This window comes from Bdellovibrionales bacterium (genome assembly GCA_016716765.1).
Taxonomy (GTDB): domain Bacteria; phylum Bdellovibrionota; class Bdellovibrionia; order Bdellovibrionales; family UBA1609; genus JADJVA01.
Window position 1 is genome coordinate 1 of the sequence record JADJVA010000020.1, and the last position, 230,686, is coordinate 230,686.

Here is a 230,686-nt window from a genome sequence, read left to right on the forward strand (position 1 = left end):
AGGTCATTTATGTTGCAGACCAGGACGATTGGGACAACACCGAACTCTTTTTGGCAACGGTGAATGTGGCTGCGAGCAGCGTCAAGCTTCATTCCAATTTGAGTGGAACCAATAAAGAAATCAGACCCCTTCTTTGGATTTCGAATAATGCAAGCTATGTTGTTTTTGTTGCTGACCTCTCGACTGAGGGAGTATTCGAATACTTTTCAGTCGATATTTCAGGCGTACCCGGCTTACCCGTCCGCTTGAACCCTCCTTTTGCCACCACTGAATTGGGCCCGTGTTGCTTTGTGACCATCAGTCCTGATTCGAGCAAGGTCCTTTATAGCGCTGACGTTGATTTGAATGGCGAAACCGAGCTCTATTCGGTTCCTATTGGTGGCGGAGGCGCAGTGAAACTGACTCCTGATCCTGTCGCGGGTGGTGGCTTTAAGTATCCCGCCCAGTTTACTCCAGACAGCTCCCGGGTTTTGTTTGTTGGTGATTTTCATATAGATGAAAAAAAGGAACTCTATTCCATACCTGCTGCAGGAGGAACGCTCGTCCGCTTGGCCGAACAGACATGATCGACAACGGTGATGTTCATGCATTTGAAATATCTCCTGACGGCAGCCATGTTTCTTTTGTTTCCGATAGGGAACAGGATGGGAAGGCGCCCTGCTGGGTGACAAACCCCAGCGGCACAATGCCGCCAAAAGTTGCCTACTTGACTAGCTCCTCAGATGTGTCCATTTCAAAGTGTGATTTTGGCCGAGTTTCCAACGAGCTTTTCATTGTAGGAAATTTGGTCAACTCCTCCTTGGATCGTGCCTTTTTTATCAATTATTGATAGACCAGCGCGCTGGGATATTTGAAAAGAAGGATCTAGACTATAATCTAGACTATAATATTTATATGGCGCGTCTCTCCGACCTACCGAGTCTTGATTATGGAGCTTTGCAAAAGAGAGAATGAATTGGTTTTCTGGTCCGGGGGAGGCAAAGAGACATGTTCAGAACCTACATAAGAGTCACTCTTCGATTATTTTCTTTTGTTGTTTGTCTTTTGTTTCAATTTCAACTGCTCTGCTTTGCCAGTTCAAAAGTTGAAATTCTCGAACCTGTCATTCAGTTTTCCTTCGGATCCTGCAACAAGGAGACGCTCCCTCAACCACTTTGGACCGCTCTCACTGCCATCAAACCACAGTTTTATATCTGGATGGGAGACGCCATTTACGGAGATGCTCGCGATCCCAAGATACTCAAAGAAAAATTTCAAATTCAACTTCATCAGCCGGACTACGCACATTTTATCCAGAAAACGCCGATCATTGGAACCTGGGACGACCACGACTATGGAAAAAATAATGCCGGTCGAAACTGGAAGATCAAGGAGATTGCTCAGCAATATTTTTTGGATTTCATTGGTGAGCCGCCCGTGAGTTCCCCGTCGACAGCAGAAGGGCATATATACTTCTTACCTCATGGGCCCACCTGGGCAGCAGATTAAAATTATTTTGCTCGATACTCGGTATCACAAGTCCCACGCAGATGACATTCCTGATGATATTTTGGGAGAACAGCAATGGGAGTGGCTCGAACGCGAGCTAAAGACGAGTCCGGCCCAAGCCCATTTTCTCGTCAGCAGTTTTTCAGTGCTCTCACCTAGCTTGGCCGGAGGTGAGCAATGGATTGACTTTTCAAATTCCTGGGAACGCTTCAATGAGATTCTCAAACGCACTCATCCTAAGGGTCTTGCCATTCTCACTGGGGACCGACACTTTGGCGGACTGCTCACTCGAAAACTTGAGGATGGTTATACTTATTATGAACTCATGTCGAGCGGACTGACTCATGTCGCAAAGTCTGTCGTCAGATCTGTTTTGCAGCAAATCTACGGAAAAGAGAATACCCTATTTGAGCGAAATTTTGGAAGGATCAAAATCGACTGGGGACAATCGGGGCGAATCAAGCAAATGGAATTTTCTCTTCATTCAGACACCACGATGACTCGTCCTGCTTGGACCCGAGTGTTTGCCCTAAATAACGACAATTGGGTTCTCCAACAATAGTCGGCAGTCGTATTTTTCGATTGGACTTATGTCCAGTTTCTTGAACTCATTCCTCTTCTTCATTTTTTTCGTTGATCAAACTCAATGGCTAACTAGACTTTACCTGTCGTGAAACGTCTCCGTTTTCTCATTTTATTTAGGAACAATAACAAAAGGGGATTTAGCATGTTGAGATCCGAAATTCTAAAGTCACTGGGTTTTAGTTTACTTATCGCTCTGCAAGCTCAAGCCGCCCCTGTTTTCGATAATCCAAACGCCTACTACGGTCAGGATTTCTACAACGAACTCGCCCAAGGAAACCTCAAGAACCAAAATTTAAAAGATAAGCTCAATGCCATTCTTAAAAAAGTTCATATTGGACATCCAGATGACTACGATGAAATTTCTGAAAGCTGTCCCAGTAAAGCAAAGTGCACTCAATTTAGAAAATTCTCGTATAACGAAGCCAGGCAATTTCTATTTGGGCAGCTCCACCTAGAAGCCAGCCCTAAGGGTGGGTATCAACTGCGCACGGTCTATTGCGAAGAAACTCTTGATTCTTCTCGCTTTGGTAGAAATGGTGGCCCGGGTCCTGGCCGCATTCCCGATTCTGCTCTGGTCAATACGGAACACGCCTGGCCCCAAAGCAAATTCAATCGAGCGGAACCCATTAATACCCAAAAGACAGATCTCCACATTCTTTATCCAGTCCTCACTTATGTGAACACGATTCGCGGAAATCGCCCCTATGGCGAGGTTCAAGATCCGCTTCCTTCCCCCTGCCCGGATGTTAAGGTGGGTCGAATATCCGAAGATTCCTCAAATATTTATTTTGAACCGGCGGCAAAAGAGCGAGGAAACCTGGCCAGATCTTTGTTCTATTTCTCTGTTCGATATAAGAATGCCATCGACAAAATTCAAGAGGCCTATCTGAGAAAGTGGAATCACGAGGACCCTGTTTCCGAAGAGGAAAAAGAAAGAAATGACAAGATTTATGACTTTCAAGGAACCCGAAATCCCTTTGTCGACCACCCCGATCTCTCAGATCTCATATCTGATTTCTAATTGGCTAGAAGAGGCTCTTGCACGCAAGATAACTGCGGGTCAGAGCCTCCGAAAGTTCCATTGCGAAAATTCTATGCTCTATTAAGGTTCGTGTTTTTAGGGCTGCATTGAAACACGAATATTCCTCTTGAACCCGATCTAGGATGGCAAATTTTTTCTGGCTGCACATTTTACAAGGCCGAGCTTGATCCCATTCAAAGCCTTCAATGATATCAGTTTGAATACACACTCGACGGGGAAAGGCTTCATGATCTATGCAAATCATCTCCGCCATCACTCGAGAAGGGAGGTTCTTGCCCAGTCGAATTCTCTGACAAAAATAATTTGCAGCAGAATGACAAAGGCTCTCTTTCTCCGACTGATCGAGTCTGGAGAGTTCCTCAATCAATTTATCCGAATAAATTTCATGAGGATTCTCAATGCCCTCCTGCCAACGTCCACAATTTTGAAATAATCCCAAAAGCACAAAAAAAATTGTGCCACACAAAAAAATGAGCCGAAGCTTCTTCGGAGTGAGTAGCGACTGAAGACGAGACCCTTTTGTCATCACACAAATCTACCATTGTCTGGTCCTGATGACAATTTGTTGAAGTCCAGAAAGGAAAATGATTAGAATGATTGAAGCGAAAGACATAAGATATCCAACGGATAAAGAGAAGTGGGGATTCCCGTGAAAACAAAAATTGAAGACATTATGGCTACCGAAGTTATTACGGTGAGTCCAGATACCAATATTCGAGAGGCTTCTATCCTAATGGCCTCCCACAAAATCGGCGCGGTTCTCGTCACGATGGACAAGTCCTTAGTTGGAATGTTTTCAGAGAGGGACCTGCTCAACAGAGTTGTTTCTAAACATATCGACCCTGATTTCACCCTGATTAAAGAGATCATGAGCTCTCCGGTATCGACCATCACAGTTGGGGCTAGCATCAACGACGCCCTTTATGTCATGACGGTCAAGCACATACGACACCTCCCCGTCGTCGATGCTCAAGGCGAACTAAAAGGAATGCTGGGAATTCGCGATCTTCTCGAATCTGTCTTAAATGAGACTATCGACGAATTCGTCACAAAAAAAACAAACAACTAAATGGCGCCATTGTTGAACTAGCCGGGGTTGGTCTTAGGGATATTTTCGCAATTCAATCGGCCTCGCAAAATCGGCCCTGCAAAATTGAGTTCATGCACAAAAAGGTGTTGAGTCTTAGATTCGAGACCCTCCACCCACATCAGATCAAAACCGTTATCCCAACTCTCAGGCTGAAAACAATCCAATAATATTCTATTTCCATCAAAATACTGGATCGTTTCAGAACTTGAGCATGGATACTCCGCGATCTTTTCTAGGCCAGCCGGACCCTCAAAAAAAAGCACTCCTTTGGTTTCAGTTGGACCTGAAGACACCAAATGAACCCTCCATCCAAACTCCACCCCTTCCGGCTCGCCACAGACGACATTCCAAGGATCCTCATCATCGGCCTCGCCAAATGAAAGGAAAAAGGAGATTAAAACGGCGAGACCTTTGAGGAACAGCAATATTCAATCCTTCCGACTGGTGGATCAGCTTTCTGCTCCATGTCCCATAGATTCAGGACACTTCTCACTGGCGATCAAACATACTCTTGCCCTCGGAGCTTGGGTCCAGCTCTGCAGGCGATGCCAAATCACGCAAAATCCTCAGTTCGTCCATTGCCATTCTCGGCATGCGAATATCTCCAGTTCCGGAGAATTCGACATGCAGATTTTGTTCGAGCCGCCGATAGCATCCCACTGCTACTTTGGTGTGAGGTGATCTCTTGATACAAGCCTTGTAGTAAAATTGATTGGCATCTCCCTCACCCATCTCTGAAATAACCTCATATGATTCACCTAATAAATTGAGGGCCTGAGCTTGTTCAACTGAGGATGATTCCGTTCGTAAAAAATCATGGAGAAGCGCTGAAGCACGCAAGTAATGAATGTAGGACCCACGATCCCCCCAATAGTCTTCATTCTTACGAGCCTCTTTCAAGATCTGTTGGGCCTGAATGAGCGGACTCAACGTTGATTTTTTTTCCATTGAGTCTTTCCAAGAAAGAATCGCCTTTTTCCATTCTTCAACATTTGTTTTTTGGTAAGTTGGCAAATTGGAATTTGACAATATGGTGTTCACAATTCGCTCTGCGACCGCTGGATCCTGCTTTGAGCGCACCGCCACGTTCAGAGCTGAATTTCCAGCCTTGACCCAAGCCTCAGCCTCAGTGGAAGCAAGTTGCTTGTCCGATAAAACGACTTCATATTGCTGAATTGCCTGTTCGTAATGGCGCACAGCAGCCAAAAGATCTCCCTTCTCTATCGGATTGAGGCGCTGAAAAGATGCTTCTTTTTGCCAATCCACAAACTCGGGGCCCCATGTTCCTCGCGAATGACAGCGCACGCACATGCCTGTTGCATTTTTCAAAATCACCCGCGAGAAATCCCTTTTTCCTGACTTAAGACCTTCAACTGCCAATTTAATTTCTCGATCCAAAGTGCTCGAAATCACTGACAGATAAGGATCTTTATCCATTTTCTTGCCCAAATCAGTTTTTCCTCTTTCCTTGTTGACGTCATGCGCAAGGCTCGCCATTTTTGTCAGGCTCTCTTGAATTTTAATGCGATTCTCTGGAGCATTAAATTCTCTAGCGCTAACCACGTAAGGGTAAATCTCCACGAGAGTTTGACCCATTTCCTGCATCTGCCCCTTCCAGGCATCACTGGGTGGATCCCCCTTCTTCGCTCCCTGAGAACACGCCCCCAAAAAGAGTGCCACCAATACAAAACCAAGAGCATTTAATAGGAACCGAGAGTCAATTAGACGCTTCATTTTGATGTCTCCCAACAAAGGCCATATCTATAAAAATCAGATCATATTCTGAGTACAATGCTAACAATGACATAAAGAAAACTGAGGATTCCAAGAACCACCCATGTGTTCCTCTGGCGGTCCACTGTGACCTCGAAACTGTTCACCGACACGTTTTCCAGAAAATATCCAATCGAGCGATCATACTGAAAAATACTGGAAACGTAAATGCACAAAAATGTAGCCTCAAAGATACCTGCTGTTACATGCTGCACACCCAAGTATGCTCCATAACCCAACCTACCCACCACTATAAGAATTAACAGCCCCATAATCAGCCGAATCCAAAAACGAATCTGCACCATACCTTCTCTGATCCTTGAATCCGAAAACCGCTCAATGATACGACGATCTCGATGTAGGTTTCGACGATCTGACATTTTGACTCTCCTTGCCGGCGAGTCTCAATTTTAAGCAAATATGTCTCAGATAGTCAGTAAAGATTCCACCAATGGCTGGTGGAATCTTGTAACTAGACCAAAGAAGTGGTTATCGCATTGTACGAAATGCGACGGGACCGCTAAAGGAGGGATCTCCCTCTATTGCAGAAAATACTCTGATCGAATAAAGGGTGTTGGCAGTCAACCCGCTCAGCTCAACACTGTGATTGAGAACACCTGTTACGATCAGTGGCGTCATCCATTTTTGACCGGTGAGACTTTCTGTCACTTCAACTTGTGAGGATGAGAACAGATCTGTCGTCCATGTCACTTGGGCAGAAACTGAGGTGATACTCTCAACCTTCACTTTGGTAATAACGACGGGAATGGTTTCTGGGTTTTGGCTCGGCTTCAAACAGTAACTGATATAGACTTCTGAGTTCTCAAGCCCCGCATACCCAGTCAAATGTAGCTCCGAAACCAGTTGTTCAAATTTAAACGGAACCCCAACCCCATCAACCTCAGCCTGAATTGTGGTTTCATCGATTTCGCGACCTCTATTATCTAAGGGATATTCCGTAATTAAATTCAGTTTTTTGGTCACTAAACTCCCGATCTGCGCCAATCCTTCATAGAGACGTCCTCCGGCAAGATCTACCATCAACCCATTGTTCGCTCTAATAATATCTGTGACCCCATAGGCTATTTCGTTTTCACCATCAGCTGGAAATTTTGAATCTTCGAAATAGATAATGCCAGAGACAAGCAATGGACGCTGACCCTGATGATCTCGAATTTTTAAATAGGTGCTTTCTGGAGTGAGCTGTTGGCAATACTTATTAAAGGCAGGTGTTTCTTTGCGGTCTGGATCATAGACCGGAGTTACACCCTCGGGATAGCGAGCACAAATATCGTTCTCATCAGCAACAAAGACGAGAGCCAAAGCAGCATCTTCTCGAAAAAAGCCCAGCGCCTTAGATTCAGCTAACTTATCGGCATCCAAGGCTCGCGACAATGAATAAAGACCAACTTCCCCACCATCTGTTTCATTTTCTGTGGCCACATTTGCCATTCGGCTACGAAGAATTGTGCGGATATCAGCTAAAGCCATCGTTTCTGTATCAAGGACAAATGGTCCCACCTCTTTGTAACGATAGAGCTTTCCCGACCAGGTACCAGCGTGCGCCAACATGATTCCAATTCTCACGTTCGCATCCGAAGGAAGGGCCCCCACAAAGGCATCAACTCCATCCCCTATGGAAGTCCGTTCTTCATTCAATGAGCCCGAGGTATCAACCATAAATAGCACATCAATATTTTTAGTAATCTCAGCCTTTGGCTGATACTGAGTGTAAGAAAAACAGCTGTCTGGAGGAAATTTCCGCACAAGATCTGGAGGAACATGCTCCGGAGGCGTATTGACCGCCGTATCAAGCGCTCCCTGTTCCATTTCATTTAGCGGGCACCCAGAAGAAAAAAGGACAATAGACGCAAGACAAAATAGACCAAGAATTCCATGTAAATGTCTCATATTGAACTCCTCAGGACAGCAAACGTTTCAACTTTTTTCCTGATACCGGAGACAACTTACATGCAATGACTCTTCCCGGATCCAACCATGACCAAATTCAGACTACACCGAAGAGGCCTTAAAATAAATTGCCAATACTTAGACATTTTATCGAAGTTTCCCAAAGAGAAACGCTCAATGACCGCCATTCAACCACCAGTTGCTTTTGTAATTGAAAAACGCCCAACATTTAAACGATAAAAATTTTCTAAGATTTTCCGAAAACTGACTTCTTATGATCCAACGACCTACAATGAGATGCTTTGTCTCATTTTCAAGAATTGAAAAACCACGGCCGGTCGCCCTAGACCACCGGCCATTTACCTAACCAAGAGGTTCTATGCTATGCAACCGACTATTTGGAAATCTCGGCGCTCTTAATATAGTCCATTTGTGGGAAGGAGTCCTTCAGGTAGCTGTTGCCTTTGCTCTGGATAGCCCCCTGGTCTGGTCTTTCGCCATAAGCACTGTAAAGTTTTTTAACAACGTCCATGCCTTCAACGACTTTTGCCACGGGAGAAAAGCCCATGCTGTCAAGTCGAGTGTTATCGCCCAAATTAATGAACAATTGGGTTGTTCGAGTTCCAGGGCCCGCTGTGGCAAAAGAAATGGTTCCCATTTTATTGGACTCCTTGACGGGATCATCTTCGATATTTTTGTTCTTCCATTGCGAAGACACAATGGGGTCTCCATGAATTCCAAACTGGACGACAAAGCCATCGACCACCCGGAAGAAAGCAATGTCCTTGAAAAAACCACTTTGAACCAATTCATAAAGGCGATCGACTCCCTTCGGAGACCAAGAGCGGTTGGCCTCAATAGCGACTTTTCCTTTGGTCGTATCCAATACAATCTTGAATTTTTCAGGTGTTTGACTCACTTTCTTTTCCTTTCCAACTATCGTTTTATCCACTTTCGATTCCCCCCCAGCAGACTTTGCGGCCTCTCCATCTGAGGTGGATTTTTTCTGGGTTTTACCCTTGTTTTCTCCTTCAGCCAAAGCCTTTCCTCCCAAAGACACAGTAAAGAACACCGCTGCAGCAGCAAATACCGCAATTTTTTGTTTTAACATCTGATTCCTCCCTTGAAATTCGAAAATACCTGTTAGAAAATACCTGTTGTGCGACACTTCTTCTTCACTAACATTGGAGCGCGTTGTCATTCAAGCAGGTGTCTCGATTGATAGCGTTGAGTCCCAAACTATGCAAGGCTAGAATAAGAGAGGTCCAACACTGATACAGAAAGCTACATCCATGAAAACGAAGGAATCAGATTCTCCGCCAAATCAGAAGCAGCCGGGAATCGTCCTTTCTGGAGGAGGAGCGAGGGGAGCTTATCAAGCGGGCGTGATCCGTGCGATTTATGAGCTCAACAAAGAATTTCGAGCTCCGGATCTCTTTAAGATTATTTCGGGGGTCAGCGCCGGAGCTATTAATGCCGCCTTCATTGCTTCTCACGCTCAGGATCTTGAGTCCGCCACCGAAGGACTTTGCCAACTTTGGAGAAGTCTTAAGCCCGAAGACGTTTTTTCTAATAATCTTGGCACAATTGCCGCCAACGCCAGCCGGGTCATTCGCGGTCTGTCTTTTGGAGGTCTGAGCCAAAAGCTCAGACCTGACTCGATGGCCCTTCTTGACACAAGTCCTTTGCGGCAATTGCTCGGATCAGCCATACCTTTTGCTCAAATACAGAAGAATTTGGATAAGGGGCATCTGCACGCCGTTTGTCTTTCAGCAACCGATTATTCCACCTCTCTTGGAATTACTTTCGTTCAAGGCAAAGATGACCTCGCCATGTGGAACCGATCCCGACGCCACAGTGTCCGAGCCGAACTCACTCTAGATCACGTGATGGCTTCGAGCTCAATCCCCGTTTTTTTCCCTCCTGTCAAAGTGAATGGACGAGAATACGGAGACGGTTGTTTGCGAAATCAAGCCCCATTAAGCCCCGCCGTCCACATGGGTGCCAACCGCTTGATCGTGATCGGCATCCGTGCCTCCAGCCGCCTCCATTTAGAAAACACAACCCCCATGATGGCCACGCTGGGACGAATCACTGGGGTCATTGTCAATTCCATATTTATGGACGCCATCGAATCCGATTTAGAACGTGTTCACATCATTAACCAAGCATTAGGACAGAATGCCTCTCCTGGCGGTCCAATAGGTCTCAGGCCCGTCTACCCTTTTTATTTGCGACCATCAGAAGATATTGCAGAGATTGCTTTTAAGCACAGAGACAGACTCCCCAAGGTCTTTCGTTATCTCATGGGGGGTTTGGGGTCGGCTGAAGAAACCAGCGATCTTTTGAGCTTTCTCCTTTTTGACCCCCACTATTGCTCGGAACTCGTCGATCTGGGTTATCGTGATACGAAAGCTCGAACGGCCGAATTGGCCATGTTTCTCGAAGCTTAATCATTTTTATCGCACATAGCTGAGCAATACTTCTCGCAGTATTTTCGCAACCGCAACAACATCTTTTCGGGGCAAAGTCTGATGAATTCCGACAAAAAAAGAACGCGTACCCATGCTGCTGACGTTGACCAATCCATCATGTGGCAAGCCCCGGAAAGCGGGGTGATCTGCAATATTTCCACCCATCAAACTTCGGACTTCCACTCCCCTTGATTTAAGAATTCGGGCAACGTCTCGAGCATTCCCAAAATCAAGAGTGATCGGGAATACAAATGGAGACCCGCCGGTCTCTGGTCGCGTGTACACCCGAACCCGAGGGATATCTCTCAGAGAGTTGTACAGAGTTTCATATCGCCATAATCTGTTAACTTCTTGTTTATCAAAACTCCGTAGCTGAAAGCGGCCAAAGGCTGCGTTGAGTTCACTCATTTCAAGATTGTATCCCACTCTCTCATACCAAAAATTGTGGTCCATGCCTTCTGGGGCACTACATGATTCAGGATCAATGTGACACGTACATGCCCGCCCCCAATGAGCAATGGAATCGGTTAAACGAAAATTTTCCAAATTATTCGAGATAACAGCCCCTCCTCCATATGCGCTGAGGTGATGGGGGTGATAAAAGGACCAAGTTGTGAAATCTCCAAATTCATGGGCCTGTCGTCCCTCAATGTTCAGATTCATAGTTTCACAGGCATCTTGAATAATTTTGATATCATGTTCACTCGCAATTTCAGCTATTCGCTTCATGTCTACGGGAAAGCCAAGAAAGTGTGTCACCACCACAAGCTTCGTGTCAGCAAGAATGGCTCTTTTAAAGGCCTCGGGATCGATCGTAAATTCGCCAGGCTTAATATCCACAAGTGATACGTCAAAACCTGAAGTCATCAAAGAGGACAAGGTGGTTGGGAATGAAAAGCCTGCAGCAATGGCATGTCCGCCTCCAGTCAGTTCCCTGACTGCAGCTGCCGCAACTAAATTTGCTGAGGATCCTGAATTCACAAGACTCATTTGAGCTACATTGAATCTACCTGCCAGCTCCAACGCAAACAGCTTCAGATTCCTTCTGTTTTCCCCCATATTGGCCTTGAGGAATCTCGGAAATCCTCGATGCCCAATCTGACCCGTCGTGGGGTATCGGGGCAAGTCAGATGACCCCAGAATTCCTGCGCAAGCTGGGGGAATCCTTTCGGAGGCATGAGTCCATACAGAAATTAAAACAGCCACAACCAATATAAACTTACAAAAAAACTGCATGTTTTACAGACTCCTGGAGATTAATCGGGCCCATTCAATACAGGAATTACGGGCCTATTCAGCACAGGATAAGTGCTATCTTGACTAAATGCCAAAGCACCCCTATCCAGTCCCTCATGAGACACTTTCTTTCCTGTCCTTTTCCCCGCCACTTCCTTATTCTATTCTTTTCAATGGCCCTTTCTGATAAGGCATCGGCAGATCAAAAGCAAAAACAAAATAATTGCAGACAAGTCATTCAAGCCACTTCAGGCTTAAGCGGGCATGAGGATCTTGTTACTTGGATGAATTTTGTTCAACGTCATCCTCATGAATTTACAATTCAATACCCTCCTCGCAGGGAGTATTTCCAAGAAAATTTTCGAAATGCCGATCAAACCAATGTTTCTCCTGACAGAAAGTCGCCGTGGCTCCTCTATATTCATGTGCCATTTTGTTCGAGCCGCTGCTTTTTTTGCAATTTCGCTATTGATGTACGAAATCATCAATCCATTTATGAATCTTATGTGAATGCTGTCCAGAGTGAGCTCAGGAATCTTGAGATTCAGATTGGACCAGACGGCGTCCCCGGAATTGATATTGGAGGAGGAACTCCAACCCGCCTCCCAATCGAGTACCTCGAAAAACTGTTGATCGCGATAAAACCCTTCCAACTGTCCTCTCAACACCCTTTTGGGACAAGCATAGAAACCACACCCTCCATTGCCGGAAAAGAACCTGAAAAAATGGCTCTGCTCTCGTCCCAAGGTGTTCGTCGTGTCAGCATGGGAATACAAAGCTTCAACGACAAACATCTGTCGGATGTGAATCGGTATGCACAGATTGATATGGGGATGCTTGCGGCAATAAATATCCACGATTTGCCCTTCGAGCGCTTCAACGTTGACCTTATTTTTGGCTTACCAAATCAATCTGAACATGATTGGGAGGAAGACCTCCGACAAGTTGTCAAATTGAACCCAGATTCAATTACAACTTACGACTGTTTGTACCGCGGGAAAGGGCGAGCATTAACAAAAAAGACGCCCTGCTTGCCATCGCTTGATGACTACGGTCGTCTCTACGATATTGGATACAATTTTCTCGCAAGACACGGCTATTTCGCTCCCTATGGCTCTGTGAATTTTTCTCGAATTCCAGAGGAAACGGGAACAAGTGCCTATTTTGAAGGTCGGTTGCTAGATGGGCTTCCCTATGTTGGGGTTGGTAATTACGCTTCGAGCTGGCTGGGAGACACTTGGTATTTCAATGTAAAGAAAGTTGATCAATACATCGCTTTAGCAAAGGGCAATCAATCCTTGGTCGGCGACTCCTACGTTCTACCAAGTCTTGAATTGTATGCAAGGTACATATTGTTCTCCCTGAACTATGGGATCATTGACGAAAAAAAATTTTATAAGAGATTTGGAGTGGAGTTTTCAAAAATTTTTGAACGAGAGCTTGAGTACGCAATTGAAAAGAAATGGCTCGTCAAACGGGCTGGATTTTTATGGACAATTCCATACGGACAGTTCCGGAACATAAACTACATTCGCAGTCTCTTCTACTCAAGACAGGCCCGAGACTGGCTCATGCGTCTTCATGGCCATGGCTCCTAGAGCAGGTTGTCAGATTATTCGATAGTCCTTCAAGCCACGAAATGTATTTTGAAGAATGGTTTTAGTGATGACAATGGCGGGCACGGCAAGCAAGACACCCGCCAGCCCAAATAACATTGATCCTCCCATAATCCCCAAAATAACCACCAAGGGATGAAGGTTCACGGCACTTCCGAGCACAATGGGCTGAAAAACCAAGTTGTCGAGAGCAAAAACAATGGCAACCACAATTGAAACTGCCAAAAGAAGATTATCCAATGTCACCATTGGAATCAGGGGATTGATTTCTTCTGCAATAATCCCGTAGGTGAGACTAAGTCCAAGTCCCATCACTGGTCCCACAAGTGGGATTGCCGTCGCGAAGGCCGCTAGAAGACCAATCAATATCGCAACTTTTGGGGCAGCTCCAATTACAAATAGACCCAAAGCCAAACTCACTCCGACGAGCCCGCACTCCATCGAAAGTCCTCGCAGATACTTCCCTATTGCCCCATCGACGGCCTCTAACACTGTCAGCGATAATTCAAAATAACGATTTGGCACAAGGCGGACGAAAAATTGAGCAATGGCTCCATCATCTATAAGAAAAAAGAGGAACGCAATTGGCAGTAATAACCAGATGGAAAGTAAACTTACCACCATTTTTAACACCGACTGTTCGTGAGATCCTGAATTGGTGTTGGCGCTAGTGTTGGAACTAGAATTTGAATTGAGGCCAGAAACGGGACTGCCAACAGCGTTCAGATTGGCATTTGGAGCGGACTCGGTCATTGATTTCTCGGGAGTCAAGGAAGCTTCACCTGCCTTTGTCTTAGTATTCGCCAGAAAATATTCGTAATACTTCTCAGAAACCCTTTCATGTCCTTTCAGTCCCTGATGGTATTGTTCAAAAGCGAGGCTTTGCTCGGGTGACAGAGAAAGAATATTACTGAGTTGAACACGCACGGGATCAATATCGTCGGCCATCATTTCGTAGAGATAGTTGCCTCTTCCGGTCACAGAATCAATCCCCATGATTTTGTCAAATTTTTCATTCATTTTGAACTTCATCCTGACGAGAAGTTCCAGTTTTTCCTTTTCTGATGGAATATTGCTTTTCACAAAAAGGGCTCCCCCGAAAAGGACCCCCAAGATCAATGAAAATATGATTGCAAGTCTCAAACTATTTGGGAGCCAACGGTAACGAAAGAGTGTTTTCAAGGGTCTAAAAAGATAGGCCAACAAGATGCCAATGATAAGCGGAAGCATCAAGGGCCTGAGCGACCAAGCAAGATACGAAAAGCCCAAGATCAAGAGAGGAACAATGAACCCCGCAAAAACTAAGGATCGAAAACGCCGATTGTCATCCATCATTAAGCGCTCTTTCTCTGAACATCAGCTTGGCGGTTGGTTGCCTTTAATCTTTCGCCAACGATGAAAGCTAAGGACCGATATACCTCACAAGCGATTTCTGGATGAGATTTCGCCAGTTCGATGAGATCTGTTCGAAACAATGCGTACACTTCAGTTGGCTTTGTCGCTCTCGCTGATGCGGACCGAGGAGATTGATCGAGAAGGGCCAATTCGCCCAAGAATTCTGAGGACTTCAAGGATGCGAGAATGATCCGCGATTTAGGCTCACTCGTTGTTTCGACAACGACTTCACCTCGAATAATAACAAATAGCGCCGCACCTGGGTGATTGACTTCAAAAAGGTACTCATTTTCTTCATAGCGTCTCTCATGAAGTCGATTTGCCAGTATTTTGAGCTGCTGATCCGTCAAATGCTCAAAAAACGGAATGATCCGTAAAAAATCATTTCGCGAAACATCCCGAGACTTATTTTTTCGAAACTTACTGGACCAGAAAATTTCGTGAATCGATAAATTTGCCATTCAAGATAACCCTCACTTCATCACGCTGGTTCATCGGAATTAAGCCCTCACTTCTTGACAATAAGGCGGAGTGCCAATGAAAAAGGTTCCTCCTATTTAAATCCCGTTCACTTGACCTCGACAAAAGGATAGACAATGGGTCCTCTTTTGCCTAAAACCTCAAACTGGCAGCTCACAATATTGAATTGTGGTATCAAGACAGTGACTCAAGGAGGCCCCAATGACCCTCGGTTCATCTTTTGTCCCGGCCATATATCAACCAGATCTTTCTTGGCAAGACTTCATCATACAAGATCCTCCTCCAAACGACGACGCAGTGGAAATGGACGTCGTTTTTGTCGGAGGTGGACCCGCTGGACTTGCTGGGGCGATAGAGCTCGCCCGACTTGTAAAAAAGGACAAGGAAAATGGCGGAAATCTCGGCAATGTAGAAATTGGAGTTCTTGAGAAAGCAAGCGCACTCGGAGGACATAGTCTATCAGGAGCAGTGATCAATCCCGTTTCTTTAAAAATGTTGTTTCCCGAGCTTGAAATGAAGGACTTCCCCTTTCGAGGAGCCGTAAAGGGAGATTCGGTTTATGTTCTGACTGAATCGAAGTCAATTTGCATTCCCACACCACCAACCATGCACAACACCGGAAATTACCTGGCTTCGATTTGCGAAGTGGTCCGCTGGCTTGGCGGAAAGGCCGAAGAACTTGGAATTAATTTATTGACCAGTTTTCCCGCTGATTCACTCCTCGTAAAAGACAATTCAGTGATTGGAGTCAGAACAACACCTGCGGGACTTAATCGAGAGGGACAGCCAGGTGCGCAGTATATGCCACCCACTGATGTCTTGAGTCAGATCACAGTTCTCACTGAAGGCACACGCGGACCCCTGACCCAAGCTTATTTGAACTGGCAGAAAATTGAACCGGAGTCCCCTCAGATTTACGCTTTGGGAGTAAAGGAAATCTGGCGTGTCAAATCCTCGCCGACGCTGGTGACTCACACCATGGGCTGGCCCTTACCTACTGATGCCTTTGGCGGAAGTTTTATGTACCCACTGGGTGACGACCTTGTCGCAATTGGATTGGTCGTAGGTTTAGATTACCGTCAAAGCTCTCTCGACGTGCATCAATTGCTGCAAAAGTTAAAAAAACATCCTCTTTTCAACCAATACTTGGAAGGCGGTGAAGTCATTGAGTGGGGTGCCAAAACCATTCCCGAAGGAGGATATCATTCATTTCCTCAGCGGTTTCATGGAAGTGGCCTTTTGATGGCGGGAGATTGTGTTGGCATGGTTAATGTCCCTGCATTGAAGGGTATTCACTATGCGATTCTTTCAGGTATTCACTCCGCACGAGCTGCCTTTGATGCACTCAAGGCAAAGGATACCTCGGCAAAAGCTCTTTCTGGTTACGATCAATTGATAAAATCGAGCGTGATTCACAGCGATCTTTATAAAGTTCGCAATATGCGACAAGCCTTCAAGTCGGGATTTTATCTGGGTGGATTTAAGGCAGCTCTCATGTCAGCCTCTGGTGGAAGCCTCTTTGGGGGCGCCGTGAGCTTTGAAGAAGATGCCGAAGAGCCTAAAATATTTACTCCTGGTGAAAAAGGAGATGGCTTGAGCAAAGTTGACGCTGTTTATCTATCTGGAAATAAAACGCGAGATGATATCCCCTCTCATCTCATTGTTGGAAAGGAAGTCCCTCCCGATGTGGCCGAATTCTACACTCATGTCTGTCCTGCGGGCGTTTATGAAAAGCAGGGAGATAAGCTTGTAGTTAATGCTCCAAACTGCGTTGATTGCAAAGCCACTGATGTGTTGGGCCCTCGGTGGAAGCCACGTGAAGGTGGAAGCGGACCAAACTACAATCTCATGTAACTCAGTCAGGCAGGGCGGATATTCAAGGACAAAAAGTCCAGAGGAAAAACCTTTTGATATAAATATTCAACCCGGTGGCCAACTCATTTGTCGCCCGCCCAGGATATGAATATGAAGATGAGGAACGGATTGTCCTCCGTCACCATTTGTATTTATAACGAGTCGGTAGCCATTCGAAGCAAGTCCCAAGTCTCGCGCTATTTGCGAAGCTTTTAGCATAAGATGACCCAAAAGATCAGAGTGATCGGCCGTGACCTCCACCATGGATTCAATCACTTTTTTAGGAATCAAAAGAACGTGCACCGGAGCCTGAGGTGATACATCCCGAAAGGCCAAACACAACTCATCTTCGTAGACAATATCTGCGGGCAATTCCCGACGAATAATCCTATCAAAAATTCCCATAAAAATCCTTTTGGCCCGCGTCTGTTGTTCGACCCAGCGGGTGTTGGTGCCTTCTCTCGAGACATCTCCCTGTAAAAGTTCACAACATAACCAATTGACGGAGAGAGTTCAAGCAGCCTCTGTGGATTCCAAATTAGCCGGATCGCTTTTAATCAAGTGACCAAAGCGCTGGAGAAATTGATCAGCTTTTGACTGGCTTGAAAAATACCCCGGGCTTACAGTGGGGTGAAGACCCTTGGATTCGAGGAAAGCGAAGTAATGGCGAGTCACATCAGTCAAATATCGCCCTGGTGGATCCATTTTTCCCTCGACCACCAAAACGGTATAGGATCCAACCAAAAGAGAAGGCTGGTTGGCATGATGATTTCGCAAATATCCACCAAAGTCGTGCAGAAAGCCCTGGATTTCTCCAATGCCCCCCTGCTCGAGCTTTCGATAGTAAGGCAGCAGGTCATAAACCACGGCTTGAAATTCACCAACATTGAGATTGATCGTCTTTTCAAGGCGCAGATACCTCTGCAAGAGGGTCTGGCTTACGTTGTGTACCTGGTGTTTTCTCAGGTGATGAGACAAATAGTTAAATCCAAAAAACATTGAGATTCCGACAAAACCCAGGGCGCCGACCAAAAGCCAGGCTGTGGGTTCCTTTACCTCCAACAATGACCTCGCAGCAAGCGCAGAATAGGTTCCCATACCTAACAAATAGAGCAGCCAATGTCGTCGAGGTAGGCCCGAACACTTGAGGCGAATCAAAAAAGAGCCTCCATCAGATTCTTGCCAACGCAAAACTCTACTTGCCAGCATGAGGATTCCCTCCAGCAAGGGCAACGACAATAGAATCAACCAGATCAAACTATCCCGACTCGAAACCCCCGTCATCTCTGCGCTCAGAAATTGATTGGCAAGCCAAAATCCCATCCAGCCGGCGGCAAACTGATCTACGTCGTTTTCATTTCGAAAATAAGCCCAGAGTCCATTTGTGATAGCGATCAAAATAAATCCGATAGAACTCAACTGTATCTGGGTGGCATCCGTGACAAAGAAAAGATTGAGGACTAAAAAACAACCCCACCAAGACGACAAGCCTTTAAACATAACAAGCTTGGAATAACCCAAACTGACAAGAGCCACCAACGACCCCGCCAATAATACAGCTGGCATCTCAGAAAGGCCAAGCTGATTGATAAACGAGTTTTCTCCCACAACAGAGATACCGGCAAGCGCCCAAGACAGATACATAAATACCGTTTGTCCCGCGAAATCTCCCCGATGCACTCTTATCCATTCGGTAACAAAAAATGGTAGGAATGAAAAAATTAAATAGGCATCCTGAGCAGATCCGCTAAAAATCGCGAAAAAAACTGAAGCGATAAGAACGGCCACACTTCCCAGTCGGCCTCGTCCCTCTCCCAAAACCGTAATCGTCTGATTCTTCCATACTGGTAACCGCAAACGAATGAGAATCAGCCCTAAGCTGCCAACCAACCCGACGATTCCAACTCTTAGCCAATCCCAGCTCATCATTCCCACTTCTCGACCTAAGGATGTGAAAACTTAACGGAAATAAACAGCAGTGTTAAACTTCGTGTGGATCAGAATGATGCGATTGAAGAAATGTTCGTATAATAAGAGCTATTCCTTAATGATTGGTCTGTTTGCTAACTCATCTTTATCCCCATCTAATATCGGGAAATGCTCGCTCAATATCACTTGGCATCTTTGAATAGCCTGACACATCCCTGAACCCAGATCACGGGATTTTGCTCCTCTCACTAAAAGCATCACAATTTCGTCCCATGTACTTTCCGGAAGCTTGCCAGAAATCCCCCTATCAGCGAGAACGACGGCCTGACGCTCCATAAGAGAAACGAACAATAAAATGCCTGTGGCCCCCTTCGTCTGATCCAACCGAGCCTCATAAAATTCAATTTTTGCGCGTTGCTTTGCTAGCCATTCTCCATCGATTTTATTTATAAAAAAATACTGAACACGAGGTGAATTTGCCAAAAGTCGCGTCGCTAAAAAGGAGATAAGAAGGCCTCCTATGAGAGTCCACCAAGAATGGCCAAATCCAGGTCTCTCCAATTCCACTATTTCAATCATCACGAAAAAGAGAAAAAGAAACATCATCAGTAACATCGGAGCCACGTGGCCAACTGAGGACGAACGGCGCACTATCATTGGAACGATTTCACCTCTGGTCACTTTCTCAGCCTCGGCGACACATGTCTCAATACGAACTATATCTTCGGATTTCAGATATATTCTGGCCCATGATTCTAATTTCATCACCAACTCCCCGATGATCCACCGCCACTAAAACCACCGCCTCCACCGGACCAACTGCCGCCGCGACCGCGGCCACCACCAAACCCTCCACCGCCCCCTCGTCCTGCCCCCGATAAGAGAAGAAGAAAAAGAAAGGGATGACGAATGAAGAGAAGAAGCAATAACGCCATCACGACAAAGACAACTATTCGCGAAAAAGGAGAGCTCTCATTCTTCGGCTGAGTGGGATTCGATAATTTTTGAGCACCAAAAAACTGTTGCAAATCAATATCTGGATTCGTTCTCTTTAAGATATTGAGAACTCCAAGAAGTATACCCCTCTCGGGATCTCCAGAACGGAACAGAGGAGTCATAACTTGATCGATTATTCTCTTTGCAATGGCATCCGGCAGATCTCCCTCGAGCCCTTGTCCCACTTCGATCCTCATTCTTCGTTCCTTAGGAGCAACAAGAACAAGAATTCCTTTGTCCGACTTTTCAGCACCAAGCTTCCATTGCTCAGCGACCTGAATACTCACCTGCTCAATACTGAGATCCCCTAAAGAAGCTAGGGTCAAAACGCCCACCTGAGTCTCGCTATGATCGTGAACATAGCGGAGCGCCGAGTTCAACTTTTGCTCTACATCCTCAGAAATCAGAGCTGCCTGGTCAACAACAGGAGCATTCATCCGAGGCACAGAAAAATCAGCAAGAGCCGGCCCCGAAAGAAAAAGGGAAAAAATCCAGATTGTCAGAGAAACGCTAAAAAATTGGGTCAAAATTGCACCTTTGGCGCCGCCTCAATGGCCTTGGCATCTTCGGTGGTCCACTGAGCCATCTTTTCATGTTTAAAAAACAGAGAATTTGTCCAACTTGTAGGAACAACGGTAACAAGATTATTGAACTTCTTGATATTCTCGATATGACGTTGGCGAGCAATCGTGATCCTGTTTTCCGTTCCCTCCAATTGCGCTTGAAGCTCACGAAAATTCTGATCGGCTTTCAAATCAGGATACTTCTCTACCACCACCATCAGCCGAGACAAAGCTGCACCCAAAGAGCCTTGAGCTTCCTGAAACTTTTGAACAGAGGCCACATCTCCTGCATTTATCTGAGTTGAAGTTGCCTTAGCCCTGGCGTTCACGACACCTTCGAGAGTCTCCTTCTCGTGCGAGGCATATCCCTTCACTGTGTTGACCAAATTTGGAATCAAATCTGCGCGACGCTTGTATTGGTTCACTATTTCTGCTTGAGAAGACTCAACTTCATTCAAATGCTGTGGAATGGATTGAATTCCGCACCCACTCAGGAAAAAAACACAAAACAATGAAGCAAGAAAAAAACCACCAGTCCTAAAAACCTGAGATTGACCCATTGCAAAACCACCTTTTTGAAAAACTGAAAACATCCGAATCTCCACAGAAAACCAAAATAGCTTACGGCCCATAAGGTTCTATCAGGTCCGCACCGAAAGTTCAATGACCGGCCCAAAGTCGCTCAAATAGGCCTCAAGGACTCGTCTTTTCAAGCCGAAGACCCCTATTATGCAAAAAAAATGGACCCCTCTTGCTTTAACTGTTCTCTCCATGACACCGTCTTGTACTCCTTTGAGTCGGCGGGTTGCGGAGAAATTGGCGATCGACACAACCGACTCACTGGGCTGCGAACACCTCCAGAGTCGACTTTTTAATCATCTTGATGCCATCTTAATGGATGAGCAAACATTTCCAGAACCAAGTTTGGTCAAAACTGAATTGACAAAAAGGCTCACCGAAATCCTTTCTGAAGGAAATTTGAATTCATTGAACTCAAAGCTTGTTGATGACTTCGTCAACGCATACATGGAATTTTACCTTCTAACGACAAAGTCACTTCCCGAAACACTCAGCACGGAGAATTCTTCGGAGACGACTCTTGCCGCTCTTGTTGCTCTCGAGCTGGGCGATCAAACCACCCCAGAGAAGAGACAACTTCAACAGCAATTGCTGAATCTCAGATCTGCTCTGCTGTCGGCATCTGAGAAGCTGGAACTCGATTGCGAAGAAACAGATGAAGAACCCAAACATGATCCGGAGAGTGAGACCCCGAATGGTCTAATTTTTGATTATCTTAAAAACAAATATCCCCTTCCTGTTTATGGGGGCATGAAATCGCTTCTCGTTGCCTACCAAAGTTGCGATATTTTGAATTTCAATCCCATGAGTTCTGATACCCCCCAAGTCGAGGGAATCACTGTCGTCGGACGTCATCCCAACGGCAACGGCAACGTGCGCAAAATCACTTCTCTTAAAGATGTGGTCGAGACACATTATTATATCAAGGGTCAAAATCCACCATCCGAATCCTGCGCAAATCTGCAAAAATCCCCTCTCATTTATGATTACGGTGGAAAACCGGCCTCCACGGCTTCGTTGCATTCATCCTTAGACTTCTTTCAAAATTCCGGAAGTGGAAGTTCAGAACTCGGAACTGATTGCAGCGGCTTTGTGTTCACGTCCTACGCGGCCGCCGGCCTAAAACTCAGATCAGACCAGCCCCTTAAGGCTCTGCAAGTTCTTGGCGTCAGCGCAGGAATGCTCAAGGAACCTCAGAGCAACGGCTTAAACTGTCTGAGTAAAAAGTTTGGCGAGCTTATTCCAGGTGACTTGATCGCTTCAAATGGCCATGTCGTGATGGTGGACTCCGTCGGAAAAGACCCCTTCGGTGTTGCTCACTACACAAAAGAATCCGAATGTGTGATCGATTCGATGAATACTTCTCGATTCGATTTCACTATTTTTCAAAGTTCTCCGAGCAAAGGAGCAATTGGAATAAACCGAATGCTAGCCGCTGACTACTTTGCAACATCCCCCTCAATGGCCAGTGGGCTTAAAGATCACGCGGTCACAGCCTGCTTGAAAAAATTTGGCAAGAAACGAAATCCATCCACCTCTTTGATCTCTGTTGTGTACCACTCAGGCACTCTCCCTTGTCTATCTAAACCTGTTCCATTGACCCGACAGGAATGTCTCTTTGCCTGCAACACTTCCAATCTAGATCATTTGCCCTTCTAGGTGGCTTTCTGTCATTCAAACATTCAAACAAACAATGAGCTTCTATGCTTTCTCATTGGCCTGGTAATGAGTTACATAGGCCAAACATTCCTCCCAATTTCCAGAAAAAACAGGAACTACATTTTTTCTATTCATCGAAAATCGATAAAGAGGGTCATAATAAGACTCAAGCAGTTTCTTGATCCAAGTTAAGTGAAGTTCTTTGTCTTTCGCTTCAAATGCATCTCTGATCATGGCAATCAATTGGTCTGCTGCTAAGCCACCTAGTCTTCTTTGAATCCTCCGAGTGCAATGAATGAAATGATCGCAAAGCGCCTCATGTGTCATTCCCTTGGCAAGAGAAGATACAACATATTCTGCGTAGATGTTCTCACCTCTCTGCTCATCGGAAACCTGAAGGTACACTAACGGGGCGCAAGCCAAGCATTCGTACAAGCCATGAGGCAGGGTCAACCGACCGACTTGCCGACTCTCATCTTCTACGAGAATCGATCCTAAAGGGCCTTTTCTCGCCATGATAAGGGCCAGGGAATTCTCAAAGTTCATCTGGACGGGTTGCAACTCCTGAGGAAAGAGCCCAAACGCACTGCCTCGGTGAGAAGCAAGACCCTCAAGATCCAGGGAATTGCTGACCTCTTTGAGAAACCGCGTTTTTCCTGACCCCGTCATTCCACCTAAAACAAGAAAACGAGGAAATTGCCTAAAAACATTGAGTGCTTCTCGGCGCAAGCCCTTAAAGCCCTCTTCTACACGAAGGATCGGAAGGCCCGCTTCCTTCATCCACTCGCAGGCGATCCTGGAACGCAATCCTCCACGCCAACAAAAAGCCAATGAAGATTCAGGATCTCCTCCCTCAAGAGCTTCTCGCCAGCCAAGTGCCAGTTCCGAACGCAAGGGATCTACCAATCCGTGACCCAAACGGATGGCAGCATCCTGACCACTTAACTTGTAGCAGAGACCGACTTGGTGGCGGTGGGCATTGTTCAAAATTGGAATATTGATAGCCCCGAAAAAGCTCCCCTGCGCAAACTCTCCCTCTGACCTAAGGTCGAGCAGGCGCAATCCTGAGTGCGCCACAACCATCTTGCCAAAAGCATCCTTTGAAGAAATGGATTTCATCAGAACAGCATATATCTCCGGGCTCCGGCCCTATCTATGGCAGCGCCCTTCTTTAGATTCAAGGACTTTCTACTGCTTTTTGACAGTGAAATAGCGAGCGGCACTCCAAGCCGAAGAATACTTGCCTTGCTCGGCCCGCAAACGCCAAAAGATCTGGCCAGAAAAATCCCCGCTGCTGACAGCAAGGTCAAGATCTTTTAAAGACTTCTCTTGAAAGACTTTTGAAAAATTAGAATCGTGGGAAAATTGAATTCGATAGTTTTTTGCCTGAGCGACCTCATTCCATTCAAAAACCACAGGGCTTGCCGCAGTTCCGAAAGCAATGAGTGTAAGGCCATTCTCTGGTCCCTCAATCCCAGGAACTGGTAGAACAAATTTATTCTGCACTTCCATTTTTTCTGTTGCAGAAAAATCGCTCACAATTTCGTTCTGATCACTGATTGCCGCCACTTTAAGAAAAGTCGTGCCCGGCTTAAATTCTTTCTCAATTTCAATATCACGGGTCTCAATAGATTCAACATCTTTGCTGAAATCACTTTTTGAACTCAACAGCACTCGATAGCCTTGAGCCCGAGGCACTCCCTCCCATCTCCATTTGTATTTGGCCCTTTTGGTTTCAACCTCAGCGGGAGACCTCACCATTTGAGTTATACTTTGAGCCTGGTTCTGCCGAGGGGACTCCAGCTTAATGTCAAGTTTCCCCAAATCACTAAAGGCAGATCGACTCTCGTCTGCTCGCCCCCTAGCCCTCCAGTAAAAAACTCCCGGTTTAGCTCCCTTCCATAGAGCCCGACGATCTTTCGTCTCGAATTTTGAAACAATTTTGGCAAACTTTGGCGTCCCAGAGATCTCCACTTCATAAGTCTTCGCTCCCTCAACACTTTGCCACGCTAAGGCTGGTGGATTGGCGGGGAGAAGCTTCTCCAAGGCAGCTGGACTGCGATCAGTTGCTTCTGGAAAACTCAAAGTGATTTTCCTCTCTTTTTCCGACAGCACGGGGGCCTTAAGCTCTTTTAAAACGTCCTTTGAATTATCATCTGAATTCAAGGCTTCCTTTGTTGGATCCAAGTTGAGGTCCTCAGCTGAAACCTCTCCCTCTTTCAACGATAGATCCGCCAATGCCTTTGCCTCCATTCGGGCCTGTCGATCGATTCCGAATTGAAATATGTCACTCCATTTATCAGCTATCGGTGAAGCCCCTTCTGCCTTGACACGCCAGTAATATTCTCCCGGTTCCAGAACAATCCCATTCACGAAGTGAGCTCCACTCATAACTTGTTCTTGTACCCCAGATTTGAATTGAGAATCTGAGGAAAGCTGCCATCTGTAAGAATCCACTCCTCGCTTATCTTGCCATTCGAATTTCAAAGCAAGCGACTTCCCTCCTGAGGGTATATCCATCCTGTGAAAGGGGTATATTAACAGTGGGGGCTCCTTCTTTAGCAGAACAAATTCTCCTTGACGACTGATCTCCTTCCAATCCGACTCGCCACTCTTTTTGCCTTGAATACGCCAATAATAGGTTCCTTCAGAGCTAAGATCTTTAGTTGCGTAAGAAGAGGTCGGAACTTCTTCTTGAATCAAATTCTTAGAAAAGTCCTCTTCAGTCGATACTTGAATGCGATGAGTAGAGTTTCCCTCAATCGCCACTTCCCAGATGAACTTGACATAGGCTCCCTCCTCAACCCATACCTTTGTTCCAAAACCAGGGCTGCGAAGAATGAGCGAGTCCTCTACAATCTTTAACAGACGATCATTGTCGACCTCAATGGCACGGTTGCTGGCAATCTTTTTTCCTTGATCATTGAGACGCATTTCAACCTCACCCACTGTTGTGGAGACTGAAATTTTGCCTTTCTTACTTCTTTGTAATTTTACGGTATTTTCCTTGTGGGATCCTTCAAGAATTGCAACCGAATTGCCTTGTCGCAGTTGAATGGTGTTTCCCTTTTGAACCGTTGCAACAACGCCACCAACTTGAAGATCAAGAACGAGATCCTTGCGGGTGCGTCTCAGTATTACCAAGCTATTAGAGGCCAAGTCTATGCTCAGTCCTTCATTAAATCGAACATTTACTCCTGAATTTTCACCTGTAAAAATACTGTCATTTTCAAAGAGAACTTCTTCTTCGAATGCAGGAAACCAACTCATGCTATTGCCCACGCGACGACGGACATCTTGTTCTGCCATAACAATCTGTCCAATGGGTTCCCGGTTATCGACACGATAGCCAGACCATTCCCGCAGAAGGCGATCCTGCACAATCAGAGATGCGCTTCCGAGAATTGCAAAGATAGACCCTGCGAGTACCAATCGGTCCACTCGTCCTAGTCCAAAGTCCGATAATAATCGCAAAAAACCTCCCGTTCGATACATATATCGAACGTCCATCTCAACTTTTTAAGTCCAAAAGATGAATCATATGTTGATGTGTTGAATATATTTTAGATCCGGCCGAGAAGTCTTATAATGAAATATATCAAGCGAATACCTCTTCGTTACAAACTTCTGGTGTTATTGGTAACGCTCACTTCCTTATCTCTTCTTGTCTATGCTCGACTGGCCTTAAATATTTTTGAAGAGGACAAGCTCGCCTACGTCTTCGATTCCAGTCTAGCCCACGTAGAAGCAGTTGCTAAGCAATTCCGATCTGAAGTCGAATTTGACTCCTCTAAAATTCAGTTTTATATGAAAGGATATCAGACCAACCTGGCAGCATTTCACCCCTATACCCTTTCCATTCAACCCTCTGATCCCTTTTTGGATGGAATCTGGACCTATCACTTAGACGAAAGTTCAGCTTTATACATTCTTAAGGGAGAAAGCACAAAATTAGGTCTGGACCCCGAATTGAAAGAGCACCTATTCAATTCCAGTCTCAATCTCATCTCTTCTGCACTTGAAAATAAAATTGGGATTTCAGCCGTTACAAATCGCCCCGGCTATTGGTTTTTGTCCATGAAGTACCAGCAATCGGAACAAGAAAAACCAATTGTTGTCATTGCTCTTTTCAATAGAGGCAGCTTCTTAGATTTCTTTTCTAATCCACAGCTGCAAGACACATTTCTTGTAAGCCAAAACAACAGAGTCTTATTAAAGCCCCTGCAGCCAACCTATCCCGAACTTTCAAATACTGAATTGGAGGAAGCTTTGCAGTATCTTTCCAAACCTGAGAATTCAAAATCATCCGTCCACATCTGGAAGAAAACAAATAGTTCGTCATCGCCCCCCTCATGGCTCCTATCGACAATTTCGATCGGAGTTGGTGATCTTAAAATTGTGAGCTTTGTTCCAAAAAATGCCGCTTTGGCAACTGTTAGATTGCTGGCCGTTAAATCAACTCTCTTTCTTATTCTTCTTATTGGCTTTGCCTCCATCGTCAGCGTTGTCGCCGCTCACCAACTCACCGGCTCCCTAAAAAGACTCTTTGAAGCGACGCGCAAAGTGGCTACGGGAAACTTTGACATTGAAGTCCCTGTCGAATCAGAAGATGAGGTTGGGGGTCTCACCCGAGGGTTTAATCATATGACTCAAGAAATCAAACGTCTCCTCATAACCACAGCTGAGAAATCACGAATGGAATCCGAACTTCTCACAGCAAAAACTGTTCAAGCGACTCTGTTCCCCAATCCGAAATTTTCGTCAAACACCATATCAATCGAAGGCTACTACGAACCCGCAAGTGAATGTGGAGGTGACTGGTGGTACTACACCAGGATTGGCTCAATCACTTACCTTTTGATTGGCGACGCGACGGGACATGGAGTTCCAGCGGCCCTCGTTACTTCGGCTGCTCGAAGTGCGGCTCGAATATTTGAGGAACTTCCAGAACAATCTATCGATTATCTGATGTCTTTGCTGAACAAAGCCATCAACGGGACATCGGGCGGGCAGGTCAATATGACCTTTTTTCTGGCCTCTTTCGACGAATCCACAGGTACACTTCAATATTCCAATGCTTCCCACGATCCCCCATTTTTGATACGATCAAAGGCGGGTGAAAAGCTACAAAAGAGCGACATAATTCCTTTGATGAACGCACCAGGCAGACGTTTGGGTGAGTCACCAGATTCAGTGTATAGCGTTGCCCAAGAAAAGTTGAATCCAGGCGACAAACTTGTCTTTTATACAGATGGGGTCACCGAGCTTAGAAATCCTGCGGGCGAACTTTGGGGTGAGCGAAAGTTTATTCGCACTATACTTAAAACTCTCAACAGCGATGACAGCTCCCTCGATGCGGCGATGAAGAGTCTCCACCTCGGAATGCTTGAACATCGCCAGGATGCGCTCTTAAATGACGATGTCACCTATTTTATGTTGCATTATAGTCGAGTCGGCTGATTTTTTTTGACTGAGACCCTCATTACGGCCAGACTTTCTTAGTGTGCAGAGCTCCAAGGTTTCATTTCATCCATACATCCTCCATCGCATTGGCTTTCGGCCTATTGTCTTGCTTTTTCTTAGTGAATAATTTCTCTCCGGCTCGAGCTGAAGAGCCCCCTGTCCTCGAACAGGAAACCACAGCAAGTGGGACAGATAAGAACCCTTTAAACACTGAGACAAGTCCTGGCGATCTTGACAAAAATGAAACACCGAAAAGCAGTGAATTGCCTGACACTCCTTTGGACGCTTCTTCTCCAGAGATCTCGCCTCAGCCTCCGGCAGCCATCGCGGAGCCTATTCCCATTGAGTTCTTTCGCCCTGAACTTGGCTATACAAACAATGAGAACCGGACCCGCGTTATGGTTTCTGGAAAGACGATACCTGGGGCCTCGATCATCGTTGCGAACAAGAAGCTTCCCTATTTTACTGCCAACCAAAAACTTAATTATTTGAATTTAGAGGACGTTCTTGTCGGAAAGCGAATGGCTCTAGCCAACGCAGAAGGCCTCTTTGTCTTTAATTTTGATCTTCCACCAGAAAATATCCAAATCACCCTGAAAATCACCAAACCTAAATCAGAGGTGAGCCAATCTTTTCAACTCAATCTTGCTGTCACCAAACAGGAAGTAAAGGTCTCCGATTTAGGTGAGCTAAAGGAAAGCCCCCTTTACTCCAAACATTACGCCCTCTGGTTTGGCACTGGATTTAATTTTCTTCGCTACGCGCAAGAGAGTTCGGACATCCAATCGAATATTGAATTCCAAACTTTTAAAGGGCCCTCTTTTTTTGCGAGGGGCTGGTGGAAGGTTAACGAGCAATTAGACACTAGTTTTGAAGCTAAAATGTCTCCCGGGGGCGTTGACTCTTCGAGCAACATTGAAATTTCATCCGGAAATTACAATTGGACCATTTTTGCGATAGAGGGCACTTATTACCCACACAACTGGAGGACGACTGTCTATAAACGCCCCTCGCGTTGGGGAGTGAGAGCTGGTTTTCAGCATCACATTGTGCCATTTATTTCCAGGACCGGTACCACCGAAGCGGCTGCCGAAATTGCCACCAATTCTCTGTCGATGTTTACAATTGGATTTCAAAACAATGTGGATATAAACCAGAAATGGGCATTCGAATGGCTGATGCGCTACCAATCGCCTTTGTTTATGGGAAGCGTTTTTCAGATACTTCCCAATTTTGGATTTGACGGTTCTGTCGGCTTGATTCGTGCTCTCCCTAAGAATTGGAAGTTAGGATTTTATTGGTACGGGCAATGGCATGACTATTCTTTTATTCACAAAGATCGATATCTAGTCAATCAGGGAGACACTACTCCCACAATCAAAGGCCATCAGGTTCTATTTTTTTCAAACATAGAAGTCAGAGCCGGTTTTGAGTTTAATTAGCATCCTGAAATGCTCTCATGAAAAAGGGCCACATAGGCTCCCCCCAGCAGGCCTGTCTCCAGCCCCAATTTTGCCAATCCTATTTCAGGAAGCAAGTCGATGCCAATGCGACGAGTAGACAATTGAGTCCTCACCTTATCAAGAGCCATTGGCAAAAACAGATCGGTCGCTTCGCTAAACCCGCCAGAAATCAATATCTTCTCGGGCGAAAAGAGGACGACAAAGTTGTTATCATTTGAGAAAAATAGTTGGCATATTCCGCCAGAGCCTCCTCGCATCTTTGATCACCGGCACGAGCGCGACGGACAAGTTGCTCGCCGGTCAAATCTGGCTCTAGCCACTGAGATGCCACTCTGCGCGTGAAATTAACCCCCGAAAGAAAGGCCTCCGCACAACCGTAATTGCCACAACCGCAAGGCGCTGAAATATCTCCAGCGCGCAAGTACACATGCCCAACCTCAGGATGGAGACCTCGACCCGAGCGCAGCAGATTACCGTTAGCAATAACTCCAACACCAAGCCCTGTCCCCAAGGTCATAACAACAAAATTACAGACGCCCACTCCTGCGCCTTTCCACCCCTCTGCCAAGGCAGCTGCAGCCGCATCATTTTCAAGCCTCACAGGAAGCACAACTTCTCTGGCTAAAAGAGAGCTTAGCGGAACCTCTCCCCAACGCTCATTTTTCCCGTGAAGATTCGTCGGATCCAATAAACGACCGGTCGCAGGATCCAAAGGACCTGCTGAAGCCAGCCCAACGCCTTGAATATTCGGAAACGACCTTTTCAGTTCCCTGATGATTCGCGCTAATTGTTCAATCAAGCCCGAAGGCCCCCGATTGAGTATCACCGCTTCGCGCAAAACACGATGAATATGCCCATCTTCAGAAACAACACCCGCTGCCACTTTGGTCCCGCCCAGATCAATTCCCACAACTTGCTTCACGCCATCGCCTCACTCATTCATTGACTACTTGTGATACTGGGTTGCCAGACTCACTTCTCATGGGAATAATAGAATCTCAGAAGATTGGATGCAAGCAAGGAGGCCACAATGTCCCCACTCCAATTCCCAACTCAACAAATTGAGCTTGGCAACTTCATCGGAGGTGAATGGATTCAAACTTCCGGAAAAAAGCGGAATGTCTTGAGTCCTTACAATTCACAAATTCTTGGGTCTTTCAACGAATGCACTCCTTCTGAAATCGACCAAGCGATCCAAACGAGTTCAAAAGCTTTTTTTCATTGGAGTCAAACAACACTTAAGGAGAGATGCGGGCTGCTTCTCCAATGGCGTCAGATTTTATTAAATAATTTGGATTCAATGACCTGTATTGTTGCCGCAGAGTCCGGCAAAACTCCCGCTGAAGCCAAAGCAGGGATTCTAAAGGGCATCGAAGTTTTAGAGTTTGCCTCGGCGATACAGAACCTGGATACCGGAGGACAAATGGAAGTCTCTCGTGGAGTGAGTTGCGCTTTTCGCAGGGAACCCCTCGGAGTTGTCGCAGGAGTGACCCCTTTCAATTTCCCCGCCATGGTCCCGATGTGGATGATCCCCTTGGCTCTCGTCGCTGGGAATTGCTTTATTTGGAAACCATCAGAGAAAACTCCTCTTACATCAAAGTGGCTCGCAGATGGTTTGCGAGAAGCAGGGCTTCCCGCGGGAGTTTTTTCTGTTCTTCAGGGCGGCTCGTCCACCGTCGAAAATATCATTGACCACCCCGAAGTCAAAGCTCTCGCGTTTGTTGGGTCCTCCCCCGTTGCCGAGTCAATCTATCGAAGAGGAACTCAACTGGGCAAACGTGTCCTCGCCCTCGGAGGTGCAAAAAATCATATTTTTCTGCTGCCGGATGCAAATCCTCAATTAGCAGCCGAAGGAATTGGCGATTCCTTCACAGGCTGTGCGGGACAACGCTGCATGGCGGCCAGTGTTCTTATTGCTATCGGTGACTGCGACGACTTGATAAAAAAGATCGCAAACCATGTGAGTCAAAAAATACTAGGGAAAGACATGGGAGCCATTATTAACCAAGCTTCTCTCGACCGTCTGCTAGCAGCTATTTCAGAAGCAGAAAAATTGGGAGGAAGACTTTTACTCGATGGCCGTAAAAACACGCCACCCAAGGGTTTTGAAAAAGGATTTTGGTTAGGCCCTACGATCATCGATCATGCGCCTCGCCATTCTCAAGCTGCTTGTGAGGAAATCTTCGGACCAGTTTTAGCAATTGTCCACGCAACAAATCTCAGTGAAGCCATCGCCATCGAAAATTCGAGCAAGTACGGAAACGCCGCGAGTGTCTTCACCCAAAACGGTCCTCTCGCTAACCGCGTCGCTCATGAAACCAAAGCCGGAATGATTGGGATCAATGTTGGAGTGCCTGTTCCGCGCGAGCCCTTCTCCTTTGGAGGGGTCGGAGCGAGCAAATACGGCCACGGCGATATCACTGGCATGAGCGGCCTGGACTTCTGGACCAATCTCCGTAAGATCACGACCAAGTGGCAGAGCCAGCCCGACCAAAATTGGATGAGCTGACCCCAATCTAGAGCGTTCTACCTAAGCGCTAGTTCCCTTGACTGATAACTTTTCTGCAAAGGGACATTACATTGGCTACCCTTAATTGATTGCCAGAAGTCTCTCTTCCGCTCTCCCCCTGCTGCGCCTCTGCGAGATGAGACAAAAATCCGCGCATGACACTCCTCTTCATATCAAAGGCCCGAGGTGAGAACGAAGGGTCTTCGAGTTCAAGTACCGAACCATCGCGGGACACAAAGGCCGCCATATTGCGCACGAAATTCTCCAAGAGACTGTTAGCCCCTTTGCGAGAGGCCCACTTCTTGAGCCAAGGATTCGACCAAAAATAGGGCTTTGGACCTCCGGGTCTTCCGAAAATACGATCATCTTTTGCCATCGAAACGAAAACACCCGTTAAATCAGCAAGTCCAAGGAGAAAGCCCACTGATGCTCCGATTCTAATTGGCATATCCATACCTTCCGGAGCGAGCTGAGTGGCAAGTCCTCCCAAAGCTACCGACGCCACAGAAAACCCAACTGACTGAATTATATGAAAGCCTTTATTAAGGTGCAAATCATTGGATTTTCCAAGCGTCACATAAATTTCCAAAAGAACACGAAAGGCATTTTCCATAGCCACTTGTGCTTTTGAACTGCCGTCAAGTTTCGCAGCCGAAGAATTCGCCTTTGTTGCTTCTGATAGCAACAGATAATAGAGATCTATGAGATCAATCAATCGTCCTTTCACAGAAAGAACAGGGGCATCCACCCAATCTTCCATTTTTATATTTCCTTCTGAATGATATCTTGGGCTATCGATGGCGTTATAAACTGGGGCCACGGCTGCAAATTCATAATAAGCCTTTCGAAGCCTCTCTATAACTTCAGGATCCATTTGCTCTTTCCGAAGCTGAACACCAGCTCCCCCTACTGTCTCACTCCTTCCAGTAGGTCCCCCCTCCACATTTTCAATTTCCTCTCTCAGCCCATTTACAAATACTTCAAATACGGTCGCCAATGCAGGAAACTGACGATCCAGGCGTTTATTCTCAGCTTCGCTTAGACGCCTTAAGTCCTTCGTCAAGAGCTCGTCCAACACGCGATGCAATTCCCGAGTTTTCTTTTCACGCTCCTCCAAATTTGCCCGCGCCAAGGCAATGTGCTCTGAGAGCTGATCAATCGACAAAGAAACCAAAACACCTGCCCCATTTGAATCCGCTTCTCGCGCTTCCTCCCCCTTGCTAAATCTCGTTCCTTCTAACAAAGGCAGGGATTCAATTTTAACTCCATCCAAAAACTCAAGTTCATAAACGACAACTTCTTCCCTACTTCCCCTAACCGAAATTGCCGCTCTCTGAAACCTCGGCGCCTTTGCCACCACCAAACGCTTCAGCGCTCCGCTTACTGTCTCGTATTGAAATTCTAATTCTAAGGTTTTTTCATCGAAATCGAATGTCATGACCCCCGTCTTGATCGACTGAAGAATTCCTTCGGTCCGGAAAGACACCGAGCTCGCACGAACAGTCACTCCCTCTGGAATCTGTCCCAAATCATCCAAAGTTCCAATTCTTCCTTGAGAACTGTCTAGCACCATCAATCGCTCGGTATTCAGTCCACGCTCTCCCCCGTCGGGCGTCAGAGTTGAATTTGATTTAACCAAAAATATCTGGGCCTCCGCTTTTTGGCACATTGCACTTAGACCAAATACGGCCAATCCCAAATAAAAAAAGACACCCATTCCAAACCAAAGATGACAGCGGTCTGTGCTTTGCATTGCAGCCCCTCCCTTGCAGTGAAGAAAAAATTATGACGTGAGGATTGTCTATCGTCTCAGATCCTGGAGTTCAAACAGCTTTGAATCCTTTACCTGGTGGTTTGAAAATTAGGATGCTTAAATGAGACACATCGCTAGAGTCTGTTGGTTCCAACAAAAGGGATGCTGCTAAATTCCACACGAGAATTCAAGAGTCTGGCCGCCCGCTGATTTCCGTTACGCGCCGCCAGCGACAGAGCCGCCTCACCTGCTGCAATTAAGTTTTGGTTGATACCAATCTCCTGATCCGAAAAATTGTCTGCCCCAAATAACCGATCAAGCTCTGGATTAGGCTTCAAGCCATTGACGAGTACCCACAGCTCCTGGGCCACTTCTTCATCGCCTTGTCTTGCGTTCAGCAAAGCCGCCGTAGCATAAACTTTGGTATTTGTGACGATTGACGGAGAATGAATACCAGAGAGAAGCTTTAGAACCTTAACCGCCCCCGCATTTTTGTCTCCCTTTTCATAAATATCCCATACCAAATCGTAGATAGCCGATTCCGCCCCGGGTATTTCAGTGGGAGCCGCCTTGTTTGACTCGAGAGATTTCAGAGATTCCATCTGCTTGAAATAATTCTCTATGTGGGGCGCAACTTCAAAGAACAGCCCCATTCTCTCCTCCCTGGTCTCACTCATCTCTATTTTTTTGACAAGTCCGGCTATTGAGCTTGTAGCCGACTCAATTTGCCTTCTCAAAAGGCCCGTACACAATGCCCCTGAAGCAGCCTTGGATTCGCTTGTCGAAATCAAGATTCCCACGACCACTAAAAACAAAGAAAATCGCCGCAAAATGAGAGAATTAGAAATCATGAAACAAGCCTTTCTGCAAAAATTGCGCTCGCCGTCAAGGGGTTAGACACAAGCAAGGTCTCCACTTCAACATGAGAGCAGTCGGAAGAACCGGTATGCCAAATTCGTGCCTGGCTTTTACAAACTGGCCTACTTGCTTGTTGTTCCAAGACACGCGCACCCCGAACTAACTCATGGGCAATTGAACCAGATCCATTCAGAAAATCCCAGGAGGAGAGTGGGGCATGATTTTGGAGCGGAATTTGGGGACCTGATGCCAAAAAACCGAGTTCGGCTTGGTGCGCCGCTCACAAAGCGAGCGGCGCTGCCGGACGCATGTTTGAAGGTTTTTTGGCATCAGGTCCCCAAATTCCGCTCCACATCCTGACCACCGAAAAAGTCCAACCCCAACCCCGACCCCAGCCTAAGACCGGTTCCTCTCCTCCCATTCACATAACAGAGCACAGGCCGCAAAAAACAGATTACACTAAAAGCCAAAGGCTAGAATGGCTAATATCATTGTTATTGAGAACGACGCCAAAATCACTGCTCAGATTCGTCGATACTTTGCCGAACTGGACAATGCCCATCGTCTTCGCATTTTCACAAGCCTCGATGAATTCCAACGTATCTATCTGAGAAAGCCCCTCCAAAATGCCAGCGAGGGATTGAGCCAACATCCCCTTTTTCATTCATTTACAAAGGATCAAATTGCTTGGCTGCTCACACAAAATTATGAAGCTGAATCACCCTTCTCAGGAAGTGCCGCGAGATTCCTAACCAATGCAAATGGCAAGATACAAGAGATCGATGCTGAAACCCAAAACGGACTTCAGGTTTTTTCCCGGGAGGTTAATCATCTCCTGGCACGTGAAACGATAAAGGAATTAATTCCCAATCTCTTTCATTCACTATGGGATGACTTTCTTAATCACTTTAAGGAGGACAAGGTCATCAGTACGGCCCTTCCTTTTGCAATCAAAGATGGTTTCTGCTGGGTCCTCAAAGTTTCGGGAAAAAAAATGGCCGACGGCTCCCTCCAGCTCGTTTTACGACACCAGCCAGAGGTATTTTCTCCCCTTTTGGTTTCTCAAAAAGAAATTGCTTCCGCGCCAGAGAAATCTGAAGTACCAGAGGAACTCCAACTGTTGAGCACCATTGATATGGTCGTATTCAAGGTCGCGATGGTCCCAAATTCTGTCATGAAATGGCTGGAATCAGCTCACAACCTCTTGCATGCTGGTGGCTTTTTTCCCTCTGATTTTCGCACTCGCTTTGTCGCGATTAAGTATGAAGACGATGGAACAGATTCCATGAAATTGATCCATTCATATTTGGACGATCTCATCTTTCTCCCTTTGGATCGTTTGATTTTTATGCAAAAAATGGAAATTCTATTTGGACTTCCAGCGAAAGTGCGCCCCTCCTTTCTCTTTGTTCAAGAAGAACCGATGGATATCGAAATCGCAAAACTCGTTCGAATGGAAAAACTCTCTGACGTCGGATGTGCGATTTGCAACCCCGTTTCGCTAACAGCGGGAATCGGAGTAAGAATAAAATTCCGGCTATCCCAAACAAGCAATTTTACAACCGTCTTAGGTCGCTGCCACAAGTCCATTCCGCATCCCGAAAAGCCAAACCAATATTTAATTTATTTCTATTTTTTCGCGCTTGACCTAGAAACTCTGAAAGAAATCAAAAGATTTATGAACCAGATTCCTCGGTTCAAGCCCCTTCAAAATGAGGACAATTCAAAATTTGAATTCGATTCGCAAAATCTTTTCCTCACCGAAGAAGAGAAAAGCATCAAACAGATTGTCGTCCTCGACCCAAATGCCTCTTCTGGCGACAATATCGCCAGCATAATCACGGACGGTCTCCAGCAAGTCAAGGTGGCAACAGAAAACTCTTATTACCTCTTTCTCAAAGATTATCTTCGAGATCCCTCTCTGCAATCAGAAAAGGAAGCCCCAAACGAGGGGGGGGATATCCAATTGTTGAAACCTATGGACCTCTACGCAAGCGAGGTCACCTGGGTGATTTCGGCCGAAAGCCGTAACCTCGTCGAAGTCAGGACGAAAGCAAAAGATCAATCCGCACTTCTCGGCCATTCTGCAAACGAAATTTTTAATTCAAATCACGGCTGGTTAAGTCTATTTCAAGGGAAAGACAATGAAAATCTTTTAGATGAAACACTCAAGGTTCTTGCGGCCTCAGAAAGGAAGCTAACCAGAAAATTTGCCCTCACAGCCAGTGATGGAAAAGGAAAGTGGGCAGAGGTTAGTTTCTCACCTCTGCCTCACCCCAAAGGACAAGTTCTGGTGACAGTGAGTCACTTGCAGAATCTCGATTGGGTCAAAACAAAGAATCATCTGCTCAAGAGTTTGGATCTTCTCATTGTCAACAGCGACCTCGTTCCTGAAAACGTAGACAGTTGGATCGAAGGGATTCAGGCACTGGCATCCGGTGTCGGAATTTGCTCTGCCAACCGCCCCATGAATATTCTTATCATCAGCGACACAACAACAAGAATGGCGAGTATTCAAAAAAAATATCGCAACGCAAAAATTGCCGCTCTTCTTTTTAAACCCATAGATATAAAATCTCTTCTTTTCCAAACATCAATTCTGTGCCGGAGCCCCTTCACGAAATACAATTTTGAAAACCAAAATTTTGCCGAAACGAATTTTGAGGCGCACCTGACAAAAGAAGTTAGGCTGGATGGGATTTCAGAATTTGGTTCAAGCATCACCCATCCCTCGAAAATTGAGGCTGGATCCGTACTTTTTCTCCATGAGGGAATCTTCAAAAAAGCCCCCCAATCAGCTCTGGCCGCCCGTTTTTACCACAGTGAGCCTCACCCCTCTCAGAAAGGAATGTTTACCTGTTCTTTTTCCTATTATGGTATCAACGATGCATTTCTGAAATTTTGCCGCACCTGGATTCGTGACAATTATGCAGCCAAAAAGGCCAAAGAGGGCTAATATCCCAAGTATCAAAAAAAAGGGGTTCAAACCATGAAAGAGAATTCTCTCCAGGACAGGTATGCGAGGAATAGTATTTGCTTTGGCTGTGGCCCTCAAAATCAAAAAGGTTTACGTATCAAGAGCTTTGTGCGCAACAATGAAGTCATTTGCGACTGGATTCCAGACACTCACCACGAGGCTTTTCCCGGAATACTCAACGGTGGAATCATTGGATCTCTGCTCGATTGTCATTGCAATTGGACGGCTGCCTGGCACCTGATGGAGAAAAATGGATTGGAATCCCCCCCCTGCACGGTCACAGCAGAATACTCTGTTCAGCTAAAGCGTCCCACCCCATCGAACCAACCTGTGCATCTTGTCGCACGAGTCATTGAGTCGACAGAAAGAAAGGTCGTCGTTGAAGCAGAGTTGAGAACTGATGGTGAAATCTGCGCGACCTGTCGAGGAACCTTCATCGCGGTAAAATCAAATCATCCTGCCTATCATCGATGGTCCTGATTTTTTCTTGTGATAAGTAAAATTTAGGCTGCCATCAATTTAAAGCCACATCCTGGGCAAAATTTTTGTTGATTGCTGACAGGTCCGTCACAGGAGGGACAATGGGATTCATCGCCCGAAACTTCAGAAACTTTCTCAGCTTGCTCTTTAAGATCCACAAATCCCTTTTGATTCCATTTATCTATTTCGCTAATGATCTGCCAATATCGGAGCATATTATTAAATTCCACCTTGTCATAGCTAAGGAAGACTTGCCCTTTGTCGTTTGGCTGTCGCTTAACAAACAAACCTTTCTTTTCCAGAGAATCAAGATGCAGAGTCTTTAAATCAAATTTAAACTGATCCTTCACTTGCTTTAGAATGATTTCATAATTGATCTTCACGGCCCCACGAAAATCCACGTTTTCGTCTTTTCCCACCTCAACAAGAGCTGTTGCAACCTTTAAAGCCATAGCATCCACGTAAATAATTTCACTTTTTCCAGGCTTGTAAAGATTGTATTGATAGAACTCAGCGAATTCCTCTATCAAGGATACGTCCGTTAAGGTGATAGCTACAATCTCATCAATCTCATCTTCATTCTTTTCTAAATGTATTTCGGCCTTTCCGAGTTTTTTCAAGATCTCGATCACAGATTGCATTCTAATGAGGGATTCCTTAAACATTCTGGTCGTAAAAATTTTAAGCACTGTCCAATCTAGCTTTATCTTTTCTGAATTATTGGGATCCACATGTCCGGAATGGCGCGCCACCAATCCCAATAGACAAAATAGTGTAGGAATAGAAAATTGAGGACAGGGACTACTGTCCTTTTCCATTTTTAAAGATCGAATCAATTGTCGGCTATTTTTTGATTCTTCAACCAGACTCTTAATGAGAAGCTTCAATCCCGGTTGAGAGTTCTCTATCTGCGCCTTAAATACCTCAATTGGAACTTCCATGATTTTGCTCGGGCTGGCTGCTTCGGCAGATACAATATGCTTTGCATTCATTCCAAAAAGTGCAGATTCCCCGAGAACTTGCGAGACCTTGGCTTCAAGAATCTCAATTTTTCGCCCCGATCGTTCTACGAACAAGATGAGCTTCCCAGACTGGACAACGTGAACATGAGTTATGGGCTCCCCCTCTTTAAAAAGCAGATCTCCTCGCTTTAGATCCCTCATCCTATCCACAGCCACCTCATGTCAATGTCCATAACCCACTGTTTCCTTTCGGCCTTTGTATCTGCATTCTCAAGAGAATTTCTGGAATTCTCCCATCATGATACAATTCGTCGCAAATTCCCTCCTCGCGAGCTCTCTCTTCGCATTGCGGCAGAGCGGAGGTCTCTGTCAGATAAAAGTATGGGAGCACCCAGAAAAACATGATACAAAGGGCTTTTGCCTAAATTGGAAAAACATGGAACTGATAATTGGCTTATTCCTCTGCTCGTTTTTTGCAGGCCTTGGTACAACCTGGCTGATTCGCCGATGGGTGATTCGACGTGAGATACAAGAGGCTCAAATTGAAGCGAATGAAATTCTCTCCGAGGCAGAGTCTATAAGTCAAGAAATTCAGCGCGAAACTCAAGGTCGCTGCGAAGAGTTCGCTCACCAAGCCCAGGACAAATTTGAAAAGGAAATTCGCAAAGTCGAGGATCTCAATAACAAACTGGACTCTCAGGTGCGAGAGCGGGAGAGCCGGCTACAGAAGAGTCTGAATCTGCGAGAGGAAGTGTTTCAACGAAAGTCCAGTGGCTTTGGCAATCAAAAAGTTCTTGTTGCGCAATACCAGCAAAAGTTTGACCAACTCAAAACTGAACGAGATCGGATTTTTCAGAACTATCGAAAGCTGCTCTCTGAACACTCTTCAGTCAGCCCTGAGACTCTCACTGAGGAGCTTCGCACAAGCCTCATTCAAAACGAACAGCGTCGTGCAGCTCAAATGGCCGACCTGATCGAGAGCGAAGCGAAAACTGAAGCAGAGAAATCCGCTAGGTATTTTCTCAATGTGGCGCTCAGCCGCTTTGCGCGACCCTACTGTGAGGAACAAGGGATAGGGCTTGTCTACTTTCCAAATGCAGATTCCAGACAAAAGGTCGTAGGAGAAAATCGCGTAAATTTAAACGCTCTCGAAAAAAATCTGCGGAGTTGATATCTCCATCAATGAAGAATTTAACTCGGCCTCCTGCCTGGGCTTTGATCCAGTCAGAAGAGAACTGGCCCGTGCCACTATGGAAAAGCTCATCCACGAAAGATCCGTTAATGAAAAGCGCATTGAAGAGATTGTTGCAAAAACAAAGAGGGATTTATTTAAGGCGATTCGGCAAGATGGCAACAAGATTGCCAAAGAGCTGGGAATGAAGGATTTTCATCCCGAGATAATCAATATGTTGGGGGCTCTGCGATATCGTTATTCTTTTTCCCAGAATCAACATTTTCATTGCGCAGAAGTAGGCTGGCTTTGTGGTCTTCTCAGTTCTGAAATTGGAAACAACCAGTCTCTTGGTCGTCGAGCCGGACTTCTCCATGACATAGGCAAGTCTATGGATCATAGCATGGAAGGAGGTCATGCAGTCATTGGTGCCGATTTCATTCAGAAAAATGGCGAAAGCCAAGAGATCGTCCATGCCGTCAGGGCCCACCATTTTGATGAGCAACCTCAAACTGATTTGGCCTACTTAGTTATTGCAGCTGATGCCGTCAGCGGAGCCAGACCAGGTGCACGAAGATCAACCGTTGACTCTTACAACCAAAAAATGGCTGACTTACAAAATATAGGCAACAGCTTTCCGGGCGTTACGAACACTTATATTCTCAGTGCCGGTCGCGAAGTGAGGGTCGTGGTAGACAGTGGCCGCGTAGATGACTTCACAGCCCTTGATCTGAGTAAAAAAATTGCACAGAAAATTGAAGAGGAGTGTTCTTATCCGGGACAAATTCGAGTGACTGTCGTCCGCGAATCGCAAGCAGTCGAATACGCTCGCTAGCAATTTTCTTTTTGGATTGAGACAGTGGAACCTCCCCCCATTTGCATTTTAAGTGAAGCATAGGTCTTCAGCACAACAGACTCTCCCGAAGCTAAGATTTCCTTCTGTTCAAACAACTCCTGAACAACCTGCTCGTAAGTGAACTGCTTGATTCCATCTTCTTCCAACAGCCAAGTCACATACCTCGCCGCTCGATCGACCAGTTTCCCATTTGTTGGAGTGACCCAAGTCATAAAATTTTGGCGAAAACGATCAAGTCGACCCATCACCAAGGTGGAATGGGCGTTCAAAAGGAGCTTGAGCTGCAAATGATGAAACAATTCTGGCGACCGTCCTTTCGGAGAAAAAATCTGAAATGCAGTTCGAAGCTCTTCGAACTCCCAATTCAAAGCCTTTTCATGAGACTTCACATAAAAATCATTCGTCCTGGGATTTCGCGACGTCGAAAGGCAGATGCTTCGCGACTAAAATCAAAACCCCAAAGATATTCCTCGTCGGACTTGGGAAAGTCTTTGCCCCAATTCAAAGAATGAGCGGGCCGAGAAAGCAGCTTTTGCCAGGATTCTTGGGCCGTCCCAGTAGAATCAAGGACCACATAACAAAGGGAGTGCCCTCTTGATTTAAATCTTTGGTTTTCAAACGGGGGAAGGCTAAAAGTCGGGGCCCTTTCGGCCGTATCGGTAAAAACGGTTATCGCGTAATCATCCGAGTGGTAAAGGACACTTTCTCGATGCCTATATATCTCTGCCTCTTTTTCAACAAAGGGTATTATCCCTTTGTAATTCTGCCCTTCTATATGACTCGCAAATTCCTCAAGCCATCCCCTCACTTGGTCTTCACTGGCGGAGAATAGAGCGAGTCCAACCGCAAGCATCAGAACCGTCGAGGCCTGCATGCGAGTGCTTCCAGCTAGCGCCATGGGCCCCACAGAAAGATTCACCTTTCTTATTCCCTCATGGTCCAATACCAATCTTGACCGCTGCACCTTTTCTCTCAGCAAATGATCTGGATTACAGTAAAGAAAGTAGGGAGCCACAGCTTTGGTGTTTGCGGCAGCCATTGTTGCACCAATAACAAAAGGAGTCTCTCCCCCTTCTGTGCAACTGATCAAAAGATCCCCAGCTTGAAAACCTAACTCCATGAGCTGGCGTTCGCCGTAGGCCGGATAGTCTTCAAAACCCTCAAGTGCATGGACCAAAGCCGTGTCCCCTCCAGCCATGAACGCTCGAACCTGATCCTGTGAGGTGGTTTTCTCCCCTTTGTGTTGTCGCCGCCACAAAGACTCCAAACTCAATGACAATCGGCCCGTGGCACCGCACCCACAAAGATAGATTCTCCGACCCAGTCGAAGAGTTTCCTTTACAGCCTGATGCAAACCGATAATTTCAGGAAGATAGCCACGCATCTTGTTGAGCGCATCCACATCTACCTCGTGGAGCGCCTCCACTGCCCGCGATAAGTCACTTTGAGCCCACTGAGCCAATCCCTTTGTCTTCGGGTGACTGGCCTCAGTGGCCAAGTCTCCCAATTTAAACTGATCAGCCACTTTCAAAAATTCTGCTGCACGTTCTCTTGGACTTCCTTGGCCAGAACCAAACATAGCAACCTCACAATTAGAACTTCATGTTAACAGGGACATGTCGAAATGCCACAATATTCTCTGTGGCTCACGCCATCGCGATTAGTCATCAATTTTCCAAATTTGGTTTTCCATTTTCAGGAATCAACAACAGCCAAGGTTTTGTTAATACCAACTGCAATCCCCAAAGAAGTGTCTGCATGAGCGATTTTAGACTCACCTGTGTTGCGATGGATGCCAGCGTAAAAGCTAAAATAAAACTGATCGAAATATTCAAAAACCCAATCACAAATAATCCTAAAAATGAATTCAGCAGAAGACTGAGGGATACGTCCAACTGCAGAGCCTGAAACAAAGCAGAAAAATAGCTACCAGATGCCAAGGTAATATGTCGGACTTCAATAGGAATACCTAGGAATTTTACAAACTGGGGCACCAATCCCAAAAGAATTCCCAGCGATAAATTCCCCGCAACCGCACTGGCATTGTGCTCGATCAGCGATGCAAATCGTTTTGTTCGCTGCCCCCCAAACCACCTCAAAAGAACAGGACTTTCTTGGATTCGAGTTGGAAGTTCCTTACTTAAACTAAAATTTTCAAACCAACCCGCAATCAAACTTGATAAAAAAAGCAAAACTCCTGTGATCGCTGCAAAAAACGGGGCAAAGCCCAAATAATTGCTCGATTCTATGACATTGTTTACTTCATCACTTGTATATAGTGGCATGCCAATCTGGAATGCAATCCATCCGACCACAAAACAAATCGGAGTCACAGCAATAAAATTACCCATCACTGCGATAAACTGAGTTCTCAATAGCGCCACAATCGTTCGCCGAGATTCTGACAAAGACTTCTTCAATGCTTGTGCCAAGTGGAGGGCCGTAGCGGATGGCTGTTTGGTTGCAAGCGTAAATCCCAAATTCTGAATCAGCAAAAAGCTGGTTGAATAATTTAAACTATCAAATAAACCTTTGATGAATCCAGTCGCACCAATCTGGCCAGTTCCGTGTTTGATCATCACCGTAAGGGCCGTAATTGCTCCTCCGCCCAACGACGAAAGAAACATCCGGGTAAAATCCTTCCAAGTATGGGTGACGTAGTGCTCGCCCACGGCAGAATTGGCTTGCACAATACGCTTGGTTAGTAATGAAAAGTTTTCAGCCAAAAAAAAGAGTAGACTTTTTTGTTGATGAACATCTAAAACGTTTTGAGACAAAAAATTTCGAATTCCATCATATCGGGAGCTTCCTGCGTGAAGCATTTTTAAAATCAAACGCAACCTCTCCGCCCGCTTTCTGTAGCTTTGCAAGCCATACACAATTCCAATTTTAATTCCATGCTGATGATGACCTTCCACCATCTCAACAAGGTCACTTTCAGCTGCCTGTAATTGCCAAAGCAGTTCAGGAACGCTTGCGACGGTGAGCACACTCATTCTGCATGCCGTAACTTCAGCTCGCAGTGTGGATTCAATTTTGAATTCGATCGTCGAGAAAAGATCTGATTGACTTAAATTCATATCCTGTCGCAACAATTCCGCAATCTGAATGAGATCTAAGCTGACTCGGTGACCTGCGGAGAGTGCGTTCTTAAAAAGAGCAGACACAAACGGCTGCGAAAAACCAAGCGTTTGGATCAATTCTAAAAGTATATCGCGACTCACTTGATCAATCAGGATGCTTTCATCTCCTTGTGGAAAAGACTCAAGTAAAAGACTTTCAAAACTTGCAGAGAGAGGTTTCGCAGGCAGAACCTTTTCTTCGAGGCGCTCAAATAATTCTTGCTGAAAACTGGTTGCAGAAGATAGACCCGTATATGCAATATGGTTAGGGGTCAGAAGTCGAAGAAATACGAACTCGAAGGTGTCTGTAACTTGCTTTTTGATCCTTGGGTCGCGATCTAGTTGCGCCACTAAGTATTTGATTCGAGTCGAATAGATCGTTTCTACCTTTAACGTCTTCTCATCTTGCGTTAGTGGACGAATGATCCAATTCAAAACCCGGGTCACCCAAATGACTTGACTCACTTCTGTCGAGTTAAACTTTAATGAATTGAATAAGTCCATCATCAGCATCATATCAGTACTATGCGGGATGATGCCCAGCGGCTTCAATCTCGTCTGCGTCATTCGACAATGAAAGAATTAAGGCCGTGATCCTAGAAAACACAAAGCTATCGCCAATAGGCGAGTATCGTACTAAAAATAAGAAGAAGAATAAAATCATGCACAGTATTTATAAAGAAGACTTTCCAGGGGCGGTTTTCCCACGCTACCTTACTGAATTGCATCGGAATGTAGAAACCAATCCACGTAAAAAATGCGGACATCAATGCCCACATGAGATTTGACCCTTCATCTGCACCTAGGCCCCATACGGACGGTCTCCACACTTGTCCGGAATGAGCCAGAACAGTTGAGAGCTCGCGCTAGTACATTTCCAAATTCCTATAACAATACTCTTTGGGTAGATCTCTTTTCTTCTTATGAACAATACCTGAACCCTTGATAATCGCTGTTTTTCTGCTTCGAACGTCTTCACGATACTGACTGCGAACCCGCCTGAGTCGAATCTCCAAGAGCTTCAGTAGCCTTTGCTCTTCCTTCGCTGAAGCATGCGATTTTTCCCAATCCTTAAATTCATCTCGATCTTGAGGGGGAATCCCACCATTTTGGACAACGATATCAAGAAAGAAGAGGTAGCTTCGCAACTCATAAAACGCGAACTCCGACATATAGGATTGCGCGCGATCATGAAGATGAAGGGCCGCTCCAATCTGCTGTGTCACATACTCTGGGCTCTCAGCCATAGTCTGAAAAGAAAGTTTCCATTCTTCGTTAAGTTGATTTGGGTTTGCATAGATATTGCTTAAGGCCCAATCGACACTCTCTTTATTTCGAGGCGAGATTGAGGCAAACATAAAGTACAGTGAAGGTCCCTGATCACCCTTGATGTCGACATCCTGATCCAAAGGAGAAAGCTCTCTCTCCCACAAACTTGGTGACGAAAACACTGAGGTACTGGCCTCCCAAGCTTTCACCATCTTCAAAAGAGAGGCGAGATGCTGAGATTTAAAAACCCTCTCTAGAACCGAAAGGCTCTCCTGTCGCATGTTGATCAAGAGTGGCTGGAGAGTCCCTTGACCGAAGTTTTGTTGAAAAAGACCCAAGCTCATACCCATTCCATCAAAGTTATTGCTGATATTTTTCCAGCCAACAACACCCTCAAAGCTACCCGTGATGTTAAGACCAAGGCCAACGGCTGTGCGATCACGACGACTGAGGGCTTGAGGCCATTCTGCACCTTGAAAATTCAACTTAGAACAAATATTTAATTCACCCGTCGAATCTCCTGGTCCACCAGGTGTCTGAGGGTCAGGGGATGAAGAAGGAGGCTCATTCACGGACAATGAGTCCACGGCACCGGTTGCCATTCCCTGATTGTTATGAGGCTCATATCCTGGAGAACAGGCGCCCACAAAGAAACTAAAAACACATAAAAAAAATACAATTTTGGATTGAGCCATGTCTCTATTCAAACGGAAATTAAATGATATTTCTTGAGGCCAATCCTAAAATCTAGCCAAAAGTGCCAAAAACCTGGCCCCTCCTCTGAGAAAGGATCTCAATTTATGTGTTAAAATCCCTGCTTGTCACAACCTAGTGAAATGGCTATGCTAGGCCTCCCAAAATGTATCGCATAGCCACAGAATCGGTGAGCAAACAGAAGGAAAAGGACATATGGAAAATCGCAACGTCCTCAAAGTTCCAGTAGATGAATTCACCAGTCCGAGCCCGATCACCGTGGGACCAAAAACACCTGCCCTAGAGGTTGCAGGCGTTCTCCATAAAAATGGAATCCGCCATGTTCCCGTCGTTGAAAATGACATCCCACTCGGAATAATCAGCGAGCGCGACCTCCGGGTGCTAAGTTCGGTGAAGGAACTTTCATTGGTCACGGCAGAACAGGTGATGGTCACAGATCCTTTCACGGTCTCGCCGGAGACACCCCTCGACCAGGTGGTTTACGAAATGTCTGATCGGAAAATCGGATCAGCCATCGTCCAAGACGAATCAGGCCGAATTGTTGGTATATTTACAAACACCGACGCTCTCAACGCCCTTGTAGAGATATTGCGTGGCGTTTTGCCCGAGACGGTTGACGCCCTTGACGGAGGGCCGCACAAAAGTCATTGACCAACAGATTGTTATCGACAGGATTCCTCAGACGCTCCAAGATAAATGACAACCCGGTTTGATGAGAACGAATCAACTTCCGACCGGTTTATATTTTAACCAGAGGAGGAAGTGGCATGATCCCACGTCGAGTTGCTATTGTTGGCGGATTACGGATTCCCTTTGCAAGAAGCATGGGCAAGTACATGGGTTTTAGCAACCAAGAGCTCATGACTTTCGTGCTCCAGGGTCTTGTGAACAAATACAATCTCCGTGATGAAGTCCTGGGAGATGTCGTGCTAGGAGCCGTCATGAAGCACTCGGCCGATTTTAATCTCGCGCGCGAATGCACCATGGGCAGCGGTCTTTCAGCAATGACTCCCGCATTTGATATTCAACAGGCTTGCGGAACAAGTCTCGAAGCGGCCATGTTGGTTGCCAATAAAATTGCCCTTAATCAAATTGATGTTGGTATTGCTGGCGGAACAGACACAAACAGTGACCTCCCTATTGTATTCAGCAAGAAATTTAGTCACCGCATGGTCAAAACGGCCAGTGGACGCTCAACCTGGGAAAAACTAAAGCCCTGGATGAACTTTAATCCAATGGAACTCATGCCCGTGGCACCGGGTGTTCTTGAACCGCGCACGCGCTTATCTATGGGACAGAGTTGTGAACTCATGGCTAAAGAGTGGAACCTGACTCGCGAGGAGCAAGATCAGTTGGCCTTTGAAAGCCACACAAAAGCCGCGAAGGCCTATGAGGAAGGGTTTTACAATGATCTGATAGTCCCCTTCAATAATGTCACCAAAGACAATAATATGCGTGCTGATACCACCGTAGAAAAACTATCCACTCTCAAACCCGCATTCGACAGAAAGAGCGGACGCGGAACGCTCACCGCCGGCAACTCAACCCCGCTCACCGATGGTGCCTCCGGGGTTCTGCTTGCGAGTGAGGATTGGGCCAAGCTCAAAGGTCTACCCATTCTGGCCTACTTCACGTTTTCAGGAACAGCGGCCGTTGACTACGTCAAAAACGAGGGACTGCTGATGGCGCCGGCCTACGCTGTGCCAAAAATGCTTGCAAGAGCCAATCTCAAGCTTCAGGATTTTGCCTTTTATGAAATTCACGAAGCTTTTGCCGCTCAGACCCTCTGCACACTGAAAGCCTGGGAATCACCTGAATTTTGCAAAAGCAAGCTTGGCCTCAATAGCCCACTCGGGAGCATTGATCGGTCAAAGATGAATACCAAAGGTGGGAGCGTCGCTGTTGGTCATCCTTTTGCTGCGACAGGCACGCGAATTGTCGCTGGCTTGGCAAAACTACTTGCCGGCAAACCCGGAAAAAAGGGATTGATTTCGATTTGTACTGCAGGCGGAATGGGTGTTACAGCGATACTGGAAGGCGCATAGAGACCAAAGGATATTGTGCAGATGAAATACAAGAAATTTGAGTCACCAGCAAACGGGGTTTCCTCAAAAGCGAACGCAAATTTGCGGTCGCTTTTTCCTATGATTCAACCCTACAGAAGCTCTCGCCTCAAGGTTTCTGAACTTCATGAAATCTATTACGAGGAAGTGGGTAACCCAGATGGACAGCCCGTTCTTTTTCTCCACGGAGGACCAGGCGGCGGTATTGCGCCAGTTTACCGACAATTTTTTGATCCGAAAATTTTTAGAGTTGTACTCATTGATCAGCGCGGAGCGGGAAAAAGTCTGCCACATGCCGAACTTCGAGAGAACACCACTTGGGACTTGGTCGAAGACATCGAAAAAGTAAGAAAAATTTTAAGTATAGATCGGTGGCTCGTTTTTGGTGGAAGCTGGGGCAGCACCCTTTCTCTCGCCTATGCAGAATCACATCCAGACAGGGTCAGAGGTCTCATCCTTCGCGGTATTTTCCTTTGCCGACCGAAGGAAATCGAATGGTTTTATCAAAAGGGCGCCGACTCAATTTTTCCGGATGCATGGGAAAAATATTTGGCTCCCATATCCCAAGATGAGCGCCACGATCTCGTCTCCGCCTATTATCGAAGATTGACCCATGAAAACAAAGAAATTCGGCTCCAAGCTGCGAGAGCTTGGAGCATTTGGGAAGCTTCCACTTCCTTTCTCTATCAAGACCAGGAAGTCATTGGAACATTTAGCGAACCTGAGTTCGCCACCGCCTTCGCCAGAATCGAATGCCACTATTTTGTTAACAATGCTTTTTTTAAATCAGACAATTGGCTTCTTGAAAACATTGGAAAAATTCGGCAGATACCTTGTGAAATTGTGCAGGGACGCTATGACATCGTTTGCCCGATGATGAGCGCATGGGACTTGAGTCGCGCTTGGCCCGAGGCCAAGTTACATATTATTCCAGACGCAGGGCACTCGGCCATGGAAGAAGGAATCCGGTCGCGGCTTATCGAGATTACCGAACGCATGTCCCTTCTCAATCAATAGAATTATTCACCTCGGGCTGTCTCGTATTGAGACAATTGAGTCTGAATGTTGCGTGGGTGATCACCAGTAGGCTTCTATTTTGGTGTTCAATCTAAATTGTCAAACTCTGTGGCATCTGAACAAACTTGGCGGATCCCCAACAATTCTATCTCGTTGATTTTCACTCAGATGGGCTTCTACCGGCATGCCAATTGCTCGTGTCATAGAGATATGATCGGAAGAATTCAACGCCACATCAGATCAAATGGGATTTTCATCATTTCCGGCTTGATCTTAGTTTCCTTTTCTTGCACAAAAAGCGATTTTGCTTATAAGACCTCTTCTCAAAATCAAAACTTCAACTTGCCACCAGACGACGACGAAGATCCTCCTCCAAAACCCAGCCCACCTCCACCAGAAGATGCAGGAATTGACCCCTCAAACGGGAGCGGAGGCTCCCTCCAACCTGGAAATTCCATGACGACAAGCCTCGGTGCAACGATCTATCTCCCAACAAGTTATGTCGGCACCAAAGCCTCTCCTGTCATTTTACTTTTCAATATGGACGTGTCCCAATGGAAGACGATTGCAGACAGAGAGCGGATAGTTCTCGTCGACACGAACTCCTACAATGATGTCAATTTGATTTTTGAACGCACTGATGAAAGCCAAAACATTCTTGAGAGTAACTACAACGTGGATCGAGCTCGAACCTATTTTGCAGGTTGGTCCGCCGGTGGCAACATTTCAATTATCTATGGAACTGATCCGAAAAATGCAAATTCCTTGGCTGGAATCATGGTATTTCCAGGATCAGGCGGCTACTACGCTCGCAATAACCTAAATGCGGCTTCCCAACAAGGCAAACGGACCGTACCAATCTACTACGCTGTCGGTGATCGAAATACTTCAACTGGATACTATCCCGGAGTTCTTGATGAAGCTGAACTTCTCTCCTCAATTCCAGGCTACAAAAATCGGATTAAGACAAAAATCTGGCCTGGCGTCGGCCACGCTTTAAAAAATGAAGCCAACGAGGAAGCTTGGCAATGGATCAAAACATTTAACTCAAAATCCAATTAAAAAAAGTGAGAATCAAGTCCCTCGTTCCCAATTCCTTTTTCTGTATTCTCCCCTCCTAAGCAAGCTCAGTCCTTTGTCTGGAACTTCAATCGCCCATGTGGTTTCTCCATCAGGTTTTTCGATACAATCCGATACAATGATAGATATATGTCAAAACCAGAAGTTAAGAACACATTGGCCTTTTTTTCGTTGTCCTCTGCCCTTTTCGCTTTCCTTTTGGTGCTATGCGGATCCCTCGTTTCTTGTGCTGCGAAAAAAGGGAATCACTGGTTTGGGGCCCTTGGGCTAGGTCAAGATCGCATTTATATTTCTGGAAGCTTTGCCGCCACAAATAACTACGCCATCAGCGTCTACGACACCACTGGAAAGTTCTTGGGAATTCTTGCTGATTACGGAATCAATACGGAATTTCCTCGCGGTCTCGCCTTTCTCGACCCCTTTCATCTCATGGTCAGCGTTGACGGAACCGACCGAATCGACGTTGTCGACATTTTTGGAAATGTTTCTGTTTTTGCTTCCAACGCACTTCTAACTGGAAATCTCTTTGGTACCAAGATCGATTCACAAGGCAATATCTATGTTGCTGAAACAAGCACAATCGAGAGGTTTACAAATACAGGCGCCAGATATCCCGTCAGCGGAAGTCCCTACATCAATACGACCACAGGCTCTTGCGTTCTCAACACCATTCACGGAATAGTTATAACCTCTCAAGGTTACCTTGCAACTGTAAGCTCTGCTGGCACAAGCAATCTTTCGATTTTTGATATCTCAGGGGCAACGGCAACTTGTGTGACCAATGTGGCCTTCGGTCAAGCCCCATGGGACCTCACAACCAATCCCGATGGAAACCTCTATGTTGTTACCCAGACCAACGATGCAATCTATCGCGTCAGCGAGAACGGAACTGGAGCCACATTGCTCTACGCCTACGGAGTCACCACAGTCAATCCAACGGCCATTGCCTCTTTGCCCAACGGAAATCTATTGGTTGCTAACTCAGGCAATGATTCTATTGATCTCTTTACGACCTCGGGAACACTCATTCAGGCCTCATTCATTCGCAACACCTTTACCACTGACGTCGCTGATATTTTGGTAGTAGGGGGACAATGACCAAGAGCAAACTCCCAGACCCACATTTACAATTTAACCACAGCTTCAGAAGGCAAGGCGGCACAGCTCTATTCACTTCCGTTTTATTGCTCCTCATTGGTTTGTTAGCACTTACAGCCAAGGGTGCTCAATCGAATACAGGGAACATCCAGTTCGAAGGTGCCATTGGATCGCCAAACACCAAGATTGACAATCCTGATGGGACTTCAGCCTATTATGACGGCCTCGCACTACAGGGACGAATACTTGTGCCTGTCTATGCTGCCTCTCTGTTCTCTAGCTTCTTGACAGCCAATCTTCGCTATCTTGAACTTGAAAATACCGCCAACAATGCCACTCAGAAGGAGTTCTCCAGTCAGCTAGGGCCGGGGCTTGGACTTCGATTCAATATTGGAAAAATAACTCTGGGAGCTGATTACTATCTGCTTGCGGATAGGCATTATTCCTTCGGATCTATTTCTAAAGAAGTTCGCCAGGAATTCACACCGAACAGTTTTTACTTAGGTTTCAGCATTCCACTCGGCGCTCTCTCTTTTGGAGCCGCGTATATCATCTCTTCCGGCTCCATAGGAACAAAGGAGACTGATTTGGCTGAGGTCTCTCCCTACAGTGATACACTTATTATGTTCCACCTTATCTGGAACTCAGGACTGAGTTTCGGAAAATTTGCCAAAGACCTCTTCAAACTTTAATTCACTTCACTTGCTAAAAGAATCGCCTTTCTCATCATCTCGCTGAGTTTTCGCCTTTCTGACAAAGTTCCAATTCTGCTTTGATTGAATTCCAGAAACAATCCCACCACGTTTGAATTCGCCTGGTATTGTTCGCTGAGATCATTGAGAAAGCAGTCAGTAAAACCCCTGTAAGGAAGATTAAAATGAATTTTCCAATCAGGTAACTGACGACGAAGATAAAATCTCAAAGATTCCGCGAGGAGTCGCTCCTTCTCCGAGGCATGATGAAACAAAAGGCCCACATCGGTCGATCTTGTCTTTCCATTCAAGACAGGAACAAACGAATGAACCGCAAAGATACCAACTGGGCCACGACTCACCAAACGAGCCAAGTCTCGAAAGGCGTGCTCTCGATAGGGAATATAAAATTCCAAAAGGGCTCTCTGCTTCAATACCTCGGGCATTTTTTTCGACCAATGGGACCAAAGATTCTTTGAATGAACTGATCTATTGAGATCCAGCAACAATCGTGAATGCAATCCACAATGCAGTGGTCCCTTCAAACCGCGAGAAAGAATCTTTGCAAGATGCGGCGCTCCTGCATCCCAGCCCTTGTGTGATTCCAGAATTTCATTTGCCGTTTTTGGGAAAAAGGGTCGAGCCCATCCTGGCAGCGAATGAGAGGCATGCTCGCATAGGAACAGAAACTGTCTCTTAGGCATCAAATCGAGTTCCGTTTCGCAAACACTCGGCCAGCTTCTGATAGATCGGCCTCAAGGTCACTGGAGTTACAAGCGAACCAGTGACTCGAACCAAACGTTCAGCCAAAGTACCTGACTTCAAAATCTCTCCTACTCCCTTAGAAAAGACCGCTTCAGATTCCGAACCGCCAATCCTCCCCAACAATTCATGACCCAAGTCACGCGCACTCAAGATTTCGGCATCAATTCCAAACTGAGAAAGCCATTGATGGGATTTAAACACCGCTCTGCTCGCACTTGTCGCGGCAGTCTCCAAAAGATTCTTCAGCAAATAACTATCAATTGCAGCTTGTTCCTGTTCACTTGTCCATGTCTGAGAGAGCAATTGATTCACTAGGGTGCGAAAAAACCAAACGAGAGAAATGTCTTGTTCTGGACATTCTTGAATGTCCATCAGTCGCACTTCAAGGCAGCCATAATTAAACTTTGGGATAGCCGCTCGAGAATTGAGCCATTCATGCTGCAGAATCCCCTTTGGATCATAAGGAGAGATAGCCCGATACATCGGTTCAAGAACATGCTCCTTGTACTCATTGATAGAAGAAACATCGTCTGGAATCGCTGCCCCCATAATCTCCGGAATTCGGGTTTGATTATTCAGGTAAACATACAGTCGGGTGTCGAAATCAGGTCCCCGTCGTCCTTCCCAGAAGGGCGAACTCGCAGAAAAGGCCGGAATGAGAGGTAAAATCAATCGAACGGCCCGATGCAATCTTCTAAATTCATCGCTTGTGGCAAAGGAAAAGTTCATGTGCACACTTTGAAGATTTGTCCATCCATGCCCTGAACAACCAAAAACCTCATGAAATTTTTCGTAAATTTGACGATTTCCATGTGGCCAGAGACGACTCTCCTTTTCTGGAATCATCCAAGGATGCATGGCTGACGGAAGCAACTGACAGTTTAAGTGTTTCTGCAAATGCTGATTGATCTTTTCGATTTCACTGTTAAAACCGGAGATGAGTCGCTCAAATGGAAAAGTGGGATCCAAATTCTTGAGCTCTAAAACATGCAATGCCAACTCATTTGACCAACCGATATCACGGCCCTCAACCTCATTTACGATGGAGCCGACCTCCAATTCAATGAGCTGATCCACAACAGGCCGAATATCTAAGCTCTCGATATCGACAACCATGTATTCGAGTTCCACCCCGAATCCCTGGCCCAAGCCCAGTTCACTCATCGAGCCCTCGCCTCAAGACGATCACGAAACACTGACATTATTTTTGAGTAAAGCTCACCCTTAAGAATTCTGTCTTCGTAGCCCTCATCTATACTCGGGTTATCGTTCACCTCAATCACATAATACTTACCATTAATTTCTTTGAGATCTACCCCGTATAGGCCATCTCCGATTAGTCTTGTCGCTCGAAGTGCTGTTTCAATGAGTCCGGATGGTGCCTTTTCAACTTCAAATGTTTCTGCCCCCCCTTCCTCAATACCTCTTTCCCCATTTGAATTGATGATCTGCCAGTGGCTTTGCGCCATAAAGTACTTGCAAACATAAATAGCCTGATGATTGATGACTCCCACTCTCCAGTCAAAATCTGTTGGCATAAATTCCTGACCTATGAGGAGGTCCGTATCCTTAAAAAACTCCTCTGCCTGAGCTATAAACTCTTCACTCGAATTGACTTTTTTTACTCCCATTGAAAATGAACTATCTGGATCTTTCAAGATCAACGGATATTTGAGACCTCTGATCTCCTCCATGTAACGATTTGAACTGAAAACCCGCGTTTGAGGAGCCGCAATGTTGTTGTGCTTTAAAATTTCGTGAAGAAACACTTTGTTGCAACAGCGCAAAATACTTTGTGGATCATCAATCACTACAAGTCCCTCGGCCTCGCCTCGACGAGCCATTCGATAAGTGTGATGATCCACTGAAGTCGTCTCCCGAATAAACAGTCCATCAAAAGTCATCAGTCGCGCCGCCTCGTTTGGTTCGATGACCTCAGCCCAAATCTGGTACCGATCCGCAGCCTTGATGAACTTTTTGATGGCCTCCTCGTCAGAAGGGGGTAGCTTTTCCTTCGGATTAACCAATATCGCCAAATCATACTTATGGGATTTTGCCTTGAGAGTCTGATCTTTTCTACGATTCAAAAACTCCTGCATGACTTGAATCACAAACTCATGATGACTTTCAGGAATTTCACTGAACGGAATGGGTCTGACTGTCTTTAGTCTCCAGAGGTCTCCCTTTACCTTCTCGAAGTAAACTCGAATAAAGGGAGCACGGAACAAAGCATAGATGCTTCGCGATAGTCTCTCGTACCTGGACGAAAGATTTTTTCCAAAATAGATACTCAATTCAAACTCATCTGATTTGATCGCCTGAAGATTTTTTTGAATCAAATCTTCTAGCTCATCACTCCCATGACGAATCATACCGGCTTGCTTGAGATCCAATATCGTTGAAACACTTGGCAACGGACGGTGGCCCCTGGCCTGAGCCAACAATGACACGTAGTATCCGAAGCTGCAATAACTGTAGCGTCGACAAAGATTATAGACACGAAAACGCTTGGTATCCTGATATTTCTGATCCGTCAGATAGTCCTTGGCGCTCACGAGGTCAAAGTCGGCCTTCCCTATTTTCCAGTCAGCCACATTGTTTACTACGACGAGATTCTTCATATAAAAAATTATTTTTTACTAATTAGTATAAGATTAGCATCATATGTGATCACGCCGATCAAAATGGCGCTGATCAAATCAAGAGTATCCACGTCATAGTGTTGACCTTCGGCAACAGGATTGTGTTCGTGAGGATCTGCAATGGAAACTCTGGACATGTCGCTGGCCATTCCAGAGATAATCACGAAGTGTCCTTGAGGGTCTCCCTTCACGTCATCATAGGCGCACTCAGCCCCAACCTCACGCGCAGATTTATAGAGATAGGTCGCACTCAACCCGGTCAGAATAGGCTGGCCTCGCACTAGAAATCGATGAAGAAAGGAAGGAGACAAGGGCTCAAACTGAATTTTCCCGCCTTTGCGCAAAAAATCTTGAAAATGGCGGGAAACTTGAACGATCTTTCGATTGCTTTTCTTTGCGAGGATTTGAGCCTCTAGTTTGGCTATTTGATCGACATTATTCAAGCCAAACCATGTTGGGTCAAAGACGCGCAAATTATGAGAATAGATCGTCACCTCATAACCCTTGGCTAAGGCATGGGAGCCCAACTGAACTCCAAGGGTTCCCCCTCCCTCCAACTCAGGGATCTCGCTGACCACCTGGTTAAGGCTTACGCGATCTTTATAGTATGCATATATAGATTGAAGGCAGGTGGGGCCACAGGTAGAAATGGTCGGTTGTGACTTAATGCGAATATCTAAATGATGGATTCCAGGCAACCTAATAGCCTCCCTAAAACCTCAGTCTAAATCCCACAGACAATAATGACAATGAACATTCCCAACACCCACTGTCCAGTCATCAGTCATTTTTCTTGAAATTTATATTGTGCGCAGGGGGGTGACACAAGCCAACCCAATCAATTCTAACACCGCGTTAAATACGATTCTTTAAATTTGCCTAAGATATCAGCAGAAGCTGAGGATATTCTCGGTCGGGGCCAGCCTGTTGGAATTCCGGCCTGCCCGGCCCCTGGACTTTGGGCCAACCGATGAGAAGAACAATTGTTCGAATTTTGTGAGAACTCTCGACACTGGAATTTGGTCGACATATCAGACCAACTTGAGATGTTCGGTTCAAAAATAATAAACCCTATTTTTAAATAGTTAGACCAAGGTATTGCTCGCAGATCCGCATAAATACTCAGGCACCGGTTTTGCTGAGTACACGGTAGGAAGTCTTACAGTGAGGGAGTTCATTTATGAACAAGCGATGGGTCTATATATTATCGGTACTCGCCTTATGCCAATTGATCATGGCCTGTTCCGAGGTGAATTTTACTCCCGAAACAGCGGGCGGCGCTCAGTCCTTGTCTCCCGATAGTCCAAGTATTGTAGATAATCCCACGCCACCACCCATAGACAACCCCCGCGTGAAAGATGTCTTCTTTCAAAACGCCAGTGATAACCAAGTAGACATTCTAGTTCTCATTGATAATTCTCCCTCTATGTTTGAGGAGCAGCAAAAAATTGGAGAAACGATATCTTCCTTTTTTAACCAACTTGGAGATGTTGACTGGCAAGTAGGAATAACCACCACTGATATCAGTGGTGGAACCTTTTCAACCAATGGAGATCTCTTGAAGTTTGACAGCACGAGCTCCTACGTTCTAACAAAAGCTGTACCTGATTACAAACGAGCCTTTTTAAAGACAATCACCAGAAAAGAGTCCGATTGCTATTCCAATTGTGCCTCCAGCAATGAGCAACCCCTGCGTGCCTCTATGATGGCAATGGACAAACGCGACACACAAAATCAAGGGTTTTTTCGTCCAGGTGCGGATTTGGCTCTTGTTATTATATCTGACGAAGACGAGATGAGCACAGGTCCCGCGGGAGCTACAACTCCTAATGATCTCATATCTCATTTTGGCAGCATTTGGGGCAGTTCCAAAAATTTTGCAGCCTTTGGTATCGTGATTGTTCCGGGTGACACAAATTGCTTTTCAAAAAATACCGCGGGCGGTGGAAATTACGGCGATTTCGTGTCCGAACTTACGGGAAAAACTGGTGGGTTAATCGGAAGCATTTGCGACTCTGATTTCGGCCCCACCCTTTCGAAAATTGGCAAAAAGGTGTCAAACCTTCTGACGTCTTTCGAATTGAGTGAAGAACCACTGGAAAGCAGTATTCAACTCACATCTCTGCCACAACAGAGTTTAGAATGGCATCTTGAATCGAAGAGAATCATTTTTAAAACTGCACCTAGCCAAGGCACTAAGATTGAAGTGAGCTACTTGAAAAAGAATAAATAAAGGGCGGTCCACAAAAACCATTAATCAAATTCCCACCCGAGGCGAGCTTCTAGGTTCGAGAATAAAAAGGATTGAGTACCATCAACAGAGGAGCTACGGTTCCCGGTGGATTGGAAATACCTGTCGGTGAATCCCGTAAAATCATACTTTTGATATTGACCGTACCAGAACATTCCGAACCTCCAATTTTCCATCCAATGATAGACGAGGCCAAGAGAACCATCGAAAGCAAGATCAGGTCGCACCTTGAGTTCATTGCGAAAGGAAAAAGGATGCTGATATCGTAGAAAGGTTTCAATCGTCCACTCCCGATTGAAATGAAGCCGCCATATTCCGCCGATGGCACCCATAAAAAAGGCATTTGATTCGATGGAAGCAATATCTGGTTCGGTCGTACTGGAACGAGATAAAAACGGAGCCTGGTGGTATTGAAGACCCATTTGCAGGCCCAATTCAGAAGCAAATTTCTTATATGTCCTGCGCCACTGAGGATCAACGTAGGTAAAATCTCCGGATAAGCAAGTCCAGGCGTAGGACCCCTCAGATATTTGGACGGCTGCTGAAGAATTGGTTTCTCCTGGCCATCGGTTGAAAGTTGTTTGAAAAGCCCACTCACTATTGAGGCTTCGAACGAATTTGGCATAAATCGTCGGACCATCAATGCTTTCAAGTGTTAAGTTTGAAGGAATATCCTTACTTTCTTGATTGTATCTGAGAAAATTCATTCCAATTCCACCCCAAACTTCCCTTTTACTCAAAAAGTGGGGTAAGTCTTGATGAGTTGCCAAACTGCCTGGGCTCAAAGAGTCACTTCCCGCAGCATTTGGTGGCGGAGCGATGTTAATTTGATAGAGCTTGCTCTCGGCAACTGAAAACTTCACTTCAATCGGAAGCTGCACAATACCAAGGGGCATTTCCAGATTCAGAAAAAAGTTTCCATTTTTGTCTGCATTCACCGATTTCTCAGACATGATCTCATTCGCGCCAATCACTTCAATGTTTTCTGCGTCTGTTAAAATCGAAATTTCATCCGATGCGATCTCTATTTGTGTACCCGGACTGGTCTTTCCAGAAAGAACGGCTCGAAACCGATGAGGTTTCCTCGAGGACTCAATTTTGGGCTTGTACCAACGAATATAGGATTGTGAGATGTTCTGAGCTTCACTCAAAGAGCCAAGGAAAAAACAAAAAAATACAATAATGATGACGAACTGTCGCGACATCATGAAACTTTAGACCTCGATACGATAAAGTACGTGATATCATCAGTTAGGACGGAATCCCCCCTAAAGCTCTTCAATTCACTTTCAATATGCCCTACTGTCTCCATCAAACTCATCTTCTTATTGCTGCAGTCAACAAGACATTTGATAAACGGGCGTTCTCCCCATTTCTTTCCAGTCTTGTTGGTGAGTTCGGTCACACCGTCAGTGAATAATACAATTCGATCGTCAACTTCCAGCACAATCTCGGCGGTTTCATAACGACCATCCCGACTTTGTCCCAATCGAGGTCCATTGACGTGGTTGAGACTCCTGATATCGTTCTTGGTCAATCCCTCCTTGTTCGGCAAGAGAAAAGGCGGGTCGTGACTGGCTCGAGAATATGTTAATAGCCCCGTTTGATGATCATAAATGCCAAGAAAGAACGTCATCATCACAAGACCATTTGCCGTATCGTAAATGGCTTGATTAAAGAGAGACATCATTTCTCCGAGAGAAATATCTGGAAATCTTTCAATGACGCTCGCAGCACTTCTTGCAGCTGAAGTAATGAGTGCAGCGGCAACCCCATGACCAGTGGCATCGCCAATGCAAATCAAAGTCCGATGACCCATACGAGTGTAATACCACCAATCGCCAGAGCATTCATTGGCTGGCTTGTAAAAGCCTCTTATTTCAAGACCGCGTTCAACCAAGTGATCTTTTGGAAACAGCGTGGCTTGTACAATCTGGGCCGTTTTTAGTTCCCCCTCCATTCTCACCTTCTCTGCCGTCTCTATCATCAGTCTCTCAATTTCCTTAGCCATACTGTTAAAACCAACAGACAGAGCTCCTACTTCGTCATTTCCCACAATGTCCACAGATACTGCAAAGTTCCCATTTCCGATTTCGTGTGTGGCACTTAATAATCTTTTCAGCGAAGAAGTGAGGGACAAGCTAGCAAGTACGCTGAGACAGACCGTCACACAGAACAGAAATGCCAAAAATATGACTGACTTTAACATGATCGCCTTTACCGAATCGAGTGCGGCAGATTCACTTACTATCGATACAACGACGAGATGACCCAGGCCCACACTTGCCATCGATACCAAGAGTTTTTCTCCCTTGGAGGTCTGATGCCGAAAAACCCCTTCAGGCGATTTCATCTTTTTGAGGACCGCTTGAATTGATTCGAGAATCTCATCTGAACTCGAATTGTAGGTTTTGACGGACGGAGACATGACCAACGAACCCGTCTGAGACACCAAATAGGTATCCTGCATCTGGGCTGATTCGAAGAACCCTAGAAAATGACTGAAGTTCAGCGATGAAATCACTGCCAAGGACTCCTCGTCTTTCCCAAAGCGAAGTCCTAGAAGCCATTTTGATTTACCGGGCATTTGGTAAACCGCAATCTCATTTTCAAAAACTGAGGAGCTGAGGATCTTGCTCACCTCCTTGATTTTCTCAAATTCATCAATTTCAACAGAATTCTTTTTTAGAAAGGATTCTATTAGGAATTGATCCCCACTTGCCTTTCGAGAAAGAACCAGAATGGCTTCGAATTGATTTTCCTTTTGGTAATTTGATTCAGAAAGTCGATTGAAGCCATTTTTATGAAGATCAAATCCATCCATCAAGAATTTTACTCTATCGGAGAGGTAATTCACCTCTGCTCTGATTTGTAAGGCGGCTGACCTTGAGTAAGCTAAACTTGAGTCCAGGACGTAGGCTATCTTGTCTCGCTCAAATTCCCTCAGAACTGTGAGTCCATAAGCGACGAGCATTGTGCCCGTGAGAACAACCAAAAGTAAGGTGAGCTTATACTTAAGCGACAGATCTCTCAGCCATTTCATCAAAATATGTATCGGTGAATTGGAGCGTTTTGCTGTGGTCCAGATCTGACTAATTGATTAAAAAGAAAGCGGAAAAACGACGAACTATGAGAACGCCTTAATTGCGAAAGGATGGTTTTTTGCGACTAGACCCAAAATTCAATTTCTTAGATCGCATGGCACTTTGGGCAGGGCTTTTTGGTGCAATCCTCACTGGAATGCTCCTGTGGCAGGGAGATTATATTGTGCGCTATTTCCTGATGAAAAATCATGACCAAGTTGAAATCGGCAGGATTTTGAGATTGAATGGTGATGTGAGGCGAAGATTGGACCAAAGCCTCAATTGGTATCCAACAGGCCAAAGCGAATGGCTCTTCGACGGGGATAAAATTTTTACGGGTCCAAATTCAGACATTCAAATGAAAATTGGTCCGACATCGATTCTGAATCTGGAATCAAACAGCCTCGTGACCTTGCGAGCTCAAGGCAATGAGTTGCTTCTCGATCTAAAATTGGGTTCCCTTTCAACTTCGTCCAATTCCAACCAAACCATTCGATTGCTACACCAGAATAAAGTCACAACAATTCGGACCACCGACACTTCTTCTGAGATTCACATCGAAAAGTCAAAGGACGGAGATTTGAGTATCATCAGCAACACGCAAGAAGGAGAAATCGAAGTCGAAGTGGCGGGACAGAAATCTCGCCTAAATAATTTTCAATCCCTCAAGATTGAAAAGGAGGAGGACAAGTCCTCAGTCGAGCCTATCCAATCTATCGAAGCTGTTTCGGCGGCCCAACTCCCCGCTCGGTGGGTGAGGGACGCCGATTCAAATGATCCTTCTCAAACTTCTGACTCCATTCAAAAAATCACTCTGAGATTCAATTCTCATATCGATCTTCGAGTGCCCGCGAGCGTACAAAGCGGCATTGTTGAATATCCAAAGTTAGCTTGGAGCCCTCTCCTCGGAGTCGCCGATTATGTTCTGGAATTGAGCACCAAGCGAGAATTTTCAGACCCACTCCAAGTCAACGAAGCTCTGAAAGACCACGAATTCATTTGGACAAACGTCAGACCAGGGCACTACTTTTGGCGAGTTAAAGCTCTGGGTTCTCAGGGAGATATTTTGGATATCAGCCCAACGAAGGAACTCATTGTCCAAGTTTCTGCGCCTGAGATAGACCCTATCAAATTGGGTAACGAGAGCACTGACCTCGTCTCAAAATTGAATCTGGAAAAAGATATTCTGATCAGGTGGGCCAAAACTCCCATGGCAAGTAGCTATCGCATTATCTCGGGCGAAAAAAAGCATCTTAACCAGAAGAAATGAGTTTTTTCTGCCACTGCCCCCAATCGAGAATCAGAAGTGAAAATAGCCGCTGTCGATGAATTCGGAGCTGTTATCAGTGATTTTTCGAAGGAGCGTATTTATTACCAGCGCAGTCTTATCTTAAAGCCCCCCACCCTTCTGCGACCTGCCTCCCGAACAACTCTGCTCTCCTTTGACCCGCAGCAAGTAAATCCTCTTCTCTTTTCCTGGATGAAAGTGCCAGAAGTCGGAGAATACGAGATTCAGATAGCCCGAGATCCACTGTTTGAGAAGATCATTTTTACCGCAAAGACGATGACAAACAGGCTCATTTTCAAAGGTATCCTGTCTGAAAGTGAAACCTATTGGCGCATAAGATCTCTGTTTGAAGCAAATGTCTCAAACTGGTCTGAAACGAGCAGCTTCCAAGTTCAAGGACCGGAGGCAGAGGGCATATAAAGCCGATCTAAAATCAAAATCAAAATCAAAAATATATGCGGAAATCTCAATAAGACTCAATTTATAGAAGAAAATTTCATCGAGCTCACATCTCCTCCCGCATAGTCTTTGGTCCGATAAATCAATATGCTGAGAACTTGGATCGTCTTCATTTTATTTCCGCTTTTTATCTTCGGTTGCAGCGCCAAGAAGGAAATCTCAGGCTTTCTGGGTGACACCACGCCGACAACCGCGCCGACGACCGAGCCGACTCCCGTGAATTTGGGAAATTTTGCAATCACAGGAGTCTCCGGCGGAACTGATGTGACAAAGGATGCTTGGCTCAATGGCAACAGTGCCAATCCTTCCATCTCTTGGACTGCTTCCTCAAACGCCTCCTCGTATGACATCACTGTTTATGAATACGATGGAAGCACGACCAAATGTAGCCTGGTCAACGTTTCGACCTTAAGTAATGACTTTTCCTCTTGTGCTCTGACAGACCAAACTTCCTACAAAATCAAAGTCACAGCCAAGACCTCAGGAGATTCAATAAAGCAAGCAGATAACAATTTCTATGTCTTCACATATTATTCTTTACCGGTAGGAGATAATAGCGTCTTTTCGACGACAACCATTCCCGGCGGTCTCGAGGCAGTTGATAACCAGTCGGTCGAATTGGGAATGAAGTTTCAGTCAGATATCAACGGCTATATTCTTGGCGTGAGATTTTACAAAGGAATAAATAACATTGGAGTTCACAGTGGCACTCTCTGGAATAGCGCTGGAACTTCGCTCGCTACAGTTAACTTTTCGGGAGAAACAGCTTCGGGATGGCAACAGCAATTATTCGCCACCCCTGTGGCGATTTCAGCTAATACGACCTATGTCATATCCTATCATGCCCCTCTTGGCCTATATTCTTATGATCACAACGGCTTTGCTGCCGATGTTGCAAACTCTCCCTTGCGGGGACTTGCAGATGGGTTCGATGGAGACAATGGACTCTTTTTATACGATCCACTTTCGGTCTTTCCGACCAACACATTTAATAAATCCAATTACTATGTCGACGTTGTTTTCGGACTTCCTTTTAACACAGCTCCACTGCCTTTTTTGATCACCGGAATCACGGGAGGCACTGATGTTGTCCTTGATGACCAACTTCAAGATGTCGTCGCAGGTCCAATATTGAATTGGGCTGATACGGTGGGCGAGACTTCCTACGACGTCACTATCTTTGCTGACGATGGAACGACCGTGATCTGCGCCACGGTGAATGTTCCTGCGGATGCGACTCAATATAATTTTGCTTCTTGTACTCTCCCACAAAACACCTACTACAAAGCCAAAATTATCGCAATTGATGCGGCTGGAACCACCAAAGTGGCGACGAATGCTCTATATCGATTCTTCGCTCCACCCTGACTCTCCCCCACCAGGTATGAGAAAATATGAACCCGGTCGTCTTGCAGGATCAATGAATCAATGCTCTGCGAGTTGAAATTCATTGGAATTTCGGTGTAGTGTCCTCCACTCAATTTTATATTCTCAACAAAAAGGGTGGTAGACCATGGATAAAGCTTATAAACTCGTTTTGCTTCGTCACGGTGAAAGCACTTGGAACAGCGAAAACCGCTTTACGGGATGGACCGACGTAGACCTCTCTGAAAAAGGTCGGGTTGAGGCCAGACAAGCTGGACAGCTTCTCAAGAACGAAAAATATGAGTTCGATTTTGTATTCACCTCAGTTCTGAAGAGAGCGATTCGCACTCTATGGACCGTGCTAGATGAAACCGATCAAATGTGGCTCCCCGTTGTCAAGAGTTGGCGTCTGAATGAACGTCATTACGGCAGCCTCCAGGGACTCAATAAGATCGAAACGACCGAAAAATATGGAGAGAATCAAGTTTTTACTTGGAGAAGGAGCTTTGATATCCCTCCTGATGCCTTGATTCCCTCCGACCCCAGACATCCCTCTCAAGATCGCCGATACAAAGAGGTTGATCAAAAGGATTTACCGGCCACAGAAGCTCTCAAACACTGCCAAGACAGGGTCCTGCCTTTTTGGAATTCAGAGATCGCCCCGGCCATCAAAAGTGGAAAAAGAGTTCTCATCGTGGCCCATGGAAACAGCCTTCGAGCTCTGGTTAAACACCTCGACAAAGTCTCTGATGAGGCAATTGCCGATTTGAATATTCCAACAGGCATACCCCTTGTTTACGAGCTAGACAAAGGTCTTAAGCCACTGAGGCACTATTACCTCGGAGATCCCGAGGCAGCCGAAAAAGCCGCCAAAGCCGTTGCCAATCAGTCCAAAAAATAGAAAATGCAGAGCCTATATGTCAATTCGGGTGGCGTAGGTGGCTTTTGGCGAGTGGAGCCGTACGCCTGCCCCAAAGGCGATTTCCCCCAAAAATGGCAAAAAACACCAAAGCGCGCCAAAATACACCCGCCGCCCCCCGGTTTTCAATTTATTTGGCCAAGCGTCGTCGGCGCAGCACCAAAGATAAACTTTTTTTAAAGGAGGGGGTTGTCCCAATTTGGTGGGTCATGTTATTCCTCCTTCTGTAAGTAGAACGGCTTCTAAATGACAGTCCTGGCAATGGTTGCCTTGGTCCTCTTTAGTGGCGCACCCGGCATTAATGGAGGCTTTATGGGTAAAAAACTCTACGTTGGCAATCTTTCTTATTCAACAACTGACCAGGAGTTGGCTGATCTTTTTTCTCAGTGCGGAAATGTTGATTCTGCTCGTGTGATTATGGATCGTGATTCTGGTCGCAGCAAGGGTTTTGGGTTTGTGGAAATGTCTAGCGACAATGAAGCAAATTCGGCCATTGAAAAGCTGAATGGATCCGACTTCGGCGGACGCAATCTGACTGTTAACGAAGCTCGTCCTCAGGCTCCCCGCAGCGGCGGTGGTGGTGGCGGCGGCGGCGGTTATGGAGGCGGCGGCGGTGGCGGCGGACGCGGTGGACGCGGCGGTGGTGGCGGCGGACGCTACTAATCCTTGACCAAATTGATTGTTTAATTCGTAAACCCCAGAATCCTCTGGGGTTTTTTATTTGAAATTCATTTGAGATTTTTTTGTCTAGTTGGAAATTGAATCTATTCCAAGTGTCTTATCTGCACGAATTTGGAAATGCAATTCCACTTTATCAGCAACGCTTGCCAAAATACCCATACCGAGCTTTGGAGGGGAAATTCCCAGTTCAGTAAATTTCCTTGTGACCGACCCATTTGCAATCTGGATGTTATTTTTAGAATCCACAGTAACGTTTGCTGACACGGGAAATGACGAGCCTCCAATCTCCAAATTTCCCTCTAATAAAAAAATCTTCTTATCCAACAAAGCCTGCCACTCTGGCTTGGAGCGTCCTGAAGTTTTGAAGCTTATTTGCGGGAAGCTCTCGGCCTTAAGAATTTTTTGAACGTCCCGGTCTCGTTCACTTTCACCCGATTCAAAACCGCGAGCCTGAACCTGCATCTCAAAGTGATATTTTTCGTCAATTTCAGGAACAATCTGTGTAGACACCTGGCAGTTATATCCAATGACATTAACACGATGTATCATCAAGATTTTCTTTTTTGTTTTATAGGCCACGCAGTGGGAGGTAACGTCAAAAAGAGAGTCGCTTGCCAACCCTAGTTCGGACCCAAGACTTAGAGCGAATGCCGCAGCCAAAAAAAACCGTACTTTGATCAGGATGTCAAACACAAAAAACTCCTCAGGATTTCTCAGCGCAATAACAGCTATTGGGCATTTTTAGATTCAAGCTTTCTGCTATCCACTTTTTGTTGCGCTTCTAGGTCGTGTTTACGTGATGCCATCGCAGCGTCACAGATATCGATTTTTTCGCTGTACTCATCCTCACGCTTCTGCAAGATCTGTTTGTATTCCTGAAAACGCTTGATTCGGTCTTTGATAAATTCCTCGGAAACCGCGACTATTTTTTTCTTTTCATCGATGCCTACTTCATATTCAGCTTCTTTGTCAGATACACGGTCCATGGGTTCAGTCCAAATTAACTTTCCATCACCACCATAGGCTTTTGAAGTCAGTTTTATTCTGCATTGCTTTAGAACCCCATAAAGCCCCTCTGACCCGAATTTTCGATTTCCATAAACACGATCTTCCGTCTCAAAAACTTCGTTCTGCAACCGACGCAACTCCTCGTTCATGAGGACCTTCTTCTGGACGACAAGATTGCCATCTTTTACCCCAATTTGTTCCTCTCCGCCAACCGAGGAGTTATTCTCAATTTCAGTGTCAATTTTTCTTGCACGATTCGGGTTGCTTGCGCAACCAAAACCCAAATAGCCAAAAGTGAGAGACAGGATAAGAATACGCAAATTCGTCATTGAATTCCCCTTCATATTTTTCCATTTTTTCGGATTTCCCACCCTCACATGGTACCCTAGCCTAAAAATACTGGGAAAGTTCTTTTTCCCAATAATACCAAGCACAATTTACTTGAGCTTTTTGTGTTTAAAGTTAATCTTGAAAACGTGCCCAAACACTGATTTTCTCAAAATTTGCACTGAGAATAGCTACCGACACTGTGACGCCTGCCCCTCCCCAGGCGGTTAGGGGTGATACTTGAGTTCTCTAACTCTAAATCTACAAAACCAAAAGTTTTTTTTCCAAACGGGAAAGACACTCGATCTCAGATTTCGTCAAGAACAACTTAAAAAAATGGAAAGGGTCCTCATTGCCAATGAAACTCGTCTGCTAAAATCTTTGCATCTCGATTTAAAGAAATCTAAAACTGAGGCCTGGTCCTCAGAGCTTGCAGTGATCTTGAAAGAACTTCGCTTCGCCCAATCAAAATTGCGATCTTGGGCTCGACCTCGAAGAGTCGCCATTAGTCCGTTTCTTCAACCAGGAAGAGGATATGTGCTTGCGGAACCCTATGGCCAGGTTCTTATCATGGCCCCCTGGAATTACCCCCTTCATCTTTTGTTGTTACCTGCTGTCGGAGCTTTGGCCGCGGGCAATGTTTTGACGCTCAAACCGTCCGAACTAGCTCCACACACCTCGAAGGTCATTCGAGAGATCATTCAGGAAAACTTTCCCAGCGAATATATTTTAGTCTTAGAGGGCAACTTGGATTTCAGTCAAAAACTCCTTCTGCACCCTTTCGACTATATATTCTTTACGGGAAGCTCGCGGGTCGGAAAGATGGTCATGTCTGCGGCGGCTCAACATCTCACGCCAGTGACTCTTGAATTGGGAGGGAAGAGTCCCTGTATAGTCGATGCCACCGCAAACCTTAAGATCGCAGCGCGGCGAATAGCCTGGGGGAAGTTCTATAATGCGGGGCAAACTTGCATCGCTCCCGACTATCTTTTAATTCACAAAGACGTGAGGCGCCCATTTCTTCACCTACTCGCCGATTCAATTGAGGAATTCTACACACTTCGTCCCAAAGACAGCCCCGATTACGGGAGAATCATCAACAAATCTCATCTCGATCGACTCCTTGGCTATCTCAAAGACGGAGAAGTCCTGCTGGGTGGTGAGTTTGACCATGAATCGAATTATCTTGCACCGACGATCATCATCAATCCAGACCGAAACTCTCCTCTCATGCGAGAGGAGATCTTTGGCCCCATCTTGCCCTGTCTCGAATTCTCTCATATCCAAGAAGCTCTGGAATTGATCCAAACCTGTCCAAAACCACTCGCCCTCTATTTGTTCTCCAGAGACGTTTCCTTACAAACAAAGATCGTCAACCAAGTGCAGTTCGGCGGAGGCTGCATCAATGATTGCCTTGTTCAAGTCGCATCGCCCTCACTCCCTTTTGGAGGGATAGGATCCAGTGGGATTGGCCAATATCACGGGAAATACACATTTGAAACCTTCTCTCATCTCAAAAGCTTGGTAAAGAAATCCACTTGGCTGGACTTCTCCCTTCGATACCCTCCCTATAAAAACAAGTTAAAGTGGTTTCGGTTTCTTCAATGAATCCAAACGAAAAATTTAGAGAAGCCAGAAATTAAGACAACAGAAGAGCAGCAGACACACCTCTGTCTGCCTCAACAAATGAATTTTTGCGTGTCTCGCGCACAACCAAGTAGGAAAACCGAGTTCCCCAAACACCACGAAGTATTTCGCTCCATTTTTCGGTGAGAACTTCGCCTGAAGTGTTGCCCATGAGATCATTAAGATAAGTCAACCCATAGGGCTCAATGATATTTTTTCGAACAGTTTCATCCATCTCTCCCCGACTCATCACAAGCCCCGTCTGAATATCAGCGGCTCCCTCCACTGTTACCTCAATCCTGTATTCATGCCCATGAAGGGCTGAACACTTATTATAAAGAGCCAGGTTCTCCTCCCAACTCAAGTCAGGATTGTGATGGCGATGCACCGCCTGCAAGGAATAGGACCTGGTGAGAAACACAATTTCTTTGTCTTCCTCAACCAAAATATCGACCCAGGTCTTCTGTCCTTCGGAAAGGCGAAGTCGTGCCAACTGCGCTGAAGCTCTCATTTCGTTCAAGGTCTTCTTCATATTTCTGAAGAGGAATCCGGCCAAATTTTCCAAAGTGGGATTCAAGTCTCGAAACTCCGGAATCCTCTCATGGATGCATTGATGATCAAAAATTGCAGCCTGACTCCAGAGCAACTGATGCATCTCCTCCTCAGATAGGATCCAACCCGATTCGGAATCGATATTGTCTTCCAGACTGATCCAGAGTTCAAAATTGAACCCCGCAGCTTTTTCTCCTCCACTGGGACCAAAATGGAAGATATGTTCCACATCGCTCAGGTTCGCTTTTTTACAACGAACTGCCGCGCTAAAAAATACTCGATGACTCTTTACCGATCTCACTCAAGTGGTCCCATTTTGTGACTGTTCGGAAATCACTTTCTTTTGTTTACACCTGTCTGTCTTATCACTTTGATTTTCGAGATCCAATCAGCCACGAGTATTAGCTGCTCCGTGCCATGTCGTTTTTGTTTTCGCTCATCCTGGCACATGGTAGTCTCTCCGAGTTGCTACGCAGACATTTGGACTCAACAGATTTTCAAGAGGTTACCGCCATGGAAAAGTGCTGGTTGAAAAATTACCCTAAGGGTGTGTCTCCCGAAATAGATATCTCCCGGTATCAGAGCATTAACCAAATGTTCGATGAAAGTTGCCACAAGTTCGGCCCTAAAATAGCCTTTCAAAATATGGGAAGCACTCTTTCCTTTGAGGAGCTTGACGAAATGTCGGCAGACTTCGCATCCTTTTTCAGAAACGTCGTCGGATTGAAGAAGGGAGATCGAGTCGCCATCCAAATGCCAAATCTCTTGCAATATCCTGTCGTGATGTTTGGGGCCCTTCGGGCCGGACTCATTGTTGTGAATACAAATCCACTCTATACGGCCAGAGAGATGAAGCATCAATTCCACGATAGCGGAGTGAAGGCCATTGTTATCTTGGAAAATTTTGCCCATTTACTTGAAGAAGTGCTTCCTGAGACGGATATTAATACCGTCGTCGTCACACAACTTGGTGATCTTCTTGGTTGGCCAAAATCAATGGCTATCAATGCGGCCGTTAAGTACATTAAGAAAATGGTTCCGGCCTACAGCATTCCGAATGCTTATTCCTTTTACGAAGCGCTCGACCTGGGAGCAGAAAAAAAGATGGCTCCCGAAATTTGTTCAACTGATGATGTCGCCTTTTTGCAATACACCGGTGGCACGACGGGAGTTTCTAAGGGCGCCATGCTGACACATGGAAATATTCTCAGCAACATGCTTCAAATCGCCGCTTGGATGAAGCCTCAACTCGAAGAGGGCGAAGAAGTTGTCATTACGCCTCTCCCCCTTTATCATATCTTTTCACTCACAGTGAATTGCCTGACCTTTATTTACTATGGTGGAACAAACATACTCGTCACGAATCCCAAAGATATTGGGGCTTTCATCAAGCTTTTGCGGAAAACTCATTTTACTGTCTTCACGGGGGTTAACACATTATTTAACGGTCTGTTGCATCACCCTGATTTCGACCGTATAAATTTCAAAGGAGTAAAAATCAGCGTTGCGGGCGGCATGGCTTTGCAAAAGTCTGTGGCGACTGAATGGAAGAATCGGACCGGAACATCCATTGCCGAAGGCTATGGGCTGACTGAATCCTCCCCTGTCGCAAGCTGCAATCCAATTGATGGTCACGAGGTTTTGGGCTCAATCGGAATGCCTCTCCCCAGCACCATCATGAAAATCATCGATGACAATGGAGACCCTCTCCCGGTCGGACAATCAGGCGAACTGGCTATCTATGGCCCACAGGTGATGAAAGGCTACTGGCAACACCCCGAAGAAACAGCCAAAGTGATCATGCCAGACGGAGGGCTTCGCACCGGAGATATCGCGACGATGGATGAAAATGGCATATTTCGGATTGTTGATCGCCTCAAAGACATGATTCTTGTTTCGGGATTTAATGTTTATCCAAACGAGATCGAGGAAGTCGTCAGCAGTCATCCGAAAGTACGAGAGGTCGCTGCTGTTGGCATCAAGGAAGAGCGATCCGGCGAATCAGTCAAAATCTTTGTCGTAAAGAAAGATCCTACTCTTACTCCAGAAGAACTCCTCGATTATTGCCGCGAGAATCTCGTTGCCTATAAGGTGCCCAAACACATTGAGTTTCGAACTGAACTTCCCAAGTCCAATGTTGGAAAAGTTCTTCGTCGCGCCTTGCGCGCAGAATTTCACACTCCAGCTGTTTAGGACGAATGCGAATGGCTACTGACAATCTCACTTCGACCCGCAAGGCCCTCCAAATAAATCTGGACGACTCCATCTATGGAGCCTTTGCCGAAATTGGAGCTGGCCAAGAGGTGGCCCGCCACTTCTTTACCGCCGGACGAGCTTCACATACGATTGCAAAAACAATGTCAGCTTATGATATGACGGTGAGCGATGCCATATATGGCAAAACAACACGCTACGTCTGTGAAGATCGCCTCATCAAAATGCTGGATCACGAGTACGAGCGCCTCACTTCTCGACTCAAAGAAAAGCGAGGAAGTGACACGCGGTTTTTCGCATTTGCAGATACGGTTGCGACAAGCAGTCACAACGAGACCTCGCGCTGCCACGGGTGGATGGGCATCCGTTTTCAAACAAGGCCAGGTGGCCCTCCCAATGAAATCATTCTTCATGTAAGCATGCTCGACCCAATGCGCTTAGATCAGCAAAATGCCTTGGGAATCCTGGGTGTTAATCTTATTTTTTCTGCCTTTAACTATTTACAAAACCCTTCCCTTTTTGTTTCCGAGCTCAATGATAATCTCGGATCGGCAAGAGCTGAAATTGATCTCTTGGTCTTTCGAGGCCCTGACCTTTCTCACATCGAGAATCGCGATCTCGCTTTAGAATTGGTCAGTCAAGGCCTGTCGAAGGCAATTTTGTTCAGCCCCGAAGGAAAGCTTGTTCAGGCCGCAGATGCGCTTTTTAGAAAGCCATTGATTGTCCAGCGAGGCACCTTTAGACCCGTCACTCGGGTTAATCAAGAAATTCTTGAAAAAGGCATGGAACAACTTCACCTGATCGGCGATCTCGGTGGACAAGAACCTCTCCCCTTAATGGAAATGACCCTTAAAGACATTGGTCAACAAGATCAGAGCGAACGACGGGACATGCTAGAGAGAGTGGAAACACTTACGGCCATTAAAGCAGCGGTCCTCATCTCTCGGTATTCCCTTTTTTATGAGCTTAAGCAGTTCTTGAGACAGTGCACCCAAAGCACGATAGGTTTTGTGATCGGGGCCTCTCATTTGGAGAAAATAATGAATCCCGATTTCTATTCACTCCTTCCGGGCGGATTGCTGGAAGCCATGGGCCATCTCTTCGATGATAAAACGGGCTTCCTGGTCTATCCCTTCAAAAATATGAGCAGCTGTATGACTGCTCGAACCTTTCACCCGGATCCCAAATACCACCACCTGTATTCGCACCTTCTGGAAAACGGGCGAATGAGAGATATGGTCGACTGCGATTCCATTGATGTCAGCATCCAGTCCTCTGACGTCAGAGACTTACTCAAAAAAAGTGGATCTGAGTGGGAGAAATTGGTACCTGCTTCAGTTGCTGACCTCATTCGCAGAAAAAATCTATTCCAAAATTGAGACAGTAGGGCCCACCAGATACCAATAGGCAACCTATTCATTTTGGACCGTTACAAAATCGTGCGTCTGGCTAAAAAGTGAACAATTTTAGTTGTGTGTGTGCTCTAGACAATGTCATGAAACTCGACAGTCGACCACCAGAACTCCCAATCATTTTCAGGTTACCTCTGGCCTTTCCCTTGCACAATCAAACGGTGGAGGTTGGAGAGTTGATGGAGAAGTATAGGGGGGGTCTCATTTTGAGCATTTTTTCTACCGCCGCTTTGAGCAGCTGCTCGGATCCTCGAATCTATAAAGAGCCGGAAAAAATTATCGAAAAGACTACCGCTGTGCTTATCAAAGACTATTGCCCAACCGACGGATATAAATTTTCCGAAATTTTTTCTTATAACTCTTCCAGCATTTTTAAACCAAGCGAGGCCCGCTCAATTATGGATTACGATCGAGATGGCCTGAGTGATGAATTTGAAAATCAGGAATCTATAAAAAAACGATTCAATGTCGGATCTGCAAACTGGGATACAAACGGAGATGCCTATTCTGATTCCTTAATATATGCGATTGGCTACGATCAAGAGAACCAGGTTCGCCTTTCCTCCTGCGCTTTTGCCTTCCAAGACACAGATAATGATGATCTGCCCGACTGCGCAGAAGCAGTTCTAAGAACAGATCCGACTTTGCCAGACTCAGACCGCGATGGTGTTCCGGATGGAATCGAAATTCGCTTTGGAACCAATCCTCTCGATCCAATGGATGTAATTACCGACTTCGACCAAGACGGTCTCACCGCGCTTCAAGAAATAAAGGCAAACTTGCCAATTCGATTCACAAACGACGGTCGCATTTCAGAAAAGGGCTACACGTATAAGGTAAAGACCTTCAATAATGGAACCCAAGATTGCTATGACATTCAGATCAGCAACATCCCAGTCATGAGAGTTTCCAATGGAAATCTTATCAAAATTTTTGCTGTCGAAAACAATACGGTTCCTACTCAGGGAGATATTACCCGGATATCTACCTTGCAGGTCCTTGTCCCAAGGGGAATTCAAGATCATCTGAGAGTCGTAATCAATAATGGCATTTCCAACCAAGTGATCGATGGAATCGCCGAACCACTCGTTCTGGAAGACGACGCGGAGGATTTGTTATGAAGTGGCCAAATATTCTGCTTGTATTGGCTTCTCTCGTCGCTTTCATTATTTTGACCCAACAGGGATGCAGCGATGTGAATCTCAAAACCAATGAATATATGTTGTACAAAGCGACCGAAATAGGAATCGATGTCTGTACAACCAAATCTGATACGATTCATAGCAACCTAAAATTTATGTTTATTGTAGATCGTTCCGGCTCAAATTTCCTTCGCTATAACTCCAATAACCAATCTAATGCCGGGAACGGACCCCACCGGAGTTCGTCGTTTTGACGCCATACTTCAATTCGTTAGCCAGTTTCAAGCAGATCCATTTGTTTATTGGTCGATGGTTAACTTTTCGAGACAAGTTCTAGGCGCTCCTAATTTCCAAAGATTTACTAATAACAAAGCAGCCTTTGCAACTTTCGTGGCGGATCAAAAGGCAAGAACTCAGGAAATTGATGATGGAGCCACAAACTATCAGGCGGCTCTTAATCAGGCTGTCCAGATGATCAGAGATGATATCACAGACGCTAAAACTCGGACTCCGATTGTCACCTCTAATTACGTTCTGTTCTTTATTAGTGACGGAGAACCTTTAGTAGGCGGAAATCTCCAGAGCGCTGAAAATATCATCAACAGCGTTCGCACCCTCACGGCCTTTGAGAAGGATGAGAAAAAGTATGTGGACGGTGTTCAGTTCAATACGGCCTATTACTACGCAGCTCCAGCAGTCGCAAATGCCAGAACCCTACTCAATGATATGTCACTCGCTGGAAATGGCGATTTCTTAGAATTTGCAGATGGCGAAACAATTGACTTTAGCCGCTTCGCCGTGCCCATTCGGATTTCGAAATTCGATGTGAAGGAACTTTGGATTACCAATATAAATACCGTTTGGCATGATAACATTTTGAAAATTGATACCGATGCAGATGGAATTGCCGACGATGTGGAACGACTGCTAGGATCTGATCCAGCGAAGGTCGATTCAGACGGAAACGGCGTATCAGACGGTGTTGAATACAGGATTTCAGGCGGAGTCAGCCCCTGTAAAATGCCGAACTGCACACCAGTTGGCGCTGACCCCTATACCACATGTCGATCTGTTGAACTTCCCGCCGGATCACCTACCAAATATGCTGACTCTGATCGAGACTATCTCAACGATTGCGAAGAAAAACTTTTGGACACGGACAAAGACGATCCGGACACCAACCATGACTATATTCCTGATGATTTCGCGTTTAAAAATGGAATCAAAATGAATGAGACCTCAAATGCAGGCTATTTAGATCCAGACTACGATGGAGTCAGCGATTACCAAGAACTGAAATACAATACTCCGGCCCGAATCAATAACGCCAATGTTCCGGGACACAAACTCCTCCGATATATAGGCGGACTAGCCAGCTCGACGCCCGATCAAGACTGCTATCATTTCAATGTAACTGATATGGTAACTCGCACAAACGGAGATACTATTCGAGTGTATCTCATGGAAAACACCAAAACACTTGATGAGAAGCGAATCATGAGATCTGCCCAGGCAAAAATGGTCGGGGGAGGACTCTATTTCTCAAATGGAGATTTTCATTGATATGTCTTATTTAGTTTTGATTTGACCAACCACCAACCACCAACCACCAACCAATCAGGCCTCCGGGATCTCCGGGGGTCTTCTTTTTTATCTCCAAAAAGACAGCCATTTTATCAAGTCAGAAAATCCAAATTTCCCTGTGATTTTATCTCATTGTGAAACCCTGTTAGTCCTACGACACTGTCACAAAACTCACTATCATATTGCCCTCAAATGGAATCCATGAGGATTCACCATGGCCCTTTCTTTGCAAAATGGATAGGTGGGTACTTTTTATGGCTAGGACGCCAGATCGGGGGAAGCGTGGATCGATTTATCAAATTCAATTTGGTAGCAATCGGAATAGTGGTTTCGGGCTGCAGTTCTAATTTTCTTTCTTCAGATAAGATTAGCAGCGGTGGCCTCGCCTTAGAGGACGAAGAAAATCTAGACGCCGGTATCACCAACCAGGCACCAAAGATCAGCTGCCTCCTCTCCAATTTGGACCAACCAACACAAACTCGAGTCATTGACACTGTAGGAGAGAAGGACTCATTTTTTAGCTCTTACCCAGTTGAAGGGCAGAGAGTTTCATTTGATTGCTCTAAGACTCAGGATGAGACACCAAATAGCCTGTCCTATTTCATCGATACCGATTACGACCCAGCCTCTCCTAGTTGGACAGCACTCTCTGGCCAAATCGTCCTCGATGCAGGTAGAAAGCCAATGGCAATCAAGGCCGTTGATGGAGCGGGACTCGTAACTATTAAGGCCTTCGCAATTGATTCTCAGTGCGCTGACGGTGATCGTCCTGTCATTACAGCAGCTACTGTGAATATCACGGCTACGAATCGCCACAATTATTACAATTTCTCTGCCGCCGGTGCGGTCACTGGAGGCACTGGATTTCAGTACGCTTGGGATTTTAATGGTGACTCGGTTTTCGACCCCTATCCATTGCGTGAAACAAGTGGCTCAACTTGGGTTGATTCGCCTGCTGCGAACAATGTTTACAGTATCTTCGCCTCAGCCGATTCTCGAGATCGCAAGGCCTTCTTGCGAGTCAGAAATGCCTGCAACCTAGAATCTGATACCGTAGCAGTCGATCTTCCAGATGAATTGCCAAATATTGAGAGAACTCTTGCTGCTCAAGCCGTACCAAAACCATACTACTACCTCCAAGCTGATATTTCGGGATTGGGTCCTCAAGCTGAAACCACCAGCATGTTTCAAAGAGTCAATGGTCCCTATCTCGCTACTCAATATCCCGGCGAAGCTTATCGCAGAGTTGTTTGCTCCTATGACTTGAAAACTCTTGCTGGCAAAGGGCGTTTTACAATTCAGGGCTTTAACTGGTACCAAGGTGACAATAGCCTTGATCTCTCAGATGAGTTCCTGCACGGAATGGAAATTAGGATAAGCAACATTCCAGATAACGGGGGACAGGCTGCTCAGACATACAATCAAAGTGCTGGTGTCATTCTGAATAATGCTCTTTACAAGGCCTCTGCAGCCAGCGACGGCTTAGTGAGCGAAAGCTACAACCGTATTGATACAGCCTGTGCTGTTGAGATCACCATCGAACGTGCCCAGGGAGTGCTGCCTTGCGCACAAAATACGGATCAAGTTGCGTTCGAACCTCAAAGTGCCACAATTCTCTTAGGCGAGTTTAATTGCCCAAGCCTTACAAACACAAGAACGAATCGCGCGGTTGCAGCCAACAACGGAAAGTTTTTCTGTGAAGTGGCTCCTGTTGACCAATGCGTTGGAGGCGGAGGCGGAGGCGGAGGCGGCATTCCACCTAGAGAGCAATAATCAATACAAGTCAGACTCATAGATCTTGCGATCAACAAAAGTCTCTTCCTCTCGAAGAGACTTTTTACTTTTTTACGAGTTTCAAAACAAATAAGAAAGCCAAACAGAAAATGTGGGAATGATCATTTCATCTTGGTAAACACCGCTCAGGTATTTATCTACCTCGGCATCTATTGTATCTTGGGCATAGGTCGTTACTCCAGAAGCAAACGTCGTCGAGTTGGACGAAGAAATCGCCTTAACCAATCCCCCCTCGATCGCTAAAATAAAACTGTTGCTCAATCGATGAGTGTATCCGAGATGGGCAACCAAGTTATGCACTGTGGAGCTCACTCGTGGAATAACAGTCTGTGCAACTCCAAAGAAATCCTCATTGAGGGCCCCTTCAAGAGTGTCCATATCTGTCTCTGAACCCTTTCCAGCAAAAAGACCGTACCCAAAATCTACATAAACACCATTTTCGTTCCCATTAAATTCATAGCCGACTCGTACATCCAAAGCAAAAGTATTGCCAAGGGCCGCCCCTACCAATTTTGCTGTTTTGTCTCCGTGGATAGACAGTTCGGTCGCAACGGACCCATACGCATCCGTGAGAAAGCGAGGCGAGTATCCCACACCCACAATACCAAACCAGTTTTCAGGAAAATTTATCTTGCCTCTCACTTGGATAGATCTCGGAATTTCGGTCCCCAATTGAGCCTCAAAACCTTGAAAAAACTGAGCCCCTGCCGGACACCAAGTTCCACCCAAAGAAAGAACCACTGTGGCTAATATCTTCCATCTGTCCCATCTGATAGGTTGTCTCATTTGTCTCCCTCAAATATATAAATTCGCGTTTAATGATTTTAGGGTCCATCATTTCAAGTTGGACGTCGACTTTATTTTAATGCTAGAATTTGATAGGTTCAGATCGGCTCATTCAGTTCAAGACCAAAGTCTGGAAGGGATGACAGCCCTCTCTGATTCCCTTTGAAATCATTGTACTTTTGATGTCTGCAAAAGGAGATTTGAGTTGGACCGGATCCACGTTCATCATATTTTAGTTGACCACGAATATGAAGCAAAAGACGTCCTCAGAAAAATCAATGAAGGTGTCACTTTCGAAAAAGCTGCGGGCTTATTTTCAAAATGTCCTTCAGGTGAAAATGGAGGAGATCTCGGAGAGATTCGACGCGGACAAACTGTCCAAGAATTCGAAGAAGCTGCCTTTCTCTTGAACGAAGGGGAAATCAGTGGGCCTGTCAGATCTCCCTTCGGCTACCACCTCATCCGACGAGTAAAATAGAAAAGTTAATTGAATTCTAAACGATGTCAAATCCCTGCCTTGTTCAACACATCACTCTCTAGAAAAATCTCGCCCAAATTCACACCTTCAAGCCAATGAGCCAGGCACTGAACTATCTGCCCGCTTCCGCCAGCTTCCATAAAAACCCCGTCAGGCTTGTCCTTCCATGCATAAATATCAAAGTGTGCCCAAGGAACTTTACCAATGAAAGACTCCAAAAAGAGAGCCGCAGTGATGGCACCCCCAAATCCGTCAACAGCATTTGTTCGCTCAGCAACTGCAGAATTCAATTGACTGCGATAGGGCTGATATAGGGGCATTCTCCAAACCAAATCTCCCGCCAATTGAGAAGATCTCCAAAGCCCCGCGGCAAGTGTGTCATCGTTTGAAAACATTCCAGCCACATCCGCCCCCAAAGCAGCTTTTATCGCTCCTGTCAGCGTCGCCACATCAATCACAACTTGAGGCATTTCACCATGAACGGGATTTACAGCCAAATCCAATGCATCGGCTAAAACAAGTCGACCTTCAGCATCAGTGTTGTGAATTTCGATTTTTTGTCCGTTTCTTCCTTGCAAAATATCTCCCGGACGAAAGGAAAGACTTGAAATTGCGTTTTCGGCCAGAGCTAGATAGAAATCACAGGGAAGACCAATCTGAGTCATTGCGGCCCACCAGGCAAGTCCCACCAGACTCGCAGACCCACCCATATCCTTTTTCATCAACCGCATAGCACTGGATGGCTTAATATCTAAACCTCCCGAGTCAAATGTAATCCCCTTGCCAACGAAGGCCAAAGGACGTCTTGATTGAATTGTGGGCTGCTCCGGACGATATCGCAAATGGACGAGGCATGGAGCAGAATTTGCGCCGGCTCCAACTGCTGTGAGAAGCCCCATCCCGGCTTCGTTGAGCCTCTTTTCATCCCAAATATCAACTTCCACCGAATTCATAGAAGCAAAAAGACCTTTTATGGCGTCTGCATAGCTTTGGGGATGAAGCCAATTTGGCGGCAGATTAACGAAGTGTCGACTCAAATTTGTGGCTGTGGCCAGTGCCCACGCCTTAGTCACCAGCTCCTCGGGAATCTCAACTCCCTTAAGAGTCACTTGCAAATGAGTCTTTGGTGGCCAATCCCTTTTCATTATTCTTTGGAATCGATAAGCCCCGAGTTCCAGGCCAACCAAGAGACCTAAAACCATCTCCTTGTCTCCGTCGATAAAATCCACTGACAATCGACTTGCATTCTCCTCGACTAGAAATGCAGAAAGAACCCCTCCCAGATCTCTTCCCTTAGAATAACTTGATGAGGCCAAGAACCCCTCATGACTCATCTTTCCTTGAGATGAGATTGTTGCGATTTTAACCAACCAAAGGGGACCGCTTTGACCAGAAAAACGATGCGCCTGGGTGGGTTTGGCTAAGACTTGTTCCCAGTCCCACGCAGACAATTGCGGCTCAATTCTTTTGATTTGAGATAAATACTCGGATTCCTGAAAAATCAGAACTCGTGCTTCATCCCTTTTTCCCGATGGGGGCAGTTTGCCATTTTTTGACCTCGAAGCGACTAGATTTTTCAAGCCCTCCAGCCAGCCTGCAGGATCACTTTTGATCTGTGATGATTTTAGAGCCAAAGGCCCCTCATTTTTCGCCATTGTGAAGTCCCCTCCCTCCCTTTTTATGTCACAGGGGGCTGTTAAGAACAACAAAACCCTCTACAAGGGACCTTATTTTGGCTAGAATTCCTTTATGTCGACCGCCTCTTTAACCAAACAATCATTTCTTAAATTGATGCAACTGAATGCTGAGAATCTCTTTCTTTACATGGACAGATACAGCGGACAGGACCTCGATAAGGTATCTGAGATTGAATGGCAAAAATTCTCAACTTCAACTATTTCAAACAAAAACCTAAAGAAAACCCAGGCCCTTGCCAACGCCATTCTAGAAGTAGATCCGCATATTGTTTTGCTTAATGAAGTTGGTGGTGAGGAGTCGCTCAATAACTTTAATCAGCATTTTTTGAAAAAGACCTACCTCCCGATGATCGTTGAAGGGAATTCCGATCGTGGAATTGATGTTGGTTATTTAGTCAAAGAAGACCCACTCCTTCAGTACTTGATGATCTCGCACAAACATCGACCTCTTGATTTTTCTTTTGATCAACAAAAGAATCAGGTCAAAGATCCCAACACCAAGTACTTCTTTTCACGGGATGTTCTCGAACTGAGAGTTTTTAGAAAAGGGGAGGGAAGTCCTCGGTTCATTTGCTTCCTCACCCATCTTAAAAGTAAATTGGATCCGGATGGAACGGACCCACAGGGACGAAGCAGAAGAAGAGCTGAGCTACAAACAATGGTAAAAATATACAACGAAGCCAACAAGGAAATGAAACACCGGGTCCCTCTGCTTGTTGCGGGAGATTTTAATGGCCTTGCATACAGATCGGCTTGTGAGAAGGAATTTGAAAGTCTCTACGAAAATTCGGATCTCATCGAGCTCTTTGATCTTATCGGAGGAGACGAAGAAGCACGGACCACTCAAATTCAGTTTTTAAGAGATGGACTCCGTCGCCTGCTGCAACTTGACTATTTCTTTCTGTCCCCCGCCCTGATCGACAAGGTCGAACCTGCCTCTTCATTCGTTTACAGATACAAGAGCGATTTAGGAGTTCCAATGCCTCTGAGCACTTCAATTGAACAGAGATTAAGCCTTCCCTCAGATCATTACCCCGTAGTGTTAACCATAAAAAATCCACTCAAGGATTGAGTCCTCAAAGGACAATCAGAAAAAAAATCCCCAGAGGTTTCCTGGGGATTGACTTAAAAAAACAAAAAGCGGGCAACAAACTTGATCTTCTATTTCTTCGCGCTTGCTTTCTGTTTGGTTTTCAGTTCCTTCTCTGTTGATTGCTTGGTTTCCGCAGAAGCCTTTATGTCTAAAAGATTCACCTCAAAGACCAAAACCGAATTTGCCGGAATACCAGGTCGAGCGCGATCACCGTAAGCCAACTCAGGCGGAACATAGATTTTCCACTTTGCACCCTTCTTCATCATTTTGAGGGCTTCTTGCCAACCTGGAATAACTCCGCCCAAAGGAAAATTGGCGGGCTGGCCACGACTGTAAGAGCTATCAAATTCCTTGCCGTCAATCAAAGTTCCTTTGTAATCGACCGTCACGAGACTATCTGCCGTAGGAGATTCTGCCTTTGCATCTCCTTCTTCATCGATCTTATACTGAAGCCCAGATTCAGTCGTTTTAATTCCTTCCTTGGTTTTATTCGCAGCAAGATACTCATCGCCCTTCTTTTTGTTCTCTGTCGCCGCGTGAGACTCTTTCTCTTTTCGCTTTTCGTACATGGACTTCATGGCCGTTTGCATCTCTTCTTCTGTTAGGCGCGTTGGTTTATCACCCATCACGTCCTTAATGGCCAGAGCCAGTGCACTTGGATCAACAGTGACCTCTTGGTCCTTCATGTTTTTTGCAAACTGATATCCAATGGCATAACTGTATTTTGCCTCTTCACCGTTCAGGGAATACGAAGCGATCTTGTCACAGGCCACAAGCCCAAGCGTGATCGCAACCAGCACCCCAACTTTCAAATTTCTCATTCACTCTCCTTGGTTGAATCTACTGGCGAAGGCCAGTGGTTTTGCCACTCTACAGAGACTCAACAAGTGGGTCAACAGGCCCCTTACTGAGCGCTTCATAGCGCAGAACATTAGGATCCCGCAAAACGGGGGAATACGGCTATCTTATCTCGAAGATCTTTTGGAACTCTTTTGTCTAAAATGCGTTCACAATCCTCAATGCCATGGCGACCGGAAAGATGGGTCAATAGGATTTTTTCTCCCTCAAAAAGGGGCAATCGTGGCAGCAACTCGTCAAGGTGAATATGCCCCCAGTCCCGAGCATTCTGTACTGACTTATTCTCGTCAATGTAGGTGACTTCCATCACCAATATCCTGCTTTTTCTGACCCATTCACACTCATCAAAAAACTCAATCTTCGTGTCCCCTGAAAAGGAAATCTCTGGTGCGAGGTGCCTGACATTTACCTCTACCCCTCGACGCCTCTGCTCACGAATCTCTGTCTCAGTCAATTTAACGAGATCAGGCCTGAGATTTTTCCGAATCTGAAAAACAGTGTAGCCCAGAGAGGGTATTCGATGCATGGTACGAAATGGTTTAACGATCAAATCATTTCGAAGAGGCACTTCATCCCCAAGGCTAAGAGGACAAAACTCAAACGAATACTCGTGCCCTTCCATTTCCTGCCAAATCGCCATGATCCCTGTCATAAAACTCACCATTGAGGCAGGCATATAAAATTTTGCAGGCGGCAGATGAGCCAAGGCTCTCTGGGAAATAATATAAGGGATGCCCGCCGCGTGATCCATATGGCCATGAGTAATAAAAAACCGCGAGATGGGAGCGAGATGAGGAAACCCCTGGGCCACATCAAAAGCAACGTCACACCCGAGCAAAGAATAGTGAGTTCCTACCCCCGCAAGAGATGAACCTCGCAAGATCCAAGACCCATGCTTCCAATCTACCAAAGGCAAAAGAACCCCCTTTTTTTACCCTTAAGCTAAACAGCTACGTCCTCAGTGTCGAGAGAGAGGCTTTGAAATTTTCGCTTGGAATGGTGACGCTTTGAGATATTTCTCTTTCGCCGATCATCCACCTGACGAAGAAGACGTTCTTTCGCCCGATTCAATGCGATATAAAAATCACGATGAGATTCCGAGCTCGTATATGTCTTCCTGTTGTCTCTCACATTCATGCGAACATTGAACAAATCATTCGCCTTAGAAAGATAAACAGAAACTGGACTCTCCCTCTTCAGATGCTCAACCACGTGTCCCACTCTCTCCATCACGCCTTCTCTGATCGCCGAAGTAAGGTCAAAATCTTCACTGATAATATTGTGCATAAAGCCTCCCATCAAGTTCTACTGCTGTGGTTTCGCATCAAATTCTGTACCAGGCTGAAACCCCCCTGCTCAAGCTTAGGTGCAAAAATGAGACATCTATGAAAAAAGATAAACGCAAGATGGGAATTTTTTCCTCAAATTACCCCCGTCTCTCTTTATGCATGACAGTGAATCAAAGCCTGTAGTTTGGAAAGAGAAAATGGTTTGTTGAGATAGGCCGCAGCTCCTTCATTTAAAGCAGCCCGTTCAGTCACCTGATTTCCAAAGGCTGTGATAAGAATCACAGGAAGGCTGGGAATGGTTGACTTCGATAATTTGAGAAATTCAAACCCATCCATTTGTGGCATGTTAATGTCGGAAATTACCAAATCAAAAGGATCCCCGTCGCCTTTGGTCATCATGCAAATGGCCTCTAGGGCGCATGATGCTGAGCGAAATGTTGACAGTCGAAACCCTCTCGCCTCTAAAAATTCACAGATCAGCTCTCGCATTTCACAATCGTCCTCGACAACCAGGATGTGCTTAGCAGATATCGTATTTTTCATTTTTACCCTCCCCTAAAACTCATGAGACTTAATGTCCCATTTCTAATTCGCCATTGCCTCTCAATTATCCCCAAAACTACTGACAAAGAACTGATAACAACTCAAGGCCCAAAACGACCACTTTCATCTATAAAAAGCAGAATTCATGCCACAAAAGCTGACAAGCTGAATCCTAACGAGTAAATGAAATAGCAAGCTCCCCACCCGCCCACCATCCAATGGAGAAGCTGAGACATGGATAGGTTTGGTATCGACAAAGATCCAAGGGTATTCGCACAATGTGTACACAGTTGCAGAGAGCCTGTCATGTTCCTGGACCTCAGGGGACGCTTGGTCTATGTGAACCCCGCTTGGGTGAAAACCTACGGGCATTCCGAAAAGTCAGTCCTGGGACATTCGCCACGTATTATTCGCCATAAATATCTGGATAGAGATATCTACAGGAAAATTTGGGAACATATCCAAAATCCGAAGATCGGTTTTTGGAAGGGAGAGCTCGTTAGCCTGAGTGCCGATGGCCGCGAAGTCCCTGTGCTGCTCACTATCACTCCCGTTAAACGAGAAGATGAAACGAACTCTGGATACATTGGCATCGCGCTTGATCTGACGGAAGAAAAAAAACTCCGCGCCCAAGTCGAACAGCAGGATCGAATGGCAACCATTGGAATCCTCACAAGCGGTATGGCCCATGAAATTGGCACTCCGATTGGGGTCATTCGTGGAAGGGCTGAAATGTTGCTCATGGACTGCCCGCAAGACGAGCGCCTCAAGAAGAACTTGGAAATTATCGTCAAACAGACAGATCGAATCTCCGGATTTATCAATTCACTCCTGAAGCTCAGTCGATCTTCGGGGGACCAAGTGCTTGAATCTGTTGATGCCCCACGAGTGATAAAGGGAGTTCTTGAACTTTTGACTCCGAAGTTTCGCAAAGCTCGCATCCAGCTCGAAATGAATTCTGAAGAAAATCTCATTGCTCTCGCCGATGTCGCAAGGCTGGAGCAAATCACGATCAACATAGTCGTTAATGCAATTCATGCAATTGAAAAGAAACGAGAGACGGAACTCCCAACAGAATCAGCTCAGTTTGTTCGTGTAATGGCCTTCCGCACTGCAAACTCGATCAATGTTTCCATTGAGGACAGCGGCTGTGGCATATCTAAAGAAAATCTAAAAAAGATATTTGAGCCCTTTTTTACAACCAAATCAGCCGGTCAGGGCACTGGCCTCGGCCTGTCCATCGTGAATCGTCTCCTCGATGAAATGGGCGGCGCCATCTCCGTTGAAAGCACAGAGGGAAAAGGCACAAAATTCACTTTCGCCCTTAAACCTTCAAAAGGCCCAGAAATGGCGGGATCTATCGACGGCTGGGCCACAACGGAGCCTCAATAACTGAGGCTCGCCAAACCAAAATCGGAGGGTCGAGAAGCAGGGGGACGGGATTCCACCTTCCCTTCACTTATCGCCTGGGGATCATCACTAACGAACCCATACTCCCGTTCCTTGCGATACAAAGTACGGCGATTGATTCCCAGTATCTGCGAGGCCTTTTCTTTTCTCCCACCTGTTTTTTCTAAAACATATTTCATATATCTCTTCTCCAGGTCTCCCACTGTCGGTAAACTTGAAACTGCTGTCGCAAAAAAGTCTTCTAGGCTATCTGAACTTCCCGAGATCGGAAGATCAGTTACGTCGATGACTTCTTTGTTTGTTAAAACAACGACGCGCTCAATGATGTTCTCTAACTCGCGAACATTGCCATTCCAGGGATAGGTCATGAGAGCTTCGATAGCGGCTGCCGTAAACCCCTTGATCGTGGATCCATTGGATTTTCCGTACTTTTGCAGAAAATGCCGAGCTAAAATGGGAATATCCTCCCTCCGATGGCGCAAAGGTGGAATATGAATAGGAATTACAGCCAAGCGGTAAAACAGATCCTCCCGAAACCGCCCTTCTTTGATTGCTTCACCTAGATCCTTGTGAGTTGCGGCGACAATCCTCACATCTATGTCTTTATAACTGTTGTCCCCAACTGCCTTGATTTTCCTTTCTTGCAAGACTCTCAGTATTTTAGCCTGCAAAGACATGTCTAAATCACCGATCTCATCAAGAAAAAGAGTTCCTCCCTCGGCTTCTTCGAAAAGTCCGCGCTTGCGAACTATAGCTCCCGTAAAGGACCCCTTTGCATGTCCAAAAAGCTCAGACTCTAGAAGATTTTCGGGAATCGCCGTGCAGTTGATCGCGACAAAGGCTTTCTCTGCTCTCGCTCCACTTTCGTGGATGGCCCGAGCCACAATCTCCTTACCAGTTCCACTTTCACCCGTGATCAAAACATTTGCCGTTGCTCTCGATACCCTTTCAATCAAATCAAAGACTGCGTGCATCGACTTGGACTTACCTATCAATTTTCCCGTCGCCACGCTCTTTTGAACTTCTGAACGCAACACCTGGTTCTCAATTTTGAGACGACGTATCTGAATCGCGCGCAGAATCCTCACCTCCAACTCACCCAACTTAAATGGCTTCACAATGTAATCGAAAGCACCCACGCGAGTCGCCTCAATCGCAGATTCAATACTTCCAAATGCTGTTACGAGAATCACCGGAACCTCAGGGGCAAATTTCCTCATTCTCTCTACCAGTTCAATGCCATCCATTTCGGGCATTTGAATATCGCAAAGAATCGTGTCGACCGACTCCAGATGCCCTTCCTTGTCTGAAGTTGCCTTCAAATACTCAAAGGCCTTGGTTGCCAAAGGAAATGCCACGACTTCAAACCCAGCACGAGAAAGAAACTCGTTCACCATGGTTCTCATCTCACCATCATCGTCTATAAGAACAATTCTTCCTTTATTAGACATGAGACTTTTTTACTCCTTGTTAAAGTTTCAAAACAAAAAGTGAGCTATTTTTTCCCACTCAATATCTTTATATCACTTCAATTGCATCTGGTATGCTAAATGAGCACAGCGCGTGCCAATAAGAAAATCGCAAAAACGAGTAAAGGCCTCATTCCAATGCTGCAAATGGCTTGATTTTTTGAGAGAATTTTGGAGTGGAGGCGTATTATGGCGGTCAGTATGGAAAAAAATATGGCACAGGAGGGATTTGCCGGTCGCCCTTCCGGCGGTGAATCTAAAGCCCGATTGGAACGGGATTACAAATACCTTGATCATGAGTCCTACCGCAATAAATTGAGAACGGACAAAGATGGCAACCACGAATTGCGTTTGTTCATTGAAGGTATTCACTGCGCCAATTGCCTGCACCGTATTGAGTCCCTCAAAGGAGCTATTCCTGAGATTGAGGAGCTCCGCGTTAATTTAGGGGATCACTCGGCCCTTTTAGCCATCAAACCAACTGGCTCCCTTTCCAAGGTCCTTCAGGCCATTCAAAATCTTGGTTTTGTCCCTCATCCTGATGGACAAGCTCTTGGTGGTCACAAAGGCATTGAATCAGAAAATCGCAAACTCCTTATGCGACTCGGAGTTGCCGGTGCAGCAACCGCAAATATTATGCTACTGGTTATATCTATTTACGCTGGAGCTGAAGCTGACCTAGCCAAGATTTTTCACGCATTGAGTTTTTTCCTGTTTCTGCCCGTATTTTTCTATAGTGCTCAGCCTTTTTTCAAAAACACTTGGATGGCAATCAAAAATCGTCGCCCTTCCATCGATTTGCCCATCGCCATTGCCCTCAGCTTGGGAGGCGGGATCAGCACCTGGCATTTGATGCGAGGGCATGGAGACATTTATTATGATTCTCTCTCTTCCCTTGTCTTTCTCCTACTGGGCAGTCGCTATCTTCTTGCACGAACCCACCAAAAATACCTCTCACCGTCATTTTGGAAGCCATTTTTGGAGTCAAAGACAGTTCGACGTTTGAACTCAAATTCAAAGATAGCTGAAGACTTGGCTCCTGATGAACTTAAAATCGGGGATATTGTGCAAGTTCTCGAAGGAGAAAAGATTCCTGTCGATGGAAGGCTCATTGAAGAAAGGGGCTATGTGAACGTCTCTATTCTTACGGGAGAAACCCGTCCCCAAAAAATTCTCAGAGGGGAATCATGTTTTGCAGGCACCGAATGCTCAAGCCCCTCATTGACTTTCATAACGACAGCAGTGGGTCATCAAACCCGCATTGGCCAGATTTTAGCCAAAATGGAGAACGAATTTTTTTCGCGCACCCCTTTGACGGCACTCGCCGATCGGGCTGCCCAAATTTTTACTGTCTCCGTATTATTGATTGGATCACTGTTTTTCCTCTCTTACGCTCCGATTGATTTTCATGAAGCCGTTAATCGCACTTTAGCTCTTGTCGTACTGGCTTGCCCCTGCGCCCTTGCCTTTGCGACTCCATTGGCCCAAAGTTTGTCCCTGCAAACAGCCTTGCGAAGAGGATATTTGATCAAGCGAGCCGAGAGCCTCGAAAAACTTGCAAAGGTTGAAGAGGTTGTTTTTGATAAGACAGGAACTCTCACAGAGGGTGAATTTGAACTTCTTAATTGGTACCCTTCCCAGCCACGCTCAGAAATTCTGGCCGCAATTTATGCTCTCGAGGCAAAATGCGATCATCCTATCGCCAAAGCCTTTACTCAGGAACTTGACTCCTATCGGAACAGCGCCCCCACCGTCACCGATTTTAGTGAACAAATCGGAAAAGGCATTTCCGGAAAATTTTCTGATGGCTCTCAATTAGATATTTTCAGATCCAACGAGGATCTCGCCGATCAAAGTTCGGCCAATATTCTTCTTAATGCAGTCGATGTTGTCTGGAATGGGGAACTCCAAACCACTGTCCTGTTCGGAGACCGACTGAGAGGTGATGCCGCTTTCACATTAGACTCCATCAAAAAGCTGGGACTGCGTTTTTTTGTGTTAACTGGTGACAAAACCGCTCCAGCTCTTCTTGCCGCCCAAAAATTAGGACTTGATCCGGTCAATATTCTAACCCAGCAATCTCCAGAGCAAAAAAATACTTTTATCAAATCCCGAAAGCATGTTGCCATGGTCGGCGATGGCGCCAACGATGCCGTCGCGATGGCGAGTTCCTACGTCGGAATAGCCGTAAAAGGAAGCATGGAAGCAAGCCTCCAGGCAGCAGACGTTTATCTGACTCGGTCTGGAGTTTCTCCAGTTCTTGATGTTCTCAATATCGCGCGAAAATCTATGCTGGTCGTTCGTCGCAATCTTGTCCTTTCAATGATTTACAATCTGGCCTGTGGAACCGCAGCACTCATGGGCCATATCAGCCCACTTCTCGCGGCTATTCTGATGCCTCTCAATTCTATGATCGTGGTCTCCTCCTCAATCATTGGCACGAGTGGGTTTCGTCCTACTGGAGATTTAGTGAAGTCAAAATTAAATACAGTGCCCGATGAAAGAACCGGCCTTTTTAAGGAGATCATCGCGTGAATCTGTTTCTTTTTATGATCGGACTCACCTTTGTGATGGTGGCGGGATTCGTCGGTGCATTTTTGTGGGCCGCAAGTTCGGGACAATTTGAGGACCTCGCAACTCCAGCTTACAGAATTCTTAACGATGATAGCGATGAACTTGAAAAAATTGGGCAAAAAAACCATACTGAATTAAATTGAATTGCATTGGAACAGCTTTGACAAAAAATTAAGTGAGAGGAACATCGGATGAATTCAGCAGACAAATCCTACTATGACGACGACATTGTTAAAATGTTTCTGTTCGCCACCCTCGGCTGGGGTGTGACAGCATTCCTGGTAGGACTCATCGCAGCACTACAGATCAGCTTTTGGCAAATCAATTTTGGCCTCGAATGGATCAGTTTCGGGCGCCTGCGTCCATTGCATACGAATGCAGCGATTTTTGCGTTTGCCGGAAACATTGTATTTGCTGGAATTTACCATTCTTCGCAACGGCTCCTTCGTGTCCGCTTGTTCAATGACTTTTTGAGCCGATTTCATTTTTGGGGTTGGCAATTCATTATTCTATCGGCAGTCATCACTTTGCCCCTCGGTTTCAGCCAAGGCAAGGAGTATGCCGAACTCGAATGGCCCATTGACATCGCTATCGCTATCGTCTGGGTTGTTTTTGCGGTTAACTTTTTTGCTACCCTCTTTCGTCGGAAAGAAAAGCATTTGTATGTCGCACTGTGGTTTTACATCGCAACAATCGTGACCGTGACAGTCCTTCATGTCGTCAATTCCCTCAGTATACCCATCGGCTTCATGAAGAGCTACACCGTTTGGGCAGGAGTGCAAGATGCCATGGTGCAGTGGTGGTACGGGCACAATGCTGTCGCCTTTTTTCTAACAACTCCATTTTTGGGACTCATGTATTATTACCTTCCAAAAATAGCAAATCGCCCCATCTATTCGTATCGCCTCTCGATCGTTCATTTTTGGGGACTTGTTTTTATGTATATTTGGGCGGGACCCCACCATCTTCTTAATACCGCCATGCCTGATTGGGCTCAAACCCTCGGCATGGTTTTTAGCTTAATGATTTGGGCCCCGAGCTGGGGTGGGATGATCAATGGTCTTCTGACTCTTCGCGGAGCCTGGAATTTACTCAGAACAGAGCCCTCAATGAAGTTCCTCGTCGCTGCAATTACCTTTTACGGCATGTCGACTTTTGAAGGACCACTTCTATCGATTAAGTCCGTCAATGCCCTTGGTCACTACTCAGATTGGATCATCGGTCATGTTCATAGTGGAGCTCTCGGCTGGAATGGGTACATGGCTTTTGGAATTATCTATTATCTCCTTCCCCGATTATACAAAGTTCCCCTTTTCAGCCTTCGACTCGCCAACATCCACTTCTGGATAGGTATGCTTGGAATACTTTTCTATTATCTTTCCATGGTCTCTGCTGGCCTGACCCAAGGATTGATGTGGCTCGCTCTTGATAGTAATGGAGTTCTCGTTTATCCGGATTTTGTTGAGACAGTAAATCGAATAAAGCCCCTCTATCACATCCGAACTTGCGGTGGATTATTTTTTCTCACCGGCGCACTCATCATGTTGTACAATATTTACAGAACAGTGCGAAATGCCAAATCAATACAAAAGGAAGACATACCCAGCGCGGCCTATTACAAGCCGGATCCAAGTCTAGACAAAGGACATCGACGACTGGAGGGAATGGCTGCTGTATTCACAGTCCTGACAGTGATCGCAATTTTGGTAGGATCCGTTATTTCAATTCTTCCCACTCTCTCCATGCATAGCTATGTGAAACCGGAGACTATCTCAAAACCTTGGACTCCCCTCGAGCTGGCAGGACGAGACATCTACGTGAGCGAAGGTTGCTATGTTTGTCATTCTCAAATGATTCGTAAGCTCAGTTTCGACGTTGCCCGTTTTGGTCCCGCTTCGACCATCGGAGAATCCCTCTACGATCATCCTTTTCAATGGGGTTCCAAACGAACAGGACCTGACTTGGCTCGAATTGGAGGAAAATATCCTGACCTATGGCATTACAACCATATGATTGATCCGCGCTCCGTTATTACACAATCTCTTATGCCCGCCTACCTCTGGCTGGAAAAAAAGACGACAGACTTCTATAGTTTGCGGCGCAAACTATCAGTGTTGAAGACTTTGGGAGTTCCTTATGATGATGAAACAGTGGCCAATGCGGACAAAATTGCTGCAGAACAAGCCTTTGTCGTGGCAAACAGGCTGTCCTCTCAAGGTGCCCCAGCAGGTCTCGAAAGTAAGCAGATTGTCGCTCTGATTGCCTATCTCCAAGCCCTCGGAAAGAAAGGTGGTGACCAGTGAAAAATGAAGTTCTAAGTCGGTTTCCACATATCGATTGGAGCCTCTGCGGCTTTCTCATCTTTGTCACAGCTTTTGTGGGTGTCCTATTCTGGGTATTCCGCCAAGGCTCAAGTGATCATTACAGTCAAATCTCAAAATTTCCGTTCGGGGAGGACCAGAAATGAAAAATGAAGACAATAGCCCCATCGAAGGGCACAACTACGATGGCATTCGCGAGCTTGACAATCCTTTGCCACGCTGGTGGTTAACTATTTTCTATTCTACGATCGTTTTTGCGGCTGTCTATTACTACCATTATGAATTCGGCTCAGGACCCTCATCGGATCAAGAACTCACAAAAGAGCTAGATTCTCTCGAATCAAAAAAGCAAAAGGCCACCACAGATACACCTGCTCAGCCAACACCCGAGGATTTCAAAGCTCTTCTTTCTGATCCTGAAACGCTGAAATTGGGAGCTGCAGAATATTCTGCAAAATGCATGGCCTGTCACGGAGACAAAGGGCAAGGCTCGATTGGTCCCAATCTGACGGATAATGCTTGGATACACGGCGATGGCTCAATTTCCGCAATCAGTCAGATTATAAAAAACGGCGTGGCCGAAAAAGGAATGCCGCCTTGGGGAGAAATAATTAAGCCAAAATTAACACTCCAAATCTCGGCCTATATTCGTTCGCTCAATGGGACCAATCCTCCTGGTGCAAAAGCTCCTGAAGGGCAGGTCTATCCCTAAACTAAGGACACTCAAATGAACCGTCACCCCCTCGAACTGCCCGAAGATAGCCTCGCCTCTCTGACAGCAGATGGATCTAGGTCGTATATTTATCCGGCAATCGTGCGGGGTCGGTTTCAGCGCTATCGCCAGTCGCTGCATCTCGCATTGCTTGGCCTCTTTTTGGCTCTTCCATGGATTAAGATTGGGGGACATCAAGCTGTTCTGCTTAATATCCCTGACCGACACTTTTCAGTTTTTGGGCTTACATTTCTTGCCCACGACGCGCCAATTTTCTTTTTTATTCCTGCTATCTTTGCCCTTTGCCTGATCTTTGTTACCGCTATGTGGGGAAGACTGTGGTGCGGCTGGGCCTGTCCCCAAACTGTTTTTATTGAGACTATTTTTCGACGGATCGAAAGATGGATCGAAGGCAACCATCTGGCTCAGCGAAAATTGAATCAAGAGAGTCTTAGCCTTACCAAACTTTGGAAAAAGTCTCTCAAGTGGGTTCTCTTTTTATTCGCTACCCTGATTATAACCCACACTTTTATTGCTTACTTTGTTGGTTCGAGTGAACTCTTGCAGATCATCCAAGGGCCTCCAACTGAAAATTGGCCTGCGTTTGTGGCTATGGCCATTCTTTCTGCCATTTTCCTTTTTGATTTTGGCTGGTTTCGCGAACAATTCTGCATCATAGCCTGTCCCTACGGACGATTTCAATCTGTCATGTTGGACCAAAAAACCATCAATATTTTTTACGATGAAAAAAGAGGTGAGCCGCGTAAAGGCAAAAGCCCTCCAACTGAGCAGCAAGGCGACTGCATCAATTGCTTTCGATGTGTGCAAGTTTGTCCGACAGGCGTTGATATTCGACGTGGCACGCCGCAGTTAGAGTGCATTGCCTGCACAGCATGCATCGACGCCTGCGACGAGATCATGGAAAAGGTGAATAAACCCAGAGGCCTCATCCGATACACTTCACAAGCTAGTCTTGAAGGAAAGCCAAAAAAAATCTTTCGGTTAATTGATTTTATTTATATCGGGCTCATCCTTTTGACGATCTCTGGTTTTGTCCTCGCACTTTCTTGGCGAAACCCATTGCAACTGACTCTGTTGAGGGCCAAAGACATTCCGTACCGTTCCGTCACTCTCGACGATGGAACTCCCGGCCTCATCAATCACTTTAGCCTTCATATTGTCAATCAGAGCACGGAAAAGGCAACTATGAGATGGCAAATTGCTGAGCCTTGGTCGCGGCAAGGAGTGAGTGTTGTATCTCAGCTCAACGAGCTCTCCCTTGAGCCCTACAAAAATCAAACGATACATTTGTTCATCAAGTTTCCCCTAAGCCTCCTTGAGAAATCCAATGCCAAAACGATATTAATAGATTTCACAAGGGTCCTTGAACAAAAGGAAGACTCTATTCCAATTGAAGCAAAACTGCTCGGCCCCTCTCCTGGCTCAAATTAATAAAAACTGGCCCACTTGATTGTTGTTCCAAACTCCAAGGGAGCCGGCTGAACCAATCTCAGGAGTCCAGGATCTTCAAACATGCGTCCGGCAGCAGCGCTCACCTTGTGAGCACTGCACCAAGCCGAACTCGATCCTGAACCCCTGAGACTTAGTTCAGCCAGCTCCCTGTGTCTTTTGGACACAACAGAATCACCGAAGGCTTGCGGGCCAACCAAGGATTCCAACTTCGGATGGCGATCATGACATATGATCCTTAAGGCTTCTGGAATCTTTCGTTGTACACCAGGTTTTGCGGATGATGCGATTGATATTGACCTCCCCTTGGCCGGCATTCAACCCATGCAAAAATCAATAATCTGTCGTCCATGACAAATGACAGTGAAATCTTCGAGAAGAAAGGTCTAGATTTTAATACAGCGGCTGGCCCGCAAGCCTTCGGTGATTCTGTTGTGTCCAAAAGACACAGGAAGCTGGCTGAACTAAGTCTCAGGGGTTCAGGATCGAGTTCGGCTTGGTGCAGTGCTCACAAGGTGAGCGCTGCTGCCGGACGCATGTTTGAAGATCCTGGACTCCTGAGATTGGTTCAGCCGGCTCCCTTGGAGTTTGGAACAACAATCAAGTGGGCCAGTTCATTAACACTAACGGAGATACACATATCCATAGGGAGGGATCATTCCCCCCGCGCCACCATCGACCCTACCACTGCTGGTCAAGCAATCACTCCACGGAATCCTCACTCCAGATTCTGAATCGATCAGTCCCTGCTCTTCAAGAACAAGCGATCGGTCGCTCGCTTTGTTTTCATCACCTTTTTCTCGAACGCCTGCTCCTCCTCCCTCACGATTTTTCTTTACGGTCTCAGTTCTTTCATCAGGCCCTTCAAACTTAATCTGCTTCAATTTTCCAACGGGATTTGCACAATTCCCAGAGATTTCCAAGGACCCGCCAGAATAGCTTCGCAAGACCAAATTCATGCGGTTAAATTTTGAAAAAGAACGCTGGTCGCGATCTCGAAAACTGAGACTGCGGGAGCCCTTTATTTCAAGACGCAATTCTCCCTCAGAAAAAGAAATGACCCTGCCCTCGCGAACAACAAAAATACCAAAAAATCTGAAAACCCTCTGTGAGATTCTCTCTCGCTGAGCGATCCCCCATAACAAGATCTTGAAAAACCCTCGACTCAGGAGCACTCTGAAAATAGAAACTGTAAATTTGTTCTCGATGAATGACGCCATTGTCATCAGGCACCTCTTTAGTCCGCAAGCGATCCACATGTAACTCCACCTCTTCATCAATCTCTGCTCTCTTGCCAAGCACGGTCTGTACATCCTTTCGGGGACGCAGATATACCTTGAGCCCTTGGCTCCGAAAACTCAGGGAGTCCAGGATATCGTTTTGTCTCTTTCGAACAAAACGACCTTCACCCGAGACAAGAGCCTCGACGCGGCCGTCAGAGCCCTTGCAATCCGAGTATTTCCAATAGTAAACATCCTGGTCAGGCTTCAAAGAACTCAGAATTTTCTGAGGACGACAGCGCACAACCCCCATCAGCTCCACAGCGCTGAGCGCACTCTCGCTTGCAACTTTGGAAGGATCAGCTTCCCGCTGAATAGCGCTCTCCAACAAAGATCTCGCTTGCATCAATCGTCCAATCAAAAAGTAAGAGTAACCAGAAATCGAATTCTCCGGAACAGACAAAGGTGTCACGCGATGCCCTTTCGATTCCTTGGAGTCAAACGGCTTATCTGGGGGTGTACAAGAGATCAAAATAAAACCGCTGAACGCGACAAAGACCAAATTCACAGCACACCGGGATGCCTTACTCAAATCTCCATATTTCATCGATATTCTCCAATTGCATTAATGTCCCGTATCACCAGAACTCTCAACCAACAGCTTGTTCTCAAGCATTCCATTAAAAAAATACTGAAGCAGTGCGCGCAAACGGAGGTCAAGTTGGCCTCTTTTCTTTTCAACCAAACTATTTCCTACCGCAAGAACTCGTCCCCCTTGAGGCGTATAAAACTCAGTTCGGTCCCCATTTTCATCTGACTTAATCAGTCCATCTTTGTCTAGATACCAATATCCCGCTTCAGTTCGATTCATCACCCACTCCGGTTGGCGAGAGAAAATTGATCGGCCAAATCTCGTCCATTTTTCTGGCCGAACACCCAATAACTGCATGACAGACAAGGGGACATCGACATGCTGCACGACCTGTTCAATATCTACCAGAGGAAGTTTTCCTCCGGGCCGGTAAAAAAAGATAGGTACTCGGAAATGTCCCAAACTATCACTATATGAGGCTTGATCTGATTTAGTTGTGTGGTCAGCTGTGATCACGAAAAGCGTATGATGAAACCAGGGTCGCTTTTCTGCTTCACTAAAAAATTTCCGAAGTGAGAAATCTGTGTATCCAATACTCTCGTGAATCTCTAAAGTTCCCTTTGGGAAACGCCCCGCGTACTCCTTCGGAACACTAAATGGTTGATGAGAGCTCAATGAGAATATAACCGAAGCAAACGGCTCCCGCATCTTATCAATTTCTCTCACCGCAAACTGAAAATAGGGCTCGTCAAAAATCCCCCAGTGTCCGTCAGAATCCTCCTTTTGAGGATACTCATTCAAGCCAAAATAATGCTGAAAGCCAGCTCTCTGAGAAAAGCTATCAAAATACATTGTCCCATTTTCAGCTCCATGAAAAAAGCCTGTCGTATATCCCTCTCTTCGTAATACGCTTCCAAGGCCTTCGATGCGATTTGATGAAAAATCAGATGTGATAAAGGGATCGGGCAACAGACTCGGAATTCCTGAAAGCAAACTCGGTATGGCTTCGATGGATCTCCGCCCATTTGCAAACCCATTCTTAAAAAGCATTCCTCTCGCAGATAGTTCATCAAAAAAAGGAGTGTATCCCTTGCCTCTATTGGCGGCGCCAACAAACTCGAGCGCAAAGCTCTCGAGAATAATCAACACCACATTCTCATGAGTCGGAGCGGACGCCCAGGTTACATTTGTGGGGAGATATTTATCCAACTCACCTTTCGAAAGACTCTCAACGCGCCGACGGATCTGAGTCCCTTTTGATCGTATCATGGTAAAGGTAGAATTCAGCGCTAAGATCCCCAGTTCGTCTTTGGAAAAAATGAAAGCATTCGTCGATTTCAAAGGTTTGAGCTGCCAACCACCACGCGCAGATAAGGCCAACAGGCTTGCCAAGATAAGGTATTCAAAAATGGGATGAACTCTTCGATATTTTTTGGAAGAAACGAATGCAGGAAAAGTCCGGTATAACAAATAGGTCAATACCACCGCCGCAAGCGACAAATACCAATAATACACAATCACTTGAACGGCTTGATTCTGGATATCTCCGGCTAATTTCAGAAATTCTATCGTGCTTCTTTTGCCCGTCAATTGATAGAGCTCGATATCAGCCAAATTCAAAGAGATAAACAACAAATTTACAACAACAAAAAAGGAAAGGGCCAAAGCCTTTAGGTAGCTATTCTGTTGCCATTTGCTCGGTAAGGAAAAAAAAATAAACACCGGAAGATTTGAAAGAACGATTGCAACCAAATCAAACCTTAAACCCAGTAGAAAAGACTCAGCCACCTCTTTATTTGAAAAGCCAGCGAATAGATCCCTGTTATAAACGTAAAAAATTAATCTAACCAAGGCATAGATAGCAAGCAAAGATGAGAGAAGAAGAAGACTTCGGCGTAATACGGGAATTTTTGAGGTTTTCAAATCGCTATTCTCTCTACGCTTGATTTTTATCAGCGCAGCAGCCCCTTTTCAAAATCAAGACTCTGCTCTGCCTCTGACCCAAGAGTAAAACAGCACGCTGTAGGGCTCGCCCTGAACGGCTAAAAACTCTTTTCTAACGTCTTCTACCAGGTCAGGAGCAATGCGGCCAGCATTTATCAAGGCGGGAGCCGCACTTAATAGCAGATCCCGAAAATAAGAGAAAAACCTCTCGCGAACGTGTGGCTGACGAGCGTCAAAATGAAGACTACGGTGTTCTGTCACAATGTTTTTGTACCCTGCCTGCATCAAAAGATTTCCCATCTGAACTCCCACATAGGGGTGCCCTTTGATCGACCACTGATAATCATTGAACTCGATCCAGTACCGCAAAATAGCCGGACTATAAGGATCAACAAAAAAACTAGAATTATTCACTTCCGACAGTATGACTTCCGAACCGGGGATCAAATATTTTCTCAATTCTCGAAGAACAGCGAGAGGGTCCGGCACATGCTCTAAAAACCAACATAAAAAGGCTCCATCAAAAGTCCGTCCCTTAAGAATCGCGAGGTCTCTGGCATCGGACTGATGAAGCTCAAGCCGGTTGTCCAGAAGCTCCTGGGCCAAGGTCGCTCTCGCTACTCTGAGCTGGTCTTCGGAAATATCGATACCCACCAATTGTTTAATCGAAGAAAATCTCTTCAAAAGAATTTTACTTTGCGCACCAATGCCACATCCCACCTCAAGCAAGCTTGTTTCTCTCTTGAACTCCACTCCTTCATAAACATAGGGTTCAAGAAGGCGGGCCTGGTCTTCCAATCGAGCTTGCTCTTGCGAGGTGTAACCATGAAGATATTTTGACACACTCTACCTCTCAAAAAGAGAAGGGACTATTTTGCACATCTTTTGGCCAATGACTGCAATACCATTATGCGCTCAACATCCAAGAAAGCCAAAGGCCCACACCACTAATTTTTGATTTGGATTCTGCTGCAAGACTCATCACCCGGCGCAATCCTCCGATAGATATATACGGTGGAAAATACGCAAACAGATGATTTTTTTAGTTTGGTTAAGGAATTGAAAATTTTGCCAATTTTCGCCTTAATTCTAAGTAGTTGGGGCTGCGTTGGACCGACTTCTCCTTTTGGGGCAATCCATCACCTGACGACCTCTTCTCAGTTAAAAGTTGATCCGGCAGCCGATCCGGCAGCCGATCCGGCAGCCGATCCAAGCATGCAATCCCCTTCCCCTTCAAAAACAAAGATGGACAAGCAGGGCTTTTATGCGCCAGCTCCATCACCCCCAAGAATCGAATTGTTCCCCAATCGCCAGGTGCTTCATGGTCGCCGAGACCTCAAAGTTGTTATATTTGACCCCAAAGGCATTGCTGAGAGCTCACGCTGGCGAGTCTATTACAATGGCTATGAAGTCACCCACCAGCTCGTACCGACTGTCAATGAGGTAGAATCCATCTCCCGCAAGGAATGGACTCTGGAATTTAAAAATCTGAGGGTTCGAGCTGAAAAGGATAACCATATTCAATTCGCCTATTTCACAAGCCCAAATCAACCTCCTGTTATTCGGTCTTGGTTGCCTCCCGAATGCCATATAGATCATATTCAGCAGATTGCAACTACCGAGGACTTTACTCTTTCAGCCAATCTACTCGACAGAATCGACAGACTGTCTCGCGACTTCAATTTTAATCCGAGCCTTCTTGCGGGCCTCGTCGCGCAGGAATCAGCATTCAATCCTCAAGCCATCAGTTGGGCAAAAGCCATTGGACTCACCCAAGTGACTCCTATCGCGGATTTGGAAATCGCTCGTTTTCAACCACTGTGGCCCAGGTCTGCCTCGATCAGCCGCTTTCCCGCCGGAATTGTTAAGGGCCTGATTAACGCAGGAAAGCTCACGGCCAGAGATGATTGGCGCCTCAATCCTGAATTATCGCTCCGCGGAGGACTGACATTCCTTAATTATCTTGTCGATTATTGGGCGGGCGATCCTGTCTTTTCACAACTCAAGGAGAAATCCGCGTTTCCAAAGCAACTCGCCACTCAAATTATTCTGGCTTCCTACCAGTCAGGCGCTTCACGTGTAAAAAAGGCCATACTTGAAAATAATCAAAACTTCTTGGCCTCAGAGAATTTAATGGAGGCACGAAAGTACGTTGGTCGAGTGAGCAGTTACTGTTACCATTTTTCAAATCGAGAGGATCTCTATGCGAAATCGCCCTAAAATCCTCCTTGCAATCGCCATCATATTTTTATGCATCATTGTCTCACTGCCTGTGCAAGTGGCTCTCCTTTATGGGCACGCCATTGATGAACTCGTTCAAATGATGACAAAAATCTCTTTGTTGAATCTCCTCGTCGCTCTCTCCCTTGTCCTCAATATCCCATTCATCCTTCGCGCTTCGCGCTGGCTCTCGCTGAGCCTTCCTCTCTCTCTCATAGCCATAGGTTGGAACAATTGGGTGGTTGCGTCTGTCGGGCTTGATTTCTCCCCCTCAACGACCTGGGTGGCGACCTTGCTATTTGCTTTGCTTTGCGGGTTTGTATCGCTTCCCGTTGTTTGGAATCTTATAAAAAATCCCCAGCAGCGCTGGTGGCTTCAGGCTGTCAGAAAAGCCATTTCCCTTCCCATGACCCTTGAGCCCGTTCGAGGATCGAGCATAGACATGAGAACCTTTGATCTGTCTAAAACCGGAGCTTTCGTCCAGGTCGACGACTGGAGCGAATTTGAGTATCCGATGCGTGAGGGAGATGTGATAAATGTCAAATTCACTATCGGAACTCTCAATCGAATTAGCTGCTCAGCTCAGATCGTGCGAAGAAACTACGAATCAGGCCACTATCCAGCCGGGCTTGGTCTGCGATTTATCGGACTACAGCGAGGACACCATCGTCTTCTTCGTCAATTTGTCGAGACCCAACCAGGTCAGGTCACTCACTAAATATTAACTGATTTTCTTGATTGTTGCTTCGTTCTTGATATGTATGCCTTTTCAAGAAGGAAACTTGATTTGATGTCCCATTCTATTTCTATGAGCCCGATCGGGCATATCCAGTCCTGTTTCCCGGAAAAGTTTGGAGTGCCAAAACAGGGTCGAATTTCTCCTCACAGTCATGGCGCTATTTGTTTTTCAGCGCACATTGACGGGCCTGCCATGACCGCCGGACTGGAATCCTTTTCTCACTTGTGGGTCCTCTGGCTATTTCATCAGAATAAAAATAAAACTCTTCTCAAGAAGGTTCACCCTCCTCGATTGGGAGGAAAAAAATCAGGGGTTTTTGCCTCGCGGAGCCCTCATCGACCAAATGCGATAGGTATGACTGTCGTTCAAATTTTGTCGATTGAAGTCGACCGGATATTGATCAGTGGCTTAGATATGGTCGAGGGTACACCTGTATTGGATATAAAGCCTTATATCCCTCAGTGGGACTCTTATCCAGAAGCCTCCTCTGGATGGCTGAATCACCAAGCCGATTCATGCTGCCCAACAGAATTCTTATCCTCTGCGATGGAAGAACTCTTCGCCTACGAAAAATCAGACTCGCTCGAAATGCCCGCTTCAGAAATTCTCCATGCCATCAGAGAATGTCTCAGTACGGATCCACGACCACCCGCCTACAAGAAAATGGATCAGACAAGGCAGATGAGCGAAAAACCGATTTACGCTTTTCAGATCTATGGCTTAGACGTCAAGTTTCGCAAATGGGACAATGGATTTTTGGTTACAAGAATTGATAAAATGAGAAACGAAAAGAGCAAAGCCACAGGACCCAGCCACAATGCAACCTGAATCCCCATCTTATCGCTGAGGCGGCCCAATCCATAATGCATTATGACGGTCATCAAGGTTCCAAAAGATATCGCGACCGAAAATGCGCGACTTGCCTGTTTTCCAAAAACTTGAGCAATCGTTTCAATGAACACAGGAAAAAAGGGCCCCAAGCTCAGGCCGCATAAAATTAAGAAGACGGGATGATAACTGAGCCCCAGGCCGTAAAAGAGGGTAGAAAAAATCAGACAATATGAGAGCACATGACGACTGGAGCTCTTGAGTAAACCGGGACCCACAAAAAAAACAAGTCGACTCAAAAACATCAAAAGAAAAAAACAAGTGAGGGCATTTGCCGAACTCGCGTCCGACCATTGGGTTACTCGCTTCAGATAAAGCACCATTCGCGTGGTCAGTGACAGCTCTCCAACAAGGTAGGTTGCCAATATCATGGCCATCCAAAGGCTCAGATTTCTTTGAAATCCCCCATTTGATTTGCTCTCTCCTCTGCCCTCACCTTTGCCCTCCGAAGAACTTTCCTGTCCAATGCCATTAATGCCTTTGATGCCCTTATCAGGAGATGAGCTTAGGGTTGAATTTCGCAATCCTCTTCCTCTGGAAAAGTGAAAAAGCGAAAAAAATAATATTATAAAGGGAATCCCGCTAAACAAAAAAACAATCTTGGTCCAGGGATAATTTAGCCCGATAGCATAGGAGAAGATGAGAGGAGCTAAAAAGGAGGCCATCCCATAATTGCTGTGAAGGCCAGAAAAAAGGCGTCTCCAATGCGATTCTGGTGAACTTTCCTGAATAAGCACGTGCTGAGCAACCGATCCAATTCCCTGACCAATTCCTAGAACTCCGGAGGCGACCAGGACAGAAATATAGTTTCCGCCAAGACCCAAACCCACAAATCCAAGACCCATAAAAAATAAACTTCCCCGCAAAACGCGAATCGATCCCGCCAACGGAATCAACCACCGACAGGAGTAGCTCGCCATAAAGCTCAGCAGAGAGGTCACAGAAAATAGCCAAGAGCCTGAGGTATCCGTCAGGTGAAGGTCTTGTAGCACTAAGGGAAAAAAAGGACCACGAGCATTATCTAAAAAACCAAGGGCAAACAATGAGGCATACGCAAAAAGAACACAGGACCACCGCAGTTCCACATTGCGCATTTCTAGCCAGAGCCGCATGTTTGACTTCATCCTTTTCGTCCGCAACAAATCGACTACCATCGTCATGAAAGCCGATAAAATATGGGTTTGATCTCTCCATCAAAAATTGCCACAATAGCCCCGGATTAAAACTTAACTAGATTTTGTTGGCACGAGCACGGGCACGGGCCACTTCAGAGTACACCAAGTGAACCGACACCACATCTCGTATTTCACCTTAAGATGGAGATTTATTCGTGGGCACGAACGTTGATGCAATGACTCCAGAGGAGACTATTGACCAAAGCGCCACTTTGGAGGACCAACTCCCCCCGAAAATATCGGAATCTTTCTGCGTTCTGCCTTGGATCCAACGTTTTATTAATCTTGGTGGTGAACATCAAATTTGTTGTACCTCTGAAGAGTATGGCAATTCGATTCGTTCCACCTTTGGAAGAATTCTAAAGGTGAGCAACACGACTGATCCAGACAAAGTTCAAAATGCCTCAAGCCTCATGAGAGTTCGGCGACAGATGCTAAAGGGCAGGTGGCCTGCTGCTTGCTCCAGATGCAAAATCGTAGAAAAGTGCGGTGGAAGAAGCAGACGACAAATCGAAAACTGGCGATTTGCTGACAGAATTGCTGAAATCATAAAAAGCACTAATAAACGTGGACGAACGACAATTCTTCCCTCTTACCTAGATCTCCGACTTGGAAACTTTTGCAATCTTGTTTGTCGCATGTGCAATCCGAGAGCAAGTAGAAAATGGTCTCTTGAATGGAACCGGGTCAAGTTGACCTGGGAAAAACTCATTTTTATTAGATGGCGCTATAAATATGACTGGTATCGGAGAGAAAATTTCAAACCCTTTCTCAAGGCACTCCTTCCCCATATCAGGAATTTTCATGTGGCTGGAGGAGAACCTCTCATTATTCCTGAGACGCTGGAACTCTTAAAGGAACTACAAAGAACGGGCATTTCTCGTAGCACGGAAGTTTCTTTTAACACAAACCTTACAGTCCTCAATCAGGATCTACTGAAGTGCTTGCAAACTTTCAAAAGAGTTTTCTTTTACGTGAGTGTTGATGCTTACGGCGAACTGAACGACTACATTCGCTACCCAAGCAAATGGGCAAAGATTGTCGATCGCGTACATGAAATCTCAACATGGGCGAAGGACTCTCCTTTTGTCATCCAGTTTAACGTGACTGTACAGATTTACAACATTTTGAGACTACACGAGCTCATCGACTGGATTCAGTCGCTTGATTTGCCTGGAGTCGGCAACGTCCCCAATCTCACTATTCTAAACAATCCCAGCTACTATGACATTCGCAATCTCCCCCCAAATCTGAAACAAGAAGTCACACAAACTATTGCAAAGAAAAGAGTCGATTGGCTCTCAGCAGCCCCCTCTTATGCGCGAGAAAGTTTTGCGGCGACATTGGATTCAATTGTTGAACATTTAAAATTCCCTCCCTCAGGTCGCTGGACTTTCTCCCACTTTCAATCCGTGACAGCCGCCCTAGACGCGTCAAGAAAACAAAACCTGGAGAGCCATCTTCCGGAATTGGTAGGCCCTCCAAGGATGGGATTGCACGAACCTCATCAGGCTCCGTTAGGAGCCCCACAAAATTCTGCTTTCAAACTATAAATGGTCGATAAATGGGCGCGTCCCTCCGCGCGCCGACCAAAAGTCACTCATCGTTGCAACTGGATGGCCGTCAGTTGATATCTGGCCAAATCACCAGCTCTTCTCCCGCGCCCCTGTGAAACGACAAGAATTTCTTTAATCGGGATTGCAAAACCTAAATCAACCACAAGTTCGTCACCACTCATTATAGGACCATGGAGCTCTGACAGCGAACGTCTGCTTCCGTCCCGAAGCACAGCAACAACCTCAATTATCTCTGTTGATCCAGCAACACACGAAATCTTTATTCCAACAATATTGTTTTTATTTACTGGAAATGAAACCCGACGCTGGCTCTGGCCAAAAATTTCGTCAAGGCCTAAATCTAGAGAAACCTCGTGATACGGCTGAGATTGCTCTTTTGGAATTACAGAAACAAGTGTCACCCCCATATTTTTTCGAGGGGGAATAGCTTCAGGGTGGGCGGCTTTTTTAGGCGGGGCAGCAATCTCCACTTCATTATCTCTTTGCAACTTAGGATCAGACACAGGCTCAATTTCGGGTTCAGGCATAATTTCAGGCTCCTGCACCAGTTCGGGCTCAGGCACCAGTTCAGGCTCCTGCACAAGTTCGGGCTCCTGCACCAGTTCGGGCTCCTGCACCAGTTCGGGCTCCGACGCTAGCTCGGGTGCGGACTCCGCAACCTGCGATGAATCTGAATCAATCCGCAAGCTTCCAAAATTCTCGTTGATTACCTTAAGATGAAGAACAGCACTATGAATAATAAAATGCCCCCTCAACTGGATTTCCCATGCCCCCCCCTGATCGACGTCTTCTGCATTTACGAGCTCGACCTGATCATAGCTTTCAAGTTGTTTAGACAAGAAAGATCCACGCGCCTTGGGTATTGATTTAATGGTCAGCGAGTTCAGGTCCAACAAAAGCTCAGCTTGAGCCTTTCCATCAGATGATTTGGCCACTATGTCCACTTTTTCGATAACATAAGATCCGAACTGAGCCTGCGGATATCGACGACTAACCTCTTGATTTAACTGAATTTCGGCTGTTGCTTCCTGTTTCTGATCCCCTACTTCCATATCTCCATAGTCCAAATCCAACAGAAAAGTATCTCCGACACTGAAATGAGCAGGTGGACCCGATTTACCCCCTTTAGCATGACATTGGCTATTGTAAAAAAACAATCCCACACCGAAAGCAACTAAACAGAATATCCATTTCATGAGTTCCAAGCCTCCATAGGAATAACAGACAACATAGGTGAGCGAACATAAAGCACCAATCATGCCACAGCCTTCTTTAAAGAAAGCTGAAAACAGCACACCTCAGATGGGTTGCTGTGAAAAATTCACTCTGAGTGAAAACAAGAACGACATAAACTGGTCTGCTTGATTGTTGTTCCAAACATCAGGGGTGCCTTTCTTTTCGAAGCCTTCATCGTGAGATGATCTGGTGGTTATGATAATCCGCATAGAGGTCAATATGATCCTTATAAGACCGTCCCTTGCCCATGCTCCGATTGCAATGACGCAAGATTTCAACTCATTGCAATTGCGAATAAACACATCTAAAATCGACGGAACAGGCAATGGGGTCTGCCTTAACCGCCGCTCGCAACGAGGTCGTGCTGATGGCTCCTACCAAACTAGAGGTGGGAATGCGTCTTGAAAAACCCCGAATCAAAACCAATTAACCGCCATCTCCGCTGGACATTCTTCAGTGCCATTAGCGGAGTTCTTGCAGGTATAGCATCATCTGTTTTTCTGATTTCTCTTGAATGGGCTACAAACACTCGCGATAAGGCGCCTGTTATTATCTGGGCGCTCCCCCTTGCTGGCTTTTTTATCGGATGGACCTATCACCATTTTGGCAAAAATGTGGCAGCAGGAAATAATCTGATTCTCGATGAAATCCATGATCCAAAGAAAGTAATTCCCGTCCATATGGCCCCCTTTATTCTTGTGGGAACAATCCTTACGCATTTGTTTGGTGGTTCAGCAGGTCGCGAAGGAACAGCGGTACAGATGGGAGCCTCGCTTTCGGATCAACTGACACATTTCTTTAGAATCGAGCCTGAGGAGCGAAAGATTCTACTCGCCGCAGGAGCTGGAGCTGGATTTGGTACAGCCGTTGGCGCACCATGGGCCGGAGTGGTGTTCGGCATGGAAGTGATTAATGTCGGTAAGCTCAGGCTTTTTGCCTGGTTTGAGTGTTTCGTCGCCTCCTTTGTTGGATTCGGTGTTTCACATCTTCTTCAAGCTCCTCATTCCCAATTTCCGTCTGTTGAGATTCCTTCGGTTGATGCGAAAACTCTTTTCTTTGTCGGAGTTGCGGGAATTGCGTTTGGCATCTCAGCCAAACTTTTTGCCATGAGTACTCATCTTGTGGAAAGAACCGCGAAACGATTCATATCCTATCCTCCTTTGAAGCCGCTCATTGGCGGATTCCTAGTTGTGACTCTTTTTTATCTTGAAGGTACCTATCGGTACGTGGGCCTCGGAATCCCCTACATCCAGGAAGCTTTAACGAATCAAGTGGGATTTAACGAGCCCTTACTCAAATCTATTTTCACATCTCTAACGATAGGAACTGGATTTAAGGGGGGTGAATTCATTCCACTCGTCTTTATTGGGACAACGCTCGGAAGCGCCCTTGCGATCATTTTGCCAATCTCCTTTTCCCTTCTTGCCGCTGTCGGATTCGCCGCTGTTTTTGGAGGAGCTTCCAATACGCCAATTGCCTGCACCTTAATGGCCATGGAGATTTTCGGCTACCGCATTGGCCCATTCGCTTTTGTTGCGTGTTTCATGAGTTATTACTTTTCGGGTCATCATGGCATTTATGCCTCTCAAAGAATTCATATGAAAAAACATCAAAAACTCTTCTCATGGTTGACCTCATGTTATTTCATGCTCAGATCGTCAAAAAATAGAGAATAGAGAATAGAGAATAGAGAATAGAGATGGAAGGGAAAATCCAAAACACCATTGCGCAGAATCCCACTGTCGTATTGAAGGAACTCTCTGAGATCTGCTCCGAGGGATCCCATAATTGCAGACTCGATAGTTCCCGATATGCGAGGAGCTGCATTTGGGTTACATCGAGGAATGGATACGCTTGGAACCGCAGTTGGACCACTATTAGCTTTTTTATTCTATGGAATTTACATGGGCGCAACTGAAGGTGTTGGAAAAACTCTCGCAGTCGATCTGGTGGGTTCAACTTGGCCATTTATTTTTGGCTCAGCAGGAGCAATCCTGGCTGCTCCAATTTTGGTTGTTGCAATTAACAAAGACGAATCGGAGAAAAGGTAAGTATATTTTCATAGCATTTTACTTTGATTGCAATTTCTTGAATTCGGCAAACCCTAGGACTGTTCCGGATGGGGTTTTCATCCAGGCTTCAGTGGCTCCATAATCGGTTGTTCTTTTGGGAATCAGAATCTTGCCATCCTTGGATGCCGCGACTGTTTTATCCAATGACTTGACATCAGCGTACAAGAGCACGTCTCCTGCCTTTACTTCTGAGAATTTCAAATCCTTTTTCAAACTTGAAACTGACTGCAGCATAACCTCTGATTCATCGAGATTCAAAATGACAAAGCCCATTTCCTTTTCGTGAGGAACCGAATGAACGACTTTGTATCCTAACTGATCTCGCCAAAACGGCAGGTTTAACTCGACGGATTCCACAACGAGAATGGGTGTTATCTTTGAAATTGACATAAGCTACCTCCTAAACAGTGACCCAAGCTAGCATTTCGACCGAGAGTTTGTATTGTAAAAATTCGACAAGGTTGGATCTCGTAACAAAAAATGAGTCGGCGTTGTCCCTGTGATTCCTTTGAACTCATGAATGAAGTGAGCCTGGTCGTAGTATCCGTGCCTGAGAGCTAAGTTCGTCCATTCAATTGGAGACTCTATCTTTCCAAGTTCCCTTAAAAGTCGCCGAAGGCGAAAAATGGATAGATACTTCTTTGCGCTGATTCCAACCTGCCTTTGAAAATGTCGCTCCAAAGTCCGCTGGCTCATCCCGATCATCGGAAGAACCTGCTCGACTCTGGAAACAAATCGATTATTCTCGGAGATATCTGAAAGGAATTTCAAGAAATGAAAATCCATTTGGTCACAGCCTACCAACCGATTCTCTAGCAAAAAGTTGAGATAGTCGGCGCGCTTCTGGTCGGTTTGACAAGCCGCCAGCTCATCTAAAGTCATGTGAATCCACGAATCTAATACGTCGTTAGCCGGTGCGGAGTTATCCGTGAATTCAGAAGCATCAATCCGAGTGAAGGGATATATCCCTCCAGGTTTAAATCTGATCCCACAGAGATCGAGACCACTTGCGGACTCGATCTCTATGGCGCGAGTCATTGTTCCAATCACTTCGACTCCCTCGCCTCTCAGGTCGAAAATAATGTCCATGCATCCATCGGGAAGTACCTGATGGGAACTCGGAGACGCCCCGGAATATGTTAATCGCATCATCCAGTAACACTGTACAAATGGTCTGAGAAGACTGGACGGTGGAAACTCAAGGTAATTCAATTTATTAACCCCATCTTCGCATCCAGGTTGTCCTTTGTTGTGATAAGCCATATCCTTTTCAACTTGCGAGAGAGGCCCTTAAAAAATGAGAATCGACTTTATTAATGGCGCGGTCTCTGAAATTGCCTTCGGCATGATGTTTGCTGTAAGATAACCTCCAAGAGGTGAGCTGTGAAGTACTTTATCCTGGGTCTATTTTTTTCTTCTGTGGTAGCTGTTGGCGATGGAGTGCGACTCCAAATTGCCGACATTGGCTTTTCTGAGGCCAATTACTATATTGGAATTGAATTTAACTCCTCCGGAGAGGAGTATTCCTTTTCTCTTTGTGGTTCCACCAACTCCCGCTGTTTTCCGATCAGTAACTGCAAATACCTAGAAATAAATCTAGTTGATGAAGTGGAATCTATCAAAGATGAGGCAGTTAAGAGTGATTTCAGTTGGATTTTCCTGAGGTCAGATCACTCATCAACAAATCTGACACTTTTTTTCACGGAATTTGGGGAACTTCTTCGCCGAGTCAATCCCAAGTGCGAAGTGAGGGAACTAGATGATCTCAAGGATAAAATTAATCCTCAGGCTGGGTGAAGATTCGAATCCGATGAAATCATTCTTCCGGTTTGACGAGATCATTTTTCCCCACTGGACTGAGGAAGATTCTCACCCGACTTGACCGGCCGGGAGTTTTACTACCACTTACTTTGTTAATAATTCCTGCACAAGCGACTTAAGTGTTGGTTGAAAAGTCTCTTGGGCCGGTGGCCTTCCGCCCAAGCTGCTGTGTGGTCTTTTCGTATTGTAATGCACCCGCCATCTCATCGATGATGATCTTGGCTTCAAGCAGCGAGTAGAAAATCTCCCCATCCAATAATTCATACCTCATCTTTCCATTGAACGATTCGCAATATCCGTTTTCCCTGGGGCTACCAGCCTGGATGAACAGCGGTTGCAATTCAAGTGCTTTTCATCCATGCCACTAATTTTTTGCGATAAATTCTGGCCCGTTGTCCGAACGCACATGCTTCGGTATCCCATGTTTCAAACACAAGTCGGCCAAATTTAATATCACGTCCTTGGATCTGATTCTGCGCGCCACATGGGACGCTAAACATTCACGCGTATATTCATCAATGATGTTTAGTATCTTTATCTTTCGACCATCGTGGGTTTGCTCCGATACAAAATCATAAGACCAAACGTGGTTTTTAAATTCTGGCCGAAGTCGGATGCAAGACCCATTCATAAGACCCAGAAACTTCGCTGCCACCTGTGTGGCAAAATATTTGAGACTGAGATTATTGGAAAAGGAGAGGATAAAATCGACGCACAAGCCAAAGCCATGATAGCCATTCTTCACTATAAGTCCTCTCTTCCATTTTACCGTCTTGAAAAGCTACAAGAAAAGCTCTGGCTCCCTGTGGCTCGATCAACATGCCTTCGGTTACATTTAATTTGAGGAAATGCGCACCTCTCGATCTAAAAGCTTTAGAGGAATTTTATTTTTGATCAGCGACGGTCGAGTACTGGATCGGGCCTTCGGTTTGGCCCCTCTTTGCGGCTTCAAAAGACGGTCAATAGTGGCTGGACTAACTTCTACAAGCATCAATTTAAACTCTGCTGGTATGTCTTTACAGAAAGGGAGCCAAACAGGGATAGCCACCTTCATGGACTTCGAATTCAAGCGCCCCATTAGCTCCCAGAGCTCTGTTAGATAAAACAGAAAACGTCCTCCCGTGTACTTGGCTTGACGGCCTGGTTTTTTAAGTCTGGGTTGAATTTTCCCACGACAGATCCTGATAGCATATTTTCTCGTGTAACTACACACAGCACAAAACTCGTCCAATATCTTACCCTTTTCTTTTTTGGTGCCATTTTGATAGCGCAGGCGGATCTGGTTGAGATACGATCGTCGGTGCACGATGGTCATGACTGAGTCTCCTTCAGGGTATTAGTTTTATTGCGTAAAACCTATTACTCAGAGGGTACTCAGTAGAGTTCCCCAAAAATAGTGGACAGTTTTCTTCGAGCGGTTTAAACAAACCGATGGGAGATAACAATGAGTTCAAAGAGAAGGGTTTTTTCAGAAGAGTATAAGGCCGAAGCCATTGATTTAGCAGAGAAAATGGGAACAACAAAGGCCTCACAAGATCTAGGTATAAATCCGGCAAATATTCGTCGATGGAAAATCGAAGCGCAATCAGGTCGCGCCGCTGCGAGCGGCGCGAAAACCTATGAAGAACTGGAGCTTGAGGTTCGAGAACTCAGAAAGGAAAATGAGTATTTGAACAAAGTCAGCGATGTTCGAAAAAAAGCCTAGGGATCATATCAAAGGATCAAATGAGAAATTCCAAATGATTTTGGACCTTTCAAATGAAGTTCCTATCAACCGCCTGTGCAGACATTTTGGGGTGAGTACCAGTGGGTATTACCAATGGAAAGCGAATAGTCAGTTCAAATTCTTGACGAAAAAAAGGGAAATCTGCAAGGAAATTGAGGAGATTTTCAAAGCTAGCAAAAGTACCTATGGCTCACCAAGGATCTTTCATGAGCTGAGGAGCAAGGGATTTTCTGTAAGTGAAAATACTGTTGCGAAGTATATGAGGGAGATGGGATTGGATGCCCGATTAAAGAAAAAATATCGAGTGAGAACGACTAATTCGAACCACGAGGGCCCAATTGCTCCACGAGTTTTCAGGATCGAGGATGATCTGCCCAAAGACTCTAATCAGGTCTTTGCCGGAGATATCACTTATCTGAGATTTGGATCTGGCTTTTCTATCTGGCCATAGTTCTCGATGTTTGTACCCGAAAAGTTGTGGGCTGGTCGGTCACTGACAGTTTAGAAACCACCGGGGTCTTGAATGCTCTGCAGATGGCATTGGCTAATTGCGGAAATAGAGCGAAGATCGTCTTTCACTCGGACCGCGGGATTCAGTACGCGAGCAAATTATTTTTGGCTTTGCTAAAGAAGAAGGATGTGATTCCGAGCATGAGTCGCAAGGGAAACTGCTACGACAATTCGATTGTTGAGAGTTGGTTCAAGTCATTCAAGTCTGAGTGTCTTTACCGTCATGACTACAAAACCGAAGCAGAGTTGAGAATCTTAGTTTTTGAGTATATTGAAACCTGGTACAATAAAAAAAGATTGCATTCATCGCTTGGCTATCAAAGTCCTTTGGAGTATGAATCAACACTAAATGCCGCCTGAGAAACTATCCAGTTTTTCTGGGGAATTCCACAGTTGTGATTCAGCGAGCTTTTCCTTTTTGGGTGCTCCCAAACCATCGTCCTGGATGACTCACATTTATCGCACTAAAAATGCCCCCTACGCACAAATTTGGCCATGCCTTCGGTTACATTTAATTTGAGGAAATGGGATCCAGCAGATCTAATTTTTGCCAATTTTCGTTACTCGCGCCGAAAATTGGCAAGATTTTGTTATTATTTCATATCTGGACGTATTTGGGCGCAATGATTGTGGCCTATTGATTGCCTTCTTCTTTCTTGACTGAATTTTTTATAATTTGATTAAGATGGATCTAAAAATGAAATGTTGCCTTTCAAAAATAATAGCTAATATCTGCATCGCTCGAAGTCGTTTGAATATTTTTGAATCATTTAGTTATTATTTAGTTGCCGGAATAGCAACGTTATTTTTGTTTGTACCAGATCTACATGCCAGGACTATATTGGTATTCGAAGGATATACGAGGGGCGGATCTGGAGATATTGTAGCTAATTTAAATATGGCATTCATGCTTAAGGCTGCTTCGCCAAAAGACCGCGTTGTATACATTTATACAGACAACTCTCACAAAGCCTTTGACCTTAATTTTCGATCTGAATGGGAGCCAATTGTGAGAGGAGTTGAGTTTAGGGAGATTTCTAAGCCATTTTCGAGCGAACGGTCATACGAATGCCAGGCAACTGAAGAATGGATTAAGAGTCTTGATCCCAAAAAAACCGTATCCCTAAACTTTTCTTACTTTGCTGGTCAGTTGCCTCATAACCCAGATCTTCACATAGATAACCTAAAAAACATTCCGTTATTTACAATAAATGAATTCCATGGAAAAGAAGCCACTCCGTTAAAGCAACTTACCGGAAATGAATACATCGATAATAAAAATTTATTTCACGTGAGCGCTGGATTGGAAAGTAATTTAGGTATTTATACTTTACCCTTTGATTTTTATAAGCATCTACCAAACAGGAATAAAACCATTAAGCTAGTTAGTCGTAAATTAGGATTGCCGTTTGTCCCAAAAGCAAACTCTCTTATTGGATACGCTTATATAAATACAGAAGAAAGTGCTGAACAATATATTAGATTAATTGAAAAATACGCTCGCAGAAAACCATTGGAAGATTATCATATTTTTATCAATCATAAATTGGATGATGCAACATCAAATCGGTTAAAGGAACTCCCTCAGATTTTTGTTCATTCCTATGAAAGGATTAGTCTTGAGTTAAGTGAATCTTTGATAAGGTATTCAGACCTACCTGTTGCAGTTACGGGAGACAATTCACTAACATTTGCAATCCAACACAAGAAAATATTTTTATATGAAGCTTTAAGGTGGAAGTGGAACTTTGCTGACCATTTGGTTGCCGAGCTCAATAAACATTTAAACACAAATATTGAAAAAGAAGTCGTCTATGCACCAAACAGCGTTTTAACAAAATATCTTGATGATTTGAGTAAAGAATCCACAAATAGAGAATACTTTGGTTCCTTGTTATCTAACTATAAAAGGTATTCAAAACAAAATGAAACAGATTCAGAAACACGAGCAAAGGCTATGTACAATTTATTTGTAGATAGAAAGTCTCAGATGGAGATGGCTCTAGAAAAAATACGAAATGCTAACTCTTTGCCGACAAAGCTTTTAGATCTTTTCAAACTTTGGGATCAAACAGTGGCTAGCGGCCAAATGTCGCCCCAAGATTTTATTGCAAAATCTAGAATTAAGAAAGTGTATGATCCTTTGCCTAAAGAAACACAAACAAATAGTTGTATCCGTTCACTGACTGAGAAACTTTGGAAAGTAGTGGATGGCTGAAAAGAGAAGCATAGCGGCATAACCTCGTTAGTAAGAAAACCAACCCACCACAACGGTGAGAAAAGAGTATCCGTTCACTGAATGTGAATGAATACCGGAATTCTGACACATGGAAAGTGGGAGTTTGAGAGTTAGGGTTCAAAATTTTTCCATCGCAAGACATCGTCTACGAATTTAGTACCGTAAATTGCCTTTGCGGCATTGTAGGCTGCTGCCATATCTCCACTGAAAAATCCTGCGGCCATTTGCTGGCCATCAAAACCGACGATCTCATCGGAAATACCTCCATATCTACCATTATTTCTGGCAATAAAAGTTCGAAGGTTCTCTGATTGTTTCGAGGTTAAATTCACTCTCCGCCACTTTAAAGTTTCATCGGCATATTTCTTTCCGAAGATATCCACCGCTGCATCATAAACAGCAGTCATCTCTCCGTTAAAAAATTTGGCGGCTTCTTGCTGGCCTTCAAAACCGACGATCTCATCGGAAATACCTCCATACCTACTTTTATTTCTGGCTATAAAAGTTCGAAGGTTCTCTGATTGTTTCGAGGTTAAATTCACTCTCCGCCACTTTAAAGTTTCATCGGCATATTTCTTTCCGAAGATATCCACCGCTGCATCATAAACAGCAGTCATCTCTCCGTTAAAAAATTTGGCGGCTTCTTGCTGGCCTTCAAAACCGACGATCTCATCGGAAATACCTCCATACCTACTTTTATTTCTGGCTATAAAAGTTCGAAGGTTCTCTGATTGTTCCGAGGTTAAATTCACTCTCCGCCACTTTAAAGTTTCATCGGCATATTTCTTTCCGAAGATATCCACCGCTGCATCATAAACAGCAGTCATCTCTCCGTTAAAAGATTTGGCGGCTTCTTGCTGGCCTTCAAAACCGACGATCTCATCGGAAATACCTCCATACCTACTTTTATTTCTGGCTATAAAAGTTCGAAGGTTCTCTGATTGTTCCGAGGTTAAATTCACTCTCCGCCACTTTAAAGTTTCATCGGCATATTTCTTTCCGAAGATATCCACCGCTGCATCATAAACAGCAGTCATCTCTCCGTTAAAAAATTTGGCGGCTTCTTGCTGGCCTTCAAAACCGACGATCTCATCGGAAATACCTCCATACCTACTTTTATTTCTGGCTATAAAAGTTCGAAGGTTCTCTGATTGTTCCGAGGTTAAATTCACTCTCCGCCACTTTAAAGTTTCATCGGCATATTTCTTTCCGAAGATAACAACTGCTGCATCATAAACAGCAGTCATCTCTCCGTTAAAAAATTTGGCGGCTTCTTGCTGGCCCTCAAAACCGATGATCTCATCGGAAATACCTCCATACCTACCTTTATTGCTGGCAACCAAATTCCGCAATTGACCAACCTGATCGGCTTTCAATTTGGATATGGACGGTTGCGATGGTCTTTGAATTTCCCCGACCGAAGCTTCTACGCCCGAACTCGCGATTCGTGAATGCGCATCAAATTCAAAATCAACTGATATAACACTGTTTCCGTTCATCCACCGGGAAAGAATACTTTTCAGAATACGAGATCTTTTGAACTCTTCAGCAAGGCGCTGCACTTGAGAAGGATTGGCAGCAGGCTGCATTTGGACATCGACTGTACTGTCATTTCGTTGAGCAATAACGATCTTAAACTTCAGTGCAGGTGTGCCAAATTGACTCCCAATCAATCTCGTCAGAGTCGCGATGAGTGAAATATCATCTCCGGTTCGAAGAGCGATTCGCCTACCCAGGTCCAACTCCATCTGAAAAACCGGAGAAGCTGTTCCCGGCTGATCAATCTCTAGTTTTGTCGAGGGTTCTTCTGATTGGTTATACGCACTCTGCTTTCTACGTGATAAAATCACTCTCGCAAGCGATCCAGCCATTCGGTACGCACGCCAACTATGGTTGGCCATTGCTACTGAATTTTCCTCGATAGCTCGTAATTCTGCTTGACTGACGACGCCTCTGCCGCTAGCGGGTCCCACCAAATAAATACCGAGACCACGGCCAGACTGGTCGATGGCTTCCTTTGCGTACGACACAACTCCAAGCGTGGGCTCGAAGCCTTCGATTGTCCGAAAGTAGGTGGGGTCGTTAACGATATCAGGATCCGCCGAATTCGCATCGTAACCGAATACTGGTGCCAATATTTTGGCAATATCGTTTTGAATACCGGTTGTATAGATCACGATATCCGCTGTTGTCTGCTGACCTTGAGCATCGGTTAGTTCCAGTTCCGAGGTTGGACTCTTTGAGACAATCGAATCCAGTTTAGGTTTAGCAATTAAATTCCCGGCTCTAAAGCCTCCCGCAATATCAAAATAAAAACTTCGGTTTCTATCCACAAAGCTTGCACAATCAGTACATTCTTGTCCGTACCACTCGACCGATTTGGGACCACGGAATCTTCGACCGTTTCGACCGTAAGATGCTGGGTTTGCCTTCTGCAATAGCCAGCGGACGTCCGCCTTTCCCGAGTCACCTGCTCCAATGACTGCGATGCGTTTGTCTTCGAAGTACTCAAAAGGCGAATCGAGCCCATTGATAAAATCTTTGAATTCAAAAAATGTAAAAGTACGCGGTACTCCGCTTTGCTTATCTTGCGCAACAATCTCTTTAACCCCTGGCAAACTCGGACGATTGGAATCGCCTAAGCCCGTCAGAACTAGTTCGGTGAACGAACGAGTCGAGCCGTCCACCAATGTGACTTTTTTGACCAATTCTCCGTCTATCTGAACGGACTCAATCTGAGCTCCAAACTCAATAGGATTTTTCGAAAACGAACGGTTTATCGTTGCGGCTTGCGCGAGCGAGAGTGCAACGGGATTTCTTTCGTTATCAAAAAAACTCAGCTGAATAGCGCCGCCCGGCATGAAGTTAAGATCGCCATCTCCGAGCGCCTGTCGAAGGTGATCAACATTTTCCCTTTTGCTTGAAGAGTTAATATTAAATGCGGTCCCCCCGCGCGCGAATGTGGAAGCGACAACTTGGCTTTGCTCAAACGTTCGAGTGCGGATACCTGAGAAATCGCGCCAAACGTTTTGCATGTTGGTCTCATGGATCCCAGCCCCTAGAATACCGATATCCTCAACTCTCTCTTGTTTACCGACTTTTTCTGCATTAAGAATGATATCCAAAGACGCCGCATCGTAAATAACTCTTCTGAGATCGGCGTCCTGGATCGCACCTACAAGGTAGTCTCTATTTGTAGGATTGTCTGGAAGGTTCGCCTTTATCCGTGTTGAAAACGCCGGGTCCTTTAGTGCTAAGTTGATGACCGTGGCGATCGTCGCAGGCAGCTTTGATACCTTTGGATCGAAGGCTTCTTTTGGAGCATCTATCACCGCCTCGCGAGTCAGGAACTCTTGAAGTGGGGATGCAAGCTGACTTATGGGTGCTGGACTATTTGAGGGGGTTGCGAGGAGCAGGTTTTTCTGGGCTAGGACGCCTCTGCAATCCTTCTTGCTCACAACGCTGTCAGGACCCAATTTATCGCCAATTTTGGAAACTCCAAGCACAAACCCAGTCTCAGCAGCCAGTGCCTGAAACGATAAAATATTGAAAAATAGAATCAGTGTACGAACAACAAGCATTAGTTGAACCCTCCTCGTATGGCCCTCCCAAATGCAAAGGATATACCTGAAGACTATAAGATCATGAAATTGGGAAATAGGAGGTTGAAGTATCAAAAATGCGGAAAGCGGTAAACGAAATACCCCGGAAGCAGCGGACAACTTTTAAGCAATCAGGTATTTTTTCAATAAACCTGTAAATCCCACCTGGAGAATCGATTCATGAAAATGGCCTTTGAATCTATTAAAATTCTCTCAGCCACTATCAAATCGATATGGCGGCCGAATGGCTAGTCGTATTTACAGAAATTTACAGTGTGACAGTCACGGCCAGCGCAAACCTTTTCTGCTGAACAGCGCCCTTCGATTTCACAATCAGAATTAATCGAATCAGAACCAAAATCAATCGCCTCATTCGCAAAAGCTGGTGTACAAACCAGGACCCCAAGAGGTTTAGGGATCATATTTAAAATCCCAATATGACTTGATCAAAAGTGGTGAAGTCGAACCAATCCTCTTGATACGCCAGGTATCAGCAATGAATCCTGAAATGCCTCCTCACATTTGAAACCGATGACGGCATCCAATGCCCCTAAAAGAGCTTGATTGAAATAGCCAAAATGAGAGAGATTATTTGAAAGGAGGAGCCTTGCCTGAGGATTTGCGATGTGAAGTTTTGACCCAAAAAGGCGGTTGGAATCGCAGGAGAAGAGGCCGATAAACTGAGACTTGATTTGGGATTTCTTTATCGCCTGTACCATCAACTTTAAGCCTGCCTCACGAGCCCGATACCAGTTGTAATCGGTTTTTCCTTTTCCAATGTAGCGAGGGGGTCTAAAATCAGGTCCTCCACCAGCTCGTGAGTGACCAACGTAGAAAGCCGCGTCAAAAGAAAGGAGTCCGCGGATAAATGCAGTTTCTGCATTTAAACTCTTCTCCCTTTGTGGCTCTGCAAATTCGTTCTTGTTATCTCGATCCACAATACTAAATGAACTATTCTCCAATTCCAGATGAACAAGAATTTTTCTCCCCACCTCATCAATGACTTTTTCTAAACCTCCGCCCCTTGCGCTCTGAAAACCGCAGGCAAAAAGCTGATTGGAGCGACAGGGTTTTGTGATTTCCGCTATCAGGGCCGCCCTCTCGAATTCATCTGATGTGAGACCATCCTCATTGTCATTGTAGCCAAACACCACCATTATATTCAAAACACCGCGGTATATCGCCTCTTGATATTTCTCAAAACACTGAAGGCTCCTTCCCTCGGATCTCAAACCATTCTGCATGCGATTGTTAAGAGCCTCCAAGCTAATACTCTTGTTTAACAGATCCTCCCCAAGAGAAGGATCCTGCCCTCTGGATAAAGCCGATTGAAATAGACCACAAATTGCAACAAACAGAAATGCCTTGCCAAGACTCCAAAACCCCATACCCCCCCCATTTTTAAAAAATCAGTTTCCCCCTTTTTTACTTCTTTCTTAAGACCTCCTTTATCCTGCTTCTCAAAACAAGATGAGTTAATCAACAATGGCACTGTTCTCGTAAAAACTTCCCTTAGTAATCAAGATGGCGAACTCCAGGCATTAAAAAAATTTCTCTAAAATCATGTTTCTCTGCTGTGCCTGAGCACCCACAACTATTGCCATACTTTGGGCTTTGCGCTAATCTCCAGGTTTGGGAGGGTTTTATTCTTGTTAATAATAGTCAGACGAATTGTTTTATTCACCTTAGTTAATGTCTTCGTCGCCGCTACTATTTCGATCATCACATCCATTTTTGCGGCGCTCTTCAGCTTTGATCTGAGTCGTTACTCAGGAATCCTCTTGTTTTTTTTGTTTTTTGGAATGGGCTGCGCCTTTGTTTCTCTCGCTCTTTCAAAAATTCTATCCAAATGGATGTTTGGGGTCAAAATCATTGATCCCGAAACGACAGATCCCGTAGGCAAGCAGCTCATTGAAATGGTTCTCGACATGTCGAACAAGTTGGGGCTTTCAAAAATGCCCGAAGTTGGTGTCTATGAATCGGAGGAAGTGAATTCTTTTTCGACTGGCCCATCAAAAGACAATAGCCTGGTGGCTCTCTCTACGGGTCTTGTGCGAAGAATGAGTAAAGATCAAGTCGAAGGCGTTCTTGCTCACGAAATTACTCATGTTGCCAACGGAGACATGGTCAGCTTGACTTTAATCCAGGGAGTCGTGAATGTCCTGGTGATAATTCCCTCAAAATCAATCGCGAGGGCCTTTAGCGCTCCCATTAAAAAGGATTCCACTCGCAATATCATTAACTATTCATTGTTGATGACCCTTCAGATCGTACTTGGCCTTCTTGGAATCCTCGTAGTAAACTACTTTTCTAGAGTTCGCGAATTTCATGCTGATGCTGGTGGAGCAAAACTTGTTGGTCGCGAAAAAATGCTCTCAGCCCTTGTTGCCCTATCTAAGTCAAGAGAACTTATCGACCCCAACCATACTTCATTGGCATCACTTAAGATCTCAAGCGAAACAAAAAAATATTTGAAGTTACTTTCGACCCATCCGCCCATGGACGAACGCCTGCTCAAGCTCGAAACAGCAATCACCAGCTCTTGAATGCTGGATTGGGCGATTTCAATTCTTGTGAGTCCACTGATAAGGGAATATCATCAAAGTCATGCGTGGTTTTTTGCCTTTCTGCCTTATTGTATTCAATGTTTTGAGCTGTTCGACTCACCCTGTGAGCATCCTGCCGCCTTCTGAATTTGAATATTTGCCCCCAAATCTTGATTTTATCGGAGACAAAGACCGACAAAGTTTAGATCTTCAACTGCTTGGGGTTGCGGCCAAATATCCAGGAAAAAATGTCCAGTGGTGGGCTGTTTATCGACGCGCCCGCCTCTGGGAAAAGGATAAACCGGGCACCTCCTGTCTTCTCTACCTTGATCTTTCTCAAAATCCACAATTCCCGATCAGCCAAATAGCCCTTTTAAGGGCATTTTCCACCTGTGATCGTGATGATTTGGCAAAGGTCCGCGTTGAGCAACTAGATCAAAGTCAGTTCCCCGATTGGATTAAGCCATTGTCTCTGGATATTGCACTCCGAAATTCACGTCGGGACAAAGACATCGAAGCCAACTATGATTTGGCTCTTCAAAAATCAAAGTTGGCAGTCGGCTACGAAGAAAAGGTAAAGCTCATTCAAGAAGCAGTCAATATTGCACCAGCTCTTGCAGACCCAGGAAAGTTGAAGATCGCTCAAACGAGGCTCTATCGGATCGCACCACGATTTAAACCTGATCCCCGATTTAGCGAGTATCTCGACGTTGCCTACGATTATCGCAGAGCGAGAGAGTTCGACAAAGCGAGATTCTTTTATCAGAAGGTCTATGATAGCGAAAATTCCTCGTTTGACAACAAAGTCAAAGCCATTAAGGGAATCCGATCGGCATATAAAGTTGAACAGAAAAAACCAGAATATTTGCAAAAAACCCTGGCTTTGTCTTCTTACATAGAAAAATCTTGGCGGTCACAAAAACGACCTTCTAAATTAGTCACTCAGCAATATCACGACGCTCAAATCACATTGGCAAGAACCTATTGGACACTTGGGCAAGCAAGTTCTGCCCAAAAAATTCTTGTCTCGTTGGCTAAGAAACTCAAGGGGAAGTACCCTCTTGATGAAATCTTTTGGCTTCAGGGAAGAATGGCAGAAGAGCGTGGACATTACCAAGAGGCCTCCGACTGGTTTGAAAAGGGAATCGGAGAAATTAACGAAAAAAAGCAGCCAGATTCTCTTGAGCGTATTCTTTGGTATCAGGCCTGGAACCTACGTAAGCTCCGAAAATATTTAGAAGCCCATTCTGCACTTGAAGTCCTCATTACTAAGGCCGGAAGTGAATTCTCGCGCAGTCGCTATACCTATTGGTTGGCCATCACAAAAAAGAATCTCGAGAAATTTGAGGAAGCAAAGATTCTGTTGGCCAGCCTCATCAAAGATGATCCCATAGGGTATTATGGCCTTATGGCTCACAGAGAACTCCAAACGCCCGTTTCTATACCTGGCCTGAACCCCTCTGAAGCCAAATCATTGGAAAATTCATTTTCCCAGTCCCAATCGTACGATCTCGTAGAAGGTCCCTTTGTCGAATGGCTTATTTCTGTCGGAGAAAAGGATGTGGCCAATCTCTACTTGGATCACGTCTCCGCCAATTATCGAAAGAGACCAAACCAAGATGAAGGCGGATGGGTTCGACTCTTCCGCTATTATGCGAGCTCTGGAGTTTATTTGGGCCTCTACAATCAACTGGGACTTCTCGAACCGGCGCAAAGAAACTCTATTCTTAATCATTTTCCCCATCTCATTTTTCCGACTCCCTACAAAGAATATGTGGCAAATGCTTCCAATCGATATGGTGTCAGTTCTGATCTGATCTACTCAATCATGCGCCAAGAATCTGCTTTTGATCCCTCTGCGCGCAGTCATGCTGATGCCTTTGGACTGATGCAGCTACTCCCTGAGGTTGCTAGAAATACTGCCAGACAGGTTCAATTTGAGTTTGAAAATGCAGAGGAATTGTATGAACCTCACATCAATATTCCTTTGGGCTCGGCTTACCTGCGTGAGCTTTGGGACAAGTTCAATGGCCAGTTTATTCTGACTGTGGCCAGCTACAACGCCAGCGAGGAGGCCATCTATGGCTGGCTGCGCACGCGCTTTCGTGGCGACACTCTGGAGTTTATTGAAGATATCCCTTATGAAGAGACCCGCTCCTATGTTCGCCTTGTCATGCGCAATCTCGTTTTCTACAGTCTCATCAATTCAGGAGGAAAGGCGATGCCATTCCCCGAATGGACATTGGCCTTGAGCATTCCCTCGTCCCAGAGTAGTCCGTGACTTTTCTCTTTTGGGGTTCCCAAGACGTTCTCAATTATTTGGGGCTCCGTCCAATATCCAATCTTCTATGGCTTGCCGCTCTGCCACTGGGACTAAATCCGAAGGAGGCATCGGATTTGTGGCATTGTTCATTCGACTGAGAAGACTGCCTGAAGTTGGATCAAACGGAACAAACACAAAATGATTCAACATATCTTGATAATTTAGAATATTCAAACCCGCCCTGGGATTGCTTGCTCCATGGCATCCCACACAGGCGCGAGAAAAGGTTCCACCAGAAGCGATCAGCTGACTAAAACGTGTTGGATTAAAAGTGGTCGTCACCAAAGCACCAAAACTCAATCCCATTGTATCTGAGTCCTTGATCAATCCCTCACGAATCAAAACTCCAGTGGATAAATCACGACTCTGATTCGCTGGAATCTTCCGATTGACCGATTTCCAGGTCGTTCCTTCCTCATATATTATCCCATTGATAACGATCCGCAAATCTGTGATCTGCAGAGCAATCCCCCCAGCAGATAATTTTGGATTTCGAAAATTATAGTTCATTTCGCCGGTGGGTGTAGTAAAAGATCGAACCTCAAGCTGAAGTTTCGCCCCAGCAAACATCGAGTTTCCCGGAGCCATCTCCGTCTCCAAATCAAATACTTGTAACACATAGCTACTCGTCGCAGAGATTACTTTCTCTACAGTTGCCAAGCGCGGGGTATTGGGTGGCAAATCTCCAAGAGGCGGATCATCATCGTTTCTCTGATTATTGGTCAAGCATTCATTGTATTGAATCTCCACCTCAAGCCAGGAGGCCCTCGTGCTATCAATTACTCCTGAATGTTGTGAACCTGTGTAGGGAGCCTTATGTGAAGGATTGACTGCAAAATCCGACACTTTTTGAAAGCCGGCGCCAGAAAAAGCGTCATAGGACAGCTCTATGTTGCTGTCGGCGAAAGCGCCTTTTCCCTCGCCACCGCTCACATGACAATTGATGCAGTTGGCTTGCAAGAATGGTCGGTAGCCACTTTCAAATTCAGCGCGGAGCAAAGCTCCACAAACGCCTCTTCCATAACCCAATTGTTCTCCACTGCTATCAAGCGAACCGTCACTGTGAGTGGGTGCACACCCAGCCATAAGAAAAGAAATACCCAAGGGACCTGCCATCCTCAAACAATAAGTGACAAACACATCAGATGCTCTCACTCCCTTTGACCTCATTGGCATTTTTTAAATCCTCACTCTCCGGTTGGCTTCCTCAAAACAACTGAATCCTAAAATCAAAATAAGGTGATATTTGCCAAATCTGCTGCACTAAAAGCGTTTGGTATGACCTTACTTACCAAATTTAATTGTCCTGAAAATTTGAGATAATTAACAAATACACCAGCGGCAGCTCTCTCCGCCGTTCCTCCAGTTGTAAATTTATCGTTTGCAGATTGACCGGAGGTGAAATTTCCAAGCTGAAAATTCTTTGTTGGAGGCCTCCCGGCGGGATCATATGCCACCATATAGACCACTCCTGCACTGCCTCTGTCGCTATTCCAAGGGGCCGTCGTCGAATTGGACACTGTCGATGAACAGGACCCGTCCGTCGTCACGTAAATAAATACCTTTTGCTGCATGAGAGCCGCTGTCTGAAGGACGCGACCGATGAGTTGGCCAGCCTCTCTATCTCGGCCATCCCCGCCTGTGCGAGTGTTGTTATGATAATCGAAGCCGCCCAATTCTAAGCTGGCGGCACTCGCATTTCCATTGATCGTATTATAAACCATGGACCCAAAAACAAGGGCCTGACTATTGTCAGCAGCTGCGGCCGCGTTCCAGACCGCAGCAATTCCCCGATTGTCCTGTCGGAGATCCAACGAATCATTGGTCGAACCAATAACATCATTGTTCTTTTGGCCTGCACATTCAATTAAATTTTGAAGGTTCTCGCCTCCACTTAAACTAGAAAGGTTACGGGCCTGCTCCATACTGAGCTTATCGATGGATTTAAAAAGCGAAATTTGTTGATTGCGATTCAATCTGCCAAGTGCGTTTGTGAATCCTCCTGCCGCGCCAACCAGGTCTTGATACCGGCTGACGACAAGTGGTACAGGCGGTTTGACAAAGGCCTCTGACTGATTGATTCCAGTTGCGGATCCCTTGCGACCCAGTTTAGGCAATTTAGCGCCAACCCGCCCAGCCGCTGCCACCATTCCAGATGCATCGATTTTGTTTGAGTCCGTGTTATCACGTAGAACAACATTCACTCCAACAAATGCTGTCCTATCCAATGTGGTCGCGACTGCCGTCTCCTTGATTCCAGCAAGTAACTTGGAAATTCCATTTCCCGCAAAAGGCACATTCCCAAAAGCCCGCTCAATTGGTAAACTGCCTCCGGCTCCCAAACCCATTTTATCGTAGGAAGGCAACAACTGTCCTCCCGCATCCATTGGGACAAAATTAGATCCAAGAGAGGCGCCGCCCGATAAATTGATGGTAATAAACGGAGCCAGACCTCCAGCTGCAAGAGCTGGATCAGTTTCGCATGTTGCTGCGTAAGCCAATTCACTCCTTGCTAAAACATTGGCAATCGATGGGAGTATCAAAAGACCCGAAAATTTGAGCAATCCTGCCGATAGAAACTCACGACGAGTTGTAGGAATTCCATGACCTTCTAAAATCTTAAAATGACCTTCCTTGATTAACTTTTCGATATCAGACTTTTTCACATCCCTCTCCTTGGTATGTATCCCTATTGCTCCTCGAACTTCCTATCATCACCTTGCCTAAACACATCAAAGACATTTCAGAATGCCCCGTCTACAATGTAAACGCATCCAAGCTTGCTATCATCGCTGAACACAAATAGAGGGCAACGATTTCAGTATCTCTCGCTGCTGTTCCTCCAGCACTTACCGCCTCCGCCAAGGCGGATTGCAATATCTGAAGTTCCGCATCTGTTTCATTTCGCCCCCAAAAAGAACGCGCCAATCGACGGATGCTATCTGCGCGACCGGCATTGCTAAAGTTTGCCGGACCAGAACCGAAATTAACCTGAGAGTAAATCCTTCTGTCATCTGCTGGTTTTGCCTTTTCTTGAACTATTAAATCGTTACAAACTTCGCCTCCGACAGAAGCAAGAGCCATGACAATCGGAGCATTCATTGAATTTGCCCTGCCGTTCTCAGAAAACGTGGTCTTCTTTAAGTCGTACATTGCCACAGTTGCCGTACTTGGCACATCGATTCCGGCAATTGACATCATATTTTTTAGAACCTGCCCTGAATGCAGAACAGCCACAGTGCGAGCACCGGTAACGATTTTGAGATCACCGTTTGTATTCGACCCCTGTTGAGGAGGCGGATCCTCAACTTCCTGTAAGATGACTTGGGCCTTAGGTTTTTTATAACTATGGATAAAGCTATTGTTACAGCCCATAGCGAACAGGACAAAAAATGCACATATGCAGGTCCTGATTTGAAAATTCTGTCTCATTGTTTTTAGCTCTTCTCTTTCTCCCATGATTTTACTCCTCTTCTCTACTGACCGAGACAGGTACCTTGAATGGCTATTCGCTCAAACAGCCACTTAAGATTGTATTTATTGTTCTCAAAGGCATCCGCCGTATCTGCAATGAGTTGACTCTCCTCAACCGTCGGATTCCGTTTGCAAACAGAAGAATAAACTTTATTTACCATGCAGCGACTAAAAGCACGTGAATTTGAAACCATTGTTCCAAAGGATTTTATGCCAGAACCCTGAATAGCACCTCTCCAGCCAAAGTATTTAAGATTCGATCCACGAACTGCCTGATTAACCCAAGACGTATCTTTTGTTTCGTATCCATCCGGGAACACCTCCGCATTTGCGTTGAGTTTATTTGAGACTCCGGTTGATGATCGCTTCATTTGATTTTCCCCGTTGCCTGCGGCAAGGATCTGTCCGAACTTAACTCTGTTATTCTCAAAATCCACCTGAGCAAAAGCACCCCTCAATGGATCCATTCCTGTATGACATCCCTTGCAAGTCGTTTGATATTTGACATTTGACCCACCTGGATAGCGATCCACATCTCTTCCGATTCTGGCATCAGAAGTTGAGGTGTCTGCCCACTGCTCGATAGGAATGCAGAGAAATTCTCGAAAAGTGAATTCAACCAAGCGCCGATTTGTTCCAGCAGTTGCGTGTGCGGCCAGCCAGCCACGAGAAGTTAGTATCCCTGCCGGGTCGGGATTGGCGACAGGCGTACCTTGAGGTCCAATCACCTGCTGCCCATCCACTCGTTGAATCACAGTTCCCAAAGATAGACCCAAGCGATCAATTGCTTCATAATGCAAGTTCGATAGTAACAGATCTCTAGCCACATCCTGCGGTACATTGGCAGCCAATGAAGCCTCAGCTTTATAGTAAAAATCCCCACTCAACAGAAGGCGCGCATCAAGCTGATCACGAGTCGCGCCAACCACTGTTGCAACAAAATCAGTCAGGGGAGCTCTGAGGGTCTCCTCCCTCGTAGACATGAGAGCAGCGAAGTCCCTGACTGTGATATCATAAAAACTCACTTCTTTAGTGATAAGAGCGGCGGCCTGACTGTCCATTTTGTTTAACAATAGATTTTCTACTTCGTCGAGAATCGGGTGGTCGATGGGAACCCGAACACCGGCCAACCGGTGATATAGTAAAGCTGCCTTGAGGCGGGTAGAGCTAATTGCTTCATTTGGCTTGGGAGTCACCTGTCCAAAGGATAGTCCGAATAGGCTCGAGGAGGCCAATTGAAAAAGTGAAGACAATGAAAGCTCGTTCTGGTTATTTGCGCTCTCCAAATCTCGAGCCTGGACTTGACAGCATATGAGGACCAAAGCAAAGGCAATGCAAACTGCCTTGAGATGGTTATTCCATCGATCTTTCTTTTTGCTATAAATTATCCATTTTGAGAGTCTGTTACCTTCCATGGCAAACCTCTTTCATCCCTAATATTTTTCTGACAAGAAGGAATTTTTCCCTCTTGTTGGTCTGTTCAACGACCTCAGATATGCGCCTTTTTTTAGTGCATATCTCAGACCACCCCCAATTCGAAAATATAGCGAAATGAAAGGAGAGTAGCTAGACAGTGAATAGAATTCATACAAAAGAGTCGTCGAATTTTAGAAAAACTCTGTCATTCTTTTAGGCATGTGTCGTGAATCATGAATCATGACTATTCTATCTGAATCCTCTAAGGACAGATCTGAGGTTCTGCTTAGAATCTCGACAGTTCTCAGACAAATAACCAATTTCCTAATCCGATCTGAAAATAATTAATCCATAAAATCAAGGAGTTAGTATCTTACCTCGACGGCACCAGCCTTGCTTTTACTTAAGTTAAGGAAATGAAATAAATCTATACCCGCATTTGGGAGAGAGCGCAAAATGACATCCAAATTCAAATATATGAGCGTCCTCACCCCGATTGTCGTACTCGTTTCAACCAGTCTTTACGTCCAATTTCGAGAGATCCAGCAGCTCGAAATGACAGATTCTCCGAGCAAATCAACCCAACGCCAAACTGAACTCGGAAATGGCGTTCAAAAAAAGGACCGAGGCTCAAAAACTGAGAAAAATCTCATGATGAATGATCAAGCCGTTGCGCAGAAGTGGGGAATTGACCTGACTCACGCAACCAAAGCCTGGGAAAAATTAAATGCCCGAGGCGAAGGGGTTGTAATTGCCGTAATTGATACGGGAATCGACACTCGGCATCCAGCTCTACAATCTAACTTGTGGGTGAATTCCGGTGAAATCGGTTTTGATTCGAAGGGAAGAAGTAAAGCTTCTAACGGAATTGATGACGATAAAAATGGCTACGCAGATGATGTCCATGGTTGGAATTTTGTTAGCAATACGCCCGATCTCACTGACAACCACGGCCACGGCACTCATATCGCCGGAATTATCGCAGGAGAGGGAAGAGACACTCAAAGCTTGTCTGGTGTGGCCCCTAAATCAAAAATAATGACCCTCAAATATTATGATCCCGGAGCTCCCGGATTAAACAATTTAAAAAATACCGTTCTCGCGATCAAGTATGCGATCGCGATGAAACAGAAAAATAATATTTCAAAATTGATAATTAACTACTCGGGTGGAGGATTAGAGCCTAGTTCCGAAGAGAAGGCAGCAGTGGAACTCGCTCAAAAAAATGGAATTCTATTTATTGCTGCGGCGGGAAACGAACGCTCAAATTCGGATCAAAAGCCCTATTTCCCTGCTGATTATGGTGTATCAAATATTATTTCTGTAACGGCTATTGACCGAGATCGCAATATTTTGCCTAGCAGTAACTTTGGCGCTCACAGCGTCGATCTTGCCGCTCCCGGAAATGATATCTATTCATCTCTACCAAATGGACAGTATGGCTTCATGACTGGAACATCTCAAGCGACCGCCTTTGTAACGGGAGTTGCAGCTCTGATTATGTCCTATAATCCTGACTTCAAGCCTGATCAAGTCCGTAAATATCTCACTCAAACTGGGGATCTTGATCCAAAACTTGAGGGTAAGACGATCTATCGTAAACGCCTAAACACCTACAATGCTCTTGTTACTCTCGATCAAGGCGTTGGTCTGACAGGAGTTATTGCTGAAAATTCTGTGAATATGAAGCCCTTCCAATTTTCCGCAGATCCACAGGCCCTCGAAGACGAAGTCAAAACAAAAAAGCCCAGCGAACAGTTTGTGATTTCCGGTCGAGCAATTATGCAAAAGATTATTAAATCAAATTAAGTTAAGTTATATTGATTTATTACCGTTTCATTCTGGCACAATCCAAAAAGAATTTCTGAACATCATTAGTTTCAAATTGAGACATTTCAAAAGAAAGCCATCTCATAAATCGATCTTCTTTTTGTCACTAGACGATTTCGTGCACATTCTTATTGCTGGAATACGCCTCTACGAGACCATTTTTGGCATGGTGGTTGCTTTTTATCTTATATAAATCAGCTCATTTTTTGGAAATGGTGAGTTAAGTGGTGAAATGGTACACACTCTTTTTGACTTCAATTTTGGTCCTGGGTTGCGGGAGGAATTTTCTTCCAAGATCTCCGCAATCAACAAATGAAGAAAATGGCCTCCAATTTGACCCTCCACTGTCACCAAAATCATTTCTGATTGGACGCGCAGATATACGTCTTATACCTTATAAATCAATTGAGTCAAAAATCAGATACTTGATCGCTGACCTTCCCCAATCCGCCTTACAGCCGATGAGAGCCATCAATTTTCAAATGAGTGATTATGATTTCTCCCAGGGAATCTCCCCCGAATCCTCCTGGGGAAGAACCAAAATGTCAGATTGGATGACTGCTCTGATGCCAATTTGTCAATCTGCCCAATTCCACCAGCAGTACACCTTCCCAACCCAAGCTATTGGCTTTATTGAACGGGCTTATGGCCGAAATAAAATGGCGACAGACGATCAACTCGTTACTGATGTCACAGCAATTGCAACCAATAACAACGAAAAAATCGAGCTCCTGTGCATCATCGTTCTGAGCTCAGCAGAATTTGTAGGTCAATAATGAGAATGATCAATCTGTTTATCTATTTTTTCTCCCTGTTTCCTCTCATAGCCGTTATTGAGTCTAAAGCTGAGGATTCCAAGGTATATCCGAGCGAGGCCATTGCCTTCTATTTGCGACAAGTATCCAGTACGATCATCGGAAGACCACTTAGCCTTGAAGAAAAAAAGCTCATTGAAGAAAAGCGAATTGAAGCAGTAGCAGAGATTCTTGACCAGTGGATGACCTCTGGTTTTTTCATAACTTCCGTTCGATCAATGCTTGAAACTCAATTGTCCGTCAGCGGGAAAGCGAATGGAATCAATTTTAATCTTCCCGGAAATCTAGCAGCCCATTTGGCTCAAAATAAACTGCCCTACTCATCTATTCTCACAGCCAACTATTGTATTGGAGATGATGGAAAGAAAACTCCCTGCGATACAGGGGCCCCTTATTCAGCAGGAGTACTGACAACCAAAGCCTATATGGTGAACGGACAAGGTCGATTTAATTTGCGACGAGCTCGAAAAATGCTCAAGCAGTTTGCTTGCAAACAGTATCCCTTGAATCGCACATTACAAATTCCGCTTCTAAAGCAAGATTTAATCACGATGTTTCAAGATGATCAAGCACCCAACACGGGAGATCAATTTGGAAACGGAACAGCTTGCTACAGTTGTCACTCACAGTTTGGTGCTCATACGCAATTTTACGTAAAGTTTGATTCGTTCGGAGTTTACCAAGCTTCCGCAACAGGAGAGCAGGATACAAGTCCTGGAGTCGAGGCTGGTCGCTCAAAAAACAATCTCTACACATCCCACCTCAATACATCTGCAAAATCGTCTGAGGAATCTCAAATGTTTGGCCACACGGTGAGAAATTTGGCTGAGGCGGCCAAGGTCATGACCGAAAGCCCTCTCTTTCTCCAATGTGGAATTCGCAACGTGCTTCAGTACTATTTGCGACTTTTGCAGAATGAAGCTGATGGCATAAATGAGGACCTCATTGAAACTATTCACCAAAAGATATTGATCGAATCCAAAGATCCGACCTTTCAACAGATAATAAAGCAGGCTCTCATTCATCCATTGGTCATTGAATCAGTACTTAAGGCAGGGAGAGACAAATGAAATTTCCTCCGTTTGAGCACATGGCTCCAAATGACCGTCGCAATTTTCTAAAAGCACTGGGAACTGTATTAGCGCTTCCCTTTACTCCAAAAGCGGTCCAGGAAGGTATTGCAGAAATTCTTTTCGGACCACTCTGTTATGCTCAAGCCTTTCCAGAAAACCAAGCGACCTATTTTGTCGAGATCAATCTTCGCGATCAATTTGATATTGGCCACGCAATTGTGCCACCAGGCATTGCCACACACCCAGGACTTAAACGAGGAAGTCTCGACAATCAAGTTGTTCTCTATGACAATCCCAGCAGCCTATTGAGCGCTGGGAATCGATTTTTCCTTACAACTGAAGGCCGACCCCTCCAGCCATATCTGGACAATATTGCTGTGATCGACACTTGCGAATTAGGGATTGGAGTCATTCACGGACATGAAGCCTCAAGCGCACTGCGCTCGCCAGGCCGCAGTTTTACTGCCGGAGCCAATCGAAGTCCCATGTTTAACTTAGACCCTGCTGATGGAGATGGCGGAAACCAACAGCATTACAGTGCTACTCCCACCCCCGCTGTCCTTCACAACTATTACCAAAAGCAACTCAACTCGCAAATCAAAAATGCGGTTGCATACAAGGGAGTGAGGCGACCCGATCACACGATCTACCATCATTCAGCAAATCTTGCCAACGCCCAACCTGATCGCTATCAATCAACGGCGACCTTCTTGGCAGCCTTTAGCGGTTTGACAAATACCACCGACACCATACTTTCAAAACACGGGACAACTATTGCGAGTCTACTAAAAAAAGTTGACGAAAATTTTCTCGCAAGTTTGAAATACGGAGAGTCGGCGAAGATCAATCATGGACAACAAATCACTGGTCTTGGAGTAGATCTCAAAAATCGCACGAATGTCACTCCGATAAATATTGCCTTATCGCCTGAAGAAATCAGTTTTTGGAGCACAGGAATCACTGATATTCCTCGGGCGAGTTATGGACCAAAAGCGCCTCTCTGGGAACAGACTGCCTATGCCACCAAGCTGATTCAGAACAATGTAGTAAAGACAATTGCGCTCGAATATTGCTACATAGATGTTCACGATGATCGCAATGAAACTATTTTGCGATCGCAAGCAACTCAGTTTGCGTTTCCACTGGCACGAATGATTCAACAACTTAAGGCAGCCGGAAAATTTGATCAAACCGTGATCGCTATTTATACAACAGACGGTAGCAGATCTCCAGCTAGCGAATCTTATGGCACCAACAGTAAAAACAGCGTCATTCTCGCTGGCGGTCGCATTCGAGGTGGTTATTACGGCGACGTAAAGGTCGCCGGTGATCTTGGAAACGGGCATCAATTTAGCTATCACAAACCAAATGAAGCAAATGGCGTTGCGTTGGCCGCTGGCGACACCGCTGGTGGAGGGCGCACTTCCGGAGCTAGTGTTTGGAAAACAGTTGCTAAGGCACTTGGTATTTCTTCATCGCTTTATAACAGCTACACAGACGTGCAAAGCGCTCCAAGTTTGGATTTTCTACTTCGTACCTAAAGTCAGGGGGAAGACCCGGTGCAAAGGGCAAGATTAGTTTTATTTTTTTTGGGATGGATCGTTCTGAATATTTTTGTGTCCTGTGATGCCCATCATGAGGCACAACAGCTCAAACTAACGAAAGAACAACTCCAGGCGAAATCAATATCGATCCTTCAAAAGGAATGCGGAGCCTGCCATGAGCGGGGATCTTCTTTTAGCAGTTTTCAGAGTATCTCGAGCATTGAAGAAATGGAGCAACTGGCATTTCTTGTTCCTGGAAAGCCGGCAGAGTCGCCCCTCTTCACATCAATCACGACTGGGTATATGCCACCAGGCTCAAGATTATTCAATGAGGATCAAAAAACACTGCAGTTGTGGATCGAATCACTGGCAGGAGATGATCCCAATCCCTCCTATGATCCCACAAAAAATTTTGGCAAATTTTATGTTGGTGTTATTGAAGCCTATCAGTGTCTCAAATGTCACGCTCAAGGGGCAAAAACAGATCTTCATAGTTACAAAAGTACATCCAATTACATCGTTCCTCTGGCTCCCGAATTCAGCCAACTCTACGTGACACTAAAAACTCCTGATAGCGCCGATCACACGATCTCCAAAGCAGATTTGGATACCATTGGGCAATGGATTCTGGATGGAGCCTTATTTCTCTAAGCGAAAAACCGAAAAATAGACTGCCAATTCGAGTCATACAAATGATCATTCTCATCTTTTAGCAAAGGCCAAAGTAAAGAAAATGAGAGCGACCCCCACCCCAACCATATTTCTCCATGGCTCTAAAAATAAACCAACAATGATAAGGATCACACTTAAAAGAATGATAAAATTGGAGAGATTCCAGGAATACCTATTAAGAACTGGCTTTTTTCCCACCCTGATTGCCGCGGCCGACAACTGACTGAGAGCGAGAATTTGAGTTCGCATTTTGTTTGCAGTCTCATCTCCTGAATAGGCAGCCAGTATTTTTCCGTATTGCCGAGAGGCATAAACCAGATTTCTCTCGCCCTGGCAGAGACGGATGAATTTCTGGTGGCATTCCTGGTCATCGTACTTGTCAATCAGAGTCGCCCAATAAGCTCGGAGTTCCTTTGAGGCCGGAAAACCCTGCTCTTCCTCATCACGAAGTTTCTGAAAAGCTAAAAACTTCTGGACCAATATCCCACAATGGGGGCATTCTTCAATTCCGCGAATGATTGGCGCCTTGCATTTGGGGCAAGGATCAGTAGATAACTCGGGGTTTTTGTTCGCTGGCTTACCAACAAATGAAGGTCCCAGGTTTTTTTCAGCTGGAACTTTGGGATCCCCAGCCTCCTTTAAATCATGACGTGGCGCATTTATTTGCGTCTCGGGTGGAGGTTTCAATCCTTTTTCCTGCCACTCGAGACGATTCCCAATAATCTCATCCGCCTGTCCCAGCGATTCTGGAAAGGCCATCCAGAACTTGGTTTTGCAATGTATGCACTGAAACTTTGGCTTTGAATTCATGATCTCTTCCGGGTCAATTGCGTAGAGCTTTAAGCATTCCGGACACCGAATTTTTATGGGACTGTAGACACCTGGAGGCTGTGGTATATTTTCTGGAGATGATGGATAAAGGTTTTCCAACTGACGACCCCTTCCCTTTGGTGTAGATCTATACCTATGATTGGAAATATTATGGAAAAAATCAAATCATCACTGATTTTTTTTCGCCTTCCCCTTTTAAGTGGTTTCCTTATCGGAACGAGCTATATCCCCTTTCCTCCCTGGGCCTCGCTCTTTGGCCTCGTTCCTCTCTGGTACTTCTGGTGGCAAAATCCCAGACCTCGAGTCGCTTTTTGGGGTGGTTGCGTAACTTCGTTTGTCTTTACTTTGATTGGTTTCCACTGGGTTGCCCATACCTTCCATGAGTTTGGCCATATACCTTGGATATTATCCCTCTTAATCCTTCTGCTTTTTTGTTTTTTGGGCCACCTCCATTTCGCCCTCGCTGGATGCTTGTGGGCCTTTATCATCGGCACTCGCCGCTCACGAGTCTCTGAGAGGTACATCCTTCTGCTTCTTCCCGTATTGACAGTTCTTTGTGAACACTACTATCCAATGATTTTTTCTTGGAATTTCGGCTACACTTGGCTTTATTCTCGACTTCCACTCTTTCACACAGCAGAATGGATCGGTTTTTCAGGCCTGAGCGCCTGGGTTATATTCACCAATTTGGCCTTCTTCGTTGCAGTTCTTCGTCTCAAATCAGCTCGGGTCTGGTGGCCCCCCATTGGCGTAGCAGTGGGACTCTTTTGCGTCATGATTTTGGTCGGACTTGCCTTGGAAAAGCGGTTGCCGGCACCCGACAAGAAAATCGGAATACTGACGGTTCAGGCCAACATTGGAAATCTCGAAAAACAGTACGCTGAAAGGGGTTGGGGGTTCCGTGACCATATCATCGACCGCTACACACAACTCAGCCTTAAGGGGCTCGCCGCTTATCCTCGGGAGGAAATTGATTTTGCATTGTGGCCGGAAACGGCCTTCCCCGACCAAATCGTGGCAAGAACACTTCATAGCGGCCACTCTGCTCGACTCACCGATTTTTTGAGAAACAATTCACTTGCCTTGGTAACCGGGGCCTACAGCGAAGATCTTATTCAAAGAAAGCCCACCAATTCGCTTTTCTCATTTTCGGCAAGTGGCAACCTCACCAATCCCCCTTACCACAAAACCTTGCTATTGGCTTTCGGAGAATACACTCCCTTCGGAGACATATTCCCGGCTCTCAAGCGAGCTCTCCCTCAAGTCTCAGATTTTGCACGTGGATCGGGCCCCACTTTGCTTGAACAAAATGGAGTGCACCTGGGAGCCCAAATCTGTTACGAGGGGCTTTTTCCAGAATTCACTCAGGGGCTGGCCAATCTCGGGGCCCAAATAATTATCAATGTCACAAATGATTCTTGGTATGGAAAATCCTCTCAACCTCACCAACATCTCTATATGACGCTGGCTCGTGCCATCGAATTTCGACGTCCGATCGTCCGATCGACTAACACGGGCTTTACCACTGTCGCCCAGGCGAATGGTGAAATCATGGAGACCTCCCCCCTTCATCAAGAATGGTTTCACCTATTTCGAATCCCTTATCGCGAATTTCCTTCTGCGACCTTTTTTCAGACAACAGGTATCTATCTGATTCCCACGATAATCTGGATACTTTTTTTTATTTCACTCGGAGGAATTTTTTACTGTGTCCGATTTAGAAACCATTGATTGGCAAGGTATCGTTGAGCGACTGGCAAAATTGGCTACTTCGGAAGCAGGACGGTCAGACTTGTGTCGAACGAGTCCCTTGGCCAGCCCAGCTTCAGCCCAAGAAAGCTTTCAAGTGATCAGTGAAGTTCAAAATATCATTGAGCAAGGGCAACGTCCCTTTATGGAGAGCCTTGACCTGTATGCAACCTGGTTTCCCCGTCTCAAAAAAAATGCCACATTGAAAACTTTGGAACTGAAGGACGTCAGGCATTTTTGCATAGAAGCCATCGCCCTCAAGGAAATTCTTGAACCATTTCATGGTTCTTGGGTCTCCCAAAAAAAGAACGAATTATTTGATGCTGAAAAACCCCTTTCGGCTATTGATCAAATCATGACACCTGACGGAGATATTAAAACTGAAGCAAGCGAAGAGCTAGCGAGGCTCTACCGCGAAAAAAATCAACTCAGTCAAGAGATCCAAAATCTGTTGGACAGACTCGTCAAGCAGCACGAACTTGAGGGAATCCTCCAGGATCGTTACGTGACAACCCGCGAGGGCCGCTGGGTCCTACCCATCCGAAGTGGTATGCAAGGACGCTTTGAGGGAATAATTCACGCTTCCAGCCAAAGTAAACAAACTGTATTTATGGAGCCCAAAGAAGTTGTCGCTCAAAACAATCGCATTCGCGAACTGGAAGTCGCAATAGAAGACGAGATTGAGAGGCTTTTGAGAAATCTCACTGATCTGCTTGCCAGCCTCGCTCCAACAATTGATCAAACAAAAGTCGTCATGGCTGAGTCCGATGTGAGATTCGCGCAAGCCCATTTTGCGAATCAAATGCATGCTTCGGCTCCGCAATTTTCAGAGAATTCCATTGAACTGATTGAAATTCGACATCCTATGCTCGTTCTCAATAACGAAAAGGTTGTCGCCAACTCAGTTCGCCTCAACCAAGCGGAACGAATTTTACTCCTCTCGGGGCCCAATGCCGGCGGAAAAACTGTGCTTCTCAAGGCCATAGGTCTGGCAGCTCACATGGCTCGGTGCGGATTATTGATCTGTGCTGAACAGGGCTCTAAGCTCCCGTTTTTTACCAAGGTCAATATTGCGGTTGGAGACTCCCAAAGCGTTGATTCTCATCTGAGCACTTTTGCCGCCCACCTCAATATATTAAATGCTGCGACTCAAGCTCATGGCTTCAGCCATCTTCTCCTGATTGATGAAATCTGTGGATCGACTGACCCCGAAGAAGGATCTGCACTTGCCCGCTCCTTTATCGAAACTTACTGCAAAAACTCTGTCTTTGCAGTGATCACATCTCACCTAGGTCCTTTGAAAACGGGTTGGACTGAAGCCAGCGGTGTCATTCACGGAAGTCTTGAATATGACAGCTCTACCAGCCAACCCACCTACCAGCTCATTATTGGTATTCCCGGCCAATCACTCGCCATTCAAACGGCCCGACGAGTGGGAGTGAGTGAAGTGATTATCGAACGAGCCTTGCAGTGCCTAAGCCCGGAGAGAAAAGCTTTTCAGCAGCAACTGGAAAATCTTGAATCCGCAAACACTGAAATTGAAAGAATAAAAAAGCGGCTCCAGGATGAGTTTCGAGAAGCTCAGAAGTCAAAATCGAAGTACGAATCTCTCGTTCAGAAATTTCAGAGGGATCGAGATTCGATGCTAAGCCAGGCCCTCAAGAGGGCCGAACAAAAAGTGGAAAGAATGATTGAGGTTGCACAAATCGATCAGACTTTTAAAAAACATGAGTCGCTTCAAAAAATAAAGAGCCACCTCCCCAATGTCATTAAAGCCACGGCAAATTCAACCTCGGTCCAACGAATCGAGAGTCCTGAAGAATTCTCCCGCAGGTTTCCTCCCGGAAGTCGAGTTTTTGTACAAAGTGTAGGTCGGGATGCAGTTATTCAGGGTGCTCCAAACGCAAAAGGGGAAGTTCCAATTCTTTCAAATTCGATGCGTTTGATGGTGCCCTGGCAATCACTTCACATCCCTCAGCAAGCTCAGAATCCAACCGCCGATGTCATCAGAAAGACTGCCAAGTTCTCCTATTCCCCCAAAGATGGAGACCGCGTTGTAGACCTACGCGGGCTGACGGTCGAAGAGGCTCTCAACCAACTTGAGCTTCAATTGGATACAGCTGCCCTAAATAAAGAAGAAAGGGTGAAACTCGTTCATGGCCACGGCACGGACACTTTAAAAAGAGCTATTCGTAGCTATCTTTCTCGAAGCGTCTACATCAAAAAATGGAGCGCAGGAACTCAGAATTTGGGAGGCGATGGAGTCACTTGGGCAGAACTCAACGACTAGATCCGCTGGTTAAAAACTGAGGACTGAATTTCTCAGGACTGCAAGGCTCGCTTTTTATTTTAAATCCCTGCACCACAATCGGAGGATCCATAATTTGACCAACCATGCAGGAAAATACTCTCAAAAAGTTATGTCCCACGAGCATGGCCTCTTTGTTGGCGACGCGCATAGCAACGACGGTGCCCTGATCGATTGAAAAAAGCAATCGACCGGATATCTCATTCTGAAATTTAACCTCTTTCAATTTTTCATTTATTATTGCAACTTCGCCCGATATTTCAAGTTCAGCACAACGGCCTTTTCCGCATTGATGCAGACCCTTAAAAATGAGAGTCAAGTCCGCTCTCAGCGGCACTCCGTTTTTCATGCTGATCCACTCGTGCTGCATCGTCCAAGTATCACCAATGAGAACGGCCTCCTGAGGCAATGGAACAGGAGGAACAAAAAAGACGCTGGTAGGAGGATAAGGACCCGCCTGTAAAACCTCTCCCGATTCTTTGAGTTTGATCTCAATTAATTCGTTCAGTTCGGGAAATGCTAAATCATGCAAATCAACCTGGCCATCCTTCTCAATCGTCTCTGCATCGAAAGCAATCACCCCGTCTGCTTGACTCTTGAAACGAGACTCCACCGTAAACGAGACAGCCTCTTCCTTGCGCCGAATGATCTGACCATCTTCATGAGTCTCAGCAGTTGAGGCAGAGTAGTACCAAGACTTCTCTTTTCGTCCCGCTGCGCCCTTTAACCTGAGAAGAAGGGGTTGTTTCTCTTCAAGACCCCGAGGACCTTCACTCGTCGTATCGCTATCCTCCACAGAACTACTGCGAGGAAGGTTTGCGCAGCCAGCAAAAATCGTCACGCAACTGACCAGAACTGCTGCAGAAGGAAAGAAAGACAATCGATTACACACGTTTATGCTCCTAAGGATGAGGCCAAACAGAGGATATTCTGGCGATCGAAAGGGGTCAATCTGATTAGAAAACTGTGTGTCTCAATATGAGACAGATAGTTTGATTCTAAGTAATTGAAATTATGAACTTATTTTAACTTTTGAGATGGCATCGACATTGCTTTTGTAATGTTTTGAAAGACGAATGATTGAACTGAGGAGATAGAAATGCCTACGACGAACCAGAAGTCCCAGGAACAAAAGAGATCCTATTTGAACTCCCCTCAAATGGCTCTACTGGCTTCACTCCTTGCGCTATTCAGCACAGCTTGTGGCCCATCTAAATCAGCCCTACCTACATCCAGCACCACTCAAGGAAGCCGACTGCCAAGCACTCCGCCCACCAACGGCAACGACGCTGTGGCCGACTGCAATGGAGCTACAAACGCCTCTCTTGAAATGGAATTCCAATTGAGCTCCTACTATATTCCAGGAACCGGCCAAGCCTCTATGGACTTGATTCGATTGAATTTCAGCCAAATTCCCGGTAAAATTATTACCTCTGACACCCACTACATTCAGTTTTATCGATGGTATGAAGATACCCCCGGGCAAAGAGTTCTCAACTCAGCACCTGTTAAATTCTATTTCCAAAGTAGAACCACTGGAAAGCTGATCAATAGCGATGATCCTCAGGACAAAATATCCAAGGCCATCATTCAAAATATGATCGTTATGGAGAAGGACAGAGGGGGAGCCGCAGGAGTCTCGCTCAACAATTTCTTTCAGGCTTATGTTATTCTTCTCACTGCTATGGACATTCAATTTGATGCAATGACAACAGCCCTTTATAACACAGATAAGGGAACCGCTGCCATTGGCTGGCAGGATGCGCTCATCCCAGGATTTCATTCCAATCCGAATACTTATGCCGCATCTCACGCAGCTCCTAGCTTACAACAGCTCCACCCGAACTGGGCCTCCCGGCAGTCCAATCTGTCCGAGCAAGTTTATTTCAATAACACAGAAAAATTCTGCCAGAAGTTTCTATAGAAATTAATAGGGTTGCCCGCCTTAGTGGCTTGATTCCTGAACGACTTCTTCAGCCTGCAAATTCTCTCCATGACGATATCGATCCACCAAGGTGCGATCTCGCGTTGGAAATGAAAACAGAAGGGCATGGCTATTGGAAGGTCCGTCCTCTATGGTCACGACGATATACCATAGGTCTGACTTGCCCCCTTCATCGGGATACTCCTTGATAAAATTGACAAGCAAATTTCCTGTTGAATCCGCAGAACGCCAGATTTCATCAGCTTCTTCAACTGTATTTTCACGCAAATGGGCAAAAAGGACAAATTCACTTTCCCTTATGTCCTTATCTACACGCAACTTCTGCATCGCCTCATAAAGACCCTTCGCCAGATCGTCATTCTCAGAGAGCGCATCTCCCTCCAGGGCGCCCATCGGTATATTTTGTAAAGACCGATCGTAGACCAATTCTCCCCTGCAGTATTTTTCCACCAAATCAATGTCCTGCGATGGAAAATGCAAGTAAACAAAACTCGGTATATTGTTGGTGACGTAACATATGGCCACATGAAATAAAAGCTCCTCATTTTTTTCAGCAGGGCCTCTCTTGCTGGCATGAGAACCTTTTATTGGTTCTGAGAACTCCCTAATATAGATCATGAGGGTCTTTCCGGAGATTGTTTTGCTGTCTTCCCAGACCTCATCGGGGGCTTCTAAAGTCAGGCTCAGGTTCTTTTCATAAGAAGAAAAATCGCCTTCAGATATGTCGCGAGCGGGTTTCCGTAACTTAAAAAACTCGGTCTCAAGAAACATGATCTCGCGGTGGAAGTGGTTATAGAGTTCATCCTCGGAACCAAATACCAAGCCCTGCTCCTCATCTATAACAATCTTGGTTGCCGCCAGATCGGCACTAGCTGAACTCTGCCGACTGTGTTTGGACATGACACACCTTCCTCTCGCTGATCACTGAACTGCCTCACAATGAAACAGTCCCTTTTATACTCTACCCCCCCGGGTGCCCACTTACTATTTTATGGTTCCCGACAATACATGTCAAATTCCCTGGTTTTCTCTTGCAAGGTATCGCGAAAACGAATGAAATCCAGATGAGAATCAACCACGGGAAGGTTGGCTTCCTATGCTTCCAGAAGAGACATCATTGGACGAAATTGAGACATTATTAAACCAGTCTGTATGCGGTATTCACGCGCTTTTTGATCATCAGCGCATTGCCGAAATCATGAAAAAACCCACCGAAAATCTAGATTTTTTCCGTTTCTCTAACCTTGAAAAGATTCAAACGCTGTTTTCGCGGTTTGCCGTTTGCCAAACATTTTTGGAGAGACAGCAATTTCTATTGCATCTGCCCACGGAGGACTACGAGACCTTCGTCCGGATTTACTTCCATATTCTCGAAAACACCGTCCTCGCTAGATCCACCTTTCGTCACTAGCCCTTAACCTTTATAAACTGGCCTGCTTGATTGTTGTTCCAAACTCCAAAGGTCCCTGGCTGAACCAAATCTCAGGGGTTCAGGATCTTCAGACATGCGTCCGGCAGCAGCGCTCCCTTTGTGAGCACTGCACCAAGCCGAACTCGATCCTGAACCCCTGAGATTTGGTTCAGCCAGCTCCACTTGTCTTGGACACAACAAATTCAACGAAGGCTTGCGGGCCAGCCGCTGTATTAATGTCGGATGGACGCCAAATCAAGAGACGAATCTCTGAACTTCTCTCCTGGGGAGTCTCACAAAGGAGGGTAGCTAAAATCTTAAAATCAGTCGCACCACCGTCGCCCTGACGAAAGAGGCCCTGCAAGAGAGGAGCTCTATGTGGATTTTCACAATCACCAGATCATCTCACAGTGAAAGCTTCGAAAAGAAAGATCTAAACCTTTATACAGCGGCTGGCCCGCAAGCCTTCGGTGAATTTGTTGTTTCCAAGACACAAGGAACCTGGCTGAACCAAATCTCAGGGGTTCAGGATCGAGTTCGGCTTGGTGCAGTGCTCACAAAGGGAGCGCTGCTGCCGGACGCATGTCTGAAGATCCTGAACCCCTGAGATTTGGTTCAGCCAGGGACCTTTGGAGTTTGGAACAACAATCAAGCAGGCCAGTTTAAATTCTGTAAAGAATCCTCACTCGTTTAGATCGCTAACACCTCTTCAGACTCTTGCTTGGGAGACTGCCCAGCGGACCCGCACGGGGTGATAGGTTCAGTGATGGCTCTATTTGCAAAGCAAGGATGATTCGATCGTTTTTTTGACTCTTCGATGCTAGGCCCAAATGTTGCAAAATAGGCACGACAGTTCCCTTAGTTTTTTAAAATCAATGAGGATTTTTATGAACTTATTTTCCCCGTTTGTTGTCGCGGCTTCTTTGTCCGTTTTCTTGAGCCTTCCCTCCCAAGCCAAGGCAAATACGGGCCCAAAGCCCACTTGTCGTACCACCCTCGCCCCCTCTTCTCGCAAGAGTCCCATTGCCGCTGCACTTGAGAAGCCTCCCGAAGGCTCGGCTGCTCAAGCCCTCTCAGCCCTTAGTGCAATCAAAGACGAAATTTCACAACGGCAAGCCAATGAAACGGCGACTGAGCTAGATACCAAAGAATATGAAAGCGCGCTTGCCCATCTGAACGAAATGACTCTTCAGCTTGAACAGACGGTTCGAGATGAAAATGCAGGCGAAGACATCCCTGCTACCGCCTATTTTATTTTCGGTCAGGCAGCAATCGAAAAGGTCCTTAGTTTAGCTTTAACCGAACAGATCAAGAGAAATCCACTTGTAATTAAAGTACCTCAGCCCTTCGGCGTTTCATTGTTAGCCCTCTTGGGAATATGGACTGCTCAGGGAGAGCAAATACTGGGCAAAATAAGCCAGTATATTGATTTCCAAGGCTTCGTAAATGATGGACTCACAATGATATCCTCAGCCCCAGTAGATCTTTCCATGCAGGGATCTGCAACGGTTTTGGTATCGAGCTACGCAGTAGCAGCCACAGTCCATTTTTTCTATAAGTTCTTTCGCAAAAAACCAGCAGCGAAAGGTGATAAAAGTGATGTCGTACAAAATCAGGAAAACATAACAGATCGCAATCATAGTTTTGAAATTTCACGCCACACTTCACTGACGGCCATAACAACGGATACGGCACAAAGTATTCCTGGATTAGATCTTTGGACTGTCACAAGCAGTGACCCCTTAAATCCCAAGGCTGAGCCTGAGCAACTCGATATTGTTCTTTTCTCAAAAGAGGGACAGCCGGCTCTCATTGTCATTAGAAAATAGCAAATCCCCTCCTCTCGGGTCTCCTAAAAACCGGAGAGGGCTCTTCTCGGAGCCAAAATTTGGCTCCTTCTAAAGAAGTTTAGAAATTTCTCCTCGATCTTCATTCGTGCAGATCGATCATTTAAAATTTCTAATCCCCTCAAAAGACTCGAGAAATCCCGATCTGCCCAATAAAATCGCTCGTCGGCACTGGCCTTGAAGAAAGTTCTCTTTGATTGCTTTGGAGTTGCCTGAAATAGGAAGACCCAAAACCAGGAAAAATAGATGAGAGTCTTAACAAAGAGAGAATTCAAAGTGCCCTTTAATAAATACAGTTTTCATGATTCATACAGTCTTCAAAAATTTTGGACAAGTCTTGTGTCAATTCGCCTTCGAGAGCGCCCATCAGCCCATCCGATTGCTTCTTGGAGATTGATCCCCTCACTCCTTCTCACGTGCTCAATGACACTGAACCTTTCTCCGGGCCTTCCGCTCAATGCCACCTTCAGTTATTTCGGTGCACCTGCCTCTGCTGAAGATCAGATCGGCGAGCGCACTACTTTTGATGTTGATCTCGAATCCCTGACTGGCGTCTCAACTGAAACTCCCGTGGAAATCCCAACAGCCATAACGGCCGATACAGAACTTCAAATCGACTTGGGAAAAGGCAATCAAATCAGACTCACTGGTCCCGAGTCCTTTTTGAATGATCCCCAACATCCCCTGCGTCAACTGGATCCTGCCACGCAAGAGAGATTTCTTGCACGAAGAGCCGCTTTCCTCCCAAGAATGGCTGCCTTTTTGGCAAGTGCAAAGGGTGGATTTGGTCTCTACAGCCTCAGTAAAAAAATCATCACCTACGTTCGACCAACTGTTAAATCAAGCGTCGAATCCAACGGGTCTCAGAATTTTCAATCTGGGGAATCTTCCGAACAGGTTCTCACTCAAGCCCTCACTGAATCCAGTGGAAAAACTCAAAAGAGAGCAAAGCTACTTAAAATTGTTGACGCCCTTTTGTTTATGGATCCCGGAACATTTGCTAACGCTCATACCGTTGGCTTAAGAATTGTTATAGGTGCCATTGCTCTTGGTGGACTCGGTTTGAACGGCGGAGGAATGATCGTCAAAGCTGCCGAAAAGATCCCATCAAAATTGGGGGGCCGGTATGTTCAGGCTGCGCTCTCCTCTGGCATTGCCCAAAGGATCATGAGCGCCGACATCGGATTTGGAGGGCAAAGAGGAGTTGCGATCAATTTTGGTTATAACTTTAAAAAAGGAAGTTTTGTCGCACAGGCCTTCCCATGGCGCGAGAGCTATCAAAAAACCCTGGGTGTCGCCGGGTATCTGGGTTTTAATCTCCGCGTTGGTGGTTTTTTTGATGCAACTTCAGATCGTCAAGCTCGAGGGGAATACGTCCTTGTACCACCTGGTCCGGGTTTTATGTCAAAAGGAGAGCACTTCTTCTCCGCAGGGCTTAATCTTCCTTTTGCTGTGCCGGGATTTTTTCCTCTATCAGAGATAATGGGCTACCGAGCCTCTGCCCAAGTTGGTGGATCGCTTGGAATTCGAGAGAATATTGCTGTTTCCAGAATAACTCCCTTTTTCGCAAGGTTAATACCCGGAATTGGATGGGGAGCTCAGGATGTTGAGAATTTTAGAAGGGAGATCTCCTCCTATTCAGGGCAACTGGCCAAAAAAGGGCGGGCGGCAGGAATACGCGTGTGTCAAAAACTCCTCGCTTCACGCAGAAGCAATGCTCCTTGATTTCGCGATCTTATCCACTTCCAAACAAATCAACCAAGACCCAGGAGTATTGAGATCGCCGAACTAAATAATTACTGCGACCAACCGATAAGCCTTAGGTGAAGGACCTAGCCTCGAACCTCTTGATTGCATTTACTTTCATCATCACGTCGCAGACTTCCTCGCAGGCCTGGGGAGAATATCGCGCCTTTGAACTTCGTATTTATCGTCCCGAAGATGGAACTGAACGACTGATTCGCACAAGTTTTGATCACATACAATATCCCACCTATTATCCCCTCCGCCAAGGCGAGTTGATTGAAGTCAAGAACTCTTGGCGTTGCTGGGGAAATACGGGAAATTTCAAACCCATTTGTCCAAATCGCCAAGAACTCGAGGACAAGAAGGATTCCACTCCTGATCCTCGTGGCAACTCCATCGAAGATAGCTCAAGCTCACAACCAAAGACCAGTTCCATCCCGCCAGCCTCCGCGTGATTGCACAAAAGAAGTACAATCAGTAGCAGGAAGGGGATCCATATGAGTGCGGAAATCAACCGGGCGCAATCCCGCTACAGCCAAGACCTTCAATCTTTGCAAGATCAATATCGACGCCAGAGAGATCAAACAGTTGAACAAAGCGAAGAGGATCTCAATCGGTTGCGCGAGAACTACCAGCAAAAGGAACAGGATCTGCGTCGAACAGGTGAAAGTACCGTTAACCACATTCGTAAAACCACAGATCAAACGATCACCGCCAATCGAGAAAATAGCGCTCGTGAAATTCAAAACGAAAGAACAAAAAACCAATATACTTACGAAGAACTGCGAAAGCAGGCTCAAGTGCGTAAGACAGCTCTCAAGCAAGATCAAGAGACTGTGGAAAAAAACCATGCGAGCGATATCTCGGCCTCTCGCGCCCGTCGAGACGAGGTTCTTCATACAGAAGCTGAAAACACCAGAAATTTTCTCAAACGGGAAAATGCACAACGCCAACAGATCGAAAAATCTACTGCCGAAGATCTAAATCGCTTGCGTGAAAATACATCCAAACAAAAAAATGCGCTCGTAGAACACAACCGTGACGAGCAAAGAGACCTCAGTCGCCAACATCAGAATCAGCTCGCCGAAGAACGGCGCCGGGGCGAAGAGCAGTATCATAACTACTCAAGCCAAGAGAAGGAAAGAATCAAAGAACTTCGCAATCAAAATCAGGAAGTCTACGAAAATGAACGTTCAAAGGGAAACGAGCAGCTGGGTCGTCTGCGAAGCAAGCTGGATAACGAAGTGAACGGGAAACAACGGGAGGGGGAGCAGCGCCTTCAGGCCACAAAGGAAGAACAAAACGAACTATTTAGAAAAGAAAGAGAGCGCCAGACTCAAATAAAAGAACAAGTTCGTTCCGACTACGATAAAGAAGTCGCTGCGATTCACCATCAAGGAGAAACTGAAGTTCAAAGGCAAAAAGACCATTTCAGAGAGAACATGGATAAGACCAAACAGTCCCATGATATCCAAATGAAGGAGCTTCAAAAAAATCAGGACCAAGAAAAAAGAGAATCTCTCGCGCTCCATCGTCAGAACATGGAGAAAAACGATCAACTGTTCCGACAAATGCGTAAGAATCAGGAGCTTGAATTCCGAGAAGCCTTCAATACCAACCAACAGAGAAATCGCGAAGTATTGGAAGGGCAAAAAGAAAGGCTCATTGATGAGATGGACACGCAAAAAAAATCAGCCATGGAGTCAGTCGGAAAATACCAAAATAGACAAAATGACCCATTTTATCACTTGCGCACCGCAAACTCTGTCTTAAAAGAAAATCCCTGGGCCTATGTCCTCGAAGTCAGCGTGCCAGAATCTCAAAAGAACGAAGTGGACGTGGTCGTCAAGGAGGACCGACTCATTATCTCTGGGAAGCGCCGATTTCAAGATGAAGTTCACAATGAGGGAAGACGGGTGACAACAAACAGCTATCAGACTTTCCGCGAAGAAGTTCCGCTGAGTCACCCCTCTGTTGAAAAAGACGTCACTCGTGAGTATCAAGATGGCATTCTAAAGGTCTTGATTCCAAAGGCTGGAACAAAGGATTTCATTATTTAATGTGCCTCAATTTGCCATCACTATACCAAAATAACTCATTCCCAAAAACAGAGATCCCAATAGGATCCGATACCACGCAAATTGGCTAAATCCAAATCGGCCGAGGTAATAAATAAAAAAACGAATAGCTAGCAATCCCACTCCAAAAGAAACCATATTTCCCAAAATGATGAGGATGACTTGATCAGAAGTGATCGTCGGTGCAATTTTAAGTAATTTTATAAAGGTCGCTCCCGTCAAAGTCGGAACCGCAAGAATAAATGAAAACTCCGCAGCCCTCTTGCGGTCTAAACCCTGCCACAAGCCTCCTATAATGGTGGCTGCAGCCCTTGATACCCCCGGAATAAAAGCCACACATTGTGCAAAGCCAATCAACAGGGCCTGTTTGTAAGTAACATTCTCCTCACTTTTGGGTGCTGGGAGGGAAGTGGCGCCATTTCGCTTGTCAATGAGCAAAAGAAAAACTCCACCCAACAAAAGGGACCAGGCCACAACATCCGTTCGATCCAAAATTCGGTCAATATGGTTCTTCACCAGGAGGCCAAGCACGCCTGCCGGCAAAAAACCAATAAACAATTTCTTATAAAATTCGATAGATCGAAAGAATCGCCTCCAATAAAGAACTAAAACCGAAGCAATCGCACCAGACTGCACAATCACCGTGTAGTCCTTCACAAAAGATTCTCCGCTAATTCCCATTACATAAGAGGTGAGAATGATGTGCCCTGTGGAAGAAATCGGCAAAAATTCAGTCAGCCCTTCAACCACAGCTAAAAGTATTCCATGTCCTAAGTCCATTTGGGAAAGCTACCGTTTACCCAAAGCCTTGGCAAGCAAGTGAACCGGAAAAAAATGGCTCAAATTGAGATTGAATTGAGTTAGCTCAACCTGGGAACAAGGCCTCTGGTGTCAAAAAAATCGCCAAAAAATCTGCGTTTCAAGTCAAATCCTGGCCGAACCGATGGATCTATGTATAAGGAACCGCACAGTTAGGGAGGTTGCTTCTGTGGAAGGCTTATTAAATTTCTTTGTGAATTACAAGATAGCTGACATTGCCATCGGTCTTATCGGCTTGTACGCGCTCACTCTTATTCTTGATCGATTTAAAGCTCTCTTTTTCGATTACGCGTTGCCGGTTGGTCCCTTTATGAATCAAGTATCGAAACTGATTCGAGAGGACAAGATCGACGAAGCCCTCACTTTTTGTGCTGCCAACGAAAAAAAGCCGCTGGCGCACGTCATCAAGAGAGTCCTAGAAAAATCTGATCGTGAAGAGCATGCAATCTCGCAATCTTTGGATATTGCAAGTTCAGAAATTGCTCCCAAACTTGTCAGAAGACTGGGGCAAGTTCAAATGGTATCCAACGTGGTAACCCTAGTGGGCCTGCTTGGAACAGTGATTGGTCTGATTGTGGCCTTTAAAGCCATCAGTTTTGCCGATGTTTCTCAAAAACAAACGATTCTAGCTCAGGGAATCTCAATCGCGATGACGGCGACCGCTGCCGCTCTTATTGTCGCTATTCCCACAATGTTTGCGTACACCTTTCTGTATGAAAAGCAGAATCGCCTTTTCTCACAAATTGATGAAAATTCGCAGAAGATAATGGAAATGCTGAGCGAACGAGCCTATGCTCCCGTCCAAAACCAGAATATTTATCCTACAGATCTTCGCGGTGAAAAAATCACGAACAAGGAAAAAACTCCACCTCCTCCGGGATCAGCTCCGAAGGCCTCATGAACTCCTTCAAGGAAGAAGCAGATGCGTATTCATAGAACCAGAAAAGCAGATGCAACCTACGATCTCAATTTGGCTCCCTTTCTTGATATTATTGTATCCATCATACCTATGCTCCTATTGAGCGTGGTCTTTGTTCAAATTCGCATGATCGAAACCTCAATTCCTCAGGTTGTCGCTCAGAAAATCAAAGAACAGCAAGAGGATAAAAAACCTGCTGTATTTGTTTCCCTCAAGATCGAAAAGGGTGCCTTTGGCTTTGTGGTATCGGACAACGGAAAAAAGAAAGAATACGAAGTTGCCGGAAAAAACGGACTTCTGGATTACGATGGTCTGGCGAAAGCCTCCGCCAATCTGAAACGGCAGTACGTTGATATTTTTACGATTGATTTAATACCAGATGCAAATGTCACTTACGACGATCTGGTCAAAACGCTGGACGTCGTTCGGCGTCTGCCTGCAAGCGAGGGAAAAGTAACGGTTAAAGATGAAAAGACCGGGCAGATGGCAGAAACCGATCTCATGTTTCCGAATGTGACCTTTGCAAATGTCGTAAAATGAGACTGAAAAGAAAGAACGAATGGGACAAGGAATCATCATGAGCGCAGTAGAATCAATGCAATTGGCGGATACTGAAAGGGGAATGTTATGGCAGGTGGAATAAAGCGCCACATGGAAAAACGACTCCCATCAACCTTTAAGATCCAAATCACTTCCATGGTCGATATGTTTGTTATCATTCTCGTCTTTTTGCTAAAAAGCTACTCCACCTCCCCCGTTAATATTACACCCAACGCAGATTTGAGACTACCAACTTCAAATTCCCTTCAGGAACCAGTGGACGTCATTAAAATGGTCATATCAAAAAAAGGTGTGTTCATTGAAGACAAAAGAGTCGTCGAGTTTGATGCATCTGGTTCCTTGAACTCCAAAGACATTGACGCCTCGGATCCTTCCTTTATTCCAGGTTTATTCAAAGAACTCGATGAAAAGGCCAAACAAACCCAAGACATCTCGAAGCAGAATGAAACTGTTGAATTCGACGGGCGCGTGCTGATGCAAGCAGATCGCGACATGCCTTACTCTCTGCTTCAGAAGGTCATGTACACATCAATGCTTGCTGGATATCCAAACGTAAAACTGGCCGTGGCTGCCAAGGACTTTTAGGTTCTCTAGGATTTTTTGATCAATTCACTCACTTCAGCAACCATGAAATTCAATCGACCATGAAGGTCCTCAATTTGAGAGAGATTTACCTTGAGCTGACTCAATACATCAAGGGGTTCAGAACTAAGTCCAGCTAATTCAAGATAAGCCGTGGACAAATAAGACGCCAAAGCGGTCGGCTCCGACCGGAACTGGATTCCTCCAAACGCAACAGTTGCAATTTCTTGAGATTCTTTTACTCCCACTGGGACTCCTTCACAAATGCTTTCAAGAATAGACTTCTTCCCGATTATTTTCTTCGATCGTAACGATAGACTCTCAAAACCAGAACTTAAATTAACTTACAATGACAAAACACTCCCAAAAAACGGTACCAAATTGGAACTTTTTCATGATCCTTACTTCTTCTCTCCTAATACTCACAATGAACAGAGTCCAAATCCGTCTTTGATGGAACTCTTCTTAATGTCCCGCTTGCCAGCGTGGTCGCCATTACACTTGCTGCTGCTTCGTTGTGGGAAAGCCCCAGAACGTGGCCAAACTCATGTACCATAAGGGAGACCAAATCCACTCCAGAGAAAATTTCGCTCCCATCTCCATTATAAAACAGGAAATTTTGGGCGTTGACGCGAATATCCGCCTCATAAATGCGACTCCCTGTCCAATATACCGTTGTTCTCGCTTGTTCAGTGCGACGGTCAGGCTCCCACTGCCTAAGCCAATAGATCATTGATGATCCATCCTTATTAGGCTCCGCAGGGCCTGATACACCCGTAAGTTCGATTTGTAGGTAGGGGCGCCCTAATCTGCGCGTCCATTCGTCTATGGCTGCCTCAATTGGCAGGACGCTCTGGGCCGGGACCGATGAATGTAAATGCAGTTTAACTGGCACCCTACCCTTCCAAGAAACCCTCTGTGCCTCGCTATTTTGAACGAAGTTACAGGAGTCCTGAGGTGGAGGACGCTGACCACAGGCCTGAATAAACAATATAAAGGCTATTAGAACGCCAATAGCTACAAATCGCCACTTCATCGGTCAAGACCTCCTGGAAACAGACATCGCAAGATTGAGGCCGTTTGTGGCAATTTCGAAATTATTCTAAGTATTTGATTTTAAAGTATTTTTCTTAAGTATTCCGCAACTGAAATCATTTTCTTGTGTCTTCCCATTTTTGTCATTTCCAGAAAGTTTGCCCTGAAAAGCTCTAACTAATTGAAATTAAATAGGTTCACATTTGTATGCGAGATGAACAGAGCCACCGGCAAGATACGGCACAAGCTCACAAAGAGTCTTAAAAATTTCCGGTGTCAAAACGCTACCAGATTGCTGGCATTGAATTTGCGATAGAACTCAGTCAGTCACTTCCGGCCCTCTGCCACAATCGTGGGACCTTGAAGGCCAAATAGCCCATCTAAAAGACCTAGCCTGGGGGGGAGCAAAGCTCCCCACCACCTGCCATTGGGGTTATTTATGTATTACAAATACTAAGATTTTGCCCCAACGGCTTCAAATGTCGAGTACCGATAACCAACTCCACGCACAGTTTCAATTACGGGAGAAATCTCAGACAATTTTTTTCGCAATGAAGCCATATGAACATCTATGGTTCTATCTGTTACATTGAGGTTTCCAAGAGCCGTCTCACGAAGTCGATCTCTCGTCAAAACTTTGCCCTTTTGCTTGATCAGCTCAGTTAAGATTCGAAACTCGGTGAGCGTGAGATAAATCTCTTTGCCTTTTGCCGCCACCTTGTAAGCTTGGAGATCGATTTTCAGCTCGCCATCCTCTAGCCTATCAATTCCAGATTCAGTCTGAGCACGTCTCAAAACGGCTCGAACTCGAGCTCCCAATTCTTTGGAAGAAAAAGGCTTCAAAATATAATCGTCAGCTCCCAATTCCAGTGCCTCTACTTTTTCATTTTCGTCGTCCAGACCTGTCAGCATGATAATAGGGATGGTGCAATAGTTCCTATTATGTCGGAGTACTTTAATGAGCTCCACGCCACTCTTGCCAGGCAACGAATAATCCAAAATAATCAGGTGAGGAGCGAATGATTCAACCGAAGAAACAAGCTCATTTCCACTTTCAAGGGCTCTCACAGAAAATTCCTGACTTTCAAGAACCGAAACCAGACAGTCACGAATCTCAGATTCATCATCTACTACAAGGATCCTTGGCAACGACATACAACCATCCTGTCCAACCAAAAAAAGAAATCACCAAACGGAGGCTCTCACCAGAATAGCAGTCACCCCTTCCCCCGTATGTCTACCTAACTATTCCTATTTAGACAATATGCGAAATATAATACAAAACTTATAGATGACACGCTCCCTCATATACTGCAAATAACCTATTGTGTTGTCTGTCTCGTTTGGATTTTGAAGCAATTGAAAAAGGCTTGAAAATGCTGAACCGCCCGATCATAATCGCCCGCGGGGACCTGGGGCGAAATCAAATATATAGATTTAATGGGTGGGCGTATGAGTCAAATGCGTCAATTGGGCGAACGAGAAAAATATCAAATCAAGATTCAATCAAAAGGCGAATTGATCTTTCGCTCAATGGAGGGAGAGTCTTCCTCCATTTTCAACCGTGATTGGTGGTATGGCCGCATCATGGAATGGAGCATGAAAAACGAACACTTCAAGACTCAGATGTTCCGTTTTGTCGACGTCTTGCCCTATCTCCATTCTGGCTCAGAAGTAGCCCGCCATCTCAAAGAATACTTCACGGCCAGTGAAGGCGAAGAGCTTCCTTCGATCTTCAACGTCGGATTAGGAATGGGCTCCCTGGCCCCTTCCCTCCTCGCAAATGCTGTCCGAAAAAATGTCACTCAAATGGCCAAAATGTTTATCACGGGAGAAACTCCGAAAGAGGCTCTGTTCGTTCTCAAAAAAGCTCGCAAAAACAACCTTTGTTTTACTGTCGATCTTCTTGGTGAAGCCACTCTGTCTGAGAAGGAGGCTCTCGATTATCAGGGACGTTATTTAGAACTTGTTTCTTGGCTCAGCAAAGACTCTGCGGACTGGACAAGCAATCCACACATTGACCAGGACGCGATGGGAGATTTACCGAAAGTAAATATCTCTGTAAAAATGACGGCCCTCTACTCCCAGGTCTCTTCCAGAGCTTGGGATCATTCGATAGAAATTGTCAAAGAGAGACTCCGCCCTATTTTTCACATGGCCAGGGAGCACGGTGTTTTTGTGAACATCGATATGGAGCAATACGACCACAAAGATCTCACTTTAAAAATTTTTCGAGATCTCCTGATGGAGCCCGACTTCAAAAACTATCCCTTCTGGGGTATCGTTATACAGGCTTATCTTCGGGACTCTCTTCACGACGTGCAAGAGCTGGTCAATTTTGCGAACACGCGTGGAGTCCCTTTTACCATTCGGCTGGTAAAAGGGGCCTATTGGGATTTTGAAACCATACTCGCGAGGCAACGAAATTGGAACTCCCCGGTCTACCTGAACAAGAAGGAATCCGACTGGAACTATGAGAACTGCCTTCAGATACTTTTAGAAAATTACCCCGCCATTCGCGTGGCGATTGCCTCCCACAACGTGCGGTCTCTTGCGGCCGGAATGGTCATGGCAGAGGAGCTTGGACTCGATAAAAAGGCCATTGAGATACAAATGCTTTACGGCATGGCTGATCCAATAAAACGGGCTTGTTCGAAGATGGGTTATCGGGTGCGCGAATATGCTGCCGTGGGAGAACTCATTCCTGGAATGGCTTATTTGGTCAGAAGACTCCTCGAAAATACTTCCAACGAATCATTTCTCAAGTCCAAATTTGCGGACAACCTGTCTTCTGAATTACTTCTGGCCAATCCAGCAGAAGACCTCATCAAGACAACTGGCACTGTCAACAGAGAAGAAGGTTTTTTCAATGAACCTCTTCTGGATTTCGGGATAGAGAAAAATCGCCATCACATGGTGCAGGCACTTAAAGATCGACAACTGAAGCTTGGCACAATTTTTCCCCTCCTGGTCGACAACAAAGAAGTCAAAACGGAGCGCATCCTCAAAAGTACCAATCCTTCTCACCCCGATCAGATTGTCGGCCAGGTGTGTGTTGCAGGAATTGCCGAAGCTGAAATGGCTGTTCAGGGCGCCAAGACCGCATTTAGACTCTGGAGCAAGAAGAGTCCTGAAGAGAGAGCAGGTTATCTAGAAAAGTTGGCCTCGTTGATAATGAGAGATCGATTTGAACTGGCGGCACTTGAAGTTCTCGAAGTCGGAAAGACTTGGATCGAGGCAGACGGAGATATCACAGAGGCAATTGATTTTTGTCGCTATTACGCAAAAGAGATGCGTCGCTTGGGAAAACCCTTTCGGGTCGGCAACGCCCCTGGCGAAATAAGCCTCTACCACTATATCCCGCGTGGTATTTCTCTCGTCATTGCACCCTGGAATTTTCCGCTTGCTATTCTTACCGGCATGGTAGGAGCCTCCCTGGTAACTGGAAATGTTGTTATCATGAAGCCTGCCGAGCAGAGTTCTGTTATCGCGGCCGAATTGATGAAACTTATGATCGAGGCCGGTCTTCCTCCTGGCGCAGTCCAATTTCTTCCCGGTTTCGGCGAAGAGATTGGAGAATACCTGACAGGGCATAAGGACATTGATCTCATTGTCTTTACCGGCTCACAGCAGGTTGGTTTGCACATTTTTAACAAAGCAAGCACTTGTCTTCCCGGACAAAAGGGAATTAAGAAATGCGTTATCGAAATGGGTGGAAAAAACGCAATCATCATCGATTCAGATGCTGATCTCGACGAAGCTGTAGGAGGTGTTGTCCATTCAACTTTCGGCTTCCAAGGACAAAAGTGCTCTGCCTGTAGTCGCGTGATTGTGATCGAAGGTATCTACCAAAGGTTTTTGGATCGTTTAATTGAGGCCACTAAGAGTTTTGTTGTGAATCACTCTGAGTTGCCCCATACCTTTATGGGTCCCGTGATCGATCAAGAATCACGAGACAGAATTTTCCGAGTCATTGAGGACGCAAAAGCTCATTCAAAGCTCGCCTACCAAGGCGAGGTTCCGAGCGAAGGCTATTTTATTCCCCCCACCATTTTCACCGAAGTTGATCCCAAATCGGCTTTGGCAATGGAGGAGATTTTCGGTCCTGTTCTTGCTGTTATTCGCGCCAAAGATATCGAAGAGGCAATTGAGATCGCAAATGGTACTGTCTATGGCCTCACGGGTGGAATCTATTCCCGCAGCCCTGCCCATATCGAGCGGGTACGTTCTGATCTGATGGTGGGGAATCTCTATATCAACCGTGGAATTACCGGAGCCATGGTGGACCGCCATCCCTTTGGAGGTTTTAAAATGTCAGGGATTGGCAGCAAGGCTGGGGGCCCTGATTACTTGCTGCAATTCCTGGAGCCTCGGACCACAACTGAAAACACAATGCGCAGAGGCTTTGCACCCAAAGAAATCTAAAAGGCAGCTCCTGGAAGAAATGCGACGGTGATGGATCTTACGAACGATGAAGTCGTAAACGTAGCTTTCCGAGAACGAGGAGAGTTCCCCCAATAATGGCTCCGCTCATTTGCCCGCCGAGATGGGCCGTGTGAGCTATTCCACCAAATTCAGGCACAGACCCGAAATACCCGGCAAGGTCAGTGGCAAGCCAAAGAAAAAATATAATCCAAGCTGGAACATTGACGAAGCCCGAATAGCCCTTCACTGGAATAAATAACCAATAAAAGCACCGCACAGGAACTCGCCAGTGGAGCAAACAGACCAGGGCCATCAAGCCACTCACCGCAGCGCTTGCACCGATAAGGGGGGCCCCTGTTGCACCGTTTATAATTAAGAAAGTTGCGGCACCCATAACTCCAGATCCAAGATAAGCAATCAAAACGAGAAGTCCACCAAACAGAGTTTCGAGATAACAACCGAATACGAATAGGAACGCCATGTTAAAAGCAAAATGAGAAAATCCACTGTGCACAAATTGATAATTGATCCAATATTCAAAACCAATGTGATCAGAATTCAAACCAAGAACAAAACTCGGATGGCCATCCTGAATCTTCCTGAGCTCTGCAAACTTCTCGATCCACCATCCTCGGGCAACTTGATCCCCCTTAAAGGGATAACTGGGGGCTTCCCTTAAAAACTTGTCACTGCGAAGAGCGAGATTCCCCAATAACTTGGTTTTGTCTTCATCACCATTGAGTGATTTTAGCGAAAGTGACTTCATCAGAGGACTGTAAAATGCCTGGTTATCATTGATAAATTCAGCGTAAAAATGACCCTGATAAGAAATGTAGTATTCGTCTTCAAAGGCCTTATCGAGGTTATCTTGAGCCCTATTAAGATCAGACATGGTTGAGATCATAACTAAAACATTGAGCCCAAAAAGAATCCAAGTAATTGGACATTTTTGAAATCTAAGAATTCCGTAGAGGTAGGGTATTATCACTTGTTTTTAAACTCCTCGATGAGAGACTTGCTAACCAACTCAAACTGGCTCCCACTGGCGGGATGCCGATCTACAGTCAGCTTTGCCTGAATCGGCAAAAGCTCTTTCAAAAGAAGATAAGCAGACTTCAACTCACCTACTTTAAATCCAGCAATTATTATTTCCTCCCGTGTTTTTGAATCAATTCTGCCTCCATCGTCTTTGACGAGGGTCTGGCCGATTTCCCAACTGCGGCCAAAATTCTTCAATCGATAGTAGTTGTTGAAAAGTTTCTGACCACGCTGTCTCCAATGAGGAGTCAACACCTCGTGCTTCCATTCTGAATAGAGGGCCTCAAGATCAAATGAACTTTGGGCCGAACTGGCCAAATAGTGACGAGCTTCCTCACGGTAGTTCTCCGAAGCCTTTTTATCTTGTGCCAACTTCCAAAGCTCCCGTCGCCCTTCCTGAACCGCACTTCCATGAATAAGTGTCAATGCCCCAATTAGCTGGCTCGCATCCGGAAAAGATACTTTCCGTTTCAATTCATCATAGGACTTAGACTTAGCCTCATCACATTCAAAATTCTTAATATAGGTGAGCGCGATATCTCGATCAGCCAAATACTCATCTGATTTCTCTAGCATTTTGTTCATGATCAAACAGCTCGATTGGCTCACCCCCGCACAAGTTTCATCAATCTCCTCCTTGCACAACCAACTCGCGAGGTCGATGCGATTGGCAGGGCCCATGGTATTAATCGCAATATCTGCGGCCGCACGGGCCTCCTCTTTGCGGCTCAGATTCCAATAGGCCTTTGTCCTTTGAATTCCGACAAATGAACCCAAGGCAAGACTGGGAGCCATTTTATCTAAAAAGAGAAGGGCCATCTGGAAGTTCTCGCGTCGCATGAAATGTCTAACTGCCCAAGTTAAAATATAAGGTTCTTTTGTGTGGTTTAACTCATTAAAGAGGCTATCAATTTTTGTCCAATCCTCATCCATCCACATCTCCACAATGCGGCTCATTTTGCAACTATCAGATTCTTTATCCAATTTGCAAACGTAGTCCAAATATCGATCTGATAACTCTGCACTATCGGAGTAAACAAAGGATTGGGCCAAATAGGCCATAGGACTTTCAATTCCTTGCCTCACCAAAGAATCTTCGACCTCAGACCTCAAGCAAGGGCCGGAAATCTCACCCGATGCAAAAAGTGCCATGGCCACACTGAGACGCTCAACAGATCCACCAGATGAAGATGAGGTGGGCCAATCTTCCATCGCCACGCCAACAGCTTCGCACAAAATCTTTTCAGTCTTTAAAACTCCAAAGAGGGTATCTTCGCCTTTTGATCGCATATAAAGATCAATTGAACTGACAACCATAAACGAAGTCACAAATACAGCTAATGCAGCGCCGACACCGTGTACAAAGGATGCTTCAATCATACCAGGGGTCTTCACTCCCCCGTCCTTTGTTGTTACAACGACCGTATCAGATATCCGATCGTGAAATGGCCGTCTCTTTTCATTGGCAAAAACAGACAAATGAGGAATGAATAGAAAAACAGAATCTACGATCCAAAAAACAGAACGAAGCAGTGCCATTGAAAAGCTTGGATTGCGAGGTTTCCATATCCATTCTACGCGTAAGCCCCAAAACATTTTTCCCAAAGTTGCGCCCCATAGACTCACCATGGCTGTTTGGTAGGCAATGGCCACAAATGCTGATGTCACAAACAAGAGAAAAAGAAAAAAATAAAAATCTGTCTCGTCCTGAAGGACCAGTGCCTTCATTATTCCCTGCTTAAAAGGTGCTCCAAGAACAGCAGATATCGGGAGAATCACCAAAATCAAATCAGTCACGACCGCAGCCAAACGATCTACAGGAGATGCCAGACAGAGGGGACGACGTCCGCCACGCCTCCCTTTGCGACGACCCTTCTCCGTCTTATTGCTTTCGGTCCCAGGAACCGATAAATCCTCAATGACCATGCAGTGACTTATCGGCTATGTCAGGCCAATAACTAACCTCAGACGCCCTAGATGAGCGGCACAGAGAAAAATATATTGGCAAGGTGGGCTTCTCAGGAAAACAAGAAAGGCTTTATTGGTCCTGTTCTGACTTGTGCACAGCGAAATTGAGAAGGCGTTCCTGGAGATCAAGCTCAAAAGAAACCTCCGCCACACTGCGATTTCCCGAAACCAATGCGTATCTCTCCTGTGTCTTGCGACCGCTCGAAGTGTGGTCCTTTAGTCTGGCTTCTTCAAACTCAGGGGCAATGAGACCCCGATATTTCTCGATAAAGTCAGGTCGATCCACGAGATACTTCGGCTGTTCAGACAAGGATACAAAACGAATGTTCTCCAATTTTCCATTTCTGATCTTCACAGCATACTTGCCTTCAAGCAGTCCAAACTGCAGTTGATCCTCAACTGACGGCTTGGTTCCCACGCTCGCAGGTCCGCGAGAGCCCGATTCAATGAGCTGATTTGTCATTTTGCGCTCCCAGGTCCAATCGCGATTTTTGGAACTATCTATTTCTCCAAGGCTTGCAATAGAACGAGAAGGGCTAGAAGGACGCAAAGAACCAGAATCCGATCCCGGTCGATCAAGGAGAACTTTATTTACCATGGTTACCCCTAATACGATGGACACAATCGAAACCGAAGTTAGAATCTTTCTTCGGTGCTGTTTCAATTCAAAATTGGAGGATTTCAGAGAAACCCCATTCTTCGATTCTTGGACCCGAGGTCTGATTGGTAGCTCTATGACTTTACCGCCCTGCTCTGACATCTGATATTCCTTCTGTTATCTCACTCGCCTATATTAGCGTCTGGATTTCATAATTTGCGAAGGCCATGCCGGGATTACGATCAATTCAGAGCACTAAATTGACGAAAGATTGGACGACTGCTCAACATTTATTGCCTCCCGTGCTTGGTTCAAAATGATACAAACCGCGGCAAAGAGCTTGAATCGACAGCCCTTTCTCATACCATTTCGGATCGGGACGCTTTTTTGTGTACTCCGTGCAGAAAAATTTCCTTAAACCTCGGCCAAAGACCTATCTTTTCTTCTCAGGTGAGAAAAGGAGAGCTAAACTAAGGAATGCGCTTTCTTGATTATCCAAGATCACGGCCGATTCAGAAAAATTCCGTTTTTTTGTTTTCGTATTTCCTTTTGTTTTGCCTCTCATTTTTTTCTTACTTGGGAAAATACTCACCCAGTATAGGTCTGGCTGAAGCAGAAGAATCCATTTCCTCGCTTGAAGAAAGGCTGAAAGCTGAACCAGATAGCATTAAAATAAGATCTTCGCTGGCGCTTCAATATTCTAGATCTAAAGGCCAGGAAATGAAGGTGATCGAACTGCTGAGCCCCTTTACTGATGAACTCTCATTGAGCTCGCTCCTTCAGCTCGCAATAGCCTACCAAAATGTCAAAAAATACACGGACGAAGTCAGGGTCTTAAAAAAGGCTCTCGAAAGTGGTCCAAAGAGATATGACATACATTACAAAGTAGGCCTGGCCTACCTTAAATCTGAAAAATTCACCGAAGCCACAAACAGTATGAGAGACGCAATTAAAATTCAGAGACGGTTCCGGCAAGCCTACGACTCTCTGCTGGATATTTTCCAGCGCACAAAAAACAACTATGAAAGCCGTAGCATTCTACGGGACATGGTCAAGATCTTTGGAAAGGACCCCCTTATCTACTCCCACCTTTGTCGGCTTGATTCGATCGATGGGTATCTTGAATCCGCAATAAAGGCTTGTCGTAAGGCAATGCGTATCGAAAAGGATTTACCGGACAACTATGTCTACTTGGCCCAAAGCCTCTTCGATAGTAAAGATGAAACAAGTGCGGGCAAAGTATTGATTCAAGCTGCGCGCCGATTTCCCAAATCGGAACTTGCCCAATGGGCCACAGGTGAATACTATTTGCGCCAGAAAAACTACGCAGGGGCACAAACATATTTTGCCAAAGCTGTCTCAGCCGATGAGAAGTCAGCACGCTCTTTGACTGGCTTGGCTGTTTGTCAATTCGAACAGGAAAATCACGAGGACGCCCTGGCAACCTTCTCAAAGGCCTGTGAAATCGACGAAAATGTGATCGAAAAAATCAGAGAAGCTGCAGGAAAATTACGTCTGGCAAAAAAAGATGAACTCTCCCGTCGCTACACAAAACAAATTCAAGACTGCAAACGAAAAATCAAAGAGTAGCAGCCAAGAACCTCTTATTGAGTAGCGGCCTGCTCAATCCACGAGTCACGCCCACGAATGGCGTCCTCCAGGCGATAGCTAAGTATTCTATCGGGCCACACCCCTCCCGCTTCAAGATTGATCTCATCGTGAGTGAGATAGATAGCCTCAGGAACAGAGATACTATAGCCTCTTGGCAACGGATATAAAAAATACCATATCGCGAGAACCACATCTCCTGCAGTCGGCTCTCCCCATACTCGGGAACGGGCTCTCAGTTTAAAAGCGTAAGCGAAGATCTCCGATACCGAGCCCGTTTGAAAATTGGTCAATACTGTCACCGGTCCCCGAAAGCAGCCATATCCCGGATAGGTAAAAAGACCCACCTCTCCGGCCACATCCAAGAGTCCGTGCTGATAGGTCTCGTCCATGTTGTCCTCAAATTCCAATTTCAACGCCTTGTTTTTTCTCGGCTGGAGAAGGCGACCAATCTTGGTTCTGTCACAAAAGAAGGGAGAAAGAGCACGAAGAGCAGAAACAAATCCGCCGCCATGATTCTCTCGAATATCAATTATCATTTCCTTGTATTGCGCCATCGCCTTCACGATTTTTAACCAGTCTTCCTTCTTAAAATAGGAATTCCGAAAGCTCGATATCTTCAAAAGGCCCACGTCCTTTTTTGCAGGGACCAATACAGGATTAAAATCGACGTTAATTTCTGTCGGCTCCAAAAAAACTGAAAATCGCTTATCACCACGACGAAGAACAAATGTTCCAGAAAATTGATTGAGTTGCCACTCTGAATAGACAGCCTCTCCAGCATATTCTTCAACAAGATCTCCAGGAGCTATTCCAGCCCTGAGAGCAGCGCTACCAGGCAGCACCTCGATGACAACATATTTATCTTCAATTTGGCGAACACGGGTCCCATTCTCTCTCCCCTGACCCTCCCAAAGAAGCCTATCCTCTGAAGGAGTATAAATCGCCGAATGAGAGATTCCAAGACGGTAGAGTTGAGCTTGCAAGCGGGACAGAACAGTACGCGTATCTTCGAGGTAGTCCATTTTCTGGGCCTCTGACCTACAGCCATCTGCCCAATTGTTAAGTTCAGCGGACTCATCGTAGAATTTCTCTTCAACCAGACTACAAACATAAGCAATCAATTCGAGATGAATTCTGTGCTTTTCTGAAAAATAAGCCATGCCCGCCAAGAGGGACACCAGAAGAGATCCTCCGATCCATAAAATCCATGCTTGCTTTGTCAACATGCTTCCGATCGCTGCTCTCAAGAATATCTCAACTGCTCAATTGCACATCTGCACAGCCATACATCTGCAGGACTGAACAACGGCACGAAAAAAAAGACCGGACTTATCGCTCCGGTCTTCTCGTTTTCAGGCTAATAAAGAGATAAGTGAAAGCTTAAAATCCTTTCGTCTAAGCAACTCGTCTCCGTCTCGCAGCAGAAGGATCAATGTTGTATTGCTTAACCTTGCGATACAAGGTGGCTCGGCCAATACCCAGAGCCTTTGCTGCTTCAGTTAAGTTACCATTGAACTCATGAATGGCGTTCTCAATCGCATGAGCTTCCATTTCATTGATCGTTTGTACTTTTCCGTTATGATCCATGCGCTGACCTGGACCTGGGAAAGGAAGAATCTTTGCACCCACATCAATTGGCTTTGAACCAATCGCCAATGATGGTAGTTCTCCAGCAAGCTGCTGAAGAAAACTAGAATCTCTCATTCCCTTCTGCCATTCCATATTCGTATAAACCTGAACAGTCAGACCGTTGCTTTGTCCAAAGGACTTCAACTTGTCAGCTGTCTCACGCTCATCACACACAAGAATACACATTGTACGTACCATGCTCCTATACCTCCCAGTATATTGCCTCAAGGCAAGTCAAAAATCGACTCACAGAGTACCTATCAACGGCCCACATTGAGAAATAAAGGAAAAAAATGCCTACCAGGCCTCAAAAAGCCATAAGGCCTTGATACACTTAGTGAAATAATTTGAGGCAGCATTTGTCCAGCAATTGGTCAAGGGATCTGCCTCAACTTGAGCAGCCTCCCATCGCCATCCAGATCTAAGAAATAGGGATGGGATGGGAATGTTCGGCCACTCTCCTTCAGATTTTTCTATTGAAGAAGTGCGGGGTTTACTGGCTGGCGAAATGAAGCTTCCCAAGTTATTGGGTCAATCTCAACCAGTTCGTTTGTTGGAATTCTTGGCGATGGCTCTTCTAACTCTTGGTTTCCAGCTACCTGCGGTTCTTCTAAGCCCGCTGCTTCCTGCTGCGGTGGTTCTACTTCGGTAGTGGCAGCGGCATCTGGCTCAGCAGCCTGGACAGCTTTGCTCTTCTTGGTTCGGCGTTCGACAGACTCTTTAAATTGATCTTCCGTCAATTTTATTAATTCCCAGTCCTCGAACTCATCCTGAAGACTCCCAGTTGTCGCCCCGCTTGAATCCAGTTGAGCCTTCACCACCCGAACATGAACCTGGCCGGCCGGATCTTTTATTAAAACCATAAGACCAACAGAACTGATCCTTGAAAATTCTGGTGTCAAACGAATCTCGCCGTTCGCCTGCACAACTCCAACGTTGACTTCAGAAGGTTGTGCGCCATTTTCAATGGCATCAGCAGCAGCTATCATAAAGACCTGCCCATTCTGATCAACTCTAACAATAGGAGGAGGTCCGTCCGAAATCTCATCCCCTGACTGGATCTTGTAAGGATTTTCATACGGCATCAGAGCCACCCAGTATCCCACAAAATCCACATCAAAGGCACCAGGAGTAGCCGCACTAGGGCCGCCTACCGTACCTGGGCTCGTTGTTGGATTATTTATTTGGGTTCCCGCTGCTAAAGCCTTGTTAAATTCGTCTTGTTGGTTTTGAGTGAATCTCTTAAAATATATGTCCTTCTTCACCATTTTCTGATTGCCCACCGGCTCCCCTGAACCTGACCCCGATGACTCCGGACCACTCTCAACGACCTTGATATTATCGATATCTATTTTAGTTAACACAAATGAGACCGGACCTGACTCGTTCTTTGAAACCTCTGGCGTCAGGAGAATCGAGCCGTCCGCCTGCACGACTCCAATTTTGTTGAAACTACGTTTCTCTTCGTCGAAAACAAAGACATCGCCGTTAGGATCAATCCGTGTGACTTGACCTACATCAGAGTAGTCCTCAACGCCAGAGGCCTTTTCAGGAGAGTCTACATCTTTTGGAGAAGGAGCCCAGTACCCGACCAGGTCCTTGTCAAATGTCTTCTGACCCTTATGTGTGGGCTTACTGCAGCCAATTGTTGAAGCCGTCATTAAGGCAACGGCCACGAGTGAACTCAGGCTTAAAATACTTTTACTCATCATTAGCTTCCTCCGGAAAATAAAATTTGGTAGTTCGATAAATCTGACAAAAAACTAAAAAATCCGAATTGGGGATTTGCAATAAGAGAGCCACTTAATGAGCAATCTGGATGGAGGATAGGCTTTAAGCGAATGAAAAAAAGAAAGGGTCGACAGTGTACTCTGCGTGAATCAGAAGAAAGTCTGTTGCCTATAAACTGGCCTACTTGATTGTTGTTCCAAACTCCAAGGGCGCCTGGCTGAAGCAATCTCAGGAGTCCTGGATCTTCAAACATACGTCCGGCAGCAGCGCTCACCTTGTGAGCACTGCACCAAGCCGAACTCGATCCTGAACCCCTGAGATTGCTTCATCCAGCTCCCTGTGTCTTTTGGACACAACAAAATCACCGAAGGCTTGCGGGCCACAACCAAAGATTCCAACTTCGGATGGTGACCATGGCAAATGACAGTGAAAGCTTCGAGAAGAAGGATCTCGAAAAAGAGGTCAATGTGATCCTTAAGGCTTCTGGAATCTCTCGGTGTACACTAGGTTTTGCGGATGGGGCGATTGATAATAAATCCTAACAAGGCGTAGGTGTGATTAAGAGAAAATAGAGGATCAAATCCGATTTTTTTGACCTCCCCTGGCCGGCATTCGGCCCATGCAAAAATCAATAATATGTCGTCGGCGTCCGTCCGACTTTCTGAAAAAGGATTCCAACTTCGGATGGCGATCATGGCAAATGACAGTGAAAGCTTCGAGCAGAAGCATACCGATTTTAATGCAGCGGCTGGCCCGCAGGCCTTCGGTGATTTTGTTGTGTCCAAAAGACACAGGGAGCTGGCTGAAGCAATCTCAGGGGTTCAGGATCGAGTTCGGCTTGGTGCAGTGCTCACAAGGTGAGCGCTGCTGCCGGACGTATGTTTGAAGATCCAGGACTCCTGAGATTGCTTCAGCCAGGCGCCCTTGGAGTTTGGAACAACAATCAAGAGGCCAGTTTATGTTACCTACGACCAGACTTTATCTTGATCTGCATTTTTGAAATCAAATGCACAGCCATTTTTTCCTGAACTTTGCACATTTTGAGTTCATCACGACGATAAGAGCGCTGACTGGGGGTCAAAGTACCCGTTTCAAGCTCCATCTCGTAATCCAACTTGTTGGAACGAATTCCTTCCAACTCTTTGGTTTGCTGTTTGAAAAGCTTACTCACCCCACTCACGGGAGCCACATCCAACCACTCTTCTTTTGCTTTGTACCAAGCAAGCATTCGCAGAAAGCGAGCTTTGTTCTTGGCTAGAGTAAATGTGGGATACTGTTCCTCACGCAAGTCTAAAATATTTTCAATCTCGTCTAAAGCATGAAGGTCATCGTCTCTCACGACCTCGGCATCAGGAACCACCTTTAAAGAGAAATTCTTTTTCTCCTCCTGATTCAGATCCACTGAATTAAACATGCTGACCTCCTAAAAAAAATCCAGAAACCCAGAAACCCACAACAGTTAGGTCTATCTCAAAAATTCAAATCGTTCAAGGCACTTAGCTCTTTCGATTCATTTAATTGAACAAAGACTTCCCGACACCTTGATCAACCACCGCACCACAAATAGTTCCCAATGAAGTGAGTCAAACAAGACCGCGAAAAATACCTTTACCAGGCACAATCCAAAACTACGTTCTTTATCACCTTGCAAAGAACGAGCACAACTCCCCGTGCAAGACGAACAATCCACCCGCCGGTCAATGCTTCATACACAATCCAGGCCAATTTTCCAACCGATCTTTCCTTTTAACCTTTTAACTGGTTCCGCTTCTTACGTGGGCCTTTCTTCTTTTCATCATCGAGGAGAAATTCCTCATCCAAGGGGTAATATCGATCGACGGCCTCCATCACTTCCTTTGAGGTGGCCTGCGGCCACGACCAAATCTCAGTCCGACAACCTCTCGATTTGAGGTACCAAATCAAAGGCAAAAAGTCCTTATCGCCTCCCAGGATAATCGCGACATCCATTTTATCCGACATTGTCACCGCATCAATAACCAAAAAAGTGTCAGCATTCTTCGCAGGCCGGCGAATCTCACCACCCAGGCTCGCCCAAAAGACTCGAAATCTGCCGAAATGTCTTTGTATTCAGGCTTATAGTACAAAATGCGAATGATTTCTCGGTCACCAACGCTATCCAATATCTTCTTGTAGTTGGTGAAGCCTTCCATGTGCTTAAGGCCACTCAGCTCAATGTTTTCGGCATCGACAAAAATCCCCACACGCTGAAAACAAAGCCTCTTTGTATTTGGGCCTATCGACTCAATCGGTTCTGCCAAAGCTATCTCCTTCTTATCAGGTGCATGCTATACCGCTAGGCGCAATGCATTAGCACTTCGTCCGTCATTATACACAGCTTTCCATATGCGCTACCCTTCTTTTGTTATTTTTTTATTTTATTTCTCACCCATTATCCGCTAAACACCCATCTGCATAATATTTCCGCAAAGAGAAGCACAAGCAAAAAGGGTTGGGTAAATGGATACGTGTGTTAATGCTGAACAGCAAAAAGGGGTTCTTGTCTTTAAATCACCATTTTCAGGATTTATCATTCCTCTTGAGGAGGTCCCTGATCCCGTATTCGCTCAAAAAATGGTCGGAGATGGCTTGGCTATTGATCCAACCAGTGAGTTTTTGCTCGCGCCATTTGACGGTGAGGTCGTACAAATTCATCCAGCTCATCATGCCCTGACCCTTCGACATGGTCCAACAGGTTTAGAAGCCTTGATCCACATTGGGCTAGATACTGTGCAGCTCAAGGGAGAAGGGTTCAAAGTTCATGTAAAGAAAGGTGATCATGTTAAAGCCGGAGATGTCCTCGTTGATTTTGATGCAGAAGTTATATCCAGAAAGGCCCAAAGTCTCATCTCTCCGTTGATTCTTTTGCCGGGCGCCCAGACTTGGGATTTTGAAGTTCAATTTGGACCTGTTAAGGCCGGCGCCCCTGGGTTTCTTGTCGTCCATATAGATGAATCTAAAAATAAGCCAGATCTCATCTCAAATTCACAAAGTTCAAAAACAAAAAGCGAATATTTAACTTCCGAGAAGGTGAGAATTCCGATCAGTGAAGGAATCCACGCCAGACCTGCATCTTTGATTTTACAGACGGCAAAGCGCTTTGAGGGAGAGATTTCTATCCACTGGGAAAACCGGCAAGCAAACTGTCGTTCCTTGGTGCAAATTTTGGAGCTTGCCATACCCGGCGAAGCCCTTGTTCAGTTTCATGCCTCAGGTCCTGATGCCAGACAAGCGCTGGAGGAATTGGCACGGGTCACGAGAGAGCTGAAAGAGGTGCATGCGCCGACTGACATTAAAACTCCACAAACAGGCTCGACTTCTCACCTCGGAGAGGACCAACTCGGAGGTGTTATCGCTGCTCCAGGAATGGCTGCTGGACAAGTCGTTGTGGTTCAACATGAAGCTCTCGAACCTCACGAACAGGGCAGAGGAATAGAAGTTGAAACTTCAGCCCTTTATCAATCTATGAATAAAGTCCGTCGCGATCTCAAAGAGCTTGAGTTCGAAATGAAACAAAGGGCAGGATCCACGCAGGCGGCCATTTTTACGGCCCACCAAGATATCTTGGATGATCCACAGATTATTGAATCAATTGAAGAACAAATACATTTAAACCGATCTGCTGCATGGGCGGTGAATCAAGTTATTCAGGCTGAAGCGACCCGACTTTCCATGTCCAACAATGAACTCATCGCAGCGCGAGCGAATGATCTTCTCGATGTCAATCGCCGATGGGTCGGCCAATTGATGGGTGAGGTCCTTTCCCTCCCAAAAATTCCACCCAATTCAATTCTGATTGCAGACGATCTCACTCCCTCTGATACGGCTTCGCTCGACCGCAGCTGTGTCTTGGGCTTCTGCACTCGGCGCGGCGGCACAACTTCGCACGTTGCTATTCTGGCTCGCTCCCTTGATATTCCGGCCCTCGCAGCCATTGATCCAAGGGCTCTTCAACTGACGAACGGAACCCCTGTTTTACTCAATGCCAATGATGGATATTTACAACTCAATCCTCCTCAAGAACTCCTCGATCAAGTCAAAAGAGAAACCAAAAATAAACTTCATCGTCGAAGCGAAGAAGAGGCTCAAGCCAAACTGCCGGCTCTCACTACAGACAATCACAGAATCACTGTTTGGGCCAATTTTGCAAATCATGAAGAGGCCGATCACGCAGCAAATTTAGGTGCTGAGGGGGTTGGCCTTATGCGGTCTGAATTCCTCTTTCTCAACCGCGAAAATGCTCCCACCGAAGAAGAGCAATTTCAGATTTATACTCACATGACAAAGGAGATGGGACCTGAGCGCCCGGTAACGATTCGCACTTTAGACGTAGGAGGTGATAAACCTCTCACTTATTGCCCCTTGCCCGACGAAGAAAATCCCTTCCTTGGAGAGCGCGGCATTCGTATGTTGCTAAGAGAACAATCTCTCCTACGAACCCAGGTCAGAGCTGTCTTGAGAGCCTCAAAGTGGGGCCCCTTGCGTCTTATGATTCCCATGATCACCAACCTCGAAGAAGTTCGAGAATCAAAGAGAATTATTCAAGAGGAGGCCGATGCCCTTCAGGTTCCAATGATTCCAGTTGGGATTATGATTGAGGTGCCAGCAGCTGTCCTCATCGCCGATCATCTGGCCAAAGAAGTTGACTTTTTTTCAATTGGTACAAATGATTTGACTCAGTACGTCTTAGCCATGGACAGAAATCACCAGGCTCTCGCAAAACAAGTAGACGCCCTTCACCCCGCAGTATTAAAGATGATTCACCTGACCTCCCTTGCAGCTCATCGCGCCGGAATAGAAGTGGGCGTCTGTGGAGGATTGGCTGGTGATGACTTTGGAATCCCGATTTTGATTGGCTTGGGCATTGAGGAATTGAGTGTGAGTCTTCCATCCGTACCGGGAGTGAAGGCCCTCATCAGAGGACTTCACCTAGAAAAATGCAAAGACCTTGCTCTGAGAGCCATGGAAATGGCTGATCCGTCTGCAGTTCGAAATCTTGTGAAGAGTTGGAATTCGAGCTGCTAATAACAGTTGGCTGATGAGCCTACTGGTTTAAAAAATTTGGTTCATGCAGTGGTTGAGGACAATAGTTCAGCTAATAATAATTATTTTATTTTTAATTTTAAAATTAATTTTAAAATTAAAAGAGAGGGTTAGTCATATGATAAAAGAATTACGGGAACAGGGTTTCTCCCAACTTCAAAAGTTGGGAAAGGCGCTTATGTTGCCAGTGGCAGTACTTCCTGCAGCTGGTTTGTTACTAGGTATTGGTGCAGCTCATTTTGACTGGTTGCCGATGATCGTTTCTCAGATCATGGAACAGGCCGGTGGAGCTATCTTTGGTAATCTCCCTCTCATTTTTGCCGTTGGCGTCGCTCTCGGATATACCGAAAATGATGGTGTTTCGGCTCTTGCTTCAGTGGTGGGCTTTGCCGTGTTGGTCGCAACGATGGGTGTGACTGCCAAAGCGATTGGAGTTGAAACCAAAATGATCATGGGAGTCCCCTCCATCGATACCGGAGTTTTTGGCGGTATCCTCATTGGATTGATTGCGGGCCTTCTCTTTAATCGATATTATCGCATTCAATTGCCTTCCTATTTGGGATTTTTTTCTGGGAAGAGATTTGTTCCGATCGCAACCTCTTTTGCTGCAGTGGCGGTCGGAGTTCTTCTCGCCTTCATCTGGCCACCGATTGGCTTAGGCATTAAGGCAGCATCGGATTTTGCGGCTAGTGGCAGTCCTGAATTTGCATTTTCGCTCTACGGCTTTGTTGAGCGTGCTCTCATTCCTTTTGGTCTCCACCATATCTGGAATGTTCCCTTCTTTTTTGAGGTTGGAGAGTACATAAATCCCCAAACAGGTGCCGCAGTAAAAGGTGAGATTCACCGCTATTTAGCCGGTGATCCAACCGCTGGTAATATGGCAGGGGGCTATCTTTTTAAAATGTTTGGACTTCCTGCTGCGGCCATTGCAATTTGGAGAACCGCTCGTCCAGAAAATCGCGTCAAAGTCGGTAGCATCATGCTGAGTGCAGCGCTCACCTCATTTCTGACTGGAATCACCGAGCCCATTGAATTTACCTTTTTGTTTCTGGCTCCGATTCTCTATTTCATTCACGCGGTCCTTTGCTCCGGTGCCTACTTGCTCATGATCCTACTGGGCATTAAGCACGGAATGACCTTTTCTCACGGATTCATTGATTACGTTGTTCTCTTTTCAAAATCTACCAATGGCCTATGGATATGGGTGGTTGGCGCAGCTTGGGCTCTTCTCTACTACTCGATCTTTCACTATGCGATTGTTAAGTTCAACCTGCTCACTCCCGGACGAGAGATTGAAGAAGAAGAAGAAGACGCAGACCTGACCAGTCAGGTAAGCAGCACAGAGGATAAAATGGCAGAGTCCTTGGTCCTCGCTTTTGGTGGAGCTAAAAATATTTCATCTTTGGACGCTTGTATCACTCGACTCCGCGTAGGTGTCTCTGAAATCAGCAAAGTTGATCAGGCAGCTCTGAAGAAATTGGGAGCCACGGGAGTCGTGGTCGTTGGCAAAGGTGTTCAGGCCATCTTCGGAACACGTTCCGAAAATCTGAAAACGGACATGGAACAGTGGCTCAAAGCGAAGAAGCCAAGTAATGGTTCTGTCTCAAGAAACGAGTCCCAAAAATTGGAAGCCTGGATTGGTGCCTTAGGTGGCAAGGAGAATATCTCTTCGATTGAATGTGTGGCTGGAAATCGTTTGCGCCTTTCACTCAAGGAAAAATCTTTTCTGAACGAAGAAGCTTTAGATAAAACTGGCTTGCGTGGCGTCATGAATTTACAAGGTGATTTGCTTCACCTCGTTGTGGGTCAAGATGCTCCTCAAGTTGCAGACAGAATGAAGGCCATTGTTTTCAACTGATGAAATCATTTTTAAGGGTGCTTTCTGAAGCTCACATGATGATCTCATGTGGGCTTCTTTTACTTTTGTTTATATCGAACGAGTTCAGGGATGAGGCCTTTTTCGTTTAGCACCAAAGCTAAAGCTATGTCCTCAGAACTAATAATTCCAAAATGAACAGCAAAATCCCAATAATTCTGCATGGCAAGCTGAATATCCTCTTCTTTTAGAAAAGAAAATTTCATAAATTCTGAAAGAACCTGATCGGTGGTGTGTCCCGGATTAAAATAATAATTGATCAAGGTATTTGCCACAGATTCGTGTCTGTCAGTTTCCTGCCTTTCAAGATCATCCGGATTGCTGTTTTCAATTTGAATAGCCTCCAATTCGCTGTGAACGGCGACTATCCATTTGGACCCGAATAACAATAGTTCTTTAAAATTCAGAAAGTTAGGTTGGCCCATCTGGGATGGGGCCAATTCAGTCAGCAGGATGAAAGCTCTCTCTTGAGCTGCCTTAAAGCGCCTAACCAAAAAATTATTAACGGCGATTCCATAATCGCGCTCATTTTTTTGAATACCCCGCCCCATCGCAAACAGCGCAAGATCGGCCACTAGCGGATTGCGACTCAACTCACGATCAAAGCCCCTTCTTTCAATCTGACTGATCAAAATTTCAACGAGAGCTATATAGACTTCTGGATAAGATTGCTTCTTTTGTCCAGTTTTCTCGCCGGAGAGACCGACCAAACGATTATTTCGCTTTCCCGTTACATGCCACAAAGTGTGTTTCAAGATGAAATAATCCGTGACCTCATTTAGCCACCTGACGGCGTCCATAGAATTTGGATGCTCACGCATGGCGTTTAGAACTTCATTTGCAGCTCTATCTGCGGATCCAACAAGATCCTCTGCCAAACTTGAGTCTCCCATTATTTCATCTACCGGGTCCTCCTGGTTCTCGCTTCCGATATGGGTGTATCTCCTCAAAATCTTGATCTGATGATCGAGATTCAAGACGAGCCCTTCTAAGCGATGCAAAATTGGTGCGGGTAGAACCTCCTGCCTCACCCCTGTGCTTGACTGAGAAACAAGGATGAGACATGAGTTTGGCCCTTTAACGTCGGGGGTTTCATCACCCCCTCTTGCAGAAAAACAAGAAATGAAAATGGAAACAGCAAAAAACAAATAGCTAAATTTTGAAGCCAGAGGCCCAAATACGAATACAGATTCGAAAAAATTAAGTCTTGGCATGTTTGGCCGTTACGATTGTTTTGATGTTTCCTCGAACATTAAAGTCACCCTTGACTTCAATTTCGAAAGGATCCAGAAGAGCGATGAGATCATCTAAAATCAGGTTCGTCACGTCTTCATGAAAGACCTTCCTGTTACGAAAGCTATTGATATAAAGTTTGAGAGACTTGAGTTCGACGCAAAATTTATCAGGTACATAGCGAATATGGATTACGGCAAAATCTGGAAATCCGCTGCGAGGACAAAGACAAGTGAATTCGGGGCAAGTGAAATCGATTTCATAGCGTCTCACGAGAGTCCTATTTTCAAACCTCTCCAAACAAGCTTCTTCAATGGCCAATTCTCCGTACAACTTCACATCTTTTCCGGTCATCCCTTATGTCCTCTCAACCAATGGCGGCATCCTCGCCAAAAGATATCTTTTTCAAACTCACACGCATTTTCCAGACATGTGAAAAATATTTTGCCTAAATGGGTATTTAAGTTGCATTCTAAGCAGCTCTTTTCTAGTTTAATTGATGCATGAGGTCAAGCATGGTCCATAAAAATTTCTTAAATATCCTGGTTCTGTTTTTTCCACTCTTCTTAGGGGGGCTCTCGTGTGCCATTCTGACTGACAGGAGCGGACTTGATCGAGAGGCCTGTGCGAATTCGGACTGGTGGGAATTAGGCCGTCAGGATGGAACCCAAGGAGAACCGGTCGGCAAGTACGATAAACGCCTTTCTAAATGCAGGCTGGGGCCTGATAAGAGCCGTGAAAATTTGTATCTAAATGGCCGAAATGCGGGTTTAGCGGAATATTGCCAGCCGAGTAACGGCTATGAAATCGGGCGCACAGGCCAATTCTATTTTTACGTTTGCCCTGTCGATACAGAAATCGATTTCGTTTCCCGCTATCGTATTGGTCGAAGGGTCTACCAACTGGAAATTGCAAATAAAAACCTCAACAAAAATATTGAATCCCTCCTGGCTCGGATCAGTGAAATGCGGGCCAGTGCCGTTCAGGAAAGAGCCCAACTCCGCGAACAAATAAGAGCCATGAAAAATTCCAGAGCACAAAATGAAAAATCTCTTGAGGAGCTTCGGTCGTCCATTGGGGGATAAGTTCTCGAGCTTATTTTGCCCTTGCCCTGCCCTGCCCTGCCCTGCTTTGCCCCTTCCTTCAGCTATCTTTCTATTTTTCTCGTGTCTTTAACTCTTTGAGTAGGGCCTCGGGATTGTCAAAGCTTCGCAAGACATAGTTTGCGGCCAGTATTCGCTGTTCTCTTTCGTCGAGAAACAGCGGCCCGCCTTGAGCCTTTTTTTGAGCATAGTGAACATAAGAAAAAGTTAAAGCGGCCGCGACTGAAATATTAAAGCTTTGAGAAAAGCCCAACATTGGAAGTACAAATCGGCCGTCCACAAGATCAAGCATTCGCTTGCTGACCCCCTCTTTTTCGTTTCCGAAAACAACCGCAGAGGCCTGGGTGAAATCTATCTCTTCTATCGATACGCTTGCCTCCAGGTGAGTGGCATAGATCTTATACCCCCGCCCCTTCAACTTCTGAACGCAAGACTCAACATCTGGAGAAGTCTCCACCTGCAACCATTTGTCAGAACCTTTTGTCACTCGATTAGCTGCCTTAAATTTTGCATTGGCAACGTCGATGATCTGAAAACGATAGAATCCAAAAGCCTCGGCAGATCTCATGACGGCACTGATATTGCCGCGGTCATAAATATTCTCAAGAACTGGAACCAAGCCCTGGGAACGTCTTCGACAGACTTCCAATATTCTCCTTTGGCGCTCGACAGTGAGCCGGGCACCTAAGGCCTCCCAAATTTCAGCAGCAGTGTATCGCGCCCCCCCAATGAGAAAAGGCTCTTTTTCAAAGAAAGTCCTGCGTACCGAACGAGTGACCACATCTTCAAGTTCATCTTCCTCTGCTAAGCTCATTTTTGAGTCCTTCACATCGAGACTTCCGCTCTATTCTGTCTTATAGTGTTTAATCATGGCTCGCATTAATACTGAAAAATGAGGGAGAAACCATTGAAAAATGTGATCAGTGTCATTATTCCAACTTACAATCGCCTTCACACTATCCCCAGAGCCATTGATTCAATTAGAAATCAGTCCTACCCTCATTGGGAACTTATTATTGTAGATGACGGCTCCACCGACGGAACTGAGGATTGGATTCATCACCAGCAGAAGGATCTCATTTCGAGCGGAAAAATGCGATACATGCGAATTGACCGAGGTGGTGTGAGTCGGGCACGTAATACGGGAATTGAACGATCTCGGGGCGAATGGCTGGCTTTTCTGGATTCTGATGATGAATGGCTTCCCGAAAAGCTTTCAATGCAAATCAAGCACGCTCAGTTAAATTCTCAAGATTTGATTCTTCACGGTGAGGAGATTTGGTTCCGCCATGGCCGCCGGGTCAATTCTTGTAAACAACACAAAAAATTTGGCGGCCGTATATTTAGCAACTGTGTGCCTCTGTGTCTGATCTCCCCCTCCACAGTTATGATTCATCGGAGTATTTTCATTGAGGTGGGGCTCTTTCGTGAAGATTTTCCCGTCTGCGAAGACTACGAGCTGTGGCTCAGAATGACCTCTCAATTTAATGTGAGTTTTCTGGAAAAGCCCCTGATTATAAAATACGGAGGACATGGGGATCAACTATCAAGGTCATTCAAAGCAATGGATTACTGGCGAACCAAAGCTCTCTTTCCCTATCTAAGAAGCACAAACATCACCGATTCTGAAAAAAGGCAGGTCGCCCATTGCCTTGTTTCCAAAGCTTCCATTCTGCTTAAGGGTTATGAAAAGCACAAGAATTGGAAAAATTACGAAGAGGTGCAACATTTTCGGGTCCTTGCTCAGGAATTTCTCGACAGTCCTTTTCTTGATACCCAGTCAGTGCTAGATTAGCATCCAATGGAATTCAAACCACCGCCCTCCCTGAAACGTGTTCCGAGCAATGTCTTTGATCGTGGATTCAAGCTAGCAAAGCTCACTGCCAAGCTGAGCGTTCGAGCTGTTGGGCATTCCTTGGGCAAATGGACTCCTCATTGGATTTATGAAAAGGGAGATCCAGAATCTTTGAGAAGATACCTGGGTGCGCAGGCTTCTCTGTTAACGAATGAACTGGGCCAATTGAAAGGCTCGGTTATGAAGGCGGGCCAACTTCTTTCCACCTACGGCGAACATTTTTTGCCACCCGAGGTAAATCAATTTCTAAAATCTTTACAGTCTGAATCCACTCCCCTTGAATGGAGCGAAATCGAAAAAGTTTTAAAGAGAGAATTAGGAAAGGAAAAACTCGATCTTTTGGAAATCGATCCAACGGCCTGGGCGGCCGCTTCTCTCGGCCAGGTTCATCGCGCAAAAATTCGAACAACCGGAGAAGAAGTTGCTCTCAAGATCCAGTATCCCGGAGTCGATCGGGCCATCGAAACAGACCTCGCTTTTTTACGGCTTATCTTCCAGATCACCGATATATTTCCTACGGGATTTCAAAGCAAACCCATCATGAATGAAATTCGGCAAATGCTCACAAGAGAGCTTGATTACAATTTGGAATTTAAAGAGACGAAGTGGTTTTATCAAAGGCTGGAATCCGAACCCTATATTCAGGTGCCGAAGGTGTACGAGAATTTCTCTAATCGAGCCGTTCTGACAACAGAATTTGTTGCCTCCCTTCCAGTCGACGACATACAAGTTAAATCCTGGCCGCAGAGTGTTCGAAACAAAATTGCCGAGTTATTCTTGAAAGTTTACATGTGTGAATTGTTTGAGTGGGGTCGCATTCAAACTGACCCACATTTTGGAAATTATCGTGTGAGATTATCTGAAGATGGACACCCCATATTGGTCCTTTTGGATTTTGGTGCTGTCCGAGAGATCTCTCCGGCCTTTCAGAGTTCCTATCACCTCATGGTGAGCGGAGCTCTACATCGCAACACAGACGATGTTCTTGCTGGAGCAGGTGCTCTCGGATTTATCCAACCCAAAGATCCACCCGAACTTCGTCAACTTTTTGTCGATCTGTGCTTTCTCATTACGGAACCATTTGTTGATCCATCCTGGAACAGTAATTCGCAAAACTTTATGAACCTGAACGGAGAATACAATTGGGGAATCAGTGATTTGCCCCAAAGGGTCGCTCGACTCGGAGCCCAAATGGTGACCCAATTTCAATTTAGAACACCACCTCAGGAAGTGGTCTTCATTGATCGTAAACTGGGCGGTACTTTTACCTTTCTAAGCAATCTCAATGCTGTTCTCAATGCCCGACCGCTTGTATCCCGCTATCTCTGAATCGGATGTGAATCGTCTGCCTTGGAAACTGCAAAGAGGCAGAGGAAAGTTTGACAGCGCCCTGTGTCTTGACCCGAAGAATTTCAATCAGGCACGATCCAACAATGGAGTTTGAAAGTAGTTCGGCACTCGTCATTCAAAGTACGTCAATCTCAGGATTGTTGAACTTTGCTGAGCTCTATTTTTAGTTCTCCCACCGATAGCAAGTAAACAAATAAGGGGTTATCGTGAAAACATTAACAATAGTAATGATCGTGTTGGGGTTGTCCAGCCTAGCAAATGCCGAATCGAAGGAATTTGATCTCGGTGGCATATCAGAGATTGAAGTCAATAACGGTAGCGGCGATATCAGCATCACTGCCGTTGATTCAGGCAAAGCCACTGTGACTGCGACCAAAAAGCAATTTGGTGAACACTGTAAACTGAAAATCGATAAAAAGGGCAGAACCCTCTTTGTAGAAGTCGAAAAAACAGGCGTATTTAAGGATGACTGCGAAGTCGATTTCGACATCACTGCACCAAAAACCGCTATGCTGGACCTGGATTCAGGCAGTGGTGATATCAAAGTCAAAGGAACCTCGGGCGACCTCAATTTCAATATTGGAAGCGGTGATGTTGATGTAGACGCAGAAGTAAAGAAACTTGAAGGCAAAACTGGCAGCGGCGATGTATCTATTAAAGGACTGACCACTGGTGGAAATCTCAAGACTGGCAGTGGAGAAATAAATCTTGTCTATGATGTAACTCCTGCTCTTGGTGAGTTGGATATCAAAACTGGAAGTGGCGGGGCTGAAATTGTTCTTCCAAAAAATGCAAGAATCCGCACTTCATTCACGGCCGGTAGCGGAGAGTTGATTAACGAACTTGGTGACACTCCTGACAGCAAATTCAAAATCTCTATGAAGGCTGGCTCAGGAAATTTGCACATTAAGAAGCAATAAGTAAGGAATGTCCAGATTTCTATTACAATGTCAAAGACATCTGGCAAGCAGAGTAGAAGCAATCACCAGTGGCCAAAATGATGAGTGAGAGAGGCGTAGCTCTCTCATATGTCCGTATTCAGGTGGGTTCAAATTTGGTCCAGAATTTGAAGCCAATAAATGCTTAAAATGCCCACACAATTATCAAGTGAATGACGAAATTTGTCTCGTGGATGTCCACCTTTCTTCAAGTCTGCTGCGAAATCATGGTATAGCTTTTGCTCGGTAAATGAGCATAAAATGGTAGGAGAGCATTGTGGAGAACGCCGTGAAGCTGGTGAAACTAAATCGGTTATTAATTTTGCCACTGGCAGTCTCCATTTTTGGTAGTCTCAGCTCTGTCGGTGCCCACAATTGTCGCCAAAACCTAAATCCCTCGACATCATCAAAGCTCGAATTGGAGGTTTCAGAGATTGCAGACCGATTTCCCCTCTATACGGCTTTAGCCAATGGGATGATCAAAAACCCAGCTTCGCTTTTAAGATCTATTGCTATCGAGCACCGTAGCTCCCAAGATGAAGTAGGGCGAGAGATTGAGAAAATATTAAAGCGGTTCAATGATCCTGATCAAATTGCTCACATTCAGAAAGCTTCACTCGCTAGAACTCTAAAGAATCTGGGGGTTCAAGGCATTGACGCCGATCCTTATGAAACGCTTTCCGCTTTAAGTCGGTCTAATCTTGCTGCGATGACGAAGATTTTAGATCTTCCAACGGGTATGGATAATCGGCCTTCTTTAGAATCCGCTGCACGAATCATCCATGCCAGAAGGACCTCTGGAGACATCACAACAAATGTTCTCAGTGCGACCAAGATAACCAACCTAGGCTTTCCCATGCCCGGCAATAGCATTCATCCATTCAATAGAGCGATACGATCTGGAGACAATGTCTTCTTCACTATGGAGTTCGAGGACTCAGCTCAAGGCGGCGAGTACGGCACGTTTAAATTTTTTCTTAAGAAACAGTATGCTCAACGTGGCTGGGTGGGTCCCGATGATATGGAGCCATCGAAATTATTGACCGCACTGGAGATGGTCAGCCCCGGAACTCAGCAACAGGTCCTCACGGCTTACGAAATGCTAACAAATCGCCGAGGCATCACTCTTAAGGGAATTAATCAATTTAGTTTAAATTTAGATCAGGCCCTCTTGCAGGAAATATGGCAGCCACATCTCCACAATTTCTCTCGGCTCATTTTTACTTACCAGGATTTTTTGAATTTGTGGGAAGCCCTGCTTTTAAAACAAGAAATCCTGGTTAGAGAAACACCGGAAGCATGGCAGAGAGCAGCTTTCCCGAATATCAAGGACGTTAAGAAAATTAAGCCTGAACAGACTAGAGAATATTTTTCCCATTTATCTCTTAATGAGAAATTGAGCCTGGCTCAAGTTGTCTTTAATATCCAATTTCCTTGGGTTTTGAGAGTGCCAGGGGTGACCCCCCACTCTCAGCTCTACCGCTCGCTCGACAAAAAGCCGTAACCAAAATTATTTGGATTGGAATATCATTCACACTATTTATCCTAGTCGGGCCAATGTTACAGAACCGTTCATAGCGTCTAGGAATTGTTCATGTTCTTTCCTTAGACAAGTGTCCACTCTGTCAATCAATATAAGCCACAGGGACTGGAATAGGAGTTGCACTTTCAAGCAGGTATGGAGAAAACGGTCACTCACCTCTTTATCATTTTGGGACTCGCGACTGGACTTGCGAGTTGTGAAACTCCTCAGTCTTCGACCGAGACTGCAGACTCGCTTGTCAGGGAAAGTTTAGGTGTTTTAGGAACTGTAAATGCCATTCACCTCACATCAGTTGGGCTTTCTAGCTCAATCTCCGAAGGCTATGCTGAGGCTAATTTAGATTTTGACTCCGGCGTCGCAAGCTATCATCTCTCCTGTCCAGGAAAAGAATTCAGTGGAAAAGCGCCGGTGCCAAGGGGACTAAGGGAATCTCTCCAACAATTCCTATCTGAATCGGAAATCTGCAGAATCCGGTTTGAAGCTCCGAAAAACCGCGAACAAGTGACATGCCTCGCAATGATGATACCAATGGCGGAAGCAATTGTACCCTCTGGAGAGATTCTGCCTCTCTTTCTCGCAGGCAATCCCATCTGTCAGCAGCCGATCAATTTTTTCTGCGATCCTGAAGTCGAAAACGAATTTCAGGACTTGGCCAAAAAAGCGATTGCGCTTTTACCGGCCTGCGACTGATCCGCGAGTTGATATTCTTTTTTTCTCATTTCGAGATCACTTGAGTTCAATAAATTTAATACCAGCTTGAGTCAGTTTTTTTACAATTAAGGTTCGGTATTTTTCGACAAAATTAACGCCTTCGTATTTGCCGACAGCCCCATACACTCCTGTCTCAGATCCCTTTTGGAGCAGATAGGCCTGGAATTCATCAATCACGGTGGCAAGATCGGAAGTGTCATAGATATCCGCAATTGATTTGGTAAAAATACCTTTGTGTTCACTGGTTACTTCATCATTCCAGAACTCGGTCACAATCCTTTTATAAGAAGGAGTCATCCTGTGCTGAGCATGCAACAGCTCATGAGAAGCCGTCTCAAAAAATGTCATAGTTCCAGCAGGGCCCGCCATAGGAATTGATACAAGATAAAACTCTTCAGAGGGGCCACCAATGCGCTCAATAATGCGATCGTAGACTGCTTTCTTAAAAGCACGTTCCTGAGCACTTAAGTCAGAGTCTTTGACCGCCGTAAAAAATCCTGTTAGCTCTGCTCCCGGAGTATTAAAACCACCTATGAATGCCTTAATGTACCTTCCAGCCGGATGATCATGGCCAACAACTGTCCGCTTTTTGACGGTTGAAAACCCCTCTGAAAAAATAGAAAATCTCCACATCGTCCCATTTAAAATTTCATGATGATAGGACATACACAAAAAAACATTTTTGGCTTCAGCTATTTGCACACATCTGATCTTTTGATCTGCAATTTTGGCAGCTTCCAAATTGAAGGGAGCGCCGTTAATATGCTCCAAGTAGGGGGCCTCGACATCTTCCATCAACTTTCTTGCAATCAACCTGAGGCCCTGGCCAGACACAGGATAGGGGTCCTTGTCTAATTCAATTCCGATCTCAAAATTATAGCCATCTGCACGAGCCTCCCCGAGGAGACCTTTGACACAGCCTTCAGAAGCCCCCGTTGACGCAAAAACGGCACCAGGAACCAGGCACAAAAGCGACAGAATAATACATTTTCTCATGATCTTCTCCTTTGAAAGCCTCGTTAGGCAGCAGATTGCTGCCATGTGTCTATCTGGCTGTTTTCAAAGTCAAGGAGTATCTTGTATGCTGAATCTCATTGTAATTTCTCCCGGTAATCAATTCCGGAAGAAGGCCCCTTGGCAAGCGACTGCGCCTGTGACCGTTCAGCTCAAGCAAATAAGTTTATTTGCATCATTGGAATTGCCTTCTCTGTTCTTGGTAATCCTCTGCCAGAAAATCACTAAACTTGCGATCACAAGTGCAACCAAAAGAAAACGCAGGGTATTTTTAACAGTCTGGCTTTTAAGAGAAAATTTTTTCATAAAATAATTTGTATAAGCCAGCGCTGGAGTTGTCATAACCGCGTGGGAAAATAACAAAGCTGCTCCAATAAAAGTTGAGCCCGTAAGCAATGCGATCCCGTAATAAAATAAAAGCAAATGGCAAGGCATAAATCCCCACATCAGTCCGCGAAATTTCGAAAATAAAGCCAGCGGGGCAAATTTCTTAAATCTTGGAAATAGAAACGGAAAAATACAGAGAATGGTAAAAACTGAGAAGAGTGAGAAAGAAACAATGCCAAATGCATCAAATGCGAGAGAATCCCTTATTTGCCATCCTAAAAACCCAAATACTCCCCCCAGGCATGTGTAGGAGATCAGTCTAAAAATCAGGAGACTGTTGATGACCCGAGGCTCGCTTGTGCTAACAAATGGGCCACACATAACTGCGCAGTGCCAGGAATTCATGACCGAATACAACAATCCCGCCAGAGGAAGCAGCCCTGAATTCACGTAGGCAGATAGGGACCACAAAATGCTCGCCTCACTTTTCTATGTGGTTTCCAGCTTCGCCAAATCCCGAGTGATATTCTTTTGATGGGCCTCAAGAGTACCACCTCCGATTTCGAGAAGTTTAGCATCACGCCAAAGGCGCTCGACGACATACTCGCCCACATACCCATAACCGCCCAAAACCTGCATCGCTCTATCTGCTAGATTTTTGCCCATCGTTGTCGCCACGAGTTTAACTCCATCAGAATCCAAACGATTCCCATGGGAGGTAATGTCCATCATCCGAGCGGTATTGTAGACGTAAGTTTTAGCGGCCATATACTCAGCGTAGGAATCACCAATATATTTTTGGATTTGGCCAAAAAAATTGAGGGATTTTCCGAATGCTTCTCGCTCTCTCGCATACTTATTCATCACCTCAAGACTTCTTCTTCCAATTCCGACACTCATCGCGGCCAATGTGAGGCGCTCAAGCTCCAGATTTTTCATCATGTGAAGCATGGAGTCTCCTTCGGAACCGATCAGCGCTGACACGGGAACGCGACAATCCTGAAAAACCAACTCTGCCGTATTGGATGCGCGCATGCCTGTTTTGTCTTTTATTTTCTGTCCGACGCTATAGCCAGAGTGCGTTTTATCTACAATGAATGTGGACAAAAGAGCCCTTCCGTTTTTCTCTCCTGTTTTGGCGTACAGTAACACCACGTCGGCTGGAGTTCTCTCTTCATCAAGAGTTCCATTTGTGATCCACATCTTTCGCCCATTGATGATGTATTCATTCCCACGCCGTTCTGCGGTGGTGAGCATTCCCAAAACATCCGTTCCGACGTGGGGTTCTGACATCGCCATGCACCCCACCCACTCCCCCGAACAAAGCTTGGGTAGATATTTCTCTAACTGCTCTTCAGATCCATTCTGAGCCAGATTATTCACACAAAGCATCGCATGAGCCAGATAGGCCAGAGTAAATCCCGGATCAGAAGCAGACAGCTCTTCATGGACAATTGCGGCTGCCAAGGGATCCTGACCAGAACCGCCAAATTTTTCGTCAACAGTAATTCCCAAAAGCCCCAACTCACCAAGCTTTCGAAAGAGACCAAGATTAAAAAGCTCCTTTCGATCGTACTCCAGGGCTTGAGGCTCCACCTCTTTCTGGGCGAAGTCCCTGACCATCTGCCTGAGCATGCTGTGTTCTTGCGTTGGATTGAATAGATCGAATTTTGACAGCTCTGATTTTAAGTGATCTGACACCTTGTTCTCCCTCGGTTGAATGGCCGTCAAATACTAGTTTGAGGAGCTTTTGGGGTCAATACAAACAAATGGACATAGGGGCTGAACAAATTTGCTCCCATCTCGATAAATGGAAATGGCCTTTAAGCCCTTTTTCCAAGCCATAAGCAAGAGCCGGCCGATATCTTCGGTCGTTGCCCATTCTGGAAGATTCACTGTCTTTGATATCGCTCCACTGACAAAGGTTTGAACGGCCTCCATCATTTCAAGATGAGCTTCGGGAGGTAGCCCCTGTTCCCCTTTTATAAAACTTGCACATTCGAAAATTTTTGTGTGTTCTGATTTCAAAAAGGGAGCCTGGCCCGTGTGACCAAATTTAAGAATATAATCTAAGATCTCTTGAGACTGAGTCGGGCTGTAACCAAGCCTTCTCAGCGCAACGGGCAGAGACTGATTGACTTGGCGAACAGTTCCGCCTCCCGCAAGATTTTTTGTTTTGACCAAGGCATACTCAGGCTCAATTCCGGTTGTATCGCAATCCATGAGAAGTCCGATAGTACCTGTGGGAGCGATCGCTGTGACTTGAGCATTGCGGATTCCCACCTTCTTTGCTTTCTCCAAAATCAAAGAGAACTTTTCGCTCAGACCCTCTCTCATGTTTTTTGGAAGAATCGGTGAAGTAAGTAGCTTCTCTGCTGCTTTCTGATGTCGAGAAATAATATTGAGTACGGACATTTCGTTCTTATTATACCCAACAAAGGCTCCTTTGACTTCGGCCAAGTCCACGCTCGTCGAAAGAGCTTCGGCTTGTATCCAAGCCGCAATTGTTCCAGCCCAAGAGCGACCTTCTTTCGAATCATAGGCGAGCCCCATGCGCATGAGCAGCCCTCCAAGATTTGCAAATCCCAAGCCCAAGGGACGAAAGTACTGACTATTTTTAACCACTTCTGGGGTCGGATAACTGGAATAGCTCACCCATAATTCTTGGGCCGTAAGGAACACGCGAACCGCCGATCTCAGTCCCTCCAAGTCAAATACGCCAGTCGTCTCATTGAAAAAGCGCGCCAAATTGAGAGAGGCCAAATTGCAGCCAGAATCATCCAGAAACATAAACTCGGAGCAAGGATTGCTCGCCCGAATCGGACCGCTCGAGGGAACCGTGTGCCAGCTTTGAATGGTCGAATCGAATTGAATACCGGGGTCTCCACAATGCCAGATTGCTTTGAGAATTTCATCCCAAATGTCCTGGGCCTTAAAAACACCAATCACTTTGCCCGTGGTTCGAGCTTTCGTCTCCCAATTCCCCTTGTTGAGAACCGCTTCCATAAAAGAATCTGTGACCCGAATGGAATTGTTCGAATTTTGCCCACTGATGGTGTGGTAAACCTCTCCGTCAAGGCCTCCCGAAAATCCGGCTTTCAAAAGTGCTCTGGCCTTTTCTTCTTCCCGATATTTCCAGCGAATAAAATCCAATATCTCGGGATGATCCACGTCCAGACAAACCATCTTGGCCGCTCGTCTTGTTACCCCACCAGATTTTGTCGCTGCAGCCCCACGATCAAGAACGTCTAAAAAAGCAAGTAAGCCAGAGCTGAAACCACCACCAGCAAGTTCCTCTTGCTTGCCCCGCAAGGTCGAAAAATTGGTTCCGGAACCAGAACCATATTTGAAAATTCGTGCCTCTTTAAGAGCCACTTCAAAAATGCTCGTCAGATCGTCTTTTACGCTGAGAATAAAACAAGCCGAAGCTTGCGGTCGCAGGAAAGCATCCTCTCCTTCTTTCACACAGCCCAGATCATCATCCCAGTACCAAGTCTTCAATTGAGATTTGATTCCATAACAATGACTCAATCCACAGTTGAACCAAACGGGACTGTTAAATGATCCGAATTGATGAACAAGCAAGTGGCGAAGTTCATCGGCAAAAATCTGAGAAGAGTCATCGCTCGCCCAAAGGTTTTGCTTTTTTCCTTCAAAGAGGAGAGTCTTCACAACTCGTTCAAACATGTGAATAACGGAAGTCTCTTTTCCTTCTGGACAAATGGAGCGAGGAACATCACGCTGGCGAAAATATTTGGATGCGGCAATGTCGGTGGCCGTTTGACTCCAGAATTTGGGCACTGTGACTCCCGTCTGGTGAAAAAGAACTCGGCCTTGACTGTCATGGATCGAACTGTCCCTTTTCTCCCAGGTAACATTGGTATAATAAGGATCACGCCCCTGTTGGGTAAAATAACGTGAAAAATCTAGTCCTTTTGCCATTTCTTGGTTTGATTTATGACTCATTCCAAAGACTCTATAATTGAGTGACCTTGGACTCAATAATGCGATATGTCTTCGCTGGATTGACATTACCCTTTCGTTTTTGAATGGAATCTCAATGAAGACAACGAAAAGACCCGTCTATTTTGATTACAATGCGACGACCCCTTTGCACCCCTCGGTTTTCGAGGCCATGAGGCCCTATTTTGTCGAAGAGTTTGGAAACCCAGCGAGTCTGAGCCATTCTTATGGATGGTCCGCAAACATGGCCGTCGAAAAAGCTCGTGGACAAATTGCATCGGCCCTCCACTGCCAACCCAAAGAAGTCTATTTTACGAGTGGAGCCACTGAAAGCAACAATCTGGCCATTCTTGGGCTTGTCACAAAGCTGGGCGACCAGGGCGAACAGAGAGGTTACGACAACTCGGCGCCCCACCTTGTCACGAACCAGGCCGAGCATAAATCTGTTCTCGAAGTTTTTCAATTTGCTCAGAGGCGCTTTGGAGCTGAGGTGACAGTCATTGATCCCGATCGCTTTGGACAAGTCTCCCTCAAGAGTATCCAAAGGGCAGTTAAACCAAACACACGCCTGATCTCTGTCATGATGGCAAATAATGAAATTGGAACCATCAATCCAATTGCCGAAATTGGACAGTGGGCAAAATCGCAAAATATCTTATTTCACACAGACTGCGCCCAATCGTTTGGAAAGCTACCCATTCATGTTGAGGACATGGCCATTGATCTCTTGAGCCTCTCTGGCCATAAAATTTACGGGCCCAAAGGAATAGGAGCTCTTTTTGTGCGATCTGAGAACCCCACAGTTGAACTTCTTCCTGTCCTCAGTGGCGGAACCCAAGAGCATGGAATTCGCCCCGGCACTCTCAACGTCCCAGGCATCGTTGGCCTCGGTGCCGCAACTGTGCTCGCCCTCAGCGACATGAACATAGAATCTGAGAGGTTGAAGGAGCTCCAAAAGCATCTGATCAGTGGTGTGCTCAGTCAACTCCCCGAAGCCTCTCTCAATGGTCACCCCACAGAAAGACTTGCAACCAATGTCAGTTTTTCGTTTAGAGGCCTATCCGCCGACATATTTGCCCTTGGATTAAATGGACTCGCCCTCAGTGCCGGTTCGGCCTGCGCTTCAGGAACCTCCTCTCCGAGCCATGTCCTCAAAGCGATCGGGCACTCCGACCGTTTGGCTCGAGCAACAGTGCGTCTTGGTTTGGGCCGCCTGACCACATTCGCAGACATCGAACTTGCAATCGATAAAATAGTCGAGATGGTTCTAAAAAATCGGCAGATTTCAGGAGGTTAAAGTGTGCGGCTTTACTTCTAGCCACTCCCAAATCATATATGCTATAATTTGCCTTATTAGCCCGAATCAAGATGGGCCTCTTCCCGCAGGATGGTGATAATTATGATAACAGTAACAGAAAATGCAGCGAAGCGGATTGCTCAATTGAGAAACGAAGACGGAGCTCATCAGCAAGCCATGCTTCGCGTAAAAGTGAAGAAGGGCGGTTGCTCTGGTTTTTCATATAAAATGGATTTTGATGAGAAGGTCGCCAATGGCGACAAAGTGTTCGAGTATTTTAACGAAAAGATCATCGTTGACGGAGAGAGTCTGCTCTATCTAGTGGGCCTCAGCCTCGACTACAGCGGTGGACTGAATGGAAAAGGCTTTGTATTCAATAATCCAAATGCCACCAAGACCTGTGGATGCGGCACTTCGTTTGGAGTTTAAAGGATATGATGGGGCGGGGCGCAGTCCCATTGATCCGGAAGACGGGCGGATGTTACAGAACCACCGCTCGTCAGAGTGAAACTGTCAGTTTCATTCAAGTTCAACATTTGACTTCCTTTTTCATACTTTAAAAAAACACCAAATTTGTTTGGAATTTCCCTTGATCAAGGTTGAAATGCCGGGACATCGGTTCAGTGGAAAAATTTATTCCTAAAGGGGAGTGACTACCATGAAATCTTTGAACGTTTTGGGCCGAGCGATTTCGCAGCGCCTGGCCATTTCTCTTATCTTTGGTTCTGGCTTTCTTTTCTCGGCGAATGTGACCGCACACGAGAATGAACTCCAACTTGCCAGCAATCTACCGGCAGTCTGCCAGGATTCTGAAATCTTTCGCCTCAGGCGTCCCATCTCAAGTGATGGAGCGGCTACTGGAGTATTTTCGTATGGATTTCGGTTTAAGGCGCCGACTCGCGAAGGCGCCCCCGTGCTCGTTTTCCTGCCGGGAGGACCCGGGGGCACATCCATTGATCATCCGCCCGCGTTCGTGCCCAGTGACTGGGGATATTTATTTACTGACCCACGAGGGGTCGGATGTAATTCGCTCGCTGCGCTTCCCCCTCCCAATGTGTCCAGTGCCTTCTTTCGAACCCAAGAGATTGCAGCGGACGTGATTGCGGCAATTCGATATCGAAAGCTCGACAATTACATCCTATTTGGCGTCTCTTACGGGACCTTGCTGGCAACGACCGTAGCCCACGTCCTGGAGCGCGACAAAATGGCCCCACCACCCAAGGCGGTGGTCTTGGAAGGTGTTCTTGGTAGGATATTTGGCAACGGCGATAGAGATTTTCAAGGTGCCCAATACATTGTCCAGTGGGATCGCATTCGAAAAGTACTTCCCAAGGACGTGCTCACCGAGCTCGACGTAAACGACGCCCCGTTCGGCATTAAAGCCGAGGGGTGGGCACGCATGCTAACAGCTCTGCTTCCTCGCGGACCGGCGGACGGTGCAATCCTGATTGCAGCACTTTCAGTAACTCAGCCTGAAGATGTCCGGCAAAACGCCCTCAATCAGATTCTCGGATTGTCCGTCGCCCAGCCACACACAGAGCCGGGCGCTGTAGAGCTTTATCGACAGGTTGTCTGTCGAGAGATTTCAGATACGACTCCCACGAGCGACCTTGACGTGACTTTTGTTCGCGGCAGGCTAGTCCGAAATTTTGCTGAAGAAGGAAGCTAGTGCGGAGGCTTGAAGGTCACGTCGCCCTACGACTCCGCGCAACTCCCGTATATGGCCAAGACTTTTTATTTCATTGGAGATAGCGATGTCGCCACACCTGCCATCTCGCAGGGTGCGTACCATTTCGAGCACCACCAAGGCCACGCGATCAGAGTGATCACGGTCGATGGCGGCCATAATTCGCTTCGTTTCAATCAAGGTGCCTGCGCCCCATCAGTCATGGAAGGTATCGACGCTGGAGTTGCGGATCTAGCAAAGATCCTGAAGGGCTGTCCGAACGCCGTGCAAGTCGATGAAAAGTAATGCGATCTGAAGCGCGCCAAATAATCGCGATTGATAACTCCCAGATCCTTAATTGAGCATAAACTGGCCAACTTGATTGTTGTTCCAAACTCCCAGGGTCCCTGGCTGAATTAAGTCTCAGGGGTATTGGGTTTGAGGCCATTACGAAATACAATAAAAATTTAGGGCACCCGAACACTAAAATATTGGTTGAATTTCCCGTAGGACCCATCAATTTTGGAGGACCGCTGGTACGCTATGAAAATATAGAGTACCGAGAGGTCGCAGGTGAAAAAATCAGCCGCCGCTACCGAATCATGTGCCTTCAAGGGCGCTTGATTGGTTATGAAAAAAGGCGGTGAGTCCATCCAATCGGAGAACATTTGGTAAAAATATTACTTTTGCATGGTATCCGATCAAGACTGATGCGAGAATGGGCTCTTTCTCGACCTTTGGTTCCACGCAAAATTAGTTTTTTTCTTTTCATCATAGGGATAAAAATAAGTGGATTCTCTAATTTTGAGTTTCGTAACTGCGCCGTTGCAGTTATCGCTACAGTCTGCCAGATCAATCTTGGTCCTAAACTTGGCCTGGAATAGTAACACTTTGGCTCTCTTGTTTTCGCGAAACAGACTCTCTTCATCTAAAATCAATTTTTATTTGATAGTTGGGTTAGTTTTCTCTACGCTGTTAGGGCTTCAAACAGGAGTCGCTGAGCCAAACTCAAGATCTTGTTCAACCACCTTAGCTATCCTTAAAATTCAAGGCCACGTCAGCTCTCGTTTGCATTCAAATCGATTAGATGAGAAATTGAAAGATCGATTATTTCTAAGATTCGGACGGCAAGAAAACCTTAGAATTCTAGGGAGGGATTTTATTAGGAATCCGGCAGAGTCTTTGGGCGGCTTGGTGATTGAGGGCAACCTGATTGAACATTTGGAAAGAGATGAAGATCTCAGGTATTTTGCTTCCGTCACAAATGAAATCACTGAAAATGCACAGGATCTTGCTCCAATAGGTTACTCAGCCGTTCCTAGTGGAGTCGTCATTTTCATAAATGCCAAAGGTAAAATTGGAGATGCGACTGGCAATTTTCATCAAGATGGTGCTGGTCTCATCGGTTTTGTCACATTGGCTGCTGAAAATGATGGTTTAACGACCCGATACATAGATTCGATTGACCTTGTTCCTCTGTCAAGAGTACCGGAGGATATTGACCCTTATACTTATTTGGGAGATGGTGCCCTTTGGGTAAAAAAGGAAAACATTAAGTTTGCCGCAAAAAATGAAATTCTTTATTTTTTTGGCACTGAGGGGAAAGTTTTTTATGGACCTGATAGCGCAGAGCCACTCTGGCATGCTGGGCCTGTACCCATGTATATTGAACATCAAGGCTCACGGATAGCCATTGGCGTAAGCTTTGCGTTCGTGAAAGATGTACCTATAGAGACTACCTGTTGCAAATTGCGATAAACGACCACATTTTGATATTCATTTTTTGCAGCAAGTAGCCATTTCAAGAGTGGCGGCAAAAGGCTTCGTGCCATTTGTCTTTCGCTTTCGGATATTTCTAGCTGGTCCAGATGAATAAGATGATCGAAACCCTTCATCCTGAACTTTGGCGTGGGAAATATTGGATTCTCGATGAGGGCGTTCCGTTCAATGCACTGGGTAGCGATACTTCATATATTATCTATAAGATCAAATAGAGTGATTTTGAGGCTAACACCCCCTATATAGTATTATATATTATACAATAAATACAATATGTTACATTATAAACGATATCATTTCAATATTAATCAATATAATATTAATATTAATTGATATTAACTTTATTCCGATTTTAATGTACACTTGATCCAGGAGCGTTGATGTGGAAATAGCAAAATTATTTGGTAATTTAACAGCAACGCAAGCCCTTATGTTTCTCGCTCGATATGAAGAAGGGACCGCGAAAGAAATTTCTGATGCCTTTAAGGTTTCAAAAACGCAAATTTACCTTCAATTGGTCAAACTAGAAAGTGCGGGTATCGTGTCCAGCCGTCCAATGGGAAATCAAATCATTTACTATTTTAATCCCCGCTCTCCTATTAAAAATGAGCTTCGTCAATTGCTAGAAAAATATATCGAAACAAGTATGTCAAAAGATCAGTACAAAGACTTTTATCTTGTTCGTAGACGCGGACGTAGTCGTGGCAAAACTCTAGGAGGATCGTATGCCCGATAAAGACAAAATATCAGAGTCGACTACAGTTGCTGAACTCGCCGCCATCGTTTGGAAACATTTAGATAAAAATAATATTACCGCAGTCTTATCCGGCGGGTCTGTTGTCACCATTTATACAGGTGCCAATATATACGAATCTCACGATTTAGATTTTATTAGTCCAAATGATCACCAACACATTTTATCAGTAATGAAGGAAATTGGGTTTGAGCCCATTACGAAGTACAATAAAAATTTAGGGCACCCGAACACTAAAATATTGGTTGAATTTCCCGTAGGACCCATCAATTTTGGAGGATCGCCGGTACGCTATGAAAATATAGAGTACCGAGAGGTCGCAGGTGAAAAAATCAGAATGCTCTCTCCCACACAATCGGTTATGGATAGACTTCTTAGTTTTTGTTCCACTGGCGATATTCAGGGCCTAGATCAAGCAAAATGGATTTGCGAGCGTCATCCAGTTAACTACAGCAAAATAAAAACCTGGGCTAAAAGAGATGGTCGCGCCAACGACAATGAGTTTAAGAAAATATGTGACGCCTGCGAAAAGGGAATTAAAGTATTTGTCGAGAGAAGCTCTATTTAATTTGTCGAAATCCCGCCCCCCAGTCCTTGGTATGTTGCACCAGTTCTCGCGATCAATTTTAAAAAAGTGGGACCGTGAACTAAGGCACTCGTGCAACTCCACGAAAGAAGACGACTGTTTAAAGAGCCCAGGCAATTCCGTTCAGGCCCACGCCGCCGCCTGTTTGATATTCATTTTTTTGCAGCAGGTAATCATAAGTACCATAACAGGGACTGCTTCAACAATTCCCTCTATTTGTCCTCACACGTGAATCATGTGGATATTTCTACCCTATCGCCGCCGGCGGCGGCGGCGTTTGTTTGATGAGGGCCGATCCGAGTCTGACTGATTCTTTGATTTGTCTTCAGTCCTTTTGATCATTGCTTCCAGTCGAGCCTTGGAACTACCTAAATTTGGCTCCCCTTTTTTGCCAACTGCGGGGCCATTGGTGTGAGCCAAATCCTCAGTTATGGCCTGGACAATATCATCATCTTGTTGGATTAGATTTCCGGTTACTGCTTTAGACACGACTCCTTCATTTCGCAGATCAACCTGAAATCGACGTGAGCCGGGGGGGCCTTCATGCTCTTTCTTTTCCTGCTCTGTCAAATCGACAGTGATATCGCCAAAACAGTAAAGCTGACAGGACAAGCGACGTTGGTCAATGAAGTGACCTGATCCAATCAAAGAGAGCTCCTTACTTGAGGGAGGTAACACATTGTACTCCCCTTCAACGAGCTTGACTCGACATTCGGCACAGTTGGGCACGCCGTTGCAGATGGACTTAATAAAAATTCCATTTCGATGTGCGAGATCCATCACTGTTTGATTGGGTTGTATCTCGAGCTCGATTCCTTGGGGAAGAAATTTAACCTTCATTTTAACACCTGAACTTTAGCAAATTTCTTTCTGCCAACTTTTAAAATAAATTCATCGCCGGCAGTGAGATCAATTTTCATTTGTGGATCTTCAATTTTCTCTCCACCCTTTTCGATCGCACGTCCCTGAATCAGCCGTCTCGCCTCGCTCGTCGATGTCACCAAATCAAGTTGCTTCAACAAATGGCAAATCCACAATCCCTTCTCGGCTGACAACTTAAATTCGGGCATCTCGTCAGGCAGCCCCTTGTCCACAAAAATGCGATTGAACTCTTCAATCGCCCTGTTTGCCTCCTGAAGAGAATGAAACCGAGAGACAAAAAAGTGAGCAAGCTCGACTTTGGCCTCCCTGGGATGCTTCTGTCCTGACCCCAGCATCCGTTTCAATTCATCCAACTCCCCGCTGGTTTTATCCGTCAGAAGTTCATAGTAACGAACCATCAATTCATCCGAAATGCGCATTGTTTTGCCAAACATCTCTCGAGGACTGTCCTCCACCGCAATGTAGTTATCCAGACTCTTTGACATCTTCTGAACCCCATCAAGGCCTTCAAGAATGGGCATAGTCAATACACACTGGCTCTCGACTCCGTAGGACTTTTGCAAGTCCCGACCAACCAGAAGATTAAATTTTTGGTCAGTGCCTCCGAGCTCGACATCTGCCTTTAGCGCAACAGAATCATAGCCTTGAACCAAGGGATACAAAAATTCATGAATACAAATGCTCTGGTGGTTCTGAAATCGCTTCGAGAAATCATCTCTTTCCATCATTCGGGCGACCGTATAATGACCAGAAAGCCGAATAAAATCAGCTGAGGTAAAATCATTCATCCAACGAGAATTATAATCCACAAGCGTTTTTTCAGGATCGAGAATCTTGAATACCTGCCGGGCATAGGTCTCTGCGTTCACTCTCACCTCTTCCATTGTGAGAGCCGGACGAGTCTCAACTTTGCCAGTGGGATCGCCAATCATCGCCGTGAAGTCGCCAATTAGAAAAATAATTTCATGGCCCAAGTCTTGAAATTGCTTCATCTTGTTCATGAGCACAGTGTGTCCAAGATGAAGATCAGGACGTGAAGGATCAAATCCTGCCTTAACCCTCAGGGGTCTTTTTTCTTTTTCACAACGGGCAAGCTTCTCCAACAGCTCTTTTTCGGATATGAAATCAACCACTCCTCGACTGAGTTCTCTCACCTGTTCACTGGGACTTAACCGAGACATTGCAAACCCCTCTCAAATCCTATCTCGCGTGCTCAACCATACGAGTCTCGCGAACCACGGTCACTTTTACCTGACCCGGATAATTTAGTTCCCGCTCTATTTTACGTGCAATATCACGACTGAGCATGATCGACTGCTCATCTGTTACTTTTGAACTGTCGACCAAAACCCGAATCTCTTTGCCCGACTGAATTGCAAACGTGCGAGACACTCCGTCAAAGCTATTTCCGATCGACTCAAGATCCTCAAGACGCCGAATGTAATTTTCCATCATGTGGCGACGCGCACCCGGCCTTGCCTTAGAAAGACTATTCGCTGCTTGAACCAAATGTGCCAAAATGGATTCCGGTTTTTCTTCATCATGGTGGGCACGAATCGCGTGACAAACCTGTTCCTTCTCACCGTGGCGTTTCGCAAATTCAGCGCCAACCATCGCGTGACTGCCATCGACGGTGTGATCAATGGCTTTTCCAATATCATGCAAAAGGCCCGCGCGCCTTGCCAATTTCTCATCATAACCAATTTCAGCCGCCATCATGCCGGCCACCATGGCAACTTCAATACTATGTGCAAGTAAATTCTGAGTTTCGGTGTGGCGATATTTCAGACCACCCAAGAGATTGATGATACTCGGATGCAAACCATGAACTCCGAGATCAAAACAAGCTTTCTCTCCGTCTTCTTTGATACTGGCAAACAGTTCACTTTTGACTTTGTCGACAACTTCTTCAATTCGAGCGGGGTGAACTCGCCCGTCCTCAATCAATTTTATTAAGGCCAAGCGAGCGACCTCTCTCCTGACCGAGTCAAAACTGGAAATAATCACGGCTTCTGGAGTCTCATCAATGATCAAATCCACCCCACAGGCTGCCTCCAGCGCGCGAATATTGCGCCCCTCCCTGCCAATAATCTTTCCTTTCATTTCATCACTTGTCAGAGGGACCGTCGCGACGGTTCGCTCAGCGGCGACCTCACCTGCAAAACGGGAAATGGCAACAGATATCACCCGCTTCGCATTGCGATGGGCTTCAGCACGGGCGTCATCTTCGATCTTCTGAAGCTCACCCGAGATGTTATTTCTCACTTCGTCTTCCAGAGCCCGGCGAAGCTCGTCACGAGCTTGATCAGAGCTCATGTTTGCCACACTCTCCAACTTATCTCTCAGATCGTTGATCTGGTGTTGAGCCTTTTGCTCCAGATCTGCGATGCGAGATTGAGTGATTTGAATGCGTTCAGCTTTCTCGTCCAAATCATGGATTTTATTTTCAAGAGCTTCATTCTTTCTCTTATAGTCAGATTCCAGGCGAGCGTCCTTATCTTTCAACTGCCTTTCTATTCCCTCTGCTTTCTGCCTTTCTTTCTTAATGTCGTTTTCAACGTTGCGTCGAGCACGAGCTTCGAATTCCTTGGCCCTACTCGCTGAGTCTCTTTCAATTTTTATGGCTTGGTTTTTCGCTCTTTGAACAATTTTTTCAGCCTCTTTTTCCGTCTCCTGAATCTTGTTTTGACCAGTCATTTTGTAGAATAGGATCAACGCGCCCACTCCACCGACCAAACCCAAAACCAGACTCACAAATCCGGTAACAACAATTTCGGTTCCCATGACTCCAATTCCTTTCTCAGTCGACGCACTCCTGCATCGAATTTTCAGTCACAATCCAGTCCATCTTCACATCACCTTCTCCATAAGGAAGCGGCTCCTGCGACAGCTGAACAGAAAAACAAATACCAATTTTTAATTTTGAAGCTTTGCCAAGAGCCCGATCATAAAAACCCTTGCCATAGCCTACTCTCCGTCCACACCGATCAAAACTAACTCCCGGTACAAGAATAAAATCACAATCATCGATTTGTACCTGTTTGCTTTTCTGTGGGTCGGGCTCCTGAATACCAAATGGACCTACCCGCCATGCTGTTGGATCCATCTCCAATTGGCCATGTGGGACCCAAAACAAAAGATTGGGACCATCGACCGAAGGATAAGCAAACGAGCAATCGGGCAGAAACTGCTGAAAACCATTTGGATCTGCCTCCTCTTTGAGAGGACTGTAAGTCGCTATCAAACTTGGTTTTTTATTTTTCAAAAGATCCAGGACGTTCTTACTGATCGCTGCGTTAATGGCAAAAAGACGAGCATGAGAATTCTTAACAAACTCAGTTCTCTGAGCCAGATACGCTTTGCGTACGGCTGTTTTTCCTATTTTTTGATCCAAGTTCCGTAACATCATCGCCTCGCACTTCGCGAGATCCAGACTGAACCTATCTAAAGTTTAATAATTTGAGAGAGAGGGGCGGGGAACCAAAACATAATTAAGTCAGCTGCAATAACCCAATTGATCAATCAATCAAAGATAAATAATATTTTGTCATTGCTTTCTCACCCGTAAATCCAAACTTCGCTCTCCATCTTCTATTAAACTCAGTGATCCAACCCGGTCTGGGTTAATGGAGAAGACTCTAGACTGGTAAGAACTTCCTGAGCCTTGATTTCCAACCCATGCAGTTCTTCAAATGCACTTCGTTTGAGTAGAATCAGCTCTTCGGCAATATGTAAGGAGGCAAGCAACAGGGCATTTTGAAAGGACACATTTGAGTGCCCACCCATGGCTTCATTCACTTTTTCATCCACTAAGGCCACAAGCTTTGCGACCGTTTTGTCATCATGTGAAGAACGAAGCTTCAGAGGCAGTCCGGCAATCAACACCTCATACGTCCTCTTGGTTTCTTCTTCCATGATTTCTCCCACTCTCCCACTACCAACCTTTTAGTTTTCTCCAGTAATATTGATAATATATAGCTAATAAAGGGTCAAACCTAAAGCGGTCCTTTAAGAGAATTCGGCCTTTGGTCAGCGACGCGGCAGAGCATTATAGGGATCAGCATCTTTGAGAAGGCCATAGGCGTGATTTGAGACGATCCCAACAATACGACGGAACTCAGTGAGGGCATCCAAATGAATAGAACTTGTGTTAACCGAGGCATTGCGGCCTTTGACGAGGCGTTCTATATTGGCCTCCCGAAAGCGTCGCTCCATTTGACGAATCTCTCTCTTGTGAAAGATGACCTTAGCAGCTAGCTCCTTATCCTCTACTTGGAAGCAGCTAATCGACATCTCCACAGCTTGGACTACATCCTTATGAATTTCCTGAATCTCTTTCCAACCTTCGCTCGTGAATTCCAACTTTAAAGTGTGCTTTTTGCGAGCTAAATCTAAGAGGCTGTTGTCAACCACATCTGCGGCACTCTCCAAATCAGCCGAAAAATCAATTATTCGCATCATGTTTTTTTGTGCAACGATGTCGCCGTCTTCCATGTGCCTAACTAAAAATAAATTGATTTCGCGATTGAGAAGATCCACCCAATCATCTCTCAGACGAATATCGTGTTCGAGGTCAGGGCTTTCATCCTTCAAAATTCTGCAAGAGTCTTTCACCATACTCAATACGATATCTGCCATCCTCAAAACTTCACGTTCGGCATGGGCGACAGCAACGGATGTGCTTTGATAATTTCCTCGATCAAGGAATTTAACGGTGAATTCCTTTTCTGATTCGGATGGGGGGAAGACCTTTTCGATGAGTCTGGAGCCGTGCTTGATAAAGGGATAGAAGACAGCTGCAGCTCCAACATTGAAGGCCGTATGAATATTTGCTAGATCCCTCTGCGGACTGTCTGAACCAAACAAATTAGCCAGTTGCTCTGTAAAGGGCAGAAACAACAAAACACTCACAATCTTGTAGAAGCAATGAGCCCAGGCCACCTGACGGCCCACATAATTTCCTCCAAAACTGGCAAGGAGGGCTGTCGCGGTCGTTCCAATGTTGGCTCCGTAAACCCAATACACGGCATCGACCAGGCTGATTTGGCCTGAAACTGTCAGGGCCATCGCAAAACCGATCGTGACCGCGCTGCTATGAACAATTCCCGTAAATGTGGCTGTTACTAATAATGCTAGGAACGGATTCTCATTCAGACTTCTTAAAAAAGCAGAAAAGGTTTGCACATTCCTTAACTCTTGCGTTCCGAAGCCAATCATCTCAAGGCCAAAAAAAATCAAACCAAAGCCCATGGCTGTCGCCATCACTTGTTTAAGAATGCGATTTTTTGCGAGAAAAAATATTGTAAAAGAGACGGCAAAAATGGGTAGACCGTACTGGGCCACATTCAAGCTCAGCAGTTGCACTGTAAAAGTAGTGCCAACCGTCGACCCTAATATCACGCTCATGACTTGCTGGAGGCCAAACACTCCCGCAGAACCAAGACCAACCAACATGGAGGTCACGGCGCCCGAACTCTGAATAATTAAAGTCAGACCGATTCCAACCAAAACTCCAAAAAAGGGACGCTTAGAAAGACTCACGATCAAATCACGTGTTCGATTGGCGGCAAGCTTTTGCAAGTTTTCGCTGGCGAGATTCATCCCCAGCATAAAAAATGAGACACCAGAAAGGGTCAATAAAATAGAAGAATGCTGCGACATCATCGTTTTGAACCACTCAATGCCAAACGCTCAGCCCTCGACAAGGAACCTCTCAAATACTATATCAACTCTAAGAGTCGGAAAATTCTATTTAAATCTGAAGGGAAAATAAGGGGACAATTGTGATCACGATCATAATCGTGAAGCCCCGTGAATGGCCGAAGGCCAGTCTGGAACGCGTTTTCGCATTCCAGTACCTCATTAAAATTTTACATTGCTTCGCGTTAATTTTATCGGGAACACCGAGCGGACCCCATCAAGAGAGGAATTCCAAGTGCAAACATGGAGGGTTGATCCACAAATTGGCACTTCAGTCCGGACGTATCATCACAAGGTCTTTCATAGGCCCCCGAGGTCACTGACACTCGATTCTTTTGGCTCAAAAAGGGACTATAGGTGCCCGTTTTGCGATCAAGGAACATCGGACAGGTGGCATTTTCACGAGACTTCAATACACAGCGATGAGTGCCATCTGCATGAATCTCGCAACGTGGAATCGTTCTTTTTCTCAAACTGGAATCGAAATTATCAGAATACCACTCCATGCAAGAACGATCACCCCCAGGGAGCCTCTCCTTGAAATTATCCAAGGAAGGTGTGCATGTGCTATTTGGATTGTGGTGCCACATCTGCGACAACACAATTTTATTAAAATGTGATGCGGTTTCTCTCCGTTTTGATTCACTGAACTTCTCCATGCACACAGTTCTCAGATATTGATCTATCGATATCGTAGGATCCAACCTAATAAATTTTGAAAAACGCGTTGTCTTAGCAACCTCCACCGTTCCCTTTTCCCATGTGAGACCTACAGCAGCGGCGAGTGCTCCGACCGCCTTATTGAAAGAAAATCCGTCTTGAGTTTGGAATTCATTTGATAGGGAAATATCATAGGAGCAAAGCCCCACCATTGGGTTCTCATCCGATACCTTTGGGTAAGCGTGCATAGTCTGGTGATTAAGAACTAGAAAGTTATCCTCATCCTCACTAACCTGTCGGACCTTCGGTTGGTCCGAATATTTTGAGTGATCTGAAGAATCTGAAGCCACCAAAATAAACGTTGTCTTAACTGAATACTTATAATTTTTATTCACTTTTAGGCCATAGGTAATTGCTCCGAGAAAGGGGACAGGTACACTTGCTGACGCATATGCACTGACGCCCGAATAGTTCTCCATCGATAGTTCTGTCCAGACTCGAGGGAAACCCGGGAAAGAAAGTTCTTTCTCTTCTTTCGTTTCTTTTTCTTCATAATTCTTCTCATCTTCGCCTGAAAGATCAGTAGGAATGTCGTAGCTAAGAGCAGAATTCACAATACTACGTCGAAATGTTTCCAACGAAGAGGTGTCACTTGCTCGCAATTTTGTTTGGTCAAACGCCACACTCTTGCCTGACATCGAACCTTTCGACGCTCTTTGTGCGTCGGAGGCTCCGCCTAATGCCGGAGGGTCGTTCCGCCTTTGGCCTTCGGCAAACTGTATCCAAAAAAATAAAACTAAAAACAGACCAAGCCCAATGGCGCGGCGGTACCCATTTTTAGACAACTTCAAATTCGTCCCTGTTATAGTAGTCATTGCTCTCCTCCATGTTGAGCTCAAATTACAAGGGACTTCTAGAGCATTTGGGATGCCATCGTGATCACCCACTTAAATGCCAAGCCAGATAGATTTTATTGAAAATAGGAAACGGAGATGACAATTTCGGGCAATGGGTCCCGTTGTATTAGATCACCTAACAAAACGCAGACCCTCGTATTTATATGTCTTTAAATGTCTTTAAATGTCGATCACCCTGAAAATCATTGGCCGGCGAAATTCATTGATAGGCTTGGAAAACAATGTCAGACCACTGCAGATCGGGCCTTTCACAACGCCTTTTCCTGAAAGGAAACTCCGGAATGTGACATCTCATCAGCCCAATATATTTGAGATAAAATTAAAATGAATGGAAATACCCATAAAGCCGACCAAGCCCAAAATGGAGCCCATCAAGCTAAGAATTAAGGCAAAGAAAAACAGAGGTTTTTTCTGAGTCAATGCCGTGACACCAAAAAGCGCAATTGCAATCGACAGCGTTGCTTCGGTCAAATCAAATTGATCATCGAAGACATTCATGTCATCATAGGATTTTTCTTGATATTCTGCGGCGGTTGGCCCAAGACTCTGTAGGTCGAGTAACCTGAGTCATGTGGCGTTAGCTTGCTAACATAGATTCCTGTTCCTTTGCAAATTCAATTGGAGATTTCATTCCTAGTGCTGAATGTGGATTGATGTTGTTGTACCTCCAGTGCCAGGTGTCGATTTTCTCTCGAGCATCTTCGAGAGAAAAAAGACGTAACTCGTTGAGGCACTCGTCACGAACTCTCGAATTGAAAGATTCGACAATTTGGTTAAGGTTTTCTTACCTTTGTAAACTCCAGCTGAATGCCATGACGATAGGCCCAGTCAAGCATCGCCCTCGACGTAAATTCCGTACCCTGATCGACCCGGATGATCTGAGGGTATTTTCCCCGGCTAAGTGGTCGAGATATTCGGTGACGTCAATTCCTCGAATGGATTGATCAACCAGAACTCCGGGGGAGAGTTTTGCGAATTCATCGACAATGGTGAGAATTTTAAGGCGCCTTCCTGACTCGATAAAGTCGAACATGAAGTCAATAGCCCATATTTGATTGGGTCCCATTGCTTGAGTGGCCGGCAGTCTGGGACAGGATCCAAGCTTTTTTCTCTTCCTGCGTCCAATCTGAAGCTTTAGTTTTTGATAAATCCGACGCGATCGTTTGTGGTTGAGATCAGATATTTCCCTCTTGAGAAGAACAAATAGCCGCGGGTGACCGAACCTTCTATGCTCTGTCGCTAGCTCCGACAATCGCGACGCCAGAGGCTGGTCTCCATTCTCTTTTGGATTATAATACAAGGTGGTGATGGGAAGGCCCAGCAGACAGCTGGTTCGAGCCTTGGAGACCTCGTATTTTTCAACAAGGTATGAGGCCTCCGTTCTCTTGTCGCTGGACCTCACCACTTTTTGAGTTCACATCCTTCAACATGACGATGTCGAGAGCCTGGTCCGCCACGATCCTTTTTAGGCGCGTATTCTCCATCTCCAGGTCTTTCAGCCGTCTGGCGTCGGTCACGTCCATACCACCAAAACGCTTCTTCCAATGGTAGAGAGTCTGAATCGTCACGCCCATCTCGCGCGACACCTCTTTTGCTGGCGATCCCGTCTCCAGTTTTTTTACTGCAGAAATTATTTGTTCCTCGCTAAATCTCTTCTTCATTTGGTGCTCCTTTACCGGACTCTGCCGGGGGTTATTACGCACCATGACTCAAGATGCAAGGCCTACAGTTTTAAGGGCCAACCGCCGTGCATGACCCGGTGAATGGACTTTTGGAAATTGTCGAAGGTGAGAACTTCCCGGTATATCAATAAATTTGGAATTAGCGAGCTCAGAGAATTGAATTCACAAACTCTTTGCTGCAAAAAGGACGCAAATCGTCAATCCCTTCGCCAACGCCAATAAGGCGGATCGGGAGTCCCAATTCGCAGGCAAGGCCTACAGCAACGCCACCTTTGGCTGTCCCATCCATTTTTGTTAGTACCACTCCGGACAATGTAAGAATATCGTGAAAATTTCGCGCCTGAACAAGCGCGTTCTGCCCTGAGTTGGCATCCAGAACAAGCAAAATTTCATGGGGACCATCAGGAACAACTTTCTGAACAACTCGCTTCATCTTATGCAGCTCTTCCATGAGATTTGCCTGCGTGTGCAGGCGTCCAGCCGTATCAATGATCACAACGTCAAAGCCTCTTGCTTTAGCCATCTGACAGGCATCAAAAGCCACAGCACTCGGATCTGTCGTTCCCGGAGGAGAGAAAATCTCAACCTGCGCTCTCTCGCTCCAAATTTTCAACTGCTCGCCTGCCGCAGCCCGAAAAGTGTCTCCGGCTGCAACCACAACTTTCTTTCCACTTTTGGCCACAGCATTTGCGAGTTTTCCGATTGTTGTTGTTTTCCCAACACCGTTGACACCGACAATCAGCCAAACAAGAGGCTTCGTCTCAATACTTCCAGTGAGATGAAGAACTCCACTCACATTATCATTTGATTTCGCCAATCTGGCCTCGCCATTTATTTGCTCTTCATTCACAAAAGAAAATATCTTCAAAATTTCAGAACTCAGAGCCCTTCTCACTGCCTCCAAATCTGATTTCTGGCCATGACTTAAGCTTTCATCCACAGCATCGAGCAATCTTTGAACAGTTTTAGGACCTAAATCGCTCGTGTACAAAATTTCTTCTAAGGCCTCACGGTCATCAGCCGAAAGATCATGATCTGCGGCAAACAATCCCTTGATGCGACCGAAAAGACTTGCTCGCGTATTGGCTAAGGCCGAAGTGAGATCTTTGGGGATCGGCCTTGCCGCGGGCGCTGGAGGTGCGGGCGCGGGTGCAGGTTCAGGCTCGAACGCGGGTGCGGGTGCGGGCGCCAGCTCAGCTGCCGGAGCACTGAGAGTTACAGGTGCGGTGGGAGCTGAGACTTTCGAAGTTACAGCTTCACTATTTTTGAAGACTTTGTTTGTCAGTGGACCGTCGAAAAAAATAAACAAGGAAGGCGACAAGACCCGAGAGAGCAGTCCCCCCCGCAACAAGCATCATCGTTATATCAATATCCATTATACTTCAGCAACTCTCTCGGCCTCGTTTAAATTGACCGAGACCATTTTGGAGACTCCCTTTTCCTCCATGGTGACGCCGTATAGTTTATCTGCCACCCTCATGGTGTGCTTGTTATGGGTGACCACAATAATCTGACTGCGCTTGGTCATCTTGCCAACCAAATCATTAAAACGATAGACGTTGGCATCATCCAAAGGCGCATCCACCTCATCCAAAAGGCAGTAAGGTGAAGGTTTAACCAAGAAAATTGAAAAGATCAAGGACACCGCCGTCAGAGCTTTCTCACCGCCAGAAAGAAGACCCACGTTTTGAAGTTTTTTACCAGGAGGCTTGGCAACAATATCAATTCCTTGCTCTCCATGCTCGAGGTCTTCCACCATGACAAGGCGCGCTTCACCTCCACCAAATAGAACAGGAAAAACTTTTACAAACCGCTCATTAACCAACTCAAAGGTATCTCTGAATCTTCTCGAACAAATCCGATTGATTCGATCTATGACCTTACGCAAACTCTCCTTTGCCTCTGTGAGATCTTGATGTTGCTGAGAGAGAAACCGATACCGTTCGGACAACTCATCATACTCTTCGATAGCAGACAAGTTTACTTCCCCAATCCGCTTTAACTTGTCCTTCAAATCCTCAAGCTCAGCTTCTGTTGTCGCCAAATCACCCTCAATCTCCGCAAACTGAGAGGATTCTTCTGCCAAATCTAGCTGATATCTTTCAAAAATTTGATCCAGAAGGTAACGTTCCTTCATTCGATATTGTTCGAGTTTCAATTGGGCCTCATTGAGGCGTGCCTTGTTTTCGTTGATCGAATGCAAAGCCAGAGACAGTTTATCGCTCAGATCGTTCTCTTGCGCTGCAATTTCCTCATAGGAATTTGTGGCCAGTTTTAAATTCTCATGGATAACCTGCAATTCACTGATGACTCTCTCGAGTTGAAGTTTCTGCTCTTCTACCTTCAGGCTATTCAAAGAAAGTGATTCTGTGCTTTTCTCTGATTCTTCTGACATTTGCGACAGATTCTGGTTCACATCGAAAAGAGAATTGGAAACCATTTTGAGCTGATGACGAATTCCTTCCAGCTCTTGTTTCTTCGCGGCAGATTCAACCTTTAACTCGGTCACTTCCATTTGCAAACTGTCTATTCCTAAACGAGCACTTCTCAACTCTTCTGTTAGAGTCTCAACCTGACTTTCCAGATCTATTCGTTTTTCACGAGTCTCCGCGATTGATTCTTGTATATCTTCCTCTCGCTCACGAAGAATCAAAAGTTGATTTTCATCTCGAGAGGACTCTTCTTGTTGTTTTCGCAGAGCCACCCGAGCGTTGTTCAGCTCATTGTCTGCTCGCTCCAAGTCTTTTTTCAACTCCGCTACCGAGATTTCTTTTTCGTTCTGACGATTTTTTGCGCTCTCATAATCACTGCTGAGGGTTTTGATCTTGGCCTCTATCTTTTTCAAAACATTTTGAGCCAAAGATAATTTTCCTGCAAATTCCTCACGTCTAATGGAAAGTTCCTTGATTTCACGACGACGCTTGAGCACACCGGATTCGACGTTTTCGTTGGTCCCACCCGTCAAGATCCCTTCATTTGTAAGTGTATCTCCATCCAAAGTGACAAAGCTTAGATTTGAATAATCTTTACGCAGAGCCATGGCATTGCGAATATTATCGACAACCACGACGTCCCGGAGAAAAGAGGAAACCTGCTTTTGAAAAGACGCTGGTACAACAACAACATCCGTGAGAAGAGTTTTAAATCCCTTTTCCTTCAGTAGATTTGTTTGATCCCACGAGTCTGAGTCTGATTCCGATCCGGAGCTCATATCAAGAGCCACAAAGCTCGATCTCCCAGACTTTTTTTCTTTTAAATACTCAACGGCCGAGAGAGCCGATTGAGAATCCTGGGCCAATAGCATTTGCAATCGACTTCCAAGAGCGGCCTCCATCGCAAGCTCATATTCCTGGGGGACCTCGACGATTTCGACCATCGGTTGATACTGACTCTCAGAAATATTTCCATCTGCCACATCCTGAGATTCCAAACGCTGCCGTTGCCACAGCATGACTGATTTTACACCATCCTCAAAACCCTCAAAATTAGCGTGAAGATTCTCAAGACCGTAAAGTCGAGAGGAAACCTCATTGAGAGCATCCTTGAAAGATTCAACTTCAACTCGCTTTTCTTCAAACTGATCCTTTAAGACCACAAGATTTGTTTGAATTGTTTCCACGTCCCTCGCAACTTCTAGTTGCATCTGCTTTTCAGATTCAAGGGCAGCCGAAACCTTAGCCTGGCGCTCTTCAAACCCCGCACTTTTGCTGTTAAGTTCGGCAAGAACAGAACGACTGTTCTCGGCCTTGAGTCCAACATCCTCAATCTGAGTCTGAACGGACAAGAGCTTCGCACTCATGTGAGACTCTGATTGTGAAACTGCGAGCATCTCACGACGAGTTTGCGTCAGTTCCTCATCCGCCTCTAAAACACGTTTTTGCACTGTTTGATACTTTTCATTGCTCACAACATATTTTTGGTCAAGTTCTGAAGAGATTTGTGCCAGCTGGCTTTCTCTCTCTTCATAGGTCTTCTTTTCATTTTCCAGCGCCCTTTGCCTCGCCTGATATTGCTCTAAAATATTTCCCGTCATCTCCTTATTGCGACGAGCCTGCTCAATCTCAAAACGCAATTCTCTTATTTCATTTTCAAGCAATTGGCTCTGCTCTTGTACTTTCTGCCGCTTCACCTGGAGAGATTCGACATCGTTCTCCCTCTCCAATACCTCCAGCTTCATTTCAGCAAGTTCTGACTCCATTTCGCTGATATCGGTCGTCACCGAAGTATCGCAGTCCTGAGCCTGAATATAGCCTTTTTGAGCTTCTTCTATATCGCCACGCAATTCTAAGAAGGCCTTCGACGTGACCCAAAGTTCCTTGTTTCGGATATCATTTTTAAGATTGCGATAACGCTCAGCTCTTTGAGCCTGACGCTGCAAGCTGTCCAACTGACGCTTTTGTTCTCCGATAATATCCTGAAGTCGCACTAAGTTTTGATCCGTCTGCGTTAGCTTTCGCTGAGATTCCCGTTTTCTCACCTTGAATTTTGTGATTCCAGCAGCTTCTTCAATAAGAGTTCGACGGTCTTCCGGCTTTGCCGTGATAATCTTGCCGATAGCCCCCTGCTCAATAATACTAAACCCCTTAGAGCCAGCCCCCGTATCCATGAATATTTCCTGAGTGTCGCGCAGGCGGGCAGGCTCCTTATTAATCAGATATTCGCTCTCTCCGTTCCTATGCAATCGGCGCGTAACCATTATTTCACTGAATCGCGCGTACTTTGCCGGAAAGGGACCTCCGTCATTCTCCAGAGTTAAACTGACTTCAGCCAAACCAAGAGGCGCATAGCCCTCAGCGCCGGCAAAAATCACATCCTCCATCGAAGATCCGCGGAGATGTTTCGCCGACATTTCTCCCATCACCCAAACAAGGGCGTCAACAATGTTAGATTTACCACAGCCGTTTGGCCCCACGACTCCTGTAATTCCGGCATCAAAGTGAATAACCGTTCGATCCTTGAACGACTTAAAACCGACGATCTCTAATTTTTTGATTCTCAATGTTGGACCTTCCGTTGTTTGAGCGCCGCTTGCGCCGCTGCTAACCTTGCGATGGGAACTCGATAGGGTGAGCAACTAACGTAGTGTAGTCCCACGTTATGGAAGAATTCAATACTCGACGGATCCCCTCCGTGCTCCCCACAAACCCCCAACTTAATATCTGGTCTGGTTTGAAGCCCCAATTCAACACCTTTTTGAACTAATTTTCCAACGCCCCCTACATCAATCGTGGCAAAAGGGTCCTCCAAAAAGAGCCCCTCGGAGACGTAAGTGGCCAAAAACTTTCCGGAATCATCACGAGAAAGACCCAAAGTTGTTTGCGTCAGGTCATTGGTTCCAAAACTAAAAAATTCTGCACTGTGCGCAAGCTGATCGGCAATCAATGCGGCCCGCGGCAATTCAATCATTGTCCCAACGAGGTACTCAAAAATAACCCCATGTTCCTCTTGGACCCTTTTCACTGTCCGATCAACCAGTTCACGCAAACGGGCCAGCTCCCCTTCGGTTGCTACCAAAGGAATCATTATTTCTGGAGATAACTGCTGACCAGCTTCAATCACTTCAATGGCCGCCTCAGCAATGGCTCGAGCCTGCATCTCATAAATCTCTGGAAACGTAATGGCCAATCGACAGCCACGGTGACCAAGCATGGGATTTACTTCTGAAAGGGAACGCACCTTAGAACGGATCTTCGCAACATCCCATTTCAAACGCGCCGCTAACTCCGCAAGTTCATCTTCGGAATGGGGCAAAAATTCGTGTAAGGGAGGATCCAGAAGCCGAATTGTCACGGGGTATCCATTCATTTCGCGAAATAACCCCAAAAAATCCTCCCGCTGCATAGGAGCCAGCCGATCGAGAGCCCGCACTCTCTCATGGCGATCGTCTGCCATAATCATTTCGCGCACAACATCGATACGATCCGCACCAAAAAACATATGCTCAGTTCGACAAAGGCCTATGCCCTCAGCTCCGAACCGGCGGGCCGTCGCTGCATCCATTGGGGTATCTGCATTCGCTCGAACTCCTAGACTGCGATAATCATCAGCCATTTTCATGATACGCTCAAAATATTTATCCAGGGTTGGAGGGAGCATTTTAACTTCACCGAGGAAAACCTCTCCCGTAGAGCCATCTAAAGTGATTGTTTCTCCCTCCTTCAACACATAGCCCTTTATGCGCAATTCTCTCTTTACGTAATCAACATCCGCTTCGCCCGCACCTGCCACGCAACACTTGCCCATCCCTCGAGCCACGACGGCGGCATGAGAAGTCATTCCTCCACGAGACGTCAATATCCCCTGAGCAGAAACCATTCCCTCGATGTCCTCGGGTGAAGTTTCAATTCGGACGAGAATCACCTTTTTTTGTTCTGCCGCAGCTCGAACGGCCTCCTCCGAACTAAATACAATCGTGCCGACCGCACCACCGGGGCTTGCCGGAAGGGCCCTTGTCAGCAAATTCCTTGGAGCGTTCGGATCCAGGGCCGGATGGAGGAGCTGATCCAAACTCTTCGGATCTAATCTCAAGAGGGCTTCCTCTGGACTGATCAGTTTTTCATCAATCATTTCGCAAGCGCTGCGAAGAGCCGCCCGAGCCGTTCTTTTTCCGTTACGAGTTTGCAATATCCACAGAACGCCTCTTTCAATGGTAAATTCAATGTCCTGCATGTCTTTGTAATGCTTTTCGAGTTTATCAAAAACGCCCGTGAGCTCCTGATAGGCTTTTGGCATAATTTCTTCTAAAGAGGGAAGGCTTGAATCTTTAGCATCCCTCTTGGTGATGGGCTGAGGCGTGCGAATGCCTGCTACCACGTCTTCGCCCTGGGCATTGACAAGAAATTCACCATAATAAACGGATTCTCCTGTCGAGGGATTTCGTGTGAAGGCCACCCCTGTCGCCGAATCATCTCCCCGATTGCCAAAAACCATGGATTGGATATTTACCGCCGTTCCCCAACTGGCCGGAATTCCGTGCAACTCACGATAGGTCTTGGCCCGTGGAGTATTCCAAGATTTAAATACAGCTGAAATAGCCCCCCACAACTGCTCTTTTGGATCCATGGGAAATGGCTGACTCGTCGTTTCTAAAATTTGTTTTTTAAACTTCGCTACCATGGTCTTCAGGTCATCAACACTCAAATCCGTGTCATTCAAATATTTCTTAGAGTCCTTGAGATCTTCCATAATGACTTCCAGATAGGAAGAATTCATGCCCATCACAACATCAGAGTACATTTGTAAAAAACGCCGGTAGGAATCCCAGGCAAAACGCGCATTTCCGGATTGCTTCGCCAAGCCCTCAACCGCCTGGTCATTAAGGCCCAAATTAAGAATTGTGTCCATCATTCCTGGCATACTGGCCCGCGCCCCTGACCGCACACTCAGCAAGAGAGGATTGCTATTGTCTCCGAACTTTTTTCCTATGATGGTTTCAATTTTTTCTAAAGCCTCCTCTGCAGCTTTTTTTACTTCCACTGGCAAGACTTCACCGGCCCGATGAAACACCTGACAAATTTCTGTGGATATGGTGAATCCCGGCGGCACTGAAAGGCCCAATGAGGTCATTTCAGCAAGATTCGCTCCTTTGCCGCCAAGAATACTTTTCATTCCAGCATTGCCATCGGTCTGAGTTTTTGAAAAAAAGTAGATGTACTGACTGGGCAATTGGTACTTCTCGGCAGAGACAGATGTCGATCTTTCCCGAACTTCCATAAGGGCCTCCAATGGAATTTAGTTAAAATCCGCTAATTTTTGAGCCACATAGCGCTTCAACTCTGACATTTTAACTCGATCCTGTTTCATGCTATCGCGATGACGAACGGTCACGGCTTCGTCCTCAATGCTTGTAAAATCCACTGTCACGCAAAGTGGAGTGCCGATCTCGTCTTGCCGACGATATCGCTTCCCAATGCTCGCCGTTTCATCATAATCGACGTCCCACTCAAGCGCCAACTCATCTCGCAAATCAGCGGCCATCTTTGTAAGAGGCTCTTTTCTTGAGAGCGGCAGCACGGCCACCTTAATCGGAGCAAGCTCCGGCTTAAAGCCCATAACCACACGAACATCTTCACGACCCTCTTCTGTCACCTTTTCTTCTCGGTAGGCATCACAAAGTATTGCCAGACACAAACGATCGCATCCCACTGCAGTTTCAATCACATAAGGCAAAAACTTTTCCTTAGAGGCTTCGTCAAAATACTCGAGTTTTTTATTTGAAAACTTCTGATGTTGACTCAAATCAAAATCGCCACGATTGTGCACACCCTCAAGCTCCTGCCAACCAAACGGAAATTGATATTGCACATCGAAAGCCGCTTTCGCGTAGTGCGCAAGCTCGTTCGGGCCATGCTGCTTGTAACGCAAATTCTCTTCTCGAATGCCCATGTTCAGATAGAAATTCCAGCGAATCTTCTTCCAGGACTCAAACCACTCTTCGTCCGTTCCGGGTTTTACAAAAAACTGCATTTCCATTTGCTCAAATTCTCGAGTGCGAAAGGTAAAGTTACCCGGTGTGATTTCATTGCGGAAAGATTTCCCAATTTGAGCAACTCCAAAAGGGATCTTCTTACGCATAGAAGTGGCAACATTCTCAAAATTGACAAATATGCCTTGGGCCGTCTCAGGTCGCAAATAAACCGTGCTGCCTTCATCGGCCACAGGTCCCATATGAGTCTTAAACATAAGGTTGAATTGCCGAGATTCTGTTACATCAGCTGAACCGCAGCGCGGACACACGACTTTCCCATCCACAATTGATGAATCTTCACGAAAACGATTCTTACACTTCTTGCAGTCCACCAGAGGATCTGAGAACCCATCAATGTGCCCAGAGGCTTTCCAAACCGTGGGATGCATCAAGATGGCCGAATCGAGGCCCACAATGTCATTTCTCCGGGTCATCGCGCGATACCAATGCAGCTTAACGTTGAGTTTCAAATTTGTACCGAGGGGACCATAATCCCAACAAGAGTTCAAACCTCCATAGATTTCGCTGCTTTGAAATACAAATCCGCGGCGCTTAGATAGTGAAACCAAAGTGGACAAATCTTTCAATAGAGTGGTTTGCATGAAATTCCTCAGAACGAAGAGAGAGGGGTTTATATTTGATCTGATTCGAGGTAACACCGACGGCAAGAAAGAGTCAACAAAACGGCTTGATATCACTCTGCCTAAGGGCCTTGAATTCCTTTTTAAAATGATCCTTAATGTGGCGCGTAACTAAGAACGCAGGTGCGCGAGAATCGACTGGTAGGCCGTATCAACAAAGACGCGCGATTCCTTATCGACGAGATTGAGACAGGATTGATAGGCTTCATTGACTTTGTCGATCGGACTTCCTGCAGGAATACCCAAAACTTCGTAGGCATCCCAAGAGTGCCCATTGTAATTAAAGATCACATTGAGGGTTCTCCGTGGATTAGATGCCTTTTCACCTGTGGTTATTGGGTCCTTCGAGGCTTTGCCCGAACCACCGTCTTCTTCTGACTTTCCCGTGAGGGTCTTCGTATATTCTCCAGCGAGAGCTTTTCTATCTGAGTCCCCATTGAGCGAGGCCATCGCCGGGCCCTCTACCGAAGAAGCATGGGGACCTTGACCACTCCATCCCCGTTTTAGCGATAGCTTCATCCGAGAGCGAGGTCGGCGCCGTAATAGGTAAAAAAGCACCAAAATCAAGACCGCGCCATTTAAAATCAGGAATTCTTTGACCTTGGGATCCACATCCCTATTATTGGGTCGCCCAAAGTATTTTTCAAGTCCCAGTGGAAGAACCCTGTCCGAAAGGAGCGACCCGTGACACAAAATCCATTTTCCCAACAAACTGCAATTCCAGGCATTAAAAACGTCATTGCAGTAGGCTCAGGTAAGGGTGGGGTCGGCAAAAGCACTGTCGCCATTAATATCGCCATTGCCTTAGGCAAGAACTACCAGGTGGGAATATTAGACGCAGATCTCTATGGCCCCAGCATCCCGAGGATGCTCGGTGCCATAAATCAAAAACCGAGTATCGGCGAAAATGGAAAGATCCAGCCGCTTCAACGATATGGACTAAAGGCGATGAGTATTGGTTTTCTGGTGGATGAGTCTCAAGCGCTCATTTGGAGGGGTCCCATGCTCTTCAAAGCAATGGACCAGTTTTTCCGAGATGTCGAATGGGGTAACCTCGACTATTTGATCATTGATCTCCCACCGGGTACGGGTGACGTCGCCTTAACGATGGCTCAGAAAATTCCAGTCAACGGAGCCATCACTGTCTGCACCCCTCAAAATCTCGCCTTTGCTGACGCCAAGAAAGCTCTCGATATGTACGACAAGGTAAACATCCCTCAGTTGGGCCTCGTCGAGAATATGTCTTATTTGCTCGATCCCGAAACTCATCAAAAAATCCAACTTTTTCCAAAGGGAGACATTGATACATTTCTCTCTGTCAGAAAAATTCCAAAGCTGGGCGAAATCCCCTTTCACCCCGATGTGGCTATCAGTTCTGAAGCCGGAGTCCCTCTGATGATCAGTCATCCTGATTCCCCAGAAGGATGCGTTTTTTCCACCATTGCGGCACAGATTGTGAGGGATTTGCCTCCTCAATAATGGCCCACTTGATTGTTGTTCCAAACTCCAAGGGTCCCTGACTGAACCAAGTCTCAGGAATTCAGGATCGAGTTCGGCTTGGTGCAGTGCTCACAAAGGGAGCGCTGCTGCCGGACGCATGTTTGAAGATCCTGGACTCCTGAGACTTGGTTCAGTCAGGCACCCTTGGAGTTTGGAACAACAATCGAGTGGGCCAGTTTAAATCAACTACAGGCATCGAGCCTGTTGCCTGTTACACTCAAGGCTTTTTTTAACTTTGGAGCGGAATTTTTTCCATTCCTTTAGCTGACCTGTTGAGAAAGGCAAATCAAAGCTGCGTGAATCGGCAGGAGTATCCTCGATCCACAGGTTTAGAATTTCCAATATCTGTCTCCGCAAAAATCCATAGCCGGACTTTGTGACAACATTCAATACGAATTGCTCAGGCTCAATTTTCACAAACGAACTCACCATTCCTATGTAATACATTGCCAATTTGTTGGCTAAATACCTCTGATGTTCGTTGCCTTCTACATAGGAAAAGACATATTTGTGGTAGTGGTCCCGCCAACCGTGCGATTTCATTTTTATTAATATTGAAACAAATTCAATGAGCAACTCATAATCTGCCTTAAGCTGTGGGTCCAATTGAACTTTGATTTGGTTCGTCGCCAGCTTTTTCAAGTCCTCCTTCGTGGTTCCTGTCGCCAAATCTTCGGTCGCCGCATGGCGAATGCTAGGGATCGGCCTCATTGCATAGGTTAATTTCGATACGCCTGATGTCAAGTCAAAGCCCAGACTTGGAAGTCTGGACGCTGCAAACTGAAGGTGCGACTCATCGCCTCGAAAAGTGCCGGATCTGCCATAAATTTCAAAAATCTCATGATTCCCAGTGACCAAAAGTTCTCCTGCTGACAGAACCTGTGCACTCACTCCGTAAGGCAAGTGACGCAAGACTTCTTGCCAAAGTCCCTCGTGGGAGCCAAAGTACCCGGTCTGAAGATTTCCGTTCATCAATGAGTCTTCTAGATTAAACTCTGGAACCGTGAAGGCTCTGACCTGCCCCTCAATCTCAACCAAAATAAAGAGATGACGACCGTAGCCAAGCTTCGTGTCTCCTTCTACGACGTAACGCCCCCCCAAAATCATGGGTAGAGGAATTTGCAACAATTTCACCAAAAGAGCGCTCTCTCTTCTCAATTGCCGAAGGAAAAGGGATGCCTTCGCCCCCATTTTTACTTGTCTGAATTTCGCCAGAAGAGGGAAACATCACAATTTTCCTACACCCAGCGCTTGCTAAGCCCGGGTCCCACAATCCAATCAGAAAGAAAAAAACGAATCTAATCAAAACTCGCTCCCAAGAATTCCAGCTGGCCAAAGTCTCGACGCCCAAGCCAGGTTATGAATTTTCAAAAAAATGACCCTTTTTTGTTCTTTTAGTCTAAGTGCGTTAAAATGGGAAGGAAAATATCTGGGATCTCCGAAAAATGGAAACCCTCACTGTGGAATAACGAGCTCGCTCCCAATCATGATATTAGAACGATTGGACAGCTGGTTGGCCAGAGCAATTTTTGTGATATTCACCCCATATTGACGGGCAATATTTGTGAGGGTTTCGCCACGACGAACAACATGCATTCGCCCCTTCTCAGCTTTTACGGCAATTTTTTGCCCCACAAAGACCATTCCTCGACGACTCAGATTGTTCAACTTCTTCAAGCTCTCAATTGTCGCGCCATACTTCTTGGCAACGAGATTCAGATTTTCTCCCCGTTTCATCACGTGGTACTTGATCTCAGGGGTTAAAGAGTTGCTCTGGCCACTCTTTTCCAAAGAAGCCGTATCACGATGACTAACGTAAACATTGAGTTCACGCTCGGGAACACGAATCCTCTGTCCAATGCGCAGAAGGCTTCGATTTGAAAAACCATTGAGACGACGAAGTGTCGCAACGGATGTGTGATGACGTCGAGCTATTACAGAAAGAGAATCGCCTCTTCGAATTTTATATCTGCCCGATTCTGAGGCTACAAATACGGGGGGGATTGAGTCACTCAGATCAATCGCCGCCAGAGCCCTATCCCGTGACCCAACGGGAATTCTCAGGGTCACCGCACTGCCTGGCTCAACCGGCACATAGTAGGTCCGAAACATCGGATTTAATCGTTGAAGATCTTCGTAACTCACTAACGACATGCCGCTTGCCAGCTTTTGGAGACTTATTGGCTTCGTGATCTCAATTGTCTCGTATCCAAACTCGGCTTCATACGAAAGTTTGTGAAACCCATAATCCTCCGGATTTTTTGCGATGAGTGTGGCCGCGATAAACTTTGGCACATAATTGGCTGTCTCGCGCGGCAGACGACGATTCTTGGAAAGTTCCCAAAAATCCCTCGTGTAGTGCCTCATCACAGCTCGCTTGACCCTGTTTTCTCCCGTGTTGTAAGAAGCAAGAGCGAGGTACCAATTTCCAAAAAGATTGTGAAGTGCTTTAAAATATCTACCTGCGGCCTGAGTAGATAGAACAGGATCCCGTCTTTCATCAACAAATGGATCAATCCGCAATCCGTAATTTTTACCAGTTTCTCGAATGAACTGCCAATACCCCACCGCTGCCGCATGACTGTGCGCTTTGTGACTAAATCCAGATTCAATCAAAGAAACATACACAAGATCGTCTGGCAAACCTTGACTGCGCAACTCCGCCTTCATCATAGGGAGATATCTTGAGGATCGCTCCAGATAGGTTTCCATGTAGCGACGACCTCGGCCCTGAAAATAATTAACCCATTTCTGAACCTGCTTATTTACTTCGATCGGAATATTCTCGACTTGAACGGGCGAATCAGAAAGCTTGTCATTTGCACCTTTGATAACAGCGAGAGATTCTGGACTTTCGCTTTCTACAGCTGAGCTGTCATTATTTTCTGGAGGGGATTGAAAATGACTACAAGCAGTCAGGCCCACCCATGCCACTAACACAAGACCCATTCTGCATTTTTGCATTCAGCCTCCCTTAAGTACCTAAACTATAAATTTAGCCCACCGGACTGAAAACCGCAACAAGACGTGGCGTCTTTGGGCCTAAGACGGAGGACCAAGGTCGCACTGTCTAACAAATTGACACTTCAGGGTCAACCTATTGGATGGCTCCCTCCCATATAGAAGGGGATATGACAACTTCGCGACCTTCTAAAGCACGGTAAACTAAAAAATTGCGCATAACGGCCTTCACATAAAAACTTGTCTCACTCCAAGGCAGTTCATCAATCCAGAGGTCATCGAAAGGATCTGAAGATCCCCGCGAACTCATCTTGGCCAAGTCTTCCCGATAAGCCAGCCACTTTCTGAGGCGACCAATACCAAGATTATAACTACCCAAAGCGAGCAACAAATGCCCATCAAAAGCTCTGATCATTCTTCTCAAATAACTTGTCCCAAACAAAATATTCAATTCCGGATCAAAGAGATCTTCCGGCAGCGATAGCTTCTTTTTGTAATTGGTGTATTGCGCAGAATCTCGCGCCGTAATGGGTACAATTTGCATCAGGCCCGCCGCGTTCGCGGGGCTCACAGCATCAAGACGAAAAGAACTCTCTTGTTTAATCAACCCAAGAACCAAAGCCGAGTCGAGCCCCTGCTTGATAGCCGCTTGTTTTACTAAAGACTGAAACTCTCGAGGAAAAGAAAGACCATAAAGCCCAGATCTCAAAAGCCCGCGATCTTCCTCCCAAGCCTCATTCGTCATGGAGATAGCTCCGAAATGATCGAATGCTAAAGCCATCAACCTTGCTCTTACTATTTTTTCTTCCGGAGACTGTGGTGAAGGCAAAAACCCAAGTTCTGCTTGGGCTTCCTTAAGCCATCCGGCTTGCAACAGAACTTGAAATCTTTCCCAAGCCTGATTTTCTACCTCACTCAGCCAGAGCTGAATCTTAACTGGCCCCTTCGGGTCCGGTTCAAATCTCAGACGATTTTCGTTTGTTTCAATTCTGGTTCTCAATCCATAATAGGTTAAAGGAAAACGATCGATCAAGAGCTTCCCTTCCTGCACAGCACGTTCGGAATTGAATTTTTGAAGAGATCGGTACAGCCAATAGCGAGCTTGTAGCTCCCATTGTTTCCCCTTTGGAAGGGACAACAATCGCTCGAACGAAGCCACACCGGCCGGATATTTTTGCTGACGAAGATGAGTGAGACCCAATCTAAACAGGGCTTCAGCTGCGATATCTGTTCCCCCATGCTCCTGAATCAGTTTTTCAAAACTTTGTTCTGCTTTTTTATAATCACCCAAAAACAAGGAAGACTGTCCCATCACATAGAGAGGCGTCGCGGTTGACTTCCCCTTCATTTCGGACAGACTGGAGTCGGCAAGACGAACACTTTCAAGATAATAACCACGGCCAAAAAGATTTTTGGCCCATTCAGCCTGACGCCCACCGTCCGCTTTATCTAATTGATCAAGAATTCTTTCTTTCAAAAGTCGAAGTTTAGAATCCGAGTTGGAAATTATATTCGTCAGAACTTCAAGGATTTTATCACTGGCCCAATCAGATCTCCGTCCTCCGGGAAACTTCTTGATCAATTTCACACAGTCCTCTACGGCGGCAAGAAAATCTCCACCGCTCAAAGCAACTCCTATCCTCTGCTGAAGTTCAGTCTCCTCTTGAGATACTTCAATGGTGAGATCCGGAGTGACTGCTTGGCCTTGCTGAATAACCGTTGTTTTGCTTTCAGATTTGGCTAAGACTCCCCGAAGGGATTCAAGCCGCTGACGCATTTCTGGTTGTGGCAGAGCACGGTAACTTCGTCCAAAATAATCGGCCGCCGCACTCAAATTCTGCTGAATAAAGGCCAGATCTCCAGCAGACCGATAAAGTTGTCCCTGGGCGGCCTGATCAAGCCAAGATTTTTTCTGCATGATACGATCGATGGTATTCCATGCCTGACGTCGGTTGGATTTAAGCTGCTTACTCAGAAGGTGCAAAAGCGCTTTGACATAGACTTGCCGAAGCTCGTTCGCCTGGGGGCCCTGTAAAAACCAATCAGAATTTTTGTCTATTCTATCAATGATAGAGCTCAAGGACACAAGATGACCTTGGTTTTTTTCAGATAACTTCATGGCACAATTCAACTCTGTGATCGCTAACCAGGGTCGCAATCCCTGAGCTATCTTGTTGAGTTGGGCAGCTGTTCCCAAGCACTTCTCCGCATTATTTTTTTTATCTTCCTGTCTCAAGGTTATCAGTAGACGAGCAACTGAAGCTCCACCTTTAGGAATTGGAGAATTATCGAAGTACCACCTTGAGGCCGGCAGCTCAATGTCACTTCTCAGCAACACTTGGCGAAGATTTACCTGCGCCTCGCCCAAAGCAGACATCCAGATTGCAATAAAGACAAGTGCCCTGATGACGATTTTAAACATCAAGCCTTACCTTTGTCAGGTGTTGTTTCCTGTAGAGAAACAAGAGCAAGATCAAGAGTGTGACTCAAAAGTTTATCTAATTCGCTCACTGTCTTTTTAAGCTCCTTTTTATCCCTCAGCGAGGCGGTCAATGCCTCCGGCGCAAATCCCAAGGCCTCTAGAGTATTCATGATCTTGCGTAGAGGAGCTTCGACCTCCCGTCGAACGCTTGGAGGAGCCTTCATGACTAGCTTTTCCAGTTCCTGATATCCTCCCCTCGATCCTGAAATTTCTCCCAAGATCAGATAAATGAGATTGGTTCCTTCGACCCCCACCGAGCGCCAATCTCCCTTGTCCGCAAGCTTAATGATACGAAGAATTCTCTTCTTGTAGAGAGCCCGCAAATCCCTGCCCTTTCGCCAAATACCAAATTGCATCATTGTCCAGAATCCCAGGGCAATGAATATCGCTAAGTAAACAAAAGGCCAAAATATCAGAGGCTGAAAAGGAAAGTCCCATCCGCTTTCTTCCCACCCCAAAGCCAGATCAGGCATGCCGTTGCGAGCTTCCTTTTCCTTTTCTTTAGCTTCGTCCTTTGATTCTCTTGGAGCCGACGCAATCGCCTGATCGCCAGCGCTTGGTGTCACGGTCAACACAATCTCGGAGGTCCCCCTCTTGTAAAACTGACCGGTATTGGGATCAAAAAGACTAAAACTGAGAGCAGGTATGGTAACCGATCCTGCCTCCCGGGGAATCAATAAAACTTCAAATTCTTTATAACTCTGTCCGTTCTTAAAAAATTTTGATTCACTCTTGGTATCATAGACTTCAATTGAAGAGGGAAGACCGAGCTTTGGCAGATCAATCAGCTTCGCATTGCCGCGACCATCAAACCTAACCTTCAATGTTACGGGTTGGTTCGCAGCAACCGTCTGCTCTGAAATCCCTCCCGTCACTTCAAATTGTCCAACAGCACCTGTATAATCAGCCGGTCGGCCCTCTGAGGGCACGGGTAAGACCTGAATTTCCACAGGCTTGCTGGCCTTCGTGTAAACATATTGACGACCAAATCCAAAAGCAGAGTCGGCCATAACTGAGCATTTTGCTTTGTAAGGATCTATAACGGCTTTGCCTTGCTTGATAGGAAATAGGGCATAAGACACAAGCAAAGCCTTCTTATATACCAAGCCATTGATCACCTCATCTTGCCACTCGAGGCGAGTCGCCAGATCAATCTCTTCTTTCCAAAATCCATTGAGCGCTGGATATTTAAGAGTGTCGATATCACGGATCAAACTACGTGTGTAAAGATACCAGGAAGCAGTCACTTGCTGTCCTTCATAAACCTTCGTTTTGTCCACGTCGACTTGAATAAAAAATGATTCATCTGGGTTGATAGGTTGCGATTTGAATCCAGGCATCCGCCTGCGCAGCAATTGAGAGAACAGCTCATCGGCATCATCCAAGGGATCAACGGGCTGTCCCGGAGGTGTTTGAGCTTTTGGACGAGTTGGAATAGAACCCGCCTTCTTCACTTCAATGTCGAGAGCCTTGGTCCTATAGGAGTTTCCATTTACGACGACTTCAACAGGATCGATGCGTTGCTTTCCCGCCGCATTGGGGGCCAACATATAATTGAAAATCCGGGACTGCTGGACCTGAAACTGTCCATTGGCGTACGTGCTACTTGTCTCCGATGATGACCAGGAATTAATAAGATCAAGATTTTTAAAACTTGGCAGTCGGGGTTCTTCAACCGTCACGCTTCCTTTGCTCGACACTGAAATGAGAAGGGTGAAGGTATCCCCTTCCTCCATTGATTCTCGATCCACAGAGGCCGTGACGTTGACTCCCTCAGACGCCAATGCCCAATTAAGATTCAGCCCCGTGACAGCGAAGACAAATAGCAACCAGAATTTACCAATCTTTGCCATTCGGTGCCTCCTTTAATCCCTGTTCATTTTCTTCTGCGCGAATTTTCTGCTCCTGATTTTTCAACTCTTCTAAGATAGCTTGAATTTGTTCCTTTGTTAAAGACCCTCCTCCAAGTTTCTGTTTTGTGGGCTTAGAGTTCTCATACTGTTGGTCCTTGCTCTGATCTCGTTTGTCTTTGCCCTTCCCCTCTCCCTTTTCCTTTCCGTTGGGATCGTCCTTTTTATCTTTCCCCTCTCCTTTTCCTTTGCCCTGGCCTTCTCCTTGCCATAGCAACTCAATATTTGTCTTTACCTCGACAGAATCGGGGCGAAGCTCCAAGGCATTTTGATAGTTCTGAAGAGCCGCTTCAATCTGACCCTCTTGGGCCAAGGCAACTGCCGCATTGAAAAAACCGTAAAATTGTAACTCAGGATTGCCTTCAGCCAAACGAACTACGGTACCAAAAGTTTTCACGGCTTTATCAGGTTCCTTATTGAGTAAAAAGGCCAGTCCCAAATTCAGTTGAACGTACAAATTAAATGGATCCTCAGCAAGGGCCGCCACAAAACTCTTGTAAGCCGGATAGCTGCTTTCCTTCTTAAGACTATCGACCCCCTGATTGTTGAGCTCGATGGCCTTCACACTTAAATTTCTGGCAATGACCGCCGTTGCCGCCAAACACAAACAAAGAATAATTCCAACAATCAGACTTTTCATTGCTCAGCAACCTCGAATCGCCCCTTCCAAATCCGGCCCGAGCGGCGGCGTTCGCTGAGTGCCAATTCGATCAGCAGCAAAATAATTCCTGCGATAAGAAATCCCTGATATTTCTCATCGTAATTTGTCACAACCGCAGAACCAAACTGTGATTGTTCGAGTTTACGAATATCCTCATACAGAGTCCGAGGGGCATTACCTCCAAATGTGGCGTGATAAAAACTTCCCTTCCCTTCGCTGGCCAGATCCTTCAAGGGCGTTCCCTTGGTTTGGGTCAATATCACCTTTCCACTTTGATCCTTACGATATCCACGAAGATTTCCAAATTCATCTCGCAGAGGAATCGGTCCCCCTTTTTCTGTTCCCACTCCTAAAGAGAATATTCGAATGCCTTCATCAGCCAATTCCTTTGCTACCTTCAAAGCTCCAGGCTCTTGATCTTCACCATCTGAAACAATCAAAATCGCTCGAGTGACTGATGAATCCTCATCTGCTTCAATTCCCCCTCGACGAAAAGCATCCTTGGCTTCGCCGAGCGCCTTAGCAAACTCAGTGCCCTGACTTGATACCGATTTGGGAGAAAGGGATTCAATAAACATCTTTATCGCTGACAAATCGGTGCTTACGGGAGACATCACCACCGCCGAGCTCGCAAAAGCTATCAATCCGACGCGATCTCCGGACATCAGATCGAGAAGACGTCCCACCTCTTTCTTAGCCAATTCTAAACGACTTGGTTTCACGTCCTCAGATTCCATGCTGTTGGACACATCAAACAGAATAACGATCTCGATGCCCTCGCTTTTTACTTTCTGCCGTGACTGCCCCGCTTGGGGACGGGCCAAGGCAAAGATAAAACAGCCAATCGCAGAGAGTTCTAAAATGAGTTTCCAACGACGCCGAACGGTCGATACGCTCGAAGTGAGAAAAGGGGCCAGCTTTGAACCCAGAGCCTTCACTATTTTTCTGGTCTGCACTCGATTCAAGTAAACAGAAAGAACAAAAAACAAGGGAATCAACCAGAGCAGTTGCAGAGCTGCGGGGTCAGCAAAACGATATTCATTCATCAAGGCCCCCTTCTCAAAACAGTTCTACCTATAAAAGAAGAAATAATGAGCAGTACCAAGCCCGCCTCTAAGTAGGGTGGATACAATTCTGAATACCTTGTGAACTCATTGACCTCAACCTTGGTTTTTTCTAGACGATCAATATCCTTAAATACATTTTCGAGAGCTTTACCATCAATAGCTCGATAATATTTCCCGCCGGTCTCTGAAGCCATTCGACCCAGCAGTTCATCATTGATGGCGCTATGTATGGGACGATAACGTTTAACTTTTCCGCCCCTGCCATTATCAAGATAAACAGGTAACTGAGCCTGTCCGTCTCGACCCATTCCAATACTATAGGCCTTAATACCCAAGTCCCGGGCCATTTCAATCGCGGTCTGGGGATCAATAGTTCCGCTGTTATTTTCTCCATCTGTTAAGAAGATAACAACCCGAGATTTTGCCGTAGAGTCCTTCAATCGACCAACCGCATTGGCCAAGGCGACCCCGATGGCAGTTCCCATCTTGATGTTCCGCGAAGTCTGGACCTGCGCCAGATTATTCATGAGGAGGGGATAGTCGAGCGTCATGGGCACCCGAGTGTAGGATTCCCCAGAAAACACGACCAACCCAATACGATCTGAGATCCGCCCTTTGATAAAATCATGGATCACTTTTTTCGAGGACTCCAAACGATTTTCTGGCTGCATATCCTCTATCAACATACTATCGGAAATATCTAGAACGATCATAATATCAATGCTCTCAACATTTCTCTTCATTTTCGTGTCACTCTTTTGAGGACGCGCCAAGGCGACAACCACAAAGAAAAGACCAAACAGTTTCAGAACAGTCGGAATACCGACGAGCCGAGCCCGAAGTGTACTTCCAGCAGCCTTAAGAATTTTGATCGAGCTGAATTGAACTGACGGCCTCTGCCTTTTGCGCATGAACCATCTCCAAATAAAAATCAAAACTAAGGGAGCAAGAAAGCCAAAGGCCCAAGGAGATGCCCACGTCACTTCGAACCCCCTCCCGCCAATTGGTGTTCGATTCGGTCCGCCATCTGTCGAGTCATCTCCATCAGTTGTTCAGCATCCACTCGGGAAACAGTGGTCGCCGATTTCGTTTTTCTCAATTCGTTGAAGAGTCGACGCAAATCAGAGGCTGTTGTTTTATAAACCTGCTTGTAACGATTCTTAATTTCATTCATCACCGCTCGATCGCTCCACTCGAGAGCAGGCACCAAGAGCCGTCTCACGAGATAGAGTCGAAAAAGCTGATCCAAATCGTACACAAAACTATTTAAACTGTCCGCCTGATCCGGGCGCAGTTTTCGCAGCAAACCTCGTATCCCTTTATTCATTTCATTGAATGGAGAAAGAGCCGTCTTGTTGGCGGCGAGCTTTTCAAGCAAGCGTTTACGCGAGTAATATCGAAGGCCCTGCCGCCAAAAGAAGCCAAGAAAAATCAAAGCAAGCACTATCCAAAGACCGTACAACCAAGGCGGAAAACCCATTTGAAAGGGTCCAAAAGGCGGCACCATTTGAGCCTGTGTTTTTCCTTCTAGAACCGATTTGACTTGCCACTCAATTTTACTCATTTTCACTGTGTTTGTGCCATCAGTGAGAATAAGATCATCTCCCACATAACTTCCAGGCCTATATCCTGTTACCACCAATTGGATTTGATCAGAAGATTGGGTGACTACTTTCAATGGGTAGAGGGAGTATTGCTGCTCTTGTTTACTAAATCGAATCATCGGATGAGCTTTCCATTCGGCGACAGGCTCCCCACGACAGGTGAGCAGGTACTTGCTTCCAACCGTAAAGGAGTCTAGCTTCGCTGCCCCTGCTTGAGGGGCCTCTTCAAGATTGCAATTCCAGATCGGAGCGTTTGCACTTTCGGAAGGCAAACTTTCCGGATTTGAATTCACCGTCGACTCCTTCTTTTGAAAAAGGCGATCAAGGGTTCGACAATATCTTCACCGGCTTTCAAATCAATCCGATCCACTCGGGCCCTTTTCAAAGCCAATTCCCGACTGCTTATTTTTGCCTGTGAGGATTCGAGAAAGGCCTTCCGAAACGCAGGAGATGAGGTATCCACAGTATAGATCTCACCAGACTCTGCGTCATGAAAATCAATGATTCCCATTGCTGGAATCTCCCTCTCGGCCGGATCCTGCACCACGGCTGCAACCGTATCATGCTTGCGCCCCAACATTCTCAGGGGACCATCAAATCCTTCATCCATAAAATCGCTAAAAATAAAAATATGCGACTTCTTTTTTAGGACCCCTTGCAAAAACTCAAGGGCGACTTTGAGCCCAGTTCCTTGAGATTTGGGTTTAAAATAGTATAAATCACTCATGATGCGATGAATTTGTCCCCGTCCTTTTTTAGGAGGAACATAGTGCTCCACCTGATCGCTAAACAAGAGCAAACCCACTGGGTCCTTGTTTTTGGCAGCAGAAAAACTAAGGAGGGCCGCCAAATGCGTCACGATTTCGCCCTTGAAATATTCCTTTGATCCAAAATTAACAGAACCACTCACATCGACTGCCAACATGACAGTCATTTCACGCTCTTCATCAAATTTCTTGATAAAGGGCTTTCCCGCCCGCGCGGTAACAGGCCATGAGATCGCACGAACATCATCACCCGGGACGTACTCGCGAAATTCTGAAAAAGTCATTCCCTGCCCACGAAACGCAGAATGATATTCTCCCGCGAACAGATTATTCACGAGACGCCGTGTGCTCAATTCAAGCAACTTCACTTTTTTAAGTATCTCAGGAGGTAAACTCAAATTATGGCACCTCGATATGACTGAGCAGCTCCTTAATGATCTCTTCGGAGCCGACTTCTTCGGCCTCAGCTTCGTAGGTTAAAATCAACCGGTGGCGCAAAACATTGTAAGCAACGGCCTTAATGTCTTCAACTGTCACAAACCCACGTCCCCTCAGAAATGCATGGGCTCGGCCAGCACGAGCCAAATTGATTGTGGCTCGCGGAGAAGCGCCGACAGCCAGCAAGCTCTGTATATGACCCAAACCATATTCGCTCGGGCTGCGAGTTGCCATAACCAATTCCACAATATAGTTTTTCAATTTTTCGTCGACGTAAATGGCGTCAATTCTCTCTTTGGCTCGCATCAATTCTTCTTTTCCGATAACCGACTCAATCTGCGGCGAATGATCTGTCGACATCCTATCCAAAATCAAGGCCTCTTCTTCTTTTTTTGGATAGGTCACAATAACCTTAAACATAAATCGATCGAGTTGGGCTTCAGGCAATGGATAAGTTCCCTCTTGTTCCAATGGGTTTTGAGTTGCCAGAACCAAAAAGGGTCGCGCCAAAGGATAGGTTTCATCTCCAATCGTCACCTGTTTTTCGGCCATGGCTTCGAGCAGGGCACTCTGAACTTTAGCTGGAGCCCGATTGATTTCATCAGCTAAAACGATATTTGTAAAAATAGGTCCCTTCTTCGGCATAAACTCATTCGTCTTCATGTTGAAAATCATCGTCCCAATGAGATCCGTAGGCAAAAGGTCGGGGGTGAATTGTATTCTCTGAAATTGCAAGGAAGTGGCTCGACCGATAGAGGAAATGACCAAGGTTTTTGCCAAGCCCGGTACGCCTTCCAGCAAAACATGGCCCCCGGTTAACAGACCCATAATAATGCTCTCAACCATTTCTCTTTGTCCGACAATGACCTTTCCGACTTCGGCTATAACTCTCTCGACAAATTTGCTTTCTTGTTTGATCGCTTCATTTAGCGCCAGTATGTCCACTTGCACGGCGTATCTCCTCTCCGCTGACCGACCAAAAATCCATCCCATTCATGAAAAAGCGAAATATTCTTATGGCATGGGGTCCCTATTCTCACAGGATGAGCGCGGAGAAACAACAATTTCTTGAAGTTTCTCATTGGGTCAACAGAATTTTCACTATACACTTGCCATGAAGCAAACCAGTTGCCAGTTCGAGTCTACTTCGCAATATTAGGATCCACGCGAGACGATGGGCCAGAATTGGACTTCACTTCCTAAAAGTTTGGGCATACCTAAGAGGCGGGAAAATAAAAATGAATGGATCGACCAAAACATGGTTTTTGCTGTCAGTAGTTTCGATATCTGTGATCTCAGCCTTTCATTCTTGGGGAGGCAGACAAGGCCTGTTGTGGGGCGTTATCATCTCGCTGAGCGTAAATTGCTTGATCTACTTTTATAATGAGGTCCACCTTGGAAACCTCTTTCTCGGACAACTGATCGAAGGTCAGAACCCTTGGGGGCTCTTAGACACTGTTCAAAAGCTTGCGAAGACTGCCAGAATTCCCGTTCCAAAAGTGGTGGTACTTGGCTCTCTTTCTCCTCAAGCCATGGTGATGGGACGAAGCTGGAATTCTGCTACTCTCTATTTGACTGAGGGGCTCCTCCGAACTCTCTCAGCTGATGAGAGAGAAGCCGTAATTGCCTACCAGATCTCTTGCATTAAAAAAATGGATACTCTTATCTTTACTTTTGCATCTGCGATCCTCGGTGTGATTTTTACCTGCTCAAGAATAATTGATTTTTTGCTCCGCGGAATAATGGGAGCCAAAGCCGATCCCAATTCTCGACAGAATCACCTTTGCAGTTGGCTCTTTGCGCCCATTGCCACAGTAATTGTGAAGATTTCCATCGGTTCGAGTCGATATCTAGCCAATGATGCCATGGCTGCTTCCTGGCTTAAAGATCCAAAGACCCTTGCACAAGCTCTCTGGAAGCTAGATTCCTATGCCTCAACAATGCCCTTGGTTATCCCCCCCTCTACAGCTCCCCTCTTTGTTGTCAACCCCTTGACTGGACGTGGTTGGACTCGTTACTTTCATGTTCATCCAAGCGTTGAAAAAAGAATTAGAAATATCATCGGATACTATCCAATTTAATTTTCCTAGACGAATGGGATTTTAAAATTGAAAGGGGAATATGGGCACAGAAATAAAACAAGAAAACACCAAGGGTTTAAAGGCCGACTTTTCAACTCTCATTCTTTCCATCGCCTCTTCTGCCGCCATGGCAATGGGCCTCACGCCGGACCCCGCAGGCAATATAACTGAAAAGAATCTTGAAATGGCCAGCTTTAATATTGATCTGCTCATCCTTCTTCAACAAAAAACAAAGAACAACCTGGACACCGAAGAATCCCGCTTTCTTGAATCACTTATTCGTGATCTTCAAGTGAAATTTATACAAATTAAATAGAGAAATTTATCACAAGATTCCCATCTTGACGATAATGAAAGTCGGCCTCAAACTGGCAGCAAATATGGGGGAAACCATCGAATGGTGTTCTGACGCAGAGATTGGTTTCGTCAAGGTTTGGTAGTTTGTTTGAGAAATGACCCTTAGGAGGTACTATGCATAAGGCAAAGCAGAGATGGCTGGTAGTGGGAACGATATTTTTTGGCTTGTCCCTGGCGGGGTGGATGAGCGCGTACTTGCCGGCAGGAAATGCACAGCATCCTAAATCACCGATTCGGGCCGGAGATCCCTTACCTGCCAACCTTTTTATTGAACTTAATAAAGTGATCAATCCGACTGTTGTTAATATCTCTACCAGTCAAACTCCACGCCAGACGGGAAGAAGAATGCCGGGATACCCGGATCCTTTTTTTGATCTCTTCCAGCAGTTCATGGGTCCCGGTCCCTTTAATCAGGAACAGCAGCCACGCCAGTCACTTGGAACAGGCTTTGTCATTCGCGAAGACGGCTTGATACTTACCAATAATCACGTCGTCGACAAAGCTGATGTCATCAAAGTCCAGCTCAACGAAAACGATAAGGAAACATACGATGCGAAAGTGATTGGAAAGGATGCCAGTACTGATGTTGCTTTGATCAAAATTGAAACCAAAAAGAAACTTCCCGCAGCAAAATTAGGTTCAAGTGCAGATCTCCAAGTGGGCGAGTGGGTTGCTGCTTTTGGAAATCCTTTTGGACATGGGCACACAATCACCAAAGGCATTATCTCAGCCTTGGGACGAGAGATTGATGAGCTCAATCGCTTTCCCTTTTTGCAGACGGACGCCAGCATCAATCCGGGCAATTCTGGCGGACCTCTGGTGAATTCCATGGGGCTCGTCGTTGGAGTTAATACAGCTATAGACGCGCGCGCTCAGGGAATTGGTTTTGCAATTCCGATTGATGACGTAAAATCAATTCTCTCCGTTCTCGAAAAGGATGGAGGCATCAAACGTGGTTTTCTTGGCGTCCTGATGCAAGATCTCGATCAGGAGTCAGCAAATTCTATTGGAATTGACCGCACAGATGGAGCTCTGTTAACTCAAATTATCCCTGAAAGCCCAGCACAAAAAGGTGGTCTTAAACCCTACGACTTGGTGATTCAGTTAAATGGAAAAAAGGTGTCCAGCACACGCGATTTGAGTCGGAGTGTCTTAGGTCTCAAGGCCGGAGACAAAGTCGATGTGGTTGTGGTTCGCGACAAGAAGGAAAAAAAGCTCCAAGTGACGATTGGCAAACATCCTGATGAGACGGACGAGGGTCAGTTGGGTCAATCAATGAAGCGCTACAACGGTCAGAAGGCTCCCTTCGATTTAGGTTTTAGGGTTGGTGATTATTCGAGGGAACTCGCCGCTGAGCTTGGACTGCCCCTCCTCAGTGAACCTCGTCCCGTCATTCTCGATGTGGAAAGAAACTCCCTGGCCGCTGTATCGGGCTTGGCGCCCGGAGACATCATTCTTGACGTGAATCGTCAGGAAGTGATCAAGGCTCGCGATGTGCTAAAAACGCTCCGAAAAGACGGCATCAACGTCTTGCGAGTGCTGAAGCAAAACCGAGTCGTGTTGATTTATTTGAAGTCTCAGAAGTAAAAAAGAAGAACAAAAAAGTAAGAAGCTTGTGCAGTCAAAATACAGTGCCGGTATTCCCACTGTATTTTGACTCTGTCGGCACTGCGGCAACTCCGCGTATTTTTCATTCCAAATGCTGGCCGAGGTCTTAAATTGAGACATTCCCCAACCATTTTGGCCTGCTCAAGACTTTTGTCTTAAGTCTTTTGTTTGGTCTGCCGTAACTGTATGTAATGGGGAGTGCGTTGAAAAACTTGCTCCCCTTTGACGCGTCTCAAAAGATGCATAAGTGACCCCCACCGGGAAGGAGCAGATGATGAAAATCACCGATGTTAAGGTATTCCCCGTTAACGAAGAACGCCTCAAGGCCTACGTCACTATCACCATCGACGATTGCTTTGTTGTTCGAGACCTGAAAGTCATCAAGGGGAATGATGGCCTCTTTGTAGCCATGCCCAGCAAGCGGCGCAAAGACGGACAGTTTAAAGACATTGCGCATCCCCTCAATCAAGAAACCAGAAGCGAAATCGAGAAAGCCATCTTTGATGAGTTCGAGAAAGAAATTCGATCGCTAGGAAGCAGCCTCGATGATTTAAACCAAGAAGACCACGGAGAGTAGCCCTCGAGTTCTGATACCCGTCAACTTCTAATAGCCCTCAAATTCCGATAGTTCTCGAATTCCTGGGCAGATTGGATAAGTTGTGGCTCATTTTTTAGCCTGCAGCAATCAATTGAGCAAATTTATTGCGTGGTCCCCTCCATATCTATTGGTTTTACCTTGATTTCCCGGCCTTTCTTGATACCTTACTGGGCTCAGTTTTCCCGTCATCGATTGGGGTGTCGCCAAGTGGTAAGGCATCGGATTTTGATTCCGACATTCGCAGGTTCGATCCCTGCCACCCCATCCAATTTCACAGCCACCGTCAGGTGGTTTTTGTTTTTGGCGAGAAGATAAATAATTTTAACAACTTAAGAAGTAAAAGTTCCGTAGGTCCAAAGTTCGGTCATAATCGTTTATAACGGGATGTGAAACATTCCTGTAGTGATTTTTTGTAGTGCGTGGATCGCGCGCTACAGGTACCTAAGAACTGTCGGTTCTACTCGATTATTATTAATCAGCCCTTTTGAAAGCTTTGGTTCTGCACGACCTTGGTCCGGGGTTGTCGATCTGACGGTTGTGTATTCCATGACTATCGAAGCCGAGGCTGTACAATAAAAATGGCACTATAGAGTTCCCCAATAATAGTGGACAGTTTTCTTCGAGCGGTTTAATCAAACCGATAGGAGATAACAATGAGTTCAAAGAGAAGGGCTTTTTCACAAGAGTATAAGGCCGAAGCCGTTGATTTGGCTGAGAAAATTGGCACAACAAAGGCCTCGGAAGATCTAGGTATAAATCCGGCAAATATTCGTCGATGGAAAATGGAGACTCAATCAGGTCGCACCGCTCGCAGCGGTGCGAAAACCTATGAAGAACTGGAGTTTGAGGTTCGAGAACTCAGAAAGGAAAATGAGTACCTGAACAAAGTCAGCGATGTTCTAAAAAAAAGCCTAGGGATTATATCAAAGGATCAAATGAGAAATTCCAAATGATTTTCGATCTTTCAAATGAAGTTCCTATCATCCGGCTATGCAGACACTTTGGAGTGAGTACCAGCGGGTATTACCAGTGGAAAAAGAATGGCCAGTTGAAATCCATGGCGAGAAAAATGGAAATCTGCAAGAAAATTGAGGAGATTTTCAACGTGAGTAAAAGTACTTATGGGTCACCTAGGATCTTTCATGAGCTGAGAAGCGAGGGGTTCTCTGTAAGTGAAAATACTGTCGCGAAGTATATGAGGGAGATGGGATTGGATGCCAGGTTAAAGAAGAAATATCGAGTGAGAACGACTAATTCGAACCACGAGGGTCCAATTGCTCCACGAGTTTTCAGGATCGAGGATGATCTGCCTAAAGAGTCTAATCAGGTTTTGGCCGGAGATATAACCTATCTAAGATTTGGATCTCGCTTTTTCTATCTGGCCATAGTTCTCGATGTTTGTACCCGAAAAGTTGTGGGTTGGTCGGTCACTGACAGTTTGGAAACCACCGGAGTCTTAAATGCTCTGCGGATGGCGTTGGCTAATTGCAGAAATAGGGCGAACATCGTCTTCCACTCGGACCGCGGAATTCAGTACGCGAGCAAATTATTTTTGGCTTTGCTGAACAAAAATAATGTGATTCCGAGCATGAGTCGCAAGGGAAACTGTTACGATAATTCGATTGTTGAGAGTTGGTTCAAGTCATTCAAGTCTGAGTGGCTTTACCGTCATGACTACAAAACAGAAGCGGAGCTGAGAACCTTGGTTTTTGAGTATATTGAAATCTGGTACAACAAAAAGAGATTGCATTCATCACTTGGCTATCAGAGTCCTTTAGAGTATGAGTCAACACTAAATGTAAATGCCGCCTGAGAAACTATCCACTTTTTCTGGGGAATTCCACTAAGCCGGAGGGGCCCTTTAGCGTGAAAATCAATGAAAACACGTGGGATAAAGTCAATGATAGGAATACATCCTGTTTTTCTTCCCGCAAATACAATTATCTTAGGGAATTTGATGCCGGTAAGTGGGCGGTACACCTTTGCAAAGAGGTAAGCACAGATCTAAATGGCGTAATGTTCGTGGCAAAAAGAACATTCGCCAACGACAAAGTATTGCCTGTTACAAAGGGATTTGAGGTTCGTTTCGATTTTTACAATAATTTGCCGAGTGATGAAGTCGCAATTGTAATTAAACTCCGCGGAAACGAATACAGCGCTGCATTTACTTATCTAATTGATGACATTTTTAATGGATTCAATGCTCTCCAGGCAGACAAAGACGTAGTTGATTACTTCTTCAATCGACTTGATGTTTGGAAAACTTTTTTTGACAGGGCCGATAGCAAGGGACTTTCTGATACTTACCGGAGGGGCCTATTTGCGGAACTGTATTTCATAAAAAATGCGCTTTTCCCGCACTATGGGGCGAAATGCATTAAATTTTGGACCGGACCCGAAGCTGGCATTCATGACTTTGAACTGGGGAAAATTGCCGTAGAGGTTAAATCGAGCGCTGGTAACAAGTCGACAAAAATTAAAATCTCAAATGAACGGCAGTTAGATGATTCGGGATATGACCTTCTCCTGCTAT

At 45.7% G+C, this 230,686-nt stretch carries 211 protein-coding genes and 1 tRNA gene (1 of these 212 cut by a window edge); 102 read left to right on the forward strand and 110 right to left on the reverse strand.

Going from position 1 to position 230,686, the window contains the following annotated elements:
• From IPL83_08800 to IPL83_08815, 4 genes are all read left to right on the forward strand, one after another.
• Window positions 1-566 (forward strand): hypothetical protein (locus IPL83_08800; protein ID MBK9039240.1); only part of this gene is annotated, 566 nt, incomplete at its 5' end.
• A 421-nt stretch (window positions 567-987) separates the two neighbouring features.
• Window positions 988-1,488, forward strand: coding sequence for an alkaline phosphatase family protein (locus IPL83_08805; GenBank protein ID MBK9039241.1), 501 nt, complete (start codon window positions 988-990; stop codon window positions 1,486-1,488).
• 7 nt (window positions 1,489-1,495) lie between these two features.
• A complete protein-coding gene (locus IPL83_08810) occupies window positions 1,496-2,050 on the forward strand; it encodes a hypothetical protein (protein MBK9039242.1) in 555 nt (184 codons plus the stop codon).
• Between the two features lie 165 nt (window positions 2,051-2,215).
• Window positions 2,216-3,094: an endonuclease gene (locus tag IPL83_08815; GenBank protein ID MBK9039243.1), complete on the forward strand. Its 879-nt coding sequence runs from the start codon at window positions 2,216-2,218 to the stop codon at window positions 3,092-3,094.
• Window positions 3,095-3,098: 4 nt separating this feature from the next.
• Here the strand turns inward: IPL83_08815 and IPL83_08820 are convergent, their stop codons facing one another.
• Entirely contained in the window at window positions 3,099-3,641 is a 543-nt protein-coding gene (locus IPL83_08820; GenBank protein ID MBK9039244.1) for a hypothetical protein, read from the reverse strand.
• Window positions 3,642-3,764: 123 nt separating this feature from the next.
• Between IPL83_08820 and IPL83_08825 the strand changes: the two genes are divergently transcribed.
• Window positions 3,765-4,184, forward strand: coding sequence for a CBS domain-containing protein (locus IPL83_08825; GenBank protein MBK9039245.1), 420 nt, complete (start codon window positions 3,765-3,767; stop codon window positions 4,182-4,184).
• 17 nt (window positions 4,185-4,201) lie between these two features.
• Here IPL83_08825 and IPL83_08830 read toward each other — a convergent pair whose 3' ends face one another.
• The 5 genes from IPL83_08830 to IPL83_08850 all read right to left on the reverse strand — a co-directional run bounded on the left by IPL83_08830 (window position 4,202) and on the right by IPL83_08850 (window position 9,000).
• Window positions 4,202-4,630 (reverse strand): hypothetical protein, encoded by a 429-nt coding sequence (locus IPL83_08830; protein MBK9039246.1) that lies wholly within the window; start codon window positions 4,628-4,630, stop codon window positions 4,202-4,204.
• A 64-nt stretch (window positions 4,631-4,694) separates the two neighbouring features.
• Window positions 4,695-5,939, reverse strand: coding sequence for a hypothetical protein (locus IPL83_08835; protein ID MBK9039247.1), 1,245 nt, complete (start codon window positions 5,937-5,939; stop codon window positions 4,695-4,697).
• Window positions 5,940-5,980: 41 nt separating this feature from the next.
• Entirely contained in the window at window positions 5,981-6,358 is a 378-nt protein-coding gene (locus tag IPL83_08840; GenBank protein MBK9039248.1) for a hypothetical protein, read from the reverse strand.
• A 109-nt stretch (window positions 6,359-6,467) separates the two neighbouring features.
• Complete coding sequence (locus IPL83_08845; protein ID MBK9039249.1) at window positions 6,468-7,889, reverse strand: fibronectin type III domain-containing protein; 1,422 nt, start codon at window positions 7,887-7,889, stop codon at window positions 6,468-6,470.
• A gap of 394 nt (window positions 7,890-8,283) precedes the next feature.
• The gene (locus tag IPL83_08850; GenBank protein MBK9039250.1) at window positions 8,284-9,000 is read right to left on the reverse strand and encodes a peptidylprolyl isomerase; all 717 of its coding nucleotides are present in this window, start codon (window positions 8,998-9,000) and stop codon (window positions 8,284-8,286) included.
• Between the two features lie 181 nt (window positions 9,001-9,181).
• Here IPL83_08850 and IPL83_08855 point away from each other — a divergent pair, with 181 nt between their 5' ends.
• On the forward strand, window positions 9,182-10,342 hold the full coding sequence (locus IPL83_08855; GenBank protein ID MBK9039251.1) for a patatin-like phospholipase family protein: 1,161 nt from the start codon (window positions 9,182-9,184) through the stop codon (window positions 10,340-10,342).
• A gap of 6 nt (window positions 10,343-10,348) precedes the next feature.
• On the opposite strand, the gene IPL83_08860 is transcribed toward IPL83_08855, so the two are convergent.
• On the reverse strand, window positions 10,349-11,599 hold the full coding sequence (locus IPL83_08860; protein ID MBK9039252.1) for a DegT/DnrJ/EryC1/StrS family aminotransferase: 1,251 nt from the start codon (window positions 11,597-11,599) through the stop codon (window positions 10,349-10,351).
• A gap of 80 nt (window positions 11,600-11,679) precedes the next feature.
• Here IPL83_08860 and IPL83_08865 point away from each other — a divergent pair, with 80 nt between their 5' ends.
• Window positions 11,680-13,197, forward strand: a complete 1,518-nt coding sequence (locus tag IPL83_08865; GenBank protein ID MBK9039253.1) for a radical SAM protein — start codon at window positions 11,680-11,682, stop codon at window positions 13,195-13,197.
• A 9-nt stretch (window positions 13,198-13,206) separates the two neighbouring features.
• Here the strand turns inward: IPL83_08865 and IPL83_08870 are convergent, their stop codons facing one another.
• Both IPL83_08870 and IPL83_08875 read right to left on the reverse strand, forming a co-directional pair.
• Window positions 13,207-14,550: an AI-2E family transporter gene (locus IPL83_08870; GenBank protein ID MBK9039254.1), complete on the reverse strand. Its 1,344-nt coding sequence runs from the start codon at window positions 14,548-14,550 to the stop codon at window positions 13,207-13,209.
• Window positions 14,550-15,071, reverse strand: coding sequence for a cyclic nucleotide-binding domain-containing protein (locus IPL83_08875; GenBank protein MBK9039255.1), 522 nt, complete (start codon window positions 15,069-15,071; stop codon window positions 14,550-14,552). Before IPL83_08875 ends, IPL83_08870 begins: the two co-directional genes overlap by 1 nt.
• 220 nt (window positions 15,072-15,291) lie before the next feature.
• Here IPL83_08875 and IPL83_08880 point away from each other — a divergent pair, with 220 nt between their 5' ends.
• Window positions 15,292-16,944 (forward strand): 4Fe-4S dicluster domain-containing protein, encoded by a 1,653-nt coding sequence (locus IPL83_08880; protein ID MBK9039256.1) that lies wholly within the window; start codon window positions 15,292-15,294, stop codon window positions 16,942-16,944.
• A gap of 66 nt (window positions 16,945-17,010) precedes the next feature.
• Here IPL83_08880 and IPL83_08885 read toward each other — a convergent pair whose 3' ends face one another.
• The 5 genes from IPL83_08885 to IPL83_08905 all read right to left on the reverse strand — a co-directional run bounded on the left by IPL83_08885 (window position 17,011) and on the right by IPL83_08905 (window position 20,992).
• A complete protein-coding gene (locus tag IPL83_08885) occupies window positions 17,011-17,349 on the reverse strand; it encodes a histidine triad nucleotide-binding protein (GenBank protein ID MBK9039257.1) in 339 nt (112 codons plus the stop codon).
• Window positions 17,350-17,457: 108 nt separating this feature from the next.
• Entirely contained in the window at window positions 17,458-18,873 is a 1,416-nt protein-coding gene (locus IPL83_08890) for a hypothetical protein (GenBank protein MBK9039258.1), read from the reverse strand.
• Between the two features lie 108 nt (window positions 18,874-18,981).
• Window positions 18,982-19,638, reverse strand: coding sequence for a hypothetical protein (locus IPL83_08895; protein MBK9039259.1), 657 nt, complete (start codon window positions 19,636-19,638; stop codon window positions 18,982-18,984).
• On the reverse strand, window positions 19,638-20,396 hold the full coding sequence (locus IPL83_08900; protein ID MBK9039260.1) for a TPM domain-containing protein: 759 nt from the start codon (window positions 20,394-20,396) through the stop codon (window positions 19,638-19,640). The genes IPL83_08895 and IPL83_08900 overlap by 1 nt, the downstream gene beginning before the upstream one ends.
• Entirely contained in the window at window positions 20,393-20,992 is a 600-nt protein-coding gene (locus IPL83_08905) for a LemA family protein (GenBank protein MBK9039261.1), read from the reverse strand. Before IPL83_08905 ends, IPL83_08900 begins: the two co-directional genes overlap by 4 nt.
• 169 nt (window positions 20,993-21,161) lie before the next feature.
• On the opposite strand from IPL83_08905, the gene IPL83_08910 reads away from it, so the two are divergent.
• On the forward strand, window positions 21,162-22,670 hold the full coding sequence (locus IPL83_08910; protein MBK9039262.1) for a hypothetical protein: 1,509 nt from the start codon (window positions 21,162-21,164) through the stop codon (window positions 22,668-22,670).
• 42 nt (window positions 22,671-22,712) lie between these two features.
• Here the strand turns inward: IPL83_08910 and selU are convergent, their stop codons facing one another.
• A complete protein-coding gene (gene selU, locus IPL83_08915; GenBank protein ID MBK9039263.1) occupies window positions 22,713-23,789 on the reverse strand; it encodes a tRNA 2-selenouridine(34) synthase MnmH in 1,077 nt (358 codons plus the stop codon).
• Window positions 23,790-23,858: 69 nt separating this feature from the next.
• Window positions 23,859-26,144 carry a hypothetical protein gene (locus IPL83_08920; protein MBK9039264.1) on the reverse strand — a complete coding sequence of 762 codons (2,286 nt, stop codon included), beginning with the start codon at window positions 26,142-26,144 and terminating at the stop codon, window positions 23,859-23,861.
• A gap of 114 nt (window positions 26,145-26,258) precedes the next feature.
• On the opposite strand from IPL83_08920, the gene IPL83_08925 reads away from it, so the two are divergent.
• Entirely contained in the window at window positions 26,259-28,130 is a 1,872-nt protein-coding gene (locus IPL83_08925; GenBank protein MBK9039265.1) for a SpoIIE family protein phosphatase, read from the forward strand.
• Window positions 28,131-28,252: 122 nt separating this feature from the next.
• Entirely contained in the window at window positions 28,253-29,575 is a 1,323-nt protein-coding gene (locus IPL83_08930) for a hypothetical protein (protein MBK9039266.1), read from the forward strand.
• Here the strand turns inward: IPL83_08930 and IPL83_08935 are convergent.
• Together IPL83_08935 and IPL83_08940 are read right to left on the reverse strand one after the other, a co-directional pair.
• A complete protein-coding gene (locus IPL83_08935; protein ID MBK9039267.1) occupies window positions 29,572-29,769 on the reverse strand; it encodes a hypothetical protein in 198 nt (65 codons plus the stop codon). The two genes, IPL83_08930 and IPL83_08935, sit on opposite strands and share 4 nt — an antisense overlap.
• On the reverse strand, window positions 29,766-30,518 hold the full coding sequence (locus IPL83_08940; protein MBK9039268.1) for an ROK family protein: 753 nt from the start codon (window positions 30,516-30,518) through the stop codon (window positions 29,766-29,768). The genes IPL83_08935 and IPL83_08940 overlap by 4 nt, the downstream gene beginning before the upstream one ends.
• A 108-nt stretch (window positions 30,519-30,626) precedes the next feature.
• Here IPL83_08940 and IPL83_08945 point away from each other — a divergent pair, with 108 nt between their 5' ends.
• Window positions 30,627-32,105, forward strand: coding sequence for an aldehyde dehydrogenase family protein (locus IPL83_08945; GenBank protein ID MBK9039269.1), 1,479 nt, complete (start codon window positions 30,627-30,629; stop codon window positions 32,103-32,105).
• Between the two features lie 28 nt (window positions 32,106-32,133).
• Here IPL83_08945 and IPL83_08950 read toward each other — a convergent pair whose 3' ends face one another.
• Both IPL83_08950 and IPL83_08955 read right to left on the reverse strand, forming a co-directional pair.
• Window positions 32,134-33,858 carry a hypothetical protein gene (locus IPL83_08950; protein MBK9039270.1) on the reverse strand — a complete coding sequence of 575 codons (1,725 nt, stop codon included), beginning with the start codon at window positions 33,856-33,858 and terminating at the stop codon, window positions 32,134-32,136.
• A gap of 134 nt (window positions 33,859-33,992) precedes the next feature.
• Window positions 33,993-34,709 (reverse strand): hypothetical protein, encoded by a 717-nt coding sequence (locus tag IPL83_08955; protein ID MBK9039271.1) that lies wholly within the window; start codon window positions 34,707-34,709, stop codon window positions 33,993-33,995.
• 485 nt (window positions 34,710-35,194) lie between these two features.
• Between IPL83_08955 and IPL83_08960 the strand changes: the two genes are divergently transcribed.
• Together IPL83_08960 and IPL83_08965 are read left to right on the forward strand one after the other, a co-directional pair.
• Window positions 35,195-37,672 carry a hypothetical protein gene (locus IPL83_08960; protein MBK9039272.1) on the forward strand — a complete coding sequence of 826 codons (2,478 nt, stop codon included), beginning with the start codon at window positions 35,195-35,197 and terminating at the stop codon, window positions 37,670-37,672.
• A 33-nt stretch (window positions 37,673-37,705) separates the two neighbouring features.
• Window positions 37,706-38,173, forward strand: coding sequence for a PaaI family thioesterase (locus IPL83_08965; GenBank protein ID MBK9039273.1), 468 nt, complete (start codon window positions 37,706-37,708; stop codon window positions 38,171-38,173).
• Between the two features lie 23 nt (window positions 38,174-38,196).
• On the opposite strand, the gene IPL83_08970 is transcribed toward IPL83_08965, so the two are convergent.
• Complete coding sequence (locus IPL83_08970; GenBank protein MBK9039274.1) at window positions 38,197-39,345, reverse strand: cyclic nucleotide-binding domain-containing protein; 1,149 nt, start codon at window positions 39,343-39,345, stop codon at window positions 38,197-38,199.
• Window positions 39,346-39,433: 88 nt separating this feature from the next.
• Between IPL83_08970 and IPL83_08975 the strand changes: the two genes are divergently transcribed.
• Complete coding sequence (locus IPL83_08975) at window positions 39,434-40,306, forward strand: DUF3552 domain-containing protein (protein ID MBK9039275.1); 873 nt, start codon at window positions 39,434-39,436, stop codon at window positions 40,304-40,306.
• A 79-nt stretch (window positions 40,307-40,385) separates the two neighbouring features.
• The gene (locus IPL83_08980; GenBank protein MBK9039276.1) at window positions 40,386-41,141 is read left to right on the forward strand and encodes an HDIG domain-containing protein; all 756 of its coding nucleotides are present in this window, start codon (window positions 40,386-40,388) and stop codon (window positions 41,139-41,141) included.
• Here IPL83_08980 and IPL83_08985 read toward each other — a convergent pair.
• The 5 genes from IPL83_08985 to IPL83_09005 form a co-directional block, all read right to left on the reverse strand.
• Complete coding sequence (locus IPL83_08985) at window positions 41,138-41,551, reverse strand: hypothetical protein (protein MBK9039277.1); 414 nt, start codon at window positions 41,549-41,551, stop codon at window positions 41,138-41,140. The genes IPL83_08980 and IPL83_08985 overlap by 4 nt on opposite strands.
• A complete protein-coding gene (locus IPL83_08990) occupies window positions 41,548-42,741 on the reverse strand; it encodes a hypothetical protein (protein MBK9039278.1) in 1,194 nt (397 codons plus the stop codon). Before IPL83_08990 ends, IPL83_08985 begins: the two co-directional genes overlap by 4 nt.
• 88 nt (window positions 42,742-42,829) lie before the next feature.
• The gene (locus IPL83_08995) at window positions 42,830-44,791 is read right to left on the reverse strand and encodes a hypothetical protein (GenBank protein ID MBK9039279.1); all 1,962 of its coding nucleotides are present in this window, start codon (window positions 44,789-44,791) and stop codon (window positions 42,830-42,832) included.
• Between the two features lie 104 nt (window positions 44,792-44,895).
• The gene (locus IPL83_09000; protein MBK9039280.1) at window positions 44,896-45,063 is read right to left on the reverse strand and encodes a DUF1761 domain-containing protein; all 168 of its coding nucleotides are present in this window, start codon (window positions 45,061-45,063) and stop codon (window positions 44,896-44,898) included.
• 87 nt (window positions 45,064-45,150) lie between these two features.
• Window positions 45,151-46,248: a hypothetical protein gene (locus IPL83_09005; GenBank protein MBK9039281.1), complete on the reverse strand. Its 1,098-nt coding sequence runs from the start codon at window positions 46,246-46,248 to the stop codon at window positions 45,151-45,153.
• Between the two features lie 214 nt (window positions 46,249-46,462).
• Between IPL83_09005 and IPL83_09010 the strand changes: the two genes are divergently transcribed.
• The 6 genes from IPL83_09010 (at window position 46,463) to IPL83_09035 (ending at window position 52,217) form a co-directional block, all read left to right on the forward strand.
• Window positions 46,463-46,918: a CBS domain-containing protein gene (locus tag IPL83_09010; GenBank protein MBK9039282.1), complete on the forward strand. Its 456-nt coding sequence runs from the start codon at window positions 46,463-46,465 to the stop codon at window positions 46,916-46,918.
• Window positions 46,919-47,034: 116 nt separating this feature from the next.
• Window positions 47,035-48,312, forward strand: a complete 1,278-nt coding sequence (locus IPL83_09015) for an acetyl-CoA C-acetyltransferase (protein MBK9039283.1) — start codon at window positions 47,035-47,037, stop codon at window positions 48,310-48,312.
• Window positions 48,313-48,333: 21 nt separating this feature from the next.
• The gene (pip, locus tag IPL83_09020) at window positions 48,334-49,347 is read left to right on the forward strand and encodes a prolyl aminopeptidase (protein MBK9039284.1); all 1,014 of its coding nucleotides are present in this window, start codon (window positions 48,334-48,336) and stop codon (window positions 49,345-49,347) included.
• A gap of 210 nt (window positions 49,348-49,557) precedes the next feature.
• Window positions 49,558-50,409, forward strand: coding sequence for a hypothetical protein (locus tag IPL83_09025; GenBank protein ID MBK9039285.1), 852 nt, complete (start codon window positions 49,558-49,560; stop codon window positions 50,407-50,409).
• Between the two features lie 147 nt (window positions 50,410-50,556).
• Window positions 50,557-51,525: a hypothetical protein gene (locus IPL83_09030; protein ID MBK9039286.1), complete on the forward strand. Its 969-nt coding sequence runs from the start codon at window positions 50,557-50,559 to the stop codon at window positions 51,523-51,525.
• Window positions 51,522-52,217, forward strand: a complete 696-nt coding sequence (locus IPL83_09035; GenBank protein ID MBK9039287.1) for a hypothetical protein — start codon at window positions 51,522-51,524, stop codon at window positions 52,215-52,217. The genes IPL83_09030 and IPL83_09035 overlap by 4 nt, the downstream gene beginning before the upstream one ends.
• Here IPL83_09035 and IPL83_09040 read toward each other — a convergent pair.
• The 4 genes from IPL83_09040 to IPL83_09055 are packed head-to-tail and all read right to left on the reverse strand — an operon-like array spanning window position 52,214 to window position 56,313.
• Window positions 52,214-52,921: an N-formylglutamate amidohydrolase gene (locus IPL83_09040; GenBank protein ID MBK9039288.1), complete on the reverse strand. Its 708-nt coding sequence runs from the start codon at window positions 52,919-52,921 to the stop codon at window positions 52,214-52,216. The two genes, IPL83_09035 and IPL83_09040, sit on opposite strands and share 4 nt — an antisense overlap.
• Complete coding sequence (locus IPL83_09045; GenBank protein ID MBK9039289.1) at window positions 52,914-54,146, reverse strand: glutamate--cysteine ligase; 1,233 nt, start codon at window positions 54,144-54,146, stop codon at window positions 52,914-52,916. The genes IPL83_09040 and IPL83_09045 overlap by 8 nt, the downstream gene beginning before the upstream one ends.
• A complete protein-coding gene (locus IPL83_09050; GenBank protein MBK9039290.1) occupies window positions 54,143-55,603 on the reverse strand; it encodes a RimK family protein in 1,461 nt (486 codons plus the stop codon). The genes IPL83_09045 and IPL83_09050 overlap by 4 nt, the downstream gene beginning before the upstream one ends.
• A gap of 8 nt (window positions 55,604-55,611) precedes the next feature.
• Window positions 55,612-56,313 (reverse strand): peptidase-C39 like family protein, encoded by a 702-nt coding sequence (locus IPL83_09055; GenBank protein ID MBK9039291.1) that lies wholly within the window; start codon window positions 56,311-56,313, stop codon window positions 55,612-55,614.
• A 491-nt stretch (window positions 56,314-56,804) separates the two neighbouring features.
• Here IPL83_09055 and IPL83_09060 point away from each other — a divergent pair, with 491 nt between their 5' ends.
• Window positions 56,805-57,857, forward strand: a complete 1,053-nt coding sequence (locus IPL83_09060) for a hypothetical protein (protein ID MBK9039292.1) — start codon at window positions 56,805-56,807, stop codon at window positions 57,855-57,857.
• A gap of 20 nt (window positions 57,858-57,877) precedes the next feature.
• On the opposite strand, the gene IPL83_09065 is transcribed toward IPL83_09060, so the two are convergent.
• Complete coding sequence (locus IPL83_09065; GenBank protein ID MBK9039293.1) at window positions 57,878-59,083, reverse strand: hypothetical protein; 1,206 nt, start codon at window positions 59,081-59,083, stop codon at window positions 57,878-57,880.
• On the reverse strand, window positions 59,080-60,918 hold the full coding sequence (locus IPL83_09070; protein ID MBK9039294.1) for a SpoIIE family protein phosphatase: 1,839 nt from the start codon (window positions 60,916-60,918) through the stop codon (window positions 59,080-59,082). The genes IPL83_09065 and IPL83_09070 overlap by 4 nt, the downstream gene beginning before the upstream one ends.
• Window positions 60,919-61,037: 119 nt before the next feature.
• On the opposite strand from IPL83_09070, the gene IPL83_09075 reads away from it, so the two are divergent.
• From IPL83_09075 to IPL83_09095, 5 genes are all read left to right on the forward strand, one after another.
• Window positions 61,038-62,228: a hypothetical protein gene (locus IPL83_09075; protein ID MBK9039295.1), complete on the forward strand. Its 1,191-nt coding sequence runs from the start codon at window positions 61,038-61,040 to the stop codon at window positions 62,226-62,228.
• A 36-nt stretch (window positions 62,229-62,264) separates the two neighbouring features.
• The gene (locus tag IPL83_09080; GenBank protein ID MBK9039296.1) at window positions 62,265-62,666 is read left to right on the forward strand and encodes a hypothetical protein; all 402 of its coding nucleotides are present in this window, start codon (window positions 62,265-62,267) and stop codon (window positions 62,664-62,666) included.
• A 126-nt stretch (window positions 62,667-62,792) separates the two neighbouring features.
• On the forward strand, window positions 62,793-64,073 hold the full coding sequence (locus IPL83_09085) for a DUF4082 domain-containing protein (protein ID MBK9039297.1): 1,281 nt from the start codon (window positions 62,793-62,795) through the stop codon (window positions 64,071-64,073).
• A 145-nt stretch (window positions 64,074-64,218) separates the two neighbouring features.
• A complete protein-coding gene (gpmA, locus tag IPL83_09090) occupies window positions 64,219-64,971 on the forward strand; it encodes a 2,3-diphosphoglycerate-dependent phosphoglycerate mutase (protein ID MBK9039298.1) in 753 nt (250 codons plus the stop codon).
• 330 nt (window positions 64,972-65,301) lie between these two features.
• Entirely contained in the window at window positions 65,302-65,652 is a 351-nt protein-coding gene (locus IPL83_09095; protein MBK9039299.1) for an RNA-binding protein, read from the forward strand.
• Window positions 65,653-65,736: 84 nt separating this feature from the next.
• On the opposite strand, the gene IPL83_09100 is transcribed toward IPL83_09095, so the two are convergent.
• Window positions 65,737-66,363: a YceI family protein gene (locus IPL83_09100; GenBank protein ID MBK9039300.1), complete on the reverse strand. Its 627-nt coding sequence runs from the start codon at window positions 66,361-66,363 to the stop codon at window positions 65,737-65,739.
• 35 nt (window positions 66,364-66,398) lie between these two features.
• Complete coding sequence (locus tag IPL83_09105) at window positions 66,399-67,007, reverse strand: hypothetical protein (protein ID MBK9039301.1); 609 nt, start codon at window positions 67,005-67,007, stop codon at window positions 66,399-66,401.
• A 238-nt stretch (window positions 67,008-67,245) separates the two neighbouring features.
• On the opposite strand from IPL83_09105, the gene IPL83_09110 reads away from it, so the two are divergent.
• The gene (locus IPL83_09110) at window positions 67,246-68,613 is read left to right on the forward strand and encodes an aldehyde dehydrogenase (protein ID MBK9039302.1); all 1,368 of its coding nucleotides are present in this window, start codon (window positions 67,246-67,248) and stop codon (window positions 68,611-68,613) included.
• A 31-nt stretch (window positions 68,614-68,644) separates the two neighbouring features.
• Here the strand turns inward: IPL83_09110 and IPL83_09115 are convergent, their stop codons facing one another.
• Entirely contained in the window at window positions 68,645-69,484 is an 840-nt protein-coding gene (locus IPL83_09115) for a 6-carboxytetrahydropterin synthase (GenBank protein MBK9039303.1), read from the reverse strand.
• A gap of 212 nt (window positions 69,485-69,696) precedes the next feature.
• Between IPL83_09115 and IPL83_09120 the strand changes: the two genes are divergently transcribed.
• The 6 genes from IPL83_09120 to IPL83_09145 all read left to right on the forward strand — a co-directional run bounded on the left by IPL83_09120 (window position 69,697) and on the right by IPL83_09145 (window position 77,308).
• Complete coding sequence (locus IPL83_09120) at window positions 69,697-71,376, forward strand: AMP-binding protein (protein MBK9039304.1); 1,680 nt, start codon at window positions 69,697-69,699, stop codon at window positions 71,374-71,376.
• An 11-nt stretch (window positions 71,377-71,387) separates the two neighbouring features.
• Window positions 71,388-72,776: a hypothetical protein gene (locus IPL83_09125; protein MBK9039305.1), complete on the forward strand. Its 1,389-nt coding sequence runs from the start codon at window positions 71,388-71,390 to the stop codon at window positions 72,774-72,776.
• Window positions 72,777-72,988: 212 nt separating this feature from the next.
• Complete coding sequence (locus IPL83_09130) at window positions 72,989-73,930, forward strand: hypothetical protein (GenBank protein MBK9039306.1); 942 nt, start codon at window positions 72,989-72,991, stop codon at window positions 73,928-73,930.
• Window positions 73,927-74,205, forward strand: a complete 279-nt coding sequence (locus IPL83_09135) for a hypothetical protein (protein ID MBK9039307.1) — start codon at window positions 73,927-73,929, stop codon at window positions 74,203-74,205. The genes IPL83_09130 and IPL83_09135 overlap by 4 nt, the downstream gene beginning before the upstream one ends.
• Window positions 74,168-75,514: a VWA domain-containing protein gene (locus IPL83_09140; protein ID MBK9039308.1), complete on the forward strand. Its 1,347-nt coding sequence runs from the start codon at window positions 74,168-74,170 to the stop codon at window positions 75,512-75,514. The genes IPL83_09135 and IPL83_09140 overlap by 38 nt, the downstream gene beginning before the upstream one ends.
• A 303-nt stretch (window positions 75,515-75,817) precedes the next feature.
• Entirely contained in the window at window positions 75,818-77,308 is a 1,491-nt protein-coding gene (locus IPL83_09145) for a hypothetical protein (GenBank protein MBK9039309.1), read from the forward strand.
• A gap of 81 nt (window positions 77,309-77,389) precedes the next feature.
• Here IPL83_09145 and IPL83_09150 read toward each other — a convergent pair whose 3' ends face one another.
• Window positions 77,390-78,115, reverse strand: a complete 726-nt coding sequence (locus IPL83_09150; GenBank protein MBK9039310.1) for a hypothetical protein — start codon at window positions 78,113-78,115, stop codon at window positions 77,390-77,392.
• A 205-nt stretch (window positions 78,116-78,320) separates the two neighbouring features.
• Between IPL83_09150 and IPL83_09155 the strand changes: the two genes are divergently transcribed.
• Window positions 78,321-78,593 carry a peptidylprolyl isomerase gene (locus IPL83_09155; GenBank protein MBK9039311.1) on the forward strand — a complete coding sequence of 91 codons (273 nt, stop codon included), beginning with the start codon at window positions 78,321-78,323 and terminating at the stop codon, window positions 78,591-78,593.
• A gap of 26 nt (window positions 78,594-78,619) precedes the next feature.
• On the opposite strand, the gene IPL83_09160 is transcribed toward IPL83_09155, so the two are convergent.
• Window positions 78,620-80,248 carry a leucyl aminopeptidase family protein gene (locus IPL83_09160; protein MBK9039312.1) on the reverse strand — a complete coding sequence of 543 codons (1,629 nt, stop codon included), beginning with the start codon at window positions 80,246-80,248 and terminating at the stop codon, window positions 78,620-78,622.
• A 94-nt stretch (window positions 80,249-80,342) separates the two neighbouring features.
• Between IPL83_09160 and IPL83_09165 the strand changes: the two genes are divergently transcribed.
• Entirely contained in the window at window positions 80,343-81,362 is a 1,020-nt protein-coding gene (locus IPL83_09165) for a hypothetical protein (protein MBK9039313.1), read from the forward strand.
• A gap of 89 nt (window positions 81,363-81,451) precedes the next feature.
• Here the strand turns inward: IPL83_09165 and IPL83_09170 are convergent, their stop codons facing one another.
• From IPL83_09170 to IPL83_09185, 4 genes are all read right to left on the reverse strand, one after another.
• Window positions 81,452-82,204 carry an FKBP-type peptidyl-prolyl cis-trans isomerase gene (locus tag IPL83_09170; GenBank protein ID MBK9039314.1) on the reverse strand — a complete coding sequence of 251 codons (753 nt, stop codon included), beginning with the start codon at window positions 82,202-82,204 and terminating at the stop codon, window positions 81,452-81,454.
• Window positions 82,205-82,314: 110 nt separating this feature from the next.
• Window positions 82,315-83,157 carry an MBL fold metallo-hydrolase gene (locus IPL83_09175; protein MBK9039315.1) on the reverse strand — a complete coding sequence of 281 codons (843 nt, stop codon included), beginning with the start codon at window positions 83,155-83,157 and terminating at the stop codon, window positions 82,315-82,317.
• A 26-nt stretch (window positions 83,158-83,183) separates the two neighbouring features.
• Entirely contained in the window at window positions 83,184-83,528 is a 345-nt protein-coding gene (locus IPL83_09180; GenBank protein MBK9039316.1) for an HPF/RaiA family ribosome-associated protein, read from the reverse strand.
• 155 nt (window positions 83,529-83,683) lie between these two features.
• Complete coding sequence (locus IPL83_09185; protein MBK9039317.1) at window positions 83,684-84,073, reverse strand: response regulator; 390 nt, start codon at window positions 84,071-84,073, stop codon at window positions 83,684-83,686.
• Window positions 84,074-84,307: 234 nt separating this feature from the next.
• On the opposite strand from IPL83_09185, the gene IPL83_09190 reads away from it, so the two are divergent.
• Window positions 84,308-85,465 carry a PAS domain S-box protein gene (locus IPL83_09190; GenBank protein ID MBK9039318.1) on the forward strand — a complete coding sequence of 386 codons (1,158 nt, stop codon included), beginning with the start codon at window positions 84,308-84,310 and terminating at the stop codon, window positions 85,463-85,465.
• On the opposite strand, the gene IPL83_09195 is transcribed toward IPL83_09190, so the two are convergent.
• Window positions 85,459-86,934 (reverse strand): sigma-54-dependent Fis family transcriptional regulator, encoded by a 1,476-nt coding sequence (locus tag IPL83_09195; GenBank protein ID MBK9039319.1) that lies wholly within the window; start codon window positions 86,932-86,934, stop codon window positions 85,459-85,461. The two genes, IPL83_09190 and IPL83_09195, sit on opposite strands and share 7 nt — an antisense overlap.
• A 207-nt stretch (window positions 86,935-87,141) precedes the next feature.
• On the opposite strand from IPL83_09195, the gene IPL83_09200 reads away from it, so the two are divergent.
• The 6 genes from IPL83_09200 to ccoG are packed head-to-tail and all read left to right on the forward strand — an operon-like array spanning window position 87,142 to window position 94,011.
• Window positions 87,142-89,487, forward strand: coding sequence for a heavy metal translocating P-type ATPase (locus IPL83_09200; GenBank protein ID MBK9039320.1), 2,346 nt, complete (start codon window positions 87,142-87,144; stop codon window positions 89,485-89,487).
• Window positions 89,484-89,669, forward strand: a complete 186-nt coding sequence (gene ccoS, locus IPL83_09205) for a cbb3-type cytochrome oxidase assembly protein CcoS (protein ID MBK9039321.1) — start codon at window positions 89,484-89,486, stop codon at window positions 89,667-89,669. Before IPL83_09200 ends, ccoS begins: the two co-directional genes overlap by 4 nt.
• 48 nt (window positions 89,670-89,717) lie before the next feature.
• The gene (gene ccoN / locus IPL83_09210; protein ID MBK9039322.1) at window positions 89,718-91,829 is read left to right on the forward strand and encodes a cytochrome-c oxidase, cbb3-type subunit I; all 2,112 of its coding nucleotides are present in this window, start codon (window positions 89,718-89,720) and stop codon (window positions 91,827-91,829) included.
• Window positions 91,826-91,993, forward strand: coding sequence for a cbb3-type cytochrome c oxidase subunit 3 (locus IPL83_09215; GenBank protein MBK9039323.1), 168 nt, complete (start codon window positions 91,826-91,828; stop codon window positions 91,991-91,993). The genes ccoN and IPL83_09215 overlap by 4 nt, the downstream gene beginning before the upstream one ends.
• Window positions 91,990-92,559, forward strand: coding sequence for a c-type cytochrome (locus IPL83_09220; GenBank protein MBK9039324.1), 570 nt, complete (start codon window positions 91,990-91,992; stop codon window positions 92,557-92,559). The genes IPL83_09215 and IPL83_09220 overlap by 4 nt, the downstream gene beginning before the upstream one ends.
• A 15-nt stretch (window positions 92,560-92,574) precedes the next feature.
• Window positions 92,575-94,011, forward strand: a complete 1,437-nt coding sequence (gene ccoG, locus IPL83_09225; protein ID MBK9039325.1) for a cytochrome c oxidase accessory protein CcoG — start codon at window positions 92,575-92,577, stop codon at window positions 94,009-94,011.
• On the opposite strand, the gene IPL83_09230 is transcribed toward ccoG, so the two are convergent.
• From IPL83_09230 to IPL83_09250, 5 genes are all read right to left on the reverse strand, one after another.
• Entirely contained in the window at window positions 94,008-94,346 is a 339-nt protein-coding gene (locus tag IPL83_09230) for a hypothetical protein (GenBank protein ID MBK9039326.1), read from the reverse strand. The genes ccoG and IPL83_09230 overlap by 4 nt on opposite strands.
• Window positions 94,347-94,652: 306 nt before the next feature.
• On the reverse strand, window positions 94,653-95,066 hold the full coding sequence (locus tag IPL83_09235) for a hypothetical protein (GenBank protein ID MBK9039327.1): 414 nt from the start codon (window positions 95,064-95,066) through the stop codon (window positions 94,653-94,655).
• Between the two features lie 7 nt (window positions 95,067-95,073).
• The gene (locus IPL83_09240) at window positions 95,074-95,856 is read right to left on the reverse strand and encodes a hypothetical protein (protein ID MBK9039328.1); all 783 of its coding nucleotides are present in this window, start codon (window positions 95,854-95,856) and stop codon (window positions 95,074-95,076) included.
• An 18-nt stretch (window positions 95,857-95,874) separates the two neighbouring features.
• On the reverse strand, window positions 95,875-97,764 hold the full coding sequence (locus IPL83_09245) for an LTA synthase family protein (protein MBK9039329.1): 1,890 nt from the start codon (window positions 97,762-97,764) through the stop codon (window positions 95,875-95,877).
• Window positions 97,765-97,818: 54 nt separating this feature from the next.
• Window positions 97,819-98,628, reverse strand: coding sequence for a class I SAM-dependent methyltransferase (locus IPL83_09250; protein ID MBK9039330.1), 810 nt, complete (start codon window positions 98,626-98,628; stop codon window positions 97,819-97,821).
• Window positions 98,629-98,799: 171 nt separating this feature from the next.
• On the opposite strand from IPL83_09250, the gene IPL83_09255 reads away from it, so the two are divergent.
• From IPL83_09255 to tsaA, 3 genes are all read left to right on the forward strand, one after another.
• A complete protein-coding gene (locus IPL83_09255) occupies window positions 98,800-100,005 on the forward strand; it encodes a transglycosylase SLT domain-containing protein (protein ID MBK9039331.1) in 1,206 nt (401 codons plus the stop codon).
• On the forward strand, window positions 99,989-100,723 hold the full coding sequence (locus tag IPL83_09260) for a PilZ domain-containing protein (GenBank protein ID MBK9039332.1): 735 nt from the start codon (window positions 99,989-99,991) through the stop codon (window positions 100,721-100,723). The genes IPL83_09255 and IPL83_09260 overlap by 17 nt, the downstream gene beginning before the upstream one ends.
• Window positions 100,724-100,795: 72 nt before the next feature.
• A complete protein-coding gene (tsaA, locus tag IPL83_09265; GenBank protein ID MBK9039333.1) occupies window positions 100,796-101,572 on the forward strand; it encodes a tRNA (N6-threonylcarbamoyladenosine(37)-N6)-methyltransferase TrmO in 777 nt (258 codons plus the stop codon).
• Here tsaA and IPL83_09270 read toward each other — a convergent pair.
• Window positions 101,458-102,744, reverse strand: coding sequence for an MFS transporter (locus tag IPL83_09270; GenBank protein ID MBK9039334.1), 1,287 nt, complete (start codon window positions 102,742-102,744; stop codon window positions 101,458-101,460). The two genes, tsaA and IPL83_09270, sit on opposite strands and share 115 nt — an antisense overlap.
• A gap of 218 nt (window positions 102,745-102,962) precedes the next feature.
• On the opposite strand from IPL83_09270, the gene IPL83_09275 reads away from it, so the two are divergent.
• Entirely contained in the window at window positions 102,963-104,360 is a 1,398-nt protein-coding gene (locus IPL83_09275; protein MBK9039335.1) for a radical SAM protein, read from the forward strand.
• Between the two features lie 47 nt (window positions 104,361-104,407).
• On the opposite strand, the gene IPL83_09280 is transcribed toward IPL83_09275, so the two are convergent.
• Window positions 104,408-105,643: a procyclic acidic repetitive family protein gene (locus tag IPL83_09280; GenBank protein MBK9039336.1), complete on the reverse strand. Its 1,236-nt coding sequence runs from the start codon at window positions 105,641-105,643 to the stop codon at window positions 104,408-104,410.
• Window positions 105,644-106,045: 402 nt separating this feature from the next.
• Between IPL83_09280 and IPL83_09285 the strand changes: the two genes are divergently transcribed.
• Together IPL83_09285 and IPL83_09290 are read left to right on the forward strand one after the other, a co-directional pair.
• Complete coding sequence (locus IPL83_09285; GenBank protein MBK9039337.1) at window positions 106,046-107,296, forward strand: chloride channel protein; 1,251 nt, start codon at window positions 106,046-106,048, stop codon at window positions 107,294-107,296.
• A 168-nt stretch (window positions 107,297-107,464) separates the two neighbouring features.
• Window positions 107,465-107,671, forward strand: a complete 207-nt coding sequence (locus IPL83_09290) for a hypothetical protein (GenBank protein ID MBK9039338.1) — start codon at window positions 107,465-107,467, stop codon at window positions 107,669-107,671.
• Window positions 107,672-107,689: 18 nt separating this feature from the next.
• On the opposite strand, the gene IPL83_09295 is transcribed toward IPL83_09290, so the two are convergent.
• Both IPL83_09295 and IPL83_09300 read right to left on the reverse strand, forming a co-directional pair.
• Window positions 107,690-108,082, reverse strand: coding sequence for a hypothetical protein (locus IPL83_09295; GenBank protein ID MBK9039339.1), 393 nt, complete (start codon window positions 108,080-108,082; stop codon window positions 107,690-107,692).
• Between the two features lie 27 nt (window positions 108,083-108,109).
• Window positions 108,110-108,955, reverse strand: a complete 846-nt coding sequence (locus IPL83_09300; GenBank protein MBK9039340.1) for an AraC family transcriptional regulator — start codon at window positions 108,953-108,955, stop codon at window positions 108,110-108,112.
• A gap of 120 nt (window positions 108,956-109,075) precedes the next feature.
• Here IPL83_09300 and IPL83_09305 point away from each other — a divergent pair, with 120 nt between their 5' ends.
• Window positions 109,076-109,489: a hypothetical protein gene (locus IPL83_09305; protein ID MBK9039341.1), complete on the forward strand. Its 414-nt coding sequence runs from the start codon at window positions 109,076-109,078 to the stop codon at window positions 109,487-109,489.
• A 139-nt stretch (window positions 109,490-109,628) separates the two neighbouring features.
• Here IPL83_09305 and IPL83_09310 read toward each other — a convergent pair whose 3' ends face one another.
• The 3 genes from IPL83_09310 to IPL83_09320 form a co-directional block, all read right to left on the reverse strand.
• Window positions 109,629-109,853: a transposase gene (locus IPL83_09310; GenBank protein MBK9039342.1), complete on the reverse strand. Its 225-nt coding sequence runs from the start codon at window positions 109,851-109,853 to the stop codon at window positions 109,629-109,631.
• A 24-nt stretch (window positions 109,854-109,877) separates the two neighbouring features.
• On the reverse strand, window positions 109,878-110,258 hold the full coding sequence (locus tag IPL83_09315; GenBank protein ID MBK9039343.1) for a transposase family protein: 381 nt from the start codon (window positions 110,256-110,258) through the stop codon (window positions 109,878-109,880).
• A 90-nt stretch (window positions 110,259-110,348) separates the two neighbouring features.
• Window positions 110,349-110,828: a hypothetical protein gene (locus IPL83_09320; GenBank protein ID MBK9039344.1), complete on the reverse strand. Its 480-nt coding sequence runs from the start codon at window positions 110,826-110,828 to the stop codon at window positions 110,349-110,351.
• Window positions 110,829-110,957: 129 nt separating this feature from the next.
• Here IPL83_09320 and IPL83_09325 point away from each other — a divergent pair, with 129 nt between their 5' ends.
• The 4 genes from IPL83_09325 to IPL83_09340 all read left to right on the forward strand — a co-directional run bounded on the left by IPL83_09325 (window position 110,958) and on the right by IPL83_09340 (window position 113,967).
• On the forward strand, window positions 110,958-111,218 hold the full coding sequence (locus IPL83_09325) for a transposase (GenBank protein ID MBK9039345.1): 261 nt from the start codon (window positions 110,958-110,960) through the stop codon (window positions 111,216-111,218).
• A 34-nt stretch (window positions 111,219-111,252) separates the two neighbouring features.
• The gene (locus IPL83_09330) at window positions 111,253-111,690 is read left to right on the forward strand and encodes a transposase (protein ID MBK9039346.1); all 438 of its coding nucleotides are present in this window, start codon (window positions 111,253-111,255) and stop codon (window positions 111,688-111,690) included.
• Entirely contained in the window at window positions 111,660-112,109 is a 450-nt protein-coding gene (locus IPL83_09335) for an IS3 family transposase (GenBank protein MBK9039347.1), read from the forward strand. Before IPL83_09330 ends, IPL83_09335 begins: the two co-directional genes overlap by 31 nt.
• Window positions 112,110-112,500: 391 nt before the next feature.
• Window positions 112,501-113,967, forward strand: a complete 1,467-nt coding sequence (locus IPL83_09340) for a hypothetical protein (protein ID MBK9039348.1) — start codon at window positions 112,501-112,503, stop codon at window positions 113,965-113,967.
• 131 nt (window positions 113,968-114,098) lie between these two features.
• Here IPL83_09340 and IPL83_09345 read toward each other — a convergent pair whose 3' ends face one another.
• Both IPL83_09345 and IPL83_09350 read right to left on the reverse strand, forming a co-directional pair.
• The gene (locus IPL83_09345) at window positions 114,099-117,569 is read right to left on the reverse strand and encodes a hypothetical protein (GenBank protein ID MBK9039349.1); all 3,471 of its coding nucleotides are present in this window, start codon (window positions 117,567-117,569) and stop codon (window positions 114,099-114,101) included.
• A 467-nt stretch (window positions 117,570-118,036) separates the two neighbouring features.
• A complete protein-coding gene (locus IPL83_09350) occupies window positions 118,037-118,978 on the reverse strand; it encodes a hypothetical protein (GenBank protein ID MBK9039350.1) in 942 nt (313 codons plus the stop codon).
• Window positions 118,979-119,239: 261 nt separating this feature from the next.
• On the opposite strand from IPL83_09350, the gene htpX reads away from it, so the two are divergent.
• Together htpX and IPL83_09360 are read left to right on the forward strand one after the other, a co-directional pair.
• A complete protein-coding gene (htpX, locus tag IPL83_09355; GenBank protein ID MBK9039351.1) occupies window positions 119,240-120,136 on the forward strand; it encodes a protease HtpX in 897 nt (298 codons plus the stop codon).
• Between the two features lie 61 nt (window positions 120,137-120,197).
• Window positions 120,198-122,417 (forward strand): transglycosylase SLT domain-containing protein, encoded by a 2,220-nt coding sequence (locus IPL83_09360; protein ID MBK9039352.1) that lies wholly within the window; start codon window positions 120,198-120,200, stop codon window positions 122,415-122,417.
• Window positions 122,418-122,447: 30 nt separating this feature from the next.
• On the opposite strand, the gene IPL83_09365 is transcribed toward IPL83_09360, so the two are convergent.
• From IPL83_09365 to IPL83_09380, 4 genes are all read right to left on the reverse strand, one after another.
• Window positions 122,448-123,635, reverse strand: a complete 1,188-nt coding sequence (locus IPL83_09365) for a hypothetical protein (GenBank protein MBK9039353.1) — start codon at window positions 123,633-123,635, stop codon at window positions 122,448-122,450.
• Between the two features lie 53 nt (window positions 123,636-123,688).
• Window positions 123,689-125,125, reverse strand: a complete 1,437-nt coding sequence (locus IPL83_09370; GenBank protein MBK9039354.1) for a hypothetical protein — start codon at window positions 125,123-125,125, stop codon at window positions 123,689-123,691.
• A 91-nt stretch (window positions 125,126-125,216) separates the two neighbouring features.
• Window positions 125,217-125,918, reverse strand: a complete 702-nt coding sequence (locus IPL83_09375) for a hypothetical protein (protein MBK9039355.1) — start codon at window positions 125,916-125,918, stop codon at window positions 125,217-125,219.
• A 17-nt stretch (window positions 125,919-125,935) separates the two neighbouring features.
• Window positions 125,936-127,348, reverse strand: a complete 1,413-nt coding sequence (locus IPL83_09380) for a hypothetical protein (GenBank protein ID MBK9039356.1) — start codon at window positions 127,346-127,348, stop codon at window positions 125,936-125,938.
• A gap of 457 nt (window positions 127,349-127,805) precedes the next feature.
• Between IPL83_09380 and IPL83_09385 the strand changes: the two genes are divergently transcribed.
• The 5 genes from IPL83_09385 to IPL83_09405 all read left to right on the forward strand — a co-directional run bounded on the left by IPL83_09385 (window position 127,806) and on the right by IPL83_09405 (window position 133,262).
• Window positions 127,806-129,158, forward strand: coding sequence for a S8 family serine peptidase (locus IPL83_09385; GenBank protein MBK9039357.1), 1,353 nt, complete (start codon window positions 127,806-127,808; stop codon window positions 129,156-129,158).
• A 248-nt stretch (window positions 129,159-129,406) separates the two neighbouring features.
• Complete coding sequence (locus tag IPL83_09390; GenBank protein MBK9039358.1) at window positions 129,407-129,955, forward strand: hypothetical protein; 549 nt, start codon at window positions 129,407-129,409, stop codon at window positions 129,953-129,955.
• On the forward strand, window positions 129,955-131,064 hold the full coding sequence (locus tag IPL83_09395) for a hypothetical protein (GenBank protein MBK9039359.1): 1,110 nt from the start codon (window positions 129,955-129,957) through the stop codon (window positions 131,062-131,064). Before IPL83_09390 ends, IPL83_09395 begins: the two co-directional genes overlap by 1 nt.
• Window positions 131,061-132,608, forward strand: a complete 1,548-nt coding sequence (locus tag IPL83_09400; protein MBK9039360.1) for a DUF1501 domain-containing protein — start codon at window positions 131,061-131,063, stop codon at window positions 132,606-132,608. The genes IPL83_09395 and IPL83_09400 overlap by 4 nt, the downstream gene beginning before the upstream one ends.
• A gap of 18 nt (window positions 132,609-132,626) precedes the next feature.
• Window positions 132,627-133,262 carry a hypothetical protein gene (locus tag IPL83_09405; protein MBK9039361.1) on the forward strand — a complete coding sequence of 212 codons (636 nt, stop codon included), beginning with the start codon at window positions 132,627-132,629 and terminating at the stop codon, window positions 133,260-133,262.
• Between the two features lie 51 nt (window positions 133,263-133,313).
• Here IPL83_09405 and IPL83_09410 read toward each other — a convergent pair whose 3' ends face one another.
• Window positions 133,314-134,213: a hypothetical protein gene (locus tag IPL83_09410; GenBank protein MBK9039362.1), complete on the reverse strand. Its 900-nt coding sequence runs from the start codon at window positions 134,211-134,213 to the stop codon at window positions 133,314-133,316.
• 51 nt (window positions 134,214-134,264) lie between these two features.
• On the opposite strand from IPL83_09410, the gene lnt reads away from it, so the two are divergent.
• Both lnt and IPL83_09420 read left to right on the forward strand, forming a co-directional pair.
• Window positions 134,265-135,845: an apolipoprotein N-acyltransferase gene (lnt, locus tag IPL83_09415; GenBank protein ID MBK9039363.1), complete on the forward strand. Its 1,581-nt coding sequence runs from the start codon at window positions 134,265-134,267 to the stop codon at window positions 135,843-135,845.
• On the forward strand, window positions 135,823-138,153 hold the full coding sequence (locus tag IPL83_09420; GenBank protein MBK9039364.1) for a Smr/MutS family protein: 2,331 nt from the start codon (window positions 135,823-135,825) through the stop codon (window positions 138,151-138,153). Before lnt ends, IPL83_09420 begins: the two co-directional genes overlap by 23 nt.
• Here IPL83_09420 and IPL83_09425 read toward each other — a convergent pair.
• Window positions 138,143-139,063, reverse strand: coding sequence for a hypothetical protein (locus tag IPL83_09425; protein MBK9039365.1), 921 nt, complete (start codon window positions 139,061-139,063; stop codon window positions 138,143-138,145). The genes IPL83_09420 and IPL83_09425 overlap by 11 nt on opposite strands.
• 207 nt (window positions 139,064-139,270) lie before the next feature.
• Here IPL83_09425 and IPL83_09430 point away from each other — a divergent pair, with 207 nt between their 5' ends.
• Window positions 139,271-140,095, forward strand: coding sequence for a hypothetical protein (locus tag IPL83_09430; GenBank protein ID MBK9039366.1), 825 nt, complete (start codon window positions 139,271-139,273; stop codon window positions 140,093-140,095).
• Between the two features lie 21 nt (window positions 140,096-140,116).
• On the opposite strand, the gene IPL83_09435 is transcribed toward IPL83_09430, so the two are convergent.
• Window positions 140,117-141,016 carry a peptidase gene (locus tag IPL83_09435; protein MBK9039367.1) on the reverse strand — a complete coding sequence of 300 codons (900 nt, stop codon included), beginning with the start codon at window positions 141,014-141,016 and terminating at the stop codon, window positions 140,117-140,119.
• A 196-nt stretch (window positions 141,017-141,212) separates the two neighbouring features.
• Between IPL83_09435 and IPL83_09440 the strand changes: the two genes are divergently transcribed.
• Window positions 141,213-141,527, forward strand: a complete 315-nt coding sequence (locus IPL83_09440; GenBank protein MBK9039368.1) for a hypothetical protein — start codon at window positions 141,213-141,215, stop codon at window positions 141,525-141,527.
• Between the two features lie 169 nt (window positions 141,528-141,696).
• Here IPL83_09440 and IPL83_09445 read toward each other — a convergent pair whose 3' ends face one another.
• A complete protein-coding gene (locus IPL83_09445; protein ID MBK9039369.1) occupies window positions 141,697-141,891 on the reverse strand; it encodes a hypothetical protein in 195 nt (64 codons plus the stop codon).
• Window positions 141,892-141,903: 12 nt separating this feature from the next.
• Between IPL83_09445 and IPL83_09450 the strand changes: the two genes are divergently transcribed.
• The 5 genes from IPL83_09450 (at window position 141,904) to IPL83_09470 (ending at window position 147,180) form a co-directional block, all read left to right on the forward strand.
• Entirely contained in the window at window positions 141,904-142,134 is a 231-nt protein-coding gene (locus IPL83_09450; GenBank protein ID MBK9039370.1) for a hypothetical protein, read from the forward strand.
• Between the two features lie 280 nt (window positions 142,135-142,414).
• Window positions 142,415-143,356 (forward strand): hypothetical protein, encoded by a 942-nt coding sequence (locus IPL83_09455; GenBank protein MBK9039371.1) that lies wholly within the window; start codon window positions 142,415-142,417, stop codon window positions 143,354-143,356.
• Window positions 143,357-143,620: 264 nt separating this feature from the next.
• Window positions 143,621-145,099 (forward strand): hypothetical protein, encoded by a 1,479-nt coding sequence (locus tag IPL83_09460; protein ID MBK9039372.1) that lies wholly within the window; start codon window positions 143,621-143,623, stop codon window positions 145,097-145,099.
• Between the two features lie 98 nt (window positions 145,100-145,197).
• The gene (locus IPL83_09465) at window positions 145,198-145,575 is read left to right on the forward strand and encodes a hypothetical protein (GenBank protein MBK9039373.1); all 378 of its coding nucleotides are present in this window, start codon (window positions 145,198-145,200) and stop codon (window positions 145,573-145,575) included.
• Between the two features lie 42 nt (window positions 145,576-145,617).
• Window positions 145,618-147,180 (forward strand): Hsp20 family protein, encoded by a 1,563-nt coding sequence (locus IPL83_09470; GenBank protein ID MBK9039374.1) that lies wholly within the window; start codon window positions 145,618-145,620, stop codon window positions 147,178-147,180.
• 6 nt (window positions 147,181-147,186) lie between these two features.
• Here the strand turns inward: IPL83_09470 and IPL83_09475 are convergent, their stop codons facing one another.
• Window positions 147,187-147,978 carry an undecaprenyl-diphosphate phosphatase gene (locus IPL83_09475; protein ID MBK9039375.1) on the reverse strand — a complete coding sequence of 264 codons (792 nt, stop codon included), beginning with the start codon at window positions 147,976-147,978 and terminating at the stop codon, window positions 147,187-147,189.
• 208 nt (window positions 147,979-148,186) lie between these two features.
• Between IPL83_09475 and IPL83_09480 the strand changes: the two genes are divergently transcribed.
• The 3 genes from IPL83_09480 (at window position 148,187) to IPL83_09490 (ending at window position 150,082) form a co-directional block, all read left to right on the forward strand.
• Window positions 148,187-148,918 (forward strand): MotA/TolQ/ExbB proton channel family protein, encoded by a 732-nt coding sequence (locus IPL83_09480; GenBank protein ID MBK9039376.1) that lies wholly within the window; start codon window positions 148,187-148,189, stop codon window positions 148,916-148,918.
• Between the two features lie 21 nt (window positions 148,919-148,939).
• Window positions 148,940-149,476 (forward strand): biopolymer transporter ExbD, encoded by a 537-nt coding sequence (locus IPL83_09485; protein MBK9039377.1) that lies wholly within the window; start codon window positions 148,940-148,942, stop codon window positions 149,474-149,476.
• 87 nt (window positions 149,477-149,563) lie between these two features.
• Entirely contained in the window at window positions 149,564-150,082 is a 519-nt protein-coding gene (locus IPL83_09490; protein MBK9039378.1) for a biopolymer transporter ExbD, read from the forward strand.
• A 5-nt stretch (window positions 150,083-150,087) separates the two neighbouring features.
• On the opposite strand, the gene IPL83_09495 is transcribed toward IPL83_09490, so the two are convergent.
• The 3 genes from IPL83_09495 to IPL83_09505 all read right to left on the reverse strand — a co-directional run bounded on the left by IPL83_09495 (window position 150,088) and on the right by IPL83_09505 (window position 152,269).
• Window positions 150,088-150,327 (reverse strand): hypothetical protein, encoded by a 240-nt coding sequence (locus tag IPL83_09495; GenBank protein ID MBK9039379.1) that lies wholly within the window; start codon window positions 150,325-150,327, stop codon window positions 150,088-150,090.
• Window positions 150,328-150,494: 167 nt separating this feature from the next.
• Window positions 150,495-151,115, reverse strand: a complete 621-nt coding sequence (locus tag IPL83_09500; GenBank protein MBK9039380.1) for a matrixin family metalloprotease — start codon at window positions 151,113-151,115, stop codon at window positions 150,495-150,497.
• Window positions 151,116-151,567: 452 nt separating this feature from the next.
• Window positions 151,568-152,269, reverse strand: coding sequence for a response regulator transcription factor (locus tag IPL83_09505; protein ID MBK9039381.1), 702 nt, complete (start codon window positions 152,267-152,269; stop codon window positions 151,568-151,570).
• 306 nt (window positions 152,270-152,575) lie between these two features.
• On the opposite strand from IPL83_09505, the gene IPL83_09510 reads away from it, so the two are divergent.
• Entirely contained in the window at window positions 152,576-155,539 is a 2,964-nt protein-coding gene (locus IPL83_09510) for a proline dehydrogenase family protein (GenBank protein ID MBK9039382.1), read from the forward strand.
• Between the two features lie 37 nt (window positions 155,540-155,576).
• On the opposite strand, the gene IPL83_09515 is transcribed toward IPL83_09510, so the two are convergent.
• From IPL83_09515 to IPL83_09525, 3 genes are all read right to left on the reverse strand, one after another.
• Window positions 155,577-156,527 (reverse strand): rhomboid family intramembrane serine protease, encoded by a 951-nt coding sequence (locus tag IPL83_09515; protein MBK9039383.1) that lies wholly within the window; start codon window positions 156,525-156,527, stop codon window positions 155,577-155,579.
• Window positions 156,524-158,503 (reverse strand): RDD family protein, encoded by a 1,980-nt coding sequence (locus tag IPL83_09520; protein MBK9039384.1) that lies wholly within the window; start codon window positions 158,501-158,503, stop codon window positions 156,524-156,526. The genes IPL83_09515 and IPL83_09520 overlap by 4 nt, the downstream gene beginning before the upstream one ends.
• 112 nt (window positions 158,504-158,615) lie before the next feature.
• Entirely contained in the window at window positions 158,616-159,143 is a 528-nt protein-coding gene (locus IPL83_09525) for an FMN-binding protein (GenBank protein ID MBK9039385.1), read from the reverse strand.
• A gap of 477 nt (window positions 159,144-159,620) precedes the next feature.
• On the opposite strand from IPL83_09525, the gene IPL83_09530 reads away from it, so the two are divergent.
• Window positions 159,621-160,733 carry a tetratricopeptide repeat protein gene (locus tag IPL83_09530; GenBank protein MBK9039386.1) on the forward strand — a complete coding sequence of 371 codons (1,113 nt, stop codon included), beginning with the start codon at window positions 159,621-159,623 and terminating at the stop codon, window positions 160,731-160,733.
• A gap of 14 nt (window positions 160,734-160,747) precedes the next feature.
• Here IPL83_09530 and IPL83_09535 read toward each other — a convergent pair whose 3' ends face one another.
• From IPL83_09535 to IPL83_09545, 3 genes are all read right to left on the reverse strand, one after another.
• The gene (locus IPL83_09535) at window positions 160,748-162,001 is read right to left on the reverse strand and encodes a hypothetical protein (GenBank protein ID MBK9039387.1); all 1,254 of its coding nucleotides are present in this window, start codon (window positions 161,999-162,001) and stop codon (window positions 160,748-160,750) included.
• A gap of 148 nt (window positions 162,002-162,149) precedes the next feature.
• Window positions 162,150-162,581 (reverse strand): hypothetical protein, encoded by a 432-nt coding sequence (locus tag IPL83_09540; GenBank protein ID MBK9039388.1) that lies wholly within the window; start codon window positions 162,579-162,581, stop codon window positions 162,150-162,152.
• Between the two features lie 275 nt (window positions 162,582-162,856).
• Window positions 162,857-164,095, reverse strand: a complete 1,239-nt coding sequence (locus tag IPL83_09545; protein ID MBK9039389.1) for a hypothetical protein — start codon at window positions 164,093-164,095, stop codon at window positions 162,857-162,859.
• Between the two features lie 712 nt (window positions 164,096-164,807).
• Between IPL83_09545 and IPL83_09550 the strand changes: the two genes are divergently transcribed.
• Window positions 164,808-164,975 carry a hypothetical protein gene (locus IPL83_09550; GenBank protein ID MBK9039390.1) on the forward strand — a complete coding sequence of 56 codons (168 nt, stop codon included), beginning with the start codon at window positions 164,808-164,810 and terminating at the stop codon, window positions 164,973-164,975.
• Between the two features lie 100 nt (window positions 164,976-165,075).
• Here the strand turns inward: IPL83_09550 and IPL83_09555 are convergent, their stop codons facing one another.
• The 3 genes from IPL83_09555 to IPL83_09565 all read right to left on the reverse strand — a co-directional run bounded on the left by IPL83_09555 (window position 165,076) and on the right by IPL83_09565 (window position 166,393).
• On the reverse strand, window positions 165,076-165,528 hold the full coding sequence (locus IPL83_09555; GenBank protein ID MBK9039391.1) for a hypothetical protein: 453 nt from the start codon (window positions 165,526-165,528) through the stop codon (window positions 165,076-165,078).
• Window positions 165,529-165,860: 332 nt separating this feature from the next.
• The gene (locus IPL83_09560; GenBank protein ID MBK9039392.1) at window positions 165,861-166,115 is read right to left on the reverse strand and encodes an NYN domain-containing protein; all 255 of its coding nucleotides are present in this window, start codon (window positions 166,113-166,115) and stop codon (window positions 165,861-165,863) included.
• Window positions 166,097-166,393 carry a hypothetical protein gene (locus IPL83_09565; protein MBK9039393.1) on the reverse strand — a complete coding sequence of 99 codons (297 nt, stop codon included), beginning with the start codon at window positions 166,391-166,393 and terminating at the stop codon, window positions 166,097-166,099. The genes IPL83_09560 and IPL83_09565 overlap by 19 nt, the downstream gene beginning before the upstream one ends.
• A 199-nt stretch (window positions 166,394-166,592) precedes the next feature.
• Between IPL83_09565 and ptsP the strand changes: the two genes are divergently transcribed.
• Window positions 166,593-169,157, forward strand: a complete 2,565-nt coding sequence (gene ptsP / locus IPL83_09570; protein MBK9039394.1) for a phosphoenolpyruvate--protein phosphotransferase — start codon at window positions 166,593-166,595, stop codon at window positions 169,155-169,157.
• 136 nt (window positions 169,158-169,293) lie between these two features.
• On the forward strand, window positions 169,294-171,033 hold the full coding sequence (ptsG, locus tag IPL83_09575; GenBank protein ID MBK9039395.1) for a PTS glucose transporter subunit IIBC: 1,740 nt from the start codon (window positions 169,294-169,296) through the stop codon (window positions 171,031-171,033).
• Between the two features lie 59 nt (window positions 171,034-171,092).
• Here ptsG and IPL83_09580 read toward each other — a convergent pair whose 3' ends face one another.
• Together IPL83_09580 and queF are read right to left on the reverse strand one after the other, a co-directional pair.
• Complete coding sequence (locus tag IPL83_09580; GenBank protein MBK9039396.1) at window positions 171,093-172,028, reverse strand: hypothetical protein; 936 nt, start codon at window positions 172,026-172,028, stop codon at window positions 171,093-171,095.
• Between the two features lie 223 nt (window positions 172,029-172,251).
• Window positions 172,252-172,638: an NADPH-dependent 7-cyano-7-deazaguanine reductase QueF gene (queF, locus tag IPL83_09585; protein ID MBK9039397.1), complete on the reverse strand. Its 387-nt coding sequence runs from the start codon at window positions 172,636-172,638 to the stop codon at window positions 172,252-172,254.
• A 161-nt stretch (window positions 172,639-172,799) separates the two neighbouring features.
• Between queF and IPL83_09590 the strand changes: the two genes are divergently transcribed.
• Entirely contained in the window at window positions 172,800-173,369 is a 570-nt protein-coding gene (locus IPL83_09590) for a DUF2799 domain-containing protein (protein ID MBK9039398.1), read from the forward strand.
• Window positions 173,370-173,439: 70 nt separating this feature from the next.
• Here the strand turns inward: IPL83_09590 and IPL83_09595 are convergent, their stop codons facing one another.
• Window positions 173,440-174,201: an RNA methyltransferase gene (locus IPL83_09595; GenBank protein MBK9039399.1), complete on the reverse strand. Its 762-nt coding sequence runs from the start codon at window positions 174,199-174,201 to the stop codon at window positions 173,440-173,442.
• 93 nt (window positions 174,202-174,294) lie between these two features.
• On the opposite strand from IPL83_09595, the gene IPL83_09600 reads away from it, so the two are divergent.
• The 5 genes from IPL83_09600 (at window position 174,295) to IPL83_09620 (ending at window position 179,763) form a co-directional block, all read left to right on the forward strand.
• The gene (locus tag IPL83_09600) at window positions 174,295-175,182 is read left to right on the forward strand and encodes a glycosyltransferase (GenBank protein MBK9039400.1); all 888 of its coding nucleotides are present in this window, start codon (window positions 174,295-174,297) and stop codon (window positions 175,180-175,182) included.
• A 6-nt stretch (window positions 175,183-175,188) separates the two neighbouring features.
• Window positions 175,189-176,571 (forward strand): AarF/ABC1/UbiB kinase family protein, encoded by a 1,383-nt coding sequence (locus tag IPL83_09605; GenBank protein MBK9039401.1) that lies wholly within the window; start codon window positions 175,189-175,191, stop codon window positions 176,569-176,571.
• 227 nt (window positions 176,572-176,798) lie between these two features.
• A complete protein-coding gene (locus IPL83_09610; protein MBK9039402.1) occupies window positions 176,799-177,512 on the forward strand; it encodes a DUF4097 family beta strand repeat protein in 714 nt (237 codons plus the stop codon).
• Between the two features lie 307 nt (window positions 177,513-177,819).
• Window positions 177,820-179,034 carry a hypothetical protein gene (locus tag IPL83_09615; GenBank protein MBK9039403.1) on the forward strand — a complete coding sequence of 405 codons (1,215 nt, stop codon included), beginning with the start codon at window positions 177,820-177,822 and terminating at the stop codon, window positions 179,032-179,034.
• Window positions 179,035-179,190: 156 nt separating this feature from the next.
• Window positions 179,191-179,763 carry a hypothetical protein gene (locus IPL83_09620; GenBank protein MBK9039404.1) on the forward strand — a complete coding sequence of 191 codons (573 nt, stop codon included), beginning with the start codon at window positions 179,191-179,193 and terminating at the stop codon, window positions 179,761-179,763.
• Between the two features lie 36 nt (window positions 179,764-179,799).
• On the opposite strand, the gene IPL83_09625 is transcribed toward IPL83_09620, so the two are convergent.
• The 4 genes from IPL83_09625 to IPL83_09640 all read right to left on the reverse strand — a co-directional run bounded on the left by IPL83_09625 (window position 179,800) and on the right by IPL83_09640 (window position 185,091).
• Window positions 179,800-180,780, reverse strand: coding sequence for a hypothetical protein (locus tag IPL83_09625; GenBank protein ID MBK9039405.1), 981 nt, complete (start codon window positions 180,778-180,780; stop codon window positions 179,800-179,802).
• Between the two features lie 165 nt (window positions 180,781-180,945).
• Window positions 180,946-181,596 (reverse strand): sulfite exporter TauE/SafE family protein, encoded by a 651-nt coding sequence (locus IPL83_09630; protein MBK9039406.1) that lies wholly within the window; start codon window positions 181,594-181,596, stop codon window positions 180,946-180,948.
• Window positions 181,597-181,614: 18 nt separating this feature from the next.
• Entirely contained in the window at window positions 181,615-182,760 is a 1,146-nt protein-coding gene (locus IPL83_09635; protein MBK9039407.1) for an acyl-CoA dehydrogenase family protein, read from the reverse strand.
• 99 nt (window positions 182,761-182,859) lie between these two features.
• Entirely contained in the window at window positions 182,860-185,091 is a 2,232-nt protein-coding gene (locus IPL83_09640; GenBank protein ID MBK9039408.1) for a vitamin B12-dependent ribonucleotide reductase, read from the reverse strand.
• A 94-nt stretch (window positions 185,092-185,185) separates the two neighbouring features.
• Here IPL83_09640 and IPL83_09645 point away from each other — a divergent pair, with 94 nt between their 5' ends.
• The 7 genes from IPL83_09645 to IPL83_09675 all read left to right on the forward strand — a co-directional run bounded on the left by IPL83_09645 (window position 185,186) and on the right by IPL83_09675 (window position 191,152).
• Window positions 185,186-186,385, forward strand: coding sequence for a cysteine desulfurase (locus tag IPL83_09645; protein ID MBK9039409.1), 1,200 nt, complete (start codon window positions 185,186-185,188; stop codon window positions 186,383-186,385).
• Window positions 186,386-186,487: 102 nt separating this feature from the next.
• The gene (locus IPL83_09650; GenBank protein ID MBK9039410.1) at window positions 186,488-186,814 is read left to right on the forward strand and encodes an iron-sulfur cluster assembly accessory protein; all 327 of its coding nucleotides are present in this window, start codon (window positions 186,488-186,490) and stop codon (window positions 186,812-186,814) included.
• Between the two features lie 229 nt (window positions 186,815-187,043).
• Window positions 187,044-188,054 carry an alpha/beta fold hydrolase gene (locus IPL83_09655; GenBank protein MBK9039411.1) on the forward strand — a complete coding sequence of 337 codons (1,011 nt, stop codon included), beginning with the start codon at window positions 187,044-187,046 and terminating at the stop codon, window positions 188,052-188,054.
• Window positions 188,055-188,063: 9 nt separating this feature from the next.
• Window positions 188,064-188,357 (forward strand): hypothetical protein, encoded by a 294-nt coding sequence (locus IPL83_09660; GenBank protein ID MBK9039412.1) that lies wholly within the window; start codon window positions 188,064-188,066, stop codon window positions 188,355-188,357.
• Between the two features lie 789 nt (window positions 188,358-189,146).
• A complete protein-coding gene (locus IPL83_09665) occupies window positions 189,147-189,809 on the forward strand; it encodes a hypothetical protein (GenBank protein ID MBK9039413.1) in 663 nt (220 codons plus the stop codon).
• Window positions 189,810-190,212: 403 nt separating this feature from the next.
• A complete protein-coding gene (locus tag IPL83_09670) occupies window positions 190,213-190,566 on the forward strand; it encodes a winged helix-turn-helix transcriptional regulator (GenBank protein ID MBK9039414.1) in 354 nt (117 codons plus the stop codon).
• Window positions 190,556-191,152 (forward strand): hypothetical protein, encoded by a 597-nt coding sequence (locus IPL83_09675; protein MBK9039415.1) that lies wholly within the window; start codon window positions 190,556-190,558, stop codon window positions 191,150-191,152. Before IPL83_09670 ends, IPL83_09675 begins: the two co-directional genes overlap by 11 nt.
• Window positions 191,153-191,422: 270 nt before the next feature.
• Here IPL83_09675 and IPL83_09680 read toward each other — a convergent pair whose 3' ends face one another.
• From IPL83_09680 to IPL83_09750, 15 genes are all read right to left on the reverse strand, one after another.
• Window positions 191,423-192,010, reverse strand: a complete 588-nt coding sequence (locus IPL83_09680) for a 2Fe-2S iron-sulfur cluster binding domain-containing protein (GenBank protein MBK9039416.1) — start codon at window positions 192,008-192,010, stop codon at window positions 191,423-191,425.
• Window positions 192,007-193,233, reverse strand: a complete 1,227-nt coding sequence (locus IPL83_09685; GenBank protein MBK9039417.1) for a tyrosine--tRNA ligase — start codon at window positions 193,231-193,233, stop codon at window positions 192,007-192,009. The genes IPL83_09680 and IPL83_09685 overlap by 4 nt, the downstream gene beginning before the upstream one ends.
• Window positions 193,234-193,252: 19 nt before the next feature.
• A complete protein-coding gene (gene rny, locus IPL83_09690; GenBank protein ID MBK9039418.1) occupies window positions 193,253-194,836 on the reverse strand; it encodes a ribonuclease Y in 1,584 nt (527 codons plus the stop codon).
• A gap of 16 nt (window positions 194,837-194,852) precedes the next feature.
• The gene (locus tag IPL83_09695) at window positions 194,853-195,461 is read right to left on the reverse strand and encodes a 5-formyltetrahydrofolate cyclo-ligase (protein MBK9039419.1); all 609 of its coding nucleotides are present in this window, start codon (window positions 195,459-195,461) and stop codon (window positions 194,853-194,855) included.
• A 191-nt stretch (window positions 195,462-195,652) separates the two neighbouring features.
• Entirely contained in the window at window positions 195,653-195,967 is a 315-nt protein-coding gene (locus tag IPL83_09700) for a cell division protein ZapA (GenBank protein ID MBK9039420.1), read from the reverse strand.
• 114 nt (window positions 195,968-196,081) lie between these two features.
• On the reverse strand, window positions 196,082-197,716 hold the full coding sequence (locus tag IPL83_09705; protein ID MBK9039421.1) for a Na/Pi cotransporter family protein: 1,635 nt from the start codon (window positions 197,714-197,716) through the stop codon (window positions 196,082-196,084).
• A gap of 227 nt (window positions 197,717-197,943) precedes the next feature.
• Window positions 197,944-199,287, reverse strand: a complete 1,344-nt coding sequence (locus IPL83_09710) for a hypothetical protein (protein ID MBK9039422.1) — start codon at window positions 199,285-199,287, stop codon at window positions 197,944-197,946.
• A 336-nt stretch (window positions 199,288-199,623) separates the two neighbouring features.
• The gene (locus IPL83_09715) at window positions 199,624-199,827 is read right to left on the reverse strand and encodes a DUF4337 family protein (GenBank protein ID MBK9039423.1); all 204 of its coding nucleotides are present in this window, start codon (window positions 199,825-199,827) and stop codon (window positions 199,624-199,626) included.
• 79 nt (window positions 199,828-199,906) lie between these two features.
• Window positions 199,907-200,098, reverse strand: a complete 192-nt coding sequence (locus tag IPL83_09720; GenBank protein ID MBK9039424.1) for a transposase — start codon at window positions 200,096-200,098, stop codon at window positions 199,907-199,909.
• A 15-nt stretch (window positions 200,099-200,113) separates the two neighbouring features.
• Window positions 200,114-200,734 carry a transposase gene (locus tag IPL83_09725; protein MBK9039425.1) on the reverse strand — a complete coding sequence of 207 codons (621 nt, stop codon included), beginning with the start codon at window positions 200,732-200,734 and terminating at the stop codon, window positions 200,114-200,116.
• Window positions 200,688-200,990: a transposase gene (locus IPL83_09730; protein MBK9039426.1), complete on the reverse strand. Its 303-nt coding sequence runs from the start codon at window positions 200,988-200,990 to the stop codon at window positions 200,688-200,690. Before IPL83_09730 ends, IPL83_09725 begins: the two co-directional genes overlap by 47 nt.
• Window positions 200,991-201,159: 169 nt before the next feature.
• On the reverse strand, window positions 201,160-202,362 hold the full coding sequence (gene ftsY / locus IPL83_09735; protein MBK9039427.1) for a signal recognition particle-docking protein FtsY: 1,203 nt from the start codon (window positions 202,360-202,362) through the stop codon (window positions 201,160-201,162).
• A 24-nt stretch (window positions 202,363-202,386) separates the two neighbouring features.
• On the reverse strand, window positions 202,387-206,010 hold the full coding sequence (gene smc / locus IPL83_09740; protein ID MBK9039428.1) for a chromosome segregation protein SMC: 3,624 nt from the start codon (window positions 206,008-206,010) through the stop codon (window positions 202,387-202,389).
• Window positions 206,007-208,724, reverse strand: coding sequence for a pyruvate, phosphate dikinase (locus IPL83_09745; GenBank protein ID MBK9039429.1), 2,718 nt, complete (start codon window positions 208,722-208,724; stop codon window positions 206,007-206,009). The genes smc and IPL83_09745 overlap by 4 nt, the downstream gene beginning before the upstream one ends.
• Before the next feature lie 18 nt (window positions 208,725-208,742).
• A complete protein-coding gene (locus IPL83_09750) occupies window positions 208,743-210,080 on the reverse strand; it encodes a glycine--tRNA ligase (GenBank protein MBK9039430.1) in 1,338 nt (445 codons plus the stop codon).
• On the opposite strand from IPL83_09750, the gene IPL83_09755 reads away from it, so the two are divergent.
• Complete coding sequence (locus IPL83_09755) at window positions 210,079-210,234, forward strand: hypothetical protein (GenBank protein MBK9039431.1); 156 nt, start codon at window positions 210,079-210,081, stop codon at window positions 210,232-210,234. The genes IPL83_09750 and IPL83_09755 overlap by 2 nt on opposite strands.
• On the opposite strand, the gene IPL83_09760 is transcribed toward IPL83_09755, so the two are convergent.
• On the reverse strand, window positions 210,231-210,812 hold the full coding sequence (locus IPL83_09760) for a hypothetical protein (protein MBK9039432.1): 582 nt from the start codon (window positions 210,810-210,812) through the stop codon (window positions 210,231-210,233). The two genes, IPL83_09755 and IPL83_09760, sit on opposite strands and share 4 nt — an antisense overlap.
• Here IPL83_09760 and IPL83_09765 point away from each other — a divergent pair.
• A complete protein-coding gene (locus IPL83_09765; protein MBK9039433.1) occupies window positions 210,804-211,598 on the forward strand; it encodes an Mrp/NBP35 family ATP-binding protein in 795 nt (264 codons plus the stop codon). The two genes, IPL83_09760 and IPL83_09765, sit on opposite strands and share 9 nt — an antisense overlap.
• A 207-nt stretch (window positions 211,599-211,805) precedes the next feature.
• Here IPL83_09765 and IPL83_09770 read toward each other — a convergent pair whose 3' ends face one another.
• From IPL83_09770 to IPL83_09815, 10 genes are all read right to left on the reverse strand, one after another.
• Window positions 211,806-212,753, reverse strand: a complete 948-nt coding sequence (locus IPL83_09770) for a hypothetical protein (protein ID MBK9039434.1) — start codon at window positions 212,751-212,753, stop codon at window positions 211,806-211,808.
• Window positions 212,754-213,074: 321 nt separating this feature from the next.
• The gene (locus IPL83_09775; protein MBK9039435.1) at window positions 213,075-214,583 is read right to left on the reverse strand and encodes a LysM peptidoglycan-binding domain-containing protein; all 1,509 of its coding nucleotides are present in this window, start codon (window positions 214,581-214,583) and stop codon (window positions 213,075-213,077) included.
• 133 nt (window positions 214,584-214,716) lie between these two features.
• Complete coding sequence (locus IPL83_09780; GenBank protein MBK9039436.1) at window positions 214,717-217,002, reverse strand: transglycosylase SLT domain-containing protein; 2,286 nt, start codon at window positions 217,000-217,002, stop codon at window positions 214,717-214,719.
• Entirely contained in the window at window positions 217,002-218,915 is a 1,914-nt protein-coding gene (locus tag IPL83_09785) for a protein BatD (protein MBK9039437.1), read from the reverse strand. Before IPL83_09785 ends, IPL83_09780 begins: the two co-directional genes overlap by 1 nt.
• Window positions 218,899-219,612: a tetratricopeptide repeat protein gene (locus IPL83_09790; GenBank protein ID MBK9039438.1), complete on the reverse strand. Its 714-nt coding sequence runs from the start codon at window positions 219,610-219,612 to the stop codon at window positions 218,899-218,901. Before IPL83_09790 ends, IPL83_09785 begins: the two co-directional genes overlap by 17 nt.
• Complete coding sequence (locus IPL83_09795) at window positions 219,609-220,679, reverse strand: VWA domain-containing protein (GenBank protein MBK9039439.1); 1,071 nt, start codon at window positions 220,677-220,679, stop codon at window positions 219,609-219,611. Before IPL83_09795 ends, IPL83_09790 begins: the two co-directional genes overlap by 4 nt.
• Window positions 220,679-221,683, reverse strand: coding sequence for a VWA domain-containing protein (locus IPL83_09800; GenBank protein ID MBK9039440.1), 1,005 nt, complete (start codon window positions 221,681-221,683; stop codon window positions 220,679-220,681). The genes IPL83_09795 and IPL83_09800 overlap by 1 nt, the downstream gene beginning before the upstream one ends.
• Window positions 221,680-222,597, reverse strand: a complete 918-nt coding sequence (locus IPL83_09805) for a hypothetical protein (GenBank protein ID MBK9039441.1) — start codon at window positions 222,595-222,597, stop codon at window positions 221,680-221,682. The genes IPL83_09800 and IPL83_09805 overlap by 4 nt, the downstream gene beginning before the upstream one ends.
• The gene (locus IPL83_09810; GenBank protein ID MBK9039442.1) at window positions 222,594-223,469 is read right to left on the reverse strand and encodes a DUF58 domain-containing protein; all 876 of its coding nucleotides are present in this window, start codon (window positions 223,467-223,469) and stop codon (window positions 222,594-222,596) included. The genes IPL83_09805 and IPL83_09810 overlap by 4 nt, the downstream gene beginning before the upstream one ends.
• 1 nt (window position 223,470) lies before the next feature.
• Window positions 223,471-224,460 carry a MoxR family ATPase gene (locus IPL83_09815; GenBank protein ID MBK9039443.1) on the reverse strand — a complete coding sequence of 330 codons (990 nt, stop codon included), beginning with the start codon at window positions 224,458-224,460 and terminating at the stop codon, window positions 223,471-223,473.
• 287 nt (window positions 224,461-224,747) lie between these two features.
• Between IPL83_09815 and IPL83_09820 the strand changes: the two genes are divergently transcribed.
• From IPL83_09820 to IPL83_09855, 8 genes are all read left to right on the forward strand, one after another.
• Entirely contained in the window at window positions 224,748-225,590 is an 843-nt protein-coding gene (locus IPL83_09820; protein MBK9039444.1) for a M48 family metalloprotease, read from the forward strand.
• 40 nt (window positions 225,591-225,630) lie between these two features.
• Complete coding sequence (locus tag IPL83_09825; GenBank protein ID MBK9039445.1) at window positions 225,631-225,906, forward strand: DUF1844 domain-containing protein; 276 nt, start codon at window positions 225,631-225,633, stop codon at window positions 225,904-225,906.
• 155 nt (window positions 225,907-226,061) lie between these two features.
• Window positions 226,062-227,534: a Do family serine endopeptidase gene (locus IPL83_09830; GenBank protein MBK9039446.1), complete on the forward strand. Its 1,473-nt coding sequence runs from the start codon at window positions 226,062-226,064 to the stop codon at window positions 227,532-227,534.
• 295 nt (window positions 227,535-227,829) lie between these two features.
• Window positions 227,830-228,132, forward strand: coding sequence for a septation regulator SpoVG (gene spoVG, locus IPL83_09835; GenBank protein ID MBK9039447.1), 303 nt, complete (start codon window positions 227,830-227,832; stop codon window positions 228,130-228,132).
• Window positions 228,133-228,346: 214 nt separating this feature from the next.
• Window positions 228,347-228,421, forward strand: a tRNA-Gln gene (locus tag IPL83_09840).
• A 385-nt stretch (window positions 228,422-228,806) separates the two neighbouring features.
• The gene (locus IPL83_09845; GenBank protein MBK9039448.1) at window positions 228,807-229,106 is read left to right on the forward strand and encodes a transposase; all 300 of its coding nucleotides are present in this window, start codon (window positions 228,807-228,809) and stop codon (window positions 229,104-229,106) included.
• Window positions 229,103-229,966 (forward strand): IS3 family transposase, encoded by an 864-nt coding sequence (locus tag IPL83_09850; protein ID MBK9039449.1) that lies wholly within the window; start codon window positions 229,103-229,105, stop codon window positions 229,964-229,966. Before IPL83_09845 ends, IPL83_09850 begins: the two co-directional genes overlap by 4 nt.
• Before the next feature lie 53 nt (window positions 229,967-230,019).
• A protein-coding gene (locus tag IPL83_09855) for a PD-(D/E)XK motif protein (protein ID MBK9039450.1) crosses the window boundary here: on the forward strand, window positions 230,020-230,686 show its 5' portion. Its footprint extends 347 nt past the window's final position; only the first 667 of its 1,014 coding nucleotides appear in the window; its start codon is at window positions 230,020-230,022; its stop codon lies beyond the right edge, outside the window.

What these genes read in the sequence shown, in the direction of transcription:
- IPL83_09500 (MBK9039380.1), bottom strand. Translation starts at nt 151,115, where the DNA reads ATGAAGTGGCGATTTGTAGCTATTGGCGTTCTAATAGCCTTTATATTG.
- IPL83_09130 (MBK9039306.1), top strand. Translation starts at nt 72,989, where the DNA reads ATGGAGAAGTATAGGGGGGGTCTCATTTTGAGCATTTTTTCTACCGCC.
- IPL83_09060 (MBK9039292.1), top strand. Translation starts at nt 56,805, where the DNA reads ATGAACAAGCGATGGGTCTATATATTATCGGTACTCGCCTTATGCCAA.
- IPL83_08975 (MBK9039275.1), top strand. Translation starts at nt 39,434, where the DNA reads ATGATACAATTCGTCGCAAATTCCCTCCTCGCGAGCTCTCTCTTCGCA.
- IPL83_09675 (MBK9039415.1), top strand. Translation starts at nt 190,556, where the DNA reads ATGCCCGATAAAGACAAAATATCAGAGTCGACTACAGTTGCTGAACTC.
- IPL83_09490 (MBK9039378.1), top strand. Translation starts at nt 149,564, where the DNA reads ATGGCAGGTGGAATAAAGCGCCACATGGAAAAACGACTCCCATCAACC.
- gpmA (MBK9039298.1), top strand. Translation starts at nt 64,219, where the DNA reads ATGGATAAAGCTTATAAACTCGTTTTGCTTCGTCACGGTGAAAGCACT.
- IPL83_09520 (MBK9039384.1), bottom strand. Translation starts at nt 158,503, where the DNA reads ATGGTCATTGAGGATTTATCGGTTCCTGGGACCGAAAGCAATAAGACG.
- IPL83_08980 (MBK9039276.1), top strand. Translation starts at nt 40,386, where the DNA reads ATGGAAAAGCTCATCCACGAAAGATCCGTTAATGAAAAGCGCATTGAA.
- IPL83_09200 (MBK9039320.1), top strand. Translation starts at nt 87,142, where the DNA reads ATGGCGGTCAGTATGGAAAAAAATATGGCACAGGAGGGATTTGCCGGT.
- IPL83_09300 (MBK9039340.1), bottom strand. Translation starts at nt 108,955, where the DNA reads ATGGCTTATCACAACAAAGGACAACCTGGATGCGAAGATGGGGTTAAT.
- IPL83_09165 (MBK9039313.1), top strand. Translation starts at nt 80,343, where the DNA reads ATGTCGACCGCCTCTTTAACCAAACAATCATTTCTTAAATTGATGCAA.
- IPL83_09820 (MBK9039444.1), top strand. Translation starts at nt 224,748, where the DNA reads ATGAATGGATCGACCAAAACATGGTTTTTGCTGTCAGTAGTTTCGATA.
- IPL83_08805 (MBK9039241.1), top strand. Translation starts at nt 988, where the DNA reads ATGTTCAGAACCTACATAAGAGTCACTCTTCGATTATTTTCTTTTGTT.
- IPL83_08850 (MBK9039250.1), bottom strand. Translation starts at nt 9,000, where the DNA reads ATGTTAAAACAAAAAATTGCGGTATTTGCTGCTGCAGCGGTGTTCTTT.
- IPL83_09545 (MBK9039389.1), bottom strand. Translation starts at nt 164,095, where the DNA reads ATGATGAGTAAAAGTATTTTAAGCCTGAGTTCACTCGTGGCCGTTGCC.
- IPL83_09795 (MBK9039439.1), bottom strand. Translation starts at nt 220,679, where the DNA reads ATGAATGAATATCGTTTTGCTGACCCCGCAGCTCTGCAACTGCTCTGG.
- IPL83_09395 (MBK9039359.1), top strand. Translation starts at nt 129,955, where the DNA reads ATGAGAATGATCAATCTGTTTATCTATTTTTTCTCCCTGTTTCCTCTC.
- ptsP (MBK9039394.1), top strand. Translation starts at nt 166,593, where the DNA reads ATGGATACGTGTGTTAATGCTGAACAGCAAAAAGGGGTTCTTGTCTTT.
- IPL83_09605 (MBK9039401.1), top strand. Translation starts at nt 175,189, where the DNA reads ATGGAATTCAAACCACCGCCCTCCCTGAAACGTGTTCCGAGCAATGTC.
- IPL83_08910 (MBK9039262.1), top strand. Translation starts at nt 21,162, where the DNA reads ATGCAAAAAAAATGGACCCCTCTTGCTTTAACTGTTCTCTCCATGACA.
- IPL83_09485 (MBK9039377.1), top strand. Translation starts at nt 148,940, where the DNA reads ATGCGTATTCATAGAACCAGAAAAGCAGATGCAACCTACGATCTCAAT.
- IPL83_09140 (MBK9039308.1), top strand. Translation starts at nt 74,168, where the DNA reads ATGCCGGGAACGGACCCCACCGGAGTTCGTCGTTTTGACGCCATACTT.
- IPL83_09035 (MBK9039287.1), top strand. Translation starts at nt 51,522, where the DNA reads ATGACCAAGAGCAAACTCCCAGACCCACATTTACAATTTAACCACAGC.
- IPL83_08965 (MBK9039273.1), top strand. Translation starts at nt 37,706, where the DNA reads ATGAAAGAGAATTCTCTCCAGGACAGGTATGCGAGGAATAGTATTTGC.
- IPL83_09105 (MBK9039301.1), bottom strand. Translation starts at nt 67,007, where the DNA reads ATGACGAATTTGCGTATTCTTATCCTGTCTCTCACTTTTGGCTATTTG.
- selU (MBK9039263.1), bottom strand. Translation starts at nt 23,789, where the DNA reads ATGAAATCCATTTCTTCAAAGGATGCTTTTGGCAAGATGGTTGTGGCG.
- IPL83_09000 (MBK9039280.1), bottom strand. Translation starts at nt 45,063, where the DNA reads ATGTGGGCATTGATGTCCGCATTTTTTACGTGGATTGGTTTCTACATT.
- IPL83_09185 (MBK9039317.1), bottom strand. Translation starts at nt 84,073, where the DNA reads ATGAAAAATACGATATCTGCTAAGCACATCCTGGTTGTCGAGGACGAT.
- IPL83_09655 (MBK9039411.1), top strand. Translation starts at nt 187,044, where the DNA reads ATGAAATCTTTGAACGTTTTGGGCCGAGCGATTTCGCAGCGCCTGGCC.
- IPL83_09325 (MBK9039345.1), top strand. Translation starts at nt 110,958, where the DNA reads ATGAGTTCAAAGAGAAGGGTTTTTTCAGAAGAGTATAAGGCCGAAGCC.
- IPL83_09595 (MBK9039399.1), bottom strand. Translation starts at nt 174,201, where the DNA reads ATGAGCTTAGCAGAGGAAGATGAACTTGAAGATGTGGTCACTCGTTCG.
- IPL83_09030 (MBK9039286.1), top strand. Translation starts at nt 50,557, where the DNA reads ATGTCAAAACCAGAAGTTAAGAACACATTGGCCTTTTTTTCGTTGTCC.
- IPL83_09190 (MBK9039318.1), top strand. Translation starts at nt 84,308, where the DNA reads ATGGATAGGTTTGGTATCGACAAAGATCCAAGGGTATTCGCACAATGT.
- IPL83_09845 (MBK9039448.1), top strand. Translation starts at nt 228,807, where the DNA reads ATGAGTTCAAAGAGAAGGGCTTTTTCACAAGAGTATAAGGCCGAAGCC.
- ptsG (MBK9039395.1), top strand. Translation starts at nt 169,294, where the DNA reads ATGATAAAAGAATTACGGGAACAGGGTTTCTCCCAACTTCAAAAGTTG.
- IPL83_09440 (MBK9039368.1), top strand. Translation starts at nt 141,213, where the DNA reads ATGCTTCCAGAAGAGACATCATTGGACGAAATTGAGACATTATTAAAC.
- IPL83_08905 (MBK9039261.1), bottom strand. Translation starts at nt 20,992, where the DNA reads ATGGGTCAATCTCAGGTTTTTAGGACTGGTGGTTTTTTTCTTGCTTCA.
- IPL83_08890 (MBK9039258.1), bottom strand. Translation starts at nt 18,873, where the DNA reads ATGATGAGCTGGGATTGGCTAAGAGTTGGAATCGTCGGGTTGGTTGGC.
- IPL83_09785 (MBK9039437.1), bottom strand. Translation starts at nt 218,915, where the DNA reads ATGGCAAAGATTGGTAAATTCTGGTTGCTATTTGTCTTCGCTGTCACG.
- IPL83_09320 (MBK9039344.1), bottom strand. Translation starts at nt 110,828, where the DNA reads ATGACCATCGTGCACCGACGATCGTATCTCAACCAGATCCGCCTGCGC.
- IPL83_08925 (MBK9039265.1), top strand. Translation starts at nt 26,259, where the DNA reads ATGAAATATATCAAGCGAATACCTCTTCGTTACAAACTTCTGGTGTTA.
- lnt (MBK9039363.1), top strand. Translation starts at nt 134,265, where the DNA reads ATGGAAAAAATCAAATCATCACTGATTTTTTTTCGCCTTCCCCTTTTA.
- IPL83_09470 (MBK9039374.1), top strand. Translation starts at nt 145,618, where the DNA reads ATGAGTGCGGAAATCAACCGGGCGCAATCCCGCTACAGCCAAGACCTT.
- IPL83_09460 (MBK9039372.1), top strand. Translation starts at nt 143,621, where the DNA reads ATGAGAGTCTTAACAAAGAGAGAATTCAAAGTGCCCTTTAATAAATAC.
- tsaA (MBK9039333.1), top strand. Translation starts at nt 100,796, where the DNA reads ATGTCCCATTCTATTTCTATGAGCCCGATCGGGCATATCCAGTCCTGT.
- ccoG (MBK9039325.1), top strand. Translation starts at nt 92,575, where the DNA reads ATGAACCGTCACCCCCTCGAACTGCCCGAAGATAGCCTCGCCTCTCTG.
- ccoN (MBK9039322.1), top strand. Translation starts at nt 89,718, where the DNA reads ATGAATTCAGCAGACAAATCCTACTATGACGACGACATTGTTAAAATG.
- IPL83_09070 (MBK9039294.1), bottom strand. Translation starts at nt 60,918, where the DNA reads ATGAAATGGCTGAGAGATCTGTCGCTTAAGTATAAGCTCACCTTACTT.
- IPL83_09260 (MBK9039332.1), top strand. Translation starts at nt 99,989, where the DNA reads ATGCGAAATCGCCCTAAAATCCTCCTTGCAATCGCCATCATATTTTTA.
- rny (MBK9039418.1), bottom strand. Translation starts at nt 194,836, where the DNA reads ATGGGAACCGAAATTGTTGTTACCGGATTTGTGAGTCTGGTTTTGGGT.
- IPL83_09775 (MBK9039435.1), bottom strand. Translation starts at nt 214,583, where the DNA reads ATGCAAAAATGCAGAATGGGTCTTGTGTTAGTGGCATGGGTGGGCCTG.
- IPL83_08840 (MBK9039248.1), bottom strand. Translation starts at nt 6,358, where the DNA reads ATGTCAGATCGTCGAAACCTACATCGAGATCGTCGTATCATTGAGCGG.
- IPL83_09755 (MBK9039431.1), top strand. Translation starts at nt 210,079, where the DNA reads ATGAAATTCCTCAGAACGAAGAGAGAGGGGTTTATATTTGATCTGATT.
- IPL83_09380 (MBK9039356.1), bottom strand. Translation starts at nt 127,348, where the DNA reads ATGGAAGGTAACAGACTCTCAAAATGGATAATTTATAGCAAAAAGAAA.
- IPL83_09135 (MBK9039307.1), top strand. Translation starts at nt 73,927, where the DNA reads ATGAAGTGGCCAAATATTCTGCTTGTATTGGCTTCTCTCGTCGCTTTC.
- IPL83_08855 (MBK9039251.1), top strand. Translation starts at nt 9,182, where the DNA reads ATGAAAACGAAGGAATCAGATTCTCCGCCAAATCAGAAGCAGCCGGGA.
- spoVG (MBK9039447.1), top strand. Translation starts at nt 227,830, where the DNA reads ATGAAAATCACCGATGTTAAGGTATTCCCCGTTAACGAAGAACGCCTC.
- IPL83_09015 (MBK9039283.1), top strand. Translation starts at nt 47,035, where the DNA reads ATGATCCCACGTCGAGTTGCTATTGTTGGCGGATTACGGATTCCCTTT.
- IPL83_09330 (MBK9039346.1), top strand. Translation starts at nt 111,253, where the DNA reads ATGATTTTGGACCTTTCAAATGAAGTTCCTATCAACCGCCTGTGCAGA.
- IPL83_09450 (MBK9039370.1), top strand. Translation starts at nt 141,904, where the DNA reads ATGTGGATTTTCACAATCACCAGATCATCTCACAGTGAAAGCTTCGAA.
- IPL83_09400 (MBK9039360.1), top strand. Translation starts at nt 131,061, where the DNA reads ATGAAATTTCCTCCGTTTGAGCACATGGCTCCAAATGACCGTCGCAAT.
- IPL83_09270 (MBK9039334.1), bottom strand. Translation starts at nt 102,744, where the DNA reads ATGCGGCTCTGGCTAGAAATGCGCAATGTGGAACTGCGGTGGTCCTGT.
- IPL83_09685 (MBK9039417.1), bottom strand. Translation starts at nt 193,233, where the DNA reads ATGTCTCGGTTAAGTCCCAGTGAACAGGTGAGAGAACTCAGTCGAGGA.
- IPL83_09240 (MBK9039328.1), bottom strand. Translation starts at nt 95,856, where the DNA reads ATGAAATATGGAGATTTGAGTAAGGCATCCCGGTGTGCTGTGAATTTG.
- IPL83_08880 (MBK9039256.1), top strand. Translation starts at nt 15,292, where the DNA reads ATGACCCTCGGTTCATCTTTTGTCCCGGCCATATATCAACCAGATCTT.
- IPL83_09730 (MBK9039426.1), bottom strand. Translation starts at nt 200,990, where the DNA reads ATGAAGAAGAGATTTAGCGAGGAACAAATAATTTCTGCAGTAAAAAAA.
- IPL83_09085 (MBK9039297.1), top strand. Translation starts at nt 62,793, where the DNA reads ATGCTGAGAACTTGGATCGTCTTCATTTTATTTCCGCTTTTTATCTTC.
- IPL83_09695 (MBK9039419.1), bottom strand. Translation starts at nt 195,461, where the DNA reads ATGATGTTACGGAACTTGGATCAAAAAATAGGAAAAACAGCCGTACGC.
- IPL83_09680 (MBK9039416.1), bottom strand. Translation starts at nt 192,010, where the DNA reads ATGAAGGTTAAATTTCTTCCCCAAGGAATCGAGCTCGAGATACAACCC.
- IPL83_09385 (MBK9039357.1), top strand. Translation starts at nt 127,806, where the DNA reads ATGACATCCAAATTCAAATATATGAGCGTCCTCACCCCGATTGTCGTA.
- IPL83_08820 (MBK9039244.1), bottom strand. Translation starts at nt 3,641, where the DNA reads ATGACAAAAGGGTCTCGTCTTCAGTCGCTACTCACTCCGAAGAAGCTT.
- IPL83_09650 (MBK9039410.1), top strand. Translation starts at nt 186,488, where the DNA reads ATGATAACAGTAACAGAAAATGCAGCGAAGCGGATTGCTCAATTGAGA.
- IPL83_09120 (MBK9039304.1), top strand. Translation starts at nt 69,697, where the DNA reads ATGGAAAAGTGCTGGTTGAAAAATTACCCTAAGGGTGTGTCTCCCGAA.
- IPL83_08990 (MBK9039278.1), bottom strand. Translation starts at nt 42,741, where the DNA reads ATGTTTGGTTCTGGCCAAGGAAGTCCAAGAGAACGTGCAGCAGAATTT.
- IPL83_09645 (MBK9039409.1), top strand. Translation starts at nt 185,186, where the DNA reads ATGAAGACAACGAAAAGACCCGTCTATTTTGATTACAATGCGACGACC.
- IPL83_09745 (MBK9039429.1), bottom strand. Translation starts at nt 208,724, where the DNA reads ATGGAAGTTCGGGAAAGATCGACATCTGTCTCTGCCGAGAAGTACCAA.
- IPL83_09230 (MBK9039326.1), bottom strand. Translation starts at nt 94,346, where the DNA reads ATGCCGGCCAAGGGGAGGTCAATATCAATCGCATCATCCGCAAAACCT.
- IPL83_08860 (MBK9039252.1), bottom strand. Translation starts at nt 11,599, where the DNA reads ATGCAGTTTTTTTGTAAGTTTATATTGGTTGTGGCTGTTTTAATTTCT.
- IPL83_09825 (MBK9039445.1), top strand. Translation starts at nt 225,631, where the DNA reads ATGGGCACAGAAATAAAACAAGAAAACACCAAGGGTTTAAAGGCCGAC.
- IPL83_09295 (MBK9039339.1), bottom strand. Translation starts at nt 108,082, where the DNA reads ATGTCAATTTCAAAGATAACACCCATTCTCGTTGTGGAATCCGTCGAG.
- IPL83_09375 (MBK9039355.1), bottom strand. Translation starts at nt 125,918, where the DNA reads ATGGGAGAAAGAGAAGAGCTAAAAACAATGAGACAGAATTTTCAAATC.
- queF (MBK9039397.1), bottom strand. Translation starts at nt 172,638, where the DNA reads ATGACCGGAAAAGATGTGAAGTTGTACGGAGAATTGGCCATTGAAGAA.
- IPL83_09365 (MBK9039353.1), bottom strand. Translation starts at nt 123,635, where the DNA reads ATGCCAATGAGGTCAAAGGGAGTGAGAGCATCTGATGTGTTTGTCACT.
- IPL83_09750 (MBK9039430.1), bottom strand. Translation starts at nt 210,080, where the DNA reads ATGCAAACCACTCTATTGAAAGATTTGTCCACTTTGGTTTCACTATCT.
- pip (MBK9039284.1), top strand. Translation starts at nt 48,334, where the DNA reads ATGAAATACAAGAAATTTGAGTCACCAGCAAACGGGGTTTCCTCAAAA.
- IPL83_09700 (MBK9039420.1), bottom strand. Translation starts at nt 195,967, where the DNA reads ATGGAAGAAGAAACCAAGAGGACGTATGAGGTGTTGATTGCCGGACTG.
- IPL83_09435 (MBK9039367.1), bottom strand. Translation starts at nt 141,016, where the DNA reads ATGTCCAAACACAGTCGGCAGAGTTCAGCTAGTGCCGATCTGGCGGCA.
- IPL83_09170 (MBK9039314.1), bottom strand. Translation starts at nt 82,204, where the DNA reads ATGAGAAATTTGAAAGTTGGGGTGCTGGTTGCGATCACGCTTGGGCTT.
- IPL83_09360 (MBK9039352.1), top strand. Translation starts at nt 120,198, where the DNA reads ATGCGTGGTTTTTTGCCTTTCTGCCTTATTGTATTCAATGTTTTGAGC.
- IPL83_09710 (MBK9039422.1), bottom strand. Translation starts at nt 199,287, where the DNA reads ATGACTACTATAACAGGGACGAATTTGAAGTTGTCTAAAAATGGGTAC.
- IPL83_09065 (MBK9039293.1), bottom strand. Translation starts at nt 59,083, where the DNA reads ATGATGTCGCGACAGTTCGTCATCATTATTGTATTTTTTTGTTTTTTC.
- IPL83_09220 (MBK9039324.1), top strand. Translation starts at nt 91,990, where the DNA reads ATGAAAAATGAAGACAATAGCCCCATCGAAGGGCACAACTACGATGGC.
- IPL83_09005 (MBK9039281.1), bottom strand. Translation starts at nt 46,248, where the DNA reads ATGGCTCAATCCAAAATTGTATTTTTTTTATGTGTTTTTAGTTTCTTT.
- IPL83_08950 (MBK9039270.1), bottom strand. Translation starts at nt 33,858, where the DNA reads ATGCAAAGCACAGACCGCTGTCATCTTTGGTTTGGAATGGGTGTCTTT.
- IPL83_09540 (MBK9039388.1), bottom strand. Translation starts at nt 162,581, where the DNA reads ATGGTACGTACAATGTGTATTCTTGTGTGTGATGAGCGTGAGACAGCT.
- IPL83_09525 (MBK9039385.1), bottom strand. Translation starts at nt 159,143, where the DNA reads ATGGTAAATAAAGTTCTCCTTGATCGACCGGGATCGGATTCTGGTTCT.
- IPL83_09350 (MBK9039350.1), bottom strand. Translation starts at nt 118,978, where the DNA reads ATGGGGTTTTGGAGTCTTGGCAAGGCATTTCTGTTTGTTGCAATTTGT.
- IPL83_08875 (MBK9039255.1), bottom strand. Translation starts at nt 15,071, where the DNA reads ATGGCAAATTTATCGATTCACGAAATTTTCTGGTCCAGTAAGTTTCGA.
- IPL83_08870 (MBK9039254.1), bottom strand. Translation starts at nt 14,550, where the DNA reads ATGATGGATGACAATCGGCGTTTTCGATCCTTAGTTTTTGCGGGGTTC.
- IPL83_08885 (MBK9039257.1), bottom strand. Translation starts at nt 17,349, where the DNA reads ATGGGAATTTTTGATAGGATTATTCGTCGGGAATTGCCCGCAGATATT.
- IPL83_09040 (MBK9039288.1), bottom strand. Translation starts at nt 52,921, where the DNA reads ATGCCTAAGAGACAGTTTCTGTTCCTATGCGAGCATGCCTCTCATTCG.
- IPL83_09455 (MBK9039371.1), top strand. Translation starts at nt 142,415, where the DNA reads ATGAACTTATTTTCCCCGTTTGTTGTCGCGGCTTCTTTGTCCGTTTTC.
- IPL83_09635 (MBK9039407.1), bottom strand. Translation starts at nt 182,760, where the DNA reads ATGCTCAGGCAGATGGTCAGGGACTTCGCCCAGAAAGAGGTGGAGCCT.
- IPL83_08945 (MBK9039269.1), top strand. Translation starts at nt 30,627, where the DNA reads ATGTCCCCACTCCAATTCCCAACTCAACAAATTGAGCTTGGCAACTTC.
- IPL83_09850 (MBK9039449.1), top strand. Translation starts at nt 229,103, where the DNA reads ATGATTTTCGATCTTTCAAATGAAGTTCCTATCATCCGGCTATGCAGA.
- IPL83_09195 (MBK9039319.1), bottom strand. Translation starts at nt 86,934, where the DNA reads ATGTCTAATAAAGGAAGAATTGTTCTTATAGACGATGATGGTGAGATG.
- IPL83_09505 (MBK9039381.1), bottom strand. Translation starts at nt 152,269, where the DNA reads ATGTCGTTGCCAAGGATCCTTGTAGTAGATGATGAATCTGAGATTCGT.
- IPL83_09290 (MBK9039338.1), top strand. Translation starts at nt 107,465, where the DNA reads ATGGATACGCTTGGAACCGCAGTTGGACCACTATTAGCTTTTTTATTC.
- IPL83_08995 (MBK9039279.1), bottom strand. Translation starts at nt 44,791, where the DNA reads ATGATGGACTTATTCAATTCATTAAAGTTTAACTCGACAGAAGTGAGT.
- IPL83_09640 (MBK9039408.1), bottom strand. Translation starts at nt 185,091, where the DNA reads ATGAGTCATAAATCAAACCAAGAAATGGCAAAAGGACTAGATTTTTCA.
- IPL83_09180 (MBK9039316.1), bottom strand. Translation starts at nt 83,528, where the DNA reads ATGCACAATATTATCAGTGAAGATTTTGACCTTACTTCGGCGATCAGA.
- IPL83_09010 (MBK9039282.1), top strand. Translation starts at nt 46,463, where the DNA reads ATGGAAAATCGCAACGTCCTCAAAGTTCCAGTAGATGAATTCACCAGT.
- IPL83_09715 (MBK9039423.1), bottom strand. Translation starts at nt 199,827, where the DNA reads ATGAATGTCTTCGATGATCAATTTGATTTGACCGAAGCAACGCTGTCG.
- IPL83_08955 (MBK9039271.1), bottom strand. Translation starts at nt 34,709, where the DNA reads ATGATTTCTAATTCTCTCATTTTGCGGCGATTTTCTTTGTTTTTAGTG.
- IPL83_09345 (MBK9039349.1), bottom strand. Translation starts at nt 117,569, where the DNA reads ATGCTTGTTGTTCGTACACTGATTCTATTTTTCAATATTTTATCGTTT.
- IPL83_09530 (MBK9039386.1), top strand. Translation starts at nt 159,621, where the DNA reads ATGCGCTTTCTTGATTATCCAAGATCACGGCCGATTCAGAAAAATTCC.
- IPL83_08845 (MBK9039249.1), bottom strand. Translation starts at nt 7,889, where the DNA reads ATGAGACATTTACATGGAATTCTTGGTCTATTTTGTCTTGCGTCTATT.
- IPL83_09780 (MBK9039436.1), bottom strand. Translation starts at nt 217,002, where the DNA reads ATGTTTAAAATCGTCATCAGGGCACTTGTCTTTATTGCAATCTGGATG.
- IPL83_09430 (MBK9039366.1), top strand. Translation starts at nt 139,271, where the DNA reads ATGCCTACGACGAACCAGAAGTCCCAGGAACAAAAGAGATCCTATTTG.
- IPL83_09125 (MBK9039305.1), top strand. Translation starts at nt 71,388, where the DNA reads ATGGCTACTGACAATCTCACTTCGACCCGCAAGGCCCTCCAAATAAAT.
- IPL83_09830 (MBK9039446.1), top strand. Translation starts at nt 226,062, where the DNA reads ATGCATAAGGCAAAGCAGAGATGGCTGGTAGTGGGAACGATATTTTTT.
- IPL83_09550 (MBK9039390.1), top strand. Translation starts at nt 164,808, where the DNA reads ATGGCAAATGACAGTGAAAGCTTCGAGCAGAAGCATACCGATTTTAAT.
- IPL83_09705 (MBK9039421.1), bottom strand. Translation starts at nt 197,716, where the DNA reads ATGATGTCGCAGCATTCTTCTATTTTATTGACCCTTTCTGGTGTCTCA.
- IPL83_08835 (MBK9039247.1), bottom strand. Translation starts at nt 5,939, where the DNA reads ATGAAGCGTCTAATTGACTCTCGGTTCCTATTAAATGCTCTTGGTTTT.
- IPL83_08815 (MBK9039243.1), top strand. Translation starts at nt 2,216, where the DNA reads ATGTTGAGATCCGAAATTCTAAAGTCACTGGGTTTTAGTTTACTTATC.
- IPL83_09790 (MBK9039438.1), bottom strand. Translation starts at nt 219,612, where the DNA reads ATGAAAAGTCTGATTGTTGGAATTATTCTTTGTTTGTGTTTGGCGGCA.
- IPL83_09510 (MBK9039382.1), top strand. Translation starts at nt 152,576, where the DNA reads ATGCGTCAATTGGGCGAACGAGAAAAATATCAAATCAAGATTCAATCA.
- IPL83_09280 (MBK9039336.1), bottom strand. Translation starts at nt 105,643, where the DNA reads ATGATTGGTGCTTTATGTTCGCTCACCTATGTTGTCTGTTATTCCTAT.
- IPL83_08960 (MBK9039272.1), top strand. Translation starts at nt 35,195, where the DNA reads ATGGCTAATATCATTGTTATTGAGAACGACGCCAAAATCACTGCTCAG.
- IPL83_09625 (MBK9039405.1), bottom strand. Translation starts at nt 180,780, where the DNA reads ATGAGAAAATGTATTATTCTGTCGCTTTTGTGCCTGGTTCCTGGTGCC.
- IPL83_09150 (MBK9039310.1), bottom strand. Translation starts at nt 78,115, where the DNA reads ATGAGACAACCTATCAGATGGGACAGATGGAAGATATTAGCCACAGTG.
- IPL83_08895 (MBK9039259.1), bottom strand. Translation starts at nt 19,638, where the DNA reads ATGAAATTAGAATCATGGGCCAGAATATATCTGAAATCCGAAGATATA.
- IPL83_09475 (MBK9039375.1), bottom strand. Translation starts at nt 147,978, where the DNA reads ATGGACTTAGGACATGGAATACTTTTAGCTGTGGTTGAAGGGCTGACT.
- IPL83_09555 (MBK9039391.1), bottom strand. Translation starts at nt 165,528, where the DNA reads ATGTTTAATTCAGTGGATCTGAATCAGGAGGAGAAAAAGAATTTCTCT.
- IPL83_09025 (MBK9039285.1), top strand. Translation starts at nt 49,558, where the DNA reads ATGATCGGAAGAATTCAACGCCACATCAGATCAAATGGGATTTTCATC.
- IPL83_09045 (MBK9039289.1), bottom strand. Translation starts at nt 54,146, where the DNA reads ATGAGTGAACTGGGCTTGGGCCAGGGATTCGGGGTGGAACTCGAATAC.
- IPL83_09050 (MBK9039290.1), bottom strand. Translation starts at nt 55,603, where the DNA reads ATGAAGAATCTCGTCGTAGTAAACAATGTGGCTGACTGGAAAATAGGG.
- IPL83_09160 (MBK9039312.1), bottom strand. Translation starts at nt 80,248, where the DNA reads ATGGCGAAAAATGAGGGGCCTTTGGCTCTAAAATCATCACAGATCAAA.
- IPL83_09590 (MBK9039398.1), top strand. Translation starts at nt 172,800, where the DNA reads ATGGTCCATAAAAATTTCTTAAATATCCTGGTTCTGTTTTTTCCACTC.
- IPL83_09095 (MBK9039299.1), top strand. Translation starts at nt 65,302, where the DNA reads ATGGGTAAAAAACTCTACGTTGGCAATCTTTCTTATTCAACAACTGAC.